Here is a 229449-nt window from a genome sequence, read left to right as displayed (position 1 = left end):
CTACGCACCAACGTCGATGGCATCGGTGCCATCCTGACCCTGGGGTTCCCCTATGATGGATCTGCTCCCAATGCGTTCACCTCCGACGATGGCACGCAGAGCGTGCCCTACAGTGGCACCATGCTTACCCCTACGGGTTTCGCTGCGCCACTCGGCGTTCTGAGGGGGCGCGTGACCTTGGTCAAGACCGGGCCAATTGCCCCTGGAGAACACATTGTCGACAAGCAGATGTTCCACGGTGTCACCAATGACCGAGGCCGGGTTCTGGACTACACCCTGAAGGCGAGAGTCAAGCAAGCGCAATGCACGCTGTTGGGCAACCCCGTTAGCGCCGACCCGGTAAAGCTCGGCGACTACACCTTGGCCGACTTCACAGGCCCCGGCCCGGTCGGCACGGAAACGCCATTCAGTATTCGGCTTAGTGATTGCGAGGATGACAGCGCAGCGGGTACAGCTTTTGCCCACATCGAACTGGATGGTACAAAAGGCTCCACTGTCGTGGATGCCAAGAACGGTATCTTCAGCCTTGGCTCCGGCTCTACTGCAGCGGGCTTTGGCATTCAGATCCTGCATGGCGATGGCAGGCAACTACCCCTACAGGAAGTGGTATCGGTCAAACCCTTGCAAGTGGGGATTACTCAGCTGGACTTCAGGGCGCGCTTTTACCAACTCGACCCCAAGGTAACACCTGGGTTAGCCCAAGGTGCTCTGCACTTCACCACCAGCTACCGCTGAGCACGCCCCATCGCGCCCTACCCAGCATAGGGCGCATGGACGGGGAAAAAATTCAGACATGCAAAAACGAAGAAAGGGACTTTCGTCCCTTTCTTCGTTTCTATGTTTGGAGCGGGAAACGAGACTCGAACTCGCGACCCCGACCTTGGCAAGGTCGTGCTCTACCAACTGAGCTATTCCCGCAATTTGAAGCTTTACCGCTAATCGGCGTGAAGCGCCACGAGGACCCTCACCACCACTGCACCGTGCGAACGCCACAGTATTTAAACTGGAGCGGGAAACGAGACTCGAACTCGCGACCCCGACCTTGGCAAGGTCGTGCTCTACCAACTGAGCTATTCCCGCAAATGGCGTCCCCTAGGGGACTCGAACCCCTGTTACCGCCGTGAAAGGGCGGTGTCCTAGGCCACTAGACGAAGGGGACACACAACACTTTTCAGTGCACCAGAACAGAACCTCACGATTCAGCCTGGATTTTCTTTTCCTGCCCCGCCGTTAAGCGTTGCCGGAGAAACTGGAGCGGGAAACGAGACTCGAACTCGCGACCCCGACCTTGGCAAGGTCGTGCTCTACCAACTGAGCTATTCCCGCAATCTGGCGTCCCCTAGGGGACTCGAACCCCTGTTACCGCCGTGAAAGGGCGGTGTCCTAGGCCACTAGACGAAGGGGACACGCTGCTGGCATTACTGCCTGCTTTCACTCCCTGCCGCGTTTCGCTGTGTGCTTTACGCTGCAAGTGGCGCGCATTCTATGGATGGTTCGAAGATGCGTCAACCCCTTTGTAGAAATTTATTTAAATCAATGACTTCCGGGTGGGTTGGGGTGCAGATGCGGGCCTGGTTGTCGATATAGAGAGAGGGAAAGCCGCGAAGAGGCCAGCACAGGTATATAGCCGCTGTTCGTCCCAACGCGAACTCACTACACTCAAAGCTGTAATTCTTCTTCAATGAGGCATTAACGGTGACACCACTTCTGATCACCCTGCTCATCGTGGCGGGCATCGCGTTGCTGATCGTGATCGGCTACCTCAACAATGTGGTCGAGAACGGCAAGATCGAACGCGTCCGGACGAGGATAGAGCTGGCCGACCGCCTGCGCCGCTGTGGCGAAATCACCGAGACCTTCCCCGGCCAGTTCATGACCCCGGCCCTCAAATTGCTGCTGACCCGCCTGGAGCTGAACCTCAACCAGCGCCAGCTGGCGGTGGACAAGCACAACCCCGAGCTGAAGGCGCGCATCGCCGAGCTGGAGGGGTTGATTGCCCAGGGCGACAAGATACCGGTGAACAACCCGCCCAACCCGATCCACACCGAGGTCAAGGCCAAGGATGTACGCTTTTTGCTGGAGGCGATGCACAACCAGGTAACCCGCGCCGCCCAGGAAGGCTTCCTGCCAGCACCCGAGGCCAAGCACTGGGTCAAGGAAATCCGCCATATCCTGGTGCTGTTGCATATCGAGTTCTTCAACAACCTTGGCCAGCAGGCCCTGCAAAAGAACCAGCCGGGCCAGGCGCGCCTGGCGTTCGAGCGTGGCGTGCAATACCTGCGCAAGCAGCCGGAGCCGAAGGTGTATGAAGAGCAGCTGACGTACCTGGAGAAACTGCTGGCCCGGGCCAACGCCCAGGTGCTGGACCGCATGGCACCGGCGGAGGATGAGCACAACGCACTGACAGACGGGCTCAAGACCGATGAGGAAGAGACCTGGAAGAAGAAGGTGATGTACGACTAAGCCTGAATCATGCGTTGGGTTTGATGGCCCTATCGCCGGCAAGCCAGCTCCCACAGGTACTGCACAAGCCTTCAGACCTGAGACAAACCTGTGGGAGCTGGCTTGCCGGCGATAGGGCCGGTACAGGCCACAACAATCAGCAGTCAGTCAGCGCCAGAAAGATCGCCGCCAACCGCTCCAGCCCCGCCTGATCCGCTTCACTGAACCGCCCAACCTTCGGGCTGTCCAGGTCCAGCACCCCGATCAACCTGCCTTCCTTCACCAACGGGATCACCAGCTCGCTGCTGGACGCACTGTCACAGGCAATGTGCCCGGGGAACGCATGCACATCCTCCACCCGCTGGGTCTGCCGGGTGGCTGCCGCCGCCCCGCACACGCCCTTGCTGAACGGAATGCGCACACACGCCACCTGGCCCTGGAACGGCCCCAACACCAGCTCTTCGTTGCGGTTGAGGTAGAACCCCGCCCAGTTCAGGTCATCCACCTGGTTGTACAGAAACGCCGAAAACTGCGCGGCATTGGCGATAAAGTCACGCTCGTCGGCAAACAGCGCCTGCACTTGCGCCGCCAGCAGGTTGTAGCCGTCGAGGCCGGCGCCACTGGCATTGAGGTCGATCATTTACTTTTGCTCCAGCAATTGCAGCCCGACCCAGTAGCGGGCGAACTGATAGGCACAACGGCCATTACGGTTACCGCGGCCGGTGGCCCAGCGCACGGCGAGGATGTCGAGTTCTTCGGTACGCTGCCAGGCCAGGCCCGCAGAGCGTGCCAGCTGGCCGATCCAGTGTTCGACCACATTCAGGAAGTGGTCTTGGGTAAACGGGTAGAACGACAGCCACAGGCCAAAGCGGTCAGACAAGGCGATTTTGTCTTCCACGGCTTCGCTGGGGTGCAGCTCGCCGTCCACGCGCTTCCAGTTCTCGTTGTCGCTCTCTTTCTCCGGCACCAGGTGGCGACGGTTGGAAGTGGCGTACAGCAGCACGTTGTCCGGGGCCTGTTCCAGCGAGCCGTCAAGCACGCTTTTAAGCACCCGGTAGTCGCCCTCCCCCGCTTCGAACGACAAGTCGTCGCAGAACAGGATGAAGCGTTGCGGCAGCTTCTGCAGCTGCTCGACCACCCGCGGCAGGTCGGCCAGGTGGTCGCGTTCGATTTCGATCAGGCGCAGGCCGGCGCCGGCATGTTCGGCCAGCAAGGCACGTACCAGCGACGACTTGCCAGTACCGCGCGAGCCCCACAGCAATGCGTGGTTGGCCGGCAGGCCGTTGATGAACTGGTGGGTGTTGCGGCCCAGCTGGTCGCGCTGTTTGTCGACACCGATCAGGTCGGTCAGGCGGATATCCAGGCTGACGTCCAGCGGCAGCAGGTAACCACTGCGGCCATCGCGCTGCCAGCGGGCGGCCAGAGTGACGCCCCAGTCGATGTTCGGGCGCTGTGCCGGCAACAGGGGTTCGAGGCGCGCCAGTACCGATTCGGCGCGGTCCAGGAAAGCAATCAAGCGAGCGTCCATGACGACTCCTAACAAGACAGGTGAGATTTCCAGCTGAATGTGTGACAGGCCCGCCAGCTGCCGGGGCTATTCGGCTATGCTTGCGCAGCGCAAGGGACGTGAAACCGGCTCGGGACTCATGGATATCAAGTTCACCAATCGCCTGTCATACAAGCAAGCCCGGCTGACAGTCCTGGTCGGCTTCATCCTGGGAACATTGCTCAGTCTCATCCAGATCGGCATCGATTATGCCAGCGAAGACGCGTCCATCAACCGCGAAGTGCGCGCGTTGCTGCAAATCAGCCACAACCCGGCCTCGCGCATCGCCTACAACATCGACGCGGAACTGGCGCTGGAGCTGACCCGTGGCCTGCTGCAGTCGCCCGCCGTCGTCCGCGCGCGGCTGATCGACAACAACGAAACGGTACTGGCCGACGTCGAGCGGCCCAGGCTGGAGGACCGTTACCGGCCACTGAGCGACTTTCTGTTCGGCGAACAGCGCCAGTTCAAGGAACGCCTGTACCTCACCCACATGCCCGAGGAATACCTCGGCACCCTGTACCTGGACGTCGACACCTACGCCTTCGGCAGCCGCTTCCTCGACCGCGCCGGCATCACCCTGCTCAACGGCTTTGCCCGCAGCCTGGTGCTGACCGGCATCCTGCTGGCGTTGTTCTACATGATGCTGACCAAGCCACTGGTGACGGTGATCGGCGCACTCAGCGGCAGCGACCCGCGCAAACCCCGGCAAACCCGCCTTGAATGCCCACACGGGCACGAACACGACGAAATCGGCGTGCTGGTGAAGGTCGCCAACCAGCAGTTCGTCAGCATGGCCACCGAGATCGAACAACGGCGCACCGCGGAAAACCGCCTGACCCAGTACCTGAACGAGCTGGAAGACATCGTCTCGGCACGCACCAACGAGCTGAAAGCCAGCAACAGCAGCCTGAGCCTGTCCAACCAGGAGCTGGAACAGGCCCGCAGCCGCGCGCTGGACATGGCCCAGGCGCGCGCCGCCTTCCTGGCCAACATGAGCCACGAAATCCGCACCCCACTCAACGGCATGCTCGGCATGATCGCCCTGGCGCTGGACAACCCGTTGCCCAGCGAGCAACGCCAGCAACTGGCGATTGCCCACGACTCGGGCAAGGTGCTGGTGGAACTGCTGAACGATATCCTCGACCTGTCCAAGTTCGATGCCGGCCAGCTGGAGCTGGAGCGCATTGCGTTCGACATGGGCTCGATGGTGGAAGACACCGCCAACCTGCTGTCGCAGAACACCGCGCAAAGCGTAGAGCTGACCTGCCTGATCGCCCGCGACTTCCCCAGCAGCGTGCTCGGCGACCCCACGCGGGTACGGCAGATCGTCAGCAACCTGCTGTCCAACGCGCTCAAGTTCACCCGCTTCGGCCGTGTCGACATACGCCTGGTGACGATCGTCGGCGGTGTGCGCCTGGAGGTACGTGATACCGGCATTGGCATCCCCGAAGAAGCCCAGGCGCGGATCTTCCAGCCATTCACCCAGGCTGGTGCCGGCATCACCCGCCAGTACGGTGGCACCGGCCTGGGCCTGGCGCTCACACGCAACCTGTGCAAGGCCATGCAAGGTCACCTGCACATTCGCTCCGAGCCGGGCTTCGGCAGCTGCTTCACGGCCGAGCTGCCACTGCCGGTGCACACCGAGGCCATCCCGCCGACACCGCTGCATGGCCGGGTGGCCGCGCTGAGTGCAGCCGGTAGCGGGCTTAATGAGCTGTTGCAGAACCTGCTGCCCGCCTGGGGCCTGACCTACCAGCGCCATGACAGCAGCGCCACGCTGGACACCACAGCGATCGACCTGCTGATCACCGACGACGTGGACCACCTGTTCGAACTGCGCCCGGCAGTGAAAACGCCGATTCTGCTGGTAACCGCCTACGGCAACTTCCTGCCCAACGAGCAGTCGCTGGCCTTGGCACCCTTGCATCAACTGGCCCGGCCATTGGCACGTAACGCCCTGTACCAGACGCTGCGCCGCACCTTGCAAGGCCATGAGCCCGAGCACCCTCTGGCCACCCCGGCCATTAGCCTGGAGCAAGGGCGAGCGCGGATTTTGCTGGTAGAAGACAACCCGGTGAACCAGCTCGTGGCCAAAGGCATGCTGGCCAAGCTCGGCTGCCAGGTGCAGCTGGCCACCCAGGGCGCCGAGGCTCTGGAGTTGCTGGAGCAGGATGAATTCGACCTGATACTGATGGACTGCAACATGCCGGTCATGGACGGCTATGAAGCCAGCCGGCGCATCCGCCAGAGCGGTCGCTGGCCACACCTGCCTATCGTTGCGCTCACCGCCAACGCCATGCCCGAAGAGCGCGAACGCTGCCGGGCGGCGGGCATGAGCGACTACCTGGCCAAGCCGTTCCGCCGCGAAGAGCTACTGGCCCTGGTCGACCACTGGGTGCCCTTCAACGGCTGAGCAAACGCTCGATGTCCGCTTCCAGGGCCTGCGGTTTGGTGGTGGGCGCGTAACGCGTGACCTGGCCGCTGGCCGGGTCGACCAGAAACTTGGTGAAATTCCACTTGATCTTCTGGCTACCCAGAATGCCCGGGGCGCGTTGTTTGAGCTCGACGAACAGCGCGTGAGCGCCCGGGCCGTTGACCTCGATCTTGCGAAACAGCGGAAAGCTTACGCCGAAGTTGCGCTCGCAAAACTGCGCAATGTCCCGTGCATCGCCTGGTTCCTGCTTGCCGAACTGGTTGCAGGGAAAGCCCAGCACCACCAGGCCACGCGCGCGGTAGGCTTGCCACAGTTGCTCAAGGCCTTTGTACTGCGGGGTAAAGCCGCACTGGCTGGCGGTATTGACCACCAGCAGCGCCTTGCCCGGGAAGTCGCCAAGCTTCTTGTGCTCGCCGCCCAGGGTTACGCAGGGGATGTCCAGCATCGATCCAGCCATGGTCGGGCTCCGGTCAGTCGCGTGGGCGCAAGTCGATACACACCGAGTTGATGCAGTAGCGCAGGCCGGTCGGTGGCGGGCCATCGGGGAACACATGGCCCAGGTGCGCGTCGCAGCGGGCACAGGTAACTTCGGTGCGGATCATGCCGTGGGAGGTGTCACGGATCTCGATCATCGCGCTGTCCTCGATCGGCGCGTAGAAGCTTGGCCAACCGCAGCCGGAATCGAACTTGGTCTGCGCATCGAACAACGCCAGGCCGCAGCAGATGCAATGGTAGATGCCATCGCGGCGCTCGCTGTTGTACTTGCCGCTGAACGGCCGCTCGGTGCCCTTGAGGCGGCATACCTGGTACTGCTCGGGGTCAAGCATCGAGCGCCATTCATCCAGGGTTTTTTCAATCTTTTTCATGCAGGAACCTCGGCAGGCTGAATTTCACCCCGCACCGTCTTTTCCGGGGCGCGGGTGGCACGTATATTAGTTGGCTTCGTGTGCCAGGCGTTCAGTCTGGCACCCGCTTCCTGCCGTTTCAAACCTTTCGGCGTGGGTGGCGTGTTTTCTCATATCGGGATCCCATCATGCAGTTCAGCAAATCGAACAAGCTCGCCAATGTCTGCTACGACATTCGCGGCCCAGTGCTCAAGCACGCCAAACGCCTGGAAGAGGAAGGCCACCGCATCCTCAAGCTGAACATCGGCAACCCAGCGCCGTTTGGCTTCGAGGCGCCCGATGAAATCCTTCAGGATGTCATCCGCAACCTGCCCACCGCGCAAGGCTACAGCGACTCCAAAGGCCTGTTCAGCGCGCGCAAGGCGGTGATGCAGTACTGCCAGCAAAAGGAAATCGAAGGCGTCACCATCGAGGACATCTACCTCGGTAACGGCGTGTCCGAGCTGATCGTCATGTCGATGCAGGCGCTGCTGAACAACGGCGACGAAGTGCTGATCCCGGCCCCCGACTACCCGCTGTGGACCGCCGCCGTGAGCCTGGCCGGCGGCAAGCCGGTGCACTACCTGTGCGACGAGCAGGCCGACTGGTTCCCCGACCTTGAAGACATCAAGGCCAAGATCACCCCGAACACCAAGGCCCTGGTGATCATCAACCCGAACAACCCGACCGGCGCGGTGTACTCCAAAGCGCTGCTGCAGGGCATGCTGGAGCTGGCCCGCCAGCACAACCTGGTGGTGTTCTCCGACGAGATCTACGACAAGATCCTGTACGACGAAGCCGTGCACATCAGCACCGCCTCGCTGGCCCCCGACCTGCTGTGCCTGACCTTCAACGGCCTGTCCAAGTCGTACCGGGTGGCGGGCTTCCGTTCTGGCTGGCTGATCATCTCCGGGCCCAAGCACCACGCACAAAGCTACATCGAAGGCATCGACATGCTGGCCAACATGCGCCTGTGCGCCAACGTGCCGGCCCAGCATGCCATCCAGACCGCGCTGGGCGGTTACCAGAGCATCAACGACCTGGTGCTGCCGCCAGGCCGTTTGCTGGAGCAGCGCAACCGCACCTATGAACTGCTCAACGACATCCCGGGCGTGAGCTGCGTGAAGCCGATGGGTGCGCTGTATGCGTTCCCGCGTATCGACCCGAAAGTGTGCCCGATTCTCAACGACGAGAAGTTCGCGCTTGACCTGCTGCTGTCGGAAAAGCTGCTGATCGTGCAGGGTACGGCGTTCAACTGGCCGTGGCCGGACCACTTCCGCGTGGTGACCTTGCCGCGCGTGGATGACCTGGAAGCGGCGATTGGCCGGATCGGGAATTTCCTGCGGACTTATTCGCAATAAGTGATGGCCTCTTCGCGGGCAAGCCCGCTCCCACAGGTACACACAAGGTTTGAAATCTGCGCCAATCCTGTGGGAGCTGGCTTGCCGGCGATGGGCTGCACAGCAGCCCCTTGCAATCTCACAGGATGTTTCTTACATCCTGCAACGCTCTATCCCACAGCCCCCGCGCCATCCTCTGCCATACTCCGCCGTACACAGTTTGAAATAGTCGCCCGATTGAATCGGCGCGGCAGGCCCCTTATATACCCCGCAGTAAGCGACAATTCATCCGTCAGGAGAACGTAACAACCATGATGCGCATTCTGTTGTTTGTGGCCACCAACCTCGCGGTGGTGCTGGTTGCAAGCATTACCCTGAGCCTGTTCGGATTCAACGGGTTCATGGCCGCCAACGGGGTCGACCTGAACCTCAGCAGCCTGCTGGTGTTCTGCGCCGTGTTCGGCTTTGCCGGCTCCCTGGTCTCGCTCTTCATCTCCAAGTGGATGGCGAAGATGAGCACCGGCACCCAGATCATCAGCCAGCCGCGCACCCGCCACGAGCAGTGGCTGCTGCAAACGGTCGAAGAGCTGTCCCGTGAAGCGGGCATCAAAATGCCCGAGGTGGGTATTTTCCCGGCGTACGAGGCCAACGCCTTCGCCACCGGCTGGAACCGCAACGACGCGCTGGTGGCCGTGTCCCAGGGCCTGCTGGAGCGTTTCTCGCCCGATGAAGTGCGTGCGGTGTTGGCCCACGAAATCGGCCACGTGGCCAACGGCGACATGGTCACCCTGGCGCTGGTGCAGGGCGTGGTGAACACCTTCGTGATGTTCTTCGCACGCATCATCGGCAACTTCGTCGACAAGGTCATTTTCAAGAACGAAGAAGGCCAAGGCATTGCCTACTACGTGGCAACCATCGTTGCTGAGCTGATCCTGGGCATCCTGGCCAGCATGATCGTGATGTGGTTCTCGCGCCGCCGCGAATACCGCGCCGACGAGGCCGGTGCGCAGCTGGCCGGTACCGCAGCGATGATCGGCGCCCTGCAGCGCCTGCGCGTAGAGCAAGGTCTGCCGGTGCACATGCCTGACACCATGAAGGCCTTCGGCATCAACGGCGGCCTGAAGCACGGCCTGGCCGGGCTGCTGATGAGCCACCCGCCGCTGGAAGACCGTATCGAGGCCCTGCGCCGTCGCGGTTGATCCACTTGGCAATGCAAAAAGGGCGACTTTGGTCGCCCTTTTTCATGCGTGCGTCATCGGCGGACCCGATACACCCGCTCCAACAGACTGGAAGCCCCGGCCTGCGAAAACTTCGGGCTTTCCTGAATAAGCTCCACAACTTCCAGCTCATCCACCTGCCACCCGACCAACCCCTGCCGCACCTCTTCATCCCCCACCGAAAACGGCGGCCCGTCCAGCAGCGCCTGGTCATAATCCAGCGTCACCAGCAGCCCCCGACAGCTCACCGGCAACGATGCAGACAAAGCCTCCATGTACTTCGCACGCATCTGCGGCGGCAGCGCAATCAACGCCGCCCGATCATAAAACCCCACGCACTCGACAATGTCCTGCGCGCGCAACGCGAAGAAATCGCCACACCACAGTTCGATGTCACCCTGGCGCCATACCTCGAATGCGCCTTGCTGACGCACCTCGGGTTCAAGCCCATGCTCATGGAAGAAGCCCTCCACCGCCCGCCGCGACAGTTCCACGCCCAGCACGTGGTACCCCTGCCCCGCCAGCCAGGCCAGGTCCAGGCTTTTGCCGCATAGCGGCACCAGCACGCGGCTGCCTGGCGCCAGGCCCAGTGCTGGCCAGTGCGCTTGCAGGTACGGATTGACCTGCCCCTGGTGGAAGCCGATCTGGTTGTCGGCCCACCGTTTTTGCCAGAACGCTGGCTCCATGGTTGCTCCTTGTTTATCGAGTAAACCGATAGAAAACGCGTAAAACTTGCGATGGATATCGATCAGTTTCTGATCGAAGATGAGTGCATCTTAACCCTCAGGACCTCGCCATGCTGCCCAGCCTGTTCATCTCCCATGGTTCCCCCATGCTCGCCCTGCACCCGGGTGCCAGCGGGCCGGCCCTGGCCGGGCTGGCCAACAGCCTGCCAAGGCCGAAGGCCATCGTGGTGGTGTCGGCGCACTGGGAAAGCCCTGAACTGCTGGTGACCAGCAGCGCGCAACCCGAAACCTGGCATGACTTCTACGGCTTCCCGCCGGCGTTGTACGCCGTGCAGTACCCGGCGCCGGGCGAGCCTGCGCTGGCTGCCAAGGTAAGCGAACGGCTCACGAACGCCGGCCTGCCGGCCCGGCTGGATGCGCAGCGGCCGTTCGACCACGGCGCCTGGGTGCCGCTGTCGCTGATGTACCCGGATGCGAGCATTCCGGTGGTGCAAGTATCGCTGCCCAGCCGCATGGGGCCGGTGCTGCAATTGAAGGTGGGCCAGGCGCTGGCGGGGCTGCGCCGTGAAGGTATTCTGCTGATTGGCTCGGGCAGTATCACCCATAACCTGGGCGAGCTGGACTGGCACGCCGGGCCGGATGTGATCGAGCCTTGGGCACTGGCGTTCAGGGACTGGGTGGTGGAGCGGTTGCAGGCGGATGACCGGGCGGCGCTGCTGGATTACCGGCAGCAGGCGCCGTATGCGGTGCGCAACCATCCCAGTGATGAGCATTTGCTGCCGCTGTTCTTTACCCTTGGGGCTGGGAGCAAGTTCGGGGTGGTGCACCAAGGGTTCACCTTGGGGGCGCTGGGGATGGACATTTATCGGTTCGACTGACGGGCCTCTTCGCGGGTTCACCCGCGAAAGGGCCGGTACAGGCAAAAAAAATCCCCAGCCAAGGCCGGGGATTTTTTCATTGCGCCTGGATCAATCCTCGCGGTAGCGACGCAGCTTCAGCTGCTTGCCAGCCACGCGGGTGTCCTTGAGCTTGGACAGCAGCTTCTCCAGGCCATCTTCCGGCAGCTCGACCAGGCTGAAGCTGTCGCGCACCTGAATACGACCGATGGCGTCACGGGCCAGGCCACCTTCGTTGAGGATCGCACCCAGCAGGTTCTTGGCAGCGATGCCGTCACGGGCACCCAGGGCAGTACGGCAACGCACACGGCCTTCGGCCAGCGGCATCGGCGCACGGCGCTCACGGTCGCCACGGTCTGGGCGCTCGCCACGCTCACCGCGCTCGGTACGCTCGCCACGCGGGGCAAAGCTAGGCACCAGCGGCTGCTCACGCTCTACCGCTGCCAGGTCCAGCGCCTGGCCATTGGTGGCCTTGCGCAGCAGGGCCGAAGCCAGGGCACGGGCACTGCAACCCAGGTCGGTGGTCAGGCGGTCGAACAGGTCGCCGTGGGTGGCTTCGGCTTCGGCAACCAGCGGCGCCAGGCTCGAAGTCAGCTTCTTGATGCGGGCATCCAGCACGGCCTGGGCATTCGGCAGGCGGGCTTCGGCTACCTTCTGACCGGTAACACGCTCGATCACCTGCAGCATGCGGCGCTCACGCGGGGTGACCAGCAGCAGCGCACGGCCATCGCGACCGGCACGGCCGGTACGGCCGATACGGTGTACGTAGGACTCCGGGTCGTACGGCATGTCAACGTTGAATACGTGAGTGATGCGCGGTACGTCCAGGCCACGGGCGGCGACGTCGGTGGCGACGACGATGTCCAGGCGGCCATCCTTGAGCGAGTCGATCACGCGCTCACGCTGGTTCTGGGCGATGTCGCCGTTCAGCGCGGCAGCCTTGTAGCCCTTGGCTTCCAGCGCGGCGGCCAGGTCCAGGGTGGCTTGCTTGGTGCGCACGAAGGCGATCAGCGCGTCGAACTCTTCCACTTCCAGCAGACGCAGCACAGCCGGGATCTTCTGGTCGGCGTGGACCATCAGGTGAGCCTGCTCGATCGCGGTAACGGTCTGGGTCTTGCTCTGGATCTTGACGTGCTTGGGCTCACGCAGGTGGCGCTCGGCGATCGAACGGATCGACGAAGGCAGGGTTGCGGAGAACAGCACGGTCTGACGGGTAGCCGGGATTGCGTCGAAGATCACTTCGAGGTCGTCCATGAAGCCCAGCTTCAGCATCTCGTCGGCTTCGTCCAGCACCAGGTACTGCACGGTCGACAGGACTTTTTCGTCACGACGCAGGTGGTCGCACAGGCGGCCCGGGGTGGCCACCACGATTTGCGCGCCGTTGCGGATTGCACGCAGCTGTGGGCCCATCGGGGCACCACCGTACACGGCAACCACGTTCACGCCTGGCATCTGCTTGGCGTAGGTTTCGAAAGCGGTAGCAACTTGCAGCGCCAACTCACGGGTTGGCGCCAGGATCAGGGCTTGCGGTTCGCGCTTGCTTACATCGATCTTGTTGAGGATCGGCAGGGCGAAGGCAGCGGTCTTGCCGGTGCCCGTCTGCGCCTGGCCGATCATGTCGTGACCGGCGAGGATGATCGGGATCGATTGTTGCTGAATGGCGGACGGCTCTTCGTAGCCGGTCGCCAGAACGGCAGCAACAATATTCGGATTAAGATCGAGAGCGGCGAAGCCGCCGGTTTCCTGGGTCATGGGTCTGCCTCTAGGTGCATCCGCAAAGACCCATGCTCCAAAGCTGCACATGCCTTGAAAGACCGTCAGGTCACCCAGGCAGCTTTGGCGGCGGGGATTTGCGAAAACGATTGAAAAAGAAAACGTGGGAAGGTCCGCCTAGCGGACGTGCAGCCGAAGCTGGACTCGGAGGATTTGCACCACCTGATTTTGAGGTCCGCTAAAAGACCGGCGCGTACTATACCCGAAATCGTGCGGGGACGTGAGGAATATTTTCGCGGTGAAAGGCCATTGTCGGGCCATCAATGGCATCAAGCTGAATCGATAATTCTTTCAAGGCTGACGCGGCCGCTCCTACACTGACCGTGCCAGGCATTCAGGTAGCCGGCCGAATCTCGCGGATCAACCCCTCAAGGCTATACCCCAACCGCGGTGCCAGCGCTTCGGCACGCGCCCGCAAGCCTTCCAGGTCCAGCGATTGTTCCAGATCAGCCGGCACCAGCAAAATCACATTGCCTTCCTTCACCGGCAGCTCCCAGTAATGCCGGTGGTACAACCCACGCAGCAACGCCGCACCCAGCGGCTTGCCGTCATCGGTGGCCCACTGGTTGATCACCAGCCAACCGCCCGGGTTCAACTGCTGCTGGCAGTTCTCCAGGAAGTTCCACGCCAGGTGCCCCACGCCCGGCCCGTGGTCGGTGTACAGGTCGACGAACAGCAGGTCGGCCTTCTCCGCCGAGGGCAGCAACTCCAGGGCATCGCCGATACGCACATACAGCCGAGGGTCGTCATCCAGCCCCAGGTACTCCATGGCCAGGCGTGGCACGTCCGGGCGCAGTTCGATGGCTTCGATATCTTCCAGCGGCAGGAACTTCATGCAGGCCTGAGTCAGCGTGCCGGCCCCCAGGCCAAGAAACAGCGCACTCTCGGGCTGCTCGTGGCACAGCGCCCCCACCAGCATGGCGCGTGTGTAGTCGTACTCCAGCCAACTCGGGTCGGCCGTGAACACACAGCTTTGCTCGATGGCATCGCCGAATTCCAGAAAGCGGTAGTCGTCTACTTCGTACACGCTGATGACGCCAAACGCGTCCTCTACCCGTGCCAGTAGCCGCTCTTCCCGTTCCGCCGTCATGCTTACCACCCGCCCGCGCAAAAACGCGCATTGTCCGTCAACACCCTCGATGCAACAAGCGCAGCGCCAACTGTTACCATGGCCCATAGCCTACAACCGACAAGACCGAGCCCGAGATGAACCAACCGTGGAGCCCTGACAGCTGGCGCGCCCTGCCGATCCAGCAGCAACCGACCTACCCCGACGCCGCGCACTTGCTGAAGGTTGAACAAACCCTGGCCAGCTACCCGCCGCTGGTGTTCGCGGGCGAGGCCCGCGAGCTGCGCCGCCAGTTTGCCGAGGTGACCGAAGGGCGCGCCTTCTTGCTGCAGGGGGGCGACTGCGCCGAGAGCTTCGCCGAGTTCTCGGCGGCGAAAATCCGCGACACCTTCAAGGTGCTGCTGCAAATGGCAATCGTGATGACCTTTGCCGCCGGCTGCCCGGTGGTCAAGGTAGGCCGCATGGCCGGCCAGTTTGCCAAGCCACGCTCCTCGGGCGATGAAACCATCGGCGACATCACCCTGCCCGCCTACCGTGGCGACATCGTCAACGGCATCGGTTTCGATGCCAAGAGCCGCATCCCCGACCCGGATCGCCTGCTGCAGGCCTACCACCAGGCCACCGCCAGCCTCAACCTGCTGCGCGCCTTTGCCCAGGGCGGCTTTGCCGACCTGCACCAGGTGCACAAGTGGAACCTGGACTTCATTGCCAACTCGGCGCTGGCCGACAAGTACCATCAGCTGGCCAACCGCATTGACGAAACCCTGGCGTTCATGCGCGCCTGTGGCCTGGACAGCGCGCCGCAACTGCGTGAAACCAGCTTCTTCACTGCCCACGAAGCACTGCTGCTGAACTATGAAGAAGCCTTCGTGCGCCAGGACAGCCTGACCGGCGACTACTACGACTGCTCGGCGCACATGCTGTGGATCGGCGACCGCACCCGCCAACTGGACGGTGCCCATGTGGAGTTCCTGCGTGGGGTGCACAACCCGATCGGGGTCAAGGTCGGCCCCAGCATGAACCCTGAAGAGCTGATACGCCTGATCGACACGCTCAACCCGGCCAATGACCCCGGGCGCCTGAACCTGATCGTGCGCATGGGTGCGAGCAAGGTTGGCGACCACCTGCCGGGGCTGATCCGCACCGTCGAACGCGAGGGGCGAAAGGTGCTGTGGAGCTCGGACCCGATGCACGGCAATACCATCAAGGCCAGCACCGGCTACAAGACCCGCGACTTTGCGCAGATCCTGGATGAAGTGAAGCAGTTCTTCCAGGTACACCAGGCCGAGGGCAGCCATGCCGGCGGCATTCATATCGAGATGACCGGGCAGAACGTCACCGAATGCATCGGCGGCGCCCGGCCGATCACTGAAGATGCGTTGTCTGACCGCTATCACACCCATTGTGACCCACGGATGAATGCCGATCAGTCGCTGGAGCTGGCGTTCCTGATCGCCGAGACGTTGAAGCAAGTACGGCGGTGAGGCTGGGGCGCATGCCTTGGGGTTTGTGCCGCCTGTGAGATCGAGCGCCGCCCGCGCGGCGCTCGATCTCACAGGCGCTGAAAAGCTAAAGACAAGCACCCCAGCGCAAACTCACTTTCTCAACGGATCATCCCAGAAAGGCCGCTCGGCCTCTTGCTGGACATCCGCCCGGCTCAGCCCCAGGTCATGCAAGGTAGCATCGCTGAGGGCGGCCAGTTCTCGCCGCTGGCGGTACAACTCCAGCCAGCGCACCGGCCGCTGCAGGGCCGCATGCCACAGATGGTTCAGGGAGAAAGCAGGTTGCTGGATGCTGCTGACATGACCTTTCATCGTGAAGCCCTCCGTGTTGGATGGCCTCAGTCTCGCGCCGGGCTTAAGATCAATCCAACGAATGTTTCTGATGCCATGCATCTCGGAGATTGATGCAATGTCCCAGTACCAGAGCCTCGATGCGGACGTGCTGCGCACCTTCGTCGCCATCGCCGAGCAAGGCGGTTTCACGCGCGCTGGCGAAGTGGTCAACCGCACCCAGTCGGCGGTGAGCATGCAGATGAAACGCCTGGAAGAAGACATTCTGCAGCGCCAGCTGTTCGAGCGTGACGGCCGCCAGGTCAGGCTCACCGCTGAAGGCCAGGTGTTGCTGGGCTATGCCCGGCGCATCCTCAAGCTGCATGGCGAGGTGTTCAATACCTTGCGCATGCCGCACATGGTCGGGCTGGTGCGTATCGGCACGCCAGACGACTACGCCATGCGCTTTTTGCCGACCATTCTGTCGAGCTTTGCCCAGGCCTACCCTCTGGTACAGGTAGAAGTGCATTGCGACTCGTCCAAACAGCTGATGCTGCGCCAGGACCTGGACCTTACCATCGTCACGCGCGAGCCGGGCAACGAGGTTGGCCAGTTGTTGCGCCAGGAACGCCTGGTGTGGGCCGCCGCCGAAGGCTTTTGCCCGCAAGAGCAGCGGCCGATGCCAGTGGCGCTGTTCAATACCGACTGTTTCTGCCGGGCCTGGACGTGCAATGCACTGGAAGCACAGGGCATCGACTACCGCATTGCCTATACCAGCCCCAGCCTGGCGGCGATCTTTGCCATTGTCACGGCAGGCTTGGCGGTGACGGCGCAATTACAGAGTCTGATTGGCGGAAACATCCGCATCCTGGGCGAACAGGACGGGCTGCCGCAGTTGCCCATGGCCAATGTGATGCTGTTGCGCAACACCCAGACCCAGTCACCCATCACCGACTGCATGGCCGACTACATCGTTGAAGGGTTCAAGTAATTGGGGGCCGTTTTGCGGCCCCACAATCTCAAAGTTCAAACCCGAGCATCACCGCACACACCACCAAAAACACACAGAACATCGCCCGCAATACCTTCTCGGGCAGCGCATGGGCCAACTTCACCCCCCAGCTGATGCTGAGCAAACCGCCCACCGCCAGTGGAAGCCCCACGCCCCAGTCAACGCTATGGTGCACGCCATACGTAACCAACGTCACCAAGGTGCTCGGCGCCGCCAACGCCAGCGACAACCCCTGCGCCACCACCTGGGTGGTGCCAAACACACTGGTCAGGATTGGCGTAGCCACCACGGCCCCCCCCACCCCGAACAACCCGCCCATGGTGCCGGCAAAACTGCCCAGCACGCCCAGCCACGGCCAGGCATAGCGCAGTTCGGCACTCGGCGGTGACACTTTCATGAACATCCGGGCCACGTTCCACACCGCCAGCGCTACCAGAAAGCCAACAAAACCCAGGCGCATGGAATGCGCATCCAGCCCCACTGCCCAGATCGACCCCAGCCAGGCAAACAGGAAGCTGCACGCCGACAGCGGCACGGCATGGCGCAGTTCGATGCGGTTGCGCTGGTGGTACCGCCACAGCGCCAGCAACACGTTCGGCACCACCATCACCAGCGCCGTACCCTGCGCCAGTTGCTGGTCCAGGCCGAACAGCACGCCCAGCGCCGGAATCGCGATCAGCCCGCCGCCAATGCCGAACAGCCCGCCCATGGTGCCCAGGGCAGCGCCCAGCACGATATACAACAACCACTCGATCATCAGGGCCTCGTCCGCCTGTACAGATATTGCGAGCATGCTAACGATTGCGGGCTGGCAGGGAAACGCACAGCAGCGCACAATGGCTGTGCGCATTTCGCAAAAGCAAGGCAACCATGAGCCCCGATGCCCTCACCGACCAACTGACCCTGTTCCTCGATGTGCTGGAGACCGGCAGCTTTTCAGCCGCCGCCCGCCGCCATCCGCTGACCCCGTCTGCCGTGGCCCGGCGCATCGACAACCTGGAAACCGCCGTGGGCAGCCGCCTGTTCACCCGCAGCACCCACGCCGTGCGTGCCACCCCTGCGGGCAATGCGTTTGCCGAACGGGCCAGGCGCATCATCGAGGAACTGCGCCTGGCCCGGGCCGAGGCGGTATCGCTGAGCAACGCCCCGGAAGGGCTGATCCGCATCGATGCACCCGCCGCGTTCGGCCGCCGCCACCTGGCCCCGGCCATCGCCGATTTCCTGGTGGCTTACCCTGGCCTGGACGTGCAGTTGCGCCTGATCGACAGCTTCGTCGACCTGCATGGCAGCCACCTGGGCGAGGTCGACCTGGTACTGCGCGCCGGCCCCCTGGCCGACACCCGCCTGGTCGCTACGCCGCTGGCCTACATGGTACGCATCGCGTGCGCCAGCCCGGCTTATCTGGCCAACCGAGGCATCCCTACCTGCCCCAGCGAACTGCCCGGGCACGACGGCCTGGACTGGGACGGCTTGGCACCGCCGTTCGCCTGGCGCTTCAACGTAGCCGGGCAAACCCGCCTGTATCGCCCCGCGCGCATGCGCATGGCCGCCAACAATGCCGAAACCCTGCTGTTCGGCGCCCTCGCCGGCCTGGGTGTTGCCCACCTGCCCACCTGGCTGATCAGCGAGTACCTTTTGCGCGGCGAACTGGTCCCGTTGTTTTGCGATGGCGGCCTGCCCGAAGCCGAAACCAGCGGTATTTACGCGCTACGCCTGGAACACAAAACGAACTCTCGCAGCCGTTTGCTGCTCGAATTCCTCAAGAGCCGCTTCAGCCCGGTTCCACCCTGGGACCTGGCCTTGCGCAGTGAACTGCACGAGTAATGCGCGCACTAACGATCAGCGAGCCAGAATTCCCCATTATTGCCTTCAAGGACCTGCATGAACGCCGACACCCAAGCCTCCTGTGACGAGCTGCTGCTGGACAACCAGGTCTGCTTTGCCCTGCACTCCACCTCGTTGCTGATGACCAAGGTCTACAAACCGCTGCTGCAGGCCTTGGGCCTGACCTACCCACAGTACCTGGCCATGCTCGTGCTGTGGGAGCGCGACGGCCTGACCGTGGGCGAGATCAGCCAGCACCTGCTCACCGACCCGGGCTCACTGACCCCGCTGCTAAAGCGCCTTGAAAGCGAAGGCCTGTTGCAACGCAACCGCAGCCGCGAAGATGAACGGGTAGTAATGGTGCAACTGACCGACAAGGGCCGCGCCTTGCAGCAGCAGGCCAAAGAGGTGCCTCAGTGCATCCTCAAGGCCAGTGGGTACAGCCTGGCGCAGCTGCAACAACTGCAGGCCGACCTGCTGAACCTGCGCGAGAACCTGCAGAAAAACCTCTGAAAGCTATGCTGTGCAATGGCCGTTCGGATGAGCGGTGACGATTTATCTTGCGCGCTAACTAATTGCACGCTAAATTAAATCCCACACCAACCCGCGCCCTCCCCCGAACAGGAAGCGCACAGCACATTAGCGAGGCTCAAGATGCAAAAGGTCACTCCGCTGTACATCGCAGAAGCTACCTCCACCGGTGGGCGCGACGGCAAATCCAAGTCCAGCGACGGCAAGCTGGTCGTCAGCCTGAGCACCCCCAAGGAACTGGGCGGCGCCGGCGGTGACGGCACCAACCCAGAGCAGATGTTCGCCGCCGGTTACTCGGCCTGCTTCATCGGCGCCCTCAAATTTGTAGCCGGGCAAGAGAAAAAAGCCCTGCCGGCCGATGCCTCGATCACCGCCAAGGTGGGCATCGGCCAGATCCCGGGCGGTTTCGGCCTGGACATCGACCTGCACATCAACCTGCCGGGCCTGGCCCAGGCCGATGCCGAAGGGCTGGTGGAAAAAGCGCACAAGGTGTGCCCGTACTCCAACGCTACCCGCGGCAATGTGGATGTACGCCTGCACGTGACCGTGTAAATCACAGGCACAAAAAAACCCGGCCGAGGCCGGGTTTTTTGCGTTTCACAAGAAGAATTACTTCTTGGAGCGGCCTTTGAAGCTGTTGTCGCGAGTGTCGATGTCGATCCACTCGTCGATCTGGATGAAGTCGGCAACCTGGATCTCGGTACCGTTCTTCAGTTTGGCAGGCTTCATGACCTTGCCCGAGGTGTCGCCGCGAGCAGCGTTCTCGGTGTAGACAACCTGACGGCTGATGGTGGTCGGCAGTTCAACCGATACCAGGCGGCCTTCGAAGAACACGGCTTCGCAGATGTCTTCCATGCCTTCTTCGATGTACGGCAGAACGGCGTCGATGTCTTCGGCGTTCAGTTCGTACATGGTGTAGTCGGTGGTGTCCATGAAGGTGTACGAGTCACCGCTGATGAACGACAGGGTCGCTTCTTTGCGATCCAGGATCACGTCGTCCAGCTTGTCGTCCGCACCGTATACGGTTTCGGTCTTGTAGCCAGTCAGCAGGTTCTTCAGCTTGGTCTTCATGATCGCGCTGTTACGGCCCGACTTGGTGAACTCAGCTTTTTGAACCAGCCACGGGTCGTTGTCGATCCGCAGGACGGTACCGGGTTTCAGTTCTTTACCAGTTTTCATTACGAAGTATCCGAATCTGGATGGATTTATAAAAATCGAGGCCGCGTATCATAGCGAATTTCGGCAAAAGTGTACTAGCGCTGTGGCAAGGTCCGGCTGAGCGGCCTGTTGCCCAGCCCAAAGGCGGGCATGCTGCTGCAGTTCTGGCCAATGCTGACGGGCCGCCCGCCAGGCCTGGCGCATGTCGAGATCCATGTTCCAGGCACGCCATAGGCCCAGCAGGGCGGCATCGGCTGCTTCTGACAGGCCGCGTCGATAATGCCCGAGAAACGCTTCGAGCTTTTCCCAGTGGGCGTTTTCGTCCTGTATGTAGATGTGCCACAGCATCGGTTGCCCGGCCCACTGTGCACGCACGAACGAGTCTTCGCCGCGCACCGCGTTGAAATCACAGCTCCACAGCAGCCGGTCGTAGTCGTCTTGGCTGACGAAAGGCAGCACCTGCACCGTCAGTGCCCCTCGTTTGCGCAGGCTGCCCACGGGTAACGTCGGCTCGCCAAGCCACTGGCTGAGCCCCGCGACAACGCGCCCCTGCGGCACTAGCAGGTGACAAGGCTGCTCGCTTGTGGCCAGGGCATCGAGCCAATTGCCCAGCTGCGGGTTTTCGTAGGCGAACAGCGAAACCAGCAACGCCCCCGCTTCGGGGTTTACGCCAAGCCCCTGCAAGAAGGCCTGCCTTGCCCCCTGCTGAAACGCGTCACGCCGCGCCAGCAGCGAGCCTTCGCGCAGCAGGCCACCGGTCTTCTCGGTAAAGCCGGGGAAGAAAAACACCTTGCGCAGGCCGTTGGGCTGCGGCGACGGCAAGCCATGGCAGCCTTCCACCCAGTCCTCGGCACTGAGGTATTCCAGGTTCAGCCACAGCGGCGGCGTGGCGCAGGCACGCATGGCCTCCACATAAGGCGCCGGCAACTGGCAGGCGAATGCACCGATCACCACATCCGCCGGATCCACCGGCAACCAGGCCGCCGGCCATTGGCGCACTTCCACACCCTGCTGCCACTGTTGCGTAGCAGTGGCATCGGCGCCGGGGCACATGGGCGTGAAAGCGTTGAGGTCATCCACCCACAGGCGCACCGCCAGGCCGTGCTCAGCCACCAGCTGCCGGGCCAGGCGCCAGGTCACGCCAATATCGCCGTAGTTGTCGACGACACTGCAGAAGATGTCCCAGGTGGCTTTCATGCGCCCCTCCCGTACCGGTGCAAAAACCGCGAATTCTGCGCATAAATTGTCGCCGACAAAAGCACCTGCGCGGAAAAATGCCCAAGTGCATGCGACAATGCACCCCGACCGACCTTGCCAGGAGGCTGCCATGCCCCGCCAGCGTGAACTGAAAATCACCCTCAAGCCGTTGCCGTTGATCCTGTGCGTTGCCTTTGGCCTTTGGCTGGGCGCGGTGGCCATCGTGGCGAGCGCCTGGCTGGCCCTGTTGGTGTGGCCGCAGCAAGTGCAGCCGTTGGCCCAGGCCCTGCCCCCTAGCGTCTACCCGCCAGCACCGGCGCCGGCAGCAGCCCCGCCAGCGGATGCCCAGGCCGAGATGTTCGACCGTTACAAGGACATCCTGCACAAGCAGGAACAGCAACAGGCCGCCGAAGCAGCCCAAGGCAACCCGCGCAATCTCAACAGCCCCAAATGCCAGTTCTGGCTGCAGCAGAACCGCACCGCCCCCACCGACAAAAGCCAGGCCAATGTGCTGGAGTTCTGTTACTGACCATGGACAAGCCCCACCTGCTGGCGCAGATCGTCGCCATCCTTACGCATGATCTGGACGTGCTGACCCGTGCGGCGCAAACCGCCTACGAGGCCGCCACCGCCGAAGAGAACATCGCCGAGAACAAGTACGACACCCTGGGCCTGGAAGCCTCATACCTGGCCACCGGCCAGGCCCGGCGCAGTGCAGAGATTCGCCAGGCGCTGCTGATCTACCAGCAGTTGCTGCTGCGCGACTATGACCCCGCACGCGGGGTGCAGGTGAGCAACCTGGTGAAACTGGAGGATGAGGAAGGTAGCCAACGCCAGCTGTTCCTTGGGCCTGAAGCGGCGGGACTGAAGATTGGCGAAGGAGATGAGTTGATAACAGTGATTACCCCGCGTTCGCCGCTGGGGCAGCAACTGATGGGCAAAAAGATTGATGACGAGGTGTGCCTTGGGGCACAGGTTCTGTTCATCGTTGATATTACCTGAAAGGGCCTTTACAACGTCTGCAAGGCATCAAACCGCCCCGCCAACCCCTGCTCGGCAAACTTCTCCACCACAAAATCGATAAACGCCCGGGTCTTGCCCGGCAACAGCTTGTGCTCGGCGAAATACAGGCTGATGTGCCCGTCGTCCACATACCAGTCCGGCAACACCCGCCGCAACCGCCCGCCCTGCAGGTAGGGCACGGCAAACGGCAGGCTCACCAGGGCAATCCCCAGCCCCTGCTCGGCCACCGCGCACGCCGCATCCGAATCGCTCATGGTCATCGCCTGACGCAGCTGCAACGGCTGTTGCGCCTGCCAGCGGCTGGTCAACGGCCACGAACGCACCCGCCCGGTCTGCGGTGAGCGGATCAAGATGCCGTCGTGGCGTTGCAGCACCTCTGGGTCTGCAATCGGCGCATGCCGCTCAAGGTACACCGGCGCCGCCACCAACACCCGGTGCGCAGGGGTCAGCTTGCGCGCCACCACCCCCGGCGGCAGTTCAAAACCACCGCCAATCGCTGCATCGAACCCTTGGCCAATCAAGTCGACCTGGCGGTTGTCGAAATGCCAGTCCGGGGTAATGGCCGGGTAACGGCGCAAAAACTCACTCAGCAACGGCAACACGTACAAGCGCCCGAACACCGTCCCCATACTTACCCGCAAAAGCCCGGCCGGCTGGCCTTCGGCACTGGCCAGGTTGGCCACGGCGTACTGGATAGTGCGGAAGCTGTCACTGACCTCACCAAGAAAACGCTGCCCCGCTTCGGTCAAAGTCAGCTTGCGGGTACTACGCTGGAACAACCGCACCCCCAGGCGCGCCTCCAGCTGAGCCACATGCTTGCCCACAGCGGCCGGGGTAATGCTCAGGCGCCTGGCAGCCTCGGCAAAGCTGCCGACCTCGGCACTGCGGATGAAGCACTCCAACGCGTTGAACGATTCCATGGCCATGATTGGCAACCAAAGGTTTACTCTGCTGATAGTGATTGCCATCTTATCAGCAGGTAATCGAGCGCCGATACTGCGCCCATCCAAGGCATTCCGGCCTGGCTTCCAGCAGGAGATCAGCATGTCCAAGCAACTTACACTCGAAGGCAAAGTGGCCCTGGTACAGGGCGGTTCCCGTGGCATTGGTGCGGCTATCGTGCGGCGCCTGGCCCGCGAAGGCGCACACGTAGCCTTTACCTATGTCAGCTCTGCCGGCCCGGCAGAAGCACTGGCCCGGGAAATTACCGAAAACGGCGGCAAGGCCCTGGCCCTGCGGGCCGACAGTGCCGATGCAGCAGCCGTGCAGCTGGCGGTGGATGACGCCGTGAAGGCGTTCGGCCGTCTGAATATCCTGGTCAACAACGCCGGGGTACTGGCGGTAGCACCGGTCACCGAATTCGACCTGGCCGACTTCGACCGCATGCTGGCGGTGAATGTGCGCAGCGTGTTCGTCGCCAGCCAGGCTGCCGCACGCTACATGGGCCAGGGCGGGCGCATCATCAACATCGGTAGCACCAACGCCGAGCGCATGCCGTTTGCCGGTGGCGCACCCTATGCCATGAGCAAGTCGGCGCTGGTTGGCCTGACCCGCGGCATGGCCCGTGACCTGGGGCCGCAAGGCATTACCGTGAACAACGTGCAGCCAGGGCCGGTGGACACCGACATGAACCCGGCCAGTGGCGAGTTTGCCGAGAGCCTGATCCCGCTGATGGCGATTGGGCGGTATGGCGAGGTGGATGAAATTGCCAGCTTTGTGGCTTACCTCGCGGGCCCAGAGACCGGGTACATCACTGGGGCAAGCTTGACGATTGATGGCGGGTTTGCCGCTTGAGTTGATGGGCTGCCTGTGCCGGCGACAGGGCCGGTACAGGCTTATCCACTCCCAGACCCCAGCCGCTGTTCCATCACCTCCAGAAAAGCCCGGGCAGCGGGCGTCGGGCTGGAGGACCACACGGCATACAAGTGCCGCACCGGCGCATCCACCAACCGCGCCACCGTCACACCTTCGAAGCCCTGGGCCACCCGCTCCGGCACAAGGCCCACCGCCATGCCCCGCTGCACAAACTTTTCCACCAGACGCACATGCCCGATTTCAAACTGCACCCGGCGCTGCAACCCTGCGGCGTGAAACGCCTCATCCGTCTGCCGCCGTGCCCCGGTGCCTTCGGGGAAGTCCACCAGCACTTCGTCCGCCAGGTCGGCCAACGCCAACGGCGTACGGCCGGCAAGTCGATGATCAACCGGCAACAACGCCACCAGTTCCTCCCTGGCCAGCAAGCGATGCTCCACGCCCTGCACGACCTCGCCCTGCCACAGGCCAATAAAGCCCACATCCAGGCGCCGCTCGACCACGTCGGCGATCAGCAATTCGCTCTTGGCCGTGATCCAGCGCACATCCACATCCGGGAAACGACCATGGAACAGTGCCAGCAGGTCGACCAGGTCCAACGCCGTGAGCGAGCTGATTTCACCAATCGCCAGTCGCCCGCGCACCTGCCCGCAAGCCGCCGCCACGTCATCGGGAATTCGCCGGGCCGCTTCCACCGCCGGCCGGGCGCTAAGCACAAAAGCCTCGCCGGCAGGGGTCAGGCGCACCCGTCGCGAACTACGCTCGAACAGGCTGACGCCCAACTGTGCCTCCAGCCGCGCCACCTGGTGGCTAAGCGCCGACTGCACCACATGGCAGCGCTCGGCCGCGCGGGTAAAGCTGCCCGTGTCGGCAACGGCAAGGGCATATTCGAGCTGCTTGAGATTCATGCATCTATCTGCTTTCAAGATGGATTAGTTGAAAACTATACATTGGTGTCATGCCAGACACTTCCTGATAATCCTCCCACTTACTACTGCCCGCCACGAGAACCGCATGAACGCCTTCACTCTCAGCCGCGCCCTGATCCTGCTGATGGCCACCGCCACCGGCCTGGCCGTGGCCAGCAATTACTACGCCCAACCACTGCTGCACAGCATCGCCGAGCAGTTCGGCCTGAGCACCGCCAGCGCCGGCAGCATCGTCATCGCCGCCCAACTCAGCTATGGCGCCGGCCTGTTGCTGCTCGCGCCGCTGGGTGACCTGTTCGAGCAGCGCCGGCTGATCACCGTAATGACCGCTATTTCCACGCTGGGCCTTGTCATCAGTGCCTGTGCGCCGAGCCTGCCCTGGCTGATCCTGGGCACGGCGCTGACCGGGCTGTTCTCGGTGGTGGCGCAGATTTTGGTCCCTATGGCCGCGACCCTGAGCGAGCCACATCAGCGCGGCCGTGCGGTCGGCACGCTGATGAGCGGCCTGCTGCTGGGCATCCTGCTGGCGCGGACCGCAGCCGGCTTCATGGCCGAACTGGGCGGCTGGCGTAGCATCTATGTGCTGGCCGCCGTGTTGATGGCGATTACCGCCTTGGCGCTGTACCGCAGCTTGCCACAGCACCACAGCCATGCCGGGCTGAAGTACCCGGCGCTGATCGCTTCGGTGTTCCGCCTGTTCTTCGAAGAGCCCGTGCTGCGCCTGCGCTCGCTGCTTGGGCTGCTGGCGTTCAGCCTGTTCGCACTGTTCTGGACACCGCTGGCGTTTCTGCTCGCACAAGGCCCCTACCACTATTCGGATGCCGTGATCGGCCTGTTCGGCCTGGCCGGTGCGGCGGGTGCGCTGTCGGCCAACTGGGCCGGGCGGCTGGCAGACCGTGGCAAAGGCTCGCTGGGTACCACTGTGGGCCTGGTCGTATTGCTGCTGTCGTGGGTGCCGCTGGGGTTTGCCCAGCAGTCGCTGCTGGCCTTGCTGCTGGGTGTGTTGATGCTCGACCTGGCAGTGCAACTGGTGCACGTGAGCAACCAGAACGCAGTGATTGCCCTGCGGCCCGAGGCACGCACACGGCTGAATGCCGGGTACATCACCTGCTACTTCATTGGCGGGGCGCTGGGGTCGCTGCTGGGCACACAGTTGTTCCAGCACCAGGGCTGGATGGGCATTGTGGTAGCAGGCCTGGTGATAGGCGGGCTGGCGTTGCTGGCGTGGGGGCTGGCCAATCGAAAGGCCGCTTGATTGACACAAGGGCGACATCGCACCGCACTACCCTCCGTCGTATTGCCGTTGACTTGCCTGCCCGGGCAGCGCTCAGTAGTCGCTGGTCACTGCCCTTTCCCTGACAGGACGACTTTATGACAAGACTCACGGTACAATCCGGCGATTTCTTGCAAGGTGAAGGCGAGTATCGCAACGGATCGCTCACACTCAAGACCTCGCGCAGCCCCTCCCCGGGCGAGCGGATTTCACTCGCGCGCATCAGCGACCTCAGGCTGGCCAGCCTGGAATCAAGCCGCAGCCTGGGCAGCGCCCTGGGCTGGGGGGTGGCCGGCGCGCTGGTGGCGGGCCCGGTAGGGTTGCTGGCCGGGCTGTGGCTAGGTGGCAAGGAGGAAGAAGCCACCTTCCTGGCCACCTTCAAGGATGGACGCAAGCTCATGGCGATAACCGACGGCAAAACCTGGTCAAAGATCGATGACAGTTGGCGGCAGCACAAGCGGCCCGCCAACCAGGACTGAATATCGCGGGGCCCGGATCGTTTTATGCAGAAGGCGGCTGTTAAGATGCCGCCTTTTTCATGGTCGGAGCCCCCGCATGCCACCGCGTCACCCCCGCCTGCCCCTGAGCCTGCTCAGCCTGGGCCTGGCCCTGCATTGCCCCCATGTGCTCGCCGAAGACAGCGTGGTGCTGGCGCCGCTGCAGGTGTCCGACACCTATGCCAACGATGGCTACCAGGCACGCCAGGCAGCGGTGGGTGGCTTTCAGCCCGCGCCCTTGCTCGATACGCCCGCCTCGGTCAGCGTGTTCAGCCAGCAACTGCTGGAAGACCGCCAGGTGCGCAAGCTCAGCGAAGTGCTGCAAAGTGACGCCTCGGTTGGCGAAAGCTATGCCCCCATCGGCTACTACGAGAACTTCAATGTGCGCGGCTTCGAGCTGAATGCCGCCAGCAGCTACCGCATCAATGGCCAGACCATCGCCGGCGAGCAGAACGTGGCCCTGGAGAACAAGCAGCAGGTGGAATTGCTCAAGGGCCTGTCAGGGCTGCAGAGCGGCGTTTCTGAGCCGGGCGGCCTGATCAACTACGTGACCAAGCGTGCCGAAGACGTGCGCAGCGTCACGGTATCGACCAACGAGCAAGGCGAACGCTACCTGGCCACCGACCTGGGCGGCTGGTTCGGCAGCGAAAAGCAGTTTGGCCTGCGCGCCAACCTGGCCCATGAAGACATCCGCTCCTACGTCGACCACGCCGACGGCAAGCGCGACTTCGCCTCGCTGGCGTTCGACTGGCAGATCAACCCGGATGCCACCCTGCAGCTGGATGCCGAATACCAGCACCGCGAACAACGCTCGGTGCCGGGTTACCAATTACTGGGCGGCACAGAAGTGCCCCACGGCATCGACCCGGATGACCGTCTGGCGTACCAGAGCTGGGCCAAGCCGGTGCAGAACGACTCGCTGAACCTGGGCGGGCGCTTCGAGTATCGCTTCAACGAGGCCTGGACCGGCACCTTGAGTGCCTCGCGCAGCAAGGTGGTGATCGACGACTACAGTTCGTTTGCCTGGGGAAGCGAAGATGGCTGGCAGTCTCATTTCAGCCCGGAAGGCGACTACGATATCTATGATTTCCGCAGCCCTGACGACACCAGGCGTGTCGATGAAGCCCAGGCGATGGTCAACGGACGGTTTGACGTTGCCGGCAACAGCCATGAGTTGACCGTGGGGACCAGCGCTCAACGTCGGACGCTGGATCAACGCACCTACTACAACGAGCTTCTGGAACACCCCGGAAATATCGACACAGGCTCCCCAGCCCAACCGCCTTCCGACAAACCCATTGGCGCCAGCGAACGCCGCCTGGACAGCCGCCAGTATGGCCTGTTCGTCAGCGATCGCATCAGCTTCAACGAGCAATGGCAAACTGTACTGGGCGCCCGCGAAGTGCGCCTGGATGAAAAGACCTGGGACGAGAACGGGGTTGCCGGGCGCCATACCCGCCAGTATGAGTTGCTGCCCAATGCTGCGCTTATCTATAAGCCGCAGCCGAACACCACGGTATACGCCAGCTATGCCAAGGGCCTGTCGGCCGGCGGCACAGCGCCGTGGTTTGCGCTGAACAAATTCGAAATCCTTGCCCCCACGACCTCCCACCAACTGGAACTGGGCCTCAAACATGACTGGCAAGGCCTGAGCCTCAGCGCCGCGCTGTTCCAGATCCGCCAGGCCTACCAGTACGCACGCCCCGACGACACGGGCTACTTCACCTATGTGCAGCAGGGCCAGCAGAAAAACACCGGCCTGGAACTGGGCGCCAGCGGCTGGGTGACCCACAACCTGCAAGTGCAGGCCAGTGCCGCAGCCATTCGGGCGCGGGTGCAGAACAGCGGTACCGATGCTTATGAAGGCCATCAGGCAATCAATGTGCCCAGGTTCCGGGCAGCGCTGCACGCGGAATACACGTTGCCGGTGCCAGGCCTGGCGCTGCTGGGCGGGGCGCGCTACAGCGCCAGCAAGTATGCGAGCCAGGCGGGGAATGTGGAGGTTGGCGGGTACACCGTATTCGACCTTGGCAGCCGCTACCGCACGCGTATTGCCGGGTATGACACCGTGCTGCGGCTGACCGTGGATAACGTATTCGACAAACGCTACTGGCGCGATGTGGGGGATTACCTGGGGGACAACTACCTGTTCCAGGGGGCACCGCGTACGGCTCGGCTTTCGGCCTCGGTCAGCTTCTAGATTGCCAGGGCCGCTTTGCGGCCCTTTCGTCGCACAAGGCCCAGAATGCAAAAAGCCCCCGAACTTTTCAGCTCGGGGGCTCTTCGCAGAATGTGGCGGTGAAGAAGGGATTTGAACCCTTGATACGATTTCTCGTATACACACTTTCCAGGCGTGCTCCTTCGACCACTCGGACACTTCACCGTTTCTCTTCAAGCCGTGCGGCCCGTCGAGGTGCGCTAATTTAGTGAAAGAGCTTCCCTTTGGCAAGCATTTTTTTCAGTTTTTTCATGTATTTGCATTTGAGCCCCGGTGAACGCTGACCGACCAGTCAGCCTTGCTGCTTTACCTGGCCTCTGGCGCTGGGTAACGTCGTCGCCACGCCAACAAAAGGACTCTGCCATGAGCGAGCTGATTACCTACCACGCCGAAGACGGCATCGCCACCCTGACCCTGAACAACGGCAAGGTCAACGCCATCTCGCCGGATGTCATCACCGCCTTCAATGCCGCGCTTGACCGCGCTACTGAAGAGCGTGCCGTGGTGATCATTACCGGGCAGCCAGGCATTCTGTCGGGCGGTTACGACCTCAAGGTGATGACCAGCGGCCCGAAACAGGCCATCAGCCTGGTCACTGCGGGCTCCACCCTCGCCCGCCGCCTGCTGTCGCACCCGTTCCCGGTAGTGGTCGCCTGCCCGGGCAATGCCGTGGCCAAGGGCGCCTTCCTGCTGCTGTCGGCCGACTACCGCATTGGCGTCGAAGGGCCGTACAAGGTGTGCCTGAACGAAGTGCAGATCGGCATGACCATGCACCATGCCGGCATCGAATTGGCCCGCGACCGCCTGCGTCGTTCGGCTTTCCATCGTTCGGTGATCAATGCTGAGGTGTTCGACCCGGTCGCGGCAGTGGATGCCGGCTTCCTCGACAAGGTGGTGCCGGCTGAACAGTTGCAGGACGCAGCGCTGGCGGCGGCGCGGGAGTTGAAGAAGCTGAACATGCTGGCGCACAAGAACACCAAGCTGAAGGTGCGCAAAGGGCTGCTGGAGGCGCTGGACAAGGCGATCGAGCTGGACCAGCACCACATGGGTTGACCGGACAGGCTCACACCAAGGTTTGCCGCAATCAGTGCACACCCGTACACTGTCCGGCGACTGTCTGGTGTGAGTCGTACCATGCTTTATTCGTTGCGCATGTTCCTGCTGGCGCTGCATTTTCTTGCCGTTGGCGCCGTGGGCCTGATCATTGGCCTGTGCCGCCCCTTCAACCCCGACAACAGCCGGGTGTTTGCCCACCTGTACAGCCGGCCAGCCACCTGGCTGATGCGCATCAAGGTCAAGGCCGAGGTCGGGCCACTGTGGGACCACCCACCCGGTTGCGTGATCGTCGCCAACCACCAGTCCAACTTCGACCTGTTCGTATTGGGCCAGGTGGTACCCCAACGCACCGTAGCCATCGGCAAGAAAAGCCTGGGCTGGATCCCGCTGTTCGGCCAGCTGTTCTGGCTGGGCGGCAACGTGCTGATCGACCGCAAGAACGCCTACCAGGCGCGCAAGGCGCTGCAAAAGACCACGCGGGTGCTGCAGGACGACACCTCCATCTGGATTTTCCCTGAAGGCACGCGTAACGCCGGCGAGCAGCTGATGGCCTTCAAGAAAGGTGCGTTTCACATGGCCATCGAGGCCGGCGTGCCGATCGTGCCGGTATGCGTCAGCCGCTATGCCAGGCGCATGAGCCTGAACAGCTGGCGCCAGCGCACGGTGATCGTGCGCTCGTTGCCACCCATCGTCACGGCGGGCATGACCCAACGGGACATTCCGGCGCTGATCGAGCAGTGCCGGGGGCAGATGCAGCAGTGCATCGACGGCATGGAACACGAGCTGGCCTGAAGCGGGTTGCTCTTGGGCCGGGTACGGCCCAAGCTGTAACCCGTGTTCAACCGGAATAAGCGGGCAACCATGGGTCGTGTCGTGGCATCGGCGGTGTACAGCGCCGGCAGAAAGGTCACCAACATCAGCATCGACGAAGGCAGCGAGTGGGCACGCAAGCCGGGGCACTTCGTGTGGATCGGCCTGGAAGAGCCCAACGCCGAGGAGCTGGCCAACCTGCAGTGCCAGTTCAACCTGCACGAACTGGCCATTGAAGATGCCCTTGAAAAGCACAGCCGGCCCAAGCTGGAAACCTTCGGTGACGCGCTGTTCATCGTCACCTATTCGCCGGTGCGCCACGAAGGCAAGCTGGAGTTCATCGAAACCCATATCTTCGCAGGCAACGGCTACATCATCACCTGCCGCAACGGGCACTCCAAGTCCTACGCCATGGTGCGCCAGCGCTGCGAGGCACGGCCATTGCTGCTGGAGCATGGCGAAGACTTCGTACTGTACGCCCTGCTCGACTTCGTGACGGAAAACTACCAGCCGGTCAGCGAAGCCATTCATGGCGAGATCGAAGAGCTGGAACAAAGCGTGCTGGGGGGCTCGCTGCAGGAGGACGACATCCGCCGCCTGCACAGCCTGCGCCGCGACATCCTGCGCCTGCGCCGTTATGTGGCGCCGATGGTGGAAGTGAGCGAAGAGCTGCAGCGCCTGAGCTTCCCGTTCATCGACAAGAACATGCGGCCCTACTTCCGTGATGTGCAGATTCATGTGACGCGGCAAATGGAAGACCTGGCCGGCATCCGCGACATCGCCAGCCAGACCATCGAGATCGGCATGCTGCTGGAGTCGTCACGGCAAAGCATCGTTCAGCGCAAGTTCGCGGCCTGGGCAGCGATTTTGGCGTTCCCCACGGCCATTGCCGGGGTTTACGGGATGAACTTCCAGAACATGCCGGAACTGGCTTGGCACTATGGGTATTTCGGGGTGCTGGGTGTAATCGGGCTGGGGTGTGCGGGGTTGTATGCCAGCTTCAAGAAGTCGGGCTGGCTTTGAGATTGTGGGGGCCGGCTTGAGGCCCCCAGCCTCTTACGCCGCGTCGTGCTTGCTCACCGGCTGCTGGATAAAGCGCAACATCCACTCCCCCACCAGGTCGCCCTGGTGCTCGGTGGCCAGGCTGGCCACGGCCTTGTGGTACACCTCATCTCCCAGGAATTCCTGACGCGCATCCAGCAATGCGCGGGAATAGTCATGCACGAACTCCGGGTGGCCCTGGAAGCACAGCACCTGGTCACGAATGTGGTACGCCGCATTCGGGCAGAAGTCGCTGGAAGCAATCACCGTGGCGCCTTCCGGCAATTCGGTCACCTGGTCCTGGTGGCTGATCAGCAAGGTCAGCTCCGACACCTCCGGGTCCATCCACGGCGCATGGGCCGCCAGCGAGTAGCGATGGATGCCCACGCCCCAGCCCTTGTCGGCCCGCTCGGCCTTGCCACCCAGGGTCAATGCCAGCAACTGGTGGCCAAAACACACCCCCAACAGCTTCTCGCCCCGTTCGTACAATTTCAGCAGGTACGCCTTGAGGGTCTGGATCCACGGGTCGGAACCAAACGAGTCAGCCTTGCTACCGGTCACCAGGTAGGCATCGAACACTTCACTGTCGGCGGGGTAATCGCCGTTCATCACGTTGTACACACGGAATTCGGCGGCGATCGGCTGACGCGAAAAGAGCTGCTCGAACATCCTGCCGTAGCCTTGGTACTGCGCGGTCAACTCCGGTCGCAGGACATCGGTTTCAAGGATGCAGACGCGTAACGACATAGGGGTAGTCCTGAACGACATGGGTGGGAATCTGCTGTAGAGACTGACGCGAAAGACACGTACAAGCAAGTAGGTTGCACTGACGAACGGTCACATTTCGTCGGCGCCCGCCAGGTACTTGCGCCACTGTCTAGCCAGAGCATGCCAGCCGACTGGCACATGGCCTCATAGCAAAAAGAAATCATCGACCAACACTGTTAGAAGAAAGGGTTCTCAAACATGGATGCCACACACCCTACTGTTGGTTGTATATCCACTTTCAAGAGGCAGGCAGTTCAGGCGCCACGCGTCGTTGCTGCGATCGACCCGAAGTGCGACAAGGAAGCCAACGGGTATTCAGGAATAACAAAAAGAAGGCGGTCCGCCATGTTCAGACAATCGAAAATTCGCCAAGCTGGGCTCATTCTCTTCGCCACCACTTTACTGCTGATTTTGCCGAACCTGACACGCTTGTTCGGCTGACAGTGGCGATGGCGCCACCGGGCAATACACAGGTAACCTGCTGGCCTTGATGGTCGGAGATTGCCCATGCGCCACTGCCTTGCCTTGTTAGCGTTGCTCCTGAGCCTGCCGCTGTCGGCGGCGCAGCTGCACCTTGAACTGGGCGCCAATACGCGCCAGTGGAGCAGCACCGAACTGCTTGACCACCCGCAGGCTCGGGATATCAGCATCGAACAAGACGTTTCCTACAAGCGCCCCATGCACTATCGGGCGGTGCCGTTGGCCACGCTGCTAAAAGGCGTGAGCGCCGGTGATCACCTGCAGGCCGTGGCGCTGGATGGCTTTGCCGCTGAAATGCCCGCTGCGCCACTGTTGCAGCAGGGGCCGGCACAGGCCTGGCTGGCGGTGGAAGACCCAGGCCAGCCGTGGCCGGCACTGGGCCAGGGCAAGCCGAGTGCGGGGCCGTTCTACCTGGTGTGGACCGCGCCGCAGGCCAGTGGCATCCGCCCGGAGCAGTGGCCGTTCCAGATTTCCACCATTCGCATGCTCGCGCCGGTGGCGCAGCGTTTTCCCGCGCTGCTGCCCGACCCCAAGCTGCCCGCCGACAGCCCGGTGCTGCAGGGTTTTGCATTGTTCCAGCAGAATTGCCTGGCGTGCCATCGACTGAACGGTGCAGGGGATGCGCAGGTGGGGCCGGATTTGAATGTGCCGCACAACCCTACCGAGTATTTTCGGCCAGAATACCTGCGCAAGCTGATTCGGGCCCCGCAAAGCCTGCGGCAATGGCCGCAAGCGAAGATGCCGGGGTTTGACGAGCGTGTGTTGAGTGAACAGGAGCTGGACGCGTTGCTGGCCTATCTGGGGCATATGGCCAAGCGCAGACCTTGACGCCCGCGTGTGCTTTTTCGCGGGCGAACCCGCGAAAAAGGCAACACAACACGCTTAGGCAATCGGCCGCTCATGCTTGACGCCCCACCCTTCCACCTCTCCCCCATAAGGTGTCACCAACTGTTCAAAGGCCTCTTCAAAGTCGCCAATCCCGCCATAGGTGGCATACATGACCTTGCTCAGTTCCAGGTGCCAGGCACCGTCGCCCAGCTCCTTCACCTGGGCATTGAGCGATTCGCCACGAAACTGCCCGGCCGCACGGCGGGCCCCTGCTTCGTCGGGGAATACGGCGTAAAACTCGATGGGGTGGATCTGGGTGAAGTCGAACCCGCCTGCTTTCATCTGGCGCAGGACGTTGCTGCTGATATCGTCGTTCTGGCTGCTCATGAATCGTCCTCCTGAATAATGCTATGGATAGACTTTCCGTGCACTACGCACCTGCCGGCAGTCATTGGCCAGGCAGTTCGAGCTGATGCAAGACGCGAATTGAAGCGGTGCCAACCCGCAGAATAGGCGGCACCTTCCAGTAGCGTAGTGCCTGCAAAGGCGCCACGCAAACGTGTGTATCAGGGTGCTTCGTGAATGCTGGTGATAGTCACGCCGCTATGTTCTTTCAGCCAGCGGGCGGTGGGGGAAATGGTGCGGTCCTGGAAGTCGTTGAGGTCCAGCTCGTCCATCACCGGGAACAGGTGCGAACGGATGGCCCGCGCGGCGTCCTCTTCGCTGGGACAGTGCTCGGCCCGCAGGGTCATGGTGGACGGTTCGCCTTTCTGATCGGCAAAGATGACTTCCCACGCTTTCATTGAACGAGCCCTCTCAATTCAAGAACACCAGTTGGGTGATGCCTGAATAACTGACCTTGGGGCTGGGAGAATGTTCAGTCTGCGCTGGTCTCTTCGCGGCTTTAGCCGCGAATGGGCCGCAATGCGGCCCATATAGCAGCGTTACTTCGGTGTGCCGTGCACCACGCCAGCGGTGTTATCCAGCAAGCTCTTGGTCGCGGTCTGAATGTACGCTTCGAGCTTCTTGAGCATTTCTGGCTGGTCCGGGCTTTCGATCAGCTCAGCCTTGAACTCGCTGCCCAGCTGGTAGCGGTACATGCGCGGGCTCATGTCCTTGGACTCGATCAGGATGCGGTCGCCCTGTACCAGGCCAACGATCTGCTCGCTGCCCGACGGCTTGATCATGCCCACACCCTGGTCGCCTTCAGGCAGGTTGAGCAGGTCGCGGCCCCAGCACTGGTGACGGGTCTGGCCACCCAGGCGGCCCATGATGGTCGGCACGATATCGACCTGGGTACCCACGGTGTGATTCACCGCACCGAATTTCTCCTGAATGCCCGGGGCAATCAGCAGCAGCGGTACGTTGAAACGGCCCAGGTCCAGCTCGGTGACCTGCTGGTGGTTGCCGAAGCCATGGTCGCCGACGATGACGAACAGGGTTTCCTTGAAGTAGGGCTCTTTACGCGCCTTCTCGAAGAACTGGCCAAGCGCCCAGTCCGAATAGCGCATGGCGGTCAGGTGCTCATCCAGGCGGCCCTGGCCGGTGACCTTCTCGACCGGCAGGTCTTTCGGCAGCGCGTAAGGCGTGTGGTTGGACAGCGTCTGCAGCAGCGCGTAGATCGGCTTCTTGCCGTCGTGCTTGGCCAGTTCCTCGTTGCCGCGGTCGAACATATCCTGGTCGGACACACCCCAGGTCGGGTCGGAGAACACCGGGTTGACGAAGTCGTTACGGCCGATGAAGGTGGTCATGCCCTGGTTTCCGAAGAACCCGGACTGGTTGTCCCAGGCAAAGTCGCCGTTGTAGACGTACACATCGTCGTAGTCGCGGGCGCTGAGCAGGGCCGGCAGGCCAGACAGCTTGTGGCCGCCTTCCGGGGTTTGCATCAGGTACTCGAAGCCTGGCAGGTTGGGGAAGCAAGCCATGGTGGCGAACATGCCCTGGTGGGTATGGGTGCCGTTGGAGAAGAAGCGGTCGAACAGCAGGCCTTCTTTGGCCAGCTTGTCGAAGTACGGGGTAATGTTGTTGGGGCTGCCCAGCGCGCCCACCGAGTGGCCGGCAAAGCTCTCCATCAGGATCACCACCACGTTCTTGATCGGCAAGGTGCGGTCAGCTGGCGGCACGAAGTCGCGACGGATGGCAGCCTCGTCGGCATCGACCAGGGTGTCGTTGGCGGTCAGCAGCTGTTCGCGCACGCTTTGCGTGGCCACGCTCTGCTCCAGCACCGGCTTCCAGATGTTGGCGCGGTCTTCGCCGAAGCGGCTCTTGGCGGCATCGATCAGGGTCAGGGTGCCGTTCAGGCCCAGCTGGTTGACGAAGTTGGAGTCGGTGGTGAAGGCATCACCCCAGCGCATCGGCGGCCCTTGGCGCAGGGTGCCACGGGCAGCGACCACGGCCACCAGCAAAATCACCATGAACACCGCCAGGCGGTTGTACCACGGTGCAACGCGCTGCACGCCCTCACCCCGGGTGGCACGGTCAATACCCTTGAACAGCAGGCTCAACAGCCAGGTGCCGAAGGCCCAGGCCAGCAGGTAGCGCACCACCGGGAAGCCGTACCAGAGCATGCTCATGACGGTTTTCGGGTCTTCCTTGATGTACTGGAACACCAGGCCGTTGAGGCGCTGGTGGAACTCGCGGTAGAAGTCCATCTCCATCAGGCCGAGGAACATCACCACGCTGGAGGTGAGGGTCAGCCAGAAGCGGAACACGCCACGCCGGGCCATGGCCCAGGGGCTGAGTATCGCCAGCAGCAGCGGGATGCTGAGGTACACCACCACCCGAAGGTCGAAGCGCAAACCGTTGAGGAAGCCTTCGGCTACCGTGGAATACGGCGTATCGCCGACCATGTCACTGTTGTAGACCAGCAGCGCCAGGCGCACCAGGCTGAGCATCAGCATGATCACCAGGCCACTGAGCAGCGTGTAGGCCAGGTGGGATTTCAGGGTCGGCGAAAACGACGTTCGCGCGCCCTGTTGCTTCAAGGCGTCCGTGTTAGCCATGAATGGGAAGGTCCTAGGATTGCGGTTTGCGAAGAGGCGCTGGCGCTAGGCCAACGCAGCATTGTGCGGGTGCGGATTCTGTTTAAACCAATGTGAAAATTTTGTCACTGGGGTGTTGCGGGTTTTGTCTGTGCCGGCCTTTCAGATGCGCACATTCCCCCGCGGCCCCGCGATGGCCCAAATCACCAGGCCCACCACCGGCAGCAAAGCGATCAGCAAGATCCACAACACTTTGATGCCCACCTCGCTGCCACTCTTGATCACATTGAGGATGGCCCAGATATCCAGCGCCAGAATGATCAGCCCTACCAGGCTATTGAATGTCGACCCCATGCTAAAACTCCTGTCAAAAGGCTTTGCTGCACAGCATAGTCAGCTATCGCGCCGATAGAAGCGAATCCTTGGCGGCTGGCGCAGGTCTCTGAGTAGACTGCCTGTATTCATTGATTCGAGGTTCGTATGCCCTCCGCCCACACGCAAAGCGCCACCCCACCCTCACTGCTGAACGCCTGGCGCCAGCAGGCCGTGAACACCCCCTGGCTCAGCGCCGGCCTCGGTCTTAGCCTGCTGGCGGTGGTCGTGCTGCTGGGCGCCAGCGTGTGGAACGCGGTAAACGGCGACCACGCCGACAACCTGCACCTGGCCGTGTTGGGCGGATTGTCCGGCTTTGGGGCTACCGCTCTGGGCGCTGTGCTGGCGGTGGTGCTGCGCGATGTCAGCGCCCGCACCCAGGACGTAATGCTGGGCTTTGCCGCCGGCATGATGCTGGCGGCCAGTTCGTTTTCGCTGATTCTGCCGGGCCTGGATGCCGCGCGTGAAATTACCGGCAACGGCCCGGCTGCGGCCTTTACCGTGGTGCTGGGCATGGGGTTGGGCGTGCTGTTGATGCTGGGCCTGGACCGCTTCACCCCGCACGAGCATGAAAGCACCGGCCCCTGCGGCCCCGAAGCCGAGCGCATCAGCCGGGTGTGGCTGTTCGTGCTGGCGATCACCCTGCACAACCTGCCTGAAGGCATGGCCATTGGTGTGAGCTTCGCCAATGGCGACATGAGCATCGGCTTGCCGCTGACCAGCGCTATTGCCATTCAGGACATCCCTGAGGGGCTGGCCGTGGCCCTCGCCCTGCGTGCCACCGGGTTGTCGAGCCTGAAGGCGGCGCTGGTGGCTGTAGGTTCGGGGCTGATGGAGCCACTGGGGGCGGTGATCGGGCTATTTCCACAGGCTTTGCCCTCGCCTATCCAATCAGCATGGGGATGGCGGCGGGGGCGATGATCTTTGTGGTCAGCCACGAAGTGATCCCGGAAACCCACCGCAACGGGCACCAGACGGCGGCGACCCTGGGGTTGATGGGTGGGTTTGCGGTGATGATGTTTCTGGATACGGCGTTGGGCTGAAGTTTCACGTTGCCTGTACTGGCCTCTTCGCGGGCTCGCCTGCGAAGAGGCCTTAGGCGAACTCAAATGTGGACGGCGACCTTCAGGGCTTCCAAAGCCGGCTCGACCTTGATACCCACCTCTGCCCCCAACTCCAGCACCCGCGCCAGGTCGTTCTGCCCCACCATCACCATCTGCAGCTCGTCATCCAGCAACTGGCTGAAGTTCAGCAGCACATAACCCCCAGCCTCTTTGTTCAACGCCCCCATTTGCACCTGAATGCGGTTGAGCGCGGTCAGTGGCTCGGTACGGGCCAGCTGCTTGGGCTTGAGGGTGAACGGCACACTGTTGTCGAACGAGTCGCTGATCTGCTGGAACAGGTCCTGGTAGCTGTCGGCCTGGAATACCACGGTGTCCGGCAGGCTGCCCAGCACAACCCATTCACCCAGCGGGATCGGGAACGTGTCGTCGTAGTTGATATCGGGGTTGGCAACCAGGAAAGCAGCCGGGTCGGCATAGGCCTGGGCGGCCTCGTCGGCGATGCGCTCGATGTCGGCCTCGCGCATGCAGCCAGCGCCAATGAGACTGATGAATTCGAGCAACTGAGTTTTCATGAAAGGGGGCCTGCGACGGGTGAAAAGTCGCCAAGGATAGCCGCAAATGCCCCCAGGTGGTTAGCCGGCCAGCGTTTGCAGGCGGGCGGCGGCGTCTACGGCCCCCATGGTTTGCGCCGCCATCAGCGCAGTGGCGCCACGGGCATCCTGGCGCGCCGGGTCGGCGCCTTGGGCCAGCAGGTAGTCGAGGATCTCGCTGCGATTGAACATGGCCGCCAGCATCAACGCCGTGCGCCCGTCCTGCGCAGCGGCGTCCACAGGGACGCCGTGCTCAAGCAACAACCGGATCATCGCCAGGTCCCCCTTGAAGGCGGCCCCGGCGATAGGCAGCTGGCCGTTGTCGTTGGCAATCAACGGGTCGGCACCGTGGGCCAGCAGCACGCGCACTGCTTCGTGGTGGCCGTGGTAGCTGGCCAGCATCAGCAGGGTATCGCCCTTATGGTTGCGCAGGTTGGCCGGCAGGCCGCTGGCGAGCAGGCGCTCGATCATTTCGGCATCGCCTTGGCGGGCACGTTCGAATACCTGCTCGGCGAATGCGGCGGCTTCGTCTTCGGTCATGGTGGCGGGGGCGGTCTGGCGGGTCATCGGAACCTCCTGGCATAAATGATTGCCCAAGTGTTTGTCAGGCACGCCAGTGCGGTCAAAGGTTCAGTTTCTATGGGGCCGATAGGCAATGCCTGACTCGTGCAAAATGCACTGTGCAAAATGCATGACCATGCAACCTGCACGGCGACACCTTCGTTGAGTCTCCGTAAAACCCTGATTTTACTGGATTTTTTATGAAACTCAGACCTGGCACGGTCGCTGCAAATATCTACTCATGTCTGCCACACCACAGCCAGGAGTTGATATGGACCTCATCCAGCAAAAGTTCGTCTCGGTATTTTCTGCTTATCAGGTCAATACCCAGGCCCGTCCCGATGGCGGCGTGCTGCTGACCCTGCGCGCAGCCGATGGCAAGGTTACCCGCCGAGTGCTGACCTATGCGCAACTGCACAGTGCCGAGCAGCTGTCATGGGCGATCAGTGCCATTCGCCGTGACCTGGCTGAACAGGCTAGCGAATTGCCGGTGATTTCGATGTTGCAGAGCCAGCAGCGGTTTGCCCTGCCGACCTACCGCTGAGGTTTGTGTTGCTTTGCCAGTCTCTTCGCGGGCAAGCCCGCGAAGAGACCGGCAAAGCAACTACAACTCGTCAATCCCCAGAAACGCCCGCGCAGTCACATCCCCGGTAAACCGCGCCTGCGCACCCCGCTCGCTGCCATACAACCGCAGCGCCAGGCAAAACGGCGTCCCCCCCAGCTCCACCCAGCGCCGCGTCCCCGCCGGCACCACCAACTGGTCACCCTTCTCGCACAGCACCGAATACACCTGGTCGCCCAAACGCAGGCCAACCTGCGCACGGCCGCTGACTACGGCAAATACCTCTTCGGCGTCATGCACATGTTCATCGCGCACATCGACCTGCGCCGGGTCTTCACCGTCGCGGTTCAACAGCACGAATGCCTTGCTGCCATGCGCCGTCATCAACTGATCCAGATGCTCACGGCATGCCTCCAGCACCTCGCCTTCAGCCGTACCAGGGCGCACCCGCAAGCCATGCCCGGCGTGCACAAAACGCACGCCCTGCTCGGCCAGGGTGGCGACGATATCGTCGTGGTGCGTCAGCACCTTGTTCGGCAGTTCCGGGCTGGCGGGGTGGAAAACACTGAGAATGCTCATCAGGGGCGGGTCCTGGTCGGTTGCGAACAAAGGGCAATGATAACGGCTGCGGCCAAGGCTGCGGCACTGGCCATACCAAAGGTGAAGGTGGGGCCCAGCAGTTTCCAGCTGTAGCCCGAATACAACGCCCCCAATGCGCCCCCGGTACCCGACAGTGCCGCATACAGCGCCTGGCCCTGGCCTTGTTGGCGGGCGCCGAAGCTGGCCTGCACGAAGGCGATGCTGGCGGCATGGAAGCAGCCAAAAGTGGCCGCATGCAGCAACTGGGCAAAGATCAATACGGCAGGCTCACCTGCCAGGTTGCCCAGCAACAGCCAGCGTACGGCCGCCAGCAGGAAACTGGCCAGCAACACCCGCTGCACGCTGAAGCGGGCGAACAGGCGGCTCATGACCATGAACATCAGCACTTCGGCCACCACCCCCAGCGCCCACAGCAAGCCGATGGCACCACGGCTGTAGCCCAGGTGCTCCAGGTGAAGGGTCAGAAACGTGTAGTAAGGCCCATGGCTGAGCTGCATCAGCGCCACGCAAGCGTAGAACGCGACCACCCCGGGGGCACGCAGCTGCTGCAAAAAGCCACCGGCGCTGCTGCGCTCACCTTGCTCCACCGGCTGGGCATTGGGTACCCACAGGCTCGCGGCGACAATGCCGGCCATGATGGTGACCAACGCCACCGGGTAGATGTCCAGGCTCAGCCATTCGAACAGGCGGCCCAGGCCGACCACGGTCAGGATGAAGCCGATCGAGCCCCACAGGCGCACCTGGCTGTAGCGGGACGTTTGCCCGTGCAGGTGGGCCAGGGTAATGACCTCGAACTGGGGCAGTACCGCGTGCCAGAAGAACGCGTGCAAGGCCATTACCAGCGCCAGCCACGCGTAACTTTTGCCGAAGAAGATCAGGGCGAAGGTGGCCAGGGTGCACAACGCCCCCAGGCGCACGATGAGCAGGCGCTGCCCGGTGCGGTCGCCCAGCCAGCCCCACAGGTTGGGGGCAACGCAGCGCATCAGCATGGGGATGGCCACCAGCTCGCCGATGCGTGCCGGGGAGAAGCCCAGGTGGTCGAAGTACAGCGCCAGGAAGGGGGCGGTGGAGCCTAGCAGAGCGAAGTAGAAGAGATAGAAGCTGGACAGGCGCCAGTAGGGGATCGGGGGCATGGGTTCAGCCAATCATGTTGTTACATGTACCTGCCTCTTCGCGGGGGTGCCCGCGAAGAGGCAGGTGCAAGTGAATCAGAGCTGGCCCAGCACCGGGGTATTCACTTTTACATCAGCATTCTGCGCACGGTGACGCAGCAGGTGGTCCATCAGCGCGATGGCCATCATCGCCTCGGCGATCGGCGTAGCGCGGATGCCCACGCACGGGTCGTGGCGGCCTTTGGTGATGACGTCCACCGGGTTGCCGTCGATGTCGATCGAACGGCCCGGGGTGGTGATGCTGGAGGTCGGTTTCAGCGCCAGGTGAGCAACGATCGGCTGGCCCGAGGAAATGCCACCCAGGATGCCGCCGGCGTTGTTGCTGAGGAAGCCTTCCGGGGTCAACTCGTCACGGTGTTCGGTACCACGCTGGGCAACGCTGGCAAAGCCGGCACCAATTTCCACGCCCTTGACCGCGTTGATGCTCATCAGCGCGTGGGCCAGTTCTGCGTCCAGACGGTCGAAGATCGGTTCGCCCAGACCCGGCATCACGCCTTCGGCCACCACGGTGATCTTGGCACCCACCGAATCCTGGTCCCGGCGCAGCTGGTCCATGTAGGCCTCGAGCTCCGGTACATTGTCCGGGTCGGGGCTGAAGAAAGCGTTCTGCTCCACCGATTCCCAGGTCTTGAACGGGATTTCGATCGGGCCCAGCTGGCTCATGTAGCCACGCACGGTAATGCCCTGGGTGGCCAGGTATTTCTTGGCAATGGCACCGGCAGCCACGCGCATGGCGGTTTCGCGGGCCGAGCTGCGGCCACCACCACGGTAGTCGCGGATGCCGTACTTGTGATGGTAGGTGTAGTCGGCGTGGGCCGGGCGGAACAGGTCCTTGATGGCCGAGTAGTCCTTGGACTTCTGGTCAGTGTTGCGAATCAGCAGGCCGATCGAACAGCCCGTGGTACGGCCTTCGAACACGCCAGAGAGGATTTCCACCTCGTCGGCTTCCTGACGCTGCGTGGTGTGCCGGCTGGTGCCGGGCTTGCGCCGGTCGAGGTCGTGCTGCAGGTCGGCCAGGGAAATCTCCAGGCCCGGCGGGCATCCATCGACAATGGCGACCAACGCCGGGCCATGGCTTTCGCCAGCGGTGGTGACAGTGAACAGCTTGCCGTAGGTATTGCCGGACATGGACGCTCCGCGAGTTCTGCCTGAGGTGAACGAAAGCGGCAGTATACAGATGGTTTGCTCGCCTGTGCTGGCCTCTTCGCTGGCTGGGCCGCGAAGAGGCCGAGCCAGCCTTGCACTGCCAGAGAACCTTCCCACGAACATTAGGTCAAAGCTGCATCTCCCCATGTAGTACTGCATGATGTCGCGCCTCGTCGCCCTGCTCTTCCTGCTGTGCACCAGCCTGGCCCAGGCCGCCGCCCCCACCGTGCTGCAACGCCCCATCGACCTGGACACCGGCCAGGGCGTGCTGCACGGCAGCCTGCTGTTGCCGCAACAGGCCACGCCGCCGCCGGTGGTGCTGATCATCGCCGGCTCCGGCCCCACCGACCGCGATGGCAACAACCCGGCGTCGGGCCGGGTCGACAACCTCAAGCGCCTGGCCCTGCTGCTGGCCAACGAGCACATCGCCAGCGTGCGCTACGACAAACGCGGGGTGGCCGCCAGCCAGCCGGCCACGCCTGACGAGCGCGACCTCAGCGTGGAGCGCTATGTAGCGGATGTGGTCGCCTGGAGCCACAAGCTGAAAGCCGACCCCCGCTTCGGCCAGCTGATCCTCGTAGGCCACAGCGAAGGCGCGCTGATCGCCAGCCTGGCCGCCGAGCAGGCAGGTGCCAGTGCGGTGATCACCCTGGCCGGCAGTGGGCGACCGCTGGCCGAAGTCCTGCGCGAACAGCTGGCCCGTCGCCTGCCACCAGCGCAACTGGCCGGGGGCAGCGCCCTACTCGATCGCCTGCAAGCCGGGCAGACCAGCCTGGAAGTGCCCGCGCCGCTGCGCCAGGTGTTCCGCCCCAGCGTGCAGCCGTACCTGATTTCGCTGTTTCAGCAAAACCCGGCAGCCGCCTTTGCCCGCCTGCCCATGCCCGCCTTGATCGTGCAAGGGCGCAACGATGTGCAGGTGGATGTGGCCGATGCCGAACGGCTGAAGGCAGCCAAGCCGGATGCGCAGCTGGTGCTGATCGACGGCATGAATCACATGCTGCGCATCAGCCCCAAAAGCATGAGCCAGCAGCGCGATAGCTACCTCAACCCAGAACTACCGCTGGCACACGAGCTGGGTGAGCGAATTGTGACGTTCATCCAGCATTTGCCTTCCGCGTAACGTAATCGGGCTCAGGTCCTTGGCAAGCCTGCCGATACAGCAGGCATAGCCGAGGACTTGCCCTGATGACAATCGCCCCCGCCGCCGAAGAGCCGGCCGAAGAGCCCCAGCCAAGCGCCGCCCTGCCTTGGGCCGACCTTGCCGCCGAACATTTCCAGCTACTGCGCCTGGCAGCCCTGCCCACAGACCGCAGCACCGGCGCGCGGCCGCTGCGCTTTGTGCAGTTCGGCTATGCCGAACGCCACGACAAGGCACACAGCCTGTTGCGCATGGAAATCCAGCTGCCCGGGCAGAAAGTGCACAAAGAGCAGAACCGCCTGGACATCCGCGTCGACCATGCCGAGCGCCTGGTACGTATCGGCAATGAACATGGCCTGCAACTTGAACCGGTGAACCGTGGTATCGGCCGCTTCATGCTGGCCCAGGCCGTGCAGTGGCTGCAGCGCAAGTGGTCGCACTATCGGGTGGAGGGCATGGCGCTGCCGAGCAAGGATGCGTTGAACGAGGACTCGCGCCTGCGCCGTGACCACTGCTTGCGCGGGGTGGGTATCGAGGTGGAGTACGAGGACAGCCAGCATTTGAAGGGCCGTACCGTGGACATGACCGTGGGCCAGCTCAAAGCCGCCTGGAGCAGCGAGCGACTGCAGCGGGTGGAGATTCTGGATGCCGCCAACCTGCTGCAGCAGGCCGACCAGCAGTTGCAGGAAAAGGAAGGGCAACTGCGCGAGCGTGATGAGCGGGTGGCCAAATACCAGCGCGAAGACGGCGGGTTGCGCTTTACCATTACCTGTCTGGTGGCGTTTGCGGTGTTTCAGGCGGGATTGTTGATCTGGATCGCCACCCGCTGAGACCGCGTGAGCCGATGGAGATTGGGGCCGCTTTGCGGCCCCAAATGGTTCAGACCCGGGCTTTGAACAGCTCCTGATGCTGGCGGCACTGCTCAGCGGTCAGCATGAACACCCCATGCCCGCCGCGCTCGAACTCCAGCCAGGCAAAGTCCACCTCAGGGTACAGCGCCTCGACATGCACCTGGCTGTTGCCCACCTCGACAATCAGCAAACCCTTGTCAGTCAGATGGTCTGCCGCTTCGGCCAGCATGCGCCGCACCAGGTCCAGGCCGTCGTTGCCGCAGGCCAGGCCCAGCTCGGGCTCGTGGTGGTACTCGGCCGGCATGTCGTCGAAGTCTTCGGCATCGACATACGGCGGGTTGGACAGGATCAAGTCGAAACGCTGCCCCGGCAGGCCGCCAAAGCCATCACCCTGCACGGTGTACACGCGGCCGTCGAGGCCATGGCGTTCGATATTCTGGTTGGCCACCTCAAGCGCCTGGAACGACAGGTCGGCCAGCACCACCTCGGCCTCGGGGAACACGTCGGCAGCTACGATGCCGATGCAGCCCGAGCCGGTGCACAGGTCGAGAATGCGCGCAGGCTCGCTGGCCAGCCACGGTTCGAAGCGTTTTTCGATCAGTTCGCCAATGGGTGAACGCGGTACCAGTACCCGTTCGTCGACGATGAACGACATGCCGCAGAACCAGGCCTCGCCCAGCAGGTAGGCGGCAGGCACGCGCTCTTCAATGCGGCGTTTGAGCAGGTGCTGCAGGCGTACCCGCTCGTCGTCCTCGAGCATGCAGTCCAGGTAGCTGTCGGCCACCTCCCATGGCAGGTGCACCGCACCCAGCACCAGCAGGCGGGCCTCGTCCCAGGCGTTGTCGGCACCGTGGCCGAAGAACAGGTCGTGCTCGTGGAAGCGGCTGACCGCCCAGCGGATGTAGTCGCGCAGCGTGCGCAGACGGGATGTGATCACGGGGTACTCCTATTTCAGACCGGACAAAAGTCTAACAGCCCCACCCGCACATTTGTTCCTTTGCCTTACCCAAAGGCTAGCCACAGGCCAGTAACCATGCCGCTTGCGTTGTCAACCATTCCCATTGGCGCCAAGGCAGGGGACAATAGGTATACAAAAGCCCTATCCAAGGAGCCCTTGATGTCCGTTCCAACCACGATGTTCCGCCTCACTGGCCGCGACTACCCGCCGGCCAAGCTGAGCCACGCCAGCCTGATCATCATCGATGCGCAAAAGGAGTACCTCAGTGGTCCCCTGCAGCTGTCGGGCATGGACGAGGCCGTGGCCAACATCGCCAGGTTGCTCGACGCCGCGCGCAAAAGCGGCCGTCCGATCATCCATGTACGCCACCTGGGCACTGTCGGTGGCCGCTTCGACCCACAGGGCCCGGCCGGCCAGTTCATTCCGGGGCTTGAGCCCCAGGAAGGCGAAATCGTCATCGAAAAGCGCATGCCTAACGCGTTCAAGAACACCAAACTGCACGAAACCCTGCAGGAGCTCGGCCACCTGGACCTGATCGTCTGCGGTTTCATGAGCCACTCCAGCGTCAGCACCACCGTGCGCCGCGCCAAGGACTATGGTTACCGGTGCACCCTGGTGGAAGACGCCTCGGCAACCCGCGACCTCGCCTTCAAGGACGGGGTAATCCCGGCCGCACAGATCCACCAGTGCGAAATGGCCGTAATGGCCGACAACTTCGCTTGCGTGGCCCCCACCGCCAGCCTGATCTAAGGGGCTGGGCACGACCGCCCGGCAGCCGGGCGGAACCCGATGGGCGGCAGCAGGTCGAATTCCGGATATCCACAGAGGAGAGCGGAATGAAGCTTAAAGGCAGTTTCGACGCCAAGCGCCTGCGCCCGCGCCAACCGCGTAACTGGGGCGCCCGCCTGGCGGCCGGCCTGTCGGCCCTGCTGGCGACCTTGGGCGTACTGCTGGCCATGGCCGGTGTTGCCGGCCTGCTGGGCAATTACCCTGCCCTGCAAGAACTCAATGCCAACAAGCCGCTGTCCAGCATCCTCACCGGGGCTGGCTTGCTGCTGCTGTGGCTGGGTGTGCGGTTTTGGCGGCGTAGCCGTATTCGCTTGCGTCGCGGGCGGGAGTTGAACCTGTCGCCACACCTGATGAAGAAGCATGATTGATGGCTTGGTATCACCTGCGCCCCACAGTCGCGTAAACTACGCCGCCAACGTGGAGGCATCATGCAAGACGACGATTTTTCCCTGTTCAAGGCCGAAGTGCGCGGCGTAAAGCAAATCCGCCACGACCGTGCCGAAGTCGGCAAGCCCAAGGCCGACCGCCAGCAGCTGGCTGGCCTTCGCCAGGCAGCGACAGTGCGCAGTGACAAGGCCCTGGTGATCGACGGCATGTCCGATCAGTTCGTTATCGACGTTGGCGCTGAAGACGAGCTGATGTGGCGCCGCGACGGCGTGCAGGAAGGCCAGTTGCGCAAGCTGAAACTGGGGCAAATTCCGTTCGAAGGCAGCCTCGACCTGCACGGCATGACCGTGGAAAAGGCCCGCGAAACCCTGTGGGACTTCATCGCCGAAGCCACCAAGCTGGAAGTGCGCTGCGTGCGGGTGACCCACGGCAAGGCTGCCCGCCTGGACGGCAAGCGTCCGATGATCAAGAGCCACGTCAACACCTGGCTGCGCCAGCACCCGCAGGTGCTCGGTTTTGCCTCGTGCAGCGCCCGCCACGGCGGTACCGGCGCGGTGTATGTGATGCTCAAGCGAACCATGCTCGAAGGCCGCGACGAGTAACGCCGCGCTTGCAGCGCCGCCCTCACCGCCGTACCCTTCGTTTTTGCGATTTTTTCCCACAGGTAGATCCATGTCCCTGGAACAGAACTACACCGAGATCCTCAGCCAGATTGGCGAGGACGTCTCCCGTGAGGGCCTGCTCGACACGCCCAAGCGGGCTGCAAAGGCGATGAAGTACCTTTGCCGCGGTTATGAGCAAACACTGGAAGAAGTCACCAACAACGCTTTGTTCAGCTCTGACAACAGCGAAATGGTGCTGGTCCGGGACATCGAGCTGTATTCGATGTGCGAACACCACATGCTGCCGTTCATCGGCAAGGCACACGTTGCCTACCTGCCCAAGGGCAAGGTACTGGGCCTGTCCAAGGTTGCGCGTATCGTCGACATGTACGCCCGCCGCCTGCAGATCCAGGAAAACCTCAGCCGCCAGATCGCCGAGGCCGTGCAGCAGGTAACCGGTGCCGCCGGTGTGGCCGTGGTGGTCGAAGCCAAGCACATGTGCATGATGATGCGCGGTGTCGAGAAGCAGAACTCGACCATGATCACTTCGGTGATGCTGGGTGAGTTCCGCGAGAACGCCGCCACCCGCAGCGAGTTCCTCAGCCTGATCAAGTGATTGGCTGCTGACCCCAAGCCGACCCTGCCGGGTCGGCTTTTTCATTTCAGGAGTTGCCCATGATCGTCAAAGCCCTGCGGGTTGGCCTCGGCCAGCTCATCGTGTTCGGCGACTGGATCAGCCGCCCGGCCAAGCGCAAACGCGACGCCGCCGCCCAGGCCCGCGTCGAGCAAGCGGCCAAGGGCCTGGCGCTGTACCAGTTCCACGCCTGCCCGTTCTGCGTCAAGACCCGCCGCACCCTGCACCGGCTGAACGTGCCGGTGGCACTGCGCGATGCCAAGAACGACCCGGTGCACCGTCAGGCCCTGCAAGAGGGTGGCGGCCGGGTGAAAGTGCCGTGCCTGCGCATCGAAGAAGGCGACAAGGTAACCTGGATGTATGAATCCAAGGCCATCATTGCTTATCTGGATGAGCGCTTTGCGTCGGCCTAAAAGCGCTGCAAGGCTCTGTGGGAGCGTGTCAGCTTTTAGCCCACCATCGGCACATGCCGCGGGTGGCTGCTGACGCGTTCCAGCCAGGCCCTTACTGCCGGGTAATCGGCCAGATCGAACCCGCCCTGATGCGCCACATGGGTATAGGCATACAGCGCCACATCGGCAATCGAATACTGCTCACCCACAAGATACGGCGTCATCTGCAACTGCCGCTCCATCACCTTCAGCGCCTTGTAACCGCCCTTGTGCAGCTTGCGGTACTCCTCCAGGCGCTCATCCGGCAGCCCCAGGTAGAACTGGATAAACCGGGCCACGGCAATGTACGGCTCATGGCTGTACTGCTCGAAGAACTGCCACTGCAGCACCTGGGTACGTAGACGCGGCTCGCTGGGCAGGAACTCGCTGCCATCGGCCAGGAAGTTGAGAATGGCATTGGACTCCCACAAGTAACTGCCATCTTCCAGCTCCAGCACTGGCACCTTGCCATTAGGGTTCATCGCCAGAAACTCGGGCGTTTCGGTCTCGCCCTTGAGGATATCCACCGGGTGCCATTCATACGGCCGGCCCAGCAGGCTCAACATCAGCTTGACCTTGTAGCAGTTGCCCGACTGGTAGTCGCCATAGACCTTGTACATTGCCCCTCCCCTTCCAAGCAGTTTCGCATTTGTGCCCAATAGTTGGCGACTGTACGGCTAAAAGCAATGGCCGCTGTATGGCAAGGATCAACCTTGCGCGCTGTAGTCTGAAAAAACTGCTTACACCTTTACAAGGACTTTGTTCATGACCGATGCCACCTCCGCACGCCTGCGGCCCCTGGCAGACAGCTCCCCGTCGGCGGTCGTCGCCGGCTTTATCGCCATGCTCACCGGCTATACCAGTTCGCTGGTGCTGATGTTCCAGGCTGGCCAGGCAGCCGGGCTTACCACTGCACAGATTTCGTCCTGGATCTGGGCGCTTTCAATCGGCATGGCGGTGTGCAGCATCGGCCTGTCACTGCGTTACCGCACACCGATCACCGTCGCCTGGTCCACCCCCGGTGCCGCCTTGCTGATTACCAGCCTGGGCGGCGTGAGCTATGGCGAGGCCATTGGCGCCTACATCACCTGCGCCGTGCTGGTGCTCATCTGCGGCCTGACCGGCAGCTTCGAGCGCCTGGTCAAACGCATCCCGGCTTCGCTGGCCTCGGCGCTGCTGGCGGGTATTCTGTTCAAGATCGGCAGCGAAATTTTCGTTGCCGCGCAGCACCGCACGTTGCTGGTGCTGGGCATGTTCTTCAGCTACCTGCTGGTCAAGCGCCTGTCGCCGCGCTACTGCGTGCTGGCCGCGCTGCTGGTGGGCACTGCGTTATCCGGGGCCCTGGGCCTGCTCGACTTCAGCGGCTTCCAGCTGGAAGTGGCCAAACCGGTATGGACCACGCCGAGCTTCTCGCTGGCAGCCACCATCAGCATTGGCATTCCGCTGTTCGTGGTAGCGATGACCTCGCAAAACATGCCCGGCGTGGCTGTGCTGCGCGCCGACGGCTACCAAGTGCCGGCCTCACCACTGATCTCGGCCACCGGCTTTGCCTCGCTGCTACTGGCACCCTTCGGTTCGCATGGGGTCAACCTGGCGGCGATCAGCGCGGCGATCTGCACGGGGCCGCATGCCCATGAAGACCCGGCCAAGCGCTACACAGCAGCAGTGTGGTGCGGGATTTTCTACGGTATTGCCGGGGTGTTCGGCGCAACCCTGGCGGCGTTATTTGCGGCACTGCCGAAGGAACTGGTGCTGTCGATCGCCGCCTTGGCGCTGTTTGGTTCGATCATGAACGGGCTGACCGTGGCCATGAGCGAGGCGCGTGAGCGGGAGGCGGCGTTGATCACCTTTATGGTCACGGCTTCGGGGCTGACACTGTTTTCGATTGGCTCGGCGTTCTGGGGGATTGTAGCGGGGGTGGTGACCTTGATGATCCTCAACCCGCGTCGGGTATGACGGTAGATTGGCGCTAGGGTTGAGATCGAGCGCCGCGTGGGCGGCGCTCGATTTCAGAACCAACAAAAATCCCAAGACCAACACTACAACCTGAAATGCCCCACCATCCCTTTCAAATCCTTACCCAACTGCGCCAGCTCCACACTGGACCTGGCATTGTCCTGCATCGCCAACGCCGCCTGGTCCGCGCTACCGCGAATCTGCGTCACGCTACGGCTGATTTCTTCCGCCACCGAACTCTGCTGCTCGGCCGCTGCGGCGATCTGCTGGTTCATCTGCTGAATCAACGAAACCGCCGACGCAATGCTGCCCAGCGCGCTCTCGGTCTGTAGCGCATCTGCCACCGCCAGGCGCACCAGTTCGGTACTGCCGCGAATCTGCGCCACCGACTGCTGGGCGTTGCCACGCAGGCTGGCGACCAGTGTCTCGATCTGCTCGGTAGACTGCCGGGTACGCCGCGCCAACGCGCGCACTTCATCGGCCACCACGGCAAAACCACGCCCCTGCTCACCCGCACGGGCGGCCTCGATGGCAGCATTGAGCGCCAGCAGGTTGGTCTGCTCGGCCACACTCTTGATCACTTCCAGCACATCGCCAATGGTGTGGATTTCGGCACTGAGGCTGTCGATACCGGCACTGGCCGTTTCTGCCGCAGACGCCAGCTGCTCGATGCGCTGCATGCTCTGGCGCACCACTTGTTGCCCCGACTCGACCTTGTCGTCCGCAGCCTGTGCCGCCTGTGCCGCTTCCTCGGCATTGCGCGCCACATCGTGCACGGTGGCGGTCATCTGCTGCATGGCGGTGGCCACCTGTTCGGTTTCCTCTTTCTGGGTGCCCACCTCGCGGTTGGTCTGTTCGGTCACTGCCGACAACGCCTGGGCATTGCCCGCCAGTTGTTCGATACCTTGCTGCAAGCCACTGACAATACCCGACAGGCCCGCCGCCATCTGCTGCATGGCCTGCATCAGTTGCCCCACTTCGTCACGACGTGGCACCTGAACGTCGAACGACAACTCGCCAGCGGCAATGCGCTGGGCGCGGGCGATCACATGCTTGAGCGGGCCGACGACCGCACGGGTAATCAGCCAGGCTGCCAGCAAGCCGACAACCAGCGCCAACGCCGTGGCCAGGCCAATAGCTATGGCATTGCGCTGCAGCTCACCCTGCAGCACCTGCTCCTGGCCCAGATAAGCCTGGTCGACCCGGCCGGTGACTTGCTCGGCGCTGGCTTGCAACTGGGCTTTGAGCCCCTGCTCACGGGCCAGCTGGTCGGTGTATTCGTTGAGTTTTTCCGAGAAGCTGCCAATGTGCCCTGCCACCTCGCCCAATACACTCTGGTAGCCGGCATCACTGACCGTACCCTGCAACTGGCCTACCAGGCTGGCGGCTTCCACCGTCTGGGCAATACGTTCCTGGCTTACGCCATCTTCACCCTTACGGCTTTTTTCCAGGCGTACCCGCGCTTCGTCCATGGCCTGCAACATCAGCCGTGACACCTGCGCCACCTGCGCAGCCTGCTCCAGAAACTCGCCGCCCTGCTGGCCCTGGGACTGTTTGAGGGTGTAGACACCGTCATCGGCCAGGCCGGCCTGCAGCACATCGAGGTTATTGGCCACGCTGGACACCGACCAGCTGGCCATGTCCAGTGCCAGCTCCTTGGCCTGCACGGCCTCCACAAAGGCCTCGAAAGCCTGGCCGTAGGCTGTCAGGTCGCTTTGCGCCGCCGCCAGCGACGGCAAGCCACGGGCGCGCTCGGCAAGGCCCTGGAGGCCGTTGCGCAAAGCCTCGGCCTGCTGGATGTCGGAGCGCAAGGCAAACGCCTGCTCGTGCTGGCGCAAGCGCAGCAGGTCGGTATTGAACTGCGCCAACTGGCGCAAACTGTCGAAGCGCTGGCCAACGCTGTGCAAGGCAGCAATGCCGATGGCCGCCACTGCCAGGGTAAGTACCAGCACCAGGGCAAAGCCCAAGCCGAGTTTGCGGGCCATGCCCAGGTTGGCCAGCACACCGTGCTTGCTCGCGCCCATCGCCGACTCCCCTTCTGCGTGTAAGGTTATCCCGAGGGCCAAGGGTGGCAACGTTGCCAACCGATGAACAAGGGCCTGGCGTCAGAATAGTGTCAAATAGCTATGAGCGTGTCGTTTTCAGCTTGGCAGAGGTCGCCCTGCATGCCAGAGGAAAGCCTGAACGCGGGAATCCTGCCCGTAAGCGACATTGATACGCAGCCAGGTTGCTGGCCTCGCCATGGTAATCAACGGCGCTGCCAGGCACAGTATCGGCTCAGATCGCCGTCGCCCCACCATCCACTGTCAGGCAATGTCCGGTGGTAAACGCCGCGCCGTCGCTGCACAGGTACAACACGGCGCTGGCAATTTCCTCGACCTTGCCGATCCGCCCCACCGGGTGCATGGCGGCGGCGAACTCGGCCTTGCGCGGGTCAGCCTCGTAGGCACGGCGGAACATGTCGGTGTCGATCACTGCCGGGCAAACGGCGTTCACGCGGATGCCCTTCTTCGCGTACTCGATGGCCGCCGACTTGGTCAGGCCAATCACCGCATGCTTGCTGGCACTGTAAATGCTCATCTTCGGCGCCGCCCCCAATCCCGCCACCGAAGCGGTATTGACGATTACCCCACCGCCCTGGGCCAGCAACAAGGGCAGCTGGTATTTCATGCACAACCACACGCCCTTCACATTCACGCCCATGATGGCATCGAACTCGGCCTCGCTACCCTCGGCCAGGCGGTTTTGCTCTATCTCGATGCCGGCATTGTTGTAGGCGTAGTCCAGCCGGCCGTAAGCGGCTATCAGCCGCTCATGCAACTGACGCACCTCGGCGTCGCGGGTAACGTCGCAGGCAATGAACAGCCCGTCGCCGCCCGCCGCGTGGATCAGCGCCACGGTGGCTTCGCCGCCAACCGGGTCGAGGTCGGCTACCACCACTTTCAGGCCCTCACGGGCGAAAGCCAGGGCAGTTGCCCGGCCGATACCGGCGGCGGCGCCGGTAACCAGGGCCACCTGGCCAGAAAAGGTCATGCTCATCGCGTGCTCCTGTGAGGGTTGGCTGGGGTGCAGAGCATAGTCAGCCACGTCAGGGCCGGGCAGCATCATCACACCAACGGTTGGGCTACCATGCTTGTCAGTGATGTTACGGACCTACCTACATCAACAAGGTAGATTGAACGCCTGACTCCCTCCACAGCCCACAAGGACCCGCCATGACCCAGACCAACCGCCGTTTCCTGCTCGCCAAACGCCCGGTCGGCGCTGTGCGCCGTGATGACTTCAACTTCGAGAGCGTACCCACCGAACAACCCGGCGAAGGCCAGGTGCTGGTGCGCAACCTGTACCTCTCCCTGGACCCGGCCATGCGCGGCTGGATGAACGAAGGCAAGTCTTACATCCCGCCGGTGGCCCTGGGCCAGGTGATGCGTGCCCTGGGCGTGGGTGAGGTGGTCGCCTCCAACCACCCCGCCTTCAAGCCGGGCGACCATGTAAGCGGCGCCCTTGGCGTGCAGGACTACTTCACCGGCGAACCCCAGGGCCTGCACAAGATCGACCCCAACCTGGCGCCCCTGCCCCGCTACCTGTCGGCACTGGGCATGACCGGCATGACCGCCTATTTCGCCCTGCTGGACGTAGGCCAGCCCAAGGCCGGCGACACCGTGGTCATTTCCGGCGCGGCCGGTGCGGTGGGCAGCATTGTCGGGCAGATCGCCAAGGTCAAAGGCTGCCGTGTGGTCGGTATTGCCGGCGGCGCCCAGAAATGCCAGTACCTGAAGGACGAACTGGGCTTCGACGGGGTGATCGACTACAAAGCCGAAGACGTGCTGGCCGGCCTGAAACGTGAATGCCCCAAAGGTGTGGACGTGTACTTCGACAACGTGGGCGGCGACATCCTCGATGCCGTGCTGACCCGCATCAACTACAAGGCCCGTATCGTGATTTGCGGCGCCATCAGCCAGTACAACAACAAAGAGGCCGTCAAAGGCCCGGCCAACTACCTGTCGCTGCTGGTGAACCGTGCGCGCATGGAAGGCTTTGTTGTGATGGATTACAGCAAGGATTACGGCAAGGCCGCGCTGGAAATTGCCGGGTGGCTGGCCAGCGGGCAGGTGAAGAGCAAGGAGGATGTGGTGGAGGGGCTGGAGACGTTCCCCGAGACACTGCTGAAGCTGTTCAGTGGGGAGAACTTTGGCAAGTTGGTGCTGAAGGTCTAACGCTGGAAAGCCTGCGCCGCCCCCTGCAGGAGCGGCGCAGGCTCTGAAACCGGGTGTCAGCCCCCGGTTGTGGCACTTTCGCCGCTTGCAGTTTCCCCCGCCCGCCCTACATTCAGGCATCCACAGACACCCATTACGCAGGGCAGCGATAAGGTGGGCAACCCATGCAGCATCCCTTGAATGCCGGACTCGACTTTTGCAGGATCGCCGCCTGTTTCATGGTGATACTGCTTCACATCGCATCAGCCGGGGCAATGCAACTGGATGACAACTGGATGTCCTCCAACATCTACAACTCCCTGGTCAGGTCTTGCGTCCCCCTGTTCCTGATGCTGTCTGGCGCCCTGCTGCTTGACCGGGCAGAGGGTGCAATCACGTTCTACCAGAAACGCTTTGTGCGCATACTGCCGCCGCTGCTCTTCTGGTCGGTGTTCTATGCGCTGTGGCGGACTACTCTGGGCACCGGGTACGGCAGCATGTGGCAAGCGGCAGTGGCCATGCTCCACGGCCCTGTCTACTACCACCTCTGGTACCTGTACGCGATCATCGGCATCTACCTGTTCATGCCGTTCATGGCCAAGGTCTACCAACATTGCGGGCTGCAGGAAAAGCGGGTGTTCCTGAGCCTGTGGCTGGTGATCAGTTGCCTGCTGCCCACCGCCGCACAGTTCAGCCCGGCGCTGGCCAACATGGTGCATACCTATGAGCTGTTTTCGTTCATGGGGTATGCGGGCTACGCGTTTCTGGGGGCTTATGTGTTTGAACAGATTCGCCAGCACGGCCCAGGCAACAACTGGGTAAATCTGGGCGGATTCGCCATCAGCGGCCTTCTGACCGCCGCCGCCACGCATGCCATGTCCATGCTGCAAGGCGAGCCCAACCAGATTTTCTATTCCTACGTATCTCCGTTGGTGGTGCTGGCCGCCATCTTTGCTTTTCGCCTGCTGCTTGCGCTGGGTGGCCAACTGGTACAGCACAGCAAGCTGCTGGCCGAGCTGTCAGGTTGCACGTTGGGGCTGTACTGCTTGCACGTGTTCATCATGAACCGGGCCAGCCTCCTTTATGGTCCGCTGATCGAGGGGCATTCGCTGGCGTGGTTGATACCGTTGCTGGCAGTGGCTGTGTTTCTGCTGACATGGGTACCGATCTACTTGCTCAGGCTGTTCAAGCCAGTGCGCGTCGTAATCTGACCGCGGCTGCCGATGAGGGGGGCAAACCCTGTCGGCGGCCAATAAAAAAGGCCAGCACACAGGTGCGGGCCTTTCTGTGACACACAGGCTACTTACCCGCGAATCTCCGCCACCACCGCAGCCAGCGCTTGCGCCGGGTCTGCCGCTTGGCTGATCGGCCGGCCGATCACCAGGTAATCAGACCCTGCATCCAGCGCCTGACGCGGGGTGAGGATACGGCGCTGGTCATCCTGCGCACTGCCTGCTGGGCGAATACCCGGGGTCACCAGTTGCAACGACGGGTGCGCAGCCTTCAGCGCCGGGGCCTCCAGCGCCGAGCACACCAAACCGTCCATGCCAGCCTTCTGCGCCAATGCCGCCAGGCGCAGCACCTGCTCTTGCGGGTCGATATCCAGGCCGATACCGGCCAGGTCTTCACGCTCCATGCTGGTCAGCACGGTCACGCCAATCAGCAATGGCTGTGGGCCGCTGCGCTTGGCCAGTTCTTCACGGCAGGCGGCCATCATGCGCAGGCCACCGGAGCAATGCACGTTCACCATCCATACACCCATCTCGGCGGCTGCCTTGACCGCCATGGCGGTGGTGTTGGGAATGTCGTGGAACTTGAGGTCCAGGAACACTTCGAAGCCCTTGTCGCACAGGGTTTCGACAATGCCCGAAGCGCTGCTGGTGAACAGCTCCTTGCCAACCTTCACCCGGCACAGCGCAGGGTCAAGCTGGTCAGCCAGCTTCAGGGCGGCCTCACGGGTAGGGAAATCCAGGGCGACGATCAGGGGCGTCTGGCAGGCGGACATGGGCAGGGTCTCTTGGCAAGTCGAAAACGGCGCGCATTGTAAACGAAGTGACGCAGGCTTTGGGGCCCACGGGTCACGGAATTGGCCCGGCGGCGGCTGGCTCCTATAATTGAACCAATGGAACGGGCTACTGCTCAAATTTCGTACAAGCAATGCTCCCCCCGTTTAAGGAGAACGACAATGCCCTGGTATGCCTGGCTGATCCTCATCATAGCCCTCGGCTCCATCGTCGGTGGCCTGATGATGCTGCGCGACACGGCAAAAAAACTGCCCCTCACCGAAGAACAATTGCGCAAGGTGCATGAGCGCAATGCCGAAGCGGATGCGAAGGATGCGCAGGACCGGTAAAAGGTTAAAGCAACGGGTTAAAAACCATGATGACGGGCATTTTTTTGACGCCCGCAAAAGCAATGGCTAAATCATTGTTTTATTGCATTTTTATTACCATTAGCCTTGCCCTCTCGATATAAAAAGCCGCCCCTGCATAAATCACCCACTCGAATATGAAAGTGGTGATCGCAGGAGCGGCCTTATGCCGCCACGGGCTGCAAAGCAGCGCTTGCCGCCCCCCTTACTCCACCATCACCTTATCCCGGTTGCGCTCCAGCAACGCATTCCCGATCCCTTTTATCTCCAGCAGCTCATCCACCGAAGCGAATGGCCCATTGGCCTCACGGTAGGCCACGATGGCCTCGGCCTTGGCCTTCCCGATGCCGTTCAGCTCCTTCTGCAAGGTCAGTGCATCAGCCTTGTTCAGGTCCAGCCGTGGCGCCTCTTGCGCCTGCATCTGGGCCACAACCGGCACCGGCTCTGGCACCGCCGTGGCACTGGCAGGTGCCGCGCTAAGGGAGAACGACAGGGTGGCGAACAGCGGCAGCAGCAGGTACGACAGAACGTTGTTACGCATGAGTAAACACTCCTTGGGTTGGTCATTTTCCAGCAGCCGTTTTCCTTCGGCTGCGCAAACAACCCTAGCGGTTCTGCCACTTTGCAGACAGGCTCTTGGCGAGGTTAATCGTTACCGAATCAAACATTAAAAAAACCAACTTCGACCACCCAAAAATGATGGCGTTAAGCCATGTTTCGAGTTAACTTCATGAAAAAAAAGCGATGGCAAATCGCCGCTAGGTAAATTCCCGTTTAACCTGGCTTTCATTCAGACCAAAAGCGGTTGTTTTTCCTACAAGCCTTGCCGGACAAGGCTCCCACCCGTTCGTCGCATACGATAGTTATATTGACTTCGTTGGCATGATGCCTGTATGGGATCAAACAATCGTTTTATCCGATATATATAATCGAAATCGGATCCAATCGCTCGATAGTTAGAGGCAAATGCCCTTGATCAGGGGAAAAAAACGTGCCAGACGGGATGCCATATTGATGACAAAATGATAAATTCGCGGCCATAGGACAACCGCTTCGCTTGAAGGATCCGAGCAGAATGAATTTTTTTTCACCTCTCCCCCACTGGCCCTGCCCGATTTCTGTCGTGCCGCGCCAGCCAGGCCCCCCTCGGCCGACCTGAGCAACACCCGGATCCTCGCGTTTAGCAGTCGTTCCAACCGCCTTCACTCAATACACAGAAGACCGTCGCCGTGTCCCTCAAGACCCTCATCGTATTTGGCACCCGCCCAGAAGCCATCAAAATGGCACCACTGGCCCTCAACCTTGCCCAGGACGACCGTTTCGAGTCGCGCGTCTGCGTAACCGGCCAACACCGTCAGATGCTTGACCAGGTACTGGAGCTGTTCGAGATCACGCCCGACTACGACTTGAACATCATGAAGCCAGGCCAGGACCTGACCGACGTGACCACTGCCATTCTGCAGGGCTTGAAGCCTGTGCTGGCCGAGTTCAAGCCCGACGTGGTGCTGGTGCACGGCGACACCGCTACAACGCTGGCCACCAGCCTGGCCGCCTACTACCAGCAGATTCCGATCGCCCACGTGGAAGCAGGCCTGCGCACCGGCAACCTGTACTCGCCATGGCCGGAAGAAGGCAACCGCCGCCTGACCGGCGCCCTGGCCGCCCTGCACTTCGCGCCAACCTCCACCTCGCAGGACAACCTGCTGCGTGAAGGCACTGACGCCGCGACCATCTACACCACCGGCAACACGGTGATCGACGCGCTGCTGGAAGTCGTCCGCAAGCTGGAAAGCCCGGCCCTGAAAAACCAGTTCGAAGCCCAGTTCAGCTTCCTGAACCCTGAACGCCGCATGGTGCTGGTCACGGGCCACCGCCGCGAAAACTTTGGTGGCGGCTTCGAGCGTATCTGCCAGGCGCTGGTAGACACCGCGCGTCAATTCCCTGACGTGGATATCGTCTACCCGGTGCACCTCAACCCGAACGTGCGCGAACCGGTGAACCGCCTGCTGGCCGACGTCAACAACATCCACCTGATCGAACCGCTGGACTACCTGCCGTTCGTCTACCTGATGACCCGCTCGTACCTGATCCTCACCGACTCCGGCGGCATCCAGGAAGAAGCCCCTGCCCTGGGCAAGCCGGTACTGGTCATGCGTGACACCACCGAGCGCCCGGAAGCCGTGGCTGCCGGCACCGTCAAGCTGGTGGGTACCGATGTGGAATCGATCACCGAGAACCTGGCAAAACTGCTCACCGACGATGCGACCTACCGCGAGATGAGCTTCGCCCACAACCCCTACGGCGATGGAAAAGCGTGCGCGCGAATCCTCGACGCACTTTCCGCATTCTCTAACTCCAAGGACGCAGCATGAGCTTCAACAAGATTTCCGTCGTAGGCCTGGGCTACATCGGCCTGCCAACCGCCGCCGTTTTCGCCGCCCGCAAAAAGCACGTGATCGGTATCGATGTGAACCAGCACGCGGTCGACACCATCAACCGTGGCGAAATCCACATCGTCGAGCCTGAGCTGGACATGGTGGTTCACGCAGCCGTAACCGAAGGCTACCTGCGCGCCTCCACCGTGCCAGAAGCTGCCGACGCCTTCCTGATCGCCGTGCCGACCCCGTTCATGGATGACCACCAGCCGGACCTGAGCTACATCGAGTCCGCCAGCAAGGCCATCGCGCCCGTGCTGAAAAAAGGCGACCTGGTCATCCTGGAGTCCACCTCCCCGGTCGGCGCCACCGAGCAGATGGCCTTCTGGCTGGCACAAGCCCGCCCGGACCTGAGCTTCCCGCAAACCCACGGCGAAGCCTCCGACATCCGCATTGCCCACTGCCCTGAGCGCGTACTGCCAGGCCACGTGCTGCGCGAGCTGGTAGAAAACGACCGCATCATCGGCGGCATGACCAAGAAGTGCTCGGAAGCGGCCGTACGCCTGTACCGCACCTTCGTTGAAGGCGAGTGCATCGTCACCAATGCCCGCACTGCCGAAATGTGCAAGCTGACCGAAAACAGCTTCCGTGACGTGAACATTGCCTTCGCCAACGAGCTGTCGATCATCTGCGACAAGCTGGACATCGACGTGTGGGAGCTGATTCGCCTGGCCAACCACCACCCACGCGTCAACATTCTGCAGCCTGGCCCGGGTGTTGGCGGCCACTGCATCGCGGTAGACCCATGGTTCATCGTCAGCCAGACCCCAGAGCAGGCTCGCCTGATCCGCACTGCCCGTGTGGTCAACGACAGCAAACCTGAGTGGGTGATCGACAAGGTCAAAATGGCCCTGGCCAACTTCCTGATCAAAAACCCGGGCAAGTCGGCCCAGCAAGTGAAAATCGCCTGCTACGGCCTGGCCTTCAAGGCCGACATCGACGACCTGCGCGAAAGCCCGGCCCTGAGCATCGCCGAGCGCCTGGGCAACGAGCTGGAAGCCACCCTGCAACTGGTCGAGCCGAACATCGAAGCCCTGCCGCAGCGCCTGGCGCGCCACGAGCATGTGGAATTCGACTTTGCCCAGGACAGCGCCGACATCCACGTGCTGCTGGTGAAGCACCGCGAATTCCGCGGCACCTTCAACGTACGCGACGCGGCCTTTGTGATCGACGCCGCTGGCGTTACCCAGGCCTGATGGACCCAACCGCATGAACAACCCCACGCTTGAGAAACCTACCGTGAACACAGAGCTGCCTTCACCTTTGGCCGATATTCATGACCGCGTGATGGAAGCCTACTACGGCAAGCTGGGGGATCAGTTCATGCGCGAAACGCAGTCCCGTATCCACTGGATCTGCGCCCAGGTCAAAGGGCGCCGGATCCTGGATGTGGGCTGCTCACAGGGCATCGTGCCCCTGCTGCTGGCGCGTGAGGGTTGCCAGGTCACCGGTGTGGACACCAGCCCGCAGGCCATCGAAGAGGCCAAGGGTTACCTGTCTGCGGAGCCTGCCCACATCCAGCAAAACGTCACGTATATCAATTCAGACTTCCTCGCGCTGGATACGCTCGAGGTTGAACCGGACACCGTTGTCATCAGCGAAGTGCTCGAACACCTGGTACGCCCGGAGCTGTTCGTCGAAAAGGCCTACGACCTGCTCAAGCAGGGTGGCCGGCTGGTGATCACCGTACCGTTCGGGGTCAATGACTTCATTGACCACAAGCACACGTTCTACCTGATGGAACCGTTCCGGCTGCTGGCCGAGCATTTGCAGATCATCGAAGTGAAGATGCTGGGCAAGTGGCTGGGGATTGTGGCCGTCAAGAACGAAGCGCATAAGCCGGGGACCATCGACTCGCTTACTGTTGATCGAGTACGCGAGCTCGAAAAGGCATTTGAGTCTATTGAGCGCACCTTGCGCGAGAATTTGGGGTCGATAGGCGCCCGGCTGGCAGATGCAAACAAGAAGTACCGCAGCGCCACTGAGCAGATTGCTCAACTGAGGCCTGAAGCGCAGAAAGCTGAAGCGCTCGCCAAGCAACTGCAAACGCGTGACACGGATATTGCGACGTTGCAGCAGGCCAACCGCGAAATTCTCGATGCCAAGGCAAAGCGGGTGCAAGAACTTGAGGAAATCAAGGAGCGCCTGGACGACGCCAACAGAAAGTATCGTCTGGCCACTGAACAGCTCTCCCTGCTGAAGCCTGAAGCTCAGAAGGTCGAGGCTCTGACTCGCCAGCTTCAAGATCGCGACGCGCATATCGTCTCTCTAGAGCAAACGAACCAGGAAGCTCTCGAAGCCAGCGCCCGTAGCATCCAGGAACTGAACGCAGAGCTGGATTCGCTCAAGTTCCAACTGGGTGAGGCCAATGAAAAATGCCTCGCGACTGCAGAACAGTATGCCCAGCTGCAACAACAGATCGCAGTGCTTGAAGAAGCTCAGGGACAACGGGATCAAGAACTGGACTCGCTGCAGCAGTCACTGCTTTCTCTGGAAGAGCAATTGTTGGCCACAGACCAGCAACGGGCGGCCGCAGAAGCGCTGGCAGCCAACGAGTCGACAAAGATTGAAGCATTGCAGGCTCAACACGACGCACTGGAAAGCCAGCTTCTGCAGGTGACCGAGCTTCAAGCCAAAGGCCAGGCTGACAATGCGGCACTGAACGAAACCGTATCAAGCCTTCAAAAGCAGCGTAACGAGCTGGAAAGCCAGCTTGAAGTGCTATCTGAACAGCTTGTCCAGGCTCAGCAGCTCAACGATGGTCACATAGAAACCATTACGATGCTCCGAGCGCAGCAGGCTGCCTTGCAAGCCAAACTGGAAAATCAGCGACAAGCTGCAGATGAACTGCAGTCGCAGGCCGAACAGACCAATGCAGGCCATGTAGACACCATCACTGCTCTGCGCGCGCAGCAGGCCGCGCTGCAGGCTGCCCTCGAAAACCAGCAGCAGGCTTTAGCCAGTACCCAGGCCAAAGCAGATGAGTCGAATGCAGCACATGAGAGCACTATTGCAGCCCTGCAGGCACAACAAGTAGAGCTGCAAGCCGAATTAGAACGTCGGGCTGAACTGCAGACTCACGCTGAACAGACGAACACCGGCCATATAGAAACAATCACTGCCCTGCGCGCGCACCAAGCAGCTTTGGAAGCTGAACTGGAAGGCCAGGCACAGGCAATGACTGAACTGCGCGAACAAGCCGGGCTAGCCGATGCAGCCCGCCTGGAAACCATTTCGTCACTGCAATCCCGTGTCGAAGAACTGGATGCGTTGTTAGGCACCGCTGTCGAGTCAAGAGACAAGACGCTCGAAGCCAACACGGATCACATCAATACCATTGCAAGCTTGCGCGAACTCCAAACGGCGATGGAGACCGCGCTAGAGAATCAGAAACAGGCATTGAGCATCCTGCAATCCGAGAGCAGCCAGGATATTGCCGAGAAAGACGAATGCATCGCCACGCTACGCAAGCGCCAAGCGGAACTGGAAGCCGAACTTGAAAGCGAGTTGGAGTATATGAACGAATTGCAGGCCCAAACCCAGCGGGCCGACGCTGCGCAGGCCGAAACCATTGCCCTGTTGAAAGCACGTCAAGCTGAACTGGAAGCCGATCTGGGTAATCAGCGCCAAGCGATGAAGCAGGCTTATGCAGCCCAGGCGGAAACAGTAACTGCTCTGCAAAACCGCCAGACTGAACTGGAAAGTCAGTTGCTGGAAATGAGCGAAATACAAGCACGTGGCGAGCGCGAGCATGCCGCCCAGGCGAACACCATCAATACACTGGTGGAACTGCGCAATGGCTTTGAAGAGCAAGTGCATGCACTGACCCTGGCCAACAAGCAGGCGCAAGAAGCGCAGGCTGAACAAGCTGAAACGATCGCCTCGCTGAATCAGGCCAAGGACGCACTGGTCGAACAATTGATGCTCGAAACCGCCAGCCGTCAGGCAGCTGAAGCGAGCCTGGCAGCCACCAATGAGCAGTGGCAAGGCCTGCGGATGCAACTGGAGAACGAGCTCAACTCCTCGAAAGCAGGCCTGGGCGCGGCCAACTTGAAGTACCGCACAGTCAGCACAGAGCAGATCCCTCAACTGAAAGCCAATCTCAATCAGTTGTTGGAGCGTAGCGCCGCGCAGCAGCGCAAGATCGACGAGCTCAATGCCAATCTGGAGCGAGCCAATACGCAGCGCCATCTGGCAGAGCAACGCCTGGTCAAAACCCGCACCAGCATGACCTACCAGTTGGGCTATCAGATCAAGAACAGCGCCAACTCGCTGGGCGGGCTGGTCAGACTGCCTGTGCGCCTGCTGCGCCTGTACCGCAAGGCCAACCAGCAACGCCAGCAGAATGAACAGAAGCGCATCGCCAACGAACCAATGAAGGCCCTGCTGCCTCCTGCGCCGGTCATTCAGGATGAGAACTACCTGAAATTGCCTGAAGCCCTGCCGACCAGCGAGCAGAGCCGCTCTATCCTGCTGCGCCAAGCCGACCAACCTGCAAGCCGCCTGAAAGTGGCATGTGTAATGGATGAGTTCACCTTCGGCTCCTACCGCTACGAATGTGACCTGATGCAACTCACACCTGCCAACTGGAAAGCAGAGCTGGAAGGTTTCCGTCCTGAGCTGCTGTTCATCGAGTCTGCCTGGCGTGGCAAGGATGAGCTGTGGGGGAGCAAAGTTGGCCACAACAGCCAAGAGCTGCAGGACATCCTGAACTGGTGCCGTCAGAACAAGGTACCCACCGTATTCTGGAACAAGGAAGACCCGGTTCACTTCGAAACCTTCCTGACCACCGCCAAGCAGTTCGACCACGTGTTCACCACTGACATCGACTGCATTCACCGCTATAAAGGTGCGCTCGGTCACGACCGTGTTTACCTGCTGCCCTTCGCTTGTCAGCCAGCGCTGCACAACCCGATCGAGCTGTACGAGCGCAAAGACGCATTCTGCTTTGCCGGCGCCTACTACGCCCGCTACCCAGAGCGTACCCGCGACCTGGGCAACTTCGTGTGCGAGCTGCCTAAGTTCCGCCCGCTGGAAATTTTCGACCGCAACTTCGGCAAGAACGACGCCAACTACCAGTTCCCCGAGGAATACCAGCCGTACATCGTTGGCACTCTGCCCTTCGAAAAAATCGACACGGCTTACAAAGGCTATCGCTACGCGATCAACCTGAACTCGATCAAGCAGTCGCAATCGATGTTCGCGCGTCGAGTGTTCGAGCTGCTGGGCTGCAACACCATCACCGTCAGCAACTTCTCCCGAGGTGTACGCCTGTTGTTCGGTGACCTGGTCGTCACCACCGACAATGGCGAAGAAATGCTGCGCCGCCTGCAGCTGCTGGCCGAAGACCCACTCAACAGTGACAAGTTGAAGCTCGCCGCCCTGCGTAAAGTGATGCAAGAGCACACCTACACCCAGCGCCTGGAATACGTGCTCAGCAAAGTCGCTGGCACCGTGAAGGCTCAGCGCCTGCCGGAAATCGTGGTCGTTGGCGAAGCACAAGATCGTCAGCAGTTCGACATGCTGCGTGCCCACCTGAACCGTCAGACCTACAGCCAAGTGCGCATGGTCATCATCACCGATGCTTACCAGAGCAGCATCGTGAGTGACGACCCACGCATTCTGGTGCTCAAGCCTGCCCAGCTGAAGAAAACCAGCCTTGGCGAGCTGGTCGGCAATACACCTTGGGTTGCCGGCTTTGTACCAGGAGACTACTACGGCCCTAATTACCTGCTGGACCTGGCGCTGGCTACCCGCTACAGCCAGGCGCAGGTTATTGGTAAAGCAGCCCACTTCACCTGCAATGGGCAAAATGCACAATTGCAATCGAATGGATTGGCGTACCGCCCGGCTCAATCGTTAAGCGCACGCCGCTCGCTGGTAGCCACCGAGATCGTTGCCGGCCAACCGCTGCGCAGCTGGTTGAAGAGCCTGCCGTCGCTGCAATACACCCACGAGCAAGGCTTGGCCATCGACCCGTTCAACTACTGCGAAAATGGGGCAGCACAGCACGAAGCTATCAGCGCCAAGGTGGACGACCTGGAGCTGAACCTTGGCATGACCATTGACCAGCTCCAGGCTCGCGCACAGGCCATCGCTCCCTTGGAAGACAAGCATGACTCTCCGGAGATCAGTGGTCGCGAGCTGGCTGATATGTTCGGTGCCAAGCACAGCAAGTTCCTGAACCTGTCGGTCGACGTAGATAACTGGCGTGTCAGTTCCACGCTGGCAGACGGTAAGCATGAATATGTGTATGCCCTCAAAGAGGTCAGCCTGGACCAACTGAATCTCGAGGACCGCCAGCTCAAGCTGTACCTCGACTGCACGCCCGGCCTGAACCTGCAATTGGTCGTGCTGTTCCTTGATGCTGAAAAGCAGCGGATCAGCCATGTGATGCAGCATGCCAACCGCAACCAAACCTCCGAGGTACCACCAGAAGCCGCCTTCGTGCGCTTTGGTCTGCGGGCCTACGCGGCTGGCAGTAGCGAGATCAAGGCGCTGGTGCTTGGCCACCGCGACCTGCAACCTTCGGAGATGCTGGGCCGCTCGAAACACCTGGTCGTTACCAACCACTACCCGGCTTATGCTGACCTGTATCGCAACGGCTTTGTACACAGCCGAGTGATGGCTTATCAGGAACAAAACCTGAATGTGGACATCTTCCGCCTGCGCAAGAACGAGGCTGTCAGCTACCACGAGTTCCAGAACGTAGACGTGGTAACCGGTTGCCAGTCCACCCTGAACAAGATGCTCGAGAGTGGTCAGTACAAGAGCGTACTGGTGCACTTCCTGGACCCGGAAATGTGGGAAGTGCTCAAGCGCTTCACGCACATGGTCAAAGTAGTGGTTTGGGTACACGGTGCAGAAGTACAGCCTTGGTGGCGTCGCGAGTACAACTACTCGGATGAGAGCCAGTTGGCGGTGGCGAAAGTCGAAAGCGAAAAACGCATGGCGTTCTGGCGCGAGACGCTGAGCAACATGCCAGCCAATCTGAAGCTCGTCTTCGTATCCCGGTACTTTGCCGAAGAAGTGATGGAGGACGTGGGCTTCCGGATTCCGGAAGACCGCTACGAGATCATCCATAACCCGATTGATACGGAAACCTTCTCGTACCAGCAAAAGCCGGAAGAACAGCGCATGAAGCTACTGTCCATCCGCCCTTATGCATCAGCCAAATACGCTAACGACCTGAGTGTTCGGGCGATTGAGTTGCTGGCGGAGAAACCGTACTTCAAGAACCTTGAGTTCCGCATGATCGGTGATGGCGTACTGTTCGAGGAAACCCTCGCCCCGCTGCGCAAATACAGCAACGTGACAATTGAGCGCGGCTTCCTCAAGCATCAAGAAATTGCCGCACTGCACAAACAGTACGGCCTGTTCCTCTGCCCTACACGCATGGACGCCCAAGGCGTATCTCGTGACGAAGCGATGGCTTCCGGCCTGATCGCTGTGACAAACGCTGTTACAGCGATCCCAGAGTTTGTCGATGACGAGTGTGGGATTCTTGCTGCCGGCGATGACGCCCAAGGAATGGCTGACGGAATCGCGCGAGTGATCGAGTCACCGGAACTGTTCAGCAAGATGTCCGCTGCTGCGCGTGTGCGTGTTGAAAAACAGACCGCCAAGCATTCAATCATTACCCGTGAAATCGAGCTGATTCGATAAGGATGACCCCGCAGCCAAATTAACAGCTGGCACCTCTGACTGCGCGGCAGCACGCCTGCCGCTGCGGATCATTGATCATCTTTCGACAGCTTTTTTTGAGCGCTTTCAGCGCCATTGGGGCTGAGCTTTTTTCACTTTTTAGAATATTTACTAAGACATGCTCAAGATAATCCGCGATCGCTTCTTCAAAGAAGACGAAATCGAGGCCACACCGGTACCCATGGTTGACAAGCCGGCGTTGGACTTTCTCTCAGACCGGGACATTCTCGACTACAGGTCGTTCTGCAACCACGGCAGCGAAGCCGATGAGCCTCTGACCCTTCAGGGCTTCAGTGGCAACGCGCGTGCCGCAATGGAAAACGACAACCCGGTATTTACCTTCAGCGGTAATGCCAGCGTCTATCAGGTTCGCTTCAAGCTGCCACGTTCTTTCCATGGCAACGGACTGCATCTGCGCTTCCGCCTTTCGGACTGGGAAAAACTGAACTACATCGGGGTTGGTTACACCTTCGAGGGTAGCTATCGCCACGTAAAGATCGTCAATGCGGCACGTGGGCAGTGGGTTGACTTCACCATCGGCCACAATGACCTGGCGTTCGGTATTCAGAATAACTGGGAAACTCCAGCGGCCTGCGAGCTGGAAGAAATCAAGCTGTACTTCAAAGGGCAACCCAAGGCAGAAGGCTCCTCTCTGGAGATCGAACGCCTGACCTGCTGGCATGAAAACGAAGCACCCACTGGTTGGCTGACAGAAGACTTTGCCAAGGAGCCGCTTTCCGAAGCGCTCTGCGACTCCCTGTATGCGTACATGGAGAAGTGCTTCAAGGATGTGCCGACCCAGGCCAATGACTATTTGCGGAAAGGTGTCTGTCCGCTTTACGGGAACATCGGCCTGGCGTGGGACTGGCAACAGACGCTGCCCGATGAGCTGGACGCTGTTGGCACCTACCGCTTCTCGTGGCACTCGCTGCATCCCGCGATCATTCTGATGCTGCACGCACGGCAGGAAGGCAGCGTAGCGCCGCTGTTCCCGGCGCGGGAGTTCATCAGTAACTGGCTGGAGCGCAGCTACTTCAATGCCGACGAAGACCGCAAGTTCGCCTGGTATGACCACGGTACCGCCGAGCGGCTGCTGGCGTTCCTGATGATCTGGGATATCGGTGTGCGGCAGCAGTTTGAGCAGCGCTTCATGGTGCGCCTGCGTTCGGCCATCTTCAAGCACGCCCAGTTGCTGGCATCGGAGATGTTCTACGCCTCCCACCAAGCCTCGCGTTACCACAACCATGCATGGTTTCAGGATATGGCTTTGCTGGCGACCAGCCTGGCCATGCCAGACTTCCCGTGCTCCGAGCGTTGGCAAGCGCTGGCATTGTCACGCCTGACCGACCAGCTTGATACCTTGATTGTTCGCGACAACGGCTATGCCGTGTTCGTTGAAAACTCCATTGGCTATCACCAGGGTGTACAGCGCCTGATCGCTTTCGCCGGTGAACTGGCCCAGCAGAGTTCGCACGTCACGACCATTCCGACGGTTGCCGAAGAACTGTTAAAGTTCTCGGACTTCCTGCGCTACCCGGACAACCGCTCTCCAGCCCAGGGCGACACCTTCCGCCGCGCCAACCCGGACCCGGAAACGGTACGCAACAGCAAGAACTATCCGACACCATCGGCAACGATCCTGCCGACGGCCGGCTACGCCATCATCAAGGGTAATCACGCACAAACTGCATACATGCTGACCATGTTTGCAACGTCGCTGTGCAAAACCCACAAGCACCAGGACAACTTGTCCTTCACGTTGTTCATGGACGGTATCGAGTGGCTCATCGACCCGAGCTTCTACTCGCACGAGTATCTCAAACCTGTCCAGAACTTCCTGAGGGGGGCCTACTCGCACAACAACCCGGTTATCGGCGATGTGCCTTACAGCATCGAACCTGGCCACGCCCAGTTGTCCGGGGAAGTCAGTGAAAATGGCTTTAGCCTCAATGGCTCGCATGACGCGTTTGAAGACACACTCATCAAACGTGGTATCACCGGTTACCTCGACCGCCTGCAGCTCGAGATCAGCGATGAGATCCATGCAACGCTGCGAGACAAGCCTATGTTCAGCCTGTTCCACTGCGGCGACGGCACCCAGGTAACCAAGACCGAAGAGGGCGTAGAAATTCGTCACCCTGCGTCCAGCTATCGAATCACCATCGCTTCGAACTGCCCCTGCACGATCGTCACAGGCTGGAACGATGATCAACTTGTGAAAGGCATCAGCGGCGTTGGATTCATGCAACAAATTGACACGTCGATGGTTGCATTTGAAATGAAGAACGCTACAGAAGCGCAATTCATCATTACTGCTCACCACAACTGAAAATTACGGATTAAACATGAAAAAGATTGCCCTGTACTCGATTCTTGCCCTATTCCTGACTGCTTGTGATGCGCCTGACGTGGCCAACATCAATCTCAAAGAAGGCAACAAGATCTCTTTGAATAACGTCAAAAGCACCAAAAGCTATATGGCGACCAAAGATGACAAGGACCGCCAATACCATTACTTCGAAACCACCGCAGACCTGAACACCGTCTACCAAAATTTCAGTCAACAATTCGAAAAAAATGGCTACAAGCCAACTATTAAAACCCAAGAAGAATCGGTCATTCAAGTCTACTTCAAGAAGCCAAACTCCGCGATGATCGTCGCCAACTTCAAGCAAGCTAACCCGAATCAGGCGACCACCCAAGCTGTACTGTCCTGGGCAGTAAATTAAAGTAATGCCCCGGAATACTCAGATGCATCTGATACAAGGCCAGTTATCATGAGCGAAGTTGTAAGCACAAACCCAACCTCAGGACGATGGATTTATTCCGTTGCATCCAAGATAACTCGCAACATTCCGGGGCTAACTTTAACCATCATAATCTTCACACTGGCGGCGCAGATCAGCTTATTGGCAGCCTCATACCTGCCATTGAAAGCCATCATCCTCATAGGCTCCCCTTCAATCCCCTCCTATTTCCCTGAATACTTCAAGGCGTTCGAGCGGAAAGATTTGTTCGTAGCTCTCTGCATTGCAGCCGTTGCATTTTACCTACTGTATTTGGCTTCCGAATCACTGACCAAAAAACTAACAATCCTTGGAAGTGAAAAACTAGTTAACAATAGCAGTAAATTAATCGTATTCGATGGACAAGATGATGTAGCTCGCAAAGCCTATCTGCGACTTACGCGCAGCCTTGCCGCCGTAGTCTTTTTGGCGCTGACTATAGGCGCACTTGGTTTCATTTATCTCGAACTTACAATAGCAGTCATTTCATTTTGGTTTTGCATGGGCATCGCGGCCAAAGCGAAGTCGACGTTACGGAAAGGCGCATCAACCTCTTCAAATGAAGGGACCCATGAACTGATTAACTCACTGGGATCTTTGGGGTTTCTTGCAGCCTTTTGTTACCTTGCGTATGACCTTCTCTCTGACACCCCGCCGAGCTTGCTCCCAGCAATTATCGGCGTGCTGCTAACACGACAGATCATGCAGCGTGCGACCCTGCTAATTCAAGACATCATTTTACTAAAAGAGCAGCGCCTGCAAATATCGGCACTATTTTTCAACGGACACAAATTAACAGGCGAAATAAAATCCAAAGCCACAAAGTTTTGGAGCATTTTTACCCATAACAATATCAATAACTGGGTCCCCGCCCTACTCAAGGATGTCAGTGATAAAAATTATACGAATCACTGTATAAATTGGCACCAAAGCGGCGTGCACGACATCTTTGCATTAGAGGTGAGATCTACGTGCGCACAGGGAACAGAAGATATCTACCTTCTGAAAGTATTCAACACTACCCGAAGCACATTAGCGATAAACGAAGCAACTCTGCTGTCCGAGCCTCAGGTCAGGAACCTTCCAAGCCTGCCGTTCGTGCATGCAACTATTCTAGAGGGCTTTCATTGCCACATTTTCCGTGCGGAGCATCTGAACAAGATACCTCCGGTCGAGTACGGCATTCACCAAGTCGAACTAAGCAAAGCGCTCATGAGAAGCATACCTTCTCAACCCTTGATACAGAAATACACTCGGTCGCGCCCGTTACTGTGGGATAGACTGAGCGACTCAGCGCTCGCTAATCTCGGTGAAGCGCTAGAAATCAGTACACACCAAAAAGCATTCACAGAATTTATTCAATGCATCGACAGCACTCGATACCTTCTACGCACACTCCCTCTGCACGTGTGCAATTCTCAGGTCGGCAAGGACCAGATTTTCATTTCCGATAACGGTGTACTGACAGCCAGTTACTGGGGTAATTGGAGCCTGGAACCTGTTGGCGCAAGCTTCCAGGTGTCAAAAAAGCTCGGACCTTTGCTCGTAGAATTGTTGGCTGATCTTAAGGAGCATCGCACAGACATGCAGGAGTTAACCGTGGTGCATCTGCGCATTTCTGCATTGTGCTTCCAATTGGATCAGTTGCTGGTGCGCCAAAACTACATATCAGCAGCAGAGCTCCTTCCCCAAATTACCGGGTTGACCGAAAAACTTAACCAACCAGTAATTGAGGAAAGCGCATGCAACGCGTAGCCATGGTGGTGTGGAACGAGTTCCTAAATGATGCCCGAGTACTGAAGGAAGCTCAAACCCTCCAGCGTGCAGGCTATCAAGTTAAAGTCTTTGCTTTGCACACACCTGGCGTTACACGGCAACAGGAGCAACTTGAAGGAGGCATTCAGGTACTCCGGGTTGCTCGCAGCCCCTTGTGGCGCTTGCGTAAGGGTAGCTCTGTGCCCACCCAGATCTCTGCCAGCAGCAAAGATAAAGGCCCAATTGGTAAGCTCTCTGTAAAACACCAGATTCTTCGCCTCATTGCAAGAACCTGGACCCATATGGCCCTTCTCTGGCAAATGGTTCGATATCGGGCAAATGTCGTTCATTCTCATGACGTGAACACTCTGCCTACAGCCTGGTTAGCAGCACGTTTCAGCCGAGCTCGGCTTGTTTATGATGCCCACGAAATAAGTACCAGCCGTGAGGGCTATAGCAGCTTTCGCCGCCTGGTTGGCTTTGTAGAGAAGCAGTTAATGCCCAGTGTAGACGGAAGCATTACGACCACAGACGCGAGAGCCAAATATTTCGCTCGCGCCTATGGTGTTCCAAGGCCAACCGTCCTGCAAAATCGACCTCGGCTCACGCACTGCGAGACTTCGAATCGCATTAGGGAAGAGCTAAAACTTAAAGCTCCTTGGCCGATTATCCTGTATCAAGGTGGCTTACAGCAGGGACGGGGCTTGGAAAAACTAATCCGCACGGCTGCGAATGTGCCAAATGCCTATTTTGTATTCATAGGCGGTGGCCGCTTAACGCTGGATCTAACTCATCTCCGTGATGAACTAGGGCTTCAAGAGCGTGTGCATTTTATCCCCACTGTCTCTTTATCACAGCTGCCAAACTATACTGCATCAGCAGACATCGGTGTACAGCCGATTGAGAACACTTGCCTCAATCATTACACCACTGATTCGAACAAGCTATTTGAGTATCTGATCGCAGGACTGCCTGTTGTTGCCACCGACTTTCCAGAAATACGCCGAATTGTGCGCAATAACAATGTCGGCTTGTTGGTTCCAGCCAATGACTCATCGTCACTGGCCGAAGCACTTAATCAACTGGTTACAGATTTCAAATTGCGGAGCACATTTGCCACCAATGCGCGTTCGACCGCGATAACCCTTAACTGGGAGGAACAGGAGAGCCGCTTGGTAGATCTCTACAAAACCATTCTGAAGTCGCCGCCCACGATCGAGCGTGTTAGACCATGACGACTCGAATCCTTCTGCTGAGTTTTTACTACCCTCCAGACCTTTCGGCGGGGTCATTTCGTGCAGAAGCACTAGTCAATGCACTGCGTGCCGAACTGGGTGAGCATGTAGATATCGATGTAATTACAACCCAACCGAATCGTTATCACTCCTACACAGCTAATGCTGTAAGCCTGGAATGCTCCCCTCTGCTTAAAATTCGGCGCATTGACATACCCGCGCATCGAAGCGGAATCAGAGACCAGGCCAGAGCCTTCGTCAGCTTCGCACTTAACGCCCTAAAAGTCACACGCAATCAGCAATATGACTTGGTTTTTGCGACGTCGTCACGCCTTATGACCGCTTCACTTGGTGCATTTATCGCCCAACGCAAAGGCTGCGGTTTATACTTGGATATTCGCGACATCCTTGTCGACACTTTACGAGATCTTTTGCCCGCACGCTGGGGCAAGTTCGCCGCCTCAATTTTTTCACCGATAGAACGCTGGACGATAAATCGCGCCACGCGAGTCAATTTGATATCGCCAGGCTTCCTGCCCTACTTCAATACCCGCTACCCCGGGCGAAAATTCACACTCTATACAAATGGCGTTGATGACTTATTCATAAACCAGAATTCAGCCATTCAGCCTTCGGCTCATGACAGCGTACCAAAGCGGCTTAAGGTAGTTTATGCAGGCAATATCGGCAGCGGACAAGGACTACATCAGATCCTTCCTGAGCTTGCAAAGCGGCTTGCCGAGAAAGTTGACTTCCATTTAATCGGAGCAGGTAGTGCCTTAAAAGAACTCAAGCTTGCTCTGACACAGGCAGAGGTCGATAACGTCACGATTTCGCCCCCCATGAAACGTGAAGACCTGCTACGCGTCTATCGTCACGCGGATGTGCTTTTTCTGCACCTTAATAACTTGAAGGCTTTTCGACGCGTACTACCCTCTAAAATTTTCGAATATGCTGCCACGAACAAACCCATTTGGGGCGGTCTTTCTGGATATGCCGGACGATTCGCAAAAAAACGAATCAAGAACACTGCATTGTTCAGTCCGTGCGATTTGGAGGGAGCAGTCAAGGCCTTCGACCAACTGCAACTTCAGCACACGCCTCGACTCGATTTTGTTCAGCAATTTTCACGCAACAACATCAAGAAAGAAATGGCCAAAGATATTTTACAAATCTCTCCAAAATACACAGCACGCATGACAGATCATAAATACAAAATCCTTAACTGACTTGCCCGTCCGATCCGCCTGCCGCCATACACATGATTATTCCCGCGAACGCACAGACACGTACATCTGACGCTCGATGTCCGATCCTGTTTGACTTGCATAAAACTGAGCTTTAGCACTTCCCCCTATCAGAGTGAACTCTCTGCATCTGTGGAGTGTCCTATCCTGAGGTCACACACAACGATCGCGGCAGTCGAAAGCTTAGCGAGCACGCCCGACCAGCGTCCTTGCGTCCTCACCCCGTCCTAGGTGCAAAGCATGCCTCAGAACTGCCCTGCTTACGTTGCATTCGCTTTCCCTGCCCGCGATAATGCAATATAGCTACACGCTCAGGCACAAGAATTGGATCCCATATGTCGACCCCTACAAGCACCTGTGATTCCGCAGAAATGCGCCAGTACTGCACCCAAGTAGCCTGTTCGGTTGAGCTTCTGAGTTTTATGGGATTTGTAGTCGCGTCAATCGATGCACCAGAAAAGTGCATCAATCCAAAAGGCTAAAACAAAACAGTGACCAAGAATTTAATTATCTACGGCAGCTGCGTTTCGAGAGACATATTCAATCTCGAAGAAAGCCGCGACTTCAACTTGCTTGAGTACTACGCGAGATCATCAATGGCTTCACTCTGCAGTGAAGCCTACGAGAACTCAGAAGCATTAGAGAAAATCCCATCGGCTTTTCGACGCCGGATGGTCGCATATGATTTCTCAAAAGAGATCCTCTCGGACAAGAACCAATTCGATAACGCCGACGTTATCTTAATTGACTTGATCGATGAGCGCTTTGATCTGATAGTTCTGCCATCCGGACAGACTATAACTCATTCAAACGAGCTGACTGAAAGTGGAATACTTGAGGACCCATCGGTTGAAGGCTTCAAAGTTATTACCCAAGGCTCAATGGAGCGTCGTCGACTCTGGCTTGAAGGGATGCAAAAGTTTTTCGCATTCCTCAAACAACGGAACAAGCTTGATCGCGTATTGATCAACAAGGTTTTCTGGTCTTCTGCATTTGAAAAGCCGAGTACATCCCCCTTCCCCGTTGCATCGACCTTCATCGAAAAAGCCAACGCTGAACTGGCGTGGATGTACGAGGTACTAAGCCATGAGTTGGCAGCGCATCAATTCCTGGAGTTCTCTACATCACAGTTGACCGCAGACGAATTCCATCGCTGGGGAGTTTCCCCTTTCCATTATTCTGAGGGCTACTATCAAGAGGCCTTGTCTCAGATCAAACAAAAAACGGCAAACTCGGACGAAGCGGTATCTGAACCCGCCGTGGAGGCTCGTTCATATTCTCCATTTGTTTCGAAAGGTGCGAAACTCACTGTAGCGGCGATTAAAGCCGATGGGGAAATTTTCGCGCATTGCTCTCTTGTCACAGAAGGCAGAATTCACGACAGCGGAAGTTTCGCGTTTTACTTGGTTGTTGACGGTGTACGACGTGATGTGCGGTGGTACGACGTCTCTCAAAATGCGCGCTTTCTTGCACCAGAGACTTACAAGACGCTGGAAGTGATGGCTTTTTATAAAGACGTTCTCGAAGAACAGCTGTCAGCTAAGTGCACTGTAGAGTCAATGTAGAGCTTCCTATAGAAGCTAAATAGACGGATGAAGAAGCATGGGCGGACATCTTCAAACCCGCCCATGCTTTAATCGCTGAACTGCACCTCATCCGTCTCACAAGAGACCAGCAATTAAATCCCTGGTCACTCGCTCAACCACCTTATTCGTTGCTAATTTTAGCAATCGGTTCACCTGAACGTGATAGGATCTCCAGCAAACCTAAAGGCAGCACTTTGGTTCGCAGAGCTTCAGCACCAAGCATTTCAGAGCCAGGAATGCTGAGATGCCCTTCATCATAATACAACGGACTTCCATTTAGATAAGCCGAACAGGTGCCATTCCTACAAATCAAATCACGCAATCCAAATATGCTGGTGCGCGGGTATTCCAAAGCAATTTTACCAACCAACTTATTTGCTGCATAGTCGCCCTTATCTGCATAAGACGTTTGCTTCTCGCACGACATTAAGGGAATTTTGATCGACTTTTTACTGCACTCACGATCATATCCCATAAAGCCTGGCGCTCTCAGTGCGATAACCACAGTTTTTCCTGCTTCGGTCAGCTGGCGCAGGGTTTGCCGGAAATCTGACTCGAAGCTCGGATCTCGTACGTATGCATGCCAACTCGCACCCAAGACAACCGTGTCATACTTGGAAAGCTCCCCGCGAACCATCTGATTAAATTTCACGCAGCTATCTTTATATGCAGGCGGAGCGTACTTTCTACTTAGCTCATCTGGAAACGGCGGACATGATGAGTGTTCTATATTCCTGAGTGCGAACCCATAGTGCTCAGACAGCACTTTGAAATAACCCATAAAGTGCGCCGCATTTGAGTCACCAAACAACATCGCACGCGGTACTTTATGATGATCACCAACCACGCATTTTTGAGATGTCATAAATTCTGGCTTTGCGCCTACCTGACAAACATAGCTGTAGCTAAAAGCAGGACCCGTGTTATTACTTAATTTCGCCAATCTCTCAGCGTAGTTTTCCGGAGAAAATAGTTTAATCAAGCCATTCGAGCTTATCGCAATAATTGATAGCACCCCAGTTGCAAGCAAGAGCCCTGAAAGGGCATAGGCTTTAGCAGGCGCCCCCGAATGCCTGAATGGCTTTTCAATCCCAAAATACGAGACCAATGTCATGACAACCATAATGACCAGGCACATCAACCCGCCCATCAGATCAGGCTCGCCCATCGCGTATCGATAGAACGCCAGCACGGGCCAATGCCAAAGGTAGAGGGAAAAAGAGATTAAACCGACAGCAACCAGGGGCCTCAATGAGAAAAGACTATTTACTGCCGTGGAACTGAAATTACCTGCTGCGATAAGTAATGCAACGCCAACTGTAGGTACAGCCGAAATCAAACCAGGGAAGCCATCCGTTTCACGAATCGTCAATAGCGACCAAACAACGATCGCCAACCCCACTGCAGCTATGATTTCCGCATACGCCCGCTGAACCCTGAAAGTGACCATCTGACATATGAAATATGTGACGGCACCGATCAGCAACTCACCCGCCCGCGAGGGGAGCATGTAATAAGCAAACTTCTGGTCGCTTGCTAAATTTAGCTGCCCCCAAGCGAATGATGCGGCAGCCAGCAGAAGAGCGATGATTACAAGCCCGCGTTTTTGCATGCATGCAAATGCAAAAAAGAGGAAGGCAGGCCAGAGCAAATAAAACTGCTCTTCAACACCTAAAGACCACATATGCAACAGCGGAACCATATCTGAAGAAGCTGCAAAGTAGCTTATATCCAGATACTTCCAGAAATATATATTTGCGACCGACAGCAGAGAGGCAAGCGCTGAACCTGACAAGTCACTGACATCAGATGGCAGCATAAGCGTCAAGCCGGCTAGCAAGGTGACAAATATCATGAATGCCGCAGCAGGGAAAATCCTTCTGATTCGTCGCAGGTAGAACTCCGTAAATCTGAATTGCCCTTGCGCAAGCTGCTTAGCTACGATCCCGGTTATGAGATACCCCGATATGACAAAAAATATGTCAACCCCTACAAATCCGCCTGGCAACCACTGCTTGTTGAAGTGAAATATGACAACCGCCAATACGGCAAGCGCCCGCAACCCGTCGATATCTGGGCGGTAGGCAAGCATCTTGTTACTCATGAAGTCCCTTTCGCAGGGCCGCGCCCTGATATGGTAGGTAAGAAAATAGCATTGAAAACTCTGCTCATTCGATCTAAAACGGATAGGGCGTGCATTTTTTACAAATACTCTTTGGAGGGGGGAGCCTTCGCCCGCCCCGGATTGCCTATATCTATTTTTGCGAGATCAAACCTGGCATATCGTGTTCGGCCACTGATATTCTGCCGATCTGTTCCGACCCGGCCATACTCAGGTGCCCTAGATCAAAATAAATCGGTTTACCCCCCAAATAGGCGGAGCATGTGCCATCAGCACATACGTAACTCCTGAGCGTAAAGGTCTTGACGTTACTATACTTCCCGGCAATCGCGATAATTTTATTATTTATCTCGGTTTCGCCAGCATCTTGGTAGACACCACGCGAGGCACAATCAATACCCGGAATCTTCAAGGACTTCAAATCACAGGAGCGATCATAGTCCTTGAAGATAGGCACTTTCAGGCCAATTATAATATTTTTACCTGTCGCAGACAGCTCTCTCACCAGATCATCAATGTCGGCCAGGTAGTTTTTGGTTCTGTATTTGTAGCCTTCCCAGTCCGCACTGACAATGATCGTATCAAAATCATCAAAGTGCTTTCTGATTTCAGTGTTAAACATCTGACAAGAATTGCGGCTAGCCTCTTTCACATAAGGCCGACTCTTATCACCAGCGAATGGAACGCAAGAGTTATGCGAAATATTCCGCATCGTCACCTTACGATCTTCTGCGATAACTTTCCAATAGCCAACATAGTGCGCCGAGTTTGAGTCACCAAAAATCAGGACACGCGGCTGCGCATCGGGACCAATAATGCATCTTTTTAAACCCATGAACTTTGGATCATAGCTCGCCATCTGGCAATTATAATCGTATCGATACGCGGCTTTAGTCTGATTGAAGTGCTCAGTAACCTTGGCATGGTAACCTTGAGGAGAGAGCTCCTTTACCAATCCTTTAACGCCGATGGTATAGTAAGAACCCGAAACAGTTACAATAGCTAACGCGGCTACCGCTACGCTTTTGAAGGTGATAGCTTGCTCTGTTGGACGTCGGAAGGGAACCTCTACCAGATAATAAGAAATTAGCGTAGCCAAGACCAGCAAGGCACCGCATATCAAATAACCAGTTCCTGTTGGCTGACCATAAGCATAGCGATAAAACGCAAGAATAGGCCAATGCCAAAGATAAAGCGAGAACGACACCAAACCGACAAAGACCAAAGGTCGGAAAGAAAGCAGAGAACTGACAATATTGTTACCTACGGCGCCGGCGTAGATCACAAGCGCTACGCCAACTGCTGGCAGTAGAGAGATCAGCCCTGGAAAGTCTCCTGTCTCGCTTATAGAGGCAATTGAATATCCCACTGCAGTAATCCCGACAACAGCTAATGCCTGGGCAATAGCCCGGCTGGTACGATCCTTCCAGGCTTCGCTTGCAAAATACGCAAGCGCGCCAACCAGTAACTCACCCGCACGGGAGGGAAGCATGTAGTAGGCGAACTTCGGATCCGCAACCAACTTGCTTTCGCCGTACAAAAATGAGGCTGCGGCAATCAATACTGCTGCGGACACTATCGCCTTGCGCCCTCCCACCTTGTACAAAACAATTAACAAAGCGGGCCACACTAGGTAAAACTGCTCTTCCACCCCCAGCGACCACATATGCAGTAGTGGAACCAAGTCAGAGGAAGCAGCAAAATATCCTACATCTAGGTATTTCCAGAAATAAATATTTGCGACTGAGAAAGTGGATGCTATAGCCGAGGACGCCAAGTCTCGAGCATCCATCGGCACCATAAAGGCAACACCGAACAATGTAGTAATAAATATCAGAAAGAATGCAGCCGGAAGAATTCGTCGAACCCTTCGCATGTAGAACTCTACAAAGGAAAACTCACCTTTTGAAACTTCTTTTGCAATAATCCCTGTAATCAGATAGCCTGAAATCACAAAGAATATATCTACACCGACAAAACCGCCTGGTAGCCAATGCTTGTTAAAATGGAAAATCACCACGGCTAATACAGCCAGAGCCCTCAGCCCGTCGATATCGGGACGATAGGACATTTTTTTGACATGCATCTCTGAATTCCCTGTCATGAGGCCCATGAATAAACCGCAAATCATACCGTTTTAGTGCCCCCAACGGTTTTTTTTTTGAAGTCCCTCGTGGTATCACACCGCCGGCTACACCTCGCCCACTCCGATAGTCCACCACATGCTCACCCGGTAGTAGCCGATATGCTGATAGCCAATTCAAGTATTTTGCAGGTGTTTGGCACCCTCACACTGACAACAGGGATAACTCCTGAAGGACGACCTCATGGTTCAAATTCGCTAGGTAGAGGTTCCGCCAAGCTAATGAGGGGTCTCCCATGGTTCGCTGTCGATGAGGAACGCACGCGTTAGCGGCGGAACTATCCGACTCACAGGCTGAAGCTGAATGGGTAGAAAAACGCGCTATAGCTACCAACGCTCACGACTCTGAGTCGGAATTGAATTCTTGGGCCCGCCCCGTTGACGACGGACAGGCCAGATCACTCAATAAACTCTATCCCCCACCAACCGCTTCAAATACTGCCCATACCCATTCTTGGCCAACGGCTCAGCCAGCTTCAACAGCTGCTCTGCCCCAATCCACCCCTGCCTGTACGCCACCTCTTCCGGGCAAGCCACCTTCAGCCCCTGCCGCCGCTCAATCGTGGCGATGTACCCGCTAGCCTCCAGCAACGAATCGTGCGTCCCGGTATCCAGCCAGGCATACCCGCGCCCCATGATCTCCACCGACAGCCGGTTCTGCTCCAGGTACACCCGGTTCAGATCGGTAATCTCCAGTTCACCCCGCGCAGACGGCTTGATGCCTTTGGCAATCTCGACCACGTCCTTGTCGTAGAAATACAACCCGGTCACGGCATAGCTGGACTTCGGCTTGGCAGGTTTTTCTTCCAGGCTGATCGCCTTGCCCTTGTCATCGAACTCAACCACGCCGTAACGCTCGGGGTCATGCACATGGTAGGCAAATACGCTGGCGCCTTCGTCGCGGCCCATGGCATTGCGCAGCAACTGCTGGAAGTCGTGGCCGTAATAGATGTTGTCGCCCAACACCAGCGCCGACAGGTCGTTGCCGATGAAGTCTTCACCAATCAGGAAGGCTTGTGCCAAACCGTCTGGCGAGGCCTGCACGGCGTAGGTGATGTTGATGCCCCACTGATGGCCGTCGCCCAGCAGTTGCTCGAAGCGGGGGGTGTCTTGCGGGGTGGAGATGATCAGAATGTCCTGAATGCCCGCCAGCATCAATGTGGTCAGCGGGTAGTAGATCATCGGTTTGTCGTACACCGGCAACAGCTGCTTGGAAATTGCCAGGGTCGCTGGGTGCAGGCGGGTACCCGACCCGCCCGCCAGAATGATGCCTTTACGCTTCATAGTGGTCATTTCTCGTGAATTTCCTTGAGCATGCGGGCCACTCCCTGGCGCCAGTCTGGCAGAGTCAGGGCAAAAGCCTTCTGCAGTTTGTTGGTATCGAGACGCGAGTTAGCCGGTCGCTTGGCCGGGGTCGGATAGGCATCCGTGGTCAACGGGTTGACCTGTTCGGCGTGGGCTTTCAATGCCACGCCTTGGGCTGCTGACTGTTCCAGCACGTAGCGGGCGTAGCCGCACCAGGTGGTCTCGCCACCGGCCGCCAGGTGATACAGGCCAGCCAAAGCCGGATTGGCTCGGGTGGCGGTGATGGCGTGTGCGGTAATGTCGGCGATCAGTTCGGCGCCAGTGGGGGCGCCGAACTGATCGTCGATCACACCCAGGCTGTCGCGTTCGGCAGCCAGGCGTAGCATGGTTTTGGCAAAGTTGTTGCCGCGGGCGGCATACACCCAGCAGGTACGGAAGATCAGGTGCTGGCAGGCGGCAGCCTGGATGGCTTGCTCGCCCGCCAGCTTGCTTGCGCCGTAGGTATTCAGCGGGCCGACAGTGTCGTCTTCGCGCCAGGCCTGGGCGCCCTCCCCCGGGAAGACGTAGTCGGTGGAGTAATGCACCAGCAGTGCGCCGCAGTCGGCGGCAGCACGGGCGAGCACACCCACGGCCTCGGCGTTTACCTTGAAGGCCAGCTCGCGCTCGCTTTCTGCCTTGTCGACGGCGGTGTAGGCAGCGGCGTTAACGATCACATTGGGGGCATAGGCGCGTACCGTTTCGGCCAAGCCTGGCAGGTTGGCCAGGTCGCCGCAGTGCGACTGGCTGCGGCTGTTCAGCGCCAGCACCTGGCCCAGCGGGGCCAGGCTGCGTTGCAGCTCCCAACCTACCTGGCCGTCCTTGCCCAGTAGCAGAATTTTCATGCCGAGCGTCCTGCGTAGTTCTTTTCAACCCACTCGCGGTAGCTGCCAGACTGTACGTTCTGCACCCATTCCTGGTTGTCGAGGTACCAAGCAACGGTTTTGCGAATACCGGTTTCGAAGGTTTCAGCGGGTTTCCAGCCCAGTTCGCGTTCCAGCTTGCGGGCGTCGATGGCATAACGGCGGTCATGCCCGGGGCGATCGGTCACGTAGGTGATCTGTTCGGCGTAAGGCTTGCCGTCGGCGCGCGGGCGCAGTTCGTCCAGCAAGGCGCACACGCGGTTGACGATTTCCAGGTTGGGCTTTTCGTTCCAGCCGCCTACGTTGTACACCTCACCGGTGGTGCCGGCTTCCAGCACACGGCGGATGGCGCTGCAGTGGTCCTTGACGTACAGCCAGTCGCGAATTTGCTGGCCGTCACCGTACACCGGCAGTGGCTTGCCGGCCAGGGCGTTGACGATCATCAGCGGGATGAGCTTTTCCGGGAAGTGATACGGGCCGTAGTTGTTCGAGCAGTTGGTGGTCAGCACCGGCAGGCCGTAGGTGTGGTGGTAGGAACGCACCAAGTGGTCACTGGCGGCTTTGCTGGCCGAGTACGGGCTGTTGGGCTGGTACTGGTGGGTTTCGGTGAAGGCCGGTTCGTCGGCAGCCAGCGAGCCGTACACCTCGTCGGTGGAGACATGGAGGAAACGGAACGCCTGGCGCGACTGTTCATCCAGGCCGCCCCAGTAGGCACGTACGGCTTCCAGCAGGCGGAAGGTGCCGACGATGTTGGTTTCGATGAAGTCTTCGGGCCCATGGATCGAGCGGTCGACGTGGGACTCGGCGGCGAAGTTGACGATCGCGCGCGGCTGGTGCTCCTTCAGCAAGCGGGTTACCAGTTCGGAGTCGCCGATATCGCCATGCACGAAGATGTGGCGCTTGTCGCCCTGCAGGCTGCTGAGGGTTTGCAGGTTGCCTGCATAGGTGAGCTTGTCGAGGTTGACCACGGGCTCGTCGCTACCGGCCAGCCAGTCCAGCACGAAATTCGCACCAATGAAACCCGCACCACCCGTTACCAGAATAGTCATTGTTCAGTTCTTCCCAATTCCTGCTTTCAAACTTCACAGCGTTTGAAGTTCATGTGGGCGCTCCTGTGCCGGCAACGCCTGTTCTATTTGTCAGTACAGCGTTCAGGGCTCCAGCCGCCGGCGCTGGTACAGCCAGTCCACAATTTCCCCGCCGGGCACGTAGCCGCTCACGGTGTCGCGCAGCAACTGGCGCACAGTGGCAAAGTCATCCGTCGAAGTTGCGGTTTTCAATGCATCCAGGCGTTGCTTCAGCACATCCCAGGGCAGGTAGTCTTCGTTGGCGCTCATGATCATGGGGTGGCGTGTGGCAATCACGTTGTCGCCAATCAACAATTCTTCGTACAGTTTTTCGCCTGGGCGCAGGCCGGTAAAGTTGATGGCGATATCGCCCAGCGGGTTTCGCTCGGAGCGGATGCTGAAGCCCGACAGGTGAATCATTTTTTCGGCCAGTTCCACAATTTTCACCGGCTCGCCCATGTCCAGCACGAACACATCGCCGCCCTGCCCCATGGAGCCGGCCTGGATCACCAACTGCGCAGCCTCGGGGATTGTCATGAAGTAGCGGGTGATTTTCGGGTGGGTCACGGTCAGTGGCCCACCGTTCTTGATCTGTTTGTGAAACAACGGGATGACCGAGCCCGACGAACCCAGCACATTGCCGAAGCGCACCATGGTGAAACGGGTTTTGTTCACCTGCGATACATTGCCGGTGTCCCCCATCAGCACCGGCGCCAGCTCGTTGCTGAGGGCCTGCAGCACCATTTCGGCCAGGCGCTTGGTGCTGCCCATGACGTTGGTGGGGCGCACGGCCTTGTCGGTGGAAATCAGCACGAAGTTGGACACGCCAGCCTGCAGCGCCGCCTGGGCGGTGTACAGCGTGCCGAACACGTTGTTCGACAGGCCCTCGGCAATGTTGTGCTCGACGATGGGCACGTGCTTGTAGGCGGCGGCGTGGTACACGGTATCTACCTGCCAGGCACGCATCACGTCCAGCATCTTGGCCTGGTCGCGGACCGAGCCCAGTATCGGGATCAGTTGCACGGCCAGGCCTTCGCGCAGGATACGTTGCTCCAGTTCGCCAGCAATGGTGTACAGGTTGAATTCACTGTGCTCGAACAGCAGCAGCGTACGCGGTGTTTGCCCCAGGATCTGGCGACACAGCTCGGAACCGATCGAGCCGCCGGCCCCCGTCACCATCACGGTCTGGTCGATGATGCAGTGCTGCAGCAGGTCATCTTGTGCCGGTACCGCGTCACGGCCCAGCAGGTCGGCGATGTCCACTTCCTGGATATCGTCCACCTTCACCCGGCCGCTGGCCAGGTCCATGAAGCCGGGCACACTGCGCACGTGCAGCGGGTAGCCTTCAAGCAGGTTGAGAATTTCGCGGCGGCGGCTGCGGCTGACCGAGGGCAGCGCCAGCAGGATTTCTTCGGCGCCGGTGTCATCGATCATGCGTTGCAGCTGTTCTGGCTGGTACACCTGCAGGCCGGCGATCACCCGGTCGGTGATGCTGGCATCGTCGTCGATGAACGCCACAGGACGCATGGCCTTGCCCATGCGCAGGGCCGCCACCAGTTGGTTGCCGGCAGAACCGGCGCCATAGACGGCAACCCGTGGCAGCCCGTCGTCGCGGTTGGCGAAAGGCACATGTTGCACGGCGGTGGCGAACCAGTCACCGAGGAAGTACTGGCGCATGGCCAGGCGCAGGCCGCCGACCATGATCAGGCTCAGCCACCAGTAGTTGAAGGTGATCGAGCGAGGCACCACGTTCTGGTGGTTGCTGGCCCAGTAAATGATGAAGCCGAGAATCAGCGCTGACAGGGTCACGGCCTTGATGATGGCGATCAGCGCATCATTGCCGAAATAGCGCATCACCGCCCGGTACAAGCCGAAGCGGATGAATAACGGGATGGAGATGATCGGCGCCGTGATGAACAGCCAAGTGTGGTCACGAACAGGATTGGCCAGGTCGTCGATACCCAGGCGCACGACAAACGCCAGCCACAGCGCGAACCAGACCAGAATCACATCAGTCGCTACCTGAATCAGCCGTTTGTGGCGCCGAGGTAGTCCAAGCAGTCTTGAGCGCAGCTTATCCATAGAACCTCTGAGGGCTTTCCAAAGTGACATGTCTACTGTCTTCGTCCTATCACTTTAGCTAGTGTTCGAGCTCACCGGCGCGCCAGCGCACGGCCAAATACGCCAATGGCAGGTAGGCGATAACAACGCCCCACACACCGTCCAGGCCCAGCAACAGCACGCACAAGGCCACTGGCAGCAGCCAGAACAGGTTGAGCGCGGCCACCGCCAAGGTCACTGGCAGGTGCTTGCCAAAGTGACGAGAGGCAAACTGGTAGGCGTGGCTGCGGTGCGCTTCGTACACCTTGTCACCGCGCAGCAAGCGGCGGATGAGGGTAAATGTGGCATCTACCACGAACACGCCCAGCAGAATCAGCCAGCACCAGAACAGTTGAGGTGAGGCCCAGGCAGCCTGCAGCGACAAACCCGCCAGCACGATGCCAAGGAAGCCGCTGCCGGCGTCGCCCATGAAGATCTTGGCGGGCGGGAAGTTCCAGAACAGAAAGCCCAGCGTCGCCGCCGCCAGCAACAGTGGCAGCACCATCAACTGCGGCGCACCGGCCAGGGCCGATAGCAGCACCATGCCCAGGCAGGCGGTGACCGCTTCGATGCTGGCAATGCCATCGATGCCGTCCATGAAATTATAGAGATTGAGCATCCATACGGTGTAGAACGCCGCCAGAATGTAGCCGAACCACTGCAGGTCGAGGGTAAAGCCAAACACCTGCAGCGGCGCCAGGCCACCCAGCCAGTACAGCATCCACACGGCTGCGGCGAAGTGGCCGAGCAGGCGCCAGCGAGCGGCGATGTGGCCGTGGTCGTCCATGAAGCCGATGACCGCAATCAGCGCCCCCGCACCACCAATCGCCACCAGCGCCGCCAACGGCACGGCATCGGCCATGCCCAGCACCGGCAAGCTGGCCAGAAAGCTCAGCACAATGGCCACGCCGCCACCCCGTGGGGTAGGCACAGTGTGCGAACTACGCGCATTGGGCACGTCGATGATCTGCTTGTTCAGTGCGTAGCGCCGCAGCGCTGCGGTCAGAAGCAGAGATGCCCCTGCGACCAGGGGAATAAGCCACCATGCCATCATTTGTCTTGCTCTTTCAAAAAGTTGAGTGCCGTGGCCCGCAGTGCCTGGTCCACATCCAGCGGGGGCTGCCAGCCCAGCAGCGTACGGGCTTTGCCGCTGTCCACCTGCAGCGACCCGCACAGCCGCTGCGCCAGGCCACCCTTGCCGGCTAGCGTTGCCGCCCCCTTCAACCAAGCGGCGGGCACCGGCAGCAACCTGGCGGGTTTGCCCAGTGCCTTGCCCAACCGTTGCAGCAACTCGGTGGTGGACAGGTCGTGGCCGTCGCTGGCCAGGAAGGTCTGGTTGGCCGCCGCCGGGTGGTCGATGCAGGTCACCAGCAGGTCCACCAGGTTGTCCAGTGCCACCAGGCTACGCTTGTTGTGTATGGCGCCAAACGGCAGCGGCACACCTTTACTCAGCCAGTTCATCATGCTGCGGAAGTTGGCTTTCACACCTGGGCCGTACACCAGCACCGGGCGCACGATCACCACTTCCAGGCCGGTTTGGGCCGCCAGTTGGCGCAGACCTTCTTCGGCTTCACGTTTGGAAATGCCGTAGGGGTCCGATGGCGCAGGGGTTTCGTCAGCGGTGAAAGGCAGGCGGCCGTCGGTGGTTTCGCCATTCACCTTCACCGAGCTGACAAAAATGAAGCGCCGAACACCGGCCTGGGCCGCAGCACGGGCAAGGCTAAGGGTGCCCTCCACGTTTACCCGGCGGAACTCGGCCAGGGGGTCGGCGGCGGTTTCGTGCATGACATGCACACGGGACGCCAGGTGGATGACGGTATCCACCTGCTCGAAGTGCCCGGATGCCACGTCCACCGCCGTCAGTTCGCTAAACGACCGGTAGTCGACACCTGCTAGCTGCCGGGCAGGCAATTGCCGCACCAGCGCGCGCGGTGCCCAGCGCGCACCTTCAGCGAGCCGCTGCAGCAACACCTTGCCGACAAAACCGCTACCGCCGGTGGTCAGGACGCCTGGGTGTTGGGCGTTGTCTTGCCCGGCCATCAAGCTCTCCCCTCCTGGCCCAGCAGGCGGGTGAACACGCTGCGGTACTGGTCTGCGACCACCGACCAGCGGTAACGGCGGTTGGCAATTTCATGCAGGCGCGCCGACAGTTGCGCCCGCGCGGGCTCATCACCCAGCAGTGCCTGCACATGCTTGCGTAGCGAGGCGCTGTCGGCAAAGTACAACGCTTGGTCCTCGGTGGTGGCGCGGTTGAACGACACATCGAAGGCCACCACCGGCAGGCCCAGCCACATGGCTTCGACCAGCGACGGGTTGGTGCCGCCAGCGCTGTGGCCATGCAGGTACACCGTGGCATTGCTGCGCAGCGGGCTTAACTGCTCCACATCGTAGATCGGGTCCAGCAGGTGAATGTTGCTCACCCCTTCATATTGCTTGCGCAGTTGTACGCCGTACTCGCTGTGGTTCCAGTTCCCGATGATCGCCAACGGCATGCCAGACCCGGCAAAAGCCTCGAGAATGACGTGGATGTTGTTCTCCGGTTCGATGCGACACACCGTGAAAGCGTATGGCGCCCCCAGGAACGGGTAAGCCTGCCGCGCTTGCTCGGTTGGCTCACCCGAACGAGCCTGATCACCACCATAGGCAATCAGTTCGCTGGGCTTGTTGTATTCGGCGGTCACGTACTCCTGCAGCACCTTGTTGTCGGTGATGACCGCATGGGCAAAGCGCACGGCCACGGCTTCAGAGAGCTTCAGGAACCAGCGAGCGAAGTTGGACCATTTGGCGCGTTTCCACTCATAGCCGTCGATGTTCACCACGATCGGCTTACGCGTAAGCAGACGCATGAATGGCAAGGCGATACAGCCGGAAACACCCAGGATCAGCATCAGATCGTGCTTGCGGTAAGCGTGCAGCATGCTCAGCACGTCGTACGGAATGCTTTGCACGCCATTGGCCTTGAGGTTCAGGTAAACCAGACGGGCACGCTCGAAAAACTGCGGGCGCTCGGGGTAATGCGGTGCGCTGCAATAGACGGTGAGCTCGCAGTCACCTGGCAGGTTGCGCACCAATTGTTCGGTCAACGTTTCCCAACCACCGTATTGGGCGGGCAAACCTACCGTACCAATTACTGCAATCTTATAGGTCATCAAACACCATCACGATATTTTTCTGGAAGTTGGCGGTAGAAAACTCACTCGCTTTCATGCGTGCGCGCTCGGACATTGCCTGGCACAGCTGTGGGTCCTGCGACAGGTGCGCAACCGTACGCACCAGTTGTTGATGGTTTTTCGAGTCGATCTGGTAGCCCTCTACCCCATCACTGACCAGCTCCACCGGGCCGCCTACCGGGGGCACGATAGTCGGAATGCCAAAAGCCATCGCCTCAAGTATGGTCAGGCCAAAGGTTTCTACCCACCCGTCCACATGGGACAGGTTCAGCACCAGGCTCGCCTCACGGTAAAACTTCGCCACGTCGGCACTGGCGGGGCTGAGCGTGAGATTTTTCGGCAGCGCCTTGCTGGCGAAATAGACGTCCACTTCCTCCGGGCTGGCATTGAGCACCAGCGTGAACGTCAGGGCCGGGTCCCCAGCCAATGCCGTGGCCAGCGCAACAAACTCGTCCACCCCCTTGTAGCCCTTCAGTGACGCCAGCATCAGTACATTGAAACGGCCACCATGCAGGTGCTGGTACGGCGTGGCCATTGCCTGCTGCTGAAACGCCTCGGCAAGGCCGTTGTAAACAGTCACCGCCGGCACCCCGGCTACACCTTCCTGTACCTGCAAGTACTTCGACACATAGACCACCTTGCTGGCGCAGTCGGCGATTACCCGGCGCAAAAACACCTTGAGCACCGCAGGCCGTATGGAGGTTTCATGCACGTGGTAAACCACCTTGGCACCACGCAAGCGGGCAGCGAGGGCAGCGCCAAACGGCAGCATGGTATTGACCAGCACAACCTGCCCCGGCCGCACTTTGTGTAGCAGGCTGAAGAACAGCGCCACTTGCGAACACGCGTAGGCCAGCAGGGTCACCCAGCGGTTGTCGAAGCGTTTGTAAGCGAACTTGCAAGTGCGCACCTGCAGTTCGTCAAGCACACCGCGGCCGCTGCTGCCCACATGCAGGGTGCAGTCAGCACCGCTTTGCTGCAGCGCATTGATGGTCTGGTTCAGTACCCGGGGGCTCCCGCTGTAGTCATTCAGCAGATGAACAAAGTGCAACGTTTTCATGCCACCCCTTCTTCAGCGACGCGCGCCTTGATGAACTTGGCCGGCACGCCACCGTAAATCGAGTTCTTGCGGTACACGCCCGCAGCTACCACCGCCCCTGCGGCAAACACGCAACCCTCCTCGATCACCGCGCCATCGAGCACGGTCACCTTGGCGCCGATCCAGCAGTTGCGGCCAACCTTGATGCCTTGGCGGGTTACGCCCTGCAGCCGAATGGGTTGCAGCGGGTCTTCGAAATTGTGGTTTTCCGAATGGAAGCTGACAAAGTTGCCGATGATGGTGTCGCTGCCAATCTCGATGCCACCGGCACAACCCAGGAAGCAACCGGCGCCCAGGCCGACGTTGTCACCTATCACCAGGCCCTTGCCGATGTTGGCCAGGCTGCCGGTGCATTCGATGATGATGTGCTTGTTCAACGACACGGCTGTGCCAAAGCGGATGCCGTCATTGGACAAGGCATCGACGAAGCAGCCCTGGTCGATCACCAGCCCCGGGCCATATTCGATCTTGCCCACTTCTTTCAGCGTCACCCCCGAGCCAATGAATGCCAGCCGCCCCCGGCGCAGGCGAATCACCCCGCGGCAGGCCATTATCAGCTTGCTCATCATCAGCCCCAGCAGATAGCCCGAAGAGATACGCCGGTCGATGACCATGGGGCGTTTCTTGATCAGCAACACCAGTTTTTCGAGCAAGGCATGCATCATTTCACAGCCCTCCCCTGGGTAAACAAGGCTTTGACAAAGGCCGGGCTGCGGTAGGCCACGGCCTTGCGGATGGCGGCATAGACCAGGTACAGGTCAAGCAGGCCGCGCTGCAGCAAGCTGTGGGAATGGAAGCTGATACGCAGGCCGTGGATCATTTCCTCGAAGCGGAACAAGGCCCGCGCTGGGGTATCGGCACTGTGCTCGGACAGGTCGTGGTCTATTTCCACATCCAGCACGCAGGCTTTGGGGAAATACCCCTCGTAGCGAATGAAAAAGTCGGTATCGGTGGCGTAGAAGCGCAGCCGTTCGTCATAGAACGGTCTCATGCGCTGAAAGCACTCGCGGGTGAAGATCAGCCCGCTGTTGATGCCCAGCAGGTTTTTCGACGCCACAAGGCCGGGGGCCACATCGGGCGTAAGGCGGCCCATGAACAACCAGCGCTGGCCGGGGCTGACCAATTGCCCATGGCTGACCAGCCGGGGCATGAACACCCCCACCTGCTCGCCCTCCGGTGCGCTGCGCACCTGGCCAATCTGCGCCAGGCAACTGGACAGGCGTATGGTCGAGTAGTTGGTGTCGTCATCCGAGATCATGAACAGCTCGACCCCGGAGGCGAATGCCTCCTTGGCCACCTGGTTGTAGATCACCGAAAGCCGCTGGTTGTCCGCCTCGAACCAGCGTACGCCCGGGCACGGCTGCGCCACGCCGGGCGAGTTGTTCCAGACGTACAGTTGCAAGTCGATACCCTCATCATGCAGCAATGCCTGTTGTGCGAGCAGCGACTGCAGGGCAATCGAGTCCTGACTAGTTTTCCGATACAGAACGATCAGTACTGCCAAGCTCAACTTTTGTTCTTCTGTTTTCACCAATGATCACCATCACCACGATCGCGAAAATGTAAAGGACCACGCTGTTCGTATAGGACTGGAAAAAGAACGAGCTCAGGAAGAACGGGTAACTGGCAATCACGAAGTTGCCCAAACCGTTTTTCCACGCACTCACATGTCGCCTGTCCCGGACGATGATCACCACCAGCTTGTGATACCAAAGAATCAACCCCGCCATGATCAACGCACCGACCCATCCGCAGGTGGCCAACAGGTTGAGCCAGAACGAATCGAACCAGTAAGGCTGGCCTGGGCCCACCGAGCCGAAGCCGTAGCCCATGGGGTGCGCGTTCAGCACCTGGTACATGTGAAGCCACTGGCGTTCACGGTCCAACGCGGACAAATCCTGGGTGTAGCCCATCGACAGGTAGGCGAAGATGGCAACGGTCAGGCCAACGAACTGCAGGTAGCCCACCAGCGAAATCAGCCAGGCCGTACGCAGCACACGGGCTACCACCAACATCGCGCAAATGCACACCAGGCCGATCATGGCCGTGCGCACCGAACCGATCACAATCAACCCACACAGCAGCACAAACGCAGTGCCCAGCAACAGGCGCCGGGTAAGCGGCCAGTTTCGCCCGCTGAGCAGCACGGCGAGCGTCATGGCGGCGGTGTTGAGAATGACTGCGGAAAACTCCAGGGTGCCGGTGAAAAAGCCGGAAATCCGCGGCAATCCATCACGCATCGAGTTGTAGGGCTGCAACTCGTAGCCTTTGGCGGAAAGCAACGGCCAGTACCAGAACTGCTCGGCCGTAGAGATCGTCAGGTACTGGTACAACGCATACATGCCGGTCAGCACGCTCATGGCCAGCACCGACCAGTACACATGGCGCAGCTTTTTCTCGGTCGACACCGCCTGCGCCCAGATGGCCACTGCCATACCGACGAACACTGGCACTGCCAATGCCCGGAACATACGTACCGAACCTGCGCTCAAGTCGCCGAACAGCAGGTACAGGAAGGCGAAGAACAAGACGATCAGCAACGACCGCCCCACCTCGAGGTTGACCGTACCGCGCGCCGTGATGCTGGCCAAGGCACGCAGCAGCAGCCACATGACCAGCAACAGGCTGATCATTTCGCGCCAGCCGGCAAAGACGCTGCCCAGCCCCAATGTCAGCACGATGTAATCGCTCAAGAAAAGCAGGCAGAACAGCACGCCGATAAAGATCTTGATCACACTCACCCTCGCGCTCTGGCAAACCTGGCCAGCCGCAACAGCGTGACCTTGATCAAAATCTTGATGCGCGGCACCCAGGCGTAGGAAAGCAGCGCTCGCAACGCCAGGTTTGTGTCCGTACGGCACAGGGCGTCGAAGACATCCGCAGGGACCATGCTAGTCACCTTACCTGTCGGTTTCATGAAATCGAGGTTGCCCGACCACGGCAGCATGGTCGCCAGCTGGTTTTCGCTGTATTCACCCCGTTCGATGCAGGCCAGGTACCGCGCCTTCACCGCTTCTACCGAGTTCACCTGCTGCACGGCTTCGACCACCGATGCACTGGGCTGCGGCTGCTCGATGCTGGCCAGCAACTGATCGACGCTGGCCACCTTCAGGCTGTCGGCGGGAGAATAGCCCTGGATCGGCGCAACCAGCCCAACACAACGCCGGCCCTTGAGCAATTGCTCGGCGAACGCCGTGCCGCCGGGTATAGGGTAGCTGTCCAGGTAGAAGTCAGCTTTTTCGGCGAAAGCCAGGTAGTCCTTGTACGGCAGGTGCCGGCGGATGAAAAAGCGCGTGGGGTAACGCAGTTTCACTGTCCACCACCAGGTGTTGGTCAGCGGGTTGGCACCAATGATCCAGCATTCGGCGTTCGGAAACCTGTCGAGAATAGCCGTGATCGACGGGCGCATGTCCAGGCCGCCATGGGGCTTGTACTTGGCAGCAGAAGCTGCGCTGAACACCTTGATCCGCTCATGCGTGGGCATTGCATCCGGTACTTTTGCGCCGCTGGTCTCGATCGGGATCGCCAGGAAGCTCTTCTGGCAGGTGAGGTGCTTTTTCTTGTCCAGATGGTGGCCGTATGCGCTGATCTCGAAATACACATCGGCCACCGAAGCGCCGAAGCTGAAGACGTGGTCTGCGTGGTTGACGAAATACACCGTCACCGCAGCGCCACGCTGCAGTTTCAGCAGGCCACACGCCACAGTGGTGATGATGTCGTCCGGGTGGATGTGCAGCACCACCTTGTCGTATTGGGCAAGGGTGTCGACGATGGATTGCAGACGGGCACACGGGTCATCGCCACGCGCCTGTTCGATATGGGCAAAAAAGCCGGCCAGCCGTTCGAGCACCTGAGGTTTGGCGCTGCGTGTAACCAACAGGTCCACGGGCCCCTCGTGCATGTGCGCCAGGCGCTCCATCAACCGGGTGTGCCCGCCTTGCAGGTAGGGCTCGCTGACCACATGCAGGCAGCCCCGCGACAGGCCATTGGTGGCCGGCACCGTGACCAGGCTGGCGCACTGGGCGGTCAGGTGGCGCTCCAGTGACGCTGCCTCATAGATGTTCAAGTCCACGGCCCAGAGCAGCGCACCATAAATTTGCGCCTGAGCCAATGCCGGCCCGGGTGCTGCGTTCAGTATGCGTGCCTGCAGCTGCTCCACCACTTGTTTCATTGCTCAGCTCCGTGCCGAATCAGCGACAATCGACGGCAACCGGCGAAAGACCGCGAAATACATGACGATCGCGTACAACAGGTAATTGACGGCGTAGGCAAGTGTGACCTTGTCATAACCCCAGAGTTGCGTGAGGTACACCGTCAAGGCGTAAAGCGAGAGCGTAGCGAGGATTTCCGTCACCAGGTACAGCCGCGTCAAAGCCTTGCCCAGCATCAGGTAGGCCATCAGCCAACTGGCAATCTTCAGGCTGTCGCCCACCATCTGCCAGGCGAACAGTTCGCGCATTGGCAGAAACGAATCGGAAAACAGCACCTGGATGATGAAGTCGCGCAGCAGGTAGATAACCAGCCCGGCCAGGATGGTCATGGGCAGAATCAGTTTATAACCCTGCAAAATCTCCTTGCGCAGCTCGCCGGCATCCTTGATTTCGGACAACCGTGGCAGGTAATAAACCGCCAGGGTGGTGGTAATCAACATCAGGTATGCCGAGCTCAGTCGCCACATGGCTTCCCAATAGCCCGCTTGTGCCCAGCCGAAGGTGTTACCCAGGTAGTCGCGCAGGAACACATGGCACACCGGCAGGGAGCAGGCCGTGACCACCGCCATCAACGCAAACCTCGATAACCGCGCCAACGCCTGGCGATCCAGCCGTCCAAAGAAATCGGCAAACTGGAACCAGGGCGTACGCATGCAGATCAGCAAGGTAGCCACGAAACTCAGCGACTGGTACACCGCCAAGGCCACCAGCGCACCGTACAACCCAAGCTGAATGGTCAGTACACAGGTGACTACCAGCGAAATCAGGCTACCGAAGATATTGGCCAGCACATAACGCGGCACATCCTTCTTGCCGTTGAGCACGCCAAGCAACAACGAGTTGAAGGCAAAAAACACCAGCGTGGCGGCAAACCACAGCAGCACTGTCGCCAACGATTCATCGTTGAAGAACCAACCGGCCAGGGGCTTGCGCAGCACGATAATCAGCACCGCGAGCAGCAGCGAAACCAGTACCGACAGTGTACCGGCGGTTCTCCAGACCTTGCGTTGCTCTTCGGGCTGTTCGGCGAACTCCGCCGTGTACTTGGTTACGCCAGTGCTGACGGCACCGCTGGCCAAGGTGGTGAACATGGTCACCGCATTCTGCAGTTGGCCAATGGCCGCGTAACCGGCTGGCCCTACGTACAGGGCCAGCACTTTGTTCAGGCCAAGCAAGGTGGCCATCTTTACCGCAACCGCTATGGCATTGAGCAGGCTAGTTCTGATCAGGGTCATACCTGGCACTCAAGGACGCGGAAAGCTGTTGCAAGCGTCAATGACGTGCTGGATAGCGTCCACAGTCAGGGTCGGGTCCATGGGCAGGCTCAGTACTTGCTCATGCAAACGTTCGGTCAGCGGTAGCGAAAGGTCGGCCAACTGCGGGTAGGCCTGTTGCCGGTGCGGCGGTATCGGGTAATGCACCAGGGTTTGTACCCCCTGTTGTGCCAGGTGCTGCTGCAACTGGTCACGGCACTCGCTGCGCACCACGAACAGGTGCCAGGCGTGCTGGCCGGCAACGCCCGGGTCAGGCAACTGGATGGCCGGGTTGTCGATGCCGGCCAGGTACTGCTGTGCAACCTGCTGGCGCAGGCGGGTCTCGCTGTCCAGGTACGCAAGCTTCACGCTCAACAGCGCCGCCTGTAGCTCGTCCAGACGGCTGTTCACCCCCTGGTAAATGTTCATGTATTTCACATGCGAACCGTAGTTGCGCAGCGACTTCAAGGTCTCTGCCAACGCATCGTCGTTGGTGGTGACTGCGCCGGCGTCCCCGAGCGCCCCGAGGTTCTTGCCCGGGTAGAAGCTGAAGCCCGAGGCATCACCCCAGGCACCTGCCCGCCGCCCGTCCAGCTCGGCACCGTGCGATTGAGCAGAATCTTCCAGCACCAGCAGGCCATGTTGCTTCGCAAACGCGTTGATCGCCGGCATGTCGGCAAGCCGGCCATACAGATGCACCGGCATGATCACGCGGGTGCGTGGGGTCAGTGCTTGTGCAAGGTTGTGCGCCCCCAGGTTGAAGCTGCCTTCATCAGGCTCAACCAGCACGGGCACCAGCTTGTTCTCGGTGATAGCCAGAATGGTGGCAATGTAAGTATTGGCGGGTACCAGCACCTCGTCGCCTTCGGCGATACGCCCCAACTGCTTCCAGGCACGCAAGGTCAGAATCAGCGCGTCAAGGCCGTTGGCTACACCAATGCAGTGCTTTACCCCACAGTAGCTGGCGAACTGGGCTTCGAACTGCTTGAGCTTCTCACCCATGATGTACCAACCCGAGTCGATGACCTCGGTGCAGGCATCGATCAATGCCTGACGGTATTGTGCGTTCACACCTTGCAGATCGAGAAACTTAACCATTGCGGTCTATCACCCTGATAATTTTTGCTGGATTCCCTACGACAACGGCATAAGGCGGGACGTCTTTGGTCACCACTGCTCCTGCCCCCACCATGGCGTACTCGCCAATGACGATGCCTGGCAACAACGTTGCATTGGCGCCAATGCTGGCGCCACGCTCCAGGGTAATGCCATTGAACTGCTCCGGATAAACCTTGGAGCGCGGCATCGCGTCGTTGGTAAACGTGGCATTGGGGCCGATGAACACGTCATCGGCAATGCGGGTACCGTCCCACAGATAAACGCCGGACTTGACCGTCACGTTATCCCCAAGCACCACATCACCTTCAATCAGGGTATGGGCGCAGATGTTGCAATTACGCCCGATTTTCGCACCGTTCATGATCACCACGAATTGCCAGACCCGGGTGCCTTCGCCGATAGCGTCGCTTTTCACATCGGCCAGTTGATGAATGCTAGGCATTGCGCTTCAGCTCCGTGAACGTGGTGTAGTCACGAATGTAGTCGCCCTCGTCGTAATGTGCGTCGGCCAACACCAACAGCACGCAGTCGGGGCTGAAATCATGCATTTCGTGCCAGACCATGGGCGGAATCAGGATGCCCTTGTTGAAAGCGTCCAGCCAGTGGTCTGTGCGGGTGGTACCGTCATCCATGAGCATCCGGCAACGCCCGGACACGCAGATGGCCAGCTGGTTGAGAGCCTTGTGCGCGTGAAAGCCACGGGAAACCCCTGGCAGCGTTTCGGTAAGGTAATACACGCGCTGTATGGCGAATGGCACATTGTCCAGGGCTTGCAGGGCAACCAACTGGCCACGGTGATCACCCAGCACCTTGAACAGTTCGATCTGGGCCAGGGCCCCTTCTTCGGCGGAGTTCAGGTGGTGCCGGAATGACGGGGCCTGGTTGTCCTTTTCACTGACGATGAGGCCATCGCGCATTGGCCAGTCAATGGCCAGGTCAGGGTCATCCCAGTGAATACTGCCTTCGGCGTCCTTGTTGTACACATCCGTGGTTTTGTACAGAAAGTGCGTTTCGTCCTCCAGAGCGATAAAACCGTGCGCGAAACCCTCGGGAATCCACAGCATACGGTTGTTGCGCTCGGTCAACTCCACCCCCACCCACTGCCCGAATGTTGCCGAGCCTGGGCGGATGTCGACGGCGACGTCATAGGCCGCACCGCGCACTACCCTGACCAGCTTGCCCTGCGCATGCGGTGCGCGCTGAAAATGCAGCCCGCGCAACACGCCACGATGGGACATCGAGTGGTTGTCCTGGACGAACGCACGGGGCTTGCTCAAGCCAAGCTCCAGCAGTGCGCCATGAAAGCGGGTTTCATTGAAGGTTTCCGTGAACCACCCGCGATCATCCTCGTACACGGCGGGTTCCACTATGACAACATCGGGAATGTTCGTTTGAACAAGCTTCATCGGTAAACCTTTGGCATGATTTTTTGTGAGGGCCCGTCGCGCCGCCCCCTTTATTCCTGCAGTTTCACCGTTTACACGGCAAATGTCTCTCGCTAAATGCGACCTGCGCGTTGCTATTCATTTTTGGGGCAGGCCCGGCGCCTTTGCAAATTTTGCATGGCGTATTTCAGGGTTGCGATCAGGCAACCGAGGGCCAACCCAGCAATTACACCCAGGGCAATGATCAAGTTCCGTTTTGGTTTAATCGGTACATCAGGCTGCTCTATGGTGCCGTCAAGCTGATAAACACTCACATGACGCTGCGCCCCTACCATCCCTTGATAAAACTGCTGTTTGGTTTGTACTTCCCTGAGTTCAGGAATGAATGCATCCTCACTTTTACGCTGCTGCAAACTGGCAATCTCGGCGGCCAGCGCCTTGCTGCCGCGCATGTAAGTCAGCTCGCCGTCCATTTTGCCAGACAGCGCCCTGGAAACTTCACCGCTTATCAGCGGCGGGTTTTGCAGGCCAATGGCCGTTGCAATCTGCAGCGCCTCTTGTAAACGGATGATCTTGTCCTCACGTTGCTGCAGGCCGCTTTCACGCAGGTTGTCGAGTTCCAGTTGCAGTGCATTGGCACGGACCTGAGCCTCCCTGGTGGCATCGTGCAGGACTTCGGCCTTGGCGGCTGCGCCGGCCTTCTCGACATAAGCGGTTGCCCACCGGGACACCACGGCAGGGTCACGCCCACGGAAGGCAACATAGGCGCGCGGCGGCTCACCCGCCAGTTGCACGACATCAAAGGAGCCATTGAACGCAGCATACAATGCCCCTTGCGCCCCTTGCCCCGCCACTACCGAGGGCATGTAAAATTCTTTAAAGAACTGACGTCGCAGTGTTTCACCGTTCAGATGTTCAACGAAGATGTCAAAAACCTTACGCGACGTGAATGGCTCCAACCCAGTCTGCTGGGTGCGGCCATAGTTGAGATCTGCTATATCACTTGTCGCCGGTGCCGCCAAAAATATTTTGGCCTCATAAACAGGCTTGGCCAACAGTGCATAAGCCAGTGCAACTGCCGTGACGGCTACCGTGACCAGAAAGATGAGTAGTTTTTGCCGCCACACCCCTTCCAGAAACTCCAACAGGTCAACTTCTTCACTATCGCTACTGCGGCGCTCAAGGTCATTGCGCATTTCTTGTGTTTTTCCTTGGGTCTGACTGCGTACACGGTTTCTGGCATACCAAAACATCACGAGCGACTGCATCGAACTCGGCAAGGCGCACGCCCTCATGAGGGTAGCGGCATTATGCCAACATCTTACACACCCAGCGCCAGGGTTAGTCGCAGTAGATGAACGCTGCCGGGATTAGTTCCCGCCTTGCGTCGGCCAGCTCACCGTTGTCAGACCAAGGGTTCAGGGGACGAAGACCTCCAGAGGTTCACCCGCCCGCTCTGCATGTTGCATCAAGGCCTTGTGCAAAGCGGCCTTTGCCCCCCTCTCACCATGCACCAACAGCACCTTGCCTGGCTGCGCCTGACCACCCAGCGCAAACTGCACCAAACCTGCCTGATCAGCATGTGCGGAATACCCCGATAGCGTCATGACTTTCGCCCGCACCTCGTACATTCTTCCGTCCAGATCAAGCTGCACGAATCCTTCCGCCCCCTCGCTAGCCTGAATCACCGCCCCCGGCGTGCCCTTGGCTTGATAGCCCACAAACATCACCTCGTGCCGAGGATCTTCCAACATGGCCTTGAGATAATTGACGATGCGCCCACCCGAGCACATGCCATTGCCGGCGATCACGATCGCCGGGCGCCCGGTGCTCTTGAGGTAGTTGACCACCTGCTGGTGGCGCGCATGGGTGTCTACATTGATCAGCTGGCTGAAACCCAGCGGGTCGCGCCCCTCGGCCAGGCGCGCCCTGGCTTCGGCATTCCAGTAGTCATGCAAGTTCCGATATACGCTGGTAATGCGCTGAGCCAAAGGCGAGTCGAGGATAATGGGCAGTTGCGACCAGTCAATCGGGTCGCCATCGGGGCCCGGGCCGGCGCTACCCAGCAATGCCTTGCGATGAAGTATGCCTTCCAGCTCGTACAGCAGTTCTTGGGTGCGACCCAGACTGAACGCCGGAATGAGGAGGGTGCCCTTGTCAGCCAAGGCCCGATCGATGGCATCTTCCAGCCGCTGCCTGCGGTCGCCGACATGCGGATGCAAGCGGTCACCATAGGTACTTTCCAGCACCAGCACGTCGGCGCGCTCTGGCGGCTGTAGCGGGCGCAACAAGGGATTGCCACACGCCCCCAGGTCACCAGAAAACACGTAGCGGCTATTGGACTGCCCATGCTGCATGTCGCACTCGATATACGCCGAGCCCAGCAGATGACCCGCGCGCTGCAAGCGAATGCGACAGCCAAGGCCTGGGCGCTCGACCAGCGTGTGCCACTGCTCGAACGGCAGGGGCACGATAAGGTCGCAGACGAATTCGAGGTACCGCGCCACCTGGGCAGGGTCACTGCTGACGCTAAGCTTGTAGGCGTCTTCCAGCACCAGCGGTAGCAGCTGTGCGGAAGGCTCACTGCAGAGGATGGGGCCGCGGTATCCGGCGGCCAGCAGCGCAGGGATACGGCCAACGTGATCCAGATGCACATGCGTGATGATCAGGGCCTCGATGCCCTGCACGTCAAAGCCGAGCGACGCAGCGCCTGCGCCTTGCGCTGCCTCGGCGCCCTGCTCCAGGCCGCAGTCGACCAGCAGGCTGGTGAATGGGGCGAGATGCAGTTGGTGACAAGACCCGGTAACGCTGCGGGCACCACCGTGATGGGAAAGGCTGGGATAGTCCATGCTGCGCACACTCACCTGGGCCGAAAATGAAGTGCGCTATTACTCCACGACGACCAGAGCATGCATAGGTGACGCTTTCCTAAGTGAGCGTAGGAAATTTCCCTAGTTACCGCTCAGTGCCGCCTGCCGGGCAGACGCCCTGATCTTGCGCTTGCTGCGCTGCACGCCGTAGGCACCCAACAATGGCCCGACTGCCAGGCCAATCACCAACGCGGCCAACACCAGCACGGCAACCGGCATTGCCGGAGCAGCCCAGCCGAACAGGACCAACGACACGTTTTGCTGGTTTTCCAGCACGAAGAACAGCACCACGGCCGCCAACAGCAGCACGAATACCGCCGCCAGGGCGCGCTTGAGGTTACGCATCAGATTGCTCCTTGAGGGATCAGGTATGAACCTCATCATGCTCGTCTTCATTGACCCGATCGCGCAACTCTTTGCCGGGCTTGAAGTGCGGCACGAACTTGCCTTCGAGGCTGACCGACTGACCGGTCTTCGGGTTACGGCCCACGCGGGGGGCACGATAGTGCAGCGAGAAGCTGCCAAAACCGCGGATCTCGATGCGATCGCCGGTAGCAAGGCATTGTGACATCTGCTCAAGCATGGTCTTGATGGCCAGCTCCACGTCCTTGGACGAGAGCAGCCCTTGATGGGTGACAATACGTTCGATCAGCTCCGACTTCGTCATATTTTTCCCTTCGTTATCAAGCAGCTAGATCATTGCTCAACCAGTTTGTAGCACGCCGGGAAGGATTTGAACAGGGTGGTTCTTGACTTAATAAAAAAATTCAAGATTGAAGTTTTGCAAGAATGGTCTAGCCGGCGGGAGCTTTTAGGTGTCCGGCGATACATTTGTGTTGGAGCGGCAATCGAGCGCCGCCCGCGCGGCGCATCGCGAGCTGCGCTCGCTCCTACGTTTGTTTCGGGCCAGTAACGCCTGTGACAGGCGCGCGCGGCCGCCTTGTTTGTACGACGTGATATCGAGCCATGCGCCAAGGCGTACGCGCGCCAATCCCCCAGGAATAATTGGCCCGAAACAAACGTAGGAGCGAGCGCAGCTCGCGATGCGCCGCGCGGGCGGCGCTCGATCTGCGCAACACCGCAAATCCCACGCCATCCATTTACATGCTGAAACCCTGATTAACGCCAGCCCCCATCCACCGCGACTACGCTGCCCCGGCACGCACACACTAAAGGATGAACACAATGACCAAACCCCATGGCTGCAGGCTTCGCCATGCCCGATGCTCGGTACCAGGCAGGCTATACATGCTGACGACTGTCACACACCTGCGTCAGCCCCTGTTCCACAACCTTTACCTTGCCCGCTTGACTATCCACAACCAACGCCATGCAGATCAGCAGCAACACTGTCGCTCGCTAGCCTGGGTACTGATGCCAGACCACTTGCACTGGTTGATCGAACTGAAAGGCACGACGCTTAGCAAACTGATGCAACGCTTCAAGTGCCAATCCAGCAATGCATTGCGCAAGGCCGGGGTGAAGATGTCTCCGATATGGCAGGCAGGTTATTACGACCGCGCTTTGCGCCGAGACGAAGATATTCTCAAGGCGGCAAGGTATATCGTGGCCAACCCGGTCAGGGCCGGGTTAGTCACCAGAGCCAGTGATTATCCGCATTGGGATGCGGTGTGGCTTTGAGGGTATGGAGTGGCCGTGCCTGGGAGATCGAGCGCCGCGCGAGCGGCGCTCGATCTGCGCAACACCACAAGACAACACCCAACTCCCAAAAAAAAGGGCGACCCGAGGGTCGCCCTTTTTTACCGATCAAACAGAACTCAGTTCTGCTTGGCCATTGCTTCGCGCAGCAGCGCAGCCATGGTGGTGTCGGCAGCCGCTTCCGGAGCGTTTTTCAGGCTCTGGATGGCTTCGCGCTCTTCAGCGTCGTCTTTCGATTTGATCGACAGGCTGATAACGCGGGACTTGCGGTCAACGCTGATGATCTTGGCTTCGATCTCTTCGCCTTCCTTCAGAACGTTACGCGCGTCTTCAACGCGGTCACGGCTGATTTCGGAAGCTTTCAGAGTGGCTTCGATGTCGTCGGCCAGAGTGACGATGGCGCCTTTGGCGTCAACTTCTTTCACGATGCCCTTGACGATAGCGCCCTTGTCATTGACAGCAACGAAGTTGGAGAACGGATCGTCTTCCAGCTGCTTGATGCCCAGGGAGATGCGCTCGCGCTCTGGGTCGACCGACAGGATGACGGTTTCCAGCTCGTCGCCCTTCTTGAAACGACGTACGGCTTCTTCGCCGGTTTCGTTCCAGGAGATGTCGGACAGGTGAACCAGGCCGTCAATGCCGCCGTCCAGGCCGATGAAGATACCGAAGTCGGTGATCGACTTGATGGTACCGGTGATCTTGTCACCCTTGTTGAACTGGCCGGAGAAGTCTTCCCATGGGTTGGACTTGCACTGCTTGATGCCCAGGGAGATACGACGACGCTCTTCGTCGATGTCCAGAACCATGACTTCCACTTCGTCGCCAACCTGAACGACTTTCGACGGGTGGATGTTCTTGTTGGTCCAGTCCATTTCGGAAACGTGTACCAGACCTTCAACGCCTTCTTCCAGCTCAGCGAAGCAGCCGTAGTCGGTCAGGTTGGTAACGCGAGCTTGTACGCGAGTACCTTCTGGGTAACGGGCAGTGATAGCTACCCACGGATCTTCGCCCATTTGCTTCAGACCCAGCGAAACGCGGTTGCGCTCGCGGTCGAACTTCAGAACGCGTACGTCGACTTCGTCGCCAACGTTAACGATTTCCGATGGGTGCTTGATGCGCTTCCAGGCCATGTCGGTGATGTGCAGCAGGCCGTCGATACCGCCCAGGTCCACGAATGCGCCGTAGTCGGTGAGGTTCTTGACGATACCTTTGACTTGCTGGCCTTCCTGCAGGGTTTCCAGCAGGGCTTCGCGCTCGGCGGAGTTCTCGGCTTCCAGCACGCTGCGACGGGAAACGACAACGTTGTTGCGCTTCTGGTCCAGCTTGATGACCTTGAATTCCAGCTCTTTGCCTTCCAGGTGGGTGGTGTCGCGCACTGGGCGGACATCAACCAGGGAGCCCGGCAGGAACGCACGGATGCCGTTAACGTCGACAGTGAAGCCGCCCTTAACCTTACCGTTGATAACGCCCTTGACCACTTCTTCGGCGGCGAAAGCTGCTTCCAGAACAATCCAGCACTCGGCGCGCTTGGCTTTTTCACGGGACAGTTTGGTTTCGCCAAAGCCGTCTTCGACCGCGTCCAGCGCAACGTGCACTTCGTCACCGACCTTGATGGTCAGCTCGCCAGCTTCGTTGTAGAACTGCTCGAGCGGGATGACGCCCTCGGACTTCAGGCCAGCGTGTACGGTAACCCAGTCGCCGTCGATGTCGACAACGATACCGGTGATGATCGCACCCGGCTGAAGATTGAGGGTTTTCAGGCTTTCTTCAAAGAGTTCTGCAAAGCTTTCGCTCATTTTAATTCCTGTAAATTCGGGCGAAACAAACGCCCTCGCCACATTCCAGACAATGTGGGTCTGTTTTAAGTAAAGGAAAGCCGGCAGGACGTTGACTGGTGCCCCTGCCTGCTCTCCTGGCTATCAGAGGAGGTCGCGCTGGGCGATCTCGCTCCTGATACGTTGCAACACCTGCTCGATGGACAACTCGGTAGAGTCCAACTGAATGGCATCGACCGCTGGTTTCAGCGGGGCCACTGCACGTTGGGTGTCGCGCTCATCACGCGCACGAATCTCATCCAGCAGACTCGACAGACTAACATCTTCACCCTTGCCCTTCAACTGCAGGTAGCGACGACGTGCGCGCTCCTCCGCGCTGGCGGTAAGGAAGACCTTCAACGGCGCGTCGGGGAACACCACGGTGCCCATGTCGCGACCGTCGGCGATCAGGCCCGGCGCCTCGCGGAACTCACGCTGACGCACCAGCAGGGCATCACGCACCGCCGGCAGCGAAGCCACCATCGACGCACCCGCACCTACCGTTTCGGTACGGATGACGTTACTGACGTCTTCACCCTCAAGGATGATCTGTTGCAGCTTACCGGGCTCGGCGGCGATGAACTGCACATCCAGATGGGCGGCAAGCTTGGTAAGCAGCTCTTCGTTGGTGAGGTCGACACCGTGATTACTGGCGTTGAACGCCAGCAAGCGGTACAGCGCACCCGAATCCAGCAGCTTCCAGCCCAGCTCGCGAGCCAGCAGGCCGGCGACCGTGCCCTTGCCCGAGCCGCTAGGCCCGTCGATGGTGATAACCGGCGCCAGCGAATTCACGACTTGCCCTCTTCCGCCACGCGGATACCCACTTCGGCACACAGCGCCAGGAAGTTGGGGAACGAGGTGGCGACGTTGGCGCAGTCATGGATGCGAATGGGCGCGCTGGCGCGCAGCGAGGCCACGCTGAAAGCCATGGCAATGCGGTGGTCACCGTGGCCATGCACTTCGCCACCGCCCAACTGGCCACCGTCGATGATGATGCCATCCGGGGTCGGTTCACACTGGATGCCCAGGGTGATCAGGCCGTCAGCCATCACCTGGATACGGTCGGATTCCTTCACCCGCAGCTCTTCGGCGCCACGCAGCACGGTACGCCCTTCGGCGCAGGCGGCGGCCACGAACAGCACCGGGAACTCGTCGATGGCCAGCGGTACCAGTTCTTCCGGGATATCAATGCCCTTGAGCTTGGCACCACGCACACGCAGATCAGCCACCGGCTCGCCGCCGACTTCACGCTGGTTTTCCAGGGTAATGTCGCCGCCCATCAGGCGCAGGATGTCGATCACGCCGGTACGGGTCGGGTTGATGCCTACGTGCTCCAGCACCAGCTCGGAGCCTTCAGCGATCGAAGCTGCCACCAGGAAGAACGCTGCCGAGGAAATGTCGGCCGGCACTTCGATGCGGGTCGCGGTGAGTTTGCCACCGGACTGCAGCGAGGCAACCGGGCCGTTCGACTCGACCGCATAGCCAAAGCCGCGCAGCATGCGCTCAGTGTGGTCACGGGTTGGCGCAGGCTCGGTGACGGTGGTCTTGCCTTCGGCGTACAGGCCGGCCAGCAACAGGCACGATTTGACCTGGGCGCTGGCCATCGGCAGCGTGTAGGTCAATGCCTTGAGCTTGCTACCGCCGCGAATGGTCAGCGGTGGGCGGCCTTCCGGACCTGTCTCGACCACGGCGCCCATTTCGCGTAGCGGGTTGGCCACACGGTTCATCGGGCGCTTGGACAGCGAAGCGTCGCCTGTCATGGTGACGTCGAACGGCTGGCCGGCCAGCAGGCCCGACAGCAGGCGCATCGAGGTGCCGGAGTTACCTACATACAGCGGCCCGGGTGGTGGCTTGAGGCCGTGCAGGCCAACGCCGTGAATGGTCACGCGACCGTGGTTGGGGCCCTCGATGACCACACCCATGTCACGGAATGCCTGCAGGGTCGCCAGCGCGTCTTCACCTTCGAGGAAGCCTTCGACTTCGGTGGTGCCTTCGGCCAGCGAGCCGAGCATGATCGAGCGATGGGAAATCGACTTGTCGCCCGGTACACGAATACGCCCGTTCAGGCGGCCACCCGGTTGGGCCAGGAAAATCAGATCGTTGGCGTTCATAGCGTCCACATAGGCCCGGCGGGCCAGGATTTTACTGAAATGCTCGCGGGCAACCCGTGCGCGGGTGAATACACCCAGCAGCTGGTGCCCGTCCCCTTCAGCGATCGCGTCGCGCAAGGCGTCGAGATCGCTGCGATATGTATCTAGCGTGCGCAAGACAGCGTCGCGGTTGGCGAGGAAGATGTCGTGCCACATGGTCGGGTCGCTGCCAGCGATTCTTGTGAAATCGCGGAAACCTCCCGCAGCGTACCGGAAGATCTCGAGGTTTTCATTGCGTTTGGCCAACGAGTCGACCAAGCCAAAGGCCAGCAAGTGCGGCAAGTGACTGGTGGCTGCCAGCACTTCATCATGGCGCTCGACCGACATGTGCTCCACATCAGCATCCAGCGCACGCCACAGGCGGTCGACCAGCGCTAGCGCGGCAGGATCGGTTTCGGCCAGCGGCGTGAGGATGACCTTGTGACGGCGGAACAGGGCAGCGTTGGAGGCCTCTACCCCGCTCTGCTCGGAACCGGCGATGGGGTGGCCGGGGACGAAGCGCGGCAAGCGCTGCCCGAAGACGACGCGCGCCTCACGGACGACATTGCCCTTGGCGCTACCGACATCGGTGATGATCGCGTCACCCAGGTCGAGCCGGGCCAGGCGGGCCAGCACTTTTTCCATGGCCAGGATCGGCACGGCCAGCTGGATCACATCGGCACCCACGCAAGCGGCAGCGAGGTCTTCTTCGCAGCGATCGACCACGCCCAGGGCCACAGCCTGCTTGCGCGAAGGGGCATCCAGGTCGACACCGACCACTTCGCGGCACAGGCCGCTTTCACGCAGGCCCTTGGCGAAAGAGCCGCCGATCAGGCCGAGACCGACCACGACCAGGCGGTTGATGATGGGTGCGGGTTTGGTTTTTGCTGCATTTACCACTGGTGCGAACCCTGTTCAGAAATCAAGACAGCCTGCTGGACCCTATGGGACCTTGAATCAAAGCACCGCCTTCGGATAAGAGCCCAGCACCTTCAGCGCCACAGCCTCCTGGCTGATCTGCTCCAGCACCGCTTTGATCAGCGGGTCGCGGTGGTGGCCAACGAAGTCGATGAAGAACACGTAGGTCCACTTGCCACTGCGCGACGGGCGGGTCTCGATGCGGGTCAGGTCGATGCCGTTCTGATGGAACGGCACCAGCAGCTCGTGCAAGGCACCGGGCTTGTTGCTCATCGAAACGATGATCGAAGTCTTGTCGTCGCCCGTCGGCGGCACTTCCTGGTTGCCGATCATCAGGAAGCGCGTGGAGTTGTCCGGGCGGTCTTCGATCTTCTCGGCCAGGCGAGTCAGACCATACAGGTTGGCTGCCATATCACCGGCGATCGCCGCCGAATTCCACTCACCCTTGACGCGCTTGGCGGCCTCGGCATTGCTCGATACAGCGACGCGCTCCACGTTCGGGTAGTGCGCGTCCAGCCACTTGCGGCACTGGGCCAGCGACTGAGCGTGGGAGTAGATACGGGTGATGCTGTCGGTCTTGGTATTTTCGCCCACCAGCAGGTGGTGGTGGATACGCAGCTCGACCTCGCCGCAAATCACCATGTCGTGCTCAAGGAAGCTGTCCAGGGTATGGCTGACAGCGCCTTCGGTGGAGTTTTCCACCGGCACCACGCCGAAATTGACAGCACCGGCCGCCACTTCACGGAACACTTCGTCGATGGCTGCCATCGGGCGGCTGATCACCGCGTGACCAAAGTGCTTCATGGCCGCCGCCTGGGTGAAAGTACCCTCAGGGCCGAGATAGGCGATTTTCAGCGGTTCTTCCAGGGCCAGGCACGAGGACATGATTTCGCGGAACAGCCGCGCCATCTCTTCGTTGCCCAGCGGGCCTTTGTTGCGCTCCATCACGCGCTTGAGCACCGCAGCCTCACGCTCAGGGCGGTAGAACACCGGCTTCTCGCCTTCTTTCAGCGAGGCGGTCTTGACCCGGGCCACTTCTTCGGCGCAACGGGCGCGGTCGCTGATCAGCTCGAGGATTTTCTCGTCGAGGCTGTCGATGCGTACGCGCAGCGCCTTGAGCTCCTGTTCGGACATCAGCCGTGCTCCTTCTCGAATTCAGCCATGTAGCCCACCAGCGCTTCCACTGCTTCCAGGCCCAGGGCGTTGTAGATGGAAGCGCGCATGCCGCCCACCGAGCGGTGGCCCTTGAGGTTGAGCAGGCCACGGGCATCGGCACCGGCAAGGAAGGCCTTGTCCAGGCGCTCGTCAGCCAGGCGGAACGGCACGTTCATCCACGAACGGGCGTTGTGGCTGATCGGGTTGGTGTAGAAATCGCTGTTGTCGATGAAGCCATAAAGACGCTCTTTCTTGGCGCGGTTGCGCTGCTCCATGGCGTCGACGCCACCCTGCTCTTTCAGCCACTCGAAGACCAGGCCCGAGAGGTACCAGGAGTAAGTGGCCGGGGTGTTGTACATCGAGCCGTTGTCAGCTGAAACCTTGTAGTCGAGCATGGTCGGGCAGCTGCTGCGGGCATGCCCCAGCAGGTCTTCACGCACGATCACCACCACCAGGCCACTCGGGCCGATGTTCTTCTGCGCACCGGCGTAGATCAGGCCGTACTGGGACACGTCGATGGGGCGCGAGAGGATGTCGGACGACATATCGACCACCAGCGGGACGTCACCGGTTTCCGGCACCCAGTCAAACTGCAGGCCACCGATGGTCTCGTTGGATGCATAGTGCACGTAGGCGGCGTTTTTGGTCAGGTTCCACTCGTTCTGGCCCGGGATCGCCAGGTAGTCGTAAGGCTTGGCGCTGGCGGCGACGTTGACATTGCCGAAGCGGCGCGCTTCTTCGATGGCTTTTTTCGACCAGATGCCGGTTTCGATGTAGTCGGCAGTGCCGTTTTCCGGCAACAGGTTCAGCGGGATTTCAGCGAACTGCTGGCTGGCGCCGCCCTGCAGGAACAGCACCTTGTAGTTGGAGGGGACGGACAGCAGGTCACGCAGGTCCTGCTCGGCCTTTTCGGCGATGGCCACGTAGTCGTCGCTGCGATGGCTCATTTCCATCACCGACAAGCCCTTGCCGTTCCAGTCCAGCATTTCGGCCTGGGCGCGCTGCAAAACAGCGTCAGGAAGCGCGGCAGGGCCTGCGCAGAAGTTAAAGGCTCGTTTGCTCACATCCACTCTCGCTCTAATAGATCTAAACAGCTAGTTCTGCGGGAACCCTGTGGGAGCGGGCTTGCCCGCGAACACCGGCGAAGCCGGTGCCATACACCGCGGCGCCTCATTCGCGGGCAAGCCCGCTCCCACAGGGCCAGGCAATGCCCGGCCTATTCAGTCAAACGGGGCGACCTTGGTCGCCCCGCTCGGGTTTACGCTTGCTTACTCCTGCGGGGCCTCTTCGGCGCCAGCAGCTTCTTCGTTGTCTGGCGCCTCAGCCTCGACGCCCTCTTCGTCCGTCTCGATCACATCATCGAGTTCGTCCTCGGAAGGCTCCTGGATACGCTCCAGGCCCACCAACGTCTCGTCGGTAGCCAGCTTGATCAAGGTCACGCCCTGGGTGTTACGGCCCAGGCTGGACACCTCACCTACCCGTGTACGCACCAGCGTACCCTGGTCGGAGATCAGCATGATCTCTTCGCCTTCCTGCACCTGGATGGCGCCGATCAGCAGACCGTTGCGCCCTTTGGTACCCATGGCGATCACGCCCTGGCCACCGCGGCCGCGACGCGGGAACTTGGACAGCGGGGTGCGTTTGCCGAAGCCACGCTCGGAGGCAGTCAGGATCTGCGCACCCGATTCCGGGATCAGCATGGAAATGATCTGCTGCCCCTTGCCCAGCTTCATGCCGCGTACGCCACGGGCGTTACGGCCCATTTCGCGCACCACGCTTTCAGCGAAGCGGATCACCTTGCCGGCGTCGGAGAACATCATGACTTCCTTGGCGCCGTCAGTAATGGCGGCAGCGATCAGGGTGTCACCTTCTTTCAGCTTGAGGGCAATCAGGCCGTTGGAGCGCGGACGGGCGAACTGCACCAGTGGGGTCTTCTTCACGGTACCCGAAGCGGTGGCCATGAAGATGTAGGCGCCAGTCGGCTCGGCCACCCACTCAGGGGTATCGCCGTCTTCTTCGTCGACTTCCTCGGCCTCGATCACTTCGCCTTCGAGTACGGCATCTTCCGCCTCGTCCAGCTCTTCTTCGGCGCCAGCGCTCTGCTGCAGGGCCTCGAGGTCGATCTGCAGCATGGCGGTGATGCGCTCACCCTCCTCCAGCGGCAGCAGGTTGACGAGCGGGCGACCACGGGCAGCGCGGGACGCTTCAGGGATGTCGTAGGTTTTCAGCCAGTACACCTTGCCCTTGCTGGAGAACAGCAACAAGGTAGCGTGGCTGTTGGCGACCAGCAGGTGCTCGATATAGTCCTCGTCCTTCACCCCGGTAGCCGACTTGCCTTTGCCGCCACGGCGCTGGGCCTGGTAGGCGGACAGCGGCTGGGTCTTGGCGTAGCCGCCGTGGGAGATGGTGACCACACGCTCTTCTTCCGGGATCATGTCGCCGTAGCTGAGGTCGTGGCGCGCATCGAGAATTTCGGTACGCCGGGCATCGCCGTATTCGGCACGGATGGCTTCCAGCTCTTCGCGGATCACTTCCATCAGGCGCTCGGCGCTGCTGAGGATGCGGATCAGCTCGCCGATCTGCTCGAGGATTTCCTGGTACTCGGCCAGCAGCTTCTCGTGCTCAAGGCCGGTCAGGCGGTGCAGGCGCAGGTCGAGAATGGCCTGGGCCTGCTCTGGCGACAGGAAGTACTTGCCGTCATGCAGGCCGTATTGCTCTGGCAGGTCTTCAGGGCGGCAGGAATCGGCGCCGGCGCGCTCGACCATGACCTGCACGGCACTGGATTCCCACGGCGTGGAAACCAGGGCTTCCTTGGCTTCGGACGGCGTCGGCGAGGCCTTGATCAGGGCGATGACCGGGTCGATGTTGGACAGCGCGACCGCCTGGCCTTCAAGGATGTGGCCGCGTTCGCGGGCCTTGCGCAGCTCGAACACGGTACGCCGGGTCACCACTTCACGGCGGTGACGGACGAACGCTTCGAGCAGGTCCTTGAGGTTGAGCAGGCGCGGACGGCCGTCGACCAGGGCCACCACGTTGATACCGAACACACTCTGCAGCTGGGTTTGCTGATAGAGGTTGTTGAGCACCACCTCCGGCACCTCGCCGCGACGCAGCTCGATGACGATGCGCATGCCGTCCTTGTCGGACTCGTCGCGCAGCTCGGTGATGCCTTCGATCTTCTTCTCTTTTACCAGCTCGGCGATCTTTTCGATCAGGCGCGCCTTGTTCAGCTGGTACGGCAACTCGGTCACGACGATCTGCTGGCGGCCGCCGACCTTGTCGATGTCTTCGATTTCGGAACGGGCACGCATGTAGATGCGGCCACGGCCGGTACGATAGGCCTCGATGATGCCTTGGCGACCATTGATGATGCCGGCAGTCGGGAAATCCGGGCCCGGGATGTGCTGCATCAGCTCATCGATGGTGACTTCCGGGTTGTCGATCAGCGCCAGGCAGCCGTCGATGACTTCACCGAGGTTGTGCGGCGGGATGTTGGTCGCCATGCCCACGGCGATACCGCTGGAGCCGTTGACCAGCAGGTTGGGAATACGGGTCGGCATGACCGCCGGGATCTGCTCGGTGCCGTCGTAGTTGGGCACCCAGTCGACGGTTTCTTTGTGCAGGTCGGCCAGCAGCTCGTGGGCCAGCTTGGTCATGCGCACTTCGGTGTATCGCATGGCTGCGGCGTTGTCGCCGTCCACCGAACCGAAGTTGCCCTGGCCGTCGACCAGCAGGTAGCGCAGCGAGAACGGCTGGGCCATACGCACGATGGTGTCGTAGACCGCAGTGTCGCCGTGCGGGTGGTACTTACCGATCACGTCACCGACCACACGGGCGGATTTCTTGTACGGCTTGTTCCAGTCGTTGCCCAGTTCGCTCATCGCATAGAGAACGCGACGATGCACGGGCTTCAAGCCGTCACGCGCATCGGGCAGCGCTCGCCCGACAATCACGCTCATCGCGTAGTCGAGGTAAGACTGTCTCAGTTCGTCTTCGATATTGACCGGGAGGATTTCTTTGGCCAGTTCGCCCATGAGAAGCCTGATTCCTTTTTCTGGTGAAACTTCGCAGCTCCATCAAGGGCCGAACGAAGCTCGCCGCCGCAGCGCATAAGGGTGCGACGACTTACGACAAATCAATGAGTTGTGCCATGGATCTGCGCAATGAAGGCCGCCGTGATGGGCGGTCCTGGAAACTGCCGGATGTTATCACAAAGGCGGGGGCGGTGGGGAGATGTGGCACGGGGGTGCTTGCCTTTAGTTTTTCGGTGTTTGAGAGATCGAGCGCCGCCCGCGCGGCGCTCGATCTCCAGCTCAATGCAACCGCTTGCGGCACATCAACTGCGCCAGTTTGGCGGTATCAGGGCGTTCGACAATGCCTCGCTCGGTCACGATCACATCGATCAGGTCGGCCGGGGTCACGTCGAACACCGGATTGAACACCTCCACATCCGGCGCCACCCGGGTACCGGCAATGTCCAGCAGTTCGTCGGACGCGCGCTCTTCCAGCGGAATATCCTCGCCAGTGGCCAGGTTCAGGTCGATGCTGGTGCTCGGCGCCACCACCATGAAGCGCACACCGTGGTGCATGGCGCTGACCGCCAGCTGGTAGGTGCCGATCTTGCTGGCCACGTCGCCGTTGGCAGCGATGCAGTCCGCGCCCACCACCACCCAGGTGATGCCTTTGGTCTTCATCAGGTGCGCCAGCGCCGAGTCGGCGCACAGGGTGACCGGGATGCCTTCGTTGGCCAGCTCCCAGGCGGTCAGGCGCGAGCCTTGCAGCCAGGGGCGGGTTTCGCCGGCATACACCCGCTCGACCATGCCTTCGAGGTAGCCGGCGCGGATCACCCCCAACGCGGTACCAAAGCCGCCGCTGGCCAGCGCACCGGCATTGCCATAGGTGAGCAGGGTCTGGGCATTGCCCTGGTGACGGCGAATCAGTTCGATGCCTTGCTGAGCCATGGTCAGGTTGGCTTCACGGTCGCTTTCATGGATGGCCACGGCTTCGGCCTCCAGTGCTGCCAGCACATCTTCATACGGGCGCAGACGCTGCAGGCGCTCGCGCATGCGGTTCAGCGCCCAGAACAGGTTGGCGGCGGTGGGACGCGCCTCGGCGAGGCAGAGGAAGTCCTCTTCAAGGTCCATTTCCCAATCGCCACCTTCGGCCAGCCGCTCCTCAAGGGCCAGCACCAGGCCGTAAGCGGCGGCAATGCCGATGGCCGAAGCGCCGCGCACCGCCATGTCACGGATCGCCGCCGCCACCTGCGCGACATTGTCGCAGGCCAGCCAGCGTTCATCCGAGGGCAGCAGGCGCTGGTCGAGCAGGTGCAAGACGCCGCCCTGCCAGCGGATCCCGGTCACCTTCTCCGCCGCCAAAAGTCGCTCGCGCATCGCCTCTCCCCGTCGTTCGGATATCAAAAGCCGGCGATTATAGCGACCCTCGGGGCCGAGCGCTCGGGTATACTCCGGCGCAATTTTGCGAAGTTTCAGAGGACTGTTCAATGAGCAACGTCGACCGCGCCGAAATCGCCAAGTTCGAAGCGCTGGCCCACCGCTGGTGGGACCGCGAAAGCGAGTTCAAGCCGCTGCACGAAATCAACCCGCTGCGCGTCAACTGGATCGACGAACGCGCCAGCCTGGCCGGCAAGAAGGTGCTGGACGTCGGCTGCGGCGGCGGCATCCTCAGCGAAGCCATGGCCCTGCGCGGTGCCACGGTAACCGGTATCGACATGGGCGAAGCCCCCTTGGCCGTGGCCCAACTGCACCAGCTGGAGTCCGGCGTGCAGGTGGAATACCGGCAGATTACCGCCGAAGCCCTGGTCGAAGAAATGCCCGAACAGTTCGACGTGGTCACCTGCCTGGAAATGCTCGAGCACGTGCCCGACCCGTCTTCGGTGATTCGCGCCTGCTACCGCATGGTCAAGCCGGGTGGCCAGGTGTTCTTCTCCACCATCAACCGCAACCCCAAGGCCTACCTGCTGGCCATCGTCGGCGCCGAGTACATCCTTAAGATGCTGCCGCGCGGCACCCACGACTTCAAGAAGTTCATCCGCCCATCCGAACTGGGCGCGTGGAGCCGCGCTGCCGGCCTCGAAGTCAAAGACATCATCGGCCTGACCTACAACCCGCTGACCAAGCACTACAAGCTCAACAGCGACGTCGACGTCAACTACATGATCCAGACCCTGCGCGAGGAATGAGCATGCGTTTGCGAGCAGTACTCTTCGACATGGACGGCACCTTGCTGGACACGGCGCCAGACTTCATCGCCATCTGCCAGGCCATGCTCGCCGAGCGCGGCCTGCCGGCCGTTGACGACAACCTGATCCGTGGCGTGATCTCGGGCGGTGCCCGCGCCATGGTAGCCGCCACGTTTGCCATGGACCCGGATGCCGAAGGCTTCGAGGCCCTGCGCCTGGAGTTCCTGGAGCGCTACCAGCGCGACTGCGCGGTGCACAGCAAGCTGTTCGACGGCATGGCCGAGTTGCTGGCCGACATCGAGAAAGGCAACCTGGTGTGGGGCGTGGTCACCAACAAGCCGGTGCGTTTCGCCGAGCCGATCATGCAGCAGCTGGGCCTGGCCGAGCGTTCGGCCTTGCTGATCTGCCCGGACCATGTAAAAAACAGCAAGCCCGACCCCGAGCCGCTGATCCTGGCCTGCAAGACCCTGGACCTGGACCCGGCCAGCGTGCTGTTCGTCGGCGACGACCTGCGCGACATCGAGTCTGGCCGCGACGCCGGCACCCGCACGGCGGCGGTGCGTTACGGCTATATTCATCCAGAGGACAACCCTAACAACTGGGGTGCCGACGTGGTGGTGGACCACCCGCTGGAACTGCGCAAAGTGATCGACAGCGCGCTGTGCGGCTGCTGACCCCCGCCAACGAACACGAAGGACCTACCATGTTCGACTACACCGCCCGCCCCGACCTGCTGCAAGGCCGGGTCATCCTGGTTACCGGTGCCGGCCGCGGCATCGGTGCCGCGGCCGCCAAGGCTTACGCCGCACTGGGCGCCACCGTGCTGCTGCTGGGCAAGACCGAGGCCAACCTGAACGAGGTCTACGACCAGATCGAAGCCGCCGGGCACCCGCAACCGGTGGTCATCCCGTTCAACCTGGAAACCGCCCTGCCCCACCAGTACGACGAGCTGGCGGTGATGATCGAGGATCAGTTCGGCCGCCTGGACGGCCTGCTGAACAATGCCTCGATCATCGGCCCGCGCACGCCGCTGGAGCAGTTGTCGGGCGACAACTTCATGCGCGTGATGCACATCAACGTCGATGCCACCTTCATGCTCACCAGCACCCTGCTGCCGCTATTGAAACTGTCGCAAGACGCCTCGGTGGTGTTCACCAGCAGCAGCGTCGGGCGCAAGGGCCGGGCCTACTGGGGTGCCTATGGCGTGTCGAAGTTCGCCACAGAGGGCCTGATGCAGACCTTGGCCGACGAGCTGGAAGGCGTGGCGCCGGTACGCTCCAACAGCATCAACCCGGGCGCCACGCGCACGGCGATGCGCGCCCAGGCCTACCCCAGCGAGAACCCGCAGAACAACCCGCTGCCCGAAGAGATCATGCCGGTGTACCTGTACCTGATGGGGCCGGACAGCACCGGGGTGAATGGGCAGGCGTTCAACGCCCAATAAACCTGTACCGGCCTCTCGCGGGCTTGCCCGCGAAGAGGCCGGTACAGGAAAGCAGATCAGCCCGCTGCCAACGCCGGGCGCAGGCGGCCCTGCTGGCGCCCTTCCAGTTGCATGCACCTTTCCAGGAACAGGAACATGCAGTCGTAACTCTTGCAAATCGCCCTGCGCAGCTCGGTGCGCAGCCCCAGCGTCGGGTTCTCTCCCGCCAGGGTACAGATGATCTCCAGCGCCTCCCACGGGTGCGCATCGTCATACTGGGCATGCATCTTCAGCCACTTCATCGCCCGCTTGCGCTGGTCCTCCGGGAAGCCCAGTGCATAGGTGTCGGTCGAGCACACCACCGCCGACCACTCCCCGGTAGCCCCCTCGATGGCGTAGTTGGTCGCCGCCATGGAAATGGCCAGGTTCTCGGTAGCGCACACGCGCCAGCACCAGTCGTTCAACCCGTTCAGCTCGGGCGGCACTTCCTGGGCCTGCAACTCATGCAGGTGCACGCCATGCGCCTGACACCAGTTCACCCAGTAGTCGGCGTGGTTCAGCTCAACCCGGATATTGCGCATCAACCAGCGCCGCGCCATGTCTTCGCCCTGGTGCCGCCCATAACGGGTCTTGGTCAGGTTGTGGGCCATGTACAGCGAAAACTGCTCCACCACCGGCCAGCCACCGATCAGGTACTGGCGAATGGTCGACTGCTTGAGCTGGCCATCGCGCAGGCGCGCATAGAACTCGTGCTCGACCACCCGGCGCTTGCTTTCGCGACAGTCTTCAATCAGTTGCTGGGCCCACTGTGGGTAGCTGGCGGGGTCCATCAAAGGCCCGATACGAACGAATGCATCAATCACTTTCAGCTCCTTGATCCTTGTGATTTCTAGCTAGCGAAACGTGCCAGGTGCGCGCTGCAACAGAGGCCGGGCGGCGATCCGTTGGCGCTGCAGACTGTCACAGGTGAACACCTGCGGGCGTTCGATCAGGTAACCCTGGGCGTAATCCACGCCTATTTCCTGTAGGGCCTGCTCGATCAAGGGTGTTTCGACGAACTCGGCGATGGTGCGTTTCCCCATGACATGGCCGATATGGTTGATGACCTCGACCATGGCCCGGTTGACCGGGTCGTCGAGCATGTCCTTGACGAAACTGCCGTCAATTTTCAGGAAATCCACGGGTAAATGCTTGAGGTAGGCGAACGAAGACATGCCAGCGCAAAAATCATCGAGCGAGAAGCGGCAGCCCAGCCCCTTCAACTCGTTGATGAAGCGGATGGCGCTACCCAGGTTGGCAATGGCGCTGGTTTCGGTGATTTCGAAACAGATCATCCGTGGCGGGATGGCGTATTCGACAAAGAGCCGCTGCAGGTACTCGAGAAACTTGTCATCGCCGATGCTCGACCCTGACAGGTTGATCGCGCAGATCGACAGCGGCCCTTCACGCCGTTCGTCCAGGCATTGGCGGATGACCTGGAACACATTGCGCACCACCCAGCGGTCCAGCGCGGTCATCAGGCCATAGCGCTCGGCTGCCGGAATGAAGCTGCTGGGCAGAATGGTACGGCCACTTTCGTCGTGCAGGCGCAGCAGGATTTCGATATGGCCCGGGCCTTCGAACGTTTTCAGCGGGGCAATTTCCTGGGCGTACAGGCAGAAGCGGTTTTCTTCCAGGGCCACATGCAAGCGCTGGATCCAGGCCATTTCACCAAAGCGCATGGACAGCTCACTGTCATCGGCGTGGTACACCTGCACGCGGTTGCGCCCCTTTTCCTTGGCCATGTAGCAGGCCATGTCGGCAGCGCGCAGCGAGGTTTCGAGGGTACCGGGGGCCTGGGCCATGTGCACCAGGCCAACACTGACCGTGGTGACGAACGGCCGTCCCTTCCACACGAAATGCAGGCTCTGCACCATCTGGCGTAACTGTTCGGCAATGCGCTCGGCCTGGTCGGGCGGGCAGTTTTCCAGGAGCACGCCAAATTCGTCACCCCCCAGCCGCGCCAGGGTATCGCCTTCACGCAGGCCGGATTGCAGCACGGCGCAGATGTGCCGCAGCAGCTCGTCACCGGCGGCGTGGCCGCAGGTGTCGTTCACCAGCTTGAACTGGTCGAGGTCAAGGAACATCAGCGAATGCCGCCCAGCCTGGCGCGCCAGGTCATTGAGCGCCTGCTCCAGGCGGTACTCGAACTCGCGGCGGTTGGCCAGGCCGGTCAGGGCATCGTGGGTGGCCTGCCAGGACAGGTTGGCGATGTACTGGCGTTCCTGGGTCATGTCATGCAGTACCAGTACGATGCCGCTGACCTGGCCATCGCTGACGATGGGCGAGCCTACCAGGTTGATCGACACGGTGCTGCCATCCAGGCGCTGAATCAGCCGGGCATGCTCCGCGCCGCCCTTGAGGCTACCGCTAAGCACCTGCTCGACCAGGCTGCTGCCATCTTCTTCAGCCTGCTCGTCTACCAGGCTGAACAGCGCTGACAACGGCAGGCCATGGGCCTGACCAGACTGCCAGTGGGTCAGTTGCTCGGCGGCCGGGTTCATGTAGCCGATACTGCCCTCCACATCGGTGGTGATCACCGCATCACCAATGGCCTGCAGGGTGATCTGTGCCCGCTCCTTTTCCTCCTGCAGGGCACTGGCGAAGGCTTGGCGCTGGGCCAGCAGCTTGCTGGAGCGGCGCCACGCGATAGCAATGAGAAACATGGCCGTCAGCAGGTTGGTGATCAGCAGCACCCGCAACAGCATGCGCGAGCCTTCACCCAGCGCATCACTGAACGCCTTGGCGGCGGGTGTGACACCCTCGTTGATGGTGACGATACGGGCCTTCCAGGCACTCACTGCCTGGGCGTCTACCGGGCCGGTGGCAAAGCTCTGGCGCATCTCGCCAGCCAGCACATCGAGCTTGGCCAGGTAATCGTCGCCAATGTCCCAGTAGTCGATGGCTGTCTGCATATAGCTGATGTTGCGGAAATTGCGGTAGAACCAGATGATCCGCTCGACATCGTCGGGGTGGTTGCCACCCTGCAGCACCGCCCGGCGCGCCGCATCCAGATCAGGGCTGGGCTGGTCGAGCACCTCGCGCAACTGGTGGTCACCCTGCGGCACGGTAATGGCTTGGCGATAGCGCTGATAGGTGCTGTCGTCGCGGGTTTCGGCGTACAGGTTAAGGTAGTAAATGGCGTCTTTCTGGGCCTTGGACCACAGGCTTTCGCCCGCGACATAGGCGCGCACGGCCGACAGCGTATAAAGGCTGAGGCTGCCCAACGCTACCTGGAAGACCACAACGGCGATGAAGGGCCAGGTGATGCCGAGCAACTTTGGCGCTTCTAGAGTGCGATATCCCTTCATGGATTCCCTGTCACAGAGCAGATAAGGCGCAAATCAACCCAGACAAGCACAGCGTAGGCCATTTGCCATCGTTGTGGAGGGGATTTTTATGACAGGGAATCGGGGGATTTGTACAGTTTGAACGTCAGCTTTGCTGCAGGTGCCCATAAAGCTTGGCGTATAACCCACCCTCGGCAATCAGTTGCTGGTGGCCACCCTCTTCGGCGACATGCCCACCATCGAATACCAGCACCCGGTCGGCCTGTTTCACGGCCGACAGGCGGTGGGCGATGATCAGCGTGGTACGGCCGCTGAGGAAGCGCGCCAATGCCTGATGCAGGTTGTACTCGGTGGCAGCGTCCAGCGCCGAGGTGGCCTCGTCGAGGATCACCACCTTGGGCTCGGCCAACACCATGCGGGCGATGGCCAGGCGCTGACGCTGGCCGCCGGACAAGCGCACGCCGGAACGCCCCACCACACTGTCCAGGCCCTGCGGCAAGGCCGCAACGGTGGCATCCAGCTGAGCGATGCGCAGCGCTTGCCAGCAGGCGTCGTCGCTGCAGTCGCGGCCCATGTTCAGGTTGGCGCGTACGGTGTCGTTGAACAGTGACGGGTGCTGCAACACCACCGCCACGTTTTCACGCAGGGTTTCCAGGCCGATTTCCTGCAGGCTGGCACCCCCAAAGCGGATGGTACCGGCCTGGGCGCTATAGAGGCCCAGCAACAGTTGCACCAAGGTGCTTTTGCCGCCGCCACTGGCACCGACAATCGCTACCTTTTCACCCGGGGCGATGGACAGGTCCAGGTTATCCAGCACTGGCTCGTCGGCATAGGCAAAACGCAAGTCGCGCACCTCTATACCCACCGTGTCACGCCCGACGAACGGGTCGCAGGCGGCCGGGTACTGCGGCTCGTCAGCACGCGCCAACAGCTCGTTGAGGCGGCTCAGCGCACCGCCAGCGGCATAGTAGGCGTATTGCAGGTTGAGCAGCTGTTCGACCGGGCCGATCATGAACCACAGGTAGCTGAACACCGCCAGCATCTGGCCGATCGACAAGTCGGAGAACAGCACGGTGAGCATGGCGGCTGCCCGGAAAATGTCGATGCCGAACTGGAACAGCAGGCCACTGGCACGGCCACTGGCATCGCTTTTCCACTGCGAATCCACAGCGTAGTCGCGCACTTCGCGGGCACGCAGGCCAAGGCGGCCCAGGAAGTAGCCCTGGCGGTTGCCGGCACGGATTTCCTGGATGGCATCGAGCGTTTCCGCCAGCGCCTGGGTAAAACGCGCGGTGCTGTCGTTTTCGAGCTTTTTCAGGTGTTTGACGCGCTTGCCCAGCTGCACGGTGAAGTAGATCACCAGCGGGTTGAACAGCAAGATCAGCAACGCCAGCTGCCAGTGCATCCAGATCAGGATTGCCGCCGTGCCGGTCAACGTCAGCATGGCCACCAGGAAACGGCTGAGGGTTTCGCCCACGAACTTGTCGAGGGTGTCCAGGTCGGTGACCAGGTGAGTGGTTACCGTGCCGCTGCCCAGGCTTTCGTATTCTTTCAGCGAAATGCGCTTGAGCCGCTCTATAAGGCGAATTCGCAGGCGGTAGACGATGTCCTTGGCCAAGCCGGCAAACAGCTTGGCCTGGATCACGTTGAACGCCAGCGCCGCCAGGCGCAGGCACAGGGTGAGCACCAGCATCAGGCCGATGTAGCCGGCTGCCACCTGCCAGCTGGACGGCAGCAGGTGGTTCATCCACTTCAGCGCGGCATCGCCATGGCCCAGCAGCACTTCATCCACCAGCAGCGGCAGCAGCAGCGGAATGGGCACGCTGCAACACGCCGCCAGCACAGCGATGAGGTTGGCGGACCAGAGGTTTTGCTTGTGGTGCAGGGCCAGACGGCGGATTTCCGCCCAGCTCAGTCGATCGGCCGCAGTGTATGGCTTGCCCGGTACCGGGTCGGGTGACCCAGGCGCATCAAGCACAGGCGGCCTGCTGCAGCCAACGGCCGAGCAAGGGTTGCAGGCGCTCCAGCGGCTGGTAGCCGTTGGTCAGCAGGGCCAGTTGGCCGTTGCGCTCGGCCAGCAAGGTCGGGAAACCGGCGATACCCAGGTCCTGTGCCCAGCTGAAGTCGGCCGCAGTGGCCGCACGGGTATCGGCACGGGCGAAGGTTTCGGCGAACACGGCACGGTCGAAGCCCGCCTGCTCGGCCAGCTCGACCAGCTGCGGCGCGGTGGTCACATCCACGCCCTGCTCGTAGAACGAACGCTGAATCAGCGCCAGCAGCGGCCAGACGCGCTCGGCGTCCAGCTCGCGGGCCGTGACCAGGGCACGGCAGGCCGGTTCGGTGTCGTAGACGAAGCCGTCGGGCATGGCCCCCTCGAAGCGGAACGGCTGGCCGGTGGCGTCGGCCACCGCCTGCCAGTGTTCGAGGATGTACTTGCGGGTAGAGCTGTCCAGCGCACTGCCACCCGTGCGCAGCCCGCCCACCACCAGACGGGTGGCGATACCGGCCTCACGCGCCTGGGCGATCAGGGCCGCCGCCACTGGCGCGAAACCCCAGCACCAGGAGCACATCGGGTCCATCACATAGATCAGGCGTGCAGACATGCCTCAAGCCTCGGCTTTGTAGTTGTAACCGATCGGGTGCGGCAGGTTGCGGGCCTTGGCCAGCTCGATCTGCTTCTGCCGATCGATGGCACTGCGCCGGGTCTTTTCGCTCAAGGTGTCCCAGCAATGCGGGCAGCTGACCCCTGGCGAATAGTGCTCGGACGCGCGCTCCTCTGCATTGATCGGGTGGCGGCAGGCGTGGCACTGGTCGTACTCGCCTTCGCTCAGGTCATGGCGCACCGTGACGCGGTTGTCGAAGACGAAGCAGTCGCCGTCCCACAGGCTTTCTTCCTGAGGCACTTCCTCGAAGTATTTCAGGATACCGCCCTTAAGATGATAGACCGCCTCGAAGCCTTCACCGAGCATGTAGCTGGAGGCTTTTTCGCAACGGATGCCGCCGGTGCAGAACATGGCCACCTTCTTGTGCTTGCTCGGGTCGAAGTTGGCCTTGATGTACTCCGGGAACTCGCGGAAGGTCTCGGTCTTGGGGTCGATGGCACCTTTGAAGGTACCAATGGCCACTTCGTAGTCGTTGCGGGTGTCGATCAGCAGCACTTCCGGGTCGCTGATCAGGGCGTTCCAGTCCTTGGGCTCGACATAGGTGCCGACCGCCTGGTTGGGGTCTACGCCTGGCACGCCGAGGGTGACGATTTCTTTCTTGAGCTTGACCTTGGTGCGGTAGAACGGCTGTTCGTCGCAGTACGACTCTTTGTGGTCGACATCGACCAGGCGCGGGTCGTTGCGCAGCCAGGCCAGCAGGCCATCGATGCCTTCGCGGGTGGCCGACACGGTGCCGTTGATGCCCTCGTGGGCCAGCAGCAGGGTGCCTTTGACGTTGTTGTCGAGCATGGCCTTGAGCAGCGGCTCACGCAGCTCGACGTAGTCTTCCAGGGTGACGAACTTGTACAGCGCCGCGACGACGATGGCTTGAGACATGAAGCAGGTTCTCCAGGTGGTTGCCCTCGTAAGGGGCGGACCGGGTTGACAAATAAAAACGCGCCGACAAGCGGCGCGTTGCGAATTCTACCAGAACGACAGAAAGGTTTCAGTGCCCGCCGCCCGCACACACCGGCGAGGCCGGTGCAACGCCGACCTTGGCCCACTCTTCGGCGGTGTAGGTGTGGATGGCCAGGGCGTGAATTTCGCCCATCAGCTCACCCATGGTGGCGTACACCTTCTGGTGGCGCTTGACGCTGTTCAACCCGGCAAACTGCTCGCTGACGATCACTGCCTTGTAGTGGGTCTCCTGACCACGACTGTGCATGTGGCTTTCGTTGAGCACTTGCAGGTGTTCCGGCGCCAAGGCCGACAGTTGCTGTTCAATGCGCTGCTGCATGGTCATTGCGGCGTACTCACTTCTTCGCCGGCGCGGCGGCCTTGCCCGCGTTCGGGTCCAGCTCTTTGGTCATGTCTTCCAGCAGCTTGTTCACCACCGGTACTGCGGGCTCCAGGCTCTGCTGGGTCAGCTGGGCCGACTGCTGGGTGACCTTGGGCATTTCACGCAGCACTTTCTTGCCCAGCGGCGATTCGTAGAACTTGACCAGGTCTTTCAGTTCCTGCTCGGTGAACGTCTGGGTGTACAGGTCGACCATCTTCGGCTTCAGCTTGTTCCAGCCGATGGCGTTGTCCAGTGCGGCGTTGGCCTTGGCCTGATAGCTTTCCAGTACCGGCTGCTTGGCGGCCGGGGCCTTGGTCTGGGCGAAGCGCTGGGCGAACATCTGCTGCACTTGCATATAAACCGGGGTGCCCAGCTTGTCGGCGTTGGCCAGGGTCAGGAACTTCTCGGCAGCAGCGTTATGGCTGGCGGTGGCAGCGAGCACCTGGCCGCTGGCGCAAACCAGGGCAACGGCGGCACAAAGGACACGGAGACGGGTCATTGCATTTCCTTCAAAGAGAGGGAGGCGGGTACCTCAGAGTAGAGCATTCTGCGCCGTGGTGGCGATGTGCTCAAGTGGCACGACGAGCGACGGAACCGCTCTGTCGATTCAGGGCCTAAACTGCGAATTCGAACTACACAGGAGTGCGTACAGAATGAGCCGTATCGAGACAGACAGCCTGGGCCCGGTCGAAGTTCCGGAGGACGCCTATTGGGGTGCGCAGACCCAGCGTTCGCTGATCAACTTCGCCATTGGCAAGGAACGCATGCCCCTTGCGGTGCTGCACGCCCTGGCGCTGATCAAGAAGGCCGCTGCACGCGTCAACGACCGCAATGGCGCCCTGCCGGCCGACATCGCCCGGCTGATCGAACAGGCCGCCGACGAAGTGCTGGATGGCCAGCATGACGACCAGTTTCCGTTGGTCGTCTGGCAAACCGGCAGCGGCACCCAGAGCAACATGAACGTCAACGAAGTGATTGCCGGGCGCGCCAACGAACTGGCCGGCAAGGGCCGTGGCGGCAAGGCACCGGTGCACCCCAACGACCACGTCAACCGCTCGCAAAGCTCCAACGACTGCTTCCCCACCGCCATGCACATTGCTGCCGCCCAGGCAGTGCATGAAAAACTGCTGCCGGCCATCGCCGAACTGTCGTCGGGCCTGGCCGAGTTGTCGGCGCGCCACCAAAAGCTGGTGAAGACCGGCCGCACGCACATGATGGATGCCACGCCAATCACCTTCGGCCAGGAAGTCTCGGCCTTCGTTGCCCAGCTCGATTACGCCCAGCGAGCCATCCGCGCCACCCTGCCGGCGGTCTGTGAGCTGGCCCAGGGCGGCACCGCCGTGGGTACCGGCCTTAATGCACCGCATGGTTTTGCCGAGGCCATCGCTGCCGAACTGGCGGCGGAGTCCGGCCTGCCGTTCGTCACTGCGCCAAACAAGTTTGCCGCCCTCGCCGGCCACGAACCGCTGACCAGCCTGGCGGGCGCCCTGAAGACCCTGGCCGTGGCCCTGATGAAAATTGCCAACGACCTGCGCCTGCTCGGTTCCGGCCCTCGCGCCGGGCTGGCCGAAGTGCGACTGCCAGCCAACGAACCCGGCAGCTCGATCATGCCGGGCAAGGTCAACCCTACCCAGTGCGAGGCGCTGTCGATGCTGGCCTGCCAGGTGCTGGGCAACGACGCGGCCATCGGCTTTGCCGCCAGCCAAGGGCACTTGCAACTGAACGTGTTCAAGCCGGTGATCATCCATAACCTGTTGCAGTCGATCGAGTTGCTGGCGGATGGCTGTCGCAACTTTCAGGAGCACTGCGTGGCGGGTATCGAGCCGGATGCCGGGCAGATGGCTGAGCACCTGGAGCGCGGGTTGATGCTGGTGACGGCGCTTAACCCGCATATTGGCTATGACAAGTCGGCGGAGATTGCCAAGAAGGCTTATAGCGAGGGCAAGACCTTGCGCGAGGCGGCGCTGGAGTTGAAGTACCTGACCAATGAGCAGTTCGACCAGTGGGTAAGGCCGGAGAACATGCTGGCACCGGGTGGTAAAGGCTGAACCACCTATAACCTGTACCGGCCTCTTCGCGGGCTTGCCCGCTAAGAGGCCGGTACAGGCAGCCGAGCACTTCAGCTATTTTTTGTCCTTGGCAAACGCCGCCTCGAGCGCCTGGTTGATGGTGCGCAACACCTTAACCCGCGCCCAGCGCTTGTCGTTGGCCTCTACCAACGTCCACGGCGCAATCTCGCTGCTGGTGCGGTCGACCATGTCGCCTACGGCCTGGACGTAGTCGTCCCACTTGTCGCGGTTGCGCCAGTCGTCCTCGGTGATCTTGTAACGCTTGAACGGGATCTGCTCACGCTCCTCGAAACGTTCCAGCTGGGTCTGCTGATCAATCGCCAGCCAGAACTTGACCAACACCACGCCGGCATTCACCAACTGCTCTTCAAAGTCGTTGATCTCGCTGTAGGCGCGCATCCAGTCGGCCGGGCTGCAGAAGCCCTCCACCCGCTCGACCAGCACCCGGCCATACCAGGATCGGTCGAAAATGGTGAACTTGCCGCGTGCCGGGATATGCCGCCAGAATCGCCACAGGTAAGGCTGCGCGCGTTCTTCTTCGGTGGGTGCGGCAATCGGCACGATACGGTACTGGCGCGGGTCCAGCGCCGCCGCCACCCGGCGGATGGCGCCGCCCTTGCCGGCAGCGTCGTTGCCTTCGAACACCGCCACCAACGCGTGCCTGCGCATGTGCTTGTCGCGCAGCAGGCCGGCCAGGCGGGCCTGTTCGGTGACCAGCTGTTCCTGGTAGTCGGATTTGTCCAGCCGCAGGGTCATGTCCAGGGCGCCCAGCAGGCTGCGGCCGTCGATACTGCGGCCCAGCGGGGCCACGTTGCCCTGGTGCTTGCCCTTGGGGTTGTGGGCCAGCGCGGCTTGCAGGCTTTCCAGCAGGATGCGCCCTACCGCCAGGCTACGGTAGTTCGGGTCGACGCCCTCGATGATATGCCACGGCGCATAGTCGCGGCTGGTGCGGCGCAGCACGCGCTCGCCAAAGCGCACAAAACGGTCGTAGGTTTCGGACTGCTGCCAGTCCAGCGGGCTGATCTTCCAGCTGTGCAGCGGGTCGTCCTTGAGCGATTTCAACCGCGCCTTCATCTGCTTCTTGGACAGGTGGAACCAGAACTTGATGATCAGCGCACCTTCATCGCACAGCATCTGCTCCAGCCGCTCGGCGCCCATGATGGCCTGGTCGAGCACGGCATCCTTGAATACCCCGTGCACCCGCCCCTGCAGCATCTGGCTGTACCAGTTGCCGAAGAACACGCCCATCCGCCCCTTGGGGGGCAAGGCCCGCCAATAGCGCCAGGCCGGCGGGCGAGCCAGCTCTTCGTCGGTCTGCTGGTCGAAGGTGAGCACATCGATCATGCGCGGGTCCATCCACTCGTTGAGCAGTTTTACCGTCTCACCCTTGCCGGCACCTTCGATGCCGTTGATCAGCACGATCACCGGGAAACGCGCCTGCTGCTTGAGTTCGTACTGGGCTTCGAGCAGGGCCTCGCGTAAAGCGGGTACCTCGGCGTCGTAAGCCTCCTTGTCGATGCTGTGGCCGATTTCGGCGGATTCAAACATGCACTGGCTCCTTCAATGGATAAGCAAGACTAGCGGATTTGTGGGCCGCCTGTGCCTGTGCAAAATCACCAGATGGCATAAAATCCCGCCCATCTGCTGCAACCGAGCCAACCATGTCCACCCTCCTCCAGCACGCCCAGATCGACTGGGACGACCAGGGCCGCCCCCACTCGCGGCAATACGATGACGTCTACTTCGCGGTCAACGAAGGCATCGAAGAAACCAAGCATGTGTTCCTCGGCCAGACCCGCCTGGCCGAGCGTTTTGCCAACCTGGCCCCGCACGCCTGCCTGGTGATCGGCGAAACCGGCTTTGGCACTGGCATGAACTTTTTCTGCGCTTGGCAGCTGTTTGAAGAACATGCCCACAGCAACGCGCGGCTGCACTTCGTCAGCGTCGAGAAATACCCACTCAGCCTGGCCGACATGGCCCGCGCAGTGCACCTGTGGCCGGAGCTTGCCGCCTACACCGAGCCGCTGCTGGCGCAATACGTGGCGGTTCACCAGGGCTTCCAGCAATTCACCTTCGCCGAGGGCAGGGTCACCCTCACACTGCTGGTCGGTGATGTACTGGAACAGCTGCCGCAGCTCGATGCGCAGATCGATGTGTGGTTCCTCGATGGTTTCGCCCCGGCGAAGAACCCCGACATGTGGACCCCGGAGCTGTTTGCGCAACTGGCGCGGCTGTCGCACGCCGGCACCGTGCTGGGCACCTTCACCACCACGGGTTGGGTACGCCGCAGCCTGGTCGAAGCCGGCTTCGCCATGAAGAAGGTGCCGGGCATCGGCAAGAAGTGGGAAGTGATGAGCGGCGCTTACGTCGGCCCCCGGCCCGGCCCCAATGCGCCTTGGTATGCGCGCCCGCCGGCCATTCCAGGACCGCGTGAAGCGCTCGTGATCGGAGCCGGGCTCGCTGGCAGCACAACCGCTGCCAGCCTGGCCCGGCGTGGCTGGCAGGTGACCGTGCTGGAACGCCACGATGCACCGGCCCGGGAAGCCTCGGGCAACCCGCAGGGGGTGCTGTACCTCAAGCTGTCTGCGCATGGCACCGCGCTGTCGCAAATGATTCTGTCCGGCTTCGGCTACACCCGTCGCCAGCTCGAGCGCTTGCAGCGTGGCCAGGACTGGGATGCCTGCGGGGTGCTGCAACTGGCCTTCGACAGCAAAGAGGCCGAACGCCAAGGCAAGCTGGCTGCCGCTTTCGACCACGCCTTGCTGCACACCCTGGCGCGCACCGAGGCCGAAGCCATTGCCGGTGTGGCCCTGCCTGCCGGCGGCCTGTTCTACCCCGAGGGCGGTTGGGTGCACCCGCCTGCCCTGTGCCAGCAGCAGTTGCAGCACCCGGGGATTCAGCTGATGACACACCAGGAAGTGCTTGAGCTGCGCAAGGTGGATGACCAGTGGCAAGCCTGGGCGGGTGAGCGCCTGCTGGCCAGTGCGCCTGTGGTCATCCTGGCCGGTGCCGCCGACGTTCGGCGTTTCGAGCCTTGCGCACAGTTGCCGCTCAAACGTATTCGCGGGCAGATTACCCGGCTGCCGGCCACTGCCGGCAGCCGCATGCTCAGCACGGTGGTATGCGCAGAGGGCTATGTAGCGCCACCCCGCGGGGACGAGCATACCTTGGGCGCAAGCTTCGACTTCCACAGCGAAGACCTGGCGCCAACGGTTGCCGAACACCAGGGCAACCTGGCGCTGCTGGACGAGATTTCCGTCGACCTGGCCCAGCGCCTGGGCACAGCCGAGTTGGCCCCTGAGCAGTTGCAGGGGCGCGCAGCCTTCCGTTGCACCAGCCCGGATTACCTGCCGATCGTGGGGCCGGTAGCTGATGTGCAGGCGTTTGCCCAGGCCTATGCGGTGCTGAGTCGGGATGCGCGTCAGGTGCCGGATGTGGCCTGCCCTTGGCTGGAGGGGTTGTATGTGAACAGCGGGCACGGGTCGCGCGGGTTGATCACGGCGCCGCTAAGTGGCGAGCTGGTGGCGGCTTGGGTCTGCGGGGAACCGTTGCCGTTGCCGCGGGCAGTGGCGGAGGCTTGTCATCCGAACCGGTTTGCGTTGCGTAAGCTGATTCGGGGTAAGTGATTGCATCGGGGGCTTGCCGACGGATTTGCTGCGCCTGTGAGATCGAGCGCCGCCCGCGCGGCGCTCGATTCGCGCAACACCACAAAGCTCACGACAAGCAGCTACCCTCTCAACCTCATATAACAAATCGTTCTAAAACTCTCAAAAATCACATAGGTCAGTTCCTTAAGGTGCCCTAATCCGGGGCACCCCCTCCCCAACGGAAAAACCGGTAAGGACTTATGTGCGGATTAGCAGGAGAGTTGCGTTTCACCCCCATCGACCAAGCCCCTCGCCCAGCCGACCTGGCTGCGGTAGAGCGCATCACCCATCACCTGGCCCCGCGTGGCCCGGATGCCTGGGGCTTCCATAGCCAGGGCCCGATCGCCCTGGGCCACCGGCGCCTGAAAATCATGGACTTGTCCGACGGTTCGGCGCAGCCGATGGTCGACAACACCCTGGGCCTGTCACTGGCCTTCAACGGTGCCATCTACAACTTCCCCGAACTGCGCCAGGAGCTACAGGACCTGGGCTATACCTTCTGGTCCGACGGCGATACCGAGGTGCTGCTGAAGGGTTACCACGCCTGGGGCGCGGCGTTGCTGCCCAAGCTTAACGGCATGTTCGCGCTGGCCATCTGGGAGCGCGACAACCAGCGCCTGTTCCTGGCCCGCGACCGCCTGGGCGTCAAACCCCTGTACCTGTCGCGCAACGGCGAGCGCCTGCGCTTCGCCTCGACCCTGCCGGCCCTGCTCAAGGGTGGCGACATCGACCCTGTGCTCGACCCGGTGGCGCTTAACCATTACCTGAACTTCCACGCTGTGGTACCGGCACCGCGCACTTTGCTGGCCAATGTGCAGAAGCTGGAGCCCGGCACCTGGATGCGCATCGACTGCCATGGTGAAGTGGAACGCCAGACCTGGTGGCAGCTGAAATACGGCGCCAACCCGGACGAGCGCGAGCTGGACCTGGAAGGCTGGACCACCCGCGTGCTCGACGCCACACGCGACGCTGTGGCCATCCGTCAGCGTGCTGCAGTGGACGTGGGTGTGCTGCTGTCCGGCGGGGTCGACTCCAGCCTGCTGGTCGGCCTGCTGCGCGAAGTGGGCGTGGACGACCTGTCGACGTTCTCCATCGGCTTTGAAGACGCTGGCGGCGAACGTGGCGACGAGTTCCAGTATTCCGACCTGATCGCCAAACACTACGGCACACGCCACCACCAGCTGCGCATTGCCGAACACGAGATCATCGACCAACTGCCGGCCGCGTTCCGTGCCATGAGCGAGCCGATGGTCAGCCACGACTGCATCGCCTTCTACCTGCTGTCACGGGAAGTGGCCAAGCATTGCAAGGGCGTGCAAAGCGGCCAGGGCGCGGACGAGCTGTTCGCCGGCTACCACTGGTACCCGCAGGTGGACGGCGCCGAGGATGCCTATGCCGCCTATCGCGACGCGTTCTTCGACCGCAGCCACGCCGAGTACCGCAACACCGTGCAGGCGCCCTGGCTACTGGAAACCGACGCGGCCGGCGACTTCGTACGCGAACACTTCGCCCGCCCCGGTGCCCGGGATGCAGTGGACAAGGCCCTGCGCCTGGACAGCACGGTGATGCTGGTGGACGACCCGGTCAAGCGCGTGGACAACATGACCATGGCCTGGGGCCTGGAGGCACGCACACCGTTCCTCGACTACCGCCTGGTGGAACTGTCGGCGCGCATTCCGGCGCGCTTCAAATTGCCCGACGGCGGCAAGCAGGTGCTCAAGCAGGCAGCGCGACGGGTGATCCCGCATGAGGTGATCGACCGCAAGAAGGGCTACTTCCCGGTACCGGGCCTGAAGCACCTGGAAGGCGCCACCCTGGGTTGGGTACGCGAGCTGCTGACCGACCCCAGCCAGGACCGTGGGCTGTTCAACCCGGCCATGCTCGACCGCCTGCTCAGCAACCCGCATGGCCAGCTGACACCGCTGCGCGGATCCAAGCTATGGCAACTGGCGGCGCTTAACCTGTGGCTGAGCGAACAAGGAATCTGACCGATGAAAGCCCATGAAATCGCTTACGGTCAGCGCCTGCTGCGCGGCCAGGCGCCATCCTACGAGCGCCTGCAGGCACGCCTGGCCGGCGACGGCAGCCAGCCCCACGACCAGCCACGTGCCGTGCATTGTGGCTGGGGCCGGCTGCTGATCGGCCACACCTACCCCAACCCGGTCAGTCTGGCGAATGACCTGCTGGACGAACGCCCCGGCGAACGCGATATCGCCCTGTACGTGGCCGCGCCACAGCAGTTGCTGGCCCAGGCGCCGCAACAGCTGTTTCTCGACCCGTCCGACACCTTACGCCTGTGGTTCACCGACTACCGTCCGGCGCAGCGGGTGTTCCGCGGCTTTCGCGTACGCCGGGCACAGAACCCGGCCGACTGGCAGGCCATCAACACCCTGTATCAAGCACGCGGCATGTTGCCGGTGGACGCCACGCTGCTGACCCCCCGGCACCTGGGCGGCCCGGTGTTCTGGCTAGCCGAAGACGAAGACAGCGGCGCGGTGATCGGCAGCGTCATGGGCCTGAACCACGCCAAGGCCTTCGACGACCCGGAGCACGGCAGCAGCCTGTGGTGCCTGGCAGTGGACCCGCAGTGCACCCGCCCCGGCGTGGGTGAAGTGCTGGTGCGCCACCTGATCGAGCACTTCATGAGCCGGGGCCTGGCCTACCTCGACCTGTCGGTGCTGCATGACAACCGCCAGGCCAAGCGCCTGTACCAGAAACTGGGCTTTCGCAACCTGCCCACCTTTGCGGTCAAGCGCAAGAACGGCATCAATCAGCAGCTGTTTTTGGGCCCGGGCCCTGAAGCCGAGCTGAACCCCTACGCCCGCATCATCGTTGACGAAGCCCTGCGCCGGGGTATCGACGTGCAGGTAGACGATGCCGCTGGCGGCCTGTTCACCCTGAGCCTGGGCGGGCGGCGCATTCGCTGCCGCGAATCCCTCAGTGACCTGACCAGCGCCGTGACCATGACCCTGTGCCAGGACAAACGCCTGACCCGGCATGCGCTGCACAACGCCGGGCTGCAGGTGCCGGCGCAGCAGCTGGCGGGCAATGCTGACGACAACCTGGCGTTTCTCGATGAGCATGGCGCAGTGGTGGTCAAGCCGGTGGATGGCGAGCAAGGCCAGGGCGTGGCGGTAAACCTGACCTGCATCGACGACATCACCCGCGCCGTGGCGCACGCCCGCCAGTTCGACAGCCGCGTGCTGCTGGAGAGCTTTCATGCCGGGCTCGACCTGCGCATCGTGGTGATCGGCTACGAAGTGGTGGCCGCTGCCATCCGCCACCCGGCCCAGGTGCTGGGCGACGGCAGGCATAGCATCCGCCAGTTGATCGATGCCCAGAGCCGCCGTCGCCAGGCGGCAACCGCTGGTGAAAGCCGCATTCCGCTGGACGATGAAACCGAGCGCACGTTACGGGCGGCAGGCTTTGGCTATGACGACGTATTGCCCGCCGACCAGCGCCTGGCCGTGCGGCGCACCGCCAACCTGCACACCGGCGGCACCCTGGAAGACGTGACCGAACGCCTGCACCCGGTACTGGCAGACGCTGCCGTGCGCGCTGCGCGGGCACTGGAGATACCGGTGGTGGGGCTGGACTTCATGGTGCGCGATGCCGGGCAGCCGGAGTACGTGATCATCGAGGCCAACGAGCGTGCCGGGTTGGCCAACCATGAACCGCAGCCTACCGCCGAGCGTTTTATCGACCTGCTGTTTCCGCATAGCCGGCCTCTGGCGTAAAGGCTGCTGGCCTCTTCGTGGGCATGCCCGCGAAGAGGCCAGCACAGGATTAAAGGAGTCCCCGACCATGTCCGACCGACATCCCGAACCCGATCTCGAATACCTCAAACGCGTGCTGCTGGAGATGCTCGCCATCCCCAGCCCCACCGGTTTCACCGACACCATCGTGCGCTACGTGGCCGAGCGCCTGGACGAGCTGGGCATCCCCTTCGAGCTGACCCGGCGCGGCACCATCCGCGCCACGCTCAAGGGCCGGCAAACCTCCCCCGACCGTGCCGTATCCGCCCACCTGGACACCATCGGTGCCAGCGTGCGCCAGCTGCAGGACAACGGCCGCCTGGCCCTGGCACCGGTGGGTTGCTGGTCCAGCCGCTTCGCCGAAGGCAGTCGTGTCAGCGTATTCACCGATACTGGCGTATACCGTGGCAGCGTGCTGCCGCTGATGGCCAGCGGGCACGCCTTCAACACCGCCATCGACCAGATGCCGGTGAGCTGGGAGCATGTGGAAGTGCGCCTGGATGCCTATTGCGCCACCCGTGCCGATTGCGAGGCGCTGGGCGTGAGCATTGGTGACTTCGTGGCCTTCGACCCCTTGCCCGAGTTCACCGAAAGCGGCCACATCAGCGCCCGACACCTGGACGACAAGGCCGGCGTAGCCGCGCTGCTGGCGGCACTGAAGGCCGTGGTTGAAAGCGGTCAGCAACCACTGATCGACTGCCACCCACTGTTCACCATCACCGAAGAAACCGGCTCGGGAGCGGCGGGCGCCCTGCCCTGGGATGTCAGCGAGTTCGTCGGCATCGACATTGCCCCGGTAGCGCCCGGCCAAGCGTCTAGCGAGCACGCGGTGAGCGTGGCCATGCAGGATTCGTCGGGGCCTTACGACTACCACCTGTCCCGGCACCTGCTGAAACTGGCCGGCGACCACGACGTGCCGGTGCGGCGCGACCTGTTCCGCTATTACTTCAGCGACGCCCATTCAGCGGTGACCGCGGGGCACGATATTCGTACGGCGCTGGTGGCATTCGGTTGTGATGCCACCCATGGGTATGAGCGCACCCATATCGACAGCCTGGCAGCGCTGAGCCGGTTGTTGTCGGCTTACCTGCTGAGCCCACCGGTGTTCGCCAGCGACTCGCAGCCGGCCAATGCTTCGCTCGAGCGCTTCAGCCACCAGTTGGAGCATGATGCGCAAATGGAGAGCGACACGCGGGTGCCGGCGGTGGACAGCCTGGTTGGCAATAAAGGTTGAGGACGTTTGGGGCCGCTTTGCGTCCCCAAAATATCGAATGTTTCGCGTAGCATGCCCACACCTACTTCAGACAACACCTGCCATGCTGATCCCCTACGACCAACTGCAAGCCGAAACCCTGACCCGCCTGATCGAAGACTTCGTCACCCGCGACGGCACCGACAATGGCGACGATACCCCACTGGAAACCCGGGTGCTGCGGGTACGCCAGGCATTGGCCAAGGGGCAGGCGTTCATCCTGTTCGACCTTGAGAGCCAGCAGTGCCAGTTGCTGGCCAAGCATGACGTGCCCCGTGAGCTACTGGAATAGCGGGTCAGGCCTTGCCCTGCTTCGCCGCTTTGATGCGCTTGTACACCTCGGCCCGATGCACCGGCACCTCACGCGGGGCATCGACGCCAAAGCGCACGACCCCGTCCCGGGTCTCTACCACCATTATCCGGATGTCATCACCGATCACGATGATCTCGCCTACTTCGCGCCCTATTACCAGCATGTTCCGATCCTCCTGCCAACGGGAAAACCAGAGCCTGCCTCGTAGGCATTCGGCTACTCAATAGCTCCATCACTATTCAGAAGAGCCCTACATTGCCGGGTAGCTTCTCCTACAGACCATTCATCGCGATTGGGCTTTTGCGCGCATTTTCACCGCCATTTCGGCCATCTCGTCATACAGCCGCTCAGGGGCCTGGCGTTTCAGTTGCCAGGCTTGTCGCCCTGCCTCGTGCGGCAGGATGAGAAACTCGCCAGCGGCGACCTGTTGATGGATGTAGTCGGCAATGTCCGCCGCGCTGATCGGCGAGCCTTCCAGCAACTTGCCAACCTGCGCCTTCATCGCCGGGTTCGGGCCACGGAACGAGTCCAGCAGGTTGGTCTGGAAGAACGATGGGCACACCACATGCACCGCCACCTCCAGCTGGCGCAGTTCCACCAGCAGGCTTTCCGACAGGGCCAACACACCGGCCTTGGCCACGTTGTAGTTGCTCATGCCCGGCCCCTGCATCAGCGCGGCCATCGAGGCGACGTTGATGATGCGGCCCTTGCTGCGCTCCAGCAGCGGCAAAAAGGCCTTGCAGCCCTTGACCACGCCCATCAGGTTGACCGCGATCTGCCAGTCCCAGTCTTCCAGCGACAATTCGGCGAAGAACCCGCCCGAGGCAACACCGGCATTGTTGACGATCACGTCGATGCCGCCGAACTGCTCGGTGCAGGCCTGGGCCAGGGCTGTCAGCTGGCTATAGTCACGCACGTCACAGCGCTGAACGAAGCCATCGCCGCCCGCTTCGCGGGCCAGCGCCAGGGTTTCGCGCAGGCCGGTTTCATTGACATCGGCCAGCGCCAGGCGCCAGCCCTCACGCGCCCAGCGCAGGGCGATCTCGCGGCCGAGGCCGGACCCGGCGCCGGTGATCATGATGCGGTTTTGCATGGTGGCTGGCCTTGTTCCAAGTGGTTGTGCAGCGAGTCTAATCAAGACCAGGCGCACAGGCAGGGTTCATCAGGGTAGTGAATGGGTGGGCATGACTCCATGGTCAGTTACGCCCGCCCGGCTGCACACAAATGGAATCTTTCCCGCGCGGCGCCGGTCCTTACTTACAAGAGGCCAGCCGTTAGAGGCCCTTGACCCTCAACCATGCAAGGATTCCGTCATGACCACGATTCTCATCATCATCCTGATCCTTCTGCTGATTGGTGGCTTACCGGTCTTCCCACACTCGCGTAGCTGGGGCTACGGCCCTTCGGGCATCGTGGGCGTGGTACTGGTGATTCTGCTGGTGCTCCTGTTACTCGGCATGATTTGACCGCAGGGCGTGTGAGGCCAGTTGGCGATCCAGATACAGCATCGCTTGGCGAAGTGCCTCCACGTCCCTTTTCAGGTCGACGGGTGCGAGCGTCTTGTCGCTACATTGGCGTTCCAGACGCTCGCACTGGTAAACCACCTCCCTGGCGCGGGCGATGCGCGCAGCCCCTTTGATGCGATGGGCGAGTAGGCCCAAGGCCTCAACGTTCTCCTGTAACTCGCTCAGTTGCTGAAAGTCTTGAACGTTGCTGGAGCGCAACGCTTCCAGTAACGCGTGCAGTGCTGCCTTGTCATTACCCACAAGGCGCTGCACATGTTCAATGTCGAGCACTGCAGGGCAGATCGGGGCCAACGTTTGTACCAGGCGCTTCAGGCTCAGCGGCTTCAGCAGGCAGTCATCCATCCCGGCTGCGCGGCAACGCGCCCGAACCGCGGGTGTAAACGTAGCTGTCATGCCGATAACCCGGCACTGTGGCCGGCCACTGCGCCGCTCGTGCTCACGGATGGCGCGCGCCAGGGCATACCCGTCAAGCCGGGGCATGTTGCAGTCAGTGATCACCCCATCAAAATGACCACCGAGCCACAGGCGTAGCGCCTGTGCGCCGTCTTCGGCCAGTTGAACCTGATGCCCGAGATGATCGAGCTGTTGTGACAGCAACAAGCGGTTGATCAACGCATCATCTACCACCAGTACACGCAACGACATGGATCAACGCCACCGACATGGCTTCAGCGTCACGCAAAAGCACGTTCAGATCAGTTGATTGCGGCGTGCGAAATCCGCCAGGTCAACGACCGAAGTGAGCCTGAGCTTTTCCAGCAGGCGCGTTTTGTAGGTGCTGATGGTCTTGTTGCTCAACAGCATGGTTTCACCGATGGCCTTGTTGCCATAGCCACGGGCCAGGTACAGCAGCACCGTCAATTCACGGTCGGTGAGGCTGGCAATGCACTGGGCTTCACTGGTGCGCAGGTCGCGCCTGCAAACCGAGCTCATCGCCACTTCAGGGTAGTAGGTGAAGCCCGACAGCACGGCAGCGACGGCCTTGCCCAGTTCGTCCAGGTCATCGGTCTTGGCCACATAACCTGCGGCACCGGCCTGCAGGCAACGCAGTGAGTAAGCTTCGGCCAGTTGCGAGGTCAGCACCACGACCTTGCACGCAAGGCCGCAGGCTTTGATCCGGGCGATCACTTCCAACCCGTCCAGGCCTGGCATCGCAATGTCGAGGATCACCAGGTCCGGCGCCAACTCGCGTACCAGGCGCACGGCGTCTATGCCATTGTCCGCCTGGCCAACCACCTGCACACGCTGCTGGCGCAACAGCATGCAGACGGTAGCGCGGATAAAGGGGTGGTCATCGACCACCAGGGCTGTGTGCATGGTGCCTCTCTCGTTGGTGATGCCTACAGTTCAGCATCGAAGACGACGGTTACCTGCCCGGTGTAAGTACTGCCGGGATGCTTCAGCATGTTTTGCACCTGGCTCCTGTCAACGTCGAAATGCAGCTGGCCGCGACGGTTGAGGGTCGGTGTCACAGCGTCGAACTGCAGCGCCGCCTGAGCGCCACTTGGCAGGGCAAGGCGTTCAACCTGCCCCCCAGCGTGCTGGATACCCCCTGGGAGGGTGAGTGCGACCAGTACTGGCACCTGATCATTGTGCTCGTTGCGAATCCCGCACTCGGGACCCACATCGTACTGGCAGAGCTTGTAAACCTTGAACGGGCCTGTTGACCAGGCCCTGAATGGCAGGTCGCGATTGAGCCGTTGGGGTGGCTTGCCGCCGGCCAGCCAGGCTTGCCAGCCACCTGGCGGCTCCAGCACCGCACGCTCGGAGCCTGGCGGGAACTCGAAGAGGAAAGCGTGCTGTACATCGAGCACGAAGTTTACGGTCAGGCTGTTGCCGCTCAGGGCTGTGACATCGTTGCCAAAGTCAAAGTCGCCGCCAGGGCCAATACTGTAAGTCACGCTGCCCCGGTAGGTGCCACTTGGCATCCGAAAAGGGGGGGTGATGTTCATTGCATAAGCAACGCTGGTTTCCAGTACCGAAGCAATTTCCACCCGTCCGTTCGGTGCAGCCCGACCAAAGCCCCAGCAAGGTGAAGGGGCCGACGGCTGGGTGATATCCCATAGGTAGCTGACCTTGGCGGGCCGTTCCTGACTAACACTCCCCACCGCTCTGCACCCGCCACTAAGGGTCAGATTGTAAAGCGGGTGATTATAAAAATGACTGGCAATCTGCACTCGCTGACTGAGGGCCGTCCACTCGAACGTAAGGCGTCGCGATTCGCCGGTTGTATCGTGATAGATATCGACCTCACGCTTCGCCGGCAAGCCGACATAGAAAAGATCGCGTGGATCGGCAGCGCCCTTGGTGGTTTTCTTATCGTAGGTGATGGGTAACGTTACCGTCGTGCGGGTCCTGCATGTAGCGAACCAGCTGCTGCACAATCCACCTGGCGGCGTGGTGTTGTCGAACCGCCCCGTTCCCCCTCCCAGATACTGCGCCGTTATCGTCACATCGAGTGCCAAAGCAACGGGTGGGGCAAGCCACAGTACGCCTCCCAACCAGGAACCTGCCAGCAGCTTCATCAACACTTTCATCGCTTCAATACCATGGCCGTGCGCTGGTCACCTTCGTGAAGCTCGAACTGGTGAACGTGCGCAACATCCCCCTCAAACTGGCGGCTACGCCCAGGTAGCAAGTGATGCTTGGTGGCCGGCTCGCAAGCCTCCTGCGGTGCGCGGCACTGACGAAAATGGTCAAGCACCACGGTGGCATTGCCCTCGTTGACCACGGTCAACAACCCGCCCTCCCGCCGGACCGGCGTCTGGTAGTGCGCCTGCGCAGGCCTGACGAACAGCAGCGAACCAAAACCGGCCAGCAAATTCACTCCCGCCCTGAGGCTGTCTCGATACTGTTGGGCCTGTTGCTCGTCCACGGCAAATCCGTCACCCAACTCTGGCAACACGGGCATGAAGCGCAGGCGGAAATAGCGTTCCTCGGCCCGCGAGCCGCGATACAGCAGGCGCACCACCTGCATGCCCTTGGCCGGCACGATCAACCGGGCGGGGCTGGCGACCAGGCCTCGTTGCTCCAGCGGCAGGCCTTCGGTGTCGATCTCCCGCGCTACACCAGCTTCGTCATACACCAGCTCGACGACACTGACCTTGACGAACGCCGTGCTGTCGCCGCCATTGCGCACCTTCTTGAGCAGGGTACTTTTGTTGCCGTCAAGGTAGTCATACAAACCACCGATATTCAGCTCGGGTGCGGCCGCTGCAGCCAGCGGCATGGCCAACAGTGCGATGGCCAGTATCTGGGGCACTCTCATTGCAAAGCTCCCTGGGTCCATTGGGTTAGGTTATTGCTCAGCGCAGCTAGCGGCCACGAGGAAAGCAGTAGGACGTTTCTGAAAACGCCTTCGGAAAAGCGGCTGCCGGTATTCATTGGGCTGGCTCCCGCGCCATGCCCACCGACGTCGCGTACTCAGGCAGGCAGCGCTGGTCGCCGGCCAACAGCACGTCGCCTTCACGAGGCAAAGTGGCCAGGTCCAGACGCAGCAGGCACAACGCCTGGCCGCGCAGGCGAACGTCCAGGGTGGGTGTGGTGTGGCTCATTTCCACGGCGAAAAAACCATCGGCCTCGCTGACACTGCGGCTGGCGTGATTGACCACCTGGGCGCCGCGCAGAGGTTGCCCTTGGCCATCGAGCAAACGCCCCAGCACGGTCACCGTGCGCAACACACGCAACTGGCGGTATTCGATGCCTCCACGGTTAAGGTGATAATCCATGCTCGACGGCTGGATTACCGCCGCCGTGGTATCGCCATTGTCGAAATCGAATTGCACATGCCCGGCCTTGTAAGGCGTCACTGGGATGATGTTGCGCCCAGGGTGCAAGTTGGCGCCCAGCGCATCGTCGGCACGCAACTTCAGGCCGTCGATGTCGCTGTCTACATCGACGATCAGCGCCGCCTGATGCGGCAGGTACTGGCCACTGACGGCAGCTTTGCCAGCACCGATGGCAACCAGGCTCTCCAGGTTAAGGCCACCGCTGAATTCACCGTTATACGAGGAACGCTGCACGTAGGCATCGCCATGCAGCACTTGGCTCTCGAACTGGGTCTCGCCCTCCAGGCCTGCACCATAGCGATCGGCGCTGAGGGTGGCGCCAACGCTGCGCAGGGGCCCAAGTTCGACGTCCTGCTGATAGCCAAGCGACGTGTTGAGATCGCGGCCGCCATCGCGTGATGTGCGGCTGCCGACGCTGGCAGACACACGCCGCCCATTGCCACCCAGGCTCATGCTGAGGCTAAGGTTGACCCCTCGACTGCGTGCATCACCGGTGGCGCTGTTGCCGGGGCGGTCGAACAGCGTCAGGCGCCAGTTGGCATCGGAGCCCAGCAGCCGACCGTAGTAGGACCAACCCAGATCGACACCGGTACCGGCATCACCGCCGCTGCTGTGGGACAGGCGCACACTGGCGGTGTTGCGCGGGTCCAGCCGGTGGCTCAGCGACAAGGACGATTGCGTCTGGCGCGCCTGGAATGGCCGCGCGGCTTGGTCGTCCTGTCGATCCCGTTGCGACCGGGCCAGCCAACTGCGGCTGTGGCTGGCTACCAGCGAACCACCTTCATAGGCATGGATCAGCTGCAGATCATAGCCGTTGCCATGGCCTTGGGCCTGGAACAGGTTGCCATACAACTTGAAACGGTCACGCACGTCCCAGTCCAGCGACGTTCCATACTGCAGGGCATCGTCGATGCGTTGGGCAGACAAGCCGAGGATTGCGCGCGGGTGCAGCAGGTAATTGGCCAGCACTCCGGCGGCTAGGGTATCGTCCTTGTCATGCTGCCAGTTGCTGAACTGGCGGGTCTGCTGCCCGAGGTACAGGTTATAGCGCCAAGGGGCATCCGTGCTGCGCCAGTTGCCTGGCTTGTAGATGAATGCCTGGCTGCGCGAGCTTTCCTGGCCATCCTCGACCAGGCGCACCTCGACTTCATAGATGCCGCCTGGCAGCACTTTAGTGTCGAGTGTCTGCAAACCGGGCTGCACGGGCTGGCTGTTGATCAGCACGCCGTTGCGATAGATTTCGGCGATTGCCGGGCGGTTGGGGGTGACATAGATCGGCGTGGCACTGGGCGCGGCGCTGTCGATCAGCAAGCTGTCGCTGCTGCCGAACATCACCCCCACGGTGGTGTCTGGGCTGGCTCCCATCAGCCTGGGCTGGCGCGTCAGCCCTTGGGCGCCGGGGGTGAAGTACCCCAGGCGGTAGAAATGGTCCTCTACCAGGCGTTCACCATAGAGTTGGTCGACCCGGTAGCGGGTGCCCTGGCGGTTGTCACTGCCACGGTCGAGTTGGCCTTCGGCCAAGGCGGTCCATTGCCCGACACTGCCCTGCCCCTGCAAGGCGTATCGGCCACTGGTTGCCTGGCCATCATTCAGCAGGTTGAGCTGGTTGCGCAGCAGCAGGCCATGGCTGCCCTGTTCTGGCAGGCGGTGATAGCGCTCAGCGGTGCCGGACACTTCGGCCTGGTCGGTCAGCAAAGACAACTGCGAATTGACCAGGCTGTAATGCACGGCACGCAAGCCGTCAGGGCAGTCTCCCCGGCAATCCCCCAGGTATCGAGGATTGGCCAGCCGCTCCCGCCAGCGGCGGCGCAGGCTTTCGGGCTCGCGGCTTTCGAGGGTGTCGGTGAATTCAAGTAGCTGCACACGCTGATCGCGGTCGAGGACTACCATAGCGTCGCCCAAGTAGCGGCCATCCAAGTCGATCCGAACGGCCAATGGCACGTCGAAGAAATGCGCCTCGAATTCCTTCGGCAATCCTTCGGCCGCACCCAAGGTAGCACTCACTGCCGGGCCTGTTACGGACCATAGCGCAAGGGTGGCGGCCAGCGTCAGCCAGCAGCGTGTGGCAGCGATGAAAGAGTGATCGGTCATGGGCATCGCTTGCAGGCAAGACCTGCCCGCCCCTCGCTAGAAGCGAAGGCCGGTGCAGGAAACGTTGATGAACGCTGGGGGCGGAATCAGGGCGCAGCGGTTTCGAAGATCATGCTCACCAAGCCTTGGTAGTTGCCTGGCTCATACCCGGTCGAGGGGGCCGCCTGGGCCGCGACGTTGAAACCGACGGTGGCGCCCGAGGCCGCTTGCGCAGCGCTGACGACCTCAGCTGGCGTTGTCTTCAGGACGGTATCGCCCACTGTCACGTCCAGGCCGATGTTGTGGGTACCGCTGGCGATCACTGCCGGCGATACCAGGTAGGCAGTGATCGGGCCGACGGTGCTCTTGACCTGCAGTTCCTTGCGGATCGGGTCGAGTTTTTGCTGATAGGAGTTCCAGACCATTTCTTGCGGATCGTTCATCCAGTTGCCGCCGACTGGCTCGACGAAGAAGGCATCGGTCGGCACCTGCGCGACGATTTGCACTTGCTTCTCGATAGGGTCAACGGCAAAGGCGGCACCGGCAAACAGCAGGGTCAGGGGCAGGGCAAGCAGCGAACGTTTCACGGGGGGCTATCTCCTTGATAAGGTAATGCCTACCGGACTTTTCCGGTGAGCAAGGAGATTGTTCAACTTTGCAGCTCGCCGCTAACTAGGACCGTTCCGAACGGGCTTCGGAAATTTCCCAACGACTTGAAAGACGATCAGCCAGAAACGACAACGCCCCGACTGGCGGGGCGTTGTGTATCAGCGTTCAAGCGTTAGTGAGACACCGCCCCACTGGCACCCAGGCCCGTTTGCGAACGCACGAACTGCGGGTAGAACAGCGCACGTTCGTCGTCAGCCGCCTTGGACTTGTCGGTGACCGAAAAGAACCAGATGCTGACGAAGGCAATGGCCATCGAGAACAGCGCCGGGTACTCGTACGGGTAGATGGCTTTCTCGTGGCCGAGGATCTGCACCCAGATGGTCGGGCCGAGGATCATCAGCGTCACCGCACTCACCAGGCCCAGCCAGCCGCCAATCATGGCGCCGCGGGTGGTGAGCTTTTTCCAGTACATCGAAAGCAGCAGCACCGGGAAGTTGCAGCTGGCCGCGATGGAGAACGCCAGGCCCACCATGAAGGCGATGTTCTGCTTCTCGAACAGGATACCCAGGCCGATCGCCAGCACGCCCAGGGCGACGGTGGTGATCTTCGATACGCGGATCTCGTCCTTGTCGTTGGCCTTGCCCTTGCGCCATACGCTGGCGTACAGGTCGTGGGACACCGCCGAGGCACCGGCCAGGGTCAGGCCGGCAACCACCGCCAGGATGGTGGCGAAGGCGACCGCCGAAATGAAGCCCAGGAACACGCTGCCACCCACGGCATTGGCCAGGTGCACCGCCGCCATGTTGTTACCACCCAGCAGGGCGCCAGCGGCGTCCTTGAAGTCCGGGTTGGTGCTGACCAGCAGGATGGCGCCAAAGCCGATGATGAAGGTGAGGATGTAGAAGTAGCCGATGAAGCCAGTGGCGTACAGCACGCTCTTGCGGGCTTCCTTGGCGTCACTGACGGTGAAGAAGCGCATCAGGATGTGCGGCAGGCCTGCGGTACCGAACATCAGCGCCAGGCCCAGCGAGAACGCCGAGATCGGGTCTTTGACCAGGCCACCCGGGCTCATGATCGCTTCGCCCTTGGCGTGTACCTTGATGGCTTCGGAGAACAGGGTGTTGAAGTCGAAGCCCACGTGTTTCATGACCATCAGCGCCATGAAGCTGGCACCGGACAGCAGCAGCACGGCCTTGATGATCTGTACCCAGGTGGTGGCCAGCATGCCGCCGAACAGCACGTACAGGCACATCAGGATACCCACCAGGATAACCGCCACGTGGTAGTCCAGGCCGAACAGCAGCTCGATCAGCTTGCCGGCACCGACCATCTGGGCGATCAGGTAGAACGCCACCACCACCAGCGAACCGGACGCCGACAGGGTGCGGATTTCCTTTTGCCCGAGGCGGTACGAGGCCACGTCGGCGAAGGTGTACTTGCCCAGGTTGCGCAGGCGTTCGGCAATCAGGAAGAGGATGATCGGCCAGCCGACCAGGAAACCGATGGAGTAGATCAGGCCATCGTAGCCAGAGGTGAACACCAGCGCGGAAATACCCAGGAACGAGGCGGCCGACATGTAGTCGCCGGCAATTGCCAGGCCGTTCTGGAAGCCAGTGATCTTGCCGCCGGCAGCGTAGTAGTCCGACGCTGACTTGTTGCGCTTGGACGCCCAGTAGGTGATGCCGAGGGTGAAGGCGACAAAGGCCACGAACATGGCAATGGCGGAAACGTTCAGCGGTTGTTTCTGCACCTCGCCGGTCAGGGCATCGGCAGCCCACACGGCGGGTGCGAAGGCTCCGCAGGCCAGTACGGCCAGGGTTTTGGCGTGGCGAATCATTGTTGCGCCTCCTTCAGGATGGCCTTGTTCAGCTCATCGAATTCGCCGTTGGCGCGGCGTACGTAGATGGCGGTCAGGACGAATGCCGAAACGATCAGGCCGACGCCCAGGGGAATGCCCCAGGTAATCGACGACTCAGGGCTGAGCTTGGCGCCCAGTACTTGAGGACCGTAGGCAATCAGGAGGATGAAGGCGCAGTAAAGGCCGAGCATGATCGCCGAGAGAATCCAGGCGAACCGTTCGCGTTTGGTGACCAGCTCCTTGAAACGGGGGCTGTTTTGTATCGAGAGGTAAATGCTGTCGTTCATTGTTTTTGTCCTAGCAGCACAGGTAGGGGATGAAACCCACGCCCTTACTTTATGCGGCTGTTGGACGGCAACCAGACGACCTTAGTCTTAGATGCAACGGTGTTTTACCGGATTTGAAACAAAGAGCTGAATGGGTGAGGGCTGAAAGGTGCTTGCCGTTGCTCTTTCAGCGCCTGCAAGATCGAGCGCCGCCCGCGCGGCGCTCGATCTCACAGGCGCTGAAAGTACAACGCCAAGCGCATTTACTTGCCAGTCCACTCCTTCACGCGATCAGGGTGCTTGGCCACCCAATCCTTGGCCGCTGCTTCAGGCTTGGCCCCTTCCTGGATCGCCAGCATCACCTCGCCAATCTCGTCTTTGGACTGCCAGTTGAACTTCTTCAGGAACTCCGCCACTTCCGGCGCCTTGGTCGCCAGTTCCTTGCTGCCGATGCTGTTCACGGTTTCCGCCGCGCCATACACGCCTTTCGGGTCTTCGAGGAACTTCAGCTTCCACTTGGCGAACATCCAGTGCGGTACCCAGCCAGTGACCGCAATCGACTGCTGCTTGGCATAGGCACGGCCCAGCTCTGCGGTCATGGCCGCGCCGGAGCTTGCCTGCAGCTTGTAGCCAGTCAGGTCGTAGTCCTTGATGGCCTGGTCGGTCTTGAGCATTACGCCGGAGCCGGCGTCGATGCCGACAATCTTCTGCTTGAAGCTGCTGTCGGTCTTGAGGTCGGCAATGCTCAACGCCTTGACGTACTCGGGCACGATCAGGCCGATCTTGGCGTCCTTGAAGTTAGGGCCGTAGTCGACCACGTTGTCCTTGTTCTTGGCCCAGTACTCGCCATGGGTGACGGGCAACCAGGCCGACAACATGGCATCGAGCTTGCCGGTTGCCACACCCTGCCACATGATGCCCGTGGCCACGGCCTGCAACTTCACGTCGTAGCCGAGCTTCTGCTTGATCACTTCTGCAGCCACGTTGGTGGTGGCCACGCTGTCGGCCCACCCATCCACGTAACCGATGCTTACTTCTTTGGCCATTGCCTGTGCAGCGCTCATGGCCATTACCAGGGCGGTGCCCACACCCAGTAAACGTCGCATTCTTTTTATCGCAGCCATCAAAGCATCCCCTCGTCAGGTCTAGGAGATTGCATCATCTGCCTGCAACACCGGGCGACCTGATCCAGCTGCGACCTGTACCCGCCCCATATGCGACAGCACTGTGCCATTAGCGCCATCGGCTTACGCCGACCTGCGCGATCCTTGCATGCCAAAGCTTTGGCGCCGGGCTACTATCTACCCTTTTGCGCCTGACGATGGACCGCCCGATGCCCAGCTCTGCCCGCCTGCTGTTGCCGTTGTACCTGCTTGCCTGCCTGTTGGCCCTGCTCGGGCTTGCAGGGCTCTGGTACGGGCTTGGCAAGCCGGTTCACCTGCCGGATGCGGCCAGCCCGTCGCACAAGTTGCAATGCGCGTCCTACACGCCGTTCGACAAGGACCAATCGCCCTACGACCAGCCGTTTCGCCTGCGCCCGGCGCGGATGGACGCCGACCTTGCTTTGCTGGCTGAGCGATTCCAGTGCATCCGTACCTATTCCATGACCGGTCTTGAGGCAATCCCCGCGCTGGCGCGCAAGCATGGCCTGAAAGTGATGCTCGGTGCCTGGGTTAACGCCCACCCGGCCGATACCGACAGGGAAATCGACCTGCTGATTGCCACCGCCAACGCCAACCCGGATGTGGTCAGCGCGGTGATCGTCGGCAACGAAACCTTGCTGCGCAAAGAGGTGACCGGCGCACACCTGGCCACGCTGATCGCCCGTGTGAAGAGCCAGGTGAAGGTGCCGGTGACCTACGCGGATGTATGGGAGTTCTGGCTGCAGCACCCGCAGGTAGCGCCGCAGGTGGACTTCTTGACTATCCACCTCTTGCCCTACTGGGAAGACGACCCTCGCGGTATCGACGAAGCCTTGGCCCATGTGGCCGATGTGCGCAGGGTGTTCGGCACACGCTTCGCACCCAAAGACATCCTGATCGGCGAAACCGGCTGGCCCAGCGAAGGCCGCCAGCGCGAAACCGCAGTGCCCAGCCGGGTCAACGAGGCGCGTTTCATTCGCGGTTTTGTGGCCATGGCTGAGAGCAACGGCTGGCGCTACAACCTGATCGAAGCATTCGACCAACCCTGGAAACGTGCCAACGAGGGGGCCGTCGGCGGTTACTGGGGGCTTTACGATGCAGACCGGCAGGACAAGGGCGTGCTGGAGGGGCCGGTGAGCAACCTGCATTACTGGCCGCAGTGGTTGCTGGCCAGTGCATTGTCGATGCTGGCCATGCTGTTACTTGCCGGGCGCCCCGCAACGGTTCAGGCAGCCTTGCTGCTGCCATTGCTGGCAGCGTTTGGCACCGGATGCCTGGGGTTGTGGGGTGAGCTGATGCGCACCCATGCGCGCTTTGCCGGGGAGTGGGTATGGGCGGTGGCGCTGGCCGGGTTGAACCTGCTGGTGCTGGCCCACGCGCTGCTGGCCTTGGCGCAGCGGGCCGGTTGGCGCGAGCGCCTGTTCGCCTGGCTGCAGGCACGGGCAGGCTGGCTGTTGCTGGCGGCGGGCTTCGCCGCAGCGGTGAGCATGCTGGCGATGGTGTTCGACCCTCGCTACCGCAGCTTCCCCAGTGCGGCGCTGGCGTTGCCGGCGCTGGTGTATGTGCTGTGGCCGGTGCGGGCACGGCGGGCAGAGGTGGCGTTGCTGGCGTTCATTGTCGGGGCCGGGGTGGCGCCGCAGTTGTTCGTGGAAGGGCTGGAGAACCAGCAGGCTTGGGGTTGGGCGGTGGTGAGCGTGCTAATGACCGCGGCTTTGTGGCGCAGCTTGCGGCTGCGTCCGGCTTGATTGTTGAGGGGGCGCGCAGATCGAGCGCCGCCCCAACCCCAGTACCCAAGGCATGCACCTTTGAGCCCCACCGCAATTACCGAACCAACCGCAACCCCGCCAGGACCAGCGCAAACACCGCAATGCTGGCGGTATACAGCACCAGCGCTGGTACCGCAAAAACCAAGGCCAGCACCGCCAGCCACCCGCCGGTGCGGCCGGTCACCACCTGCGCCAACAGCGCAAGGCCCAGCCCAGACCAGGCCATCACCTGATGGTGAATGCCCAACCCCAACAACGACCGGACCTCACACTGCCAGTACGCCGCGGGTGTCGTGCACAACCCCACCCACTGCCCGTCCTCCATCAAGCCGTAACGCACGCCATAACTGGCTGCAAGCCACAGCCCAAGAAACAGCACAAGCAGCGCAGCCGGCAGCGTACGAGACATCCCGTTCTCCAATAGCGGTAATCGAAAGCATCCATGATCGCTTATGCCCCGATGTAAGGCAAAATCACAACCCTGCAGCTATGTTGCAGATAACAGGCACACCAAAGGCCACCGCGCCAGGCAACTTTGCCCGCGTTGATGTGGTCCTAGCCTGCACACCGCTCGACCTTGCGTTCTTTTGGGGGACTACATGCTTCGATCTTTGCGCCTCGCTGCCCTGCTCGGCAGCCTGCTCATGGCTGCGGCCGCTTCGGCGCGGGATATCGACGCCGCCAGCTACGGCTTCCCTTTGACCAACCCGTTCGAGGCCACCATCGCCACCACGCCGCCGGACCAGCGCCCTACCCTGCCCAGCGACGACGAAATCAACCAGTCCGACTACAGCCTCAACCTGCGCCCGGAGCGCGAGTTCACCCTGCCCGACAACTTCTGGGCAGTGAAAAAACTCAAGTACCGCCTGGCCCGCCAGGACCGCGAGGCGCCGCTGATCTTCATCATCGCGGGCACCGGCGCACCGTACACCAGCAGCATCAACGAATACCTGAAAAAGCTGTTCTACCAGGCCGGTTTCCACGTAGTGCAATTGTCGTCGCCCACCAGCTACGACTTCATGAGCGCCGCTTCGCGCTTTGCCACCCCCGGTGTCAGCAAGGACGACGCCGAAGACATGTACCGGGTGATGCAAGCCGTGCGCGCGCAGCACCCGCGCCTGCCAGTCAGTGACTTCTACCTCACCGGCTATAGCCTGGGTGCGCTGGATGCGGCCTTCGTCAGCCACCTGGACGAAACCCGCCGCAGCTTCAACTTCAAGCGCGTGCTGCTGTTGAACCCACCGGTCAACCTGTACACCTCGATCAACAACCTGGACAAGCTGGTGCAAACCCAGGTCAAGGGCATCGACCGCAGCACCACCTTCTACGAGCTGATGTTGCAGAAGCTCACGCGCTACTTCCAGGACAAGGGCTACATCGACCTCAATGACGCCCTGCTGTACGACTTCCAGCAGTCGCGCCAGCACTTGTCCAATGAACAGATGGCCATGCTGATCGGCACCTCGTTCCGCTTCTCGGCGGCCGACATTGCCTTTACCTCCGACCTGATCAACCGCCGCGGCCTGATCATTCCGCCGAAGTTCCCGATCACCGAGGGCAGTAGCCTCACGCCGTTCTTCAAACGTGCCCTGCAGTGCGACTTCGACTGCTACATGACCGAGCAGGTGATCCCCATGTGGCGCGCCCGCACCGACGGCAACAGCATCCTGCAACTGGTCAATCAGGTAAGCCTGTATGCCCTGGAAGACTACCTGCGCAGCAGCGACAAGATTGCCGTGATGCACAACGCTGACGACGTCATCCTTGGCCCCGGCGATATCGGCTTCCTGCGCAAGGTGTTTGGTGACCGGCTGACCCTTTATCCCCATGGCGGCCATTGCGGCAACCTCAATTACCGCGTCAACAGTGACGCCATGCTGGAGTTCTTCCGTGGTTAACAAACTCCTCTTCGCCACTGCCCTGCTTGCCGCCGGCCACGCGCTGGCCGCCGAAACCGCCCCACGGGCCAGCGTGGTCGAAGCCGACCCTCAGGTGACTGCCACACCGCTGGCGCCCGAAGCAGACGGCTTTCTCGACCCGCTGCGCGAGTTGAAATTCAACCCCGGGCTGGACCAGCGCGAGTTCGAGCGCTCTACCCTGGAGGCGCTGAACGTGTACGACCCGCTGGAGTCGATCAACCGGCGCATCTACCACTTCAACTACCGCCTGGACCAATGGGTGCTGCTGCCGCTGGTGAGTGGCTACCAGTACGTCACCCCGCGCTTCGTGCGTACCGGGGTGAGCAACTTCTTCAACAACATCGGTGATGTGCCGAACCTGTTCAACAGCGTACTGCAGCTGAAAGCCAAGCGTTCGGCGGAGATCACGGCGCGGCTGATGTTCAACACCATCATTGGTGTGGGTGGGCTATGGGACCCGGCGACCAGCATGGGCCTGCCGCGCCAGAGCGAAGACTTCGGCCAGACCCTGGGGTTCTATGGTGTGCAAGACGGGCCGTACCTGATGCTGCCGGTGCTGGGGCCATCGAACCTGCGCGATACCACCGGGCTGGTGGTTGACTATGCGGGCGAGCAGGCCATCAACTACCTGAATATGGCCGAAGCCAGCACCGACCACCCGGAAATCTTTGCCTTGCAGGTGGTGGACAAGCGCTATACCACCAAATTCCGCTATGGGCAGCTGAACTCGCCGTTCGAGTATGAAAAGGTGCGGTATGTGTATACCCAGGCGCGCAAGTTGCAGATAGCCGAGTGAACCTGTGCCGGCCCTTTCGCGGGTTCACTTGCGAAAGGGCCAGTGCAGGCAACATCAAACCCCCAGGAACTGACACAACTCCCGCTTCTTGGCCAGAGCATCCCGCCGCCCCAGCTCGATCAGCTCACTGCAATAGCTCGCCTCGAACAGCAAATAGCTCAACACCCCCGCCCCGCTGGTCCGCGTCGCCCCCGGCCCACGCAGGAACAAGCGCAACGCCGCCGGCAGCTCACGCCGGTGCCGCGCGGCAATCTCGTCCAGCGGCTGGCTGGGCGCCACCACCAGTACATCGATCGGCGCCAGCCCCAGGCGACGGGCGTCCAGGTGCGCCGGCAACAGCCGGCTGAGGTGGTTGAGCCGCTGCAGCAGTTCGATATCGTCTTCCAGGCTATCAATGAACGTGCTGTTGAGCATGTGCCCGCCAATCTGTGCCAGGCTCGGCTGCTGCCCGCTGAACACCCGCTGGGTCGGCAACGGTGGTGCCGGCCGCTGCGGGTTGCCGCTGACCCCGACCACCAGCACCCGGCTGGCGCCCAGGTGCAAGGCCGGGCTGATAGGCGCCGACTGGCGTACTGCGCCGTCGCCGTAAAACTCATCGCCCAGTTGCACCGGGGCAAACAGCAGCGGAATTGCCGCGCTGGCCAGCAGGTGGTCGATGGTCAGCTGCGTGGGTAGGCCGATGCGGCGATGGCGCAGCCAGGCCTCGATGCTGCCACGGCCCTGGTAGAAGGTGACCGCCTGACCAGACTCGTAGCCAAAGGCCGTGATTGCCACGGCGCGCAACTGCCCGGCGACCAGGGAATGGCCAATGCCGTCCAGGTTCAGGTGTGCTTCCAGCAAGCCTCGCAATGGACTGCTGTCCAGCAGCGCCACGGGTGCCGGGCCACCAATACCTAGCAGGTTGTGGCCAACGAAGCGACTGGCCTGGCGCACCACGCCGGGCCAGTCGCTGCGAATGACCTGGTGGCTGCGAAAGTTCTGCCAGAAGGTGGTAAGCCGTTGCACCGCATCGTTGAAGTGAGTGGCACCGCTGGCCAGGGTAACCGCGTTGATGGCCCCGGCAGACGTGCCGACGATGACCGGAAAGGGGTTGTGCGCACCGGCAGGCAGCAACTCGGCGACGCCGGCCAGTACGCCGACCTGATAGGCAGCGCGGGCGCCACCGCCAGAAAGGATAAGACCGGTTACCGGAGGTGGGGCCATGGCATCCTTCCTGGTTCAGCTGTTTTCAGCGCTTTTTCTTGTCATACAACCGCGGCGCACCCTCAGGCCGCGACTTGAACCGGCGGTGCGCCCACAAGTATTGCTCAGGGCACTCGCGCAACACACTTTCAACCCACTGGTTGATGCGCAGGCAATCAGCCTCTTCACTCTCGCCAGGGAAGTCTTCCAATGGCGGGTGGATCACCAGCCGATAGCCGCTGCCATCCTCCAGGCGCCTCTGGGTGAACGGAATCACCTGCGCCTTGCCCAGCCGGGCAAACTTGGTAGTGGCGGTTACCGTCGCTGCCGGGATACCGAACAGCGGCACGAAAATGCTTTGCTTGGCGCCGTAGTCCTGATCCGGTGCGTACCAGATCGCGCGGCCCGAACGCAGCAGCTTGAGCATGCCGCGCACGTCCTCGCGCTCCACCGCCAGCGAGTCGAGGTTATGCCGCTCACGCCCACTGCGCTGGATGAAGTCGAACAGCGCATTGCCATGTTCGCGGTACATACCGTCGATGGTGTGCTGCTGGCCCAGCAGCGCCGCGCCGATTTCCAGCGTGGTGAAGTGCACCGCCATCAGAATGGCGCCCTGCCCCGCCTGCTGGGCGGCCTGCAGATGCTCCAGCCCTTCGACATGGGCCAGGCGCGCCAGCCTGGCCTTGGGCCACCACCAGCTCATGGCCATTTCGAAGAAGGCGATACCGGTGGACGCAAAATTGGCCTTGAGCAAACGCTGCCGTTCGTCGACCGACAGCTCCGGGAAACACAGCTCCAGGTTGCGTGCGGCAATGCGCCGACGCTCACCGGCAAAGTGATACATCACGGCACCCAACCCGGCACCGATTTTCAACAGCACCCGGTACGGCAACTGGACCACCAGCCACAGCAGGCCCAGGCCCAGCCACAGGCCCCAGAACTTGGGGTGAAGGTAATAGGGACAAAAACGCGGGCGTTCCATTGAAGCATCCGGAAAGACAAAGGCCGCGCATTCTACAACGGATCAGTGCATGTTGCGGGCAACCGGTGTTCTCGTTATAAGTCAGGGCACTTTTTTCGCAACAAGCCGTCTATGCAGACCATGAGCCCAAACCACACACCCGACACCGCCTCCGTGTTCCAGCTCAAGGGCAGCATGCTCGCCATTACCGTACTGGAACTGGCGCGCAATGACCTTGAAGCCCTCGACCGCCAGCTGGCGGCCAAAGTCGCCCAGGCACCGAATTTCTTCAGCAACACGCCGCTGGTGCTGGCGCTGGACAAACTGCCAGCCGACGAAGGGGCAATCGACCTGCCCGGCTTGATGCGGATCTGCCGCCACCACGGCTTGCGTACCCTGGCCATCCGCGCCAACCGCATCGAGGACATCGCCGCCGCCATCGCCATCGACCTGCCGGTACTGCCGCCTTCCGGCGCCCGCGAGCGGCCACTGGAGCCAGAGCCCGAGGTGGTCAGGAAGCCCGAGCCGGCCCCGGCACCACCACCGGCACCGGAACCCGAAGTGCGCCCGACCCGCATCATTACCTCGCCGGTACGCGGCGGCCAGCAGATCTACGCCCAAGGTGGCGATCTGATCGTTACCGCTTCGGTCAGCCCGGGTGCGGAACTTCTGGCCGATGGCAACATCCATGTGTACGGCGCCATGCGCGGCCGCGCCCTGGCCGGCATCAAAGGTAACACCAAGGCGCGTATCTTCTGCCAGCAGATGACCGCCGAAATGGTCTCGATCGCCGGCCAGTACAAGGTCTGCGAAGACCTGCGCCGCGACCCGCTGTGGGGCACCGGCGTGCAAGTCAGCCTGTCTGGTGACGTGTTGAACATCACCCGTCTTTAACGGATACTTGCCAGCATTTTTAGAGCAACTTTTTTACCGTTGCCGTTATTTAAGCTATTTCAGTTATTTGCAGGGACCCGTGTCCCGACTATTTTAGGGGTGAAACACCTTGGCCAAGATTCTCGTGGTTACTTCCGGCAAGGGGGGTGTGGGCAAGACCACCACCAGCGCCGCCATTGGTACCGGCCTCGCACTGCGTGGCCACAAGACCGTCATCGTCGACTTCGACGTGGGCCTGCGTAACCTCGACCTGATCATGGGCTGCGAGCGCCGCGTGGTGTACGACTTCGTCAACGTGGTCAACGGCGAAGCCAACCTGCAACAGGCCCTGATCAAGGACAAGCGCCTCGAGAACCTGTACGTGCTGGCCGCCAGCCAGACCCGTGACAAGGACGCGCTGACCCAGGAAGGCGTTGAAAAGGTGCTGATGGAGCTGAAGAAAGACTTCGAATTCGTCATCTGCGACTCGCCAGCCGGTATCGAAAAAGGCGCGCACCTGGCCATGTACTTCGCCGACGAAGCCATCGTGGTCACCAACCCGGAAGTGTCCTCGGTACGTGACTCCGACCGCATGCTGGGCATCCTGTCGAGCAAGTCGCGCCGCTCCGAAAACGGCGAAGAGCCGATCAAGGAACACCTGCTGATCACCCGCTACCACCCCGAGCGTGTGGAAAAGGGCGAAATGCTGAGCATCGCCGACGTCGAAGAAATCCTGGCGATCAAGCTCAAGGGCGTGATCCCCGAGTCCCAGGCCGTGCTGAAGGCTTCCAACCAGGGTATCCCGGTCATCCTCGACGACCAGAGCGATGCCGGCCAGGCCTACAGCGATACCGTCGACCGTCTGCTGGGCAAAGAGAAGCCCCTGCGGTTCATCGAAGTGCCGAAGCAAGGATTCTTCGCGCGCCTGTTTGGAGGCAAGTAAACCATGAACCTTTTTGACTTCTTTCGTGGCAGACAGAAACAGACCAGCGCGTCGGTAGCGAAAGAGCGTCTACAGATCATCGTGGCGCACGAGCGCGGCCAACGCAGCGAACCGGATTACCTGCCGGCGCTGCAGAAAGAACTGCTGGAAGTCATCCGCAAGTATGTGAACATCGGCAACGATGATGTGCATATCGAGCTGGAAAACCAGGGCAGCTGCTCGATTCTGGAGCTGAACATCACCCTGCCGGATCGCTGATCTGGCTGAAAGCCGGGGCTGCTTCGCAGCCCATTCGCGGCACAAGGCCGCTCCTACAAGGGATCGCGTTCCCCTGTAGGAGCGGCCTTGTGCCGCGAATGGGCCGCAAAGCGGCCCCGCTTTTTTCTCCCGATTTAATAGAGACCAAGCAATGCCGCTGTCCAACATCCAGATCCTGCACGAAGACGCCGCCATCCTGGTCATCAACAAACCGACCCTGCTGCTGTCGGTGCCCGGCCGCGCCGAAGACAACAAGGACTGCCTGATCACCCGCCTGCAGGAAAACGGCTACCCCGATGCACTGATCGTGCACCGCCTGGACTGGGAAACCTCCGGCATCATCCTGCTGGCCCGCGATGCCGACAGCCACCGCGAGCTGTCCCGCCAGTTTCACGACCGCGAAACCGAAAAGGCCTACACCGCGTTGTGCTGGGGCCAACCGGCGCTGGACAGCGGCAGCATCGACCTGCCACTGCGCTACGACCCGCCAACCAAGCCACGGCATGTGGTGGACCACGAGCAGGGCAAGCATGCGCTGACTTTCTGGCGCATCGTCGAGCGCTGTGGTGATTACTGCCGGGTGGAATTGACGCCGATTACCGGGCGTTCGCACCAGTTGCGCGTGCACATGCTGTCGATCGGGCATCCGCTGCTGGGTGACCGGCTGTATGCCAACCCCGAAGCACTGGCGGCACATGAGCGGCTGTGCCTGCATGCCTCGATGCTGAGCTTCACCCACCCGGTGTCCGGGGAGCGGTTGAAGTTCGAGTGCCCTGCACCTTTCTGATTTCTGCGTGGCTGCACCTGCCTCTTCGCGGGCGAGCCCGCGAGGAGGCAGACACAATTTGTCGACTTAATACGCTAAACTCGCGCCACTGCTGTCTGGAGTGAGCTATGCGCGACGCACTGAATTCTGGCCTTATCGACTTCCTCAAGGCCTCCCCCACGCCCTTCCACGCCACCGCCAGCCTGGCCCAGCGCCTGGAAGCGGCCGGCTACCAGCGCCTGGACGAGCGTGACAGCTGGGCCACCGTGCCTGGCGGCCGCTATTACGTCACCCGTAACGACTCCTCGATCATCGCCATCAAGCTGGGCAAGCAAGCCCCCCTGCTGAACGGCATCCGTATGGTCGGCGCCCACACCGACAGCCCGTGCCTGCGGGTGAAACCGCAGCCCGAGCTTCAGCGCCAGGGCTTCCTGCAACTGGGTGTCGAGGTGTATGGCGGTGCCCTGCTGGCGCCGTGGTTCGACCGCGACCTGTCGCTGGCCGGGCGCGTTACCTACCGCCGTGACGGCAAGGTTGAAAGCCAGCTGATCGACTTCAAGCTGCCGATCGCGATCATCCCCAACCTGGCCATTCACCTGAACCGCACCGCCAATGAAGGCTGGGCGATCAACCCGCAGAACGAGCTACCGCCCATCCTCGCCCAGGTGGCCGGAGACGAGCGCATCGACTTCCGCGCCCTGCTCACCGAGCAACTGGCCCGCGAGCACGAGCTGATCGCCGACGTAGTGCTGGATTACGAGCTGAGCTTCTACGACACCCAGGATGCTGCACTGGTCGGCCTGAACGGCGACTTCATCGCCGGCGCCCGCCTGGACAACCTGCTGTCGTGCTACGCCGGCCTGCAAGCCTTGCTGGCCGCCGACAGTGATGAAACCTGCGTGCTGGTGTGCAACGACCACGAAGAAGTCGGCAGCTGCTCGGCCTGCGGCGCCGATGGCCCGATGCTGGAGCAGACCCTGCAGCGCCTGCTGCCGGATGGCGACGCCTACGTGCGCACCATTCAGCGCTCGCTGATGGTGTCGGCGGACAACGCCCACGGCGTGCACCCCAACTACGCCGACAAGCACGACGGCAACCACGGGCCCAAGCTGAACGCTGGGCCTGTGATCAAGGTGAACAACAACCAGCGCTACGCCACCAACAGCGAAACCGCCGGGTTCTTCCGCCACCTGTGCATGGCCGAGGAAGTGCCGGTGCAGAGCTTTGTGGTGCGCAGCGACATGGGCTGTGGTTCGACCATCGGGCCGATTACCGCCAGCCACCTGGGTGTGCGCACGGTGGACATCGGGCTACCGACCTTTGCCATGCATTCGATTCGTGAACTGTGCGGCAGCCATGACCTGGCGCACCTGGTGAAGGTGCTGACTGCCTTCTACCGTAGCCGCGAGTTGCCTTGATGTACACAGGTCCGGCCTCTTCGCGGGTTTAGCCGCGAAAGGGCCGGACCTGCTCAAGGTCAATCCCGCCTCGCTTGCCAAGCGCTATGCTTGATACATGGCCCCATTGCAAAAGGATTGCTGTCCATGTCCCCGTTTCTGTCCCTGTTCGTGCCGGTGTTCCTGTTCCTGATGCTGCTGACCATCGGCTTCAGCATGCGCGAACGCAATATCGGCGTACTGATGATGTGGATCGGCACCTTGGGTATCTTCGGCCTCACCTGCTGGAAGATCCTTGAGAAACTGCCGTCATAAACCTCTACACTCGGTCAATCGTTTGACCTGAGGTAGATTTGCCAGTGCCTGCCCTCCTGCGTTACCTGTTCCTGCTGCTGTTGCTGTTCATCACCCCGGTACAGGCGGCGGGCCTGCCTGGCCTGCTGGGTGGCAGTGCGCCTGCGCAACCGGAGGCCACCGAGCCGCTGGGCAAGTCGCTGGACGAGGTGATCAAGAACCTCGAAAACGACCAACAGCGGGCCAAGCTGCTGGCCGACCTGAAAAAGCTGCGCGACGCGACCAGGCAGTCGCAACCCAGCGTCGAACAGGGCGTACTCGGGCTGATCGGCGGCGCCCTGCATGACTTCGAAAAACAGTTCAGCGGCGACGCCAGCCCGTTCCACCGCTGGGCGGCGGAAATCGAACAGGCCCAGGCGGAACTGACCGAACTGATGGTGCCGGTGCACCAGTGGCCAGCCATCCTGTTCGGCTTTGCCGCCGTCATTGCCGTGTGGAGTGTGCTGGCCTATGCCTTCAACTGGGTCGGCCACCGGATACGCCTGCGCTTTGGCCTGAGCGAAGAACTGCCGCAGCACCCGCGCACCTGGGACCTGGTGCGCTTTGCCTTGCGCAAGCTCGGCCCATGGCTGGTGGCGCTGGTATTCACCGTTTACCTGAGCTTCGTGCTGCCGCCGTCGCTGGGCAAATCGCTGGCCATGGTGCTGGCCTACGCGCTGGTCGTGGGCACTTGCTTCTCGGCCATCTGCGTCATCGCCTTTTCGCTGCTGGACGGCCCGCACCGCCACCGCGCCCTGCACATCCTGCGGCGCCAGGCGTTCCGCCCGTTGTGGCTGATCGGCAGCTTCGCTGCGTTTGGCGAGGCCATGAGCGACCCGCGCATGCTGGTTGCACTGGGTACCCACCTGGCCCATGCCTTGGCCACCTTGGCCAACGTCACCGCTGCGCTGTGCACCGGGCTGTTCATCCTGCGCTTTCGCCGCCCCATCGCCCACCTGATCCGCAACCAGCCGCTGTCGCGGCGCCTGACCCGGCGCACCCTGAGCGACACCATCGAGATTCTCGGCAGCTTCTGGTTCATTCCGGCACTGATTCTGGTGGCCATTTCGCTGTTCGCCACCTTCGTCTCGGCGGGCGACACCAGCACCGCCCTGCGCCAGTCACTGATGTGCACGGTACTGGTGGTGGTGTGCATGGTGCTGAACGGCCTGGTACGCCGCCATGCGGCCAACCCCAAACGTGCCAACAAGCGCCAGGCCGTGTATGCCGAGCGCCTGCGCAACTTTGGCTACCTGCTGGTACACCTGTTCATCTGGCTGGTATTCATCGAGCTGGGCCTGCGCGTGTGGGGCCTGTCGATGATCAGCTTCGCAGAGGGCGATGGCCACGACATCAGCCTGCGCCTGCTGGGCCTTGCCGGCACACTGATCGTCGCCTGGCTGGTGTGGATCCTTGCCGACACCGCCGTGCACCATGCCCTGGTGCGCTCGCGCCGGGGCCTGGCCAACGCCCGTGCGCAAACCATGATGCCGTTGATCCGCAACGTGATGTTCGTGATCATCTTCATCATCGCGGTGATCGTCGCCCTGGCCAACATGGGCATGAACGTCACCCCGCTCCTGGCCGGTGCCGGTGTGATCGGCCTGGCCATCGGTTTTGGCGCACAGTCGCTGGTGGCGGACCTGATCACCGGGCTGTTCATCATCATCGAGGACTCGCTGGCCATCGACGACTACGTGGACGTGGGCGGGCACCTGGGCACGGTGGAGGGGCTGACCATTCGTACCGTGCGCCTGCGGGACATTGACGGCATCGTGCATACCATCCCGTTCAGCGAGATCAAGAGCATCAAGAACTACTCGCGGGAGTTTGGCTATGCGATTTTCCGCGTGGCGATTCCGCACAGCATGAACATCGACCAGGCGATCACGCTGATTCGGGAAGTGGGGCAAAAACTGCGCAATGACCCGCTGATGCGCCGCAACATCTGGTCGCCACTGGAACTGCAAGGGGTGGAGAGTTTCGAGTCGGGGTCGGCGATCTTGCGGGCGCGGTTCAAGACGGCGCCGATCAAGCAGTGGGAAGTGTCGCGGGCCTTCAACCTGGCGCTGAAGCGGCAGCTGGATGAGGCAGGGCTGGACTTGGCGACACCACGGTTGTCGGTACAGGTGGTGACTGCGGGTGGTGGTGGAATGGCGCAATCAGGCGCCTCCAGCTAGGGCCTACCCCACCACGGCACGAATGCGGATGGCATCATGCCGCCAATACTCCAGGTCACAGTCGATCAGATGCCCATGCTGGTCGCTGTTGACGCGGGTGATGTGCAGCCCCGGGCTGCCCGTCGACACCTTCAACGCCCCCGCCGCCTCCACCGGCAACGCCGTCGGCAGGATCTCGAAGCACACCTGCCCGTACCGGATGCCATACACCCGCCCATATATCTCGGTAAGCGATTGCGCCAGGTCCTGTTCGAGAATCCCCGGAAAGTAACGGGGGTTGAGGTAATGCTCGGCATACAGCACCGCCCGCCCATCGATCCGCCGTAACCGGCAGATACGCACCACACTGGACAAGGCCGGAAGCTGCAAGCGTGCACAGATGGCCGCCGAGGCTGGCTGCAAGCGCGCCGACAGCAGCTCGGTACTGGCCACCCGCCCCTGGTCGCGCACCATGGCATGGAAGTGACTGCGTTCGATCAGGTCGTAGGTCAGCCGCTCGGGCGCAACGAACCAGCCGCGGCGTTCTTCACGGTAGATCAGGCCTTGGGCCTCCAGCTGCGCCAGTGCCTCACGCAGGGTGATCCGCGTCGTGTCGAACACCTCACTGAGTTTGCGCTCGGCCGGCAGCTTGCCCCCCGGGGCCAGCAGGCCGTGCTCGATCTGCTCCTGCAGGGCATGGCAGATGGCTGTTACCGCACGCGGTGGCATCGACTGCATCAAAGGTTACCTATCTGGACTAGTCCAGCCCCAGAACAGGGCACTTGGAGAATAGTGCAAGCCTAGGCAGGGCTGATGAACATCCCGTGACAACGCTGCAACCGTGCTGTTGCCAGAATCGGGCCAGCCCAGCAAAACCGGGGGGTCACCATGGTCTACGCTGTAGAGCCAAGGGCCTTTGACACGCTGAACGCGCCCTTCCCTACATCAAACTGTCACGCAAGCGGCCTACCTTGGCTCAAGGTTTGCTGACCTAGACCAAAGGTTCCAGGCAACGGCTTCACTCATAACAACGATCGTAAAAAGGCACCCACCCAAGGAGCTACGGATGAAAAAGTTGTTCATGGCGTCACTGCTCGGTTCGGCCATCGCGTTCTGCACCTCGGCCATGGCCGCGGACCTCAAGGCCCTGGAAGACGCCGCCCGCAAGGAAGGCACCGTCAACAGCGTGGGCATGCCCGATGCCTGGGCCAACTGGAAAGGCACCTGGGAAGACCTGGCCAGCAAGTACGGCCTCAAGCACAGCGACACCGACATGAGCTCGGCGCAGGAAATCGCCAAGTTCGAAGCCGAGAAGGACAACGCCAGCGCCGACATCGGCGACGTGGGTGCCGCCTTCGGCCCCATCGCCGTGACCAAGGGCGTCAGCCAGCCGTACAAGCCCAGCACCTGGGACCAGGTACCGGAGTGGGCCAAAGACAAGGACGGCCACTGGGCGCTGGCCTATACCGGCACCATTGCGTTCATCATCAACAAGGACCTGGTGAAGGAAGGCGAACGCCCAACCTCCTGGCATGACCTGGAAAAAGGCAAGTACAAGGTGGCCATCGGTGACGTCGGCACCGCCGCACAGGCTGCCAACGGTGTACTGGCGGCGGCCATTGCCTATAAGGGCGACGAAACCAACGTGGCCCCGGGCCTGCAGCTGTTCACCAAACTGGCCCAGCAGAAGCGCCTGTCGCTGGCCAACCCGACCATCCAGACCATCGAGAAGGGCGAGGTCGAGGTCGGCGTGGTGTGGGACTTCAACGGCCTGAGCTACCGCGAGCAGATCGACCCCAAGCGTTTCGAAGTGCTGATCCCGTCGGACGGTACGGTGATCTCCGGCTATACCACCATCATCAACAAGTACGCCAAGCACCCCAATGCAGCCAAGCTGACGCGTGAATACATCTTCAGCGATGCCGGGCAGATCAACCTGGCCAAGGGGCATGCCCGGCCGATCCGTGCCGAGCACCTGACGCTGCCGGCGGATGTGCAAGCCAAGTTGCTGCCGAACGAGCAGTACAAGGCGGCTCAGCCGATCAAGAATGCCGAAGCCTGGGAAGCCACCTCGAAGAAACTGCCGCAGATGTGGCAGGAGCAAGTGATCATCGAGATGGAGTAAAAGGCGAGCTTTTGTAGTGCCTGATCCGGCTTCTTCGCGGGTAAATCCGCGAAGAAGCCAACGCGGTTTATGACTGGAGCCACCATGCAACACAATGTCATCCTGGTCCTGCTGGACGGTCTCAACTACCAGGTCGCCCACCATGCCATGGGCCACTTGCACGCCTACGTCGAGGCCGACCGCGCCGCGCTGTACCGCGTGGAATGCGAACTGCCGTCGCTGTCGCGGCCGCTGTACGAGTGCATCCTCACCGGCGTGCCCCCCATCGACAGCGGCATCGTGCACAACAACGTCAACCGCCTGTCCAACCAGCGCAGTGTGTTCCACTACGCCCGCGAGGCCAATCTGGGCACCGCAGCAGCGGCCTATCACTGGATGAGCGAGCTGTATAACCGCTCACCCTTCGACCCGCAGCGCGACCGCCACACCCACGCGCCGAAACTGCCGATCCAGCATGGGTTGTTCTACTGGGACGACCGCTACCCCGATTCGCACCTGCTGGCCGACGGTGAATACCTGCGCCGCCGCCACGCCCCCAACTTCCTGTTGGTGCACCCGATGAGCATCGACGACGTCGGCCACCGCCACGGCCTGGACAGCAGCCAGTACCGCAACGCCGCACGCAGTGCTGACATCCTGCTGGCCGACTACCTGCCAGGCTGGCTGGAAGAGGGTTACCAGGTGCTGGTCACCGCCGACCACGGCATGAACAATGACCGCTCGCACAATGGGCTGCTGACCGAAGAGCGCGAAGTGCCGCTGTTCGTCTTTGGCGACGCCTTCAGCCTGGACCCGGCGGCCAAGCCGCTGCAGACCGAGCTGTGCGGGACCATCTGTGAACTGCTGGGTGCCGCGCACGACAAAACGGTGTGCCGGGAGTTGCTCAAGTGAACCGTGGCCGCTATCTGGCCCTGCTCTGCCTGCTGCCGTTCGCCGTGTTCTTCGTCATCTTCCAGGTCGCCCCGCTGGTCTGGGTGGCGATCAACAGCGTGCAATCGGAAGCCGGCTGGGGCGTCGAAAACTTCAGCAAGGTCTTCAGCTCGAAGTTCTACCTGCAAGCCCTGCAACGCAGCCTGGAGATCAGCTTCTGGTCGAGCCTGTTCGGCATCGTCATCGCCACCCTCGGCGCCTACTCGCTGCGCCAGGTGGACTCGAAACTGCGCGACTTCGTCAGCGCCTTCGCCAACATGACCAGCAACTTTGCCGGGGTGCCGCTGGCGTTCGCCTTCATCATCCTGCTCGGTTTCAATGGCGCACTGACCCTGCTGCTGAAGCAAGTCGGCCTGCTGGAAGACTTCAGCATCTATTCCAAAAGCGGGCTGATCCTGGTGTACACCTACTTCCAGATCCCGCTGGGTGTGTTGCTGCTGTACCCCGCCTTCGACGCCCTGCGTGAAGACTGGCGCGAGTCGGCCGCGCTGCTGGGCGCCAGCCACTGGCAATACTGGCGGCACATCGGCCTGCCAGTACTCACCCCGGCACTGCTGGGCACCTTCGTCATCCTGCTGGCCAACGCCTTGGGGGCCTATGCCACCGTGTACGCGTTGACCACCGGCAATTTCAACGTACTGCCGATCCGCATCGCCGGCCTGGTGGCCGGCGACATCAGCCTCGACCCCAACCTGGCCAGCGCCCTGGCGATGGTGCTGGTGGGGCTGATGACGCTGGTCACGGTGGTACACCAATGGCTGTTGAAGAGGAGCTACCATGCGCGCTGACGCCCGTTCCGGCGGCTGGTACCACCGCGCCGTGGTCTACCTGCTGTTCCTGATCCTGCTGCTGCCACTGGCCGGCACCCTGCTCTACTCGCTGGCCACCAGCTGGTCTGCCAGCCTGCTGCCCAGCGGCCTGACCCTGAAATGGTATGCGGCGCTGTGGAGCGAGCCACGCTTCCTGGCCGCTTTCGCCCAGTCGTTGCTGGTGTGCGTGGGCGCACTGCTGCTGTCGGTGGTGCTGATTCTGCCGCTGCTGTTCGTGGTGCATTATCACTTTCCCAGGCTGGACGCGCTGATGAACATTCTCATCCTGCTGCCCTTCGCGGTGCCACCGGTAGTGTCGTCGGTGGGGCTGCTGCAGCTGTACGGCAGCGGGCCGATGGCCATGGTCGGCACGCCGTGGATCCTGATCGGCTGCTACTTCACCATCGCCCTGCCGTTCATGTACCGGGCCATCACCAACAACCTGCAAGCCATCAACCTGCGCGACCTGATGGACGCTGCCCAACTGCTGGGCGCCAGCACCTGGCAGGCCGCGCTGCTGGTGGTGCTGCCGAACCTGCGCAAGGGCCTGATGGTGGCGTTGCTGCTGTCGTTTTCGTTCCTGTTTGGCGAGTTCGTGTTCGCCAACCTGCTGGTCGGCACCCGTTACGAGACCCTGCAGGTGTACCTGAACAACATGCGCAACAGCAGCGGCCATTTCAACAGCGCGCTGGTGATCTCCTACTTCGCCTTTGTGCTGGTACTGACCTGGGTCGCCAACCGCCTGAACAAGGACAAGACCTGACATGAGCTTCGTCAGCGTACAGAAACTGCAAAAAAGCTACGCCGGCAGCCCGGTGTTCGAGAACATCGACTGCCACATCGAACGCGGCGAGTTCGTCACCCTGCTGGGCCCATCCGGTTGCGGCAAGTCCACCTTGCTGCGCTGCATCGCCGGGCTGACCCCGGTGGACAGCGGGCAGATCCTGCTCGACGGCCACGACATCGTGCCCGTGAGCCCGCAAAAGCGCGGCATCGGCATGGTGTTCCAGAGCTATGCGCTGTTCCCCAACATGACCGTGGAGCAGAACGTGGCCTTTGGCCTGCGCATGCAGAAGGTCAAGGCCGACGAAAGCCAGGTAAGGGTGCGCGAGGCACTGGACCTGGTGGAGCTGGGCAGCTTTGCCGGGCGTTACCCGCACCAGTTGTCTGGCGGCCAATGCCAGCGCGTGGCCCTGGCCCGTTCGCTGGTCACCCGCCCTCGCCTGCTGCTGCTGGACGAGCCGCTGTCGGCACTGGATGCACGTATTCGCAAGCACCTGCGTGAGCAGATCCGGGCCATCCAGCGCGAGCTGGGGCTGACCACCATCTTCGTCACCCACGACCAGGAAGAAGCGCTGACGATGTCCGACCGCATCTTCCTGATGAACCAGGGACGCATCGTCCAGAGCGGTGATGCCGAAACCCTCTATACCGCGCCGGTGGACCTGTTTGCCGCCGGCTTTATCGGCAACTACAACCTGCTCGATGCCGACAGCGCCAGCCGCCTGCTGCAACGCCCGGTGGCCAGCCGCCTGGCGATCCGCCCGGAGTCGATCACACTGGGCATACACGGCGAACTGGACGCTCAGGTACGCAGCCACAGCTTGCTGGGCAACGTGATCCGCTACCGCGTGCAAGTGCGCGACGTGGAGCTGGTGGTCGACGTGCTCAACCGCTCGCCGGCCGACCTGCACGCGGATGGAAAACGGGTAAGCTTGTCGATCGACCCCACGGCGCTGCGGGAAGTGGCCTAAGGAGATTCAACACAATGGCACTGGCAATTTTCGATCTGGACGAAACCCTGATCCACGGCGACTGTGCATCGCTGTGGAGCGAGCAGATGGCCCGGCTGGGCTGGGTCGACGGCAAGGACTTCCTGCGCCGCGACCGTGAACTGATGGAAGCCTACGGCAAGGGCCACCTGCAGATGGAGGACTACATGGCCTTCAGCCTGGAGCCGATGGCCGGGCGTACCCTGGAAGAAGTCGAGCACCTGGTTGAGCCGTGGGTTGAAGAGGTGATCGAGCCGATCATCTATGGCGACGCCTGCCGCTGCATTGCCGAACACCGCAAGCGCGGGGACCGCATCCTGATCATTTCCGCTTCGGGTACGCACCTGGTCGGGCCGATTGCGGCTCGCCTGGGGGTGGACGAATATCTGGCGATCGAGCTGGAGGCGGTGAACGGGGTGTATACCGGCAAGACCCATGGGGTGCTGACGTATCGCGAAGGCAAGATTACGCGGCTGCTGGAGTGGCTGGATCAGGAACAGGAGAACCTGGAGGGGGCGAGTTTCTATTCCGATTCACGCAATGATTTGCCATTGCTGCTGAAGGTGGACCATCCGCATGTGGTGAACCCGGATGCGGTGTTGCGGGAGCATGCCCAGACCAATCGCTGGCCGATTCTGAGCTGGACTTGAGGGCCATGGGGGCTGCTTAGCAGCCCCGACAATATCAAGCCATGCTTGGATCTATGACCATCACCAACTTGCCCGAGACCTGGTTGCTCTCAAGCTCCGCATACGCCGCCTGGGCAAACTCCACCGGGTAGGTATCAACCAGTTGCGGCGACAGGCGCCCTTCGGCAAACAGCGGCCACACCTGCTGTTGCAGTTCGCGCAGCAACTCGGCCTTGAAGCCGTCATCGCGGTTGCGCAGCGTGGAGCCGGTAATCTCCAGGCGCTTGCCCAGCACCAGCGCAAGGTCCAGCTCGAACTTGCGCCCCCCCATCAACCCGATGATCACCCAGCGCCCGTCGCGGGCCAGCAGTTTGAGGTTGAGCTCACCGTAACTGGCGCCCACCGGGTCGAGAATCACGTCGAACGGGCCAAAGCCTTCCAGCGCGTCCAGGTTTTCGTTACGTACCACGCCCCCTGTCGCGCCCAGCGCTTCGCAATAAGCCAGGCGGTCCTGCGAACCGACACTGACCCACACCGGGCTGCCAAACGCCTTGCACAGCTGGATGGCGGCCGAGCCAACGCCACTGGCGCCGGCATGCACCAGCACTTTCTCGCCAGCCTTCACGGCACCGAGCTGGAAGATGTTCAACCAGGCGGTGGCATACACCTCCGGCAACGCCGCGGCTTCATGCAGGCTCAGGCCCTCGGGCACGGGCAGCACGTGACGCGCATCGACCACCACTTCCTCGGCCATGGCGCCACTGGCCAACAGCGCGCACACACGGTCGCCCACGCGCCAGTCGGCACCGGCGCCCACTTCCTCAACCACCCCGGCACACTCCAGGCCCATGTACGGGCTGGCACCTGGCGGTGGCGGGTACAAACCTTTCATCTGCAGCAGATCGGCGCGGTTCAGGCCCGCAGCAGCCACGCGAATGCGCACTTGGCCCGCGTCACAGGCCGGGCGTTCGGCCTCGACCCACTCCACATGTCCGTCAACGCCTTGCAATGCCTTCACAGTGCCTCCATAGTTGAATCATGACTGGGCCTGGGGTTGCTTACCTCAGGCTTTTTGCAGTATTTGCCCGGCTCCATGGAACCGGCAACGGAAAAGACGGCCTACTATGCGTGATCAATTGCCTCCACGTCGAATCAGCATGAAGCATTTCCTACCAAGCACCGCCCTCGCCGTCATGATCGGCCTTGGCAGCCTCACGCTCGGCGGCAATGCGGCGGCCGCCAACAAATGGGACAGCCTGCAGCCGGACCGCGACGAGATCGTCGCCAGCCTCAACGTGGTGGAATTGCTCAAGCGCCACCACTACAGCAAGCCACCGCTGGACGATGCCCGTTCGGTCATCATCTACGACAGCTACATCAAGCTGCTGGACCCGGCGCGCAGCTACTTCACCGCCGCCGACATTGCCGAGTTCGACAAGTGGAAAACGCAATTCGACGATTTCCTCAAGAGCGGTAACCTGGACCCGGGCTTCACCATCTACAAACGCTACCTCGACCGCGTCAAGCAACGCCTGGACTTCGCCCTGGCCGAGCTGAATAAAGGCGTGGACAAGATCGACTTCACCACCAAGGAAACCTTGCTGATCGACCGCAAGGACGCACCGTGGATGAAGGACCAGGCCGAGCTCGACGACCTGTGGCGCAAACGTGTGAAAGACGAAGTGCTGCGCCAGAAGATCGCCGGCAAGGAACCCAAGCAGATCCAGGAAACCCTGACCAAGCGCTACAAGAACCAGCTGGCGCGCCTGGACCAGACCCGTGCCGAGGATATCTTCCAGGCCTACATCAACACCTTCGCCCAGTCCTACGACCCGCACACCAACTACCTCTCGCCGGACAACGCCGAAAACTTCGACATCAACATGAGCCTGTCGCTCGAAGGCATCGGTGCGGTGCTGCAAAGCGACAACGACCAGGTCAAGATCGTGCGCCTGGTACCGGCAGGCCCGGCAGCCAAGACCAAGCAGGTGGCCCCGGCCGACAAGATCATCGGCGTGGCCCAGGGCAACAAGGAAATGGTCGACGTGGTCGGCTGGCGCCTTGACGAAGTGGTCAAGCTGATCCGCGGCCCGAAAGGCTCGGTGGTGCGCCTGGAGATCATCCCGGCCAGCAATGCACCTAGCGACCAGACCAGCAAGATCGTGTCGATCACCCGTGAAGCGGTGAAGCTTGAAGAGCAGGCAGCCAAGAAGTCGGTGCTCAAGCTGAAGCAGGACGGGCGTGACTACAAGCTGGGCATCATCGAGATCCCGGCCTTCTACCTGGACTTCAAGGCCTACCGCGCCGGTGACCCTGAGTACAAGAGCACCACGCGTGACGTGAAAAAGCTGCTCACCGAACTGCAGAAAGAGAAAGTCGACGGCGTGGTCATCGACCTGCGCAACAACGGTGGCGGCTCGCTGCAGGAAGCCACCGAGCTGACCAGCCTGTTCATCGAAAAAGGCCCGACCGTGCTGGTGCGCAACAGCGACGGCCGCGTCGACGTGCTGGAAGACGAAAACCCGGGCGCCTTCTACAAAGGCCCGCTGGCATTGCTGGTGAACCGCCTGTCGGCCTCGGCTTCGGAGATTTTCGCCGGTGCCATGCAGGACTACCACCGCGCGCTGATCATCGGCGGCCAGACCTTCGGCAAAGGCACCGTGCAGACCATCCAGCCGCTCAACCATGGCGAGCTTAAGCTGACCCTGGCCAAGTTCTACCGGGTTTCCGGGCAGAGCACCCAGCACCAGGGCGTGCTGCCGGATATCGACTACCCGTCGATCATCGACACCAAGGAAATCGGCGAGAGCGCCCTGCCCGAGGCCATGCCATGGGACACCATCCGCCCGGTGGTCAAGCCTGCTGCCGACCCGTTCAAGCCGTTCCTGGCCCAGCTCAAGGCGCAGCATGAAGCGCGTAGCGACCAGGATGCCGAGTTCACCTACATCCGCGACCGCCTGGCCCTGACCCAGAAGCTGATGAATGAAAAAACCGTCAGCCTCAACGAGCAGGAGCGCCGTGCGCGCCACGATGACATCGAGGCCAAACAGCTGGCCCTGGAAAACATCCGCCGCAAGGCCAAGGGTGAAGAGCCGCTCAAAGAGCTGAAGAAAGAAGACGAGGACGCGCTGCCGACCGAGGATGAAAACACCAAGCCGGAAGACGACGCCTACCTGTCGGAAACCGGTCGCATCCTGATCGACTACCTCAGTGCCAGCACCAAGGTGGCCAAGAAGTAAAGCGCTGCAACGATGATGGCAGAATAATGTGACCTGTCATCAAACAGTCATCGCGCTGTCGTGAAATATGGGGGCCGGGCATGCAGATGCCCGGCCCTTTCATTTTCAGGAATACGTCATGACCGTTGCCGAACAGCTCAGTGCCTTGAGTGCCATCCTGGCTCAACGCAGTATTCACAGCCTGTTGCAGCCGATCATGTGCCTGAGCGAACAGCGGGTGTTCGGCCATGAAGCACTGAGCCGTGGTCCGTCCAACAGCCCGCTGCACGCGCCGTTGAACCTGTTTACCATTGCCCGCCAGGCTGGCCGCTTGACCGAACTGGAAGCCGTCTGCCGGGAAAGCGCCTGCCGTCGCTTCAGCGAGCAGCAATTGCAGGGCAAGCTATTTCTCAACATCTCGCCAGAATCACTGCTGGAGCCACACTACCCGTCCGGCCTGACCCTGAAACTGCTGGAGCAGGTCGGTCTGCCGCCCAGCCGGGTAGTGATCGAGCTGACCGAGCACACCCCCACCGACGACTTCCAGCTCTTGTCCAATGCCCTGCACCACTACCGCGACATGGGCTTTTCGATTGCCATCGACGACCTGGGGGCGGGCTATTCCAGCCTGCGGCTGTGGTCGGAGCTGCGCCCTGAGTACGTGAAGATCGACCGGCACTTCATCGACGGCATCCACCGCGACCCGCTCAAGCGCGAGTTCGTTGGCTCGATCCTGCAGATTGCCCGGGCCTCGAAGGCGCAGGTGATTGCCGAAGGGATCGAATTGGCAGAGGAACTGGTGGTGCTTAGGGAGATGGGGGTGGACCTGGTGCAGGGGTACCTGCTGGGGCGGCCGCAGGAGTTGGGGGTGCGCGAGCTACCGGTGCTGGCGAGTATGCCGCAGGCCGAGCAGCCGACAGTGCGGTTGAATGCCACCATCGGGCAGTTGCAGGCGCTGTTTGGGCGGCATCAGCACCTGGATGTATTGGAGGTGGTTGATGCCGATGACAGGCCTTGTGGTTTGATCCACAGACATTCTTTGCCTGTTCTGCCGGCGATAGGGCCGGAGCAGGCAATCAATCAGGCGGTTTCGGGGTAGCTGTACTCGAACACCCGAACCACCTCGGAAGCATGCCACGACGCCGCCTCCATGCCATCCACCGGCCCGGCAAACCGCCCTAGCCGTTCGACACATTCAAAAAAGCCGGTACGCGGCAAGCGGCTGGCGCCTTGGCTGATCACCAGCGAACTGCGCAGCGGCTGCTCGGCACGGGCATCCAGCACCGCCAGGTATTCCAGCGCGGCGGTCAGCGTCTGCATGGCCGGGCTGGGCAGTTGCAAGCGCTCGATCAGCGCTCGGTAGGTCAGCAAGTGACGTTGACGGCGGGCCAGGTCAAGCTCGCCCAGCAGGTTGTCCCAGTGCTGACGGCTGATCCTGACCTGGCTCATGACGGCTCGCTCCAGCCAGCGACCCCCAGATGCCAGGCCAAGGCGCGGCGGATGGCTGCATCCGGCTGGCGTTCGCCCGATTCGATCATGGCCAGGTAGGCCGGGCTTACCCCGACATTGCGCGCCAGCTGCTCAGGGGCGATGCCCTTGGCCTGGCGAATCTGTGCAACTTCACTGAACGCCGGCAACGGCGCAACGGCGGCGGCCTGTTCGCTGACAACTGCCTCGGCAGGTGCCTGCCCTGCAGCCTTGAGCAGCGCCTGGTACTGCTCCCAGGGAACCACGGCGTACTCGGGCTGACCGTCCCGGCTGATGACCTGAATACCCATTACAAACCCCTTTAAAAAGGATTACAGCATGTAATCCGTAGGCATAACCCTTATGCCAATTATATTACCAACTCTGGGGTCTGTCCGGTTGAGGTGCAGTTCAAGCGGTTTTCACTGCGTATTGCGCTCCAGCTGCAGCGTTTCCTGGCTTGCCGGAAGGCGCTCGACCACGCGCAGCCGCTCAGGTGCCTGGCTTTCACGCCAGGCCTTGAAGCGCGCCAACTCGTCGGCCACGGTCTTCAGCACCCAGCCCAGTACCGCAATGTCATCAAGGAAGCCCACGCCCAGCAGCCAGTCGGGGATGGCATCGATAGGGCTGACGAAATACAGCAGGCCGGCCACGATGGTGACCAGGGCCTTAGGGCTGATGGCACGGTACTCGCCGCGCCACCATGCCAGGCACAGTGACTGCAGCAGTTTCACATCCTCGCGCAGTTGGCCGAGGCGTGGCCCTTTGCGGGCCACGGCGAACAGCAGGGCCGGCAACCGGCCACGGCTGAGCAAGCGCTCGGCCAAGGGCAGAAAACGGGCGAAATTCCAAGGTGCGCTCATGGAGCCTCCACGCAGAGCAGGTTATCCACATTTATTGTGGATAACCTTGTGAACAGGGCCACGTTTCTGACCCCGGGTGCCTGCCAGGCAAGGGCCCCGGTCAGATCGGGCGTTTTTTACACAGCCGTTTCAATACGTGGGTAGCTGGCCGCAAACGATTTGCGCCAGAAACATCCTACAGCAACAAGCTGCATTTCCTCGGACAGTATCAGCAGTTACAGGTTCGCCCAATCGTTGTAAACGAAAACGCCCCGTCAGGACGGGGCGTTTTGCAAGAACCTGCCAGTGTTACTTGGCGGGTGCTTCTGCAGGGGCTTCGGCCGGGGCCTCGGCTTCCGGCTCGGCGCCTTGCAGCTGGGCCGGGTCCTTGATGGCGATCAGTTCCAGATCGAACACCAGTACCGAGTTGGCCGGGATCAGCGGGCTTGGGCTTTGTGCACCGTAGGCCAGTTCAGCCGGGATGAACAGCTTGTACTTCTCGCCAACGTGCATCAGTTGCAGGCCTTCGACCCAACCCGGGATCACGCCGCTGACTGGCAGGTCGATCGGGCTGCCGCGCTCGACGGAGCTGTCGAACACCTTGCCATCGATCAGCTTGCCTTCGTAGTGGACGGTAACCACGTCAGTAGGCTTGGGCTGTGGGCCATCGGCCTTCTTGACCACTTCGTACTGCAGGCCCGAGGCGGTAGTGACCACGCCTGGTTTCTTGGCGTTTTCTTCGAGGAACTTCTTGCCAGCAGAGGCCGCTTCTTCGCTGGCCTTGGCCAGGCGCTCTTCAGCGCGCTTCTGCAGCGCCGTGAAGGCTTCTACCAGCTCTTCATCCTTGATGCGCTGTTCTTTCTTGCCAACAGCGTCTTCGATACCGAGTGCCACTGCTTTCGAATCAAGGTCTTCCATGCCTTCCTGAGCCAGGCTCTTGCCCATGTTCAGGCCGATACCGTAGGAGGCTTTCTCTGCCGGAGTCTTCAGCTCGGGGCTGCTAGCTTGTTGGTCGCAGCCAGCCAGTACCAAGCCTACCAGGGCAACCGCAGCCGCCAAACGATGCTGTTTCATGCTATTTCCTTGTTCATGCGCCATAAGGGCAATCAGGGTAAAGCCGCGAGCTTAGCAGGCGGCCATGACCAATGGCTACCGGCATAGGAGCGGGATTTGGTAAGGAAGTTCAGTAGTTAAAGGGTTATTCATGCAAGACACTGCAGCCACTGGCCAGTATTGACGCTTGACGCAGAAACCGCCTGGGGTTTGTCGCAATTTTTTGTCGCACTGCCCTCCATTCCAGGGGCAAGAGACCTGTCATTTATGCCAGTAGATCGGATGAGGGCCTGCGCTTTCAATAGTGCGGGTAGTCACAGATCGTGACCAGCCAGAGGCTTACTCAATGAAACGACCGATCATTTCAGCTTTTCTTCAACAATCCACGCCTGACCGCAACCGTTTGAAGGCAAGTGCCGCCCTTAGTGACGCCCCTGTAGACCGGAGCTTCGGTAACGAAGGCTACGCTTACCTGCTGGCACAGGAGCCAAAATCAGCTGGAGTGTGCACTGACATCCTCAAAAGCCACGTTCGACAAGATCGCTACTACGCGTGCGCATTTCAATCGCATAAAGAAACCCAGGTATTCAACAGCGCCGTCTGGCTGCTGGATGGCGACGGCGAGCGAGATCACAGCTTCACCGTCGACTTTGGATCGCTCATGGAAAAGGACAAGACGTTTATTCCCTACAGCCTTATGGAAGATCGCAAGGGCAACCTGCTCTGCCTGGGTGAAGTGTCCAAAAACCCCCACCGGCTATGGAAATTCAAGAACACGGGAGAGCTAGACAAGAGTTTCGCCAGCACTGGATTTATCGATAGCGACCGACTGACCGCTGAGCGGCTGAATTTCCGCTTCGCCGCCGCACTCTCTGATGGCTACGTCATTGCCTGCCACACCCCCGACTTCAAGACCGTCCTCGTCGCCCTGTCGCCGGACGGCACCCTGAAGCCAACCTTCGGTAATGAGGGGGTGCTGGACCTTGAGTCGCAGTTGCCTGGGTACGGTGCCGGCATAACCGGCCTTATCGCTACAACGCATGCTGATGGAAGCAATCGCGTTCTGTTGCTGAGTTTGAGAGGCGTAGGCGACGACCTGTTCTCGGTATTGAGCGCCATCGACAGTAAAGGCCGCCTGGACACTTCCTTTGGCAACAATGGCCATTTCAAATCAGAAAACGCCACCTTTTATCGAGGCCTGTCGTGCAGCAGCGTGTCGTCACTTGTCACGCTATGCGGAGGGCATATGCTCGCGGATGAAAGCATGCAACCAGACATTATCCGGTTGACCAGCAACGGAGCCCCCGACCAGGACTTCAACAAGGGGGCGCCTGTCCGCTTCGACGCCAATGCCGGGATGTGGCACCACATGATCGAGTACGAAGGGCGCCTGGTGGGGGTAGGCAGCTTCTATAACCATAACCGGGCGGTCCGCTATCAGGCCGACGGCACACTCGACGTCACTTTCGTTTCGCCCTGGGGGCATGGTGCGTTTGGGGCCGTCCCACCGAACCCTGGGTTTTACATGGATGGCAACTCATCGATTGCCTTCGTTCCCGCCAGTAAACGCCTGCTGATTTGTGGTGATGTGAATGTCACAGCGCAAAATCAGGTGGCTGCGGCAGTGCTCGCTTTAGCATTGGGTTGAAAGGCACTCAGGGGTAGTTACCCTCGCGGTACTGCCCCGCTACCTCGCGCAGCACTTCGCACACCCACTGCCCCGGCAGGCTCTGCGGCAAGGCGGCATTGCGACAAATGCCCACAGAGCCACCCGGTTCACGCACGCCCAGGTCTAGCTCGACCAGCTCGCCACGGCGCAGGTCGAGCAACACCGCATCGCGTGGCGCTACCCACAGCCCATCGCTACCCAGCAGGTAGCGCCGGCTCAGCGCCAGCGACAGGGTTTCCAGGCGCTGCGCCGGCATCTGGATGCCGCATTGCACGAACAGGCTGTCGGCATGCTGGCGGATGGTGGTGCCCGCCGGCGGCAACACCAGCGGGTAACACCCCACCTGGCCCCGCTCGACAGGCGAGGTGGCCAGCAGCGGATGGCCCGGGCGTACCACCAGGCTCATCGACTCGCTGTACAGGTGCTCGAACGACAGGCCCTGGATCTGCGGGCTGTCGGTCATGCGCCCGACCACCAGCTCCAGCTCGCCCAGCCGCAGTTGGCCAAGCAGCTGCGCGCTGACCCCGGTGACCACACTGATCACCAGCGCTTCATGGCGCTGGTGCAGGCGGCACAGCACTTCGGGCATAAGCAGGCCCTCGACCGTCGACAGCACGCCGATGCGCACCTGCGACGGCGCCCGCGCCTCACCACGCAGGCTGCTGACGCCATCGCGCAGGGCCTGCACACTGGGCCCGGCATAACGCATGAAGCGCGTGCCGGCGGGGGTCAGTTCGACACCCTGTCGGCTGCGCGCAAACAGGCGCGTTTCCAGCAGGTCTTCAAGTTCCTTGAGGGTTTTGGAAATGGCCGGCTGGCTGATGGCGAGCACGTCGGCAGCCCTGGCCAGGCTGCCCTGCCGGGCAATCTCCAGAAAGCACAGCAGGTGGCGGTATTTGATGCGGGTGTCGAGGTTCATGCCGCAAGCTTAACGCATCGCCACCTGCGGCGTATCCGGGTCGCGCTGTTGGCGGCGGAACTGCCCTGGCGGCAAACCGTGAATCTGGCGGAAGCGCCGAGAGAAATAAGCTTCATCGGCAAACCCGCACAAGCGCGCCACTTCACCCACCGGCCGACTGCCATTGAGCAGGTAGTTACGTGCGGTGTGCATGCGCCGCTCCAATACCAACTCGCTGAACGTCTTGCCAATTTCCTTGCGCAGCCAGTGGGTCAGGTAAGTCGGGGAAAGGTACGTGGCAGCGGCCACTTTCTGCAGGTTCAGGTCCGGGTCGTCAATGTTGCGGCGCAGGTACTCGCTCATGCGATTCAACGCGGCCCGACGGCTCAGTTGCGCTGCGTTGCTATCCGCCAGAATACGCAAGGGTTCAGCATACAGCCCGCACACCTGGCCAATCAGTTGCAACAGCAGGCCCTTGAGCACCTCACGGCTGCCAAAGCGGCGGTTGGCATCCAGCGCACGCATGCGCTCAAGCAGCTGCAACACCTCGGCGAAATCGGCGTCTTCCAGGCAAAAATCCAGGTGCTCCTGGAAGCGAAACGGTGACAGCTCCGGGGCTTGCAGGATCGAGACTTCTTCCAGATCCATCGGGTCGCAATCCAGGTGTGGCAACAGGAAGGTCTGGGAAAAATTGATCACCACGAAATCACTGTCCGCAGGATGCGGGATCACATGCACCCGGTGCGGCAGGATGAAGGCCAGTGTGTTGCGCTTGAACGGGCGTTGCACGCTGCCGATGTGCTGCACCGTATCTCCCCCCAGGTTGATCTGGACCTGGAAATATTCATGACGGTGCGGCGCGGTTTCGGCCGGGCGCCCACGTCGATCGCGAATGTGGAAATCCATCAGCTCGCTGCGCTGCTGCATGACGTAGGTGGGGACCTCGCGCTTTGGTGGCATGGGCAAACTCCGTTAAGCAAACAACCAGTTGTACGACGTCCACATTTAAACGTGACTACAAAAAACGACGCAACCGCATTTCGTCACAACCCGCTTAAAACGCGAAACACAGCAATTAACCAGCTCAAAACCCTGTGCCCGGATTCTTTTGGACACCGCACGCTTCCCCCTCCTTCCATGGCAAAAACGGTCTAACCCTGCCGTTGCATTCAAAGCGTTGTACGACCACCTTAGAAAAGGGACTGCAGCCCAACCTCAACCAACAACAACAAACGAGGTCGACTCATGTCGAGCACGCCTACCCCCCGCGCAGCGTCGTCGTACACGCTGGACGCGGCCCCCGCCCAGCGCCTGCCCACCCGCCGCCGCTGGTTCATGCTGTCGCTGCTGCTGGTGGCGACCATCATCAACTATGTCGACCGGGTAAATATCTCGATCGCAGCCCCGTTCATGGCCAAGGACCTAGGCTTGGACAAGGTGGAGATGGGACTGATTTTCTCCGCTTTCGCCTGGACCTACGCCCTGGCCCTGGTGCCCGCCGGCTTCATCGCCGACCGCTTTGGCTCGCGCCTGACCTATGGTGTGTCGCTGATCAGTTGGTCGGCGGTTACCGTCGCCCAAGGCTTGGCCAGCGGCTTCTCCTCGCTGTTCGGCCTGCGCCTTGCGGTCGGGGCCATGGAAGCCCCGGCTTTTCCCGCCAACAGCCGCGCGGTGACGGTGTGGTTCCCTGCCCGCGAACGCGGCATGGCCAGCAGCATCTACGTGTGCGGCCAGTACCTCGGCACTGCGCTGTTCACCGGTGCCCTGCTCTGGCTGGCAACCACCTACGACTGGCGCCACGTGTTCTACAGCACCGGCCTGGTCGGCATCGTGTTCGGCGTGGTGTGGCTGTTCCTTTACCGTGACCCGTTGAACTGCAAGAAGGTCAGCAAAGAAGAACTGGCCTACATCGAGGGCGGCGGCGGCCTGGTCAAAAGCAGCCAAGAGCGTACCCGCTTCGACTGGCGCCAGGTGGCCGAGCTGTTCCGCTACCGCCAGGTATGGGCCATCTGCCTGGGCAAGTTCGCTAGTACCTCGGCGCTGTACTTCTTCCTCACCTGGTTCCCCACCTACCTGATCGAAGAGCGCCAGCTCACCTTGATCAAGGTCGGTATCTTTGCCGTGATGCCGTTCATTGGCGCCACCGTCGGCATCCTGCTGGCAGGCATCGTCTCTGACTTGCTTATCCGCAAGGGTTACTCGCTGTCGTTCGCACGCAAGCTACCGCTGGTGGTGGGCTCGATGCTGGGCATGTCGATCGTGCTGGTGAACTTCACCGACTCCAACGTGTTGTGCATCGCCATTCTCACCTTGGCGTTCTTTGCCCAGGGTATCGCCTCGTCATCGTGGGCTGCGGTTTCAGAAGTGGCACCCAAGCAACTGATCGGCCTGACCGGCGGCATCACCAGCCTGGCAGCGAACATCGGCGGCATCGTCACACCGATCGTGATTGGTGCGGTCGTGCATGCCAGTGGCTCGTTTGCCATGGCCTTCTGGTTCATCGGTGGCGTGGCCCTGATGGGCACCCTGTCGTATTCGCTGCTGCTCGGCAAGCTGTATCGCATCGAGCTGAAGACAGCGGCATGAGCACGGAAAAGTCCAATCCTTCCCCGCTTTCGTCCAACTTTGCCAGCCAGGCACTGGCTACGCTGGCCACTCCAGCACGGAGGATTCACCCCATGAGTTACCTGTTCAACCCGCCGGCCATCATCAGCCTGTCCATTCGCGGCAGCGATACGCGTTTCCCGGTTGGCCGCGTGTTCTGCCTGGGCCGCAACTATCCCTGGCCGGAGTCCTACGGGCCAGCACCGCAGGAGCCTGTGTTCTTCATGAAGCCGGCGAGCAACGTGGTCGAGGCACAAGGTGAGCTGCCGTTCCCCCCACAGACCGAGGAGTTCTGCCACGAGATCGAGCTCGTGGTGGCCATTGCCAAAGGGGGGGCGGATATCGCCCCGCAGGAGGCGATGGAACATGTATTCGGGTTTGCTGCCGGGCTTGACCTGACCCGCCGTGATCATCAGCGCAAGGCCAAGGCCGAAGGCCTGCCGTGGGAAAGCGCCAAGGTTTTCGAGGCCTCGGCCCCCATGACCGCTATCGCGCCTGCCAGCGAACTCCCTTGGCCCCTGCCAGCCTCGCTGTGGCTACAGGTGAACGGCCAGGAACGCCAACGCGCACACCTTAGCCAGCAGACCTGGCCGGTGGCCGAGGTCATCAGCCGACTGTCCCGCCAGCTGCCGTTGCGCCCAGGTGACCTGATCATGACCGGTAGCCCGCCCGGCGTAGCACCTTTAAACCCGGGTGACACCCTGCATGCCGGCATCGATGGCATCGGCGAACTGCACATGCGCGTAGGCCCGCGCCCTGCCGGGCAAGCCGCTGACGCGGCCTGAAACCCCAGGAGTATTCACATGAGCCAACATAAGAAAATTGCACTGGTCACTGGCGCAGGCAGCGGCATCGGCCGCGCCGTCGCCCTCGCCCTGCTGGAAGATGGCTTCAGCCTGGTCCTTGCCGGGCGCCGTATAGAGCCACTGCAAGCGGTGGTCGAACAAATACAGGCAGCGGGCGGTGAAGCCCTGGCCGTAGCCACTGACGTGCGTGACGAACAGAGCGTCGCGCAACTGTTCGCCACCATCGAGGAGGTGCATGGCCGCCTCGACGTCATCTTCAACAACGCCGGCATCAACGCCCCCGCCGTGCCGGTCGACGAGCTGCCGCTGGAGAACTGGCGCAACGTCATCGCCACCAACGTGGATGGCGTGTTTCTCTGTGCCCGCGCAGCGTTCGGCCTGATGCGCCGCCAGCAGCCGCAAGGCGGGCGGATCATCAACAACGGCTCGATCTCGGCACACACCCCGCGCCCGTTCACCGCGCCCTACACGGCCAGCAAGCATGCGGTGCTGGGCCTGACCAAAGCCCTCGCGCTGGATGGCCGGCCTTACAACATCGTGTGCAGCCAGGTGGACATCGGCAATGCCCTGACCGAGCTGTCCGAGCGCATGACCCGTGGCGTGCGCCAGGCCAATGGCGAAATCGCCGCCGAACCGATGCTCGATGTGCGCCATGTAGCCGACGCGGTGCGCTACATCGCCGCGCTACCGCTGGACGCCAACGTACTGAACATGACCGTGATGGCCAGCAACATGCCGTTCGTTGGCCGTGGCTGATCCTTGTTCCTGATGGAGTGACCGATGAAACCCGAAGTCCTGCAACTTAGCCCGATCCTCATCCCGCAAATCCGTGAGCGCCTGGAACAGCTGTTCACCGTACACCGTTACTACGAACAGGCCGACAAGGATGCCTATGTCAGCCAGCATGCCAACAACATTCGCGGCGTGATCACCGGTGGCCACACCGGTATCAGCCAGGCACTGATGGCGCGCTTGCCCAACGTCGAAGTGATCGCGGTCAATGGCGTCGGCACCGACGCGATAGACCTGGCCTATGCCCGAGATCGCGGCATCCAGGTAACGGCGACCATCGGCGCCCTCACCGAGGACGTCGCCGACCTCGCCATCGGCCTGCTGATCGGCTTGTGCCGGGGTATCTGCACCGGTGACCGTTTCGTACGCGCCGGCCATTGGGCCACCAGTGCCACGCCGCTGGCACCGTTGCCACTGGCCCGGCAGGTGTCGGGCATGCGTGTGGGCATCGTCGGTATGGGCAGGGTCGGTCGCGCAGTGGCGCAGCGGGCGGCGGCGTTTGGTTGCCCGATTCGCTACACCGACCTGCAGGCGCTGGATGTGCCTTACGGGTTCGAGGCAGATTTGCTGCAGTTGGCCAGGGACAGCGATGCACTGATTCTCGCGGCGGCGGCCGACAAGGGCGAGGCGCTAATCAATCGTGAAGTGCTGCAGGCGTTGGGCGCCGAGGGGTATCTGATCAACATCGCGCGCGGCAAGCTGGTGGATGAGCCCGCGTTGATCGCAGCGCTGGAGGCCGGTGAAATCGCTGGCGCGGCGCTGGATGTGTTTGCCGATGAGCCCCGCGCGCCCGAGGCGTTGTTCGGCCGTGAAGATGTGGTGCTGCAGCCACATCGGGCCAGCGCCACGGTGCAGACGCGCACGCGCATGGGCGAGATGGTGGTGGCCAGCCTGGTAGATGTGTTTGCCGGGCGCACGCCGCAGGGGTTGGTTATCTGAGCCGCCTGTTCCGGCCTCTTCGCGGGCACGCCCGCGAAAGGGCCCGAACAGGCAGCAGATGATTATCAGGCTACAGCCAACTCCACAGCCCCATCCTTCAACCGCACCGGCCACACCCGCAGCTGCTGCCCGGCATCCTCCAGGCACACCCCGCTCTGCAAGCTGAAATGCTGCTTGTACAACGGCGCCGCCACCACCAGTTCGCCCTGCACACTGCCCACCAGCCCGCGGCCAATGATGTTGGCGCCAGAACGCGGGTCGCGGTTGTCTACCGCATATAGCGGCTGGGCCTGCCCCGGCAGGTAGAACAGCGCCACCTGCGCCCCGTCCAGCCATACCACTACCCCGGAATCGGCCACCAGGTCTTGCGCCTGGCACACCGCCTGCCAGTGCTCGCAGGTTTTTACAGCAACATTGGACAGGTTCATCAGACAGCCTCCTCGACAGTAGGGATCAGGTGCAGCGGCGCAGCCGGCCGGCGTTGTTCGCGTTCGCGTACGAAGTGCACGTCCGGGTCGGCGCGCTGGTCGTTGACAAAGGTGCGGAAGCGCTTGAGCTTTTCCGGGTCGTTGAGGGCGTTGGCCCATTCGCATTCGTACTGGTCCACCACATGCTGCATCTGCGCTTCCAGTTCGCCAGCCAAGCCCAGGCTGTCTTCGATGACCACCTGTTTCAGGTAATCCAGCCCGCCCTCCAGGTTCTCGCGCCACACCGAAGTGCGCTGCAGCTTGTCGGCCGTGCGGATGTAGAACATCAGCACGCGGTCGATCAGGCGTACCAGGGTTTCGTCGTCCAGGTCGGTAGCGAACAGCTCGGCATGCCGTGGGCGCATGCCGCCGTTGCCGCACACGTACAGGTTCCAGCCTTTGTCGGTGGCGATCACGCCGATGTCCTTGCTTTGCGCCTCGGCGCATTCGCGGGTGCAGCCCGATACCGCGAACTTGAGCTTGTGCGGGCTGCGCAACCCCTTGTAGCGGTCTTCCAGGCGCAGGGCCATGCCGACACTGTCCTGCACACCGTAGCGGCACCAGGTGCTGCCGACGCACGACTTCACCGTGCGGGTCGACTTGCCATAGGCGTGGCCGGTTTCGAAGCCGGCCTCGATCAGCTCCCCCCAGATCAGCGGCAGTTCGTGCAGCTGGGCGCCGAACAGGTCGATGCGCTGGCCGCCGGTGATCTTGGTGTACAGGTCGTACTTCTTGGCCACCTGGCCAATGACGATGAGCTTGTCAGGGGTGATTTCACCGCCAGGGATACGTGGCACTACCGAGTAGGTGCCGTTCTTCTGCATATTGGCCATGAAGGTGTCGTTGGTGTCCTGCAGTGGCACCAGCGCCGGGTCCATGATCGGCTGGTTCCAGCACGACGCGAGGATGTTGCCCACTGCCGGCTTGCAGATGTCGCAACCCACATGGCCCTTGCCATGGCGTTCGAGCAGTTCGCTGAAGGTGCGGATGCCCTCCACCCGCACCAGCCCGTACAGCTCCTGCCGGGTGTAGGCAAAGTGCTCGCACAGGCTCTTGTCCACCGCGACGCCACGGGCCGTCAGTTCATGCTCGAACACCTGCTTGAGCAAGGCTGCACACCCCCCGCAGCCCGTGGCAGCCTTGGTGCACCCCTTGACTGCGGCAAGGTCGCTGCAACCGCTGTCGATGGCGGCGCACACCGCCCCCTTGCTGACGTTGTGGCAGGAGCAAATGGTCGCGCTGTCCGGCAGTGCATCGGCGCCCAAGGCCGGCACGCCACCGCCTTGCGGCAGAATCAGCGCGGCCGGGTCGGCCGGCAGGGCGATGCCGTTCTGGGCATATTGCAGCAGGGTGTCGTAGTAACTGTTGTCACCCACCAGCACCGCGCCGAGCACGCGCTTGCCGCTGGCATCCACCACCAGCCGGCGGTAGGCACTGTTGGCTTCGTCGATGAAGCGGTAGCTGCGTGCCCCTGGCGTGGCGCCGTGGGCATCGCCGATCGAGCCGACATCCACGCCCAGCAACTTGAGCTTGGTCGACATGTCGGCACCGGTGAACGCGACCGCCGCCTCCCCCGTCAGCAACGCGGCCAGGTTGCGCGCCATGCTGTAGCCCGGGGCGACCAGGCCGAACACGCTGCCGTTCCACGATGCGCACTCGCCGATGGCAAAGATACGCGGGTCACTGCTGCGGCAGTGGTTGTCGATCACTACCCCGCCACGCGCGGCGATGTCCAGCCCACTGGCGCGGGCCAGGGCATCCTGCGGACGAATACCGGCAGAGAACACGATCAGGTCGGTTTCCAGGTGCTCGCCACCCTCGAAGTTCATGCGGTAGCGATAGGCTTCACCGTCGCTGATCGACTGGGTGGCGCGGGACAGGTGCACGCCCACGCCCAGCGCTTCGATCTGTGCCTTGAGCGCGGCACCGCCCTCGCCGTCCAGTTGCACCGGCATCAAGCGTGGGGCGAACTCAACCACGTGGGCTTCCAGGCCCAACGATTTGAGCGCGTTGGCGGCTTCCAGGCCAAGCAGGCCACCACCAACCACCACGCCACGACGGGCACTGGCGGCGGCGGCCCGGATGCCATCGAGGTCGTCGAGGGTGCGGTAGACCAGGCGGGCGTTGCCGCTGGAGCCTTCGATCGGCGGTACGAAGGGGTACGAACCGGTGGCCAGCACCAGTTGGTCGTAGCTGTACCGGCCTTCGGCGGTAACCACTTCGCAGCGCTCGCGGTCGATTTCCAGCACGCATTCGCCAAGGTGCAGGTGCACGCCGTTGGCGGTGTAGAAATCGGGCTCGCACAGCGCCAGGGTTTCGGCACAGCTGCCGCCGAAGTATTCGGACAGGTGTACGCGGTCGTAGGCGCGTTGGCGCTCTTCGCCGAACACATGCAGTTCGAAGCGCTCGTGGGCGCCGCGGCTGACCAGTTGCTCGACGCAATGGTGGCCGACCATGCCATTGCCGACGATGACCAGTCGCTCTCGTTGCCCGCTGCTCGCTGTTGCCTTCATAAGCCGATCCTCGATCAAAAAAAAAGCGCCTGGAGCCGAAGCTCCAGGCGCCTTTGCCTGTATTCATCACGGTAGGTGGCCCGGGTTGATCGCCGTTGATCAGTGGGCTTTGTTGTAGCTTGGGTAAAGCAGGGAGTGTGCCAATTGCGTTACCTGTACCGGCCTCTTCGCGGGCAAGCCCGCTCCCACAGGGATCTCCACAGGTCTGCAGACTTGCACATTACCTGTGGGGTGGGTTTACCCGCGAAGAGGCCGCCACAGGCAATGCACATTCAAGGTGCAACGCTCCCCATCCTGGAGCACTTCAGTAAACATCCCGCCGATACCGCTTGGCCTTGCTCAAGGCCTCCATGTAGGTATCCGCATCCACGCCACCATGCTCGGCAATGATTTCACGCAACGCCGCATCTACATCCTTGGCCATGCGCTGGGCATCACCACACACGTAGAAGTACGCCCCCGCCTCCAGCCATTGCCACAGCTGCGCGCCCTGTTCGAGCATGCGCTGCTGCACATAGATTTTCTTGGCCTGGTCACGGGAAAACGCGGTATCCAGCCGCAGATGACCGCTTGCCTGCCAAGCCTGCAACTGCTCCTGATAATAGAAATCGGTCGCCGCATACTGCTCACCAAAGAACAGCCAGTTGCCCCCTTTCGCGCCCCGCGCTTCTCGCTCCTCCAGAAACGCACGAAACGGTGCAATGCCAGTCCCAGGGCCAACCATGATCACCGGCACGCTGTCATCCTCGGGTAGCCGGAAGTGCTTCGACACCTGTGGGAAGATGGCCACTTTCAGCGCCTGGGCACGGTCGGCCAGAAAGCTGGAACACACGCCTTTACGCTCGCCATAGCGCACGGTGGAAACGGTCAGGTGCACCTGATCCGGATGCGCCAATGGGCTGGAGCTGATCGAGTAAAGCCGTGGCTGCAACGGTTTGAGCAGGTCGAGCCAACTGGCCAGCGGCAGTTTTTGAGGGAAAGCACGCAGCACATCGACCAGCTGTCGGCCCCACAGCCAGTCCTGCAGCTCGGCTTTGCACTCGGGCTGTAACAGGCGCTGCAGGTCCGGGGCACTGCCGGCAAAGGCCTGCAGTTGTTGCGGGGTCACCTTGGCAATCTCCAGATGCGCTTGCAGGGCTTCGGCCAGTGGCATGGCAGGCTGGCCTTTCAACTCGACCATGGCCTTGCCATCGAGCTGCGTCAGCGCCAGCAGTTCATCGACCAGCGTCGGGCAATTGCGCGGCCATACGCCCAGGGCATCACCAGCTGCATAGCTGAAGCCGCTGCCGCTCAGGTCGAACACCAGTTGCCGGGTTTCCTTGCTTGCACCGGGCCCATTGAGCAGGCGGTTTTCCACCAAGGCGGCGGCCCAGGGTTGCTGCTTGCCATAGATCGTGACCGGCGCAGGCTCATTGACCGGTTGTGGTGTGGCAGCAGTGCCCAGCGAGGGCAGCAGCGCTTCGAGCCAGCCGCAGAACGCTTCGTCAAAGTCGGGCTCGCAGTCCACCCGCTGCAACAAGCGCCGCCCACCCAGCTCAGCCAGGCGCTGGTCGAGTTTGCGGCCAAAACCGCAGAACTGGTCGTAACTTGAGTCACCCAAGGCCAGCACGGCATAGGGGAGCTCGGCGCAGAGGGTGCCCTCTTCGCCCTGCAATGCCTGCCAGAATGCCCTGGCGCTGTCTGGCGCGTCGCCATCGCCAAAGGTGCTGGCGATCAGCAGCACGCTGGCGGCGCCTTGTAGCTGGCGCGGGCTAACGGCTTCCATGCAACTGAGCTGCACCTCCAGACCGGCACCGCGCAAGCGTTGGGCACAGCGCTCGGCCAACAGTTCGCCGTTACCGGTCTGCGAGGCCCACAGCACTTGATGCCGTGGCGCCGGCAACGCCGCAGCGGGCAATGCCGCAGGCTGGGCAAACAGACCGGCCAGCAAGCCGTCGACGAACAGCCGACGGCTGGCGGCCAGCGGTGCATTGGCCGGCAGGCTGGGTACGCCTTCGGCACGGCTTTGGTCCAGGCCCAGCAGAAAGCCTTGCAGGTAATGGCGCTCTTCTTCTGCCAACACCGGGGCTGGCAGGGTGTCCAGGCCAAGCAGACGAGACAGGGTGGCAGTTGGCATTCGGGCTGACTCCGCAATGGCAGTGTTCAGTTCAAGGGTATCGATGCGTTCGCCTGCGACCCGCTCCAGGGCCACGGCGCAGTGTTTGAACGCGGGTTGCAGCGACAGCGGGTCAACCGCATCGCAGGTGACGGCATTGATTGCCAGTTGCTCACCGACCACATCGTTCCAGTGGAACGGTGCGAAGCAGTTGCCTGGCATGACCCGGTCGCTGATGCGTGCGGGTAGCACGGCCTGGCCACGGCGCGAACGAATGGCCACCTGGTCTTTCTCGGTAACGCCCAGCCTGGCGGCATCTTCGGGGTGAATTTCGACGAAAGGGCCGGGCTCCAGCTTGTTCAATGCCGGCACCTTGCCGGTCTTGGTCAGGGTGTGCCACTGGTGCTGCACACGGCCGGTATTCAGCACCATGGGGTAGTCGTCATTCGGCAACTCCGGTGCCGGCAACCAAGGCCGGGCGAAGAAACGGGCTTTGCCACTGGCGGTCGGGAAGGCCAACGCCGGGCGCTGGCCCTGGGCATCGTGCAGCAGCACCTGGCTGCTGCCGTCATTCAGGTAGCGCAACGGGCTGCGGTCGCTGTCACGGCCAGGCGCGCAAGGCCACTGGCGAGGTTGCCCACGCAGTTCGGCATAACCGATGCCGCGCAGATCGTACCCGGTGGCAGGGTTATGGAAGCGACGGATTTCCTCGTACACCGCTTCGGCATCGGCGTAATCGAAGGCGTCGGCATAACCCATGGCGCAAGCCACACGGGCAATGATCTGCCAGTCCGGCAGGCTCTGCCCTGGCGGCTCGACGGCGCGCGGCATCAGGGTAAGGTTGCGCTCGCTGTTGATCATCACACCCTCGCCTTCGGCCCACAGCGCGGCCGGTAGCAGAATGTCGGCGTAGCGATTGGTTTCGGTGTCGAGGAAAGCGTCCTGAGTAATCACCAGCTCGGCCTGATGCAGGCCGTCGATCACTTGCTGGCGGTTGGCGACACTGGCCACGGGGTTGCTGCAGATGATCCAGCAAGCCTTCACTTCACCGGCTTTCATCTGTTCGAACAGCGCCACCGTGCCCTCGCCGCCTTCGCGGCGCAGGCTGCCAGGTGCCAGTTGCCATTGCTGTTCGACAAAGGCACGGTCGGCTTCCACCAGCGCCGAGCGCTGGCCAGGCAAGCCGGGCCCCATGTAGCCCATCTCACGGCCGCCCATGGCGTTGGGCTGACCGGTCAGCGAGAACGGCCCGCTGCCGGGGCGGCAGATGGCGCCGGTGGCCAGGTGCAGGTTGCAGATCGCATTGGTGTGCCAGGTGCCGTGGATGCTCTGGTTCAGGCCCATGGTCCAGCAGCTCATCCAGTTGCTGGCACCGCCGATCCATTCGGCGGCCTTGATGATGTCGGCCTCGGCCAACCCGGTGATGGCGGCCACCCGCTCAGGGCTGTAGTCATCGAGGAAGGCTGGCAGTTCGTCCCAACCTTCGGTGAAGCGGGCGATGAAGCCAGGGTTGGTGTGGCCGTTACGGTGTAGCAGATGCAACAGGCCGTTGAGCAAGGCCATATCGCTGCCGGGGCGTACCTGCAGGAACAGGTCGGCCTTGTCGGCGGTGGCGCTGCGCCGTGGGTCGACCACAATCAGCTTCGCACCGGCCTTGATCCGGTCGAGCAAACGCAGGAACAGGATCGGGTGGCAGTCGGCCATGTTGGCGCCAATCACCAGGAATACGTCGGCGTGCTCGAAATCCTGGTAACTGCCGGGTGGGCCATCGGCGCCAAGCGACAGCTTGTAGCCACTGCCGGCGCTGGCCATGCACAAGCGCGAGTTGGACTCGATGTGGCGGGTGCGGATAAAGCCCTTGGCCAGTTTGTTGGCCAGGTACTGGGCTTCCAGCGACATCTGCCCGGACACATACAGCGCGACGGCATCGGGGCCGTGCTGGTCGACGATGCCACGCAGGCGTGCGGCTGTTTCGGCGATGGCCTGATCGATACCGGTGCGCGCCGGCTGCTGGTTTCGCTGCTGCCGTACATAGGCGTCTTCCATGCGCCCGGCGGCGGTCAGCGGCAGGTGCGCAGTGAGACCCTTGGTGCACAGACGGCCGAAGTTGCCGGGGTGTTGCTTGTCGCCGCTGACCTTGCTGACCTTGCCGTCGGCAACGCTCATGACGATGCCGCAGCCGACGCCACAATAGGGGCAAACGCTGCGTACTGCGGTGTTGGCCATGGGCGGGCTCCTGTAGGGAACGCAAAAAGGCGCCGGCTGCCCCGGCTTGCTGATGCAAGCGAGGGGCAACACGGCGCCTTTGTCGTGAGGTTTTGTGGGCTGTCGACGTTGATGGCCCTGGATGAGGAGTAAGTCAGCAATTAATGGGCCAGATGTACCGGCCCTTTCGCGGGCACGCCCGCCCCACAGGGATATCGCAAAGCCTGAGGGCGGTGCCGCACCTGTGGGAGCGGGCGTGACCGCGAAGAAGCCGCCACAGGTTTCGCACCACACGGTGGCAACCCGGGGTCCCCTGGCGCTATGCTGGGGCACATTCCAGCATGAGCAACCGCCCTCCCCCCCATGTCCCAAGTGATCCTCAAGACCCCCGCCCAACTCGACCTGATGCGCCGCGCCGGCCAATTGCTGGCCCAGGTGTTCGCCGAACTCGACAGCTTCATCCGCCCCGGCATCACGACGATGCAAATCAACGACCGCGCCGAGGCGTTCATCGTCGACACACTCAAGGCCCGGCCTGCGAGCAAGGGCCAGTACGGCTTCCCCTATTCGCTGAATACCTCGGTGGACCACGTGGTGTGCCACGGCATACCCAAGGTCGATGAAGTGTTGAAGGAAGGCTCGATCGTCAACGTCGACATCACCCTGGAGCAAGGCGGCTACATCGCCGACTCGTCGAAGATGTACTGCATGGGGAAAATCAGCGATGAAGCCCGGCGCCTGGTCGACACTACCTACGATGCGCTGTGGAAAGGCATCGAACAGGTGCGCCCCGGGGCCACGCTGGGCGATATCGGCCATGCCATCCAGGCCCATGCCGAGGCAGCGGGCTACAGCGTGGTGCGCGAATATTGCGGGCATGGTATTGGCCAGCAGATGCATGAAGCGCCGGAAGTGCTGCACATCGGCCAGCGTGGCATGGGCATGAAGCTCAAGCCGGGAATGGTGTTTACCATCGAGCCGATGATCAATCAGGGTGGACGTGGCACCCGGGCGCTGAAGGATGGCTGGACGGTAATTACGCGTGACCACAGCCTGTCAGCGCAGTGGGAGCATACGGTAGCGGTGACTGAAGAAGGGTTTGAGGTGCTGACGCTGCGGGAGGAAGAACACTGACACCTGAAATTCAGACACAAAAAAAGCGACCCTAAGGTCGCTTTCTTTGTTACTTCCGGGTGTTCAGTGGGCCCTGGAAGTGGAATATGGCGCAGCGGACGGGACTCGAACCCGCGACCCCCGGCGTGACAGGCCGGTATTCTAACCGACTGAACTACCGCTGCGCTATACATCGAGTGGTGGGTGATGACGGGATCGAACCGCCGACCCTCTGCTTGTAAGGCAGATGCTCTCCCGGCTGAGCTAATCACCCATGTCTCTCGGTGTGGCGCGCATTCTACGGGCGACTTGCAGCTCTGGCAAGCACTTATCGCAGTTTTTTTAAACTTTGATCAAACATCAAATTCCAGGCACAAAAAAAGCGACCTTAAGGTCGCTTTCTCTGTTACTTCCGGGTGTTCAGTGGGCCCTGGAAGTGGAATATGGCGCAGCGGACGGGACTCGAACCCGCGACCCCCGGCGTGACAGGCCGGTATTCTAACCGACTGAACTACCGCTGCGCTATACATCGAGTGGTGGGTGATGACGGGATCGAACCGCCGACCCTCTGCTTGTAAGGCAGATGCTCTCCCGGCTGAGCTAATCACCCTTCGTCTCGGTGTGGCGCGCATTCTACGGACGGCCCTGCACCCTGGCAAGCACTTTTTAAACTTTCTTCAAAAAAAACTTCATGCCTTTCAAAGACCTAGCGTTGCCGGGTGTTTCTTTGAGGCAGAAGCGGCTGCTGGCCCTGTGACAGGGCTGGCCTCAGATCACCACACGGAGAATAATGCCCGCCTTATGCATTAAGGAGAGTTGCCCCTCATGTGGTTCAAGAACCTGCTGACCTACCGCCTGACCCAGGAAGTCCCGTTCGAGCCTGAAGCGCTGGAAGCCGCCCTGGCCAGCAAGCCGGCCCGCCCCTGCGCCAGCCAGGAGCTGACCACCTATGGTTTCGTCGCGCCGTTCGGCAAAGGCGAAGACGCTCCCCTGGTGCATGTCAGCGGCGAGTACCTGCTGATTGCCGCGCGCAAGGAAGAACGCATCCTGCCGAGCAGCGTGGTCAACGACGCGGTCAAGGAAAAGGTCGAAGAGATCGAGACCGAGCAGATGCGCAAGGTCTATAAAAAGGAGCGCGACCAGATCAAGGACGAGATCATCCAGGCCTTCCTGCCGCGCGCGTTCATCCGCCGTTCGATGATCTTCGCTGCCATCGCCCCGCGCCAGGGCGTGATCCTGGTGAACTCGGCCAGCGCCAAACGTGCCGAAGACCTGCTGTCGACCCTGCGTGAAGTGATGGGCTCGCTGCCGGTACGCCCGGCCACCGTAAAAATTGCACCGGTTGCCACCATGACCGACTGGGTCAAGTCGCAGCAGGCCGCCGAAGGCTTCTATGTGCTGGACGAGTGCGAACTGCGCGACACCGCCGAAGACGGCGGTATCGTGCGCTGCAAACGCCAGGACCTGACCGGCGAGGAAATCCAGCTGCACCTGAGCACCGGCAAAGTGGTGACCCAGCTGGCCTTGGCCTGGCAGGACAAGCTGTCGTTCATCCTGGACGACAAGATGGTGATCAAGCGCCTGAAGTTCGAAGAGCTGCTGCAGGAGCAGGCCGAGCAGGATGGTGGTGATGAGGCAGCGCAGCAGTTCGATGCCAGCTTCCAGCTGATGATGATGACCTTTGCCGAGTTCCTGCCGGTGCTGTTCGAGGCGCTGGGTGGGGAGGAGATTCCGCAAGGCGTCTGATGTGTCTTGAAATGCCGGTGCTGGCCTGAATGACATGTTTCTGCCCGCACCGGCCTTTCGGCATACGGAGGTTGCCTGACCTTCCGACAACTTGAGCATTCCAGGAAAAGCTTCTGTCTGCGTATCGTTCTGCCATGTAGATACGTTCGGTGTGCGGTGGCGGGCGCCGTTGCCTGCCGTTTAAATCACATGACTGAATGATAGAGATGACAATGGATGACTCCAGGCTAGACACCTCGAAAACTTTCACTGGCGATATTTACCTGGAAGAGGATGGAAAAAGACGCCCCATACGCATCGACGACAGTGGCTGGTTACGCATCATGGATGCGCAGGTGCTGCCGGTGACATTATGGTTCGGTTGCTATCAAGAGGATGATGGCGACATCTATATCATCAAAGAGTTTACCAACGGCGGGAGCAAGTCTGATCGCGTCCTGAGTCTGAACGATGATGGCCGGTTGGGACTTTACTCCGGATCGAGCCGCCCTTGGCGAATCCGTAGGCAGGACGGGGAAGTTCTGGTACCGCGCTCTACACCTGAAGCGGCTATAACAGTGTCAACCAAGGGTGGTCGGGTGTGGACAGCGAACAACAGCCAGTGCAAGGCCGCCAAAGGTGCCGGTAGCCACTTTGTTGTGCATATCCATAAAGTGGGCGTGTACCGATTCTGATCGGCTAGCGCTTACGCTTAACTGGAACTTGCCTGGCGGGGAACGGTTGGGCACCATGGCGTCACGGTGAGGACGACCTCACGACGCACCGCGTGACCATTCCGGGGACGGCCCCATCATGCAAACGATGGAGACACACCTATGTCCTGGATCATCCTGTTCTTCGCCGGCCTGTTCGAGGTCGGCTGGGCCGTCGGCCTGAAATACACCGACGGCTTCAGCAAGCCGATTCCCACCGTGCTTACTGTTGGCGCCATGGTCATCAGCCTGGGCCTGCTGGGCCTGGCCATGAAAGAGCTGCCGCTTGGCACCGCCTATGCCATCTGGACCGGCGTGGGTGCCGTCGGCACGGTGATCGCCGGCATCATCCTGTTCGGCGAATCCATGGCCCTGGTACGGCTGGTCAGCGTGGCGCTGATCGTCTGCGGCCTGGTCGGCCTCAAAGTCAGCGCCAGCTAACCCTCCCCCCCTAACGCAGGTTGCCGCGCAAGCGGCTGACCTGCTCGCGCAAGGTTTCTGGCCGCGCTGCCTCCACCGGGATGGCGGCGCCGGCCACGATGGTCACCCGCGACCAGAGGCGCTTGAAAAAGCCCTTGGCCGGGTCGCGGCTGAAGAAGCTGCCCCACAGCCCCTGCAAGGCCAGCGGAATCACCGGCACCGGCGTTTCTTCCAAAATGCGGTTCACGCCGCCCTTGAACACATCGATCTCACCATCGCCGGTCAGCTTGCCTTCCGGGAAGATGCACACCAGCTCGCCGTCGGCCAGGTACTCGGCAATGCGCGCGAAGGCCCGCTCATAGGTGGCCAGGTCTTCGTTACGTCCGGCGATCGGGATGGCGCCAGCGGTGCGGAACACGAAGTTGAGCACCGGCAGGTTGTAGATCTTGTAGTACATGACAAAGCGGATCGGCCGGCGGATCGCCCCGCCCAGCAGCAGCGCATCGACGAACGACACGTGGTTGCACACCAGCAGCGCCGCACCTTCATCGGGGATGCGCTCCAGGTCGCGATGCTGCACGCGGTACATCGAATGGCTGAGCAGCCAGATCAGGAAACGCATGGTGAACTCGGGCACGATCCTGAAGATATAGGCGTTGACCGCGATGTTGAGCAGCGACACCACCAGGAACAGCTGCGGGATGGTGAAGCCCGCCAGCCCCAGCAGGATGATGGTGAGCACCGCCGACACCACCATGAACAATGCATTGAGGATGTTGTTGGCCGCGATCACCCGCGCGCGCTGGTCCTCGGCCGTGCGGGCCTGGATCAAGGCATACAGCGGCACGATGTAGAAGCCGCCGAACACGCCCAGGCCAACGATCGACAGCAGGATCCACCAGGCCTGCCCCATGCCCAGCAGCGTCAGCCAGTCGTGCGGGACCGCTGCAGCAGGCACATCGCCGGAATGCCACCACCACAGCAGGCCGAACAGGGTCAGGCCGAACGAGCCGAACGGCACCAGGCCGATTTCCACTTTGCGCCCGCTCAGCCGCTCACACAGCAGCGAGCCCAGGGCAATGCCCACCGAGAACAGTGTCAGCACCAGGGTGACCACCGTGCCGTCACCGTGCAGCCAGTCCTTGGCGTAGGCCGGAATCTGCGTAAGGTAGATGGCCCCGACGAACCAGAACCACGAGTTGCCGACGATCGAGCGCGACACGGCCGGCGGCTGGCCCAGGCCCATGCGCAGGATCGCCCACGACTGCTTGAAGATGTTCCAGTCCAGCGGCATGCTCGGCGAAGCGGCAGCGGCCCGCGGGATCCAGCGGCTGGCCAGGTAACCGAGCACTGCGGTGCCGACCACGCCACCCGCCACCACCGTGGCGTAGCTGTCGGCCGACATCATCACCCCGGCGCCGATAGTGCCGGCGAGAATGGCCAGAAAGGTGCCGGTTTCCACCAGCCCGTTGCCGCCGACCAACTCTTCTTCGCGCAGGGCCTGCGGCAGAATCGAGTACTTCACCGGGCCGAACAGCGCCGAGTGAGTGCCCATGCCAAACAGGGCCACCAGCATCAGCGTCAGGTGGTTGGTGATAAAGCCCAGCGCACCGATCGCCATGATCACGATCTCGGCCAGCTTGATCGCACGGATCAACGCGTCCTTGGCGAATTTTTCACCAAACTGCCCACCCAGTGCCGAGAACAGGAAGAACGGCAGGATGAACAGCAAGGCGCACAGGTTGACCCAGATCGAACGGTCACCGTCGCCCAGGCTGAGCTTGAACAGGATCGCCAGGATCAGCGACTGCTTGAACAGGTTGTCGTTGAATGCACCCAGTGACTGAGTGATGAAAAACGGCAGGAAGCGCCGCTTGCCGAGCAAGGTGAATTGCGAGGAGTGACTCATCGTCCTTGGTCCTGAGGGCTTTTCAATTGGAGGCGCGCCGGGCGCGTCAGGCCACAAATCTGCATGGGAATTGCGTGCACTGGCAAGCACCTTCACGCCCACAATGACCAGGTCGCCTCAGAAACAGCCCATCATTCGAAGCCGAACAACGCTCGCGCTGTATCCACCAACAGCGCCCGACGCAACTCCGCCGAACACCCCAAGGACTCAAACTGTTCCAAAGCCGTACTGAAACCCACCGCCGACTCATGCTGGGTATGTGGCCAGTCACTGCCCCACATCAGCCGCTCGGCGCCGTAATGCGCTTCCAGCGCACACAGCGCCTGCCGGGCGAAGGCGAGGTTCTGTTCCGGCGAGCCTTCCAACCGATAAATACCCGATACCTTCACCCATACCTTGCCCCGCCCACCCAGGGTCAGTAACTCGGCAAAACCCGGTTGGCCCAGGCCACGGCGGGCATCAGGCCGGCCGAAATGATCGACCACGATGTCCAGCCCATAAGGCTCAAGCGCCCGCACCAGTGCCGGAATGTCCGCCACGTGGCGATGCAGCTCCAGGTGCCAGCCCTGCTCGCCAATGCGTTCAAGCAAGGGCCGCCACTGGGCACCGGTGAGGTCGGGCAACGCCTGGCCCATGAGGTTCAGCCGCACGCCCTTCACGCCTAGCCGGGCCATCTCATCCAGCCTCTCACGCTCGACGTCCTGCTCCAGCATCACCACCCCGCGCAACTGCCCCGGCACCGTTTGCAGAGCGCTGAGCAGGTAGCGGTTGTCGGTGCCCAGGAAACTGGGCTGAACCAGCACGCCATGGCTGAAACCATGGGCCAGCAGTTGGCCCAGGTAGTCGCCCAGCGGCGCATCGTAGCTGGGCGCGTAACGCCGCTCGCTGGCCAGGTTCAGCCCGCGGCTGAATACGTGGGCGTGAGTGTCGATGGCGGTCAGGTGCAAAGCAGGAGCGTCGGGCATGGTTCTCATACAAACAAGGTGAAGTTACTTGATGGCAGCGCCAGCCATTTCCGGCGCAGGTGCAGATTCAAGGTTGCGACCACGGGTTTCCGGCAGGCAGAGGGCGGCGATCACCGCCACGCCATAGGCAATGCCGGCGTCGATGCCGATGGCACTGCCCAGCGACATCGACTCACTCATGTGGCCGACCAGGAACGGAAACACCGCTGATAACACACGGCCGAAGTTGTAGCAGAAGCCCACCCCGGCACCGCGCACATCGGCCGGGTACAGTTCGTTGAAGAACGCGCCCAGGCTGGCCGGGATGCCGGCGGCGAAAAAGCCCAAGGGGAAGCCGAGGAACAGCATTTGCGTGTTGGTCAGCGGGAAGAACACATAAGCCTGTACGGTCAGCACACAGCACAGGGCGAACAGCAGAATGTTCTTGCGCCGACCGATGCGGTCGATCAACAGGCCGCTGACCACGCAACCGCACCAGAACGCCAGGATGATCACCGCCAGATAGCCGCCCGAGTTCAGCACCGAGAGGTTGCGTTCGGTCTTGAGGAAGGTCGGCAGCCAGGTCATGACTGCGTGGTAGCCACCGTGGGCACCCAGGCCGAGCAAACCGCCGAGCAGGGTCACGCGCAGCAGTTCCGGGCGGAAGATGCCAGCCATCGATTGCAGGAAGCTGGCGGGGATGGCCTTTTCTTTTTGCAGGCGCTGGAAGCTGTCCGGCTCTGGCACGTTGCGGCGTACCCAGATGATCAGCAGCGCTGGCAAAAGGCCGACGAAGAACATCACCCGCCAGGCGAATTCCTGCGGCACCAGCGAATAGATCAGCGTGAACAGCGCCACCGCCAGGCCCCAACCCACGGCCCAGGCGCTTTGCACCGTGCCCATGACCTTGCCACGGTATTTCGGGTTGATGGTTTCGGCCATCAGCACCGCGCCAGCCGCCCATTCACCGCCAATGCCGAAGCCTTGCATGGCCTTGACGAACAGCAGCGGGTAGAAGCCGGTGACGAACGCCGAAAGGAAGGTGAAGAAGGAGAACCAGAGAATCATCCATTGCAAGGTACGCACGCGGCCGTAGCGGTCGGACAAGGTGCCACCCAGCCAGCCGCCGATCGCCGAGGTCACCAGGGTCAGGCCGCTGATCAGGCCGGCATCGCCCTTGGTCAGGGAGAAGGCAGCGATCAGCGCGGGGATGGCCAGGCCGAACATCTGCACTTCCAGCGCATCGAGCGACCAACCGCCGAAGCAGGCCCAGAACGTCTTGCGTTCCCGTGAGGTGATCTGGCGATACCAGCTGAACATGATTGTTATCCTTCTTGGTCGTGTGTGTGTTACGGGCAGGCGAAGCCACTGCGCCGTGGCAACGCGGCGCAGACAGGTAAAACGGGTGAAGCGGCCGGCTTAGCGGATATCGATGCGGTAGCGGAAGTGCTGCGCATGGCCGCGCGAGCGGCGCCATTCCAGGGGCTTGCCGGCGTAGTCACGGGCCAGACGCTCGATCACCACCACCGGGCTGTCGGCCGGCAGTTGCAGCAAGCGGCCATGCACTGCGTCGACCGCTTCGGCGGTCAGGGTCTCTTCGGCGTAGGCGACCACCTGGCCGCACAGTGCTTCATAGATCGGGTACAGCAGCGGCCCCTTGCTGTTCAGCTCCACGTCCAGCAATGGCTGGAAGGTCTGGCGCGGCAGCCAGATTTCTTCGGCCAGGACGGGCTGGGCACCCAGCAGACGGGTACGAATGATACGGATCACTTCGGCGCCCACCGCCAGGCCCAAGGCCTCGGCCACCGCCGATGGCGCTGCGAGCGGCTCGATGGACAGGATGCGGCTTTCTGGCACCACACGCTCGCCATTGGCAGCCTCGAAACGGAAGAAGCGGAACAGCGAAGACTGGAACTGCGGGCGGCGGATGAAGGTGCCGCGTCCCTGCTGACGTTCCAGCACGCCTTCGGCGACCAGCACATCGACGGCCTTGCGCACGGTGCCGACCGACATCTCGAATTCGGTGGCCAGGGCCGCTTCGGTCGGGATCGCCTCGCCCGGGCGCCAGCGGTTATTGGCAATCTGCTCGACCATGTGGTCGCGCAATTGTTGGTAGCGGGGCAGTCGAGCATCACCGGTCAATGGGTGCATGGGTCTCGCTCTCGTCTTGTTATCTAAACATATATATGAATTTTCCGAGAGTATTCCCCGCGGGTGGCGGGCTGTCAATCCTCCGCCTGTCGCCAGACACAGTGCCTGGCTTATGCTTGTGGCCGGGAAACCAGGACAACAAGGACGTGGCAATGCTCGCCGCCATCAAACGCTACCCGCACACCGTACGCCTGTTGCTGTTGACCACCTTCACCCTCACCGTCGCCCGTGCCCTCACCCTGCCCTACCTGGTGGTGTACCTGGCCGACAACTTCCAGCTGCCGATCAGCCAGATCGGCTTGCTGATCGGTGGCGCGCTGATCATCGCCTCGCTGCTGAGCCTGTATGGCGGCCACTTGGTCGACACCTTGCGCAACCACACCCTGGTCAGCGCGAGCACCCTGTCGTTCGCCCTGGCCTTCGTCGGTGCGGTCGCCAGCCGTTCGGCGCTGTTGTTTTTCCTGTGCCTGGTTCTGATCAACCTGGCCCTTGCGGTGGTCGACATCGCCGCCAAGGCCGGCTTCTGCGCCCTGCTGCCGGTAGAGCAACGGGCCGAGGTGTTCGCCATCAAGTACACCCTGAGCAACGTTGGTTACGCCGCCGGCCCTTTACTGGGTGTGGCCATGCTGGAACTGAACGACCACATGCCATTCATCGCCTCTGCCCTGCTTGGCCTGGCCATGTGCCTGGCCTATTGGTGCCTGGGCGACCGCAGCCTGCTGGCAAGTGCCGACAAGCCTGCGGCCGGTTTCGGCCAAGTGGCGCTGGGGCTGGCGCGTGACCGCCGGCTGGTGTGTTTCACGTTGGGCGGGGTGTTGAGTGCGGTGGTGTTTGGCCAGTTCACGGCCTACCTCTCGCAGTACCTGGTCGTCACCAGCAGCCCGACCGAGGCGGCGCGCCTGGTCGGCTATCTGGTGACCACCAACGCAATAACGGTGATTGCCCTGCAGTACCTGATTGGCCGGCGTATCAGCCGCCAGCGTCTGATGCCCTGGTTGCTGGCCGGCATGGCCCTGTTCATCGCCGGGCTGCTGGGCTTTGCATCGGCAGGTTCGGTGCTGGCCTGGTGCCTGGCGATGCTGGTGTTCACCCTGGGCGAAATCATCGTGATCCCCGCCGAGTACATGTTCATCGACCTGATTGCGCCGGAGCACTTGCGCGGGGTGTATTACGGCGCACAGAACCTGTCCAACCTGGGGGCGGCACTGGGGCCGGTGATGGTGGGGTTCGCCCTGGTACACCTGTGGCCGGGGGCGATCTTCTACCTGTTGGTATTGTCGGTGATACTGGCGGGGGTGTTTTACGGGTTGGGTACCCGAAAAGATTGATGTGTTGTTTCAGGTCAATCGCGAGCAAGCTCACGCCTACAACCATCGTCTGCGCTGACGAAGCGGCACCTGCGTGCCAGACTGATTGATCGGGACCGCGTTATCTTTTTTGCTTCGGAGTCTTCATGTCGTTGTCCAGCGGGCTGATCGCCGTGGTCGCCCTGGCCTATATGGCCGTCATGTTCGCCATCGCCTTCTATGGCGACCGCCGCAGCACGCCGTTGCCGCCGAAACTGCGTGCCTGGGTGTACAGCCTGTCGCTGGCCGTGTATTGCACCAGCTGGACCTTCTTCGGTGCGGTCGGCCAGGCCGCCGAACAGCTCTGGGCGTTCCTGCCGATTTACCTGGGCCCGGTGCTGCTGCTGATCTTCGCGCCCTGGGTGCTGCAAAAGATGGTGCTGATCAGCAAGCAGCAGAACATCACCTCGATCGCCGACTTCATCGCCGCCCGCTACGGCAAGTCGCAGACGCTGGCGGTCGTGGTGGCGCTGATTTGCCTGGTCGGTGTGCTGCCGTACATCGCCTTGCAGCTCAAAGGCATCGTGCTGGGCGTGAACCTGCTGATCGGCGCCAACGCCGATGCCACCGGCACCCGCGTGCAGGACACCGCACTGGTGGTGTCGCTGGTGCTGGCGCTGTTCGCCATTGTGTTCGGTACACGCAGCCTGGATGTGACCGAACACCACCGCGGCATGGTGCTGGCAATTGCCTTCGAATCGCTGATCAAGCTACTGGCCTTCCTCGCGGTGGGCATCTTTATCGTCTTCAACCTGTATGACGGCTTCGACGACCTGTTCAGCCAGGCTCGCCAGTCGATCCACTTGCAGGACTATTGGCAGGAGACCATCAACTGGCCCTCAATGGTGGTGCAAACCGCCGTGGCGATGATGGCGATCATCTGCCTGCCGCGGCAGTTCCATGTCACCGTGGTAGAGAACATCGAACCCCAGGACATGCGCCTGGCGCGCTGGGTGTTCCCGATGTACCTGGCACTGGCCGCGCTGTTCGTGGTGCCGATTGCCCTGGCCGGGCAGATGCTGCTGCCGGGCACGGTGATTTCCGACTCGTTCGTCATCAGCCTGCCACTGGCCGAGGCACACCCGAGCCTGGCCCTGTTGGCGTTCATTGGCGGCGCTTCGGCGGCCACCGGCATGGTCATCGTCGAAGCCGTGGCGCTGTCGACCATGGTGTCCAACGACATGCTGCTGCCCTGGCTGCTGCGCCGCAACAACGCCGAGCGGCCGTTCGAGGCGTTCCGCCACTGGATGCTCTCGGTGCGCCGGGTAACCATCGTGGTGATCCTGTTGCTGGCCTACGTCAGCTACCGCTTGCTGGGGTCCACCGCGAGCCTTGCGACCATCGGCCAGATCGCCTTCGCCGCCGTGACCCAGCTAACCCCGGCCATGCTTGGCGCGCTGTACTGGAAGCAGGCCAACCGGCGCGGCGTGTTCGCCGGCCTTGCCGCGGGTATCTTCCTGTGGTTCTACACCCTGGTGCTGCCGATCACCGCGCACAGCCTTGGCTGGTCACTGCAACTGTTCCCGGGGCTGGCGTGGCTGCACGGCAACCCGCTGGGCCTGCCTATCAGCCCGCTGACCCAGGGCGTGGTGTTGTCACTGGCGGGCAACTTCACCCTGTTTGCCTGGGTCTCGGTGCTTTCGCGCACGCGGGTGTCCGAGCACTGGCAGGCCGGCCGCTTCATTGGCCAGCAAACCGCGCGGCCCAGCAGCAAGCCGCTGCTGGCGGTACAGATCGACGACCTGCTGACCCTCGCCTCGCGCTTTGTGGGTGAAGAGCGTGCACGTCAGAGTTTCATCCGCTTCGCCTACCGCCAGGGCAAGGGCTTCAACCCCAACCAGAACGCCGACGGCGACTGGATCGAGCACACTGAACGCCTGCTGGCCGGGGTACTGGGCACCTCGTCGACCCGAGCCGTGGTCAAGGCCGCCATCGAAGGCCGCGACATGCAGCTGGAAGATGTGGTGCGCATCGCCGACGAAGCCAGCGAAGTGCTGCAGTTCAACCGCGCCCTGCTGCAAGGCGCCATCGAGAACATCAACCAGGGCATCAGCGTGGTCGACCAGAACCTGCACCTGGTGGCCTGGAACCGGCGCTACCTGGAGCTGTTCAACTACCCCGACGGCCTGATCAGCGTGGGCCGGCCCATTGCCGACATCATCCGCTACAACGCCGAGCGCGGTCTGTGCGGCCCGGGCGAAGCGCAGGTGCATGTGGCGCGGCGCCTGCACTGGATGCGCCAGGGCCGTGCGCACTCCTCCGAACGGCTGTTCCCCAATGGCCGGGTGATCGAGCTGATCGGCAACCCGATGCCAGGCGGCGGCTTCGTCATGAGCTTCACCGACATCACCCCGTTCCGCGAGGCCGAGCAGGCCCTGCGCGACGCCAACGAAGGCCTGGAACAACGGGTGGCAGAGCGCACCCAAGAGCTGTCGCAGCTCAATCAGGCACTGTCGGAAGCCAAGAGCCATGCCGAAGCAGTGAGCCAGTCCAAGACCCGCTTCCTGGCTGCGGTCAGCCATGACTTGATGCAGCCGCTGAACGCCGCCCGGCTGTTCTCCGCCGCCTTGTCGCAGCAGGCCGAGGGCATGAACGAAGAGGCCCAGCAATTGGTGCAGCACATGGACAGCTCGCTGCGCTCGGCCGAAGAGCTGATCAGCGACCTGCTGGACATCTCGCGCCTGGAAAACGGCAAGATCACTCCGGACGCCAAGCCCTTTGCCCTCAACGAACTGTTCGACACCCTGGGGGCAGAATTCAAGGTACTGGCGGCCGAGAAAGGCCTGGAGTTCCGCTTGCGTGGCAGCCGCTTGCGGGTGGACAGCGACATGAAGCTGCTGCGGCGGGTACTGCAGAACTTCCTCACCAATGCCCTGCGTTATGGCAAGAGCCCGATCCTGCTGGGTGCTCGCCGCCAGGGCGAACGCCTGTGGCTGGAAGTGTGGGACCGGGGGCCGGGCATTGCCGACGACAAGCTGCAGGTGATCTTCCAGGAGTTCAAACGCCTGGACAGCCACCAGACCCGCGCCGAAAAAGGCCTGGGCCTGGGCCTGGCAATTGCCGACGGCTTGTGCCGGGTGCTGGGGCACCCGCTGGAAGTACGCTCATGGCCGGGCAAAGGCACGGTGTTCCGGGTCTGCGTGCCGATTGCCCGCCAGCCCGCACCGGCGCCGAGCGCCCCGGTGGAACAGGGTGGCCAACCGCTGGCCGGGCTGCAGGTGCTGTGCGTGGACAACGAAGACAGCATCCTGATCGGCATGAACAGCCTGCTCAGCCGATGGGGTTGCCAGGTATGGACCGCGCGTAACCAGGCCGAATGTGAGGCCCTGCTGGCCAAGGGCATGCGCCCGCACCTGGCATTGGTGGACTACCACCTGGATGACGGCGAGACCGGCATCGGGCTGATGGGCTGGCTACGCGCGCGCCTGGGTGAACCGGTGCCAGGGGTGGTGATCAGTGCCGACGGCAGCAAGGAAACCATCGCCATGGTGCATGCATCTGGCCTGGACTACCTGGCCAAGCCGGTCAAGCCGGCGGCTCTGCGCGCCATGCTCAACCGCCATCTGAGCCTGGTTCAGTAACCGCTGCATCGGGCACCTCGTCGGACAGCGCCCGTTCCAGCAAGTCTGCCGGCAGGCTCTTGCTGGCACGGGCGCCCAGCAGTTTCAGCTGTTCGCTGCGGCTGACCAGATTGCCGCGCCCTTCGCACAATTTGTTGCGGGCTGCGGCATAGGCCTTGTCCACCTGCTGCAGGCGGCTGCCCAGCTCGTCCAGGTCCTGGATGAACAGCACGAACTTGTCGTACAGCCAACCGGCGCGCTCGGCAATTTCGCGGGCGTTCTGGCCTTGACGCTCCTGTTTCCACAGGCTGTCGATCACCCGCAGGGTCGCCAGCAAGGTGGTGGGGCTGACAATCACGATCTGCCGGTCGAAGGCTTCCTGGAACAGGTTGGGCTCAGCCTGCAAGGCTGCCGAGAAGGCCGCCTCGATAGGCACGAACAGCAGCACGAAATCCAGGCTGTGCAGGCCTTCGAGGCGATTGTAATCCTTGCTCGACAGGCCTTTGACGTGGCTGCGCAATGACTGCACGTGCTGCTTGAGCGCGGCCTCGTCGTTGCCGGCGACGAACTGCTGGTACGCCGTGAGGCTGACTTTGGCGTCCACCACCACCTGCTTGTCGCCGGGCAGCATGATCAGCACATCGGGCTGGAAACGCTCGCCGTCGGCACTTTTCAGGCTGACCTGGGTCTGGTACTCGCGGCCCTTTTCCAGGCCTGCGTGCTCCAGCACCCGCTCAAGAATCAGCTCACCCCAGTTGCCTTGGGTTTTCTGGCCCTTCAAGGCCTGAGTAAGGTTGGTGGCCTCGTCCGACAAGCGCAGGTTGAGCTGCTGCAGGCGCTCCAGCTCCTTGCCTAGCGAAAAGCGTTCGCGGGCCTCTTGCTGGTAGCTTTCTTCCACGCGCTTTTCGAAGGCATGAATACGCTCCTTGAGCGGGTCGAGCAACTGGCCCAGATGCTGCTGGCTGGTCTGGGCGAAGCGCTGCTCACGCTCGTCGAAGATCTTGGTGGCCATGTCGGCGAACTGGGCGCGCAGGGTATCGCGAGCTTCCTGCAGGTCTTCGAGGCGTTGCTGATGGCTTTCCTGCTGCTCGCGCAGCTCGGCCTCCAGGCGTGCGGTCTGGGCCTCCAGGCGGCGCAGTTCAGCCTCCCGGCTGGCGCGCTCCAGGCTCCAGGCGTGGGCGGCATCGCGGGCATTGTCGCGGTCGACTTGCAGCAGTTCCAGCTCACGGCCCTGGGCGGCCAACTGAGTCTGTTTGACGGTGTTGGCTTCGCTGAGGTCGCTGACTTCATCGCGGCTGGCCTCCAACTGCGCTTGCAGGCCAGCCTGGGCCAGCTGGGCGGCATTGAGGCGTTCTTCAAGCAACGCCTGCTCACCTTGTCGCGCGCCCTGGCGGCGCTGCACCTGCATGACCCACCCCAGGCAGGGTAACGCGCCTGCCACCAAGCCCAGCAGAATGCTGGCCAGATCCACTGTCATGCTTACCCCGAACGATCCTGGATGATTGATGCGCAGCTTATCAGCCCGGCGGGCGTGTTGCCTGTTGCAGCCCGAGTGCTCAGCCCGAGAACCACTGGCGCAGCAACCGCCGCGCTTCCTGCGACCCCTGCCCCGCCGCCAGCTCCAGCCAGTACCGTGCCTGCTCAGGCTCCGTGTGCTGGCACAACCGTGCATATTCCAGTTGCGCCCGCCGATCACCGGCGCGGGCGGCCTGACGCAGCAGTTCATGGCCAATCCGCCGGTCACGGGCATTGCCGCAATCACGGCACAGCATCTGCCCCAGGCGGCTTTGTGCGACCACAACGCCTTGGCGCGCCGGCTGTTTCAACAGGCGCCCAGCCAAGTGCTTGACCTGGGGCTTGTCACCCAGGCGCGGGCTGTCGAGCAACCACAAGGCAACTTTCAGTGAAAAGCGTTTGGGGGGAGGCGTCGATGGCGCAGGGCTGGCGAGGTGTTTGCTACGGAACTTCATGAGTAACAGGTTTGGCAACTCGAAAGGCGCGCCACTCTACTCTTTTTTTTCCGCCGCGGCCTGTCGATTTCTGGAGAATTGAAAAAAATTTAAATGATCTTTTCTTGACGTTTTCGAGGGGATGACCAATCGGTCTGTCGAGGCATGTCGATTGTCGGACAGTTCACTGCTTTGCTAGCACGCCCGTCCTAGAGCAAGCGCTCGGGACAATCCACAGTTCCTGTGGATAACTCGGTGGACAACCCTCTCACACACCGCGCAAAGCCCCGTGGATTGGGGCTTTGCGTCAAACTGACGATTTTTTCACCAGCTAAAAATAGTGTTTTTTTTCATTGACTTAACCGCGCAGTCAAGGCATTGGCGAGGCTGTCGATGCGTGTTGCCGGGCTGTTACAACCGTTGCCCCGAATGTGAACAAGTGCACCATAAACCGCCATCCGAGTGCACGAAATGGGCACATCAACCTGGATACGGTCCATTTGCCCCCTCTTCACAGCAATGCCAATACACGCCATACTGCGCGGCTAACCCGAACGAACGTAGTGCTTGCCAAGCGCCTGCATTTCCAGTAAGGTGCGCCTTGTTAGTACCAAGCTGAAAGTCAATTCTGGCCGCAAGCGTCCTTGCAACCCCTCCTCCCAAGAGTGGCGCTGCTGAAAGCAGGACCGGCCTAATCGATGATTCCCTCGCCAGCCTCAGGCTGCTCAAGCACGAATCACGTGACAGATTGATCAGGATTCCACCCCGACGGCCTAGAACCTTGGCCCCGGCGTGCTGCCTGCCTTCCGAAGTACCTACCAGTCAGCCCAAGCGCCCACCTTTGATTGCGCTCCCTCTGGCTGCCCTGTTCCAGTCAGGTTCGTTCGTCCCTTAATAAAGGCGTCACTGGAACGTTTCTATCATGCACGGATCATAATCCCCGTGTTTAAAGCAGGAACCTCCAACAATATGCATACCCATCATCAAATTCAGGCTGCCATTGGCACCCTCTCCCAGGCCTTCTCGCCGTTGAAGTGCCTTATCGTTGCCCCTCGCAAGGGCAGCTTCAGCTTCACCCTGGTAGACGAACACGGCGTCGCTTGCCACACCGAGCGCCTGTACCCTGAACAGTACAGCCGTAGCGAGCCGCTGCAGGCGGTCATCGCCCGTACTCGCCAATCGCTTACCGCGTGAGCCGCGAATACTGCAGTATTCAAGCGCTGAATCACCCCATCGCCAGTCTGCCTGAACGTACCCGGCGTAATTGCCTGAGGGCATATAGCCCGGTATGTCAGGCAGCAAACGATTTAAAAACAGCCCTTTACACCACGATTATCACACTACACTTCAACTCGAGCGGTCCTTGCCGCTTCCGGCGGGCCTGATCATTCACCAGCTGCCAAGCTCCAGCGCCCGTCCGGCCCTTATCTGCTCGAGGGCATCATGGGTATCGCGGCGAATGAATTGTGTCAGTATGTGATCCGACCCACCCTGGTCTACCTGAACCGTCACTGCGCCAGCGCCGAGGCCTTGTTGCTGGGCATCGCCGCCAGCCAATCGGCACTCGGGTCAGCGTTGCACGACCGACGTGGGCACGGCCTTTACCGCATTGGCGAACACCGCCATCAGGCACTCTGGGACGACTACCTGGCCCGTGATCCCGACCTGGCCAGTCTGGTCCGCGGCCTGGCCAGCCAGCACGCCTTCCTTGGCGGGCCGCACCTGGAGCTCACCGTCAACCTGCGCTACTCCACCGCCATTGCCTGGATGCTCGTCGAAGAACAGGCCACGCCGCTGCCAGCTGCCGACGATTTACTGGCACTGGCGCGCATCTGGCGACAGATTTTCAACCCCCAAGGTCGCCTGCGCGACTTCACTCACGCCTGGCATACCTGCATAGATCGGAGCTTGCCACAGGCATCTTGAGACGCGTCCTACAAAAATACCGGAAAAAAGGGAATTTTGGTCGGATTGTCCTACAAAACCGCTCTAACTCCTGCGATTGAGGCTATAGCGCAGCGCGTGATTTGTTGGTAGCTTTTCGCCCCGGAGATCCCAAGGAGTTTTCTAATAATGAAAAAAGTCATGCTCAAAACCTCCCTCGGCGTAGCCGTTGCTCTTGCTTCCAGCCAACTGCTCGCCAGCGGCTTCGCGCTCAACGAACAGAGCATCAGCAGCATGGGGACAGGTTTCGCGGGACGTTCCTCTTCTGCCGAAGATGCCAGCACCGTGTTTGGCAACCCGGCAGGCATGTCCCGCCTCAAACGCGAACAATTCACCGTGGGCGGCGCTGCCGTCATCGCCAAGTCCGACATCTCGGGCCGGGGCAGCAACCTCGGGGGGGAAACCGATGGTGACATGGTGCCTTTGGTTGGCGTACCGATGGGTTACTACGTCAAGCCGATCGACGACCACTGGAGCGTCGGTTTCGGCGTCTACGTACCATTCGGCCTGGTAACCGACTACGGCAGCGATGACGCCGCACGCTACTGGGGCAAGAAGAGCCACGTCGAGGTTGTCACCTTCCAGCCGACTGTCAGCTATGCCTTCAACGACAAGGTCTCGATCGGCTTCGGCCCGACCATCAACCGCATCAAGGGTGAGCTGGGCTCAAACCTGATCAACCCGTTCACGCCTGGCCGTAACGATGGCGAAGTGAAGATCAAGGGCGACGATACCGCCGTTGGCTACAACATCGGTATCCTGGTACAAGCCACCGACCGCACCCGCGTCGGCCTTACCTACCACTCGATGGTCGACTACAAGCTCGAAGGCAAGACCCGCGTCAGCACGCCGCTGATCGGGCCATTCAACGGCAACAAGTTCGACGCCAGCCTGAAGATCAAGACGCCCGAGTCTGTCGACCTTTCGGTTACCCATGAGCTGGACGACCAGTGGACCCTGTACGCAGGTAGCACCTGGACCCGCTGGAGCCGCCTGAAAGACATCACCGTGCAGAACGATGTGCCGGCCCCACTGGCAGGTTCGGCGTTCCAGACCATCACCGAAGAACAGAACTGGCATGACACCTGGGCCCACGCGATTGGTGCGTCGTACAAGGTCAACAAGGAGTGGGTACTGCGTACCGGCTTCACCGTCGACCAGTCGCCGACCAACAACCACGACCGCTCGCCACGCATCCCGACCGGCGACCGCAAAGTGTTCAGCCTGGGTGCCGGCTGGAGCCCGAACGACGACATGACCATCGACGTGGCCTATTCCTATCTGTGGGAAGAAGACACCAAGGTCAATCAGGTAAGCGCAACCAAAGGCAGCTACCAGGCCAAGTACGAAAACAGCGCCCACGGTATCGGTGCTTCGCTCACCTACCGCTTCTGATTCGTACCCGCCACACAAAAAACCGCCCCCGTGGCGGTTTTTTCATGCCTGCACCTGCCAACTGTCACCCAGGCACTCGCGCAGATAATCCATGAACACGCGTACCTTGGTGGTCATGGCAAAACGGTCGGCCAGGCACAGGTAGATATCCATCGGCTCGGTCTGGGCGTAGGCTTGCCCGCGGTCGCTGTATTCGAACAAGGGCACCAGCGCACCGGAGGCCAGGTGTGGCCGCACGATGAACTCGGCCAGGCGGGTGATGCCACCATCGTGCAGGGCCATCTGGGTCAGGGCATCGATGTCATCGCTGATCAATACGCTGCCGAATTCCGCCTCGAAGCGCAGGCCGTCGCGCATGAAGCCCCAGCGCAGAAAGCGCCCATCCACCGGATAGCGAAACACCAGGCAGCGGTGGTCGCGCAGGGCCTCAGGCGTGGCGGGTACGCCGGCGCTTTGCAGGTACCCGGGTGAGGCACAGCAGATGAACGGGATACGGGCAATGTGCCGGGCCATTAGCTGGTCTTCCAGCTGAGGGGCAATACGCAGGCTCACGTCGACGTCTTCTCGGGCATGGTTCACTCGGCGATCAGTCGTTACCAACTCTATCGAAAGCAATGGGTAGCGGGCACTGAAGGCAGGTATCAGCGGCGCCAGCACGTGACGACCGAACGCTGAAGTCGAGGCAATACATAACCGCCCCTGGGGTTCGCTGTCGGGGGTGGTGACCGCCTGTTCGGCCAGCGCCAGGTCACGCTCGATATGCTTCACACGCTCGTAATACTGGGCGCCAGCGGGGGTCACAGCCATGCTGCGTGTGGTACGGCTGAGCAGTCGCACCTGCAAGTGGCCCTCTAGCCGAGCCAGGTTCTGGCTGACCGCGGCCGGGCTGAGCCCCAGACTGCGGGCGCCAGCGGCAATGCTGCCGGCTTCGACAACCTTGATGAAACTGCGGATGGCGTTGAGCAGGTCCATTTGAGCCCTTGGATTCGTAAGAATCTCTTTATAAAGAACTCAATCCTGCGGGTCTACAGGTGCAGGAGGATGCGTTGCTAACCTGCGCCTCCACTCACGTTTCAGGAGTTCGCATGAGGAACCTGTCCCAGTCGCGCAGCCGACGCAAGTTACGCCCGGGCGCCACACCTTACGTTTTTGCCTTTTACATGTCGTCGATCATGGCACTGCTGATGTGCTTCGTGATCACAGCGGCCAATGCCGGGGTTAACCCGGAGTACCTGAGCAATGTGCTGAAGGCCTATCAATTGGCAATGCCGGTGGCGTTTGTCTGTGTGTTGATGGTGAGGCCGGTGGTGGTGCGGCTGGTGGCGATGACGGTGCATGCGAACTGAAGTAACAACAGCGGACGCATCTCCCGCTCCCGCTCCCGCTCCCGCTCCCGCTCCCGCTCTCGCTCTCGCTCTCGCTCTCGTTCTTGATCTTGATCTTGATCTTCGCGACTTCAGGAGGCCGAACGCAGGCCTTGCGGAGTGAGGTGACGGGCATGGATGCCCGTCAAGCGCTGGGCCCCAGGATGGGGCCTGCAGCGCGGTCCTCCCGGGAGCAAGGCCGGAGTGAGGGAACCCCGAAGCGCAGCGTAGGGGCCGGATGATGGGAGCGCAGCGTTTTTTGGTTACTTTTTGTCGCGTTTGACAAAAAGTGACTCGCCGTAAGGGCGAAAAGGTGAGTCAGCGTCGCCAAAGCAAATGGACTTTGCGCCACATAAGAACCAGCACTTTTTTGCTTTTAGCTTTTCGCTTTTCGCTTTTCGCTTTTCGCTATCAGTCCTCAGCATCAAACACAGTCAGAAAACCGCCTCACTGCTGCGAAGCGATGGCCTTTTCGATAGCAGCCCTGAACGCCGGGTCATCCGGTTTGGTCAGGCTGGAGAAATTCCCAATCACCTTACCCTTACGGTCCACCACGTATTTGTAGAAATTCCACTTCGGCGCACTGCTCTGGCTGGCCAATTCAGCGAACAGTGGTATCGCATCCTTACCCCGTACCGGCTGCGTCTTGGTCATGGTGAAGGTGACACCGTAGTTGGCATAGCAAACCTTGGCGGTCTTCTCACTGTCGGCATCTTCCTGCTTGAAGTCATTGGACGGCACGCCCAGCATTTCCAGGCCTTGCTCGTGATACTCCTTGTACGTCGCCTCAAGCCCCTCGAACTGCGGCGCAAAACCGCAATAGCTGGCGGTATTGACCACCACCAGCGGTTTGCCGGCGAAGCGCTGGCACAGGTCGACCTGACCCTTCCCACGCAATTCCGGCAGGCTACCCTGCAACACGGCCGGGCAATCGGCAGCCCAGCTCGATGTGCTGGCTAGCAGGGCCAGCACCGGCACCATCAACCAATGTGCACGCATGATTCGTTTCTCCCGCATGACGATCCTTGAGCTTGCAGGGTAGCGCCTAACAAACACCCATGCCCAGTTGCATCAATGCCATCCCCCCCTGATGCCAGCCCCACCACACCAGTGCCAACAGCGCCAAAGCAGCAAGGGCCAGCACCCCACGGGCCAGGTAGCGGTTCATGCGGCCTGGGCCTGCAAGCGGGCAACCGGACGCTCGCGCACCGGCCAATTAAGGGCGGCAGCCAGCAGGCTGAGCAGGATGGAAATCTGCCAGACCAGGTCGTAGCTGCCAGTGCGGTCATACACCACCCCACCCAACCAGCCACCGAGGAAGGCCCCAAGCTGGTGGAACAGGAAGACGATACCGCCGAGCATGGACAAGTTGCGCACCCCGAACACCGTCGCCACGGTGCCATTGGTCAACGGCACTGTGGACAGCCACAGCAGGCCCATGGCGATACCGAACAGGTAAGCACTGAACTCGCTCACCGGCGCCCACAGGAACAGCAGGATTACCACCGCACGTAGCAAGTAAAGCCCGGTCAGCAGACGCGGCTTGGACATGCGACCACCCAGCCAGCCAGCAGTGAAAGTACCTACGATATTGAACAGGCCGACCAACGCCAGCACCGTGGTACCGGTGGTTGCAGCCAGGTGCTGGTCTACCAGATAGGCCGGCAGGTGCACACCAATGAACACCACCTGGAAGCCGCAGACGAAAAAGCCCAGCGCCAGCAACCAGAAGCCGGAATGCGAGCACGCCTCGCGCAGTGCCTGGCTCAGGGTCTGTTCGGCGCCATGGCTGGGCAGCGGGCGGTCGCGCAGCAGGCCGACGAAGGGCACGATAAACGCCACCATCAGGCCCAACACCAGCAACGCCGCCGACCACCCCAACCACTGGATCAGACCCAAGGTACCGGGCAGCATGGCGAACTGGCCAAACGAACCGGCAGCGCTGGCAATCCCCATCGCCATACTGCGTTTCTCGGCAGGCACAGCACGCCCGACCACGCCAAGGATGACCGAGAACGACGTGCCGGACAGGCCGATGCCGATCAGCAAGCCGGCACTGAGCGACAACGACAAGGCCGAATCGGCCATGCCCATCAGGATCAAACCGACGGCATAGAGAATGCCACCGATGATCACCACCCGCGCGGCACCCAGGCGGTCGGCCAAGGCTCCGGCGAAGGGTTGGGCCAGCCCCCAGATCAGGTTCTGCAAGGCGATGGCAAAGGCGAACACCTCACGCCCCCAGCCAAAATCGGCGCTCATCGGCGCCAGGAACAGGCCAAAGCCATGTCGCACACCCAAGGAAAGCGCCAGGATCAACGCCGCCCCCACCAATACCCAACCGCTGGTTCGCCACACCGAAGTCATTGTCGTTATCTCCAGCACATCGCAAGGTTTTTGCGGGTATATACCCGCTTATAGTCGTATCGATTCAGGCCAGTTGGCCCAGCAAACGCACCAGCTCATCCCGCTGCCCTGCCCCCAGTCGCTCCACCAGCTCCGTTTGAGCCTGCTCCCAGGCGGGATGGGCGTCACACAATAGCTGCTTACCCGCTTCGGTCAGCAGCACCACGCGATTGCGTTGGTCATCGCCATCCACCAGGGCCAACAGCCCCTCGGCCTCAAGCACCCGCAGGTTGCGGCCCAAGGTGCTGCGCTCCAGGCCCATCGCTTCGGCCAGGGTCGTGATGCTAGGGCGATCAAGCCGCTGCAGATGGCGTAACAGGGAAAACTGGGCGACATTGACCCCAAAGCCGGCAAGCGCTTCGTCGTAATGTCGGCTCACCCCACGGGCAGCGCGACGTAGATGGGTACAGATGCATTCACTGGGCAGCATGGATACGTGTATATACCCGCGTCATAGGTGTTGCAAGAAATTTCGCCTTGGAGGTAACAGCAACCGATCGCTCAGAGCCCCACGGCCAAACCCAGCACCACAGCAAGCTCAAGCAACTCCACCATCGCGCCAGCGGTATCCCCGGTGGTCCCGCCAAGGCGCCGGCACATCAGTTGCCGCAACCCTGCAAATACAGCGACTGTCAGCAACAGTATCCAGCATGCGCCCCAGCCACCTGCGACCAGGCACATGACCGCGCTGCCCAGCAAAGCCCAATAGGCCTCACGGCGCGGCAGATGATCGGCCAGGGCTTGGCCCAGGCCACCCGAGCGCACGTAGGGGGTACCCAGGAACAGGGCCAACATTGCCGCCCGACCAATCAAGGGCGCCAGCAGCAATTGCGCTCCGATGCCCTGCTCCACCAGCACCCACAAGGCGCAGAACTTCAGCAACAGCACCAATACCAGGGTGACCACGGCAATCGGCCCGCTGCGCGGGTCTTTCATGATCTGCAAGGTGCGTTCACGGTCGCCGAAGCCACCCAGCCAGGCATCAGCACTGTCGGCCAGGCCATCCAGGTGCAAGGCACCATTGAGCAACACCCACACTGTCAGAAGCAAAGCGGCATGCAGCGGTGCTGGCGTACCTTGCAGCAGATGGCTGGCCAGCCACAGCAGTAAGCCGAACAGCAACCCGACCAGCGGGTAGAACAGCAGCGAACGCCCCATTTCACGTGGTGCCGGCATGCCTGGCAGGCTTACGGGCAGGCTGCTGAGAAACTGCAAGGCAATCCAGAATGGCAACATTTCAGCACGCCTCGACCCACTGGCCATCGACACCCTGTACCAGCCGCACCAGCGCACCATGCCCCACCTCAACCTGCAGCAGCTGCGCCCTCGGCAAGCCACGGGCTCGGGCCAGCAATAGCCGCATCACACCGCCATGGGTGACCAGCAGCACGCGCTTGCCAGCATGTTGACGGCCCAGCCGCTCGACAGCAGCCAGCACACGTTCGGCAAACGCCTCGACTGGCTCGCCATTGGGTGGCGTAAAGGCGTAGGGGTTCTCCCAGAACCGACCCAGAGCATCCGCCTGGTCTTCCATGATCTGCGCAGCGCTTCGGCCCTCCCAGTCGCCAAAATGCAGCTCCTGAAGGCCGGGTTCTCGTTGCACCGGCAAATTCAACTGCGCCCCCAGTTCATCGGCAAAGCGGGCGCAGCGCTGCAGCGGCGAGCTGACCAGCACCTCCCAGGGCCCTGCCTCGGCCACGGCACCACGCATCTGCGCCCAGCCCTTGTCAGTCAACGCATCGTCAAGGCTGCCGCGCAGGCCGCCCTGTTCGGTTTCGCCATGGCGCAACAAGTCGAGGATCATGCCGGGCGGTCCGCCACCGCAGCTTCGGCGAACGTCGCCATCTGCCCGTGCAGCGCGCAGGCGAGGCGCAGCAGCGGCACGGCGAGCGCAGCACCACTGCCCTCACCCAAACGAAGGCCCAGCGCCAGGAGCGGTTCGGCCTGCAAGGCCTCGAGCAATGCTTTGTGCCCGGGTTCCGCCCCTTGGTGAGCGAACAGCAACCACGCCCGGCACTGCGGATTAAGGCGCACCGCCGCCAGCGCGGCAACGCTACAGATGAAGCCGTCGACCAGTACGGCGATACCCGCCTGCGCACAAGCGATGTAGGCGCCCGCCAACGCAGCGATCTCAAAGCCACCGACGCAACCCAAGGCTTGCAGCGGGTCCGCAGCCTGCAACTTGTGCAAGCGCAGGGCGTGCTCAATGACTTCGGCCTTGTGCCTCACACCCGCGCTGTCCAGGCCCGTGCCCGGGCCGCTCAGTTCAGCAGGCGGGCAGCCCAGCAGGACGCTGGCCAAGGCGGCGGCGGCTGTGGTGTTGCCTATCCCCATCTCGCCACCGATGAACAGCTGCGCACCCCGTTCGGCAGCACGCAGCGCGCTGTCGCGGCCCGCCTGCAAAGCAGCTTGCAGTTGGCCTTCAGTCATTGCCGGCTGGCGAGCGAAGTTGGCCGTACCGGCCCCAAGGCGCAAGTGGTGCACGCCCGGCAAGGCCAGATCAGGGTCGATGGTGCCCAAGTCGACCACTTCGAGGCTGGCCTGCAGCTCGCGCGCCAGCACGCTGATCGCTGCACCACCCCCTAGGAAGTTGCGCAGCATCTGCCCGGTCACCGCCTGCGGGTAAGCTGAGATACCCTCCTCGACCACACCGTGGTCACCGGCAAAAACAGTGATGGCGGCCTGATCCAGCACCGGCCTTTCACGCCCCTGCAGGCCGGCAAGCTGAATGGCCAGGCCTTCAAGCTGGCCAAGCGAACCGGCAGGCTTGGTCAGTTGCTGCTGACGGGCGCGGGCCTGGTCCATGGCGGCGTTATCGAGGGGTTGGCAGGCATCACGCCACCAGGCTTGTGTCATAGTGCAGGTCCTTTAAGCATTAAGGGCAGGCCGGCCACGGTCAGCACAACGCGCTGACAACGTTCGGCCACGGCCTGGTGAAGCCAGCCGGCCAGGTCGACATAACGCCGGGTCAGCTCGCCCATGGGCACGACGCCCAGGCCGGTTTCGTTACTGACCAGGATCAGGGTGCCAGGCAACTGCTCAAGGCAGACCAGCAGGGCATCTCGTTCCTCAGCCAGGCGCTGGTCATCTTCAAGCATCAGCAGGTTGGTCAACCACAGGGTCAGGCAGTCCACCAGCAGGCAACGGCCTTCGGCCGCTTCGGCGCGCAGCACAGCGGCCAGGGCCAGCGGTTCTTCGATCAGCCCCCAGTCGTCCGGACGGCGTTGGCGGTGCAGCAACACACGTTCGTTCATTTCACCGTCCAGCGGCTGGCTGGTGGCAATGTAGGTCACCGGCAGGCCACTGGCACTGGCCAACTGTTCGGCGAGGCGGCTCTTGCCAGAGCGGGCGCCACCGAGGATCAGGCTGCGCATGTCAGGCTACCCCACAGAGTTGGCGCAAGCGCGTGGTGTCCAGGTGTTTTTCCACCAGGTCGGCCAGGCGCTCGATGTCGCGCTCGCGCAGGGCTTCGTAATCGATGGTCTGGGCATCTTCCAGGCCGGCCCAGCGCAGCAGCGCGGCGCACGAGTGGCTGCCCTCGAACAGGCCGTGCAGGTAGGTGGCAAGGATCTGCCCATCATCGCTCACCGCGCCATCACAACGACCATCAGCCAGTTGCACGGCAGGCTGTTCCAAACCAGGGCCGGTGGTGACGCCTGCGTGAATCTCATAACCGGCAACCGGGGCCGCTTCAAGGTTCAGTACCCCGGCAACGTTGCGCAACTGCTTCTGGGCCTCAAGCACCGTGGCGTAATCCAGCAGGCCAAGCCCCGGGCTCGATCCGGCAGGGCCCTCGAGGCCTAGCGGGTCATGCACTTCACGGCCCAGCATCTGCAGGCCACCACAAATGCCGATCAGCTTGCCGCCGTAGCGCAGGTGCCGCTCGATGGCTTTGTCCCAACCGCGCTCGCGCAGTTGCGCCAGGTCGCCACGCACGCTCTTGGAGCCCGGCAGGATGATCAGGTCGGCAGCCGGAATCGGCTGGCCCGGGCCAATGAACTGCAGGTCCACCTGCGGGTGCAGGCGCAGCGGGTCGAAGTCGGTGTGGTTACTGATGCGCGGCAGTACCGGCACGATCACCTTGAGCACACGCTCGCTTTTGGCGCCTTGGCGCACATCGATGCCGTCTTCGGCTTCCAGGTGCAAATCGGTGACGTAGGGCAACACGCCCAGCACCGGCTTGCCGGTGCGTTGCTCCAGCCAGTCCAGCCCCGGCTGCAACAGGGCGATGTCGCCACGGAAGCGGTTGATGACAAAGCCCTTGACCCGCGCCTGCTCACTGGGCGAAAGCAGCTCCAGCGTGCCGACAAGGTGCGCGAACACGCCGCCACGGTTGATGTCGGCGACCAGGATCACCGGGCAATCGACGGCTTCGGCAAAGCCCATGTTGGCGATGTCGCCGGCCCGCAGGTTGATCTCTGCCGGTGACCCGGCGCCCTCGACCATGACCACCGGCCAGGCGGCACTCAGGCGCTGGTGCGAAGCAAGCACCGCCTGCATGGCGATGGCCTTGTAGTCGTGGTAGGCCACCGCATTCATGCTGGTGACCGCACGGCCATGAATGATCACCTGGGCACCGGTGTCGCTGTTGGGCTTGAGCAGTACCGGGTTCATGTCGGTATGCGGCGCCAGCCGGCACGCCTGGGCCTGCACTGCCTGAGCGCGGCCAATTTCGCCGCCGTCGGCGGTTACCGCGCTGTTCAGCGCCATGTTCTGCGGTTTGAACGGCACCACAGCGACGCCCTGGCGCAACAGCCAGCGGCACAATGCGGTCACCAGCGTGCTCTTGCCGGCATCGGAGGTGGTGCCTTGCACCATGAGGGTGGTCATGCCGATTCCTTTTGATAGTCGGTCAGCGCCTGGGCCAGGCGCTGTTCGTCGGCCGCACTCTCGGGCAGCCCCAGGCGCACGGCCGGAGGGTTTTCGAACAGGCGCACCAGGATGCCGCGACGGGCAAGAAAGTCATGCAACGGCGCGGCACGCTCGCTGCGCACGTACTGGAACAGGTCACAACCGCCGCTTGGCGCCAGGCCTGTGCCAGCCAACAAGGTGGCAAGGCGCTTGCTGGCAGCAGCGCAACGTTCAGTCTGCAAACGCTGCGCAGCTTCGTCGGCCAAGCTTGCCTGGGCCAGCACCCGGGTCGGGCCGTTGACGGTCCAAGGGCCAAGCAACTCGGCCAGACGCAACAGCAGGCTGCGCTCAGCGGCGACGAAGCCCAGCCGCACTCCGGCCAAACCGAAGAATTTACCGAATGAACGCAGCACGATCAGGCCCTCGCGACCCGCGCAGTCCACCACGCTGTCTGCCGGGGTGTTGTCCATGAACGCTTCATCGACCAGCAGCCAGCCACCGCGCGCAGCCAGGCGCGCATGCCAAGCCAACAGCTTCTCACGCGGGACCCGCCGCCCGGTCGGGTTGTTGGGGTTGACCAGCACCAGCACGTCGAGGCTATCGAGCGCTGCGTCAACCTGTGCCTCGTCCAGCTCAACCAACTGATGTCCCGCCCGCTGCCAGGCGTACGGGTGTTCGGCATAACATGGCGTCAGCACCCCTGTCCGGCCTGCGGCGCGCAGCAGCGGCAAAGCCTGGATTGCGGCCTGAGAGCCCGCTACCGGCAGCAGCTGGCTGGCACCGTAGTACGCGCGTGCAGCGTCTTCCAGGCCGTCCTCGACCTCCGGTAGACGCGCCCACGCATCCATAGGAATCGGTGGGATCGGGAATGGCCAGGGTGCGATGCCGCTGGACAGGTCGAGCCACTGCTCGCGAGGAATGCCATACTGCTGCACTGCGCGCAGCAGGCGGCCACCGTGTTCAAGCATTGATGTAAGCCCCCAGGCAGATCAACAACAGCCACAACCACACCCCCCGCTGCACCAGGGCCCAACCACGCTCGATGGCATCGGCATCGGCCACTGGCCCCTCGCCCAGGCGCGGCCGCTCATGAAGCTCGCCGTGGTACACCGCCGGGCCACCGAGCTCCACGCCCAGTGCACCGGCACCTGCAGCCATCACCGGGCCGGCGTTAGGGCTGTCCCACAGGGGGCCCTGCTTGCGCCAGCAGGCCAGGGCCAGGCGGGTCTTGCCCAGCAGCGCATAAGTCAGCGCCACCAGCCTTGCGGGAAGGTAGTTGAGCACGTCGTCGATACGCGCCGCGCACCAGCCGAAACGTTCGAAGCGCTCGTTACGGTAGCCCCACATGGCATCCAGCGTGTTGCTCAGGCGATACAGCACCACACCCGGCGCGCCAGCTACCACGAACCAGAACAGCGCGGCGAACACCGCATCGCTGCCGTTCTCCAGCACCGACTCGGTGGCCGCCCGGGCCACTGCCGGCTCATCCAGTTCGCGGGTTTCGCGGCTGACTAGGTAGCCGACGCGCCGACGCGCCTCTTCAAGGTTGCCTTGGCGCAACGCGTTGGCCACCGGCAGCACATGCTCACCCAGGCTGCGCAGCCCCACGGCGCAGTACAGCGCCAGCACATCCACCAGCCAGCCGATGTAAGGCAGCCACGACAAGACCAGCGCCACCAGGGTCAGCGGCACCACCGCCAGAAACCACGCACTCACCCCATGGCTACGCCAGCCGCGCCCGCCGGCATTCAGGCGGCGCTCAAGGTTACTGGCCATGTTGCCAAAAGCCACCAACGGGTGACGCCGCTGCGGTTCGCCCAGCAAAGCGTCCAGGGCTACCCCGGCCACGGTCAGCAAGGCCACGCTCATTGACGCTCTCCCCATTGGTTCTCGTAAAGCATTTCGCTCAAGGGCCGCTCTTCGGCCCAGTTTTCCTGCACCAGCATCGGCACCGGGTAGAACTCGGTGACCGGCCCCAGGCACAGCACCGCCACCGGTTTGGCGCCCGCAGGCATGCCCAGCAAAGCGGCCAAAGCCTGCGGCTCGAACAGCGACACCCAGCCCATGCCCAGCCCTTCGCCACGCGCAGCCAGCCACAGGTTCTGGATGGCACAGGCCAGCGAGGCCAGGTCCATTTCCGGCAGCGTGCGGCGGCCGAAGATGTGCGGTTCCCGGTTATCCATCAAGGCCGCCACCAGCAGCTCGGCGCAGTCGTTGATGCCTTCAACCTTCAGCTTCATGAAGGCATCGGAACGCTCGCCCAACGCCTCGGCGGTGCGCACCCGCTCCGCCTCCACCAAGGCCTGGATGCGCCCACGCAGGTCACGCCGGGTAATGCGGATAAAGCGCCACGGCTGCATCAGCCCGACACTGGGCGCCTGATGCGCGGCGGCCAGCAAACGGGCAAGCAGCTCTGGCGCCACCTGGCCACCGGCAAAATGGCGCATGTCGCGACGCTCGCCAATGGCCCGGTAGATCGCGGCGCGCTCGACGTCGCTGAAGGCATGTTCGCTCATGGCCGCAACAGCGCCGCCGCCGCATCCGGGTTGGAGGGGAAGTAGAAATGCACGTATGAGGCCGTCAACCGGCCCGAGCGATACACCGCTTCGTTGCCACGCCCGCCATTAGGGCTAAGGCCACGGGCGATCGGTTCCAGCTCGGTGCTGGTCAGCGAGTGATGGTAGGTATGGCCACGCAAGGTGCCCTCCGGCAGTTCTACCGCCTGCAGCGCCAGGGCCGCCAGGCGCTTCTGCATGGTCGCCTCGCCCCGCAGCAGGCCCAGCAGTTCGGCACGCTCGCCTGCCACGTCGGTCAAGGCATCGAGCAGGTACAGCATGCCGCCGCACTCGGCCAGCAAGGGTTTGCCCTGAGCATGATGGGCGCGGATTGCCTCGCACATCGGCGCATTGGCGGCCAGGGCATGGTGATGCAGCTCGGGGTAGCCGCCCGGCAGGTACAGGCTATCCACCGCCGGTAGTTCGCGGTCGTGCAGCGGCGAGAAGAATTCCAGCTGCGCCCCGAGGTTGCGCAGCAGATCGAGGTTGGCCCCGTAGGTAAAGGCAAACGCTTCGTCGCGTGCCACGCCGATGCGCACCCCTGCCAGCGAAGCAGCACACGCTTGTGTTTCGGGCTCGGCAAAGCTCACCGGCGGTGGCAAGGCTGCGTCGCAGCTGGCGCCAAGCGCCTCGGCGGCGGCATCCAGGCGGGCATCCAGGTCGTTCAGCTCGCTGGCCTGAACCAGCCCAAGATGGCGGCTGGGCAACTCGATGCCGCGCTCGCGCGACAAGCCGCCATACCAGCGCAAGCCCTGGGTCAGGCTACCTTCCAGCAGTTGCGCGTGGCGCAGGCTGCCCACCCGGTTGGCCAACACCCCGGCAAACGGCAAGTCGGCCTGGTAGCGCGCCAGGCCCAGGGCCAATGCGCCGAACGTCTGGGCCATGGCCGTGCCGTCGATCACCGCCAGCACCGGCACGCCGAAGTGGCGCGCCAGGTCGGCGCTGGACGGGGTGCCATCAAACAGCCCCATCACCCCTTCGATCAGGATCAGGTCGGCCTCGCCCGCGGCGTCCCACAGCAGGCGACGGCTTTCTTCGGCACCGATCATCCACAGGTCCAGTTGGTACACCGGCGCGCCGCTGGCGCGCTCCAGGATCATCGGGTCAAGGAAATCCGGGCCACACTTGAACACGCGCACCTTGCGCCCGAGGTTACGGTGCAAGCGGGCCAGCGCGGCGGTGACGGTAGTCTTGCCCTGGCCAGAGGCTGGTGCCGCGATCAACACGGCGGGGCAATGGCGCGATTGACTCACAGTTCAACGCCCTTCTGTGCGCGAATGCCCGCCTGGAAGGCGTGCTTGAGCATACCCATCTCGGTCACGGTATCGGCCAGTTCGATCATTTCAGGCTTGGCCGCGCGACCCGTGACAATCACATGCTGCATCGGCGGGCGGGCCTGGATGTCTGAAAGCACCTGGTCCAGGTCGAGGTAGCCGTGCTTGAGGGCGATGTTCAGCTCATCCAGCACCACAAACTGCACATCTGGGTCTTGCAGCAGCTGGCGCGACACCGCCCAGGCGGCTTCGGCGGCGGCGATGTCACGCTGGCGGTCCTGGGTTTCCCAGGTGAAGCCCTCCCCCATCACGTGGTAGCGCACCTGCTCAGGGAAGCGGCGGAAGAACAGCTCTTCCCCGGTGCTGTTGCGGCCCTTGATGAACTGCACAACACCGCACTGCATGCCATGGCCCAGCGCGCGCGCGAGCATGCCGAAGGCCGAGCTGCTCTTGCCCTTGCCATTGCCGGTCAGCACCAGCAACAGGCCGCATTCGTTGGGGGAATTGGCGATACGTTCGTCGATGACCGCCTTCTTGCGCTGCATGCGCGCCAGGTGGCGTTCGTCACGTTCGGTGGATTCGCTCATCAGGGTTCTCCGCTGGCTGGCACCGTGGCAACGCACGCTGACAGGTAATAGGCAGGCAAACGGAGTACGCGCAGGGGCCATGGCAGGGCGCCACGGTGCACCGCGCATCACCCTCCGTGATGCCGTTGGCAGTAACAGGCCGGTCTCCGGGCTTGTGAGCGGGCTTTGGCCCGGGCCTGCGCGCCTTCCCGGGTACCTGTACCCAGTGGCCCTGCGCGGCCGCGACTCACCTACCGTTGCGGGGGCAGCGCCGGAATCGCGCCATGCTGGCGCCCACCGGCTTCCCAGTTTCACCCTGCCCAGTCGGGGCTGGCAGGGCACCTGAAACACGCGCGAAGGTTAGAGGGTTGTACCGGGAGCGTCAATCGAAGCGGGCCGCTTTGCAGCCGAACAGGCAGCGCCTGGGTAATGGCCAATTCGCCGGGTTGTGCCACACTGAATGCAGTGATATCACATAGCCATCACTTTCAGCTGGACGCGATTACAACGATAACAGGAGAGCGCAGCATGCGAGGCCAGATCATCAACAACCCGCGCCTGGAGTTTCTCGCCCCGGTGCTGGAGCGCTGGGGGGACTGCATCGACCGCTTCAATCAATTTGCTGGCGATGCCGAAGCGCCTTATTGGCATGGCGCAGCCGCGAATACCGGGCTGCTTGCCGCAGCCGCGTGGCAGGCCGAACTCACGGCGCTGCAACAGTTTGCCGGCAAGAAGCAGCGCGACGAAGGCGAACACGAAGGGCGCTGCGACCTGTCGATCACCAGTGCCGATGAAGCGCTGTACCTCAGTGTCAGCCAGCGCTGGCCAAAAATTGCCCGAGTGGACATGGCCGAAGCGTTGCAGCAGACCGCTGCCCTCGCGCGCCAGGTGGCCTACCCCAGTCAGTTGAGAGCCGCCGCGCTGTTCATCAGCCCGTGGAAGGCTGGCCAGCACGCCAGCCCCGAGGAACTGCAGGACCTGGTCGACGATTTGCAGAACCATACCGCCTGTGCCATTGCCTGGTACTTTCCGTACCCCTATCGCAAATTGCACAACGAGCTGGGGCAGTATTTTCCGGGGGTGGCGTTGCTGCTCAAGCAGGCTTGAACCAACGCCGGCGCAGCGGGGATCTTGGTCTTGATCTTCGCGACGTCAGGAGGCCGGAGTGAGGCCTCCTGACGTCGCAATCAGCGGCGCCTGAAGTATCGCGCGCTTAAAATCAGAAGCAATGGCAACGGCCCTGGTATTCAGGGGTTTTGCGCCAGGTGCCCCTGCGGAATCACCCGCTTGGCCTGCAAGTACGCCTTGGCCCAATAGCTGTTGGAAAGGTAGTCCAGGCGCACCGTTCCGCCTGTCGAGGGCGCATGCACAAAGCGCCCTTCGCCAACGTAGATACCGGCATGGCTGACCTGCGAGCCACCACTGGTAGCAAAGAACACCAGGTCACCGGACTGCAGCGACTGGGCATCCACCGTGGGTGCGCGCATGACGATCATCTCCCGCGTCGAACGCGGCAGGCTGATGCCGGCAGCATCACGGTAGACGTACTTGATCAGGCCACTGCAGTCGAAGCCGGAGTCCGGCGTATTGCCACCCCAACGGTAAGGCGTACCCACAAGGCCAATGGCACGGATCAATACGTCATCGGCAATCGGCGAGGGGCTTGGCTGGCTGTAGGAAACCTGCGGCTGAACCACAGGGGCCGGCGCTGGAGCGCGGCTGGAGCAGGCCGCCAGCAAGGCTGCCAGGGAGAGAAATGCGAAGCGCGCCATCTTTACCATGGCCAGAACATCCTGTCTGAGATTGCTGCGCTGCAGCCAAAAAGAGTTGAGAATTTAGATTAGACGCTTTCTGTAAATACGCACGGCGGCGAGCTTTTTTCAAAGCATCGCCGCCGTGGCAGGGTACAGCATTTTGCCATCAGTTGCGCGCGATGTTGGTCGGCGCCATGGCCAAGGCACGCTTGGCTTCGATGAAGGTCTTGCTCCAGTAGCGGTCACCGAGGCTGTCGATGCGCACGCCACCGCTGCGGCGGCTGCTGGAGTGGATGAACTGGTTGTCACCCAGATAGATGCCGGCATGGCTGACGCGGCCGCGACCGTTGGTGCTGAAGAACAGCAGATCGCCCGGCTTGAGCTTGTTGCGAGCCACTTTCGGGGCATCGACGTTGATCATTTCGCGCGTCGAGCGTGGCAGGGTCATACCCGCCTCTTCGCGGAACAGATAGCCGATGAAACCGCTGCAGTCGAAACCGGACTTTTCAGAGGTACCACCGAAGCGGTAGCGAGTGCCGATCAACGACATGCCGCGCTCGAGAATACTGTCCGCCAGCACGGGCAGCTGGTAGGGCTTGCTGTTGCTGGAGAAGGCCTCCAGGTCATCTTCAGTGGCCAGCTCTTCCGGCTCGCCGAACACCGACGAGGACGAAGCTTTAGCCTTGATCACCGATTGTGTGGCGACCGGGGTGTGATCCTGAGGCTGAGAAACCGGGCCTTGGGCCGCGCAGCCAAAAAGCAGGGTCACGAGTGCGAGTGGCACGAGGGGTGCGAAGCGCTTTAGCATGGGCACGACCGTGTCTGTAATCCTTTAGAAGGGTGAAACTATGCCCTCTATCATGGCCATTTGCAAATTTTATCGAAAAAGATGTGACTTTTTTGTTTTGCCGCTCTGGCCCAGCGTTTTCAGGGGGTTACCAGCCGAGGGTTTCCTTGAGGAACGGAATGGTGAGCTTGCGTTGTGCCTGCAGCGAGGCCTGGTCGAGGCGCTCCAGCAGGTCGAACAGCGCGCTCATGCTGCGCGCACCGCGGGTGAGGATGAAGTGACCGACTTCGTCGGTGAGGTGCAGGCCGCGGCGCGAAGCACGCAGTTGCAGGGCTCGCAGCTTGTCTTCGTCAGACAAACCACGCATCTGGAACACCAGGGCCAAGGTCAGCCGCGACTTCAGGTCCGGCAACTTGATGGGCAATTCGCGCGGGGATGCCGAGGCGGCCAGCAGCAAGCGCCGGCCACTGTCACGCAGGCGGTTGAACAAGTGGAACATGGCCTCTTCCCAGTCCGCCTTGCCGGCAATCACGTGCAAGTCGTCGATGCATACCAGTTCGTACTGGGCGAGGTAGTCAAGCAGTTCTACGCCGCGATCGAGCAGTTGCGCCAATGGCAGATAGACAGCAGGTTCGCCGCGTTGCTGGAAGCGGTGGGTGGCAGCCTGCAGCAGGTGGCTACGGCCAACACCCTGCTTGCCCCACAGGTAGATAAGGCTCTCGGTCCAGCCGGCGTCGGCTTCGCATAGCCGCTCGACGTAGCCCAATGCCGCAGCATTGGCGCCCGGATAGTAGTTGATGAAGGTGGCGTCATCGCGCAGGCGCACACCCAGGGGCAACTGGATCGGTGGTTTCATGCTCGCGGGCGGTCAGCAGGACCGAAGGGGCCTTTGGTGAACAATGTTGCAAAGTCTATACCCGCAAGGCGGGCCGCACAATCACGGCAACAGATAGCACAAGCAAAATCAACAAGTTGCGCTAAGTTGGGGGCTGCATCGCAGCCCCAACATCACAACTGCGGGTCGATATCCCCGGCATACATGTCCGATTCCTTGTACATGTCATGCACATGCCGCAGCAGCACCATGATCACGGCCGCCACCGGCAGTGCCAGCAACACCCCGGTAAAACCGAACAGTTCGCCACCGGCCAGGATGGCAAAGATCACCGCTACCGGGTGCAGGCCGATTCGGTCCCCTACCAGCAGCGGCGTCAACACCATGCCTTCGAGTGCCTGCCCGACCATGAATACCGCGACGATGCCCAGCATCGGATACAGGTCGCCCCCAAACTGGAACAACCCCGCCACCAAGGCCGCACCGATACCTATGATGAAGCCCATGTAGGGCACGATGGCGGCCAACCCAGCGAGCATACCGATGAGCAGGCCCAGTTCCAGCCCGACCAGCATCAACCCGGCCGAATAAATGACGCCCAAGGCCAGCATTACCATCAGTTGCCCACGCACGAACGCCCCGAGCACTTCGTGGCATTCGCCCGCCAACCCGACCACCTGCGGCTCACGCTGGCGTGGCAGCAGGCTGCGCAGCTTGGCCATCATCAGGTCCCAGTCACGCAGCAGGTAAAAGCCCACCACCGGAATAAGTACCATGTTGGCCAGCCAGGCCATCAGCGCCAGGCTCGAGGCCGTGGCATGCGACAGCAGCATGCCGACGATGTCGGTGGTCTGGCCCATGTGGCCAGCGATGGCAGCTTTGATCTTGTCGAACTTCCAGAAGCCATCAGCCAGGCCCAAGCGGCTCTGCACCCAAGGCAACGCAACATGCTCAAGCCAGTCGAGCATCTGTGGCGCCAGCTCGTACAGGCGCACCAGCTGCTTGGCAAGCATCGGCACCAGCACCAGCAGCAGGGCCAGCAACAGCAGGGTGAACAGGCCGAACACCACCACAACACCCCATGTGCGCGACAGCCCCAGACGCTCCAGGCGGTCAACCAATGGGTCGGCCAGGTAGGCCAGCAGGATGCCGACCAGAAACGGGGTAAGAATGTTGTGCAAGCTATAGAGCAGCACAGCGACCAGCAGGGCAGCGCCCAGCCAGATCCAGCGACGAACGTCGGTCACGGTATGCTCCCCTTACCAGCGAAAACGCAGGCCGTCGAACGGCTTGGGCGCAGGTTGGGCCGGCGCAGGTTGCTCACCGGCTGCCGGTGCTGGCGTAGCGGGCGCTACCGGCACCTGCTCTGCGGGCAACTCCTGCAACTTGGCCAGGCCGAGTTGGGCGCGCAGCTGTTCGCGGTTGCCGGTCACACCATAGGTCAGGGTGGTGCCTTCAGCCATTTGCAGGCGTGGGCCATAGGGTTCAAGCACACGGGCAAGCTCGGCATAGCGCTGCAGGTTCACCCCCTGCACCTGCACCTGCATCTGGCTGCTGGCACCCGGACGGGTGACATAACGCGGCGCCAGGCGACTGCTGACCGCCAACATGACCGCGTCAGCCAGGGCAGCCGGGTCGCCCCCTTCGGCCGTGCCTTGTTCACGCTGGTCGCCCAGCCACAGCTGCCACTTGCCCTGCCATTTGCCATCGGCTTCCTGTGCATGCACCGCCAGCAAGGCATCGGCGCCATAACGCTCGGCGGCCTCACGCAAAGGTGCCGGGTCGGTGGCTTCGACCTGCTTGGCATTGGCTACCAGCTGCTCCTGCAAGTCGGCCAGCGGCAAGCGCAACGGCAAGCCACGGTGCTGGGCGGCACGGCGCAGGGGCTGGGCGCTGGCCTGGCCGTCACCGACCAGGCTGCTGCCCTCGGCACTGTCATTCAGCCACCAGCCGAGAATCGAAGGCCGATTGCTGCCCCACAGCGCCAGGCCGGCCTTGCGCAAGGCCCGTTCGGTGCTACCGGGGTCGAACTCGACCACCACCGACTCGGGTGGGCCGGCCTCGCTGCCAACCTGGTTGATGATTTGCTGCGGGTCTTTGCGCAACTCGGCAAGTGCCGGGCTTTGCACTGCCTTGGGGTCGCCGGTCAGGCGCAGCACCAAAGTGTCGAGGGCTTTGGCAGTGGCGGCAGTACGGGCTTCGGCGCCCTGCCCGGCCATTGGCTCGCGCACCTGATAAAGGCCAGCGACATTTTCAGCCTGGGCTGCAACCGATATCAGGGCCAGGCCGCCGACCGCCAGAATATTGAACAAACGCATGGAGGATTCCTGTCCAGTCGAGCATGAAGCTCGCTACTTGCAGCTTATACACATGCAACCGCATCAACCACCCTCAGCCCTTTTTCAACAATTTACCGCCCTGCCCGTCGGCCTGAGGATGGCCGCTGCCCGGCAACCCTGATAAAATCGCGCGCCTTCACAGACCACTGACGTTTCAGGCAGCCGCCGTCTACCCGCCGGCCTTGGCCGTCTTGGTCGTTTTTAAGAATCCCTCCCTCCTAAAGGCCTGGATCAATGAGCAAGCAACCCTCCCTGAGCTACAAGGACGCCGGTGTAGACATCGACGCCGGCGAAGCACTGGTCGAACGCATCAAGGGCGTGGCAAAACGCACCGCACGCCCTGAAGTCATGGGTGGCCTGGGCGGCTTCGGCGCCCTCTGCGAGATCCCGGCCGGCTACAAGCAGCCGGTGCTGGTCTCCGGCACCGACGGCGTCGGCACCAAGCTGCGCCTGGCGCTGAACCTGAACAAGCACGACAGCATCGGCCAGGACCTGGTCGCCATGTGCGTGAACGACCTGGTGGTATGCGGCGCCGAGCCGCTGTTCTTCCTCGACTACTACGCCACCGGCAAGCTGAACGTTGACGTGGCCGCCACCGTGGTCACCGGCATTGGCGCCGGTTGCGAACTGGCCGGCTGCTCGCTGGTCGGTGGTGAAACCGCCGAAATGCCTGGCATGTACGAAGGTGAAGACTACGACCTGGCCGGTTTCTGCGTCGGCGTGGTGGAAAAAGCCGAAATCATCGACGGCTCCAAGGTTGCCACTGGCGACGCGCTGATCGCCCTGCCGTCTTCGGGCCCGCACTCCAACGGCTACTCGCTGATCCGCAAAATCCTCGAAGTGTCCGCTACCGACATCGAGAACACCCAGCTGGACGGCAAGCCGCTGACCGACCTGCTGATGGCGCCGACCCGCATCTACGTCAAGCCGCTGCTGCAACTGATCAAGAACACCGGCGCCGTCAAGGCCATGGCCCACATCACCGGTGGCGGCCTGCTGGACAACATCCCGCGCGTACTGCCGAAAAACGCCCAGGCCGTGGTTGACGTGGCCAGCTGGCAGCGCCCGGCGGTGTTCGACTTCCTGCAGGAAAAAGGCAACGTCGACGAGCACGAAATGCACCGTGTACTGAACTGCGGCGTGGGCATGGTCATCTGCGTGGCCCAGGACCAGGTTGAAGCTGCCCTGAACGAACTGCGCGCCGCCGGTGAGCAGCCGTGGGTCATCGGCCACATCGCCGAAGCCGCCGAAGGCGCCGCCCAGGTCGAGCTGCAGAACCTCAAGGCACACTGATGCCGAGCAAGACCTGCAATGTAGTGGTACTGCTGTCGGGCTCCGGCAGCAACCTGCAAGCCCTGATCGACAGCTGCCAAGGCCAGGACAGCCCGGTGCGCATCCGTGCGGTGGTTTCCAACCGCGCCGATGCCTACGGCCTGCAACGTGCCGCGGCGGCCGGTATCGACAGCGTGGTGCTCGACCACACCCAGTTCGACGGCCGTGAAGCCTTCGATGCCGCGCTGGTTGCGCGCATCGACGGTTTTGCGCCGGACCTGGTGGTGCTGGCCGGCTTCATGCGCATCCTCAGTGGCGACTTCGTGCGCCACTACCAGGGCCGCCTGCTCAACATCCACCCGTCGCTGCTGCCCAGGTACAAGGGCCTGCATACCCACCGGCGGGCACTGGAGGCAGGCGACGCCGAGCACGGCTGCAGCGTACACTTCGTGACTGAGGAACTCGATGGCGGCCCACTGGTCGTACAGGCTGTGGTACCGGTGGCGTCTGACGACACCGTCGAAAGCCTGGCCCAACGGGTACACCGTCAGGAACACCTGATCTACCCGCTGGCGGTGCGCTGGTTCGCTGAAGGGCGCTTGCGCCTTGGCGAACAGGGCGCATTACTGGATGGCCAGCCCCTGGCGGCCAGCGGTCACTTGATTCGATCCTAGGAGAATTTATGCGTCGCGCCCTGCTTTTGGCTCTCGCCGTGCTCGCCCTGCCCCTCCAGGCAGCTGATCTGAAGCCTTTCTCGGCCAGCTACACCGCCGACTGGAAGCAGCTGCCCATGAGCGGCACCGCCGAGCGCAGCCTGGTCAAGAATGCCAATGGTACCTGGGACCTTAACTTCAAGGCCTCCATGATGATCGCCAGCCTGACCGAGCAAAGCACCCTGCGCATGGAAAACGACACCCTGCTGCCGCAGAAGTACCACTTCGAGCGCGGCGGCCTGGGCAAGGCCAAGAAGGTCGACCTGAACTTCGACTGGACTGGCAAGAAAGTCACCGGCAGCGACCGTGGTGATGCCGTCAGCCTGCCGCTGAACCGTGGCGTGCTGGACAAGTCGTCCTACCAGTTGGCCCTGCAGCATGACGTGGCCGCCGGCAAGAAAAGCATGACCTACCAGGTGGTTGATGGTGACGAGATCGACACCTACGACTTCCGCGTGCTGGGCACCGAAAAAGTCACCACCAAGACCGGCCAGGTCGATGCGGTGAAGGTCGAGCGCGTGCGCGACCCAAGCCAGAGCAAGCGCATCACCGAGCTGTGGTTCGCCAAGAACTGGGACTACCTGCTGGTGCAACTGCGCCAGGTAGAGACCGATGGCAAGGAGTACGTGATCGTGCTGCAGGATGGCACGGTCGATGGCAAGCCGGTGAAAGGCAACTGATCCAGCACTGCCTGCAACATCCCAAGCCCCGCCCAGTGCGGGGCTTTTTTATGCCCTTGTGCAAAGGCACTGGCCTTCATGAAACTTGTTTCATGCCCGTTTTATTTACTTAGCCTGCTAACAAACTCTATAAAGAGGGTGTGCGACACACTGTCGCAGCCAACTGAAGAAGTGGAGTTTACCGATGACTGTCCAAGTAACCGAACGCGACGAATCGAAAATGTCCCACGAAAGCCTGGCCGCCGGCATGCGGATCTGGGATGTGCACCAACAAGGTCAACTGGTGGGGATGTTCCACAACGAACACGAAGCGCACCAATACCGCGTAGAGCTGGAAGACCTGGAAAACCAGCGCACCACGCAATGACCCAGCCTTCAAATAAAAAACCCCGCCAAGGCGGGGTTTTTCGTGTTTACCACATCAGATCATCAGGGATCTTGTAGGCGGCGTACGGGTCATCTTCGTCCGCTTCCTCGACATGGGTATTGAGCAACAGGATACGGCCAGGGTCGCGCTCCTGGATCTTCACCGCCGCTTCGCGAGGGATAACCTCGTAGCCACCGGCATGAGAAACCACGGCCAACGCGCCGTTACTCAGCTTGGTACGCATCAAGGCATTGACGGCAATGCGCTTGACCTTCTTGTCATCGACGAAGTTGTAGTAATCCTCGGTGCTCAGCTTAGGCAGACGAGTAGCTTCGATCAGTTGCTTGATCTGTGCAGCACGGGCCTTCTGCTCGGCCTTTTCCTGCTGCTGGCGATTCAGCTCCTGGTCACGCTTGACCTTTTCGGCCATGGCTTCCTTGGCCATGCGCTGCTGGCTGTCGTCGACTTCGACCTGGCCTTTGTGCTCCATGCGCTTCTGTTTCTTTTCAGCTTTGTTGGTCTGCGAGACCTGTTTCTGGTTGACCAGACCGGCTTTGAGCAATTGGTCGCGAAGGGAAAGGCTCATGAATGTTCACTCACTTATGCAACAGCTCAGCCGCAGCTGGGCAGGTTCTTTTCCTGACGCTTGGCTTCCCCCCAAAGGGCATCCAGTTCGTCAAGGTGACAATCTTCAATGGGGCGACCACTGTCGCGCAATGCCTGTTCGATAAAACGGAAACGTCGTTCGAACTTGCGGTTGGCGCGGCGCAGGGCGTTTTCCGGGTCATGCTTGAGGTGGCGGGCCAGGTTGACGGTGGCGAAAAGCAGGTCGCCCACTTCATCTTCGAGGGCATCGGCATCGCCGTCGGCCATGGCCTGCAACACCTCGTCCAGTTCTTCGCGCACCTTGTCCAGCACCGGTAATGCTGCCGGCCAGTCGAAACCGACCGTGGCGGCGCGCTTTTGCAGTTTGGCTGCCCGTGACAGGGCCGGCAAGGCTGACGGCACGTCATCGAGCAGCGACAGTTGCTCGGGCGTGCTTTTCTCGGCCCGCTCCT

The 229449-nt window shown here is 61.6% G+C and carries 209 protein-coding genes, 10 tRNA genes, 4 pseudogenes and 1 riboswitch (2 of these 224 running past the window's edge); of the genes and pseudogenes, 92 read left to right on the top strand and 131 right to left on the bottom strand.

Annotated features, from left to right (window positions below; all coding sequences use genetic code 11):
* Positions 1-735, top strand: partial view of a fimbrial protein gene (locus FHW75_RS12130; protein WP_183673704.1) — the 3' portion only. 339 nt of this gene lie to the left of the window's left edge; only the last 735 of its 1074 coding nucleotides appear in the window; its start codon lies off the left edge, out of view; its stop codon occupies positions 733-735.
* A 107-nt stretch (positions 736-842) separates the two neighbouring features.
* Here FHW75_RS12130 and FHW75_RS12125 read toward each other — a convergent pair.
* The 5 genes from FHW75_RS12125 to FHW75_RS12105 all read right to left on the bottom strand — a co-directional run bounded on the left by FHW75_RS12125 (position 843) and on the right by FHW75_RS12105 (position 1406).
* Positions 843-918 (bottom strand) — tRNA-Gly (locus tag FHW75_RS12125).
* Between the two features lie 86 nt (positions 919-1004).
* Positions 1005-1080 (bottom strand) — tRNA-Gly (locus tag FHW75_RS12120).
* 3 nt (positions 1081-1083) lie between these two features.
* Positions 1084-1159 (bottom strand) — tRNA-Glu (locus FHW75_RS12115).
* 91 nt (positions 1160-1250) lie between these two features.
* A tRNA-Gly gene (locus FHW75_RS12110) sits at positions 1251-1326 on the bottom strand.
* 4 nt (positions 1327-1330) lie between these two features.
* Positions 1331-1406, bottom strand: a tRNA-Glu gene (locus tag FHW75_RS12105).
* Positions 1407-1695: 289 nt separating this feature from the next.
* Here FHW75_RS12105 and FHW75_RS12100 point away from each other — a divergent pair.
* A complete protein-coding gene (locus FHW75_RS12100; protein WP_019099435.1) occupies positions 1696-2463 on the top strand; it encodes a hypothetical protein in 768 nt (255 codons plus the stop codon).
* Between the two features lie 136 nt (positions 2464-2599).
* On the opposite strand, the gene FHW75_RS12095 is transcribed toward FHW75_RS12100, so the two are convergent.
* Together FHW75_RS12095 and FHW75_RS12090 are read right to left on the bottom strand one after the other, a co-directional pair.
* Complete coding sequence (locus FHW75_RS12095) at positions 2600-3082, bottom strand: GAF domain-containing protein (RefSeq protein ID WP_019099436.1); 483 nt, start codon at positions 3080-3082, stop codon at positions 2600-2602.
* On the bottom strand, positions 3083-3970 hold the full coding sequence (locus FHW75_RS12090) for an ATP-binding protein (RefSeq protein ID WP_027615872.1): 888 nt from the start codon (positions 3968-3970) through the stop codon (positions 3083-3085). It lies immediately after the preceding gene.
* A 76-nt stretch (positions 3971-4046) separates the two neighbouring features.
* On the opposite strand from FHW75_RS12090, the gene FHW75_RS12085 reads away from it, so the two are divergent.
* Entirely contained in the window at positions 4047-6404 is a 2358-nt protein-coding gene (locus FHW75_RS12085) for a response regulator (protein ID WP_019099438.1), read from the top strand.
* On the opposite strand, the gene FHW75_RS12080 is transcribed toward FHW75_RS12085, so the two are convergent.
* Entirely contained in the window at positions 6394-6882 is a 489-nt protein-coding gene (locus FHW75_RS12080; protein ID WP_019099439.1) for a glutathione peroxidase, read from the bottom strand. The two genes, FHW75_RS12085 and FHW75_RS12080, sit on opposite strands and share 11 nt — an antisense overlap.
* 13 nt (positions 6883-6895) lie before the next feature.
* Positions 6896-7291: a peptide-methionine (R)-S-oxide reductase MsrB gene (gene msrB / locus FHW75_RS12075; protein WP_016715103.1), complete on the bottom strand. Its 396-nt coding sequence runs from the start codon at positions 7289-7291 to the stop codon at positions 6896-6898.
* A gap of 167 nt (positions 7292-7458) precedes the next feature.
* Here msrB and FHW75_RS12070 point away from each other — a divergent pair, with 167 nt between their 5' ends.
* Both FHW75_RS12070 and htpX read left to right on the top strand, forming a co-directional pair.
* A complete protein-coding gene (locus FHW75_RS12070; RefSeq protein ID WP_019099440.1) occupies positions 7459-8670 on the top strand; it encodes a pyridoxal phosphate-dependent aminotransferase in 1212 nt (403 codons plus the stop codon).
* A 290-nt stretch (positions 8671-8960) separates the two neighbouring features.
* Positions 8961-9848 carry a protease HtpX gene (gene htpX, locus FHW75_RS12065; protein ID WP_016715101.1) on the top strand — a complete coding sequence of 296 codons (888 nt, stop codon included), beginning with the start codon at positions 8961-8963 and terminating at the stop codon, positions 9846-9848.
* Between the two features lie 53 nt (positions 9849-9901).
* On the opposite strand, the gene FHW75_RS12060 is transcribed toward htpX, so the two are convergent.
* On the bottom strand, positions 9902-10552 hold the full coding sequence (locus tag FHW75_RS12060; protein ID WP_019099441.1) for a thiopurine S-methyltransferase: 651 nt from the start codon (positions 10550-10552) through the stop codon (positions 9902-9904).
* A 110-nt stretch (positions 10553-10662) separates the two neighbouring features.
* Here FHW75_RS12060 and FHW75_RS12055 point away from each other — a divergent pair, with 110 nt between their 5' ends.
* The gene (locus FHW75_RS12055; protein ID WP_183673702.1) at positions 10663-11430 is read left to right on the top strand and encodes a class III extradiol ring-cleavage dioxygenase; all 768 of its coding nucleotides are present in this window, start codon (positions 10663-10665) and stop codon (positions 11428-11430) included.
* Positions 11431-11520: 90 nt separating this feature from the next.
* On the opposite strand, the pseudogene FHW75_RS12050 reads toward FHW75_RS12055, so the two are convergent.
* Positions 11521-13234, bottom strand: a pseudogene (locus FHW75_RS12050) (DEAD/DEAH box helicase).
* Between the two features lie 321 nt (positions 13235-13555).
* Positions 13556-14311, bottom strand: a complete 756-nt coding sequence (locus FHW75_RS12045; RefSeq protein ID WP_183673700.1) for a spermidine synthase — start codon at positions 14309-14311, stop codon at positions 13556-13558.
* A 116-nt stretch (positions 14312-14427) separates the two neighbouring features.
* On the opposite strand from FHW75_RS12045, the gene FHW75_RS12040 reads away from it, so the two are divergent.
* The gene (locus FHW75_RS12040; protein WP_016715096.1) at positions 14428-15774 is read left to right on the top strand and encodes a class II 3-deoxy-7-phosphoheptulonate synthase; all 1347 of its coding nucleotides are present in this window, start codon (positions 14428-14430) and stop codon (positions 15772-15774) included.
* A 111-nt stretch (positions 15775-15885) separates the two neighbouring features.
* Here FHW75_RS12040 and FHW75_RS12035 read toward each other — a convergent pair whose 3' ends face one another.
* Positions 15886-16104 (bottom strand): DUF1127 domain-containing protein, encoded by a 219-nt coding sequence (locus tag FHW75_RS12035; RefSeq protein WP_019099444.1) that lies wholly within the window; start codon positions 16102-16104, stop codon positions 15886-15888.
* Between the two features lie 97 nt (positions 16105-16201).
* On the opposite strand from FHW75_RS12035, the gene FHW75_RS12030 reads away from it, so the two are divergent.
* Positions 16202-17053, top strand: a complete 852-nt coding sequence (locus FHW75_RS12030) for a LysR substrate-binding domain-containing protein (RefSeq protein WP_025754764.1) — start codon at positions 16202-16204, stop codon at positions 17051-17053.
* 28 nt (positions 17054-17081) lie between these two features.
* Here FHW75_RS12030 and FHW75_RS12025 read toward each other — a convergent pair whose 3' ends face one another.
* A complete protein-coding gene (locus FHW75_RS12025) occupies positions 17082-17831 on the bottom strand; it encodes a sulfite exporter TauE/SafE family protein (protein ID WP_025754763.1) in 750 nt (249 codons plus the stop codon).
* 113 nt (positions 17832-17944) lie between these two features.
* Between FHW75_RS12025 and FHW75_RS12020 the strand changes: the two genes are divergently transcribed.
* The 3 genes from FHW75_RS12020 to FHW75_RS12010 all read left to right on the top strand — a co-directional run bounded on the left by FHW75_RS12020 (position 17945) and on the right by FHW75_RS12010 (position 19981).
* Complete coding sequence (locus FHW75_RS12020; RefSeq protein ID WP_025754762.1) at positions 17945-18898, top strand: LysR family transcriptional regulator; 954 nt, start codon at positions 17945-17947, stop codon at positions 18896-18898.
* Positions 18899-18955: 57 nt separating this feature from the next.
* Positions 18956-19411 (top strand): MarR family winged helix-turn-helix transcriptional regulator, encoded by a 456-nt coding sequence (locus FHW75_RS12015; protein ID WP_016715092.1) that lies wholly within the window; start codon positions 18956-18958, stop codon positions 19409-19411.
* Between the two features lie 141 nt (positions 19412-19552).
* The gene (locus FHW75_RS12010; protein ID WP_012271110.1) at positions 19553-19981 is read left to right on the top strand and encodes an organic hydroperoxide resistance protein; all 429 of its coding nucleotides are present in this window, start codon (positions 19553-19555) and stop codon (positions 19979-19981) included.
* Positions 19982-20038: 57 nt separating this feature from the next.
* On the opposite strand, the gene efp is transcribed toward FHW75_RS12010, so the two are convergent.
* Positions 20039-20608 carry an elongation factor P gene (efp, locus tag FHW75_RS12005; protein WP_012271109.1) on the bottom strand — a complete coding sequence of 190 codons (570 nt, stop codon included), beginning with the start codon at positions 20606-20608 and terminating at the stop codon, positions 20039-20041.
* Positions 20609-20656: 48 nt separating this feature from the next.
* A complete protein-coding gene (gene earP, locus FHW75_RS12000; RefSeq protein ID WP_025754761.1) occupies positions 20657-21784 on the bottom strand; it encodes an elongation factor P maturation arginine rhamnosyltransferase EarP in 1128 nt (375 codons plus the stop codon).
* 130 nt (positions 21785-21914) lie between these two features.
* Here earP and FHW75_RS11995 point away from each other — a divergent pair, with 130 nt between their 5' ends.
* Both FHW75_RS11995 and FHW75_RS11990 read left to right on the top strand, forming a co-directional pair.
* Positions 21915-22313 carry a hypothetical protein gene (locus tag FHW75_RS11995; protein WP_025754760.1) on the top strand — a complete coding sequence of 133 codons (399 nt, stop codon included), beginning with the start codon at positions 21915-21917 and terminating at the stop codon, positions 22311-22313.
* A gap of 2 nt (positions 22314-22315) precedes the next feature.
* The gene (locus FHW75_RS11990) at positions 22316-22786 is read left to right on the top strand and encodes a GreA/GreB family elongation factor (protein WP_084296890.1); all 471 of its coding nucleotides are present in this window, start codon (positions 22316-22318) and stop codon (positions 22784-22786) included.
* A gap of 8 nt (positions 22787-22794) precedes the next feature.
* Here FHW75_RS11990 and FHW75_RS11985 read toward each other — a convergent pair whose 3' ends face one another.
* Complete coding sequence (locus FHW75_RS11985; protein WP_019098183.1) at positions 22795-23733, bottom strand: LysR family transcriptional regulator; 939 nt, start codon at positions 23731-23733, stop codon at positions 22795-22797.
* Positions 23734-23851: 118 nt separating this feature from the next.
* Between FHW75_RS11985 and FHW75_RS11980 the strand changes: the two genes are divergently transcribed.
* Complete coding sequence (locus FHW75_RS11980; RefSeq protein WP_183673698.1) at positions 23852-24601, top strand: 3-oxoacyl-ACP reductase family protein; 750 nt, start codon at positions 23852-23854, stop codon at positions 24599-24601.
* A gap of 41 nt (positions 24602-24642) precedes the next feature.
* Here FHW75_RS11980 and FHW75_RS11975 read toward each other — a convergent pair whose 3' ends face one another.
* Complete coding sequence (locus FHW75_RS11975) at positions 24643-25527, bottom strand: LysR family transcriptional regulator (protein WP_084296891.1); 885 nt, start codon at positions 25525-25527, stop codon at positions 24643-24645.
* 106 nt (positions 25528-25633) lie between these two features.
* Here FHW75_RS11975 and FHW75_RS11970 point away from each other — a divergent pair, with 106 nt between their 5' ends.
* The 3 genes from FHW75_RS11970 (at position 25634) to FHW75_RS11960 (ending at position 29518) form a co-directional block, all read left to right on the top strand.
* A complete protein-coding gene (locus FHW75_RS11970) occupies positions 25634-26803 on the top strand; it encodes an MFS transporter (protein WP_025754758.1) in 1170 nt (389 codons plus the stop codon).
* A 116-nt stretch (positions 26804-26919) separates the two neighbouring features.
* Positions 26920-27300 carry a hypothetical protein gene (locus tag FHW75_RS11965; protein WP_019096930.1) on the top strand — a complete coding sequence of 127 codons (381 nt, stop codon included), beginning with the start codon at positions 26920-26922 and terminating at the stop codon, positions 27298-27300.
* A 76-nt stretch (positions 27301-27376) separates the two neighbouring features.
* Complete coding sequence (locus tag FHW75_RS11960) at positions 27377-29518, top strand: TonB-dependent siderophore receptor (protein WP_025754757.1); 2142 nt, start codon at positions 27377-27379, stop codon at positions 29516-29518.
* Positions 29519-29611: 93 nt separating this feature from the next.
* Here FHW75_RS11960 and FHW75_RS11955 read toward each other — a convergent pair.
* A tRNA-Ser gene (locus FHW75_RS11955) sits at positions 29612-29701 on the bottom strand.
* Positions 29702-29899: 198 nt separating this feature from the next.
* Between FHW75_RS11955 and FHW75_RS11950 the strand changes: the two genes are divergently transcribed.
* The 3 genes from FHW75_RS11950 (at position 29900) to FHW75_RS11940 (ending at position 32425) form a co-directional block, all read left to right on the top strand.
* Positions 29900-30589 carry a crotonase/enoyl-CoA hydratase family protein gene (locus tag FHW75_RS11950; protein ID WP_161751586.1) on the top strand — a complete coding sequence of 230 codons (690 nt, stop codon included), beginning with the start codon at positions 29900-29902 and terminating at the stop codon, positions 30587-30589.
* An 81-nt stretch (positions 30590-30670) separates the two neighbouring features.
* Positions 30671-31384: a 1-acyl-sn-glycerol-3-phosphate acyltransferase gene (locus FHW75_RS11945; RefSeq protein ID WP_183673696.1), complete on the top strand. Its 714-nt coding sequence runs from the start codon at positions 30671-30673 to the stop codon at positions 31382-31384.
* A gap of 69 nt (positions 31385-31453) precedes the next feature.
* Positions 31454-32425, top strand: coding sequence for a magnesium and cobalt transport protein CorA (locus FHW75_RS11940; RefSeq protein WP_016715080.1), 972 nt, complete (start codon positions 31454-31456; stop codon positions 32423-32425).
* 33 nt (positions 32426-32458) lie between these two features.
* On the opposite strand, the gene FHW75_RS11935 is transcribed toward FHW75_RS11940, so the two are convergent.
* Complete coding sequence (locus FHW75_RS11935) at positions 32459-33190, bottom strand: amidotransferase (protein ID WP_019096934.1); 732 nt, start codon at positions 33188-33190, stop codon at positions 32459-32461.
* 528 nt (positions 33191-33718) lie between these two features.
* On the opposite strand from FHW75_RS11935, the gene FHW75_RS11930 reads away from it, so the two are divergent.
* Complete coding sequence (locus FHW75_RS11930) at positions 33719-34519, top strand: cytochrome c (RefSeq protein WP_027609496.1); 801 nt, start codon at positions 33719-33721, stop codon at positions 34517-34519.
* 54 nt (positions 34520-34573) lie between these two features.
* On the opposite strand, the gene FHW75_RS11925 is transcribed toward FHW75_RS11930, so the two are convergent.
* The 4 genes from FHW75_RS11925 to FHW75_RS11910 form a co-directional block, all read right to left on the bottom strand.
* The gene (locus FHW75_RS11925) at positions 34574-34906 is read right to left on the bottom strand and encodes a ribonuclease E inhibitor RraB (RefSeq protein WP_016715077.1); all 333 of its coding nucleotides are present in this window, start codon (positions 34904-34906) and stop codon (positions 34574-34576) included.
* 179 nt (positions 34907-35085) lie between these two features.
* Positions 35086-35322 (bottom strand): hypothetical protein, encoded by a 237-nt coding sequence (locus FHW75_RS11920; protein WP_016715076.1) that lies wholly within the window; start codon positions 35320-35322, stop codon positions 35086-35088.
* A gap of 141 nt (positions 35323-35463) precedes the next feature.
* A complete protein-coding gene (locus tag FHW75_RS11915; protein WP_025754754.1) occupies positions 35464-37521 on the bottom strand; it encodes an LTA synthase family protein in 2058 nt (685 codons plus the stop codon).
* A 141-nt stretch (positions 37522-37662) separates the two neighbouring features.
* A complete protein-coding gene (locus FHW75_RS11910; protein ID WP_012271091.1) occupies positions 37663-37854 on the bottom strand; it encodes a PLDc N-terminal domain-containing protein in 192 nt (63 codons plus the stop codon).
* 126 nt (positions 37855-37980) lie between these two features.
* Here FHW75_RS11910 and FHW75_RS11905 point away from each other — a divergent pair.
* A pseudogene (locus FHW75_RS11905) lies at positions 37981-38915 on the top strand (ZIP family metal transporter).
* 62 nt (positions 38916-38977) lie between these two features.
* Here FHW75_RS11905 and FHW75_RS11900 read toward each other — a convergent pair.
* Together FHW75_RS11900 and FHW75_RS11895 are read right to left on the bottom strand one after the other, a co-directional pair.
* Entirely contained in the window at positions 38978-39508 is a 531-nt protein-coding gene (locus FHW75_RS11900) for a hypothetical protein (RefSeq protein WP_019096937.1), read from the bottom strand.
* Between the two features lie 60 nt (positions 39509-39568).
* Entirely contained in the window at positions 39569-40093 is a 525-nt protein-coding gene (locus FHW75_RS11895) for an ankyrin repeat domain-containing protein (RefSeq protein ID WP_161989747.1), read from the bottom strand.
* A 265-nt stretch (positions 40094-40358) separates the two neighbouring features.
* Between FHW75_RS11895 and FHW75_RS11890 the strand changes: the two genes are divergently transcribed.
* Positions 40359-40631, top strand: a complete 273-nt coding sequence (locus FHW75_RS11890; RefSeq protein ID WP_016715071.1) for a DUF3509 domain-containing protein — start codon at positions 40359-40361, stop codon at positions 40629-40631.
* Positions 40632-40691: 60 nt separating this feature from the next.
* Here the strand turns inward: FHW75_RS11890 and FHW75_RS11885 are convergent, their stop codons facing one another.
* From FHW75_RS11885 to aroC, 3 genes are all read right to left on the bottom strand, one after another.
* Positions 40692-41228 carry an oxidase gene (locus FHW75_RS11885; protein WP_183673693.1) on the bottom strand — a complete coding sequence of 179 codons (537 nt, stop codon included), beginning with the start codon at positions 41226-41228 and terminating at the stop codon, positions 40692-40694.
* Positions 41228-42382: an MFS transporter gene (locus FHW75_RS11880; RefSeq protein WP_027609492.1), complete on the bottom strand. Its 1155-nt coding sequence runs from the start codon at positions 42380-42382 to the stop codon at positions 41228-41230. Before FHW75_RS11880 ends, FHW75_RS11885 begins: the two co-directional genes overlap by 1 nt.
* A 75-nt stretch (positions 42383-42457) precedes the next feature.
* A complete protein-coding gene (gene aroC, locus FHW75_RS11875; protein ID WP_183673691.1) occupies positions 42458-43549 on the bottom strand; it encodes a chorismate synthase in 1092 nt (363 codons plus the stop codon).
* A gap of 175 nt (positions 43550-43724) precedes the next feature.
* Between aroC and FHW75_RS11870 the strand changes: the two genes are divergently transcribed.
* Both FHW75_RS11870 and FHW75_RS11865 read left to right on the top strand, forming a co-directional pair.
* Positions 43725-44687 (top strand): alpha/beta hydrolase, encoded by a 963-nt coding sequence (locus tag FHW75_RS11870; protein ID WP_016715067.1) that lies wholly within the window; start codon positions 43725-43727, stop codon positions 44685-44687.
* Between the two features lie 65 nt (positions 44688-44752).
* Positions 44753-45535: a hypothetical protein gene (locus FHW75_RS11865; RefSeq protein ID WP_019096942.1), complete on the top strand. Its 783-nt coding sequence runs from the start codon at positions 44753-44755 to the stop codon at positions 45533-45535.
* 49 nt (positions 45536-45584) lie between these two features.
* Here the strand turns inward: FHW75_RS11865 and prmB are convergent, their stop codons facing one another.
* Positions 45585-46493, bottom strand: a complete 909-nt coding sequence (gene prmB, locus FHW75_RS11860; protein WP_016715065.1) for a 50S ribosomal protein L3 N(5)-glutamine methyltransferase — start codon at positions 46491-46493, stop codon at positions 45585-45587.
* A gap of 180 nt (positions 46494-46673) precedes the next feature.
* On the opposite strand from prmB, the gene FHW75_RS11855 reads away from it, so the two are divergent.
* The 5 genes from FHW75_RS11855 (at position 46674) to FHW75_RS11835 (ending at position 49339) form a co-directional block, all read left to right on the top strand.
* On the top strand, positions 46674-47264 hold the full coding sequence (locus FHW75_RS11855; protein ID WP_016715064.1) for a cysteine hydrolase family protein: 591 nt from the start codon (positions 46674-46676) through the stop codon (positions 47262-47264).
* Between the two features lie 86 nt (positions 47265-47350).
* A complete protein-coding gene (locus FHW75_RS11850; RefSeq protein WP_016715063.1) occupies positions 47351-47671 on the top strand; it encodes a hypothetical protein in 321 nt (106 codons plus the stop codon).
* Between the two features lie 60 nt (positions 47672-47731).
* Entirely contained in the window at positions 47732-48292 is a 561-nt protein-coding gene (locus FHW75_RS11845; RefSeq protein ID WP_016715062.1) for a Smr/MutS family protein, read from the top strand.
* Positions 48293-48362: 70 nt separating this feature from the next.
* Complete coding sequence (gene folE, locus FHW75_RS11840; protein WP_012271077.1) at positions 48363-48908, top strand: GTP cyclohydrolase I FolE; 546 nt, start codon at positions 48363-48365, stop codon at positions 48906-48908.
* Positions 48909-48967: 59 nt separating this feature from the next.
* Positions 48968-49339 carry a glutaredoxin domain-containing protein gene (locus FHW75_RS11835; protein WP_019096943.1) on the top strand — a complete coding sequence of 124 codons (372 nt, stop codon included), beginning with the start codon at positions 48968-48970 and terminating at the stop codon, positions 49337-49339.
* A 35-nt stretch (positions 49340-49374) separates the two neighbouring features.
* On the opposite strand, the gene FHW75_RS11830 is transcribed toward FHW75_RS11835, so the two are convergent.
* On the bottom strand, positions 49375-49977 hold the full coding sequence (locus FHW75_RS11830; protein WP_016715060.1) for a glutathione S-transferase family protein: 603 nt from the start codon (positions 49975-49977) through the stop codon (positions 49375-49377).
* A 145-nt stretch (positions 49978-50122) separates the two neighbouring features.
* Between FHW75_RS11830 and FHW75_RS11825 the strand changes: the two genes are divergently transcribed.
* Complete coding sequence (locus FHW75_RS11825) at positions 50123-51313, top strand: benzoate/H(+) symporter BenE family transporter (protein ID WP_016715059.1); 1191 nt, start codon at positions 50123-50125, stop codon at positions 51311-51313.
* An 83-nt stretch (positions 51314-51396) separates the two neighbouring features.
* Here FHW75_RS11825 and FHW75_RS27160 read toward each other — a convergent pair whose 3' ends face one another.
* The 3 genes and pseudogenes from FHW75_RS27160 to FHW75_RS11815 all read right to left on the bottom strand — a co-directional run bounded on the left by FHW75_RS27160 (position 51397) and on the right by FHW75_RS11815 (position 54352).
* Positions 51397-52101, bottom strand: a complete 705-nt coding sequence (locus FHW75_RS27160; protein WP_371262339.1) for a methyl-accepting chemotaxis protein — start codon at positions 52099-52101, stop codon at positions 51397-51399.
* Between the two features lie 204 nt (positions 52102-52305).
* Positions 52306-52785 (bottom strand): annotated as a pseudogene (locus FHW75_RS27155) (methyl-accepting chemotaxis protein); the annotation flags it as partial.
* An 805-nt stretch (positions 52786-53590) separates the two neighbouring features.
* Positions 53591-54352 carry an SDR family oxidoreductase gene (locus tag FHW75_RS11815; protein ID WP_016715057.1) on the bottom strand — a complete coding sequence of 254 codons (762 nt, stop codon included), beginning with the start codon at positions 54350-54352 and terminating at the stop codon, positions 53591-53593.
* A gap of 176 nt (positions 54353-54528) precedes the next feature.
* On the opposite strand from FHW75_RS11815, the gene FHW75_RS11810 reads away from it, so the two are divergent.
* On the top strand, positions 54529-55530 hold the full coding sequence (locus tag FHW75_RS11810) for an NADP-dependent oxidoreductase (RefSeq protein WP_019096945.1): 1002 nt from the start codon (positions 54529-54531) through the stop codon (positions 55528-55530).
* A gap of 164 nt (positions 55531-55694) precedes the next feature.
* Entirely contained in the window at positions 55695-56720 is a 1026-nt protein-coding gene (locus tag FHW75_RS11805; RefSeq protein ID WP_081717269.1) for an acyltransferase, read from the top strand.
* Between the two features lie 92 nt (positions 56721-56812).
* Here FHW75_RS11805 and pyrF read toward each other — a convergent pair whose 3' ends face one another.
* Positions 56813-57514, bottom strand: a complete 702-nt coding sequence (gene pyrF / locus FHW75_RS11800) for an orotidine-5'-phosphate decarboxylase (RefSeq protein ID WP_019096946.1) — start codon at positions 57512-57514, stop codon at positions 56813-56815.
* A gap of 180 nt (positions 57515-57694) precedes the next feature.
* On the opposite strand from pyrF, the gene FHW75_RS11795 reads away from it, so the two are divergent.
* The gene (locus FHW75_RS11795; RefSeq protein ID WP_003252762.1) at positions 57695-57862 is read left to right on the top strand and encodes a DUF2897 family protein; all 168 of its coding nucleotides are present in this window, start codon (positions 57695-57697) and stop codon (positions 57860-57862) included.
* Positions 57863-58085: 223 nt separating this feature from the next.
* On the opposite strand, the gene FHW75_RS11790 is transcribed toward FHW75_RS11795, so the two are convergent.
* Complete coding sequence (locus tag FHW75_RS11790) at positions 58086-58421, bottom strand: ComEA family DNA-binding protein (RefSeq protein WP_025754748.1); 336 nt, start codon at positions 58419-58421, stop codon at positions 58086-58088.
* Between the two features lie 688 nt (positions 58422-59109).
* Between FHW75_RS11790 and wecB the strand changes: the two genes are divergently transcribed.
* From wecB to FHW75_RS11745, 9 genes are all read left to right on the top strand, one after another.
* A complete protein-coding gene (wecB, locus tag FHW75_RS11785; protein WP_019096947.1) occupies positions 59110-60252 on the top strand; it encodes a non-hydrolyzing UDP-N-acetylglucosamine 2-epimerase in 1143 nt (380 codons plus the stop codon).
* Positions 60249-61511 (top strand): UDP-N-acetyl-D-mannosamine dehydrogenase, encoded by a 1263-nt coding sequence (gene wecC / locus FHW75_RS11780; RefSeq protein WP_019096948.1) that lies wholly within the window; start codon positions 60249-60251, stop codon positions 61509-61511. Before wecB ends, wecC begins: the two co-directional genes overlap by 4 nt.
* Positions 61512-61524: 13 nt before the next feature.
* Positions 61525-67980 carry a glycosyltransferase gene (locus tag FHW75_RS11775; protein WP_183673689.1) on the top strand — a complete coding sequence of 2152 codons (6456 nt, stop codon included), beginning with the start codon at positions 61525-61527 and terminating at the stop codon, positions 67978-67980.
* A 157-nt stretch (positions 67981-68137) separates the two neighbouring features.
* On the top strand, positions 68138-70348 hold the full coding sequence (locus FHW75_RS11770) for a heparinase II/III family protein (RefSeq protein ID WP_016715049.1): 2211 nt from the start codon (positions 68138-68140) through the stop codon (positions 70346-70348).
* A gap of 16 nt (positions 70349-70364) precedes the next feature.
* Positions 70365-70748 (top strand): hypothetical protein, encoded by a 384-nt coding sequence (locus FHW75_RS11765; protein WP_183673687.1) that lies wholly within the window; start codon positions 70365-70367, stop codon positions 70746-70748.
* Between the two features lie 48 nt (positions 70749-70796).
* Positions 70797-72560 carry a hypothetical protein gene (locus tag FHW75_RS11760; protein WP_183673685.1) on the top strand — a complete coding sequence of 588 codons (1764 nt, stop codon included), beginning with the start codon at positions 70797-70799 and terminating at the stop codon, positions 72558-72560.
* Positions 72548-73795 carry a glycosyltransferase family 4 protein gene (locus FHW75_RS11755; protein ID WP_080578129.1) on the top strand — a complete coding sequence of 416 codons (1248 nt, stop codon included), beginning with the start codon at positions 72548-72550 and terminating at the stop codon, positions 73793-73795. Before FHW75_RS11760 ends, FHW75_RS11755 begins: the two co-directional genes overlap by 13 nt.
* The gene (locus FHW75_RS11750) at positions 73792-75024 is read left to right on the top strand and encodes a glycosyltransferase family 4 protein (RefSeq protein ID WP_161989743.1); all 1233 of its coding nucleotides are present in this window, start codon (positions 73792-73794) and stop codon (positions 75022-75024) included. The genes FHW75_RS11755 and FHW75_RS11750 overlap by 4 nt, the downstream gene beginning before the upstream one ends.
* Before the next feature lie 509 nt (positions 75025-75533).
* Positions 75534-76607, top strand: a complete 1074-nt coding sequence (locus tag FHW75_RS11745; RefSeq protein ID WP_183673683.1) for a DUF6270 domain-containing protein — start codon at positions 75534-75536, stop codon at positions 76605-76607.
* A 142-nt stretch (positions 76608-76749) separates the two neighbouring features.
* Here FHW75_RS11745 and FHW75_RS11740 read toward each other — a convergent pair whose 3' ends face one another.
* The 23 genes and pseudogenes from FHW75_RS11740 to ihfB form a co-directional block, all read right to left on the bottom strand.
* On the bottom strand, positions 76750-78732 hold the full coding sequence (locus FHW75_RS11740) for an acyltransferase family protein (protein WP_183673681.1): 1983 nt from the start codon (positions 78730-78732) through the stop codon (positions 76750-76752).
* Positions 78733-78883: 151 nt separating this feature from the next.
* Complete coding sequence (locus FHW75_RS11735) at positions 78884-80836, bottom strand: acyltransferase family protein (RefSeq protein WP_183673679.1); 1953 nt, start codon at positions 80834-80836, stop codon at positions 78884-78886.
* A 459-nt stretch (positions 80837-81295) separates the two neighbouring features.
* Positions 81296-82177 (bottom strand): glucose-1-phosphate thymidylyltransferase RfbA, encoded by an 882-nt coding sequence (gene rfbA / locus FHW75_RS11730; protein ID WP_019096958.1) that lies wholly within the window; start codon positions 82175-82177, stop codon positions 81296-81298.
* A gap of 5 nt (positions 82178-82182) precedes the next feature.
* Positions 82183-83079 (bottom strand): dTDP-4-dehydrorhamnose reductase, encoded by an 897-nt coding sequence (gene rfbD, locus FHW75_RS11725; protein ID WP_183673677.1) that lies wholly within the window; start codon positions 83077-83079, stop codon positions 82183-82185.
* Positions 83076-84146, bottom strand: a complete 1071-nt coding sequence (gene rfbB / locus FHW75_RS11720; RefSeq protein WP_025754738.1) for a dTDP-glucose 4,6-dehydratase — start codon at positions 84144-84146, stop codon at positions 83076-83078. Before rfbB ends, rfbD begins: the two co-directional genes overlap by 4 nt.
* 102 nt (positions 84147-84248) lie before the next feature.
* The gene (locus FHW75_RS11715; RefSeq protein WP_019096960.1) at positions 84249-86246 is read right to left on the bottom strand and encodes a nucleoside-diphosphate sugar epimerase/dehydratase; all 1998 of its coding nucleotides are present in this window, start codon (positions 86244-86246) and stop codon (positions 84249-84251) included.
* A gap of 58 nt (positions 86247-86304) precedes the next feature.
* Positions 86305-87318 (bottom strand): glycosyltransferase family 4 protein, encoded by a 1014-nt coding sequence (locus FHW75_RS11710; RefSeq protein WP_019096961.1) that lies wholly within the window; start codon positions 87316-87318, stop codon positions 86305-86307.
* Entirely contained in the window at positions 87315-88304 is a 990-nt protein-coding gene (locus tag FHW75_RS11705) for an SDR family oxidoreductase (protein WP_089230266.1), read from the bottom strand. The genes FHW75_RS11710 and FHW75_RS11705 overlap by 4 nt, the downstream gene beginning before the upstream one ends.
* The gene (locus tag FHW75_RS11700; protein WP_027609487.1) at positions 88304-89413 is read right to left on the bottom strand and encodes a DUF1972 domain-containing protein; all 1110 of its coding nucleotides are present in this window, start codon (positions 89411-89413) and stop codon (positions 88304-88306) included. Before FHW75_RS11700 ends, FHW75_RS11705 begins: the two co-directional genes overlap by 1 nt.
* Complete coding sequence (locus FHW75_RS11695) at positions 89403-90494, bottom strand: glycosyltransferase family 4 protein (protein ID WP_183673675.1); 1092 nt, start codon at positions 90492-90494, stop codon at positions 89403-89405. Before FHW75_RS11695 ends, FHW75_RS11700 begins: the two co-directional genes overlap by 11 nt.
* Positions 90491-91198: an acyltransferase gene (locus FHW75_RS11690; RefSeq protein ID WP_019096965.1), complete on the bottom strand. Its 708-nt coding sequence runs from the start codon at positions 91196-91198 to the stop codon at positions 90491-90493. The genes FHW75_RS11695 and FHW75_RS11690 overlap by 4 nt, the downstream gene beginning before the upstream one ends.
* On the bottom strand, positions 91195-92043 hold the full coding sequence (locus FHW75_RS11685; RefSeq protein WP_025754736.1) for a hypothetical protein: 849 nt from the start codon (positions 92041-92043) through the stop codon (positions 91195-91197). Before FHW75_RS11685 ends, FHW75_RS11690 begins: the two co-directional genes overlap by 4 nt.
* A complete protein-coding gene (locus tag FHW75_RS11680; RefSeq protein ID WP_178092340.1) occupies positions 92003-93268 on the bottom strand; it encodes a hypothetical protein in 1266 nt (421 codons plus the stop codon). The genes FHW75_RS11685 and FHW75_RS11680 overlap by 41 nt, the downstream gene beginning before the upstream one ends.
* A gap of 2 nt (positions 93269-93270) precedes the next feature.
* Complete coding sequence (locus FHW75_RS11675; RefSeq protein WP_025754735.1) at positions 93271-94704, bottom strand: hypothetical protein; 1434 nt, start codon at positions 94702-94704, stop codon at positions 93271-93273.
* 3 nt (positions 94705-94707) lie between these two features.
* Complete coding sequence (locus tag FHW75_RS11670; protein ID WP_019096969.1) at positions 94708-95979, bottom strand: O-antigen translocase; 1272 nt, start codon at positions 95977-95979, stop codon at positions 94708-94710.
* A gap of 9 nt (positions 95980-95988) precedes the next feature.
* Positions 95989-97095 (bottom strand): DegT/DnrJ/EryC1/StrS aminotransferase family protein, encoded by a 1107-nt coding sequence (locus tag FHW75_RS11665; RefSeq protein ID WP_019096970.1) that lies wholly within the window; start codon positions 97093-97095, stop codon positions 95989-95991.
* Complete coding sequence (locus FHW75_RS11660; RefSeq protein WP_019096971.1) at positions 97088-97558, bottom strand: acyltransferase; 471 nt, start codon at positions 97556-97558, stop codon at positions 97088-97090. The genes FHW75_RS11665 and FHW75_RS11660 overlap by 8 nt, the downstream gene beginning before the upstream one ends.
* Positions 97551-97925: an FdtA/QdtA family cupin domain-containing protein gene (locus tag FHW75_RS26785; protein WP_225850706.1), complete on the bottom strand. Its 375-nt coding sequence runs from the start codon at positions 97923-97925 to the stop codon at positions 97551-97553. Before FHW75_RS26785 ends, FHW75_RS11660 begins: the two co-directional genes overlap by 8 nt.
* 57 nt (positions 97926-97982) lie before the next feature.
* A pseudogene (gene rfbC, locus FHW75_RS26780) lies at positions 97983-98522 on the bottom strand (dTDP-4-dehydrorhamnose 3,5-epimerase); the annotation flags it as partial.
* A 113-nt stretch (positions 98523-98635) separates the two neighbouring features.
* A complete protein-coding gene (locus FHW75_RS11650; protein ID WP_159266009.1) occupies positions 98636-99697 on the bottom strand; it encodes a Wzz/FepE/Etk N-terminal domain-containing protein in 1062 nt (353 codons plus the stop codon).
* Positions 99698-99919: 222 nt separating this feature from the next.
* Positions 99920-101350, bottom strand: coding sequence for an MBL fold metallo-hydrolase RNA specificity domain-containing protein (locus FHW75_RS11645; protein WP_033693444.1), 1431 nt, complete (start codon positions 101348-101350; stop codon positions 99920-99922).
* Between the two features lie 102 nt (positions 101351-101452).
* A complete protein-coding gene (locus FHW75_RS11640) occupies positions 101453-101716 on the bottom strand; it encodes a lipopolysaccharide assembly protein LapA domain-containing protein (RefSeq protein ID WP_089230269.1) in 264 nt (87 codons plus the stop codon).
* A 19-nt stretch (positions 101717-101735) separates the two neighbouring features.
* Positions 101736-102038, bottom strand: a complete 303-nt coding sequence (gene ihfB / locus FHW75_RS11635; RefSeq protein WP_016715025.1) for an integration host factor subunit beta — start codon at positions 102036-102038, stop codon at positions 101736-101738.
* Between the two features lie 518 nt (positions 102039-102556).
* On the opposite strand from ihfB, the gene FHW75_RS11630 reads away from it, so the two are divergent.
* The gene (locus FHW75_RS11630; RefSeq protein ID WP_183673673.1) at positions 102557-103012 is read left to right on the top strand and encodes an REP-associated tyrosine transposase; all 456 of its coding nucleotides are present in this window, start codon (positions 102557-102559) and stop codon (positions 103010-103012) included.
* Between the two features lie 137 nt (positions 103013-103149).
* Here FHW75_RS11630 and rpsA read toward each other — a convergent pair whose 3' ends face one another.
* The 7 genes from rpsA to mtnA all read right to left on the bottom strand — a co-directional run bounded on the left by rpsA (position 103150) and on the right by mtnA (position 114436).
* On the bottom strand, positions 103150-104826 hold the full coding sequence (gene rpsA / locus FHW75_RS11625) for a 30S ribosomal protein S1 (protein WP_003252673.1): 1677 nt from the start codon (positions 104824-104826) through the stop codon (positions 103150-103152).
* A gap of 123 nt (positions 104827-104949) precedes the next feature.
* Positions 104950-105636 carry a (d)CMP kinase gene (gene cmk / locus FHW75_RS11620; RefSeq protein ID WP_016715023.1) on the bottom strand — a complete coding sequence of 229 codons (687 nt, stop codon included), beginning with the start codon at positions 105634-105636 and terminating at the stop codon, positions 104950-104952.
* Positions 105633-107840 (bottom strand): bifunctional prephenate dehydrogenase/3-phosphoshikimate 1-carboxyvinyltransferase, encoded by a 2208-nt coding sequence (locus FHW75_RS11615; protein WP_025754733.1) that lies wholly within the window; start codon positions 107838-107840, stop codon positions 105633-105635. The genes cmk and FHW75_RS11615 overlap by 4 nt, the downstream gene beginning before the upstream one ends.
* A gap of 90 nt (positions 107841-107930) precedes the next feature.
* Positions 107931-109025, bottom strand: a complete 1095-nt coding sequence (gene pheA, locus FHW75_RS11610; RefSeq protein WP_016715021.1) for a prephenate dehydratase — start codon at positions 109023-109025, stop codon at positions 107931-107933.
* Positions 109025-110110 (bottom strand): 3-phosphoserine/phosphohydroxythreonine transaminase, encoded by a 1086-nt coding sequence (gene serC / locus FHW75_RS11605; protein WP_026020335.1) that lies wholly within the window; start codon positions 110108-110110, stop codon positions 109025-109027. Before serC ends, pheA begins: the two co-directional genes overlap by 1 nt.
* A 204-nt stretch (positions 110111-110314) precedes the next feature.
* Positions 110315-113080: a DNA gyrase subunit A gene (gene gyrA, locus FHW75_RS11600; RefSeq protein WP_019096977.1), complete on the bottom strand. Its 2766-nt coding sequence runs from the start codon at positions 113078-113080 to the stop codon at positions 110315-110317.
* 279 nt (positions 113081-113359) lie between these two features.
* Positions 113360-114436: an S-methyl-5-thioribose-1-phosphate isomerase gene (mtnA, locus tag FHW75_RS11595; RefSeq protein ID WP_019096978.1), complete on the bottom strand. Its 1077-nt coding sequence runs from the start codon at positions 114434-114436 to the stop codon at positions 113360-113362.
* A 110-nt stretch (positions 114437-114546) separates the two neighbouring features.
* Here mtnA and ubiG point away from each other — a divergent pair, with 110 nt between their 5' ends.
* Genes ubiG through FHW75_RS11580 form a run of 3 tightly spaced genes read left to right on the top strand, consistent with a single transcriptional unit; the run spans position 114547 to position 116689 of the window.
* The gene (gene ubiG / locus FHW75_RS11590; RefSeq protein WP_183673671.1) at positions 114547-115245 is read left to right on the top strand and encodes a bifunctional 2-polyprenyl-6-hydroxyphenol methylase/3-demethylubiquinol 3-O-methyltransferase UbiG; all 699 of its coding nucleotides are present in this window, start codon (positions 114547-114549) and stop codon (positions 115243-115245) included.
* Positions 115246-115247: 2 nt separating this feature from the next.
* Positions 115248-115919: an N-acetylmuramic acid 6-phosphate phosphatase MupP gene (gene mupP, locus FHW75_RS11585; RefSeq protein ID WP_019096979.1), complete on the top strand. Its 672-nt coding sequence runs from the start codon at positions 115248-115250 to the stop codon at positions 115917-115919.
* Between the two features lie 29 nt (positions 115920-115948).
* Positions 115949-116689, top strand: coding sequence for a YciK family oxidoreductase (locus FHW75_RS11580; RefSeq protein ID WP_020371284.1), 741 nt, complete (start codon positions 115949-115951; stop codon positions 116687-116689).
* A 56-nt stretch (positions 116690-116745) separates the two neighbouring features.
* Here the strand turns inward: FHW75_RS11580 and FHW75_RS11575 are convergent, their stop codons facing one another.
* From FHW75_RS11575 to FHW75_RS11545, 7 genes are all read right to left on the bottom strand, one after another.
* Positions 116746-117531 carry a TenA family transcriptional regulator gene (locus FHW75_RS11575; RefSeq protein WP_016715014.1) on the bottom strand — a complete coding sequence of 262 codons (786 nt, stop codon included), beginning with the start codon at positions 117529-117531 and terminating at the stop codon, positions 116746-116748.
* A gap of 30 nt (positions 117532-117561) precedes the next feature.
* Positions 117562-120018 carry an EAL domain-containing protein gene (locus FHW75_RS11570; RefSeq protein ID WP_183673669.1) on the bottom strand — a complete coding sequence of 819 codons (2457 nt, stop codon included), beginning with the start codon at positions 120016-120018 and terminating at the stop codon, positions 117562-117564.
* Positions 120019-120142: 124 nt separating this feature from the next.
* The gene (locus tag FHW75_RS11565) at positions 120143-121975 is read right to left on the bottom strand and encodes an ABC transporter ATP-binding protein (RefSeq protein WP_019096981.1); all 1833 of its coding nucleotides are present in this window, start codon (positions 121973-121975) and stop codon (positions 120143-120145) included.
* Positions 121968-122600: a DsbA family protein gene (locus FHW75_RS11560; protein ID WP_016715012.1), complete on the bottom strand. Its 633-nt coding sequence runs from the start codon at positions 122598-122600 to the stop codon at positions 121968-121970. The genes FHW75_RS11565 and FHW75_RS11560 overlap by 8 nt, the downstream gene beginning before the upstream one ends.
* Positions 122601-122603: 3 nt before the next feature.
* Entirely contained in the window at positions 122604-123536 is a 933-nt protein-coding gene (locus FHW75_RS11555; protein ID WP_016715011.1) for a rhodanese-related sulfurtransferase, read from the bottom strand.
* Positions 123537-123645: 109 nt separating this feature from the next.
* On the bottom strand, positions 123646-123942 hold the full coding sequence (locus FHW75_RS11550) for a BolA family transcriptional regulator (RefSeq protein WP_183673667.1): 297 nt from the start codon (positions 123940-123942) through the stop codon (positions 123646-123648).
* Positions 123943-123952: 10 nt separating this feature from the next.
* Complete coding sequence (locus FHW75_RS11545) at positions 123953-124477, bottom strand: DUF2059 domain-containing protein (protein WP_003252642.1); 525 nt, start codon at positions 124475-124477, stop codon at positions 123953-123955.
* Between the two features lie 154 nt (positions 124478-124631).
* Here FHW75_RS11545 and FHW75_RS11540 point away from each other — a divergent pair, with 154 nt between their 5' ends.
* Entirely contained in the window at positions 124632-126026 is a 1395-nt protein-coding gene (locus tag FHW75_RS11540) for a class II fumarate hydratase (RefSeq protein ID WP_019096984.1), read from the top strand.
* A 75-nt stretch (positions 126027-126101) separates the two neighbouring features.
* Here FHW75_RS11540 and pap read toward each other — a convergent pair whose 3' ends face one another.
* A complete protein-coding gene (gene pap, locus FHW75_RS11535) occupies positions 126102-127595 on the bottom strand; it encodes a polyphosphate:AMP phosphotransferase (protein WP_019096985.1) in 1494 nt (497 codons plus the stop codon).
* Positions 127596-127708: 113 nt separating this feature from the next.
* On the opposite strand from pap, the gene mnmC reads away from it, so the two are divergent.
* The 5 genes from mnmC to FHW75_RS11510 all read left to right on the top strand — a co-directional run bounded on the left by mnmC (position 127709) and on the right by FHW75_RS11510 (position 134993).
* On the top strand, positions 127709-129673 hold the full coding sequence (mnmC, locus tag FHW75_RS11530) for a bifunctional tRNA (5-methylaminomethyl-2-thiouridine)(34)-methyltransferase MnmD/FAD-dependent 5-carboxymethylaminomethyl-2-thiouridine(34) oxidoreductase MnmC (RefSeq protein ID WP_183673665.1): 1965 nt from the start codon (positions 127709-127711) through the stop codon (positions 129671-129673).
* A 221-nt stretch (positions 129674-129894) separates the two neighbouring features.
* A complete protein-coding gene (locus FHW75_RS11525) occupies positions 129895-131682 on the top strand; it encodes an N-acetylglutaminylglutamine amidotransferase (protein ID WP_019096987.1) in 1788 nt (595 codons plus the stop codon).
* A gap of 3 nt (positions 131683-131685) precedes the next feature.
* Positions 131686-133431, top strand: coding sequence for an N-acetylglutaminylglutamine synthetase (gene ngg, locus FHW75_RS11520; RefSeq protein WP_019096988.1), 1746 nt, complete (start codon positions 131686-131688; stop codon positions 133429-133431).
* 67 nt (positions 133432-133498) lie between these two features.
* Positions 133499-134683 (top strand): osmoprotectant NAGGN system M42 family peptidase, encoded by a 1185-nt coding sequence (locus tag FHW75_RS11515; RefSeq protein WP_025754907.1) that lies wholly within the window; start codon positions 133499-133501, stop codon positions 134681-134683.
* An 82-nt stretch (positions 134684-134765) separates the two neighbouring features.
* Complete coding sequence (locus FHW75_RS11510; RefSeq protein ID WP_004575803.1) at positions 134766-134993, top strand: YheU family protein; 228 nt, start codon at positions 134766-134768, stop codon at positions 134991-134993.
* Between the two features lie 4 nt (positions 134994-134997).
* Here the strand turns inward: FHW75_RS11510 and csrA are convergent, their stop codons facing one another.
* On the bottom strand, positions 134998-135177 hold the full coding sequence (gene csrA / locus FHW75_RS11505; RefSeq protein ID WP_019096990.1) for a carbon storage regulator CsrA: 180 nt from the start codon (positions 135175-135177) through the stop codon (positions 134998-135000).
* Positions 135178-135297: 120 nt separating this feature from the next.
* Positions 135298-136107 (bottom strand): SDR family oxidoreductase, encoded by an 810-nt coding sequence (locus FHW75_RS11500; protein WP_019096991.1) that lies wholly within the window; start codon positions 136105-136107, stop codon positions 135298-135300.
* A 220-nt stretch (positions 136108-136327) separates the two neighbouring features.
* On the opposite strand from FHW75_RS11500, the gene FHW75_RS11495 reads away from it, so the two are divergent.
* A complete protein-coding gene (locus FHW75_RS11495; RefSeq protein WP_012271016.1) occupies positions 136328-136480 on the top strand; it encodes a DUF3309 family protein in 153 nt (50 codons plus the stop codon).
* Here FHW75_RS11495 and FHW75_RS11490 read toward each other — a convergent pair.
* The 9 genes from FHW75_RS11490 to FHW75_RS11450 all read right to left on the bottom strand — a co-directional run bounded on the left by FHW75_RS11490 (position 136463) and on the right by FHW75_RS11450 (position 146255).
* A complete protein-coding gene (locus FHW75_RS11490) occupies positions 136463-137185 on the bottom strand; it encodes a response regulator (RefSeq protein ID WP_019096992.1) in 723 nt (240 codons plus the stop codon). The two genes, FHW75_RS11495 and FHW75_RS11490, sit on opposite strands and share 18 nt — an antisense overlap.
* A 45-nt stretch (positions 137186-137230) precedes the next feature.
* The gene (locus FHW75_RS11485) at positions 137231-137857 is read right to left on the bottom strand and encodes a response regulator transcription factor (protein WP_019096993.1); all 627 of its coding nucleotides are present in this window, start codon (positions 137855-137857) and stop codon (positions 137231-137233) included.
* A gap of 23 nt (positions 137858-137880) precedes the next feature.
* Positions 137881-139077 (bottom strand): hypothetical protein, encoded by a 1197-nt coding sequence (locus FHW75_RS11480; protein WP_174244666.1) that lies wholly within the window; start codon positions 139075-139077, stop codon positions 137881-137883.
* Positions 139074-139808: a hypothetical protein gene (locus FHW75_RS11475; protein ID WP_019096995.1), complete on the bottom strand. Its 735-nt coding sequence runs from the start codon at positions 139806-139808 to the stop codon at positions 139074-139076. The genes FHW75_RS11480 and FHW75_RS11475 overlap by 4 nt, the downstream gene beginning before the upstream one ends.
* Before the next feature lie 112 nt (positions 139809-139920).
* Positions 139921-142419: a CS1-pili formation C-terminal domain-containing protein gene (locus tag FHW75_RS11470; RefSeq protein WP_159266004.1), complete on the bottom strand. Its 2499-nt coding sequence runs from the start codon at positions 142417-142419 to the stop codon at positions 139921-139923.
* Between the two features lie 86 nt (positions 142420-142505).
* Complete coding sequence (locus FHW75_RS11465; protein ID WP_019096997.1) at positions 142506-142985, bottom strand: CS1 type fimbrial major subunit; 480 nt, start codon at positions 142983-142985, stop codon at positions 142506-142508.
* Between the two features lie 194 nt (positions 142986-143179).
* The gene (locus FHW75_RS11460) at positions 143180-144844 is read right to left on the bottom strand and encodes a cation acetate symporter (RefSeq protein WP_016715536.1); all 1665 of its coding nucleotides are present in this window, start codon (positions 144842-144844) and stop codon (positions 143180-143182) included.
* Positions 144841-145152, bottom strand: a complete 312-nt coding sequence (locus FHW75_RS11455; protein WP_016715535.1) for a DUF485 domain-containing protein — start codon at positions 145150-145152, stop codon at positions 144841-144843. The genes FHW75_RS11460 and FHW75_RS11455 overlap by 4 nt, the downstream gene beginning before the upstream one ends.
* Positions 145153-145394: 242 nt before the next feature.
* Complete coding sequence (locus tag FHW75_RS11450; RefSeq protein ID WP_183673663.1) at positions 145395-146255, bottom strand: glycine betaine ABC transporter substrate-binding protein; 861 nt, start codon at positions 146253-146255, stop codon at positions 145395-145397.
* Positions 146256-146452: 197 nt separating this feature from the next.
* Between FHW75_RS11450 and FHW75_RS11445 the strand changes: the two genes are divergently transcribed.
* Complete coding sequence (locus FHW75_RS11445; protein WP_025754904.1) at positions 146453-148018, top strand: beta-1,6-glucan synthase; 1566 nt, start codon at positions 146453-146455, stop codon at positions 148016-148018.
* 76 nt (positions 148019-148094) lie between these two features.
* On the opposite strand, the gene FHW75_RS11440 is transcribed toward FHW75_RS11445, so the two are convergent.
* A complete protein-coding gene (locus FHW75_RS11440) occupies positions 148095-148448 on the bottom strand; it encodes a hypothetical protein (RefSeq protein WP_016715532.1) in 354 nt (117 codons plus the stop codon).
* A gap of 190 nt (positions 148449-148638) precedes the next feature.
* Between FHW75_RS11440 and FHW75_RS11435 the strand changes: the two genes are divergently transcribed.
* Together FHW75_RS11435 and FHW75_RS11430 are read left to right on the top strand one after the other, a co-directional pair.
* On the top strand, positions 148639-149937 hold the full coding sequence (locus tag FHW75_RS11435) for a serine protein kinase PrkA (RefSeq protein WP_016715531.1): 1299 nt from the start codon (positions 148639-148641) through the stop codon (positions 149935-149937).
* Positions 149930-150754, top strand: a complete 825-nt coding sequence (locus FHW75_RS11430; protein ID WP_183673661.1) for a VacJ family lipoprotein — start codon at positions 149930-149932, stop codon at positions 150752-150754. Before FHW75_RS11435 ends, FHW75_RS11430 begins: the two co-directional genes overlap by 8 nt.
* Before the next feature lie 54 nt (positions 150755-150808).
* Here FHW75_RS11430 and FHW75_RS11425 read toward each other — a convergent pair whose 3' ends face one another.
* A complete protein-coding gene (locus FHW75_RS11425; RefSeq protein ID WP_183673659.1) occupies positions 150809-151957 on the bottom strand; it encodes a patatin-like phospholipase family protein in 1149 nt (382 codons plus the stop codon).
* 25 nt (positions 151958-151982) lie between these two features.
* A complete protein-coding gene (locus tag FHW75_RS11420; RefSeq protein ID WP_183673657.1) occupies positions 151983-152918 on the bottom strand; it encodes a lipid A biosynthesis lauroyl acyltransferase in 936 nt (311 codons plus the stop codon).
* Between the two features lie 111 nt (positions 152919-153029).
* Here FHW75_RS11420 and minC point away from each other — a divergent pair, with 111 nt between their 5' ends.
* The 7 genes from minC (at position 153030) to FHW75_RS11385 (ending at position 159647) form a co-directional block, all read left to right on the top strand.
* Entirely contained in the window at positions 153030-153791 is a 762-nt protein-coding gene (gene minC, locus FHW75_RS11415) for a septum site-determining protein MinC (protein ID WP_019097103.1), read from the top strand.
* A gap of 109 nt (positions 153792-153900) precedes the next feature.
* Positions 153901-154713 (top strand): septum site-determining protein MinD, encoded by an 813-nt coding sequence (minD, locus tag FHW75_RS11410; protein ID WP_019097102.1) that lies wholly within the window; start codon positions 153901-153903, stop codon positions 154711-154713.
* Positions 154714-154716: 3 nt separating this feature from the next.
* Entirely contained in the window at positions 154717-154971 is a 255-nt protein-coding gene (minE, locus tag FHW75_RS11405; protein ID WP_003252572.1) for a cell division topological specificity factor MinE, read from the top strand.
* 151 nt (positions 154972-155122) lie between these two features.
* Positions 155123-155758, top strand: a complete 636-nt coding sequence (locus FHW75_RS11400; RefSeq protein WP_011532730.1) for an RluA family pseudouridine synthase — start codon at positions 155123-155125, stop codon at positions 155756-155758.
* 107 nt (positions 155759-155865) lie between these two features.
* Positions 155866-157155 carry a M18 family aminopeptidase gene (locus tag FHW75_RS11395; protein WP_016715525.1) on the top strand — a complete coding sequence of 430 codons (1290 nt, stop codon included), beginning with the start codon at positions 155866-155868 and terminating at the stop codon, positions 157153-157155.
* Positions 157156-157281: 126 nt separating this feature from the next.
* Entirely contained in the window at positions 157282-157449 is a 168-nt protein-coding gene (locus tag FHW75_RS11390) for a hypothetical protein (protein ID WP_016715524.1), read from the top strand.
* Positions 157450-157493: 44 nt separating this feature from the next.
* Entirely contained in the window at positions 157494-159647 is a 2154-nt protein-coding gene (locus FHW75_RS11385) for a mechanosensitive ion channel family protein (RefSeq protein WP_183673654.1), read from the top strand.
* 3 nt (positions 159648-159650) lie between these two features.
* On the opposite strand, the gene FHW75_RS11380 is transcribed toward FHW75_RS11385, so the two are convergent.
* Positions 159651-160364: a UTRA domain-containing protein gene (locus FHW75_RS11380; RefSeq protein ID WP_016715522.1), complete on the bottom strand. Its 714-nt coding sequence runs from the start codon at positions 160362-160364 to the stop codon at positions 159651-159653.
* 328 nt (positions 160365-160692) lie between these two features.
* On the opposite strand from FHW75_RS11380, the gene FHW75_RS11375 reads away from it, so the two are divergent.
* The 6 genes from FHW75_RS11375 to FHW75_RS11350 all read left to right on the top strand — a co-directional run bounded on the left by FHW75_RS11375 (position 160693) and on the right by FHW75_RS11350 (position 165912).
* A complete protein-coding gene (locus FHW75_RS11375; protein ID WP_016715521.1) occupies positions 160693-161751 on the top strand; it encodes an ABC transporter substrate-binding protein in 1059 nt (352 codons plus the stop codon).
* 84 nt (positions 161752-161835) lie between these two features.
* Positions 161836-162642, top strand: coding sequence for an alkaline phosphatase family protein (locus FHW75_RS11370; protein ID WP_027609476.1), 807 nt, complete (start codon positions 161836-161838; stop codon positions 162640-162642).
* On the top strand, positions 162639-163469 hold the full coding sequence (locus FHW75_RS11365) for an ABC transporter permease subunit (RefSeq protein ID WP_016715519.1): 831 nt from the start codon (positions 162639-162641) through the stop codon (positions 163467-163469). The genes FHW75_RS11370 and FHW75_RS11365 overlap by 4 nt, the downstream gene beginning before the upstream one ends.
* Positions 163459-164253 (top strand): ABC transporter permease, encoded by a 795-nt coding sequence (locus FHW75_RS11360; RefSeq protein WP_027609474.1) that lies wholly within the window; start codon positions 163459-163461, stop codon positions 164251-164253. Before FHW75_RS11365 ends, FHW75_RS11360 begins: the two co-directional genes overlap by 11 nt.
* Position 164254: 1 nt before the next feature.
* The gene (locus tag FHW75_RS11355) at positions 164255-165244 is read left to right on the top strand and encodes an ABC transporter ATP-binding protein (RefSeq protein ID WP_016715517.1); all 990 of its coding nucleotides are present in this window, start codon (positions 164255-164257) and stop codon (positions 165242-165244) included.
* A gap of 14 nt (positions 165245-165258) precedes the next feature.
* On the top strand, positions 165259-165912 hold the full coding sequence (locus tag FHW75_RS11350) for an HAD family phosphatase (RefSeq protein WP_019097097.1): 654 nt from the start codon (positions 165259-165261) through the stop codon (positions 165910-165912).
* Positions 165913-165946: 34 nt separating this feature from the next.
* On the opposite strand, the gene FHW75_RS11345 is transcribed toward FHW75_RS11350, so the two are convergent.
* Positions 165947-166909 (bottom strand): NAD(P)H-quinone oxidoreductase, encoded by a 963-nt coding sequence (locus FHW75_RS11345; RefSeq protein WP_016715515.1) that lies wholly within the window; start codon positions 166907-166909, stop codon positions 165947-165949.
* A 139-nt stretch (positions 166910-167048) separates the two neighbouring features.
* On the opposite strand from FHW75_RS11345, the gene FHW75_RS11340 reads away from it, so the two are divergent.
* Entirely contained in the window at positions 167049-169130 is a 2082-nt protein-coding gene (locus FHW75_RS11340; protein ID WP_016715514.1) for a carboxy terminal-processing peptidase, read from the top strand.
* A 118-nt stretch (positions 169131-169248) separates the two neighbouring features.
* The gene (locus FHW75_RS11335) at positions 169249-170208 is read left to right on the top strand and encodes an EAL domain-containing protein (protein ID WP_019097096.1); all 960 of its coding nucleotides are present in this window, start codon (positions 169249-169251) and stop codon (positions 170206-170208) included.
* On the opposite strand, the gene FHW75_RS11330 is transcribed toward FHW75_RS11335, so the two are convergent.
* From FHW75_RS11330 to FHW75_RS11315, 4 genes are all read right to left on the bottom strand, one after another.
* Positions 170190-170558, bottom strand: coding sequence for a hypothetical protein (locus FHW75_RS11330; protein ID WP_016501064.1), 369 nt, complete (start codon positions 170556-170558; stop codon positions 170190-170192). The genes FHW75_RS11335 and FHW75_RS11330 overlap by 19 nt on opposite strands.
* A complete protein-coding gene (locus FHW75_RS11325; RefSeq protein WP_016715512.1) occupies positions 170555-170887 on the bottom strand; it encodes a helix-turn-helix transcriptional regulator in 333 nt (110 codons plus the stop codon). Before FHW75_RS11325 ends, FHW75_RS11330 begins: the two co-directional genes overlap by 4 nt.
* Before the next feature lie 111 nt (positions 170888-170998).
* Entirely contained in the window at positions 170999-171439 is a 441-nt protein-coding gene (locus FHW75_RS11320) for a YkvA family protein (RefSeq protein ID WP_019097095.1), read from the bottom strand.
* 288 nt (positions 171440-171727) lie between these two features.
* Positions 171728-172492, bottom strand: coding sequence for an FKBP-type peptidyl-prolyl cis-trans isomerase (locus tag FHW75_RS11315; protein WP_016715510.1), 765 nt, complete (start codon positions 172490-172492; stop codon positions 171728-171730).
* Positions 172493-172817: 325 nt separating this feature from the next.
* Here FHW75_RS11315 and FHW75_RS11310 point away from each other — a divergent pair, with 325 nt between their 5' ends.
* Positions 172818-174119: a delta-60 repeat domain-containing protein gene (locus FHW75_RS11310; RefSeq protein WP_025754900.1), complete on the top strand. Its 1302-nt coding sequence runs from the start codon at positions 172818-172820 to the stop codon at positions 174117-174119.
* A 7-nt stretch (positions 174120-174126) separates the two neighbouring features.
* On the opposite strand, the gene pcaQ is transcribed toward FHW75_RS11310, so the two are convergent.
* Together pcaQ and FHW75_RS11300 are read right to left on the bottom strand one after the other, a co-directional pair.
* Complete coding sequence (pcaQ, locus tag FHW75_RS11305) at positions 174127-175059, bottom strand: pca operon transcription factor PcaQ (protein ID WP_019097092.1); 933 nt, start codon at positions 175057-175059, stop codon at positions 174127-174129.
* 9 nt (positions 175060-175068) lie between these two features.
* Positions 175069-175998, bottom strand: a complete 930-nt coding sequence (locus FHW75_RS11300) for an AraC family transcriptional regulator (RefSeq protein ID WP_183673652.1) — start codon at positions 175996-175998, stop codon at positions 175069-175071.
* Between the two features lie 285 nt (positions 175999-176283).
* On the opposite strand from FHW75_RS11300, the gene FHW75_RS11295 reads away from it, so the two are divergent.
* From FHW75_RS11295 to FHW75_RS11280, 4 genes are all read left to right on the top strand, one after another.
* The gene (locus FHW75_RS11295) at positions 176284-177624 is read left to right on the top strand and encodes an MFS transporter (RefSeq protein WP_016715506.1); all 1341 of its coding nucleotides are present in this window, start codon (positions 176284-176286) and stop codon (positions 177622-177624) included.
* 92 nt (positions 177625-177716) lie between these two features.
* Entirely contained in the window at positions 177717-178427 is a 711-nt protein-coding gene (locus tag FHW75_RS11290; protein WP_016715505.1) for a fumarylacetoacetate hydrolase family protein, read from the top strand.
* Positions 178428-178445: 18 nt separating this feature from the next.
* Positions 178446-179204 carry an SDR family oxidoreductase gene (locus tag FHW75_RS11285; RefSeq protein WP_016715504.1) on the top strand — a complete coding sequence of 253 codons (759 nt, stop codon included), beginning with the start codon at positions 178446-178448 and terminating at the stop codon, positions 179202-179204.
* Positions 179205-179228: 24 nt separating this feature from the next.
* Positions 179229-180179 carry a 2-hydroxyacid dehydrogenase gene (locus FHW75_RS11280; protein ID WP_016715503.1) on the top strand — a complete coding sequence of 317 codons (951 nt, stop codon included), beginning with the start codon at positions 179229-179231 and terminating at the stop codon, positions 180177-180179.
* A 65-nt stretch (positions 180180-180244) separates the two neighbouring features.
* On the opposite strand, the gene nirD is transcribed toward FHW75_RS11280, so the two are convergent.
* From nirD to FHW75_RS11265, 3 genes are all read right to left on the bottom strand, one after another.
* Positions 180245-180607 carry a nitrite reductase small subunit NirD gene (gene nirD, locus FHW75_RS11275; RefSeq protein WP_025754898.1) on the bottom strand — a complete coding sequence of 121 codons (363 nt, stop codon included), beginning with the start codon at positions 180605-180607 and terminating at the stop codon, positions 180245-180247.
* Positions 180607-183159 carry a nitrite reductase large subunit NirB gene (gene nirB, locus FHW75_RS11270; RefSeq protein ID WP_019097090.1) on the bottom strand — a complete coding sequence of 851 codons (2553 nt, stop codon included), beginning with the start codon at positions 183157-183159 and terminating at the stop codon, positions 180607-180609. Before nirB ends, nirD begins: the two co-directional genes overlap by 1 nt.
* A gap of 304 nt (positions 183160-183463) precedes the next feature.
* On the bottom strand, positions 183464-187480 hold the full coding sequence (locus FHW75_RS11265; RefSeq protein ID WP_019097089.1) for a bifunctional nitrate reductase/sulfite reductase flavoprotein subunit alpha: 4017 nt from the start codon (positions 187478-187480) through the stop codon (positions 183464-183466).
* A 342-nt stretch (positions 187481-187822) separates the two neighbouring features.
* On the opposite strand from FHW75_RS11265, the gene map reads away from it, so the two are divergent.
* Entirely contained in the window at positions 187823-188593 is a 771-nt protein-coding gene (map, locus tag FHW75_RS11260) for a type I methionyl aminopeptidase (RefSeq protein WP_183673650.1), read from the top strand.
* Positions 188594-188680: 87 nt separating this feature from the next.
* On the opposite strand, the gene FHW75_RS11255 is transcribed toward map, so the two are convergent.
* The 4 genes from FHW75_RS11255 to FHW75_RS11240 form a co-directional block, all read right to left on the bottom strand.
* Positions 188681-188757: transfer RNA gene (locus FHW75_RS11255), tRNA-Asp, on the bottom strand.
* 13 nt (positions 188758-188770) lie between these two features.
* Positions 188771-188846 (bottom strand) — tRNA-Val (locus tag FHW75_RS11250).
* Between the two features lie 170 nt (positions 188847-189016).
* A tRNA-Asp gene (locus FHW75_RS11245) sits at positions 189017-189093 on the bottom strand.
* A gap of 13 nt (positions 189094-189106) precedes the next feature.
* A tRNA-Val gene (locus tag FHW75_RS11240) sits at positions 189107-189182 on the bottom strand.
* A gap of 215 nt (positions 189183-189397) precedes the next feature.
* On the opposite strand from FHW75_RS11240, the gene rdgC reads away from it, so the two are divergent.
* The 3 genes from rdgC (at position 189398) to sugE (ending at position 191451) form a co-directional block, all read left to right on the top strand.
* A complete protein-coding gene (gene rdgC, locus FHW75_RS11235; RefSeq protein ID WP_016715497.1) occupies positions 189398-190318 on the top strand; it encodes a recombination-associated protein RdgC in 921 nt (306 codons plus the stop codon).
* 212 nt (positions 190319-190530) lie between these two features.
* The gene (locus tag FHW75_RS11230; RefSeq protein WP_019097087.1) at positions 190531-190992 is read left to right on the top strand and encodes a hypothetical protein; all 462 of its coding nucleotides are present in this window, start codon (positions 190531-190533) and stop codon (positions 190990-190992) included.
* 141 nt (positions 190993-191133) lie between these two features.
* Positions 191134-191451, top strand: coding sequence for a quaternary ammonium compound efflux SMR transporter SugE (sugE, locus tag FHW75_RS11225; protein WP_012270979.1), 318 nt, complete (start codon positions 191134-191136; stop codon positions 191449-191451).
* A gap of 10 nt (positions 191452-191461) precedes the next feature.
* Here the strand turns inward: sugE and FHW75_RS11220 are convergent, their stop codons facing one another.
* The 4 genes from FHW75_RS11220 to FHW75_RS11205 all read right to left on the bottom strand — a co-directional run bounded on the left by FHW75_RS11220 (position 191462) and on the right by FHW75_RS11205 (position 196434).
* Positions 191462-193339, bottom strand: a complete 1878-nt coding sequence (locus FHW75_RS11220; protein ID WP_019097085.1) for a 1-acyl-sn-glycerol-3-phosphate acyltransferase — start codon at positions 193337-193339, stop codon at positions 191462-191464.
* Positions 193340-193470: 131 nt separating this feature from the next.
* Positions 193471-194304, bottom strand: a complete 834-nt coding sequence (locus tag FHW75_RS11215) for an amidohydrolase (RefSeq protein ID WP_019097084.1) — start codon at positions 194302-194304, stop codon at positions 193471-193473.
* Between the two features lie 24 nt (positions 194305-194328).
* The gene (locus tag FHW75_RS11210) at positions 194329-195603 is read right to left on the bottom strand and encodes an MFS transporter (RefSeq protein ID WP_019097083.1); all 1275 of its coding nucleotides are present in this window, start codon (positions 195601-195603) and stop codon (positions 194329-194331) included.
* Between the two features lie 99 nt (positions 195604-195702).
* Positions 195703-196434: a GntR family transcriptional regulator gene (locus tag FHW75_RS11205; RefSeq protein WP_019097082.1), complete on the bottom strand. Its 732-nt coding sequence runs from the start codon at positions 196432-196434 to the stop codon at positions 195703-195705.
* A gap of 152 nt (positions 196435-196586) precedes the next feature.
* Between FHW75_RS11205 and FHW75_RS11200 the strand changes: the two genes are divergently transcribed.
* Positions 196587-197762: an MFS transporter gene (locus FHW75_RS11200; protein ID WP_019097081.1), complete on the top strand. Its 1176-nt coding sequence runs from the start codon at positions 196587-196589 to the stop codon at positions 197760-197762.
* A 125-nt stretch (positions 197763-197887) separates the two neighbouring features.
* Positions 197888-201361: a hybrid sensor histidine kinase/response regulator gene (locus tag FHW75_RS11195; protein ID WP_019097080.1), complete on the top strand. Its 3474-nt coding sequence runs from the start codon at positions 197888-197890 to the stop codon at positions 201359-201361.
* Here the strand turns inward: FHW75_RS11195 and rmuC are convergent.
* Positions 201333-202703: a DNA recombination protein RmuC gene (gene rmuC / locus FHW75_RS11190; protein ID WP_161751474.1), complete on the bottom strand. Its 1371-nt coding sequence runs from the start codon at positions 202701-202703 to the stop codon at positions 201333-201335. The two genes, FHW75_RS11195 and rmuC, sit on opposite strands and share 29 nt — an antisense overlap.
* A 193-nt stretch (positions 202704-202896) precedes the next feature.
* Complete coding sequence (locus tag FHW75_RS11185) at positions 202897-203310, bottom strand: tetratricopeptide repeat protein (protein WP_033693674.1); 414 nt, start codon at positions 203308-203310, stop codon at positions 202897-202899.
* A gap of 948 nt (positions 203311-204258) precedes the next feature.
* Here FHW75_RS11185 and FHW75_RS11180 point away from each other — a divergent pair.
* From FHW75_RS11180 to FHW75_RS11170, 3 genes are all read left to right on the top strand, one after another.
* Positions 204259-204483, top strand: a complete 225-nt coding sequence (locus FHW75_RS11180) for a hypothetical protein (protein WP_016715487.1) — start codon at positions 204259-204261, stop codon at positions 204481-204483.
* Between the two features lie 249 nt (positions 204484-204732).
* Positions 204733-205215: a hypothetical protein gene (locus FHW75_RS11175; protein WP_019097078.1), complete on the top strand. Its 483-nt coding sequence runs from the start codon at positions 204733-204735 to the stop codon at positions 205213-205215.
* Between the two features lie 147 nt (positions 205216-205362).
* A complete protein-coding gene (locus tag FHW75_RS11170) occupies positions 205363-206628 on the top strand; it encodes an OmpP1/FadL family transporter (protein ID WP_019097077.1) in 1266 nt (421 codons plus the stop codon).
* A gap of 42 nt (positions 206629-206670) precedes the next feature.
* Here the strand turns inward: FHW75_RS11170 and FHW75_RS11165 are convergent, their stop codons facing one another.
* Positions 206671-207600 carry a LysR family transcriptional regulator gene (locus FHW75_RS11165; RefSeq protein WP_019097076.1) on the bottom strand — a complete coding sequence of 310 codons (930 nt, stop codon included), beginning with the start codon at positions 207598-207600 and terminating at the stop codon, positions 206671-206673.
* A 113-nt stretch (positions 207601-207713) separates the two neighbouring features.
* Here FHW75_RS11165 and FHW75_RS11160 point away from each other — a divergent pair, with 113 nt between their 5' ends.
* A complete protein-coding gene (locus FHW75_RS11160; protein WP_027615810.1) occupies positions 207714-207974 on the top strand; it encodes a DUF2798 domain-containing protein in 261 nt (86 codons plus the stop codon).
* 465 nt (positions 207975-208439) lie between these two features.
* Here FHW75_RS11160 and FHW75_RS11155 read toward each other — a convergent pair whose 3' ends face one another.
* The 14 genes from FHW75_RS11155 to cobO all read right to left on the bottom strand — a co-directional run bounded on the left by FHW75_RS11155 (position 208440) and on the right by cobO (position 219665).
* Positions 208440-208991, bottom strand: a complete 552-nt coding sequence (locus FHW75_RS11155; protein WP_019099289.1) for a glutathione peroxidase — start codon at positions 208989-208991, stop codon at positions 208440-208442.
* Between the two features lie 46 nt (positions 208992-209037).
* A complete protein-coding gene (locus FHW75_RS26775) occupies positions 209038-209160 on the bottom strand; it encodes a hypothetical protein (RefSeq protein WP_256204610.1) in 123 nt (40 codons plus the stop codon).
* Positions 209157-210359 (bottom strand): MFS transporter, encoded by a 1203-nt coding sequence (locus FHW75_RS11150; RefSeq protein ID WP_016715480.1) that lies wholly within the window; start codon positions 210357-210359, stop codon positions 209157-209159. Before FHW75_RS11150 ends, FHW75_RS26775 begins: the two co-directional genes overlap by 4 nt.
* 64 nt (positions 210360-210423) lie before the next feature.
* Positions 210424-210828, bottom strand: a complete 405-nt coding sequence (locus tag FHW75_RS11145) for a MarR family winged helix-turn-helix transcriptional regulator (RefSeq protein WP_016715479.1) — start codon at positions 210826-210828, stop codon at positions 210424-210426.
* A 71-nt stretch (positions 210829-210899) separates the two neighbouring features.
* Positions 210900-211634 carry an adenosylcobinamide-GDP ribazoletransferase gene (locus tag FHW75_RS11140; RefSeq protein WP_183673648.1) on the bottom strand — a complete coding sequence of 245 codons (735 nt, stop codon included), beginning with the start codon at positions 211632-211634 and terminating at the stop codon, positions 210900-210902.
* Between the two features lies 1 nt (position 211635).
* The gene (locus FHW75_RS11135) at positions 211636-212202 is read right to left on the bottom strand and encodes a histidine phosphatase family protein (protein WP_025754893.1); all 567 of its coding nucleotides are present in this window, start codon (positions 212200-212202) and stop codon (positions 211636-211638) included.
* On the bottom strand, positions 212199-213254 hold the full coding sequence (cobT, locus tag FHW75_RS11130) for a nicotinate-nucleotide--dimethylbenzimidazole phosphoribosyltransferase (protein ID WP_025754892.1): 1056 nt from the start codon (positions 213252-213254) through the stop codon (positions 212199-212201). The genes FHW75_RS11135 and cobT overlap by 4 nt, the downstream gene beginning before the upstream one ends.
* On the bottom strand, positions 213251-213772 hold the full coding sequence (gene cobU / locus FHW75_RS11125) for a bifunctional adenosylcobinamide kinase/adenosylcobinamide-phosphate guanylyltransferase (RefSeq protein WP_016715475.1): 522 nt from the start codon (positions 213770-213772) through the stop codon (positions 213251-213253). The genes cobT and cobU overlap by 4 nt, the downstream gene beginning before the upstream one ends.
* A gap of 1 nt (position 213773) precedes the next feature.
* Positions 213774-215228: a cobyric acid synthase gene (locus FHW75_RS11120; RefSeq protein ID WP_019099292.1), complete on the bottom strand. Its 1455-nt coding sequence runs from the start codon at positions 215226-215228 to the stop codon at positions 213774-213776.
* Complete coding sequence (gene cobD, locus FHW75_RS11115; protein WP_019099293.1) at positions 215225-216217, bottom strand: threonine-phosphate decarboxylase CobD; 993 nt, start codon at positions 216215-216217, stop codon at positions 215225-215227. The genes FHW75_RS11120 and cobD overlap by 4 nt, the downstream gene beginning before the upstream one ends.
* A complete protein-coding gene (gene cbiB, locus FHW75_RS11110) occupies positions 216210-217118 on the bottom strand; it encodes an adenosylcobinamide-phosphate synthase CbiB (protein WP_016715472.1) in 909 nt (302 codons plus the stop codon). Before cbiB ends, cobD begins: the two co-directional genes overlap by 8 nt.
* Complete coding sequence (bluB, locus tag FHW75_RS11105; RefSeq protein ID WP_016715471.1) at positions 217115-217765, bottom strand: 5,6-dimethylbenzimidazole synthase; 651 nt, start codon at positions 217763-217765, stop codon at positions 217115-217117. Before bluB ends, cbiB begins: the two co-directional genes overlap by 4 nt.
* Positions 217762-219057, bottom strand: a complete 1296-nt coding sequence (locus tag FHW75_RS11100; RefSeq protein ID WP_027609866.1) for a cobyrinate a,c-diamide synthase — start codon at positions 219055-219057, stop codon at positions 217762-217764. Before FHW75_RS11100 ends, bluB begins: the two co-directional genes overlap by 4 nt.
* Positions 219054-219665, bottom strand: coding sequence for a cob(I)yrinic acid a,c-diamide adenosyltransferase (gene cobO / locus FHW75_RS11095; RefSeq protein WP_016715469.1), 612 nt, complete (start codon positions 219663-219665; stop codon positions 219054-219056). The genes FHW75_RS11100 and cobO overlap by 4 nt, the downstream gene beginning before the upstream one ends.
* A 119-nt stretch (positions 219666-219784) precedes the next feature.
* Positions 219785-220005: riboswitch (cobalamin riboswitch) on the bottom strand.
* A gap of 167 nt (positions 220006-220172) precedes the next feature.
* Here cobO and FHW75_RS11090 point away from each other — a divergent pair.
* Positions 220173-220751, top strand: a complete 579-nt coding sequence (locus FHW75_RS11090; protein WP_019099295.1) for a hypothetical protein — start codon at positions 220173-220175, stop codon at positions 220749-220751.
* A gap of 140 nt (positions 220752-220891) precedes the next feature.
* Here the strand turns inward: FHW75_RS11090 and FHW75_RS11085 are convergent, their stop codons facing one another.
* The 5 genes from FHW75_RS11085 to FHW75_RS11065 all read right to left on the bottom strand — a co-directional run bounded on the left by FHW75_RS11085 (position 220892) and on the right by FHW75_RS11065 (position 225338).
* The gene (locus FHW75_RS11085) at positions 220892-221425 is read right to left on the bottom strand and encodes a C40 family peptidase (protein ID WP_016715467.1); all 534 of its coding nucleotides are present in this window, start codon (positions 221423-221425) and stop codon (positions 220892-220894) included.
* Positions 221426-221564: 139 nt separating this feature from the next.
* Positions 221565-222206 (bottom strand): C40 family peptidase, encoded by a 642-nt coding sequence (locus FHW75_RS11080; RefSeq protein WP_019099296.1) that lies wholly within the window; start codon positions 222204-222206, stop codon positions 221565-221567.
* Positions 222207-222333: 127 nt separating this feature from the next.
* The gene (gene hda / locus FHW75_RS11075) at positions 222334-223041 is read right to left on the bottom strand and encodes a DnaA regulatory inactivator Hda (RefSeq protein ID WP_003252443.1); all 708 of its coding nucleotides are present in this window, start codon (positions 223039-223041) and stop codon (positions 222334-222336) included.
* A gap of 152 nt (positions 223042-223193) precedes the next feature.
* Positions 223194-224267 carry an AI-2E family transporter gene (locus FHW75_RS11070; RefSeq protein ID WP_019099297.1) on the bottom strand — a complete coding sequence of 358 codons (1074 nt, stop codon included), beginning with the start codon at positions 224265-224267 and terminating at the stop codon, positions 223194-223196.
* A 12-nt stretch (positions 224268-224279) separates the two neighbouring features.
* Positions 224280-225338, bottom strand: coding sequence for a DUF2066 domain-containing protein (locus tag FHW75_RS11065; protein ID WP_027609868.1), 1059 nt, complete (start codon positions 225336-225338; stop codon positions 224280-224282).
* A gap of 255 nt (positions 225339-225593) precedes the next feature.
* On the opposite strand from FHW75_RS11065, the gene purM reads away from it, so the two are divergent.
* From purM to FHW75_RS11045, 4 genes are all read left to right on the top strand, one after another.
* On the top strand, positions 225594-226652 hold the full coding sequence (purM, locus tag FHW75_RS11060; protein ID WP_003252437.1) for a phosphoribosylformylglycinamidine cyclo-ligase: 1059 nt from the start codon (positions 225594-225596) through the stop codon (positions 226650-226652).
* Positions 226652-227305: a phosphoribosylglycinamide formyltransferase gene (gene purN / locus FHW75_RS11055; protein WP_019099299.1), complete on the top strand. Its 654-nt coding sequence runs from the start codon at positions 226652-226654 to the stop codon at positions 227303-227305. The genes purM and purN overlap by 1 nt, the downstream gene beginning before the upstream one ends.
* Before the next feature lie 8 nt (positions 227306-227313).
* Entirely contained in the window at positions 227314-228024 is a 711-nt protein-coding gene (locus FHW75_RS11050; RefSeq protein WP_016715462.1) for a DUF3108 domain-containing protein, read from the top strand.
* Positions 228025-228208: 184 nt separating this feature from the next.
* Positions 228209-228391 (top strand): hypothetical protein, encoded by a 183-nt coding sequence (locus tag FHW75_RS11045; protein WP_016715461.1) that lies wholly within the window; start codon positions 228209-228211, stop codon positions 228389-228391.
* Positions 228392-228437: 46 nt separating this feature from the next.
* On the opposite strand, the gene FHW75_RS11040 is transcribed toward FHW75_RS11045, so the two are convergent.
* Entirely contained in the window at positions 228438-228977 is a 540-nt protein-coding gene (locus FHW75_RS11040; protein WP_016715460.1) for a DUF2058 domain-containing protein, read from the bottom strand.
* A gap of 26 nt (positions 228978-229003) precedes the next feature.
* On the bottom strand, positions 229004-229449 hold the 3' portion of the coding sequence (gene mazG / locus FHW75_RS11035) for a nucleoside triphosphate pyrophosphohydrolase (RefSeq protein ID WP_025754884.1). 388 nt of this gene lie beyond the right edge of the window; 446 of the gene's 834 nt are visible here — the last part of the coding sequence; the start codon falls outside the window, past its right edge; its stop codon occupies positions 229004-229006.

It is taken from the genome of Pseudomonas sp. OG7, from assembly GCF_014192825.1.
Classification (GTDB): domain Bacteria; phylum Pseudomonadota; class Gammaproteobacteria; order Pseudomonadales; family Pseudomonadaceae; genus Aquipseudomonas; species Aquipseudomonas monteilii.
This window is presented reverse-complemented; position numbering and strand designations above follow the sequence as displayed.

Excerpts from the sequence above, each read along its gene's own strand:
- hda (WP_003252443.1), bottom strand. The coding sequence starts at position 223,041 with ATGAAACCACCGATCCAGTTGCCCCTGGGTGTGCGCCTGCGCGATGAC.
- FHW75_RS11500 (WP_019096991.1), bottom strand. The coding sequence starts at position 136,107 with ATGCAAAACCGCATCATGATCACCGGCGCCGGGTCCGGCCTCGGCCGC.
- FHW75_RS11580 (WP_020371284.1), top strand. The coding sequence starts at position 115,949 with ATGTTCGACTACACCGCCCGCCCCGACCTGCTGCAAGGCCGGGTCATC.
- FHW75_RS11710 (WP_019096961.1), bottom strand. The coding sequence starts at position 87,318 with ATGATGGCATGGTGGCTTATTCCCCTGGTCGCAGGGGCATCTCTGCTT.
- FHW75_RS11380 (WP_016715522.1), bottom strand. The coding sequence starts at position 160,364 with ATGCAGTCGATGCCACCGCGTGCGGTAACAGCCATCTGCCATGCCCTG.
- FHW75_RS11705 (WP_089230266.1), bottom strand. The coding sequence starts at position 88,304 with ATGGCCGGGCAAGACAACGCCCAACACCCAGGCGTCCTGACCACCGGC.
- FHW75_RS11215 (WP_019097084.1), bottom strand. The coding sequence starts at position 194,304 with ATGCCCGACGCTCCTGCTTTGCACCTGACCGCCATCGACACTCACGCC.
- FHW75_RS12085 (WP_019099438.1), top strand. The coding sequence starts at position 4,047 with ATGCTTGCGCAGCGCAAGGGACGTGAAACCGGCTCGGGACTCATGGAT.
- FHW75_RS11310 (WP_025754900.1), top strand. The coding sequence starts at position 172,818 with ATGAAACGACCGATCATTTCAGCTTTTCTTCAACAATCCACGCCTGAC.
- FHW75_RS11815 (WP_016715057.1), bottom strand. The coding sequence starts at position 54,352 with ATGAGCATGACCTTTTCTGGCCAGGTGGCCCTGGTTACCGGCGCCGCC.
- FHW75_RS11850 (WP_016715063.1), top strand. The coding sequence starts at position 47,351 with ATGAAGCTTAAAGGCAGTTTCGACGCCAAGCGCCTGCGCCCGCGCCAA.
- FHW75_RS11375 (WP_016715521.1), top strand. The coding sequence starts at position 160,693 with ATGAAAAAGTTGTTCATGGCGTCACTGCTCGGTTCGGCCATCGCGTTC.
- FHW75_RS11630 (WP_183673673.1), top strand. The coding sequence starts at position 102,557 with ATGACCAAACCCCATGGCTGCAGGCTTCGCCATGCCCGATGCTCGGTA.
- minC (WP_019097103.1), top strand. The coding sequence starts at position 153,030 with ATGCAGACCATGAGCCCAAACCACACACCCGACACCGCCTCCGTGTTC.
- FHW75_RS11330 (WP_016501064.1), bottom strand. The coding sequence starts at position 170,558 with ATGAGCCAGGTCAGGATCAGCCGTCAGCACTGGGACAACCTGCTGGGC.
- FHW75_RS11975 (WP_084296891.1), bottom strand. The coding sequence starts at position 25,527 with ATGAATCTCAAGCAGCTCGAATATGCCCTTGCCGTTGCCGACACGGGC.
- FHW75_RS12055 (WP_183673702.1), top strand. The coding sequence starts at position 10,663 with ATGCTGCCCAGCCTGTTCATCTCCCATGGTTCCCCCATGCTCGCCCTG.
- ngg (WP_019096988.1), top strand. The coding sequence starts at position 131,686 with ATGAAAGCCCATGAAATCGCTTACGGTCAGCGCCTGCTGCGCGGCCAG.
- FHW75_RS12020 (WP_025754762.1), top strand. The coding sequence starts at position 17,945 with ATGAGCCCCGATGCCCTCACCGACCAACTGACCCTGTTCCTCGATGTG.
- FHW75_RS11550 (WP_183673667.1), bottom strand. The coding sequence starts at position 123,942 with ATGACCATGCAGCAGCGCATTGAACAGCAACTGTCGGCCTTGGCGCCG.
- FHW75_RS12095 (WP_019099436.1), bottom strand. The coding sequence starts at position 3,082 with ATGATCGACCTCAATGCCAGTGGCGCCGGCCTCGACGGCTACAACCTG.
- FHW75_RS11200 (WP_019097081.1), top strand. The coding sequence starts at position 196,587 with ATGCTCGCCGCCATCAAACGCTACCCGCACACCGTACGCCTGTTGCTG.
- FHW75_RS11880 (WP_027609492.1), bottom strand. The coding sequence starts at position 42,382 with ATGCCCCCGATCCCCTACTGGCGCCTGTCCAGCTTCTATCTCTTCTAC.
- FHW75_RS11995 (WP_025754760.1), top strand. The coding sequence starts at position 21,915 with ATGCCCCGCCAGCGTGAACTGAAAATCACCCTCAAGCCGTTGCCGTTG.
- FHW75_RS11960 (WP_025754757.1), top strand. The coding sequence starts at position 27,377 with ATGCCACCGCGTCACCCCCGCCTGCCCCTGAGCCTGCTCAGCCTGGGC.
- FHW75_RS11835 (WP_019096943.1), top strand. The coding sequence starts at position 48,968 with ATGATCGTCAAAGCCCTGCGGGTTGGCCTCGGCCAGCTCATCGTGTTC.
- rfbB (WP_025754738.1), bottom strand. The coding sequence starts at position 84,146 with ATGACTATTCTGGTAACGGGTGGTGCGGGTTTCATTGGTGCGAATTTC.
- FHW75_RS12040 (WP_016715096.1), top strand. The coding sequence starts at position 14,428 with ATGAACCAACCGTGGAGCCCTGACAGCTGGCGCGCCCTGCCGATCCAG.
- FHW75_RS11185 (WP_033693674.1), bottom strand. The coding sequence starts at position 203,310 with ATGAAGTTCCGTAGCAAACACCTCGCCAGCCCTGCGCCATCGACGCCT.
- FHW75_RS11440 (WP_016715532.1), bottom strand. The coding sequence starts at position 148,448 with ATGTCTCGTACGCTGCCGGCTGCGCTGCTTGTGCTGTTTCTTGGGCTG.
- cbiB (WP_016715472.1), bottom strand. The coding sequence starts at position 217,118 with ATGAGCGTGGCCTTGCTGACCGTGGCCGGGGTAGCCCTGGACGCTTTG.
- FHW75_RS11230 (WP_019097087.1), top strand. The coding sequence starts at position 190,531 with ATGGATGACTCCAGGCTAGACACCTCGAAAACTTTCACTGGCGATATT.
- FHW75_RS12030 (WP_025754764.1), top strand. The coding sequence starts at position 16,202 with ATGTCCCAGTACCAGAGCCTCGATGCGGACGTGCTGCGCACCTTCGTC.
- FHW75_RS11915 (WP_025754754.1), bottom strand. The coding sequence starts at position 37,521 with ATGGCTAACACGGACGCCTTGAAGCAACAGGGCGCGCGAACGTCGTTT.
- ihfB (WP_016715025.1), bottom strand. The coding sequence starts at position 102,038 with ATGACGAAGTCGGAGCTGATCGAACGTATTGTCACCCATCAAGGGCTG.
- FHW75_RS26775 (WP_256204610.1), bottom strand. The coding sequence starts at position 209,160 with ATGAACCGCTACCTGGCCCGTGGGGTGCTGGCCCTTGCTGCTTTGGCG.
- FHW75_RS11660 (WP_019096971.1), bottom strand. The coding sequence starts at position 97,558 with ATGCCTAGCATTCATCAACTGGCCGATGTGAAAAGCGACGCTATCGGC.
- FHW75_RS11715 (WP_019096960.1), bottom strand. The coding sequence starts at position 86,246 with ATGGATAAGCTGCGCTCAAGACTGCTTGGACTACCTCGGCGCCACAAA.
- cobD (WP_019099293.1), bottom strand. The coding sequence starts at position 216,217 with ATGCTTGAACACGGTGGCCGCCTGCTGCGCGCAGTGCAGCAGTATGGC.
- FHW75_RS11280 (WP_016715503.1), top strand. The coding sequence starts at position 179,229 with ATGAAACCCGAAGTCCTGCAACTTAGCCCGATCCTCATCCCGCAAATC.
- FHW75_RS11470 (WP_159266004.1), bottom strand. The coding sequence starts at position 142,419 with ATGACCGATCACTCTTTCATCGCTGCCACACGCTGCTGGCTGACGCTG.
- FHW75_RS11220 (WP_019097085.1), bottom strand. The coding sequence starts at position 193,339 with ATGAGTCACTCCTCGCAATTCACCTTGCTCGGCAAGCGGCGCTTCCTG.
- mupP (WP_019096979.1), top strand. The coding sequence starts at position 115,248 with ATGCGTTTGCGAGCAGTACTCTTCGACATGGACGGCACCTTGCTGGAC.
- htpX (WP_016715101.1), top strand. The coding sequence starts at position 8,961 with ATGATGCGCATTCTGTTGTTTGTGGCCACCAACCTCGCGGTGGTGCTG.
- FHW75_RS11140 (WP_183673648.1), bottom strand. The coding sequence starts at position 211,634 with ATGTTGCCATTCTGGATTGCCTTGCAGTTTCTCAGCAGCCTGCCCGTA.
- FHW75_RS11830 (WP_016715060.1), bottom strand. The coding sequence starts at position 49,977 with ATGTACAAGGTCTATGGCGACTACCAGTCGGGCAACTGCTACAAGGTC.
- FHW75_RS11560 (WP_016715012.1), bottom strand. The coding sequence starts at position 122,600 with ATGTCTGCACGCCTGATCTATGTGATGGACCCGATGTGCTCCTGGTGC.
- FHW75_RS11810 (WP_019096945.1), top strand. The coding sequence starts at position 54,529 with ATGACCCAGACCAACCGCCGTTTCCTGCTCGCCAAACGCCCGGTCGGC.
- FHW75_RS11825 (WP_016715059.1), top strand. The coding sequence starts at position 50,123 with ATGACCGATGCCACCTCCGCACGCCTGCGGCCCCTGGCAGACAGCTCC.
- FHW75_RS11285 (WP_016715504.1), top strand. The coding sequence starts at position 178,446 with ATGAGCCAACATAAGAAAATTGCACTGGTCACTGGCGCAGGCAGCGGC.
- FHW75_RS11670 (WP_019096969.1), bottom strand. The coding sequence starts at position 95,979 with ATGACCCTGATCAGAACTAGCCTGCTCAATGCCATAGCGGTTGCGGTA.
- FHW75_RS11490 (WP_019096992.1), bottom strand. The coding sequence starts at position 137,185 with ATGTCGTTGCGTGTACTGGTGGTAGATGATGCGTTGATCAACCGCTTG.
- FHW75_RS11805 (WP_081717269.1), top strand. The coding sequence starts at position 55,695 with ATGCAGCATCCCTTGAATGCCGGACTCGACTTTTGCAGGATCGCCGCC.
- FHW75_RS12015 (WP_016715092.1), top strand. The coding sequence starts at position 18,956 with ATGAACGCCGACACCCAAGCCTCCTGTGACGAGCTGCTGCTGGACAAC.
- FHW75_RS11675 (WP_025754735.1), bottom strand. The coding sequence starts at position 94,704 with ATGAAACAAGTGGTGGAGCAGCTGCAGGCACGCATACTGAACGCAGCA.
- FHW75_RS11180 (WP_016715487.1), top strand. The coding sequence starts at position 204,259 with ATGCATACCCATCATCAAATTCAGGCTGCCATTGGCACCCTCTCCCAG.
- FHW75_RS11540 (WP_019096984.1), top strand. The coding sequence starts at position 124,632 with ATGAGCCGTATCGAGACAGACAGCCTGGGCCCGGTCGAAGTTCCGGAG.
- rdgC (WP_016715497.1), top strand. The coding sequence starts at position 189,398 with ATGTGGTTCAAGAACCTGCTGACCTACCGCCTGACCCAGGAAGTCCCG.
- pyrF (WP_019096946.1), bottom strand. The coding sequence starts at position 57,514 with ATGTCCGCCTGCCAGACGCCCCTGATCGTCGCCCTGGATTTCCCTACC.
- FHW75_RS11450 (WP_183673663.1), bottom strand. The coding sequence starts at position 146,255 with ATGGCTGCGATAAAAAGAATGCGACGTTTACTGGGTGTGGGCACCGCC.
- FHW75_RS11175 (WP_019097078.1), top strand. The coding sequence starts at position 204,733 with ATGGGTATCGCGGCGAATGAATTGTGTCAGTATGTGATCCGACCCACC.
- FHW75_RS11080 (WP_019099296.1), bottom strand. The coding sequence starts at position 222,206 with ATGCTAAAGCGCTTCGCACCCCTCGTGCCACTCGCACTCGTGACCCTG.
- FHW75_RS11045 (WP_016715461.1), top strand. The coding sequence starts at position 228,209 with ATGACTGTCCAAGTAACCGAACGCGACGAATCGAAAATGTCCCACGAA.
- FHW75_RS11120 (WP_019099292.1), bottom strand. The coding sequence starts at position 215,228 with ATGACCACCCTCATGGTGCAAGGCACCACCTCCGATGCCGGCAAGAGC.
- earP (WP_025754761.1), bottom strand. The coding sequence starts at position 21,784 with ATGAAAGCCACCTGGGACATCTTCTGCAGTGTCGTCGACAACTACGGC.
- FHW75_RS11155 (WP_019099289.1), bottom strand. The coding sequence starts at position 208,991 with ATGCGTGCACATTGGTTGATGGTGCCGGTGCTGGCCCTGCTAGCCAGC.
- csrA (WP_019096990.1), bottom strand. The coding sequence starts at position 135,177 with ATGCTGGTAATAGGGCGCGAAGTAGGCGAGATCATCGTGATCGGTGAT.
- FHW75_RS11390 (WP_016715524.1), top strand. The coding sequence starts at position 157,282 with ATGTCCCCGTTTCTGTCCCTGTTCGTGCCGGTGTTCCTGTTCCTGATG.
- cobO (WP_016715469.1), bottom strand. The coding sequence starts at position 219,665 with ATGAGCGAATCCACCGAACGTGACGAACGCCACCTGGCGCGCATGCAG.
- FHW75_RS11205 (WP_019097082.1), bottom strand. The coding sequence starts at position 196,434 with ATGCACCCATTGACCGGTGATGCTCGACTGCCCCGCTACCAACAATTG.
- FHW75_RS11555 (WP_016715011.1), bottom strand. The coding sequence starts at position 123,536 with ATGTCTCAAGCCATCGTCGTCGCGGCGCTGTACAAGTTCGTCACCCTG.
- FHW75_RS11495 (WP_012271016.1), top strand. The coding sequence starts at position 136,328 with ATGACCACGATTCTCATCATCATCCTGATCCTTCTGCTGATTGGTGGC.
- FHW75_RS11335 (WP_019097096.1), top strand. The coding sequence starts at position 169,249 with ATGACCGTTGCCGAACAGCTCAGTGCCTTGAGTGCCATCCTGGCTCAA.
- pheA (WP_016715021.1), bottom strand. The coding sequence starts at position 109,025 with ATGTCCGAACAGGAGCTCAAGGCGCTGCGCGTACGCATCGACAGCCTC.
- purN (WP_019099299.1), top strand. The coding sequence starts at position 226,652 with ATGCCGAGCAAGACCTGCAATGTAGTGGTACTGCTGTCGGGCTCCGGC.
- FHW75_RS11355 (WP_016715517.1), top strand. The coding sequence starts at position 164,255 with ATGAGCTTCGTCAGCGTACAGAAACTGCAAAAAAGCTACGCCGGCAGC.
- FHW75_RS11965 (WP_019096930.1), top strand. The coding sequence starts at position 26,920 with ATGACAAGACTCACGGTACAATCCGGCGATTTCTTGCAAGGTGAAGGC.
- FHW75_RS27160 (WP_371262339.1), bottom strand. The coding sequence starts at position 52,101 with ATGACCGCCACCGTGCACGATGTGGCGCGCAATGCCGAGGAAGCGGCA.
- FHW75_RS11300 (WP_183673652.1), bottom strand. The coding sequence starts at position 175,998 with ATGCCACCAAAGCGCGAGGTCCCCACCTACGTCATGCAGCAGCGCAGC.
- FHW75_RS11395 (WP_016715525.1), top strand. The coding sequence starts at position 155,866 with ATGCGCGACGCACTGAATTCTGGCCTTATCGACTTCCTCAAGGCCTCC.
- purM (WP_003252437.1), top strand. The coding sequence starts at position 225,594 with ATGAGCAAGCAACCCTCCCTGAGCTACAAGGACGCCGGTGTAGACATC.
- FHW75_RS11040 (WP_016715460.1), bottom strand. The coding sequence starts at position 228,977 with ATGAGCCTTTCCCTTCGCGACCAATTGCTCAAAGCCGGTCTGGTCAAC.
- cobT (WP_025754892.1), bottom strand. The coding sequence starts at position 213,254 with ATGACACAAGCCTGGTGGCGTGATGCCTGCCAACCCCTCGATAACGCC.
- FHW75_RS11945 (WP_183673696.1), top strand. The coding sequence starts at position 30,671 with ATGCTTTATTCGTTGCGCATGTTCCTGCTGGCGCTGCATTTTCTTGCC.
- FHW75_RS11930 (WP_027609496.1), top strand. The coding sequence starts at position 33,719 with ATGCGCCACTGCCTTGCCTTGTTAGCGTTGCTCCTGAGCCTGCCGCTG.
- FHW75_RS11195 (WP_019097080.1), top strand. The coding sequence starts at position 197,888 with ATGTCGTTGTCCAGCGGGCTGATCGCCGTGGTCGCCCTGGCCTATATG.
- FHW75_RS11320 (WP_019097095.1), bottom strand. The coding sequence starts at position 171,439 with ATGAGCGCACCTTGGAATTTCGCCCGTTTTCTGCCCTTGGCCGAGCGC.
- FHW75_RS11090 (WP_019099295.1), top strand. The coding sequence starts at position 220,173 with ATGCGAGGCCAGATCATCAACAACCCGCGCCTGGAGTTTCTCGCCCCG.
- efp (WP_012271109.1), bottom strand. The coding sequence starts at position 20,608 with ATGAAAACTGGTAAAGAACTGAAACCCGGTACCGTCCTGCGGATCGAC.
- aroC (WP_183673691.1), bottom strand. The coding sequence starts at position 43,549 with ATGTCCGGCAATACCTACGGCAAGCTGTTCACTGTCACCACCGCTGGC.
- FHW75_RS11265 (WP_019097089.1), bottom strand. The coding sequence starts at position 187,480 with ATGGCCAACACCGCAGTACGCAGCGTTTGCCCCTATTGTGGCGTCGGC.
- rpsA (WP_003252673.1), bottom strand. The coding sequence starts at position 104,826 with ATGAGCGAAAGCTTTGCAGAACTCTTTGAAGAAAGCCTGAAAACCCTC.
- FHW75_RS11400 (WP_011532730.1), top strand. The coding sequence starts at position 155,123 with ATGCCGCTGTCCAACATCCAGATCCTGCACGAAGACGCCGCCATCCTG.
- FHW75_RS11865 (WP_019096942.1), top strand. The coding sequence starts at position 44,753 with ATGACAATCGCCCCCGCCGCCGAAGAGCCGGCCGAAGAGCCCCAGCCA.
- FHW75_RS11760 (WP_183673685.1), top strand. The coding sequence starts at position 70,797 with ATGAGCGAAGTTGTAAGCACAAACCCAACCTCAGGACGATGGATTTAT.
- FHW75_RS11950 (WP_161751586.1), top strand. The coding sequence starts at position 29,900 with ATGAGCGAGCTGATTACCTACCACGCCGAAGACGGCATCGCCACCCTG.
- map (WP_183673650.1), top strand. The coding sequence starts at position 187,823 with ATGTCCCAAGTGATCCTCAAGACCCCCGCCCAACTCGACCTGATGCGC.
- nirB (WP_019097090.1), bottom strand. The coding sequence starts at position 183,159 with ATGAAGGCAACAGCGAGCAGCGGGCAACGAGAGCGACTGGTCATCGTC.
- FHW75_RS11545 (WP_003252642.1), bottom strand. The coding sequence starts at position 124,477 with ATGACCCGTCTCCGTGTCCTTTGTGCCGCCGTTGCCCTGGTTTGCGCC.
- ubiG (WP_183673671.1), top strand. The coding sequence starts at position 114,547 with ATGAGCAACGTCGACCGCGCCGAAATCGCCAAGTTCGAAGCGCTGGCC.
- FHW75_RS11735 (WP_183673679.1), bottom strand. The coding sequence starts at position 80,836 with ATGCATGTCAAAAAAATGTCCTATCGTCCCGATATCGACGGGCTGAGG.
- mnmC (WP_183673665.1), top strand. The coding sequence starts at position 127,709 with ATGTCCACCCTCCTCCAGCACGCCCAGATCGACTGGGACGACCAGGGC.
- FHW75_RS11485 (WP_019096993.1), bottom strand. The coding sequence starts at position 137,857 with ATGCACACAGCCCTGGTGGTCGATGACCACCCCTTTATCCGCGCTACC.
- FHW75_RS11425 (WP_183673659.1), bottom strand. The coding sequence starts at position 151,957 with ATGGCCCCACCTCCGGTAACCGGTCTTATCCTTTCTGGCGGTGGCGCC.
- FHW75_RS11695 (WP_183673675.1), bottom strand. The coding sequence starts at position 90,494 with ATGAAAACGTTGCACTTTGTTCATCTGCTGAATGACTACAGCGGGAGC.
- FHW75_RS11150 (WP_016715480.1), bottom strand. The coding sequence starts at position 210,359 with ATGACTTCGGTGTGGCGAACCAGCGGTTGGGTATTGGTGGGGGCGGCG.
- FHW75_RS11455 (WP_016715535.1), bottom strand. The coding sequence starts at position 145,152 with ATGAACGACAGCATTTACCTCTCGATACAAAACAGCCCCCGTTTCAAG.
- FHW75_RS11970 (WP_025754758.1), top strand. The coding sequence starts at position 25,634 with ATGAACGCCTTCACTCTCAGCCGCGCCCTGATCCTGCTGATGGCCACC.
- FHW75_RS11445 (WP_025754904.1), top strand. The coding sequence starts at position 146,453 with ATGGACCGCCCGATGCCCAGCTCTGCCCGCCTGCTGTTGCCGTTGTAC.
- FHW75_RS12090 (WP_027615872.1), bottom strand. The coding sequence starts at position 3,970 with ATGGACGCTCGCTTGATTGCTTTCCTGGACCGCGCCGAATCGGTACTG.
- FHW75_RS11990 (WP_084296890.1), top strand. The coding sequence starts at position 22,316 with ATGGACAAGCCCCACCTGCTGGCGCAGATCGTCGCCATCCTTACGCAT.
- msrB (WP_016715103.1), bottom strand. The coding sequence starts at position 7,291 with ATGAAAAAGATTGAAAAAACCCTGGATGAATGGCGCTCGATGCTTGAC.
- FHW75_RS11920 (WP_016715076.1), bottom strand. The coding sequence starts at position 35,322 with ATGAAAGCGTGGGAAGTCATCTTTGCCGATCAGAAAGGCGAACCGTCC.
- FHW75_RS11770 (WP_016715049.1), top strand. The coding sequence starts at position 68,138 with ATGCTCAAGATAATCCGCGATCGCTTCTTCAAAGAAGACGAAATCGAG.
- FHW75_RS11650 (WP_159266009.1), bottom strand. The coding sequence starts at position 99,697 with ATGCGCAATGACCTTGAGCGCCGCAGTAGCGATAGTGAAGAAGTTGAC.
- rfbA (WP_019096958.1), bottom strand. The coding sequence starts at position 82,177 with ATGAAGCGTAAAGGCATCATTCTGGCGGGCGGGTCGGGTACCCGCCTG.
- FHW75_RS11940 (WP_016715080.1), top strand. The coding sequence starts at position 31,454 with ATGGGTCGTGTCGTGGCATCGGCGGTGTACAGCGCCGGCAGAAAGGTC.
- FHW75_RS11980 (WP_183673698.1), top strand. The coding sequence starts at position 23,852 with ATGTCCAAGCAACTTACACTCGAAGGCAAAGTGGCCCTGGTACAGGGC.
- FHW75_RS11480 (WP_174244666.1), bottom strand. The coding sequence starts at position 139,077 with ATGAAAGTGTTGATGAAGCTGCTGGCAGGTTCCTGGTTGGGAGGCGTA.
- FHW75_RS11755 (WP_080578129.1), top strand. The coding sequence starts at position 72,548 with ATGCAACGCGTAGCCATGGTGGTGTGGAACGAGTTCCTAAATGATGCC.
- FHW75_RS11870 (WP_016715067.1), top strand. The coding sequence starts at position 43,725 with ATGATGTCGCGCCTCGTCGCCCTGCTCTTCCTGCTGTGCACCAGCCTG.
- FHW75_RS11065 (WP_027609868.1), bottom strand. The coding sequence starts at position 225,338 with ATGCGTTTGTTCAATATTCTGGCGGTCGGCGGCCTGGCCCTGATATCG.
- FHW75_RS11935 (WP_019096934.1), bottom strand. The coding sequence starts at position 33,190 with ATGTCGTTACGCGTCTGCATCCTTGAAACCGATGTCCTGCGACCGGAG.
- FHW75_RS11340 (WP_016715514.1), top strand. The coding sequence starts at position 167,049 with ATGAAGCATTTCCTACCAAGCACCGCCCTCGCCGTCATGATCGGCCTT.
- FHW75_RS11135 (WP_025754893.1), bottom strand. The coding sequence starts at position 212,202 with ATGATCCTCGACTTGTTGCGCCATGGCGAAACCGAACAGGGCGGCCTG.
- FHW75_RS11210 (WP_019097083.1), bottom strand. The coding sequence starts at position 195,603 with ATGTTCAGCTGGTATCGCCAGATCACCTCACGGGAACGCAAGACGTTC.
- FHW75_RS11690 (WP_019096965.1), bottom strand. The coding sequence starts at position 91,198 with ATGATGCATGCCTTGCTCGAAAAACTGGTGTTGCTGATCAAGAAACGC.
- pcaQ (WP_019097092.1), bottom strand. The coding sequence starts at position 175,059 with ATGAACCTCGACACCCGCATCAAATACCGCCACCTGCTGTGCTTTCTG.
- FHW75_RS11885 (WP_183673693.1), bottom strand. The coding sequence starts at position 41,228 with ATGAGCATTCTCAGTGTTTTCCACCCCGCCAGCCCGGAACTGCCGAAC.
- FHW75_RS11515 (WP_025754907.1), top strand. The coding sequence starts at position 133,499 with ATGTCCGACCGACATCCCGAACCCGATCTCGAATACCTCAAACGCGTG.
- rfbD (WP_183673677.1), bottom strand. The coding sequence starts at position 83,079 with ATGAAAATTCTGCTACTGGGCAAGGACGGCCAGGTAGGTTGGGAGCTG.
- FHW75_RS11640 (WP_089230269.1), bottom strand. The coding sequence starts at position 101,716 with ATGCGTAACCTCAAGCGCGCCCTGGCGGCGGTATTCGTGCTGCTGTTG.
- FHW75_RS11765 (WP_183673687.1), top strand. The coding sequence starts at position 70,365 with ATGAAAAAGATTGCCCTGTACTCGATTCTTGCCCTATTCCTGACTGCT.
- FHW75_RS11525 (WP_019096987.1), top strand. The coding sequence starts at position 129,895 with ATGTGCGGATTAGCAGGAGAGTTGCGTTTCACCCCCATCGACCAAGCC.
- FHW75_RS11325 (WP_016715512.1), bottom strand. The coding sequence starts at position 170,887 with ATGGGTATTCAGGTCATCAGCCGGGACGGTCAGCCCGAGTACGCCGTG.
- minE (WP_003252572.1), top strand. The coding sequence starts at position 154,717 with ATGAACCTTTTTGACTTCTTTCGTGGCAGACAGAAACAGACCAGCGCG.
- FHW75_RS11435 (WP_016715531.1), top strand. The coding sequence starts at position 148,639 with ATGCTTCGATCTTTGCGCCTCGCTGCCCTGCTCGGCAGCCTGCTCATG.
- FHW75_RS11085 (WP_016715467.1), bottom strand. The coding sequence starts at position 221,425 with ATGGTAAAGATGGCGCGCTTCGCATTTCTCTCCCTGGCAGCCTTGCTG.
- FHW75_RS11160 (WP_027615810.1), top strand. The coding sequence starts at position 207,714 with ATGAGGAACCTGTCCCAGTCGCGCAGCCGACGCAAGTTACGCCCGGGC.
- FHW75_RS12010 (WP_012271110.1), top strand. The coding sequence starts at position 19,553 with ATGCAAAAGGTCACTCCGCTGTACATCGCAGAAGCTACCTCCACCGGT.
- gyrA (WP_019096977.1), bottom strand. The coding sequence starts at position 113,080 with ATGGGCGAACTGGCCAAAGAAATCCTCCCGGTCAATATCGAAGACGAA.
- FHW75_RS11570 (WP_183673669.1), bottom strand. The coding sequence starts at position 120,018 with ATGAAGGGATATCGCACTCTAGAAGCGCCAAAGTTGCTCGGCATCACC.
- FHW75_RS12035 (WP_019099444.1), bottom strand. The coding sequence starts at position 16,104 with ATGAAAGGTCATGTCAGCAGCATCCAGCAACCTGCTTTCTCCCTGAAC.
- FHW75_RS12045 (WP_183673700.1), bottom strand. The coding sequence starts at position 14,311 with ATGACGGCGGAACGGGAAGAGCGGCTACTGGCACGGGTAGAGGACGCG.
- FHW75_RS11475 (WP_019096995.1), bottom strand. The coding sequence starts at position 139,808 with ATGAGAGTGCCCCAGATACTGGCCATCGCACTGTTGGCCATGCCGCTG.
- pap (WP_019096985.1), bottom strand. The coding sequence starts at position 127,595 with ATGTTTGAATCCGCCGAAATCGGCCACAGCATCGACAAGGAGGCTTAC.
- FHW75_RS11775 (WP_183673689.1), top strand. The coding sequence starts at position 61,525 with ATGAACAACCCCACGCTTGAGAAACCTACCGTGAACACAGAGCTGCCT.
- FHW75_RS11895 (WP_161989747.1), bottom strand. The coding sequence starts at position 40,093 with ATGACCCGCCAGACCGCCCCCGCCACCATGACCGAAGACGAAGCCGCC.
- FHW75_RS11170 (WP_019097077.1), top strand. The coding sequence starts at position 205,363 with ATGAAAAAAGTCATGCTCAAAACCTCCCTCGGCGTAGCCGTTGCTCTT.
- FHW75_RS12070 (WP_019099440.1), top strand. The coding sequence starts at position 7,459 with ATGCAGTTCAGCAAATCGAACAAGCTCGCCAATGTCTGCTACGACATT.
- FHW75_RS11295 (WP_016715506.1), top strand. The coding sequence starts at position 176,284 with ATGTCGAGCACGCCTACCCCCCGCGCAGCGTCGTCGTACACGCTGGAC.
- FHW75_RS11665 (WP_019096970.1), bottom strand. The coding sequence starts at position 97,095 with ATGGTTAAGTTTCTCGATCTGCAAGGTGTGAACGCACAATACCGTCAG.
- folE (WP_012271077.1), top strand. The coding sequence starts at position 48,363 with ATGTCCCTGGAACAGAACTACACCGAGATCCTCAGCCAGATTGGCGAG.
- FHW75_RS11900 (WP_019096937.1), bottom strand. The coding sequence starts at position 39,508 with ATGAAAACTCAGTTGCTCGAATTCATCAGTCTCATTGGCGCTGGCTGC.
- FHW75_RS11790 (WP_025754748.1), bottom strand. The coding sequence starts at position 58,421 with ATGCGTAACAACGTTCTGTCGTACCTGCTGCTGCCGCTGTTCGCCACC.
- FHW75_RS11510 (WP_004575803.1), top strand. The coding sequence starts at position 134,766 with ATGCTGATCCCCTACGACCAACTGCAAGCCGAAACCCTGACCCGCCTG.
- FHW75_RS11290 (WP_016715505.1), top strand. The coding sequence starts at position 177,717 with ATGAGTTACCTGTTCAACCCGCCGGCCATCATCAGCCTGTCCATTCGC.
- FHW75_RS11050 (WP_016715462.1), top strand. The coding sequence starts at position 227,314 with ATGCGTCGCGCCCTGCTTTTGGCTCTCGCCGTGCTCGCCCTGCCCCTC.
- FHW75_RS11420 (WP_183673657.1), bottom strand. The coding sequence starts at position 152,918 with ATGGAACGCCCGCGTTTTTGTCCCTATTACCTTCACCCCAAGTTCTGG.
- FHW75_RS11165 (WP_019097076.1), bottom strand. The coding sequence starts at position 207,600 with ATGGACCTGCTCAACGCCATCCGCAGTTTCATCAAGGTTGTCGAAGCC.
- FHW75_RS11750 (WP_161989743.1), top strand. The coding sequence starts at position 73,792 with ATGACGACTCGAATCCTTCTGCTGAGTTTTTACTACCCTCCAGACCTT.
- FHW75_RS11855 (WP_016715064.1), top strand. The coding sequence starts at position 46,674 with ATGTCCGTTCCAACCACGATGTTCCGCCTCACTGGCCGCGACTACCCG.
- FHW75_RS11315 (WP_016715510.1), bottom strand. The coding sequence starts at position 172,492 with ATGAAACAGCATCGTTTGGCGGCTGCGGTTGCCCTGGTAGGCTTGGTA.
- FHW75_RS11460 (WP_016715536.1), bottom strand. The coding sequence starts at position 144,844 with ATGATTCGCCACGCCAAAACCCTGGCCGTACTGGCCTGCGGAGCCTTC.
- bluB (WP_016715471.1), bottom strand. The coding sequence starts at position 217,765 with ATGAGCGAACATGCCTTCAGCGACGTCGAGCGCGCCGCGATCTACCGG.
- nirD (WP_025754898.1), bottom strand. The coding sequence starts at position 180,607 with ATGAACCTGTCCAATGTTGCTGTAAAAACCTGCGAGCACTGGCAGGCG.
- FHW75_RS11740 (WP_183673681.1), bottom strand. The coding sequence starts at position 78,732 with ATGAGTAACAAGATGCTTGCCTACCGCCCAGATATCGACGGGTTGCGG.
- cobU (WP_016715475.1), bottom strand. The coding sequence starts at position 213,772 with ATGCGCAGCCTGATCCTCGGTGGCGCCCGCTCTGGCAAGAGCCGCCTC.
- FHW75_RS11700 (WP_027609487.1), bottom strand. The coding sequence starts at position 89,413 with ATGACCTATAAGATTGCAGTAATTGGTACGGTAGGTTTGCCCGCCCAA.
- FHW75_RS11795 (WP_003252762.1), top strand. The coding sequence starts at position 57,695 with ATGCCCTGGTATGCCTGGCTGATCCTCATCATAGCCCTCGGCTCCATC.
- mtnA (WP_019096978.1), bottom strand. The coding sequence starts at position 114,436 with ATGCGCGAGCGACTTTTGGCGGCGGAGAAGGTGACCGGGATCCGCTGG.
- FHW75_RS11910 (WP_012271091.1), bottom strand. The coding sequence starts at position 37,854 with ATGGGGTCGACATTCAATAGCCTGGTAGGGCTGATCATTCTGGCGCTG.
- FHW75_RS11350 (WP_019097097.1), top strand. The coding sequence starts at position 165,259 with ATGGCACTGGCAATTTTCGATCTGGACGAAACCCTGATCCACGGCGAC.
- FHW75_RS11925 (WP_016715077.1), bottom strand. The coding sequence starts at position 34,906 with ATGAGCAGCCAGAACGACGATATCAGCAGCAACGTCCTGCGCCAGATG.
- FHW75_RS12025 (WP_025754763.1), bottom strand. The coding sequence starts at position 17,831 with ATGATCGAGTGGTTGTTGTATATCGTGCTGGGCGCTGCCCTGGGCACC.
- FHW75_RS11145 (WP_016715479.1), bottom strand. The coding sequence starts at position 210,828 with ATGCTGCCCAGTGAATGCATCTGTACCCATCTACGTCGCGCTGCCCGT.
- sugE (WP_012270979.1), top strand. The coding sequence starts at position 191,134 with ATGTCCTGGATCATCCTGTTCTTCGCCGGCCTGTTCGAGGTCGGCTGG.
- FHW75_RS11985 (WP_019098183.1), bottom strand. The coding sequence starts at position 23,733 with ATGGCCATGGAATCGTTCAACGCGTTGGAGTGCTTCATCCGCAGTGCC.
- FHW75_RS11845 (WP_016715062.1), top strand. The coding sequence starts at position 47,732 with ATGCAAGACGACGATTTTTCCCTGTTCAAGGCCGAAGTGCGCGGCGTA.
- FHW75_RS12080 (WP_019099439.1), bottom strand. The coding sequence starts at position 6,882 with ATGGCTGGATCGATGCTGGACATCCCCTGCGTAACCCTGGGCGGCGAG.
- FHW75_RS11890 (WP_016715071.1), top strand. The coding sequence starts at position 40,359 with ATGGACCTCATCCAGCAAAAGTTCGTCTCGGTATTTTCTGCTTATCAG.
- FHW75_RS11360 (WP_027609474.1), top strand. The coding sequence starts at position 163,459 with ATGCGCGCTGACGCCCGTTCCGGCGGCTGGTACCACCGCGCCGTGGTC.
- FHW75_RS11645 (WP_033693444.1), bottom strand. The coding sequence starts at position 101,350 with ATGGACTATCCCAGCCTTTCCCATCACGGTGGTGCCCGCAGCGTTACC.
- FHW75_RS12060 (WP_019099441.1), bottom strand. The coding sequence starts at position 10,552 with ATGGAGCCAGCGTTCTGGCAAAAACGGTGGGCCGACAACCAGATCGGC.
- wecC (WP_019096948.1), top strand. The coding sequence starts at position 60,249 with ATGAGCTTCAACAAGATTTCCGTCGTAGGCCTGGGCTACATCGGCCTG.
- FHW75_RS11370 (WP_027609476.1), top strand. The coding sequence starts at position 161,836 with ATGCAACACAATGTCATCCTGGTCCTGCTGGACGGTCTCAACTACCAG.